Genomic DNA, 164,159 nt, shown 5'->3' on the forward strand with positions numbered 1-164,159 from the left:
CCTGCGACGGCACGACCCGGTTTGGGACGTGCGGTCAAAACGGTGAAGCCTCGGGGCTTGCCCCCGAGGTACTTCACAGGTAAACGAAGGGTTTCGACGTGAATATGGTCGGGACTACATCGGTTCGCGAGATATTGACCTTGGATTTCACGTAGACCCGTCTTGGAGCGATGCAGAGCTAAGGGACATGCCCGTGGGAGGTTCGATAGAAAGAATTGGCGAGTTGGGGTACAGCAGAAGTAGGTTCGGCTTTGTCAAGAACTTCCATCGAGAAACCGGAGAAAGACTATCGGAAGATGAAGCAAACGAACTTCCGCTCCACGATACTTTTGAGGTATTCATCGATATAATTCCGGATACGTCTGAACTCGATTCATTCGAGGATGCTTTCGGTTTCCGACCGCCGTCCGAGCCATTGCTGAAGAAAGCTTTCGACGGCAACTGTGAGCCGCTGTCTGGATACGTTGACTGGCGCGTATCTGACTCGGTAAAGATTGCTGAGCCATCTCTCTTAGCTGCTATGAAGATTCGATCCGCTCCCGATAGAGACAAGAACCACAAACGCGTGAAAGATTTAGCTGACCTACATGCCCTTCTCTGGTACGTGAAGGACGTCTCCGAGATTCAGAAGGAAGTAACCACTTACGTAACGGGGCGAACTCTTGATAGATTGGAAAGGTGTACAGGTTCGAAACTTTTCGAGAATGCAGCCAACCTGTTACAGATTGACCCTGAACTTGTTAGGGAATCAATATTGAGACTCAAGACGTAGTTGTAACTGAGATTAGAGTGGGTTGACTAACCCATCTTGTTGAGTGCTTTTTGTCGCTCTTCTATCGGCGCGTGGTCGTACTTCACCGTAGTAGTCGCGGACTTGCGACGAGCTTGAACGGAGTATAGAGATCTCCGAGGAGAACCGTGAGCGTCTCAGCGAACGCGGAACCGTGGACATGACCTACGACGACGTACTTACCGAAGTTCTAGACGAGCTAGAAGACCTGAAAGACGAGTGATTCCTGGCTAGGTTCTATTATCACGTCAGTCGTGCGTATCTCTCGACAGAGGGCAGTAACCGAGGCAAGATCTGTGAAGTATCGACAGTGGTGTGTGTCCGAGTACCTGCTTAAAATATATAGGCATCTGGCGAGTATTGGAGAATATGAGGGTAAGAGAATCTATCTTGATGCCTCGAGGCATGCATCTGTTTCTGATATTAACTGGAGCTATGTTCGGTGTATTGATAGGCTTCAAAAATTCCGGAACTGTCGGCACTTTGGCATGGGTAATCCTAGGAGTGGTTTTTATGTACGTGAGTATGATAGCTGGAGCAGTAGTGCAAAATGTAGGAGGGTTCGTTCAACGACAAGTCGAAGAGAGATATAGTGAATGAGATTGAGGCAGTAAGCGAGCCGTATTCCGTTCACGCTCTGTCTTCCTCGGAGCGTCAGATGTGTTCAGCGGTGTGTTTCGTCCGTAGCAACCCTGAGAGATAGTAGCGTATGTAGCGAACCCTTATTTGCGTTCCTTCGCCCACTCAAGTAACGGCGTCAGTCTCTCTTCCAGTTCCCTACCCTCCTCTGTCAGTTCATACTCCACGCGGGGCGGTATTTCGTCGAACTGGTTGCGGTCCACGAGACCTCAGTCGACGAGTTCCCCCAGTCGGTTGGAGAGTGTCAAGGTACTTTCTGAGGTGCTTGGTGAGACATGCTGACCATATTGAAGCCCGGAAGCTCTGTAGCTACGGTAGTTTTATATCTGTCTACAATGTACTACAACGTATACATGACTTCGATAAGCGCGCGAATCCCAGACGAAGACGAAGAGGAACTACGGAAAGTCGCGGAACTCCTCGACGAGGACAGGAGTTCAACGATCAGGAAAGCACTACGTGAGGGTCTTGAGGAGCTACGTGTCCGTCTCGCGATAGAACAGTACCAGTCAGGAAATGTCTCCGTGAACGAAGCCGCGCGCATCGCCGGGGTCAGCATAGCCGAGTGGCTGGAGATAGCGCGCGAGCGTAATCTAACCACGCAGCTCCAGCCGGAGGACATCGAGAGTGACGCTGACTCCGCCCTCGAGATATGAGGGTGTACGTCGACGCGACGACTATCATCGCCCTCGGTAGCGTAGGCGAACTACAGCTCCTACGGAACTTCGACGGCGAAGTAACCGTTCCGCCAGCGGTTCGCGACGAGGTGACGACGGAGCCGGCGCGTACGAACCTCGTGAACTTCGTTGATTCGGACGAGGTACGAACGGAACTCACCACGTCCAACGGCAGTCTCAGAGAGGCACGCGAGGTGCTGAACGAGGATGAGGAGAACGGCGACGTACAGATAGTCGCCTGCGTTCTGGAGCAGGAGGACGTGGCTGTACTGTCCGACGACAGACGCGTCAGGACAGTATCAGAAGGCTTCGGCGCGACGGTAACCGGAACCGTTGGCGTGGTTGTGAGAGCCGTCAGAGAAGGTATGTCGTCCGAGGAAGCGAAGGACGTAGTTCGGAGAGTCGACCAACATGGTCTTCACATGACAGCTGAACTACGAGAGAAGGCTTACGAACTGGTTGAGCGAGAGGACACCAACTGATTTAGCTCTGCGATTGTAGAGCCAAGTATGGGTGCTTCCGACTGGGCAGGAAGGATGTGTATAGAGCTTGAGGAGGAGTTCGGAATCTGCAACGAAAGGGCGCTGCGGGTCACCACGCTCGTGAGGATGATGGTCGGCGAAGACGGATACGAAGAGGTGTTTGGGGAACATGGCAGCGAACAGTACCAAACACATCAAGAACTGCTGATCGAAGATCTCGATATATCCTTGAAACGTCAGGAAGGAGATAGCATCGAAGAAAGATGGAACAGCCTGATGGATAGCCTTGGATGTCAGAGCCGAGCAGAGAAAGGGGTGTATCTGATTCCGTGGGAGGAATACGATGCTGACGACTGGCAGAATCCCGGTGTCTCACGAACGCGACCGGAATAGGCTAAATTCGATTGGCCTATCTTATATCCGGTCCGCAACAGATTTTTCGAGTCCTGTTTTACTCAGCTTAGTCACATCCTCGTTTTCTATTGAATCTCTTACATAGCCATTATCGAATTCCTCATCTTCCTTGTATATACGACAGGGATCTCCCTGTAGATCCAGAATACGCAGAGGGTACTTCGTAAGGGTACTTGAGAGGGGGTACTGATCAGGGGCACTTGATCAGGGCAAACGGAAAAAACTGGTTCTCCAGTTTCCCTTTCTCGTTTCCCAGTACAGTATTGGGATGGGGAGATAAAAATAAAATACGTTCTATCCGATACACTCGGTGAAACAAAAATACCGGATACGAGGCAGAGAACTATTGAACGGCTCGAAGTATGGATATGACGGGGCGTATTTCAAGGTACCCAACTACTCTACCTACGTCTTTTCGCCACTCCGTCTGCGTGCCCTGCCGCTGGCGGAGACAAGTTAGCGTTGATGTAACCTACTGAACGTCGTTGGCAGGAACCGGTACGAACCCTTTTGGAAATCAGGTACCAATCCCGTTCAACATGAGCGAAAGCACCGACACAGACGAACTCGGTCGTCGTCTGCTCCAGAAGTCACGTACAGAACCGTTGAGGTCGAAGATGGAGGGCTTCGCCGAAAGACACGGAAAGACCGACCGAGACCTCAAAGACCTGCGAAGGAACGGTGGAAAAGACCTATCCGAGATAGCTGACGAAGGACGCCAAGAACGGATTTAGATTGAGTATCTGTTCTTATATACCTCCGCACTCGTCAAGAGATACTACCCCCGAACGTCCGCCACACGGTCAATCATCTCCCACTCGAACTCGGCAAGCTTCTCCGCCGCGTCGTCCTCCGTATCGATGACGTACATCTTGCTTCCGGCTACCTCGCGCGGCTGTTCGACGAGACCGAGGTCCACAAACCGGTCAAGGTGTTCGTAGACGGTCTTCCTCGATACTCCAGCAAGGTCCGAGATCTGCGTCACGTTCAGGTCCTGATCCGGTTCGCTCAACAGCGCGGCGAGTATCTTCGGCTCCGCGTGGTTCCCGAATACCGCCGTTAGTACGCTGTCCTCGGCGTAAGGTTCCGCGTCTTCTTTGGTTTCTACTTCTGACATAGTTATTAGATTAATAGGTTGTTAGATACATAAGACTTGTCGTTGTAGTAACACATTGTTACCTGTACTACACAATATTTAATATACGTTCGCCTCAACAAAACACTAAGATTGATATCGAGGACGAGGATGACCGCGAACTCGCTCTCAAAATCGTCAACAAGATGCTACGGAAGACGGTCCTCGGATCCCACAAGAAACAGGTCGATACGGTCAAAGGATGGGTGGCGACCCACAACGAGAAACGCGCCGAAAAGCTGATACGAGAGCTAATCAAGGATCCAGACGTTCCCCTCGAAGCCTACGGCGGTTCGCGCGACAACGTACGTCTCACGGGTATCGAGGACGGTAAGGGGTTCGTGGAGGAGCTTGGTGGTAGCCCTCCGTTCGGTGTATAGTTCGCGGGGAAATTTCCGTGTTTACCCCATCTTCGAACCGCCCAACCGCGCCACTAGCTGTCCCTCCGCGTAAACCCCGCGCACTGCGCTGGCGGAGACGGAGACGTGATAACCTTTTACCGTTGTGTCACGTTGTTAAGGGTAGCATTGAGCACCGAAGAACGCAAGATCACACTAACGCAGGAAGGCGGTCTATGGAAAGCGGTGGACGAACAGACGGGCGTAGAGGTTCGTATGGAAGACCGTCAGGAAGCCCTGAAGAAGCTTGACCGGCTTGTGGAAGCCGACGACCCGTCCGACGACGCCTTCTTCACCGCACCGACGTTTACGACGGGTGACGGCGACGCCTCGGAGAACGTAGACGAATACCTGAACGAAGCAGGATGAACCGTCCGCGTCCGGTTTTCGTAGACACGGGTGCTCTGTACGCGCGTTTCGTCTCCGACGAAGTCAACTACCGGTACGCGTGAGTCTGCGGATAGTTGCACATGCAACTACTTCGTGAATAATACTTAGTCCGTCCGAAGATATGCCTCCATCTCCTGACGCACGGTATCGACCGTCCCGTCGGTCGCCTTTGCGGGTTGCTTTGTTATCATCCGGTCTTTGAGTGTGAGAACTGACCACGGAGAGACGTAGGACGTTCGAGGGAGCCGTCCCTTTTCGAATCTGTTGGTGGTGAGTTCAATAGCCTCAGTTCGAGCCGTCGTCGTGATCGCGACCGCGATGTACTCCTGACCGTAGAAGGGAACATTACTGTTCGAGAGGATTAGATACGGGCGTTTCGGACTGTTGCCCAACGGATCCTCGGCGATAACGATAGCGCCCTGCGGGTACGCCATCCGCTACTCCTCGTCGCTCAGGTCAGGTAGCTCGTCAGCCCACCCATCGTTCTGTGCGTACCAGTCATCACTGTACGTGTCGGCTACCGTCTCGACCCCGAGGAACGCAGCCGTTGCTGCTGCGAGCCGGTCGTCCTCCGCGGCTCCCCAGTACGGTTCCTTGTGACGAACAATGCCCGCTGTTTCGAGTCGTTGCAGTGTCGGTCCGATGCTCCCACGTGGAACCCCGGTTTCTTCTGCCAGCTCTGCCGGTGTGTATCCGACGGTTGGATGCTCCAGTAGGAACTCCAGCAACTGCCTCGCGTTGGTTCCTTCTGACAGGTCAACCCGTTGGCTTCCCGGTTCATATGTTTCGAAATCGACGGGCATGTACGACTATTGTATTCGAACCGTATTAGGCGTTTGGACTGACATCCTTCCCGCCGTCCCCGCGCCCTGCCGACGGCGGAGACCAGCGGTGGGTCGGTAAACGCTTAAACCTAAGCAGGGCTAAGATACGGACATGAGCATCGTAAAGACGGAGGACACGCTCGGCGGGGAGCCGCGTCTCAAAGACAGGCGCGTCTCCGTAATGCAGATAGCCGAGATGTACATCGATGGCGGTATGTCACCTGAGAACGTAGCCGACCAGCTCGGCGTAGGGCTGGACGAGGTACACGAGGCTCTCGCGTACTACTACAGACACCCCGACGAGATGGACGAGGTACGCGCGAGGCACCGTGAACTGGAGGAAGAACTGAAGGAAGACCCCGAAATACCCGAACGTGCAGAGAGATAGATGGGGTTCGTAGCCGACGAACACGTACCGAGTGCGGTTATCAACGCGCTCCGTTCCAAAGGCTACAACGTTCTACACGCACCGGAGGTGTACGCTCAGGGGGACGACGATCCCGAACTTCTCCAAAACTGCGCCAAAGACGGGCGCGTCCTACTAACAAACGACAGGGACTTCGTCCGACTCGCCGACGAGAAGGAACACTCCGGCGTCATAATCTACACCGACCAGAAACGACCGCCGCGTGAGGTGCTGAGGGCTGTCATACGGATAGACGATGCATACTCGGGTAACCTCAAAAACAGAACCGTCTGGCTCGGAGGTTGGGTATGACCGAACACCTCGACCACGAACCTGAACGGAACGGTATACTCGACTTCTTCGAAGCGCCGAACCGCGCTACGTACGTCGTCCCTCCGCGTAAGCTACGCGCTCTGCCGCCGGCGGAGTCTTGACCAACACGGTAGACGGGCATGTCCTGAACATGAGTGGGAGATCCTGACGACGGCGACGACCGCCGCCAGTCTTATACAGTCGTATAGCTTAGGTATAGACATGAGTACCGACAGCGAACGTAAACCCGTTCCCGTCTCGCTCCCGTCCGAACTTGTCGAGGAACTCGATACGCTCGTGGAGGAAGGTGTCTTCTCTTCGCGCTCCGACGCGATACGGTACGGCGCGCGCCTCGTCATACGCGAGGAGAAACAGCACCAACGTCTGCACGAGCGCGCCGACGACCGCGCCGAGGACGACATACGCGAACGGATGGAGCGCAAGAGGGAGTCCTGACAGGATGTACCTCGACACCGACGCCGTGCTCGCGCGCCTCAAGGTTGAGGACTGGCTACGGTCGTTCGTCTCGCCCGACGTTCTCGAATCTCCGGTTACCTCGACCGCGACGGCTATCGAGGTTCAGTACGTTATGGGGGACGAATGGGAACTCGACAGGCTCACCGAGGTGTCGGAACGGATCGCGGACGAGGGTATCGAACTCTCGCCGCTGACACGCGAGAACGTCGAGGCGTCGGAGGAGCTACGCGGGAGGTACGACGCGCTCGGTGTCTTCGACTCTATACATCTCGGTGTGGCGTGGACGAACGACGAGCCGACACTCTCGACCGACACGCTCTACCCCGACATAGACGAGGTCGAACATATCGACCCACGTGATTTAGGATAAAGAATGAGCGACAGCTTCGAGGGTTTCGACGAATCCGGCGTGAAAGGTAGGATGGTAGAATGGCTGAAAAAGATGGTTCGCCGACGTCACCGGGGATAACCGAGAGGGGCGAATACTCAGTTTCAGCGTACGTTCGCGCTGGGTCGTGGAACGACGCCGTCCGCGAGGCGGATTAAGAGCCACATGCCGAACCCGGGACCGGTTCTTGCGGGCAAGAGGCGGGAGGTGATGAGTACAAGAGGTATAGCGAGAACCGGAGAGATATGGTACGTCGTCCCTCCGCGTCGTCTACGCGCTCTACCACCAACGGATCCGTGACAGTCCCGGAAAGCCGTCCACCTTTCGACCCGGTGCCGACCCAACCAAAGAGGTATACCTAAACACCACCTTCTATTGTACAGGGACAGTATGAGTCAGAGCATCAGACGCGAGGATACCGCCGAAGGCGTCACGGTAATCGACGAAAGAACCGGCGAGAAGGTCACCGCCGAGACGTACGTCGAGGCTCTTGAGGAACTCGCACAGCATCTAAGCAACCTCGCTACGCTCAATAGGCTCTTCGACGACGTACAGAAAAGGTTTGACGAGACAGGTACCACCGAGGACGACGTCGAGGAGGCTATAGAGTGGGCGAGAGATCGGTAGTCTACGACACGAACACCGTCGTATCGGCTCTGGAGTTCGGAGGAACCCCACAGACAGCCCTTCTTACAGGATTCACGCGGGTATGGGACATGTACTTCTCAAAGGAGATACTGTCCGAAATCGAGCGTGTCATGCGGTACGACAAGATACCGGTTAGGGAAGATGAGTCGGAACTGTTTCTCACGGTTATGCGGGATGAAGGGGTACCCGTTGAACCTAAGGTTTCGGTAGATGAGTCCGATGACCCGGATGACAACAAGTTCTTGGAGTGTGCCTTTGAAGCCAACGCACAGTACCTCGTTTCCGGCGACAGCGACCTACTCGAACTCGGGAAGTTCCGAGGTACTGAAGTAGTCACCCCGGACGGGTTTCTCGGACAGCAGGACGAGGGTTCACGGCTAACAAACTCGTAGGGTGTGACGTTATCAGACCATTTAGAAACCGTCTTCTTCTAATACAGCTCGAACACCTCGACGCCGAACCCGACGACGACGCACGGCTTTTCCGGCGCGCCGAACCGCGCAACCTTCGTCGTCCCTCCGCGTAAACCCCGCGCACTGCGCCGACGGAGCCGTGAACCCGAGAAGCCCTCGTTACCCTTATTTGCCTGTAAACGAGACATATACATGTGACCACCAAGACCGTGCGCCTTGATGAGGACGTCTACGAGATGCTCGCGGAGCGCAAACGCGACGACGAGACCTTTTCGGAAGCCGTCGAAAGGCTCGTCGGCGGCAGACCACTAGTCGAACTCGACGGGGTGTATACCGAGGACGAGGTACGCGAGATAGAGCAAGCGTTGGATGACAAATACGAACGCGAAAGAAAAGAGCGTATCTCGGAGACACAGCGACGGTGATACTCGACACGACGTTTCTCCATGACCTCATGTACGGCGAGGATAACGCTGTCGAGAAGGCACGCGAACTCGACGAAAGCGGAAACGTTTCTCTTTCCTCCATGACGGTCTATGAACTCTACTACGGCGTTGGCTACACTGACAAAGGAAGTGGCGAAAAAGAAAAGATAGACTCGGTGATAGGCTCCAAACAGGTTCTGCCCGCAGATGCACCTGTAATGAGGAAGGCGGGGAGGATAGACGGAAAACTCTCAAGAGATGGCGAAAAGGTCGGACAGGCTGATACCGTAATCGGTGCGACGGGTGTACTGCACGACAGACCGGTTCTAACGCGGAACGTCGCCGAGTTCGAACGTATTCCGGAACTGGAAGTCGAAACGTACTAACCGAACGATGTGCCGTTTCGCCGCGTAAGCTACGAGCACTGCCGCCGGCGGAGGGGGGCTAACGGAGTATATAGCCGCCAGCTATGATGGGTGTCTTTGACAGAACCCGGTACGAACCCTTTTACTACTCAAGCACCAATTTCATTCAAGATGAGCGAAAGCACCGACACAGCTGAACTTGGTCGTCGTCTACTTCAGAGGTCACGTACAGAACCGTTAAGGTCGAAGATGGAGGGCTTCGCCAAAAGACACGGAAAGACCGACCAAGACCTGAAAGACCTGCGAAGGAACGGTGGAAAAGACCTGTCCGAGATTGTCGACGAAGGACGCCAAGAAAGGGTTTAGATGAACCACCTGTTCTTCGATACCTCCGCGCTTGTCAAGAGGTACTACGAGGAAGACGGTACGGAAGCCGTGGACGCTCTCGTCGAAGAAGAACAGAATCAGGTGATTATCAGCTCACTTTCCGTCATAGAGTCTGCGTCGGCGTTCCGTAGAAAACATAACCGCGGAGAGCTATCCCAAGACCGCGTGAATCTACTACTCTCCGAGTTCTTCGAGGAGGCGTTAGACGGGTTCGCTATCGTTCCTTTGGAAGAGCCTATTACGGAGTACTCATTTGACCTGATACTCGAAGAGGATCTACGAACCCTCGATAGTCTACAGCTGTCAACAGCTCTCTCGGTAGACAGTGGAGGTATGGTCTTTGTCTCAGCGGACAGGAAGCTCAACAAGGTGGCGAACAGGTGTGGACTCGAAACGCGGAATCCTACAGACTGATACTCTCTGCGAAACCGCAACCGCGCCACTACGCCGTCCCTCCGCGTAAGCTACGCGCTCTACCTCCGGTGGAGACCAGCGGTGAAAAGAGTCGGTAAACGCTTAAACCTGAGCGGGGCTAAGATACGGACATGACCATCGTAAAGACAGAGGACACGCTCGGCGGAAAGCCGAGACTCGAAGGCAGACGCATATCTGTTCTCCAGATAGCCGAGATGGTGATAGACGCCGGAAGGTCGCCGGAGCGCGTCACCGACGAACTCGAAATAGGACTCGACGAGGTACACGAGGCTCTCGCGTACTACTACAGGAACATCGACGAGATGAACGAGCTACGTGAGAGGAAACGAGAGTTACGCGAGCGAATAAAGGAGAACTCTAACGCACCGGAGAAGGCGGACCGATAGCGGTGTTCGAACTCGTCGCCGACGAGAACGTTCCGACGCCGGTCGTCGAAGCCCTACGGTCGAACGGCTACGAGGTACACCGCGCACAGGAGGAGTACGGACAGGGGACCGCCGACGGCGAGATACTCGAAGCCTGTGCCGACGAAGGACGCGTGATACTCACGAACGACAACGACTTCGCTCTGCTCGTTGAGGATGCCGAACACGCCGGAGTCGTGGTCTACAACGACCAAAACCTCCGCACCCGCGAGATTCTGAGGGGCGTGGTGAGTATAGACAACGCCTACGACAGCCCCGAAAACCAGCTTGAATGGCTTGAAGGATGGATATGATCAGGCATCTTACTTCTCTCGAACCGCCCAACCGCGCGGCGTACGTCGTCCCTTGACCACCGCGGGAACCGTTCCCCCTCAGTCAAAAGGGATTGTGGGACTAGATACGCGTAGCCCGTGAACAGCGGAAGGATAGAAAGAACTCGTTTCTACAGCAGAAAAGATATATACCACAACCACCTACTACCGCGTATGCTGACGCTCGGAGAAGAAGATGAATTAGTTGAGGATATAAAAGAGGGGATTCAGATAGCGATGGATAGAACGGGATTTGAAGGGGAGATAGATCGAATTAAGCTCAATAAGCTAGTATATCTAGCGATCCGAGATAACAGTGTCCCGATAACTTATGGGTGGTATAAATATGGACCCTCACCTGTGAATGCCAATCAGTCTTGGAATGGGGGGATTCAGCCTAAGGCTATGCAAGATATTTATACTCCTGACGAGGCTAGAATGCCAGGGAAAAAGAGGAATGCACCTAACCCTCGCGAATATTCTTACTACTTTGAGGACTTAGATAGCTTCCAGAACATTCTACAAGAGGAAACTAAGGAATATCTGATAGACTTCTATTTTGAAAACGCTCCGGAGGGGTACTGTGATCTATATATAGCCTGTGCGGAGTTCCAGCAGGAAATAGACGAGATACACGGTTCAAGAGACTGGCATTCTGATTCTGAGAGATACATTAGAAGTATCTCTGAGAAATATCCACGAGTCATGTATGAAGTTCGTACAAACCCAGTTCTTGATGAGTCAGTAGATAACATGCAGCAATACGGTGAGGTATTGGAGACGGTGATTAAATCTGCCTCAGATGAATCTGAAATATCACATCAACAACAGCGATATATAGATACGCTAATCGGTAAGTTCTACGGAGAAGCATGGAGGCACGTAGCACTACTAATCTCTCGAGAGACTGTTCACCTATCTCCTGGAGAAAACAAGAGTAAATTGAAAAACAGTATAGAGAACGATCTGCAGACTCTCAGAACAAGTTATCAAGACGAGTTAGATAGTCTGCGTGAGAGAGCACACGAATACAATTTAGATAACCTCTCCCCGACTAATTGGACAACCGAAAATGCGAACCAACATCCGGTTGATGAACGACTTGACGAGATAGAGAATGATAAAACAGCAAGTCTAATTGAATGACCACTCGACATTCCCTTTCTGATGATTCTGAAAGTGCGTTAATTATTGAAAAGTCGGCGAAGGATAATTTAGAGGGTGAATTAAAAAAGAAGACTAACGAAAAGAGAAATTTCTTCAAGAGACTGAGGAGCGAATTTCTTGACGGAGATGTCCCGGAGAATTGCGTGGAAAAAATCTATAAAGGCGTGGACAGTCTCGTGCAATTCCGTGCAGGAAATGAGATGCGCGGATACTGCGTGTATACGGATAGTGTTCCTTCTTACAATATACTCTATATATTCGAAATCACGGATCACAAATACAGTAAATATGAATTAAGTAAGTATGATGCTCGAGCAGGTAAAACTCTTGAGGAATTAGATAACCTCTCAAATACGGAAGAGGTTGAACAGTATCTTGCGAATAACAATGCCCACTATTCCGAAGATATTAAAGAATATATACAGAGTATTTGACCTGAACTAATGAACCGTGCTACAGAACCGGATTCCTAGGGGGTGTGAGTTTCTTTTCTAGCTCCTCTGAAGCCTTTACCATTTTCTCAAACAACCCTACATATCGATCAAACTCAGGAGTGGGATCATCTACATCTAGAAGAGAGGTCTCGTTTAGGCTCATGTGAAACATATCTAGCTATCTCTTCTAAATAGCACCCGTTTACAAGATACTGAAGAGGATCCGGACCCTCTTCCGTACCGTACCCGGCATCGGCGCGTGGCACACTAAGACTGACCAGCGCACTCGTATCCGCTACCACGGAGCCTAACCGGGGACGGCTACTCATCTTCCATCAGCCGTGGTACCCTCGCCCTCGTAGATATCAACGTCCTCAGGAGGGGAAACATCGAGGGCTTCGTCCTGCAGATCCGACTTGAGGAGACGGTGAGCATCCTCGGCACCGACCAGCTGTTTGACCGTCTCGAAACCGATCCTGTCGTCGTAGTACCTGTCTGCGACGAGTTCCTGAAAGCTCTCGCTCTCGGCGGTCTCTTCAAGGTACTCACGGATGGCTTCGACGAGGAGATCCGTGCGGTCTTTGTCGAAGATATCGGCTACCGAGTCCAACCGCTCAACGAGATACTCCGGAGACTGAAACTGAACCCGTTAGGGATCCTCACCGATACTCATCTTATATGAGAGTTTTGCGCACAGGCTTATTATATTAACGGGAGTTTGCCTCCGCTGTTCACTTGCCCTGAAGCCGAGGACGTTGAACGTGATCGATCTGTCCAACGTCCACTCCGGTCTGGAGCTTGAACAGGAGTCCACCGACGAGCCCCGCCGCAAACGGCGGAGAAGATGACATAGCCGCCAGCTATGGTGGGTGTCTTTGACAGAACCCGTACGAACCCTTTTACGACTCAAGCACCAATCTCATCCAACATAAGCGAAACCACCGACACAGCTGAACTTGGTCGTCGTCCCCTTCGGAGGTCACGTACAGAACCGTTGAGGTCAGATGGAGGGCTTCGCCGAAAGACACGGAACTACTCCCGAAGTTCCGCCACGCGGTCGATCATCCCCCACTCGAAATCAGCGAGCTTCTCGGCGGCGTCGTCCTCGGTGTCGATGACGTACATCTTGCTTCCGGCTACCTCGCGCGGCTGTTCGACGAGACCGAGTTCCACGAACCGGTCGAGGTGTTCGTAGACGGTCTTCCTCGACACGCCCGCGAGTTCCGCGATCCGGGTCACGTTCATATCCTGATCCGGCTCGCTCAACAGCGCGGCGAGTATCTTCGGCTCCGCGTGGTTCCCGAATACCGCCGTGAGTACGCTGTCCTCGGCGTAGGGTTCCGTATCGCCCTTGGTTTCTGCTTCTGACATGGCTACTCAGTTACTCCTAAGGTAATGAAGTACATAATACTTGTTGTTGAAACAAGAGTTTGTTACTTGAATTACACAAGTTTTAATGTAGGCTCCGTACGAGCAGATGCTGAGATGGATATCGAGGACGAGGATGACCGCGAACTCGCTCTCAAAATCGTCAACAAGATGCTACGGAAGACGGTCCTCGGATCCCACAAGAAACAGGTCGATACGGTCAAAGGATGGGTGGCGACCCACAACGAGAAACGCGCCGAAAAGCTGATACGAGAGCTAATCAAGGATCCAGACGTTCCTCTCGAAGCCTATGGCGGTTCGCGCGACAACGTCCGTCTCACGGGTATCGAGGACGGTAAGGGATTCGTGGAGGAGCTTGGTGGTAGCCCTCCGTTCGGTGTATAGTTCGCGGGGAAATTTCCGTGTTTACCCCATCTTCGAACCGCCCAACCGCGCCACTAGCCGTCCCCCCATGCTACTCGCGCCTAACTACCTCCGAACCTGTGGATATCCCCTACCGACGGAACTCAGAACCAAGAAACGCCGGGAATCTGCGTATACTCCCTTACGCCCAGTCATGGTCATCGAGACCTTCATACTGCTTAAGACGGCTTTCTATCTCCCAGGCTTCCCAGCCGCAGTCGTGGTACAGAACCTCGGCGAGTTCGTCGAAGTTGCTCTTGTCGAGTTCTATACCACGGTTCCCGCGGTAGGTTACGTAAGCCCCCGTTCGGAGATCGTCGTAGACCTCACGCGCGGTCGGGTAGTCGCCGTCAATGGCTGAGAGAATGAGCAGGGCTTCCTCCGTTATCGGCGTCCCCCACCGGTGCTTCGCTATCATCGTCGCCAAGAGCGCGCAGATTACCGACGGCTTCTCCATGGTGCCGATGAGAAGCCGCTCCCGCATAAGTGTTAATAACCGTTTACAGTAGTGGAAACGCTTATACACACAGGGTACCCTTCTACTGTATGAGCGGTACTGAGCACGCGGAAACCGACAACGAGCGAAAGAAGGAACTCCGTATGGAGAACCCCAGCGGATGGCTCTACCTCACCCAACACGACGCGGTTCCCGTACTCGTTGATGCGCTACTCGATCTGCCGCCGAACCGTGAGTTCAACAAAACCGAACTCGCCGAGCATGCAGGCGTTACGCGTCAGACGGTCGGGAACTACACCGACCTCCTGATCGAGACCCGGCTCATCGAGGAGGTACCGAAAACGTCGCCCCGCAGGTACCGCGTCGCGGACAGCGACGTTATACGACAGCTCTTCGAGTTCAACAGCGCGCTCAACAACGCCGGTGAGTAAGCTCGTATCCCGACGGTGCCGTACACGCGCCAAGGAACCGGCTACCCGGCTGACCGAACCGTGTCTCGAATAAAGATACACATCTGAACGTCTCACGGAGTCCGTCGGCGTCATGGGGACGCGTCATGAACTTACCGAGGCGCAGGGGACGATCCGCGGCTTCTTCGAACCGCCCAACCGCGAGTACTACTTCAATCCATGCCACCCGCGTCTCAACGTGCCGCTGACGCCGTTCCCGCCACCGTCTCGTCACCCGCGGTCTTCCAAACACACAGTATAGCCACCGTCATCTATATGAGTATGAAAAATATATGTATAGATATGTCGGAGCACAGACGAAAGGTTGGTGACAGGGGACAGGTCACCATCCCCAAGGAACTACGTGACAGCCGTGGTATCAAAGGCGGCGACGAGGTTAAGTTCGTCGAGGTCAACGACGAGATTCTCATCAAACCGCCGACCGACGACGAGCGTCTGGCTGAGGGCTACCGGAAACGCGCCGAGCGATCCCGACGGATTGCCGAGGAGATGGACGAGGCATCGTCGGAAGCAACCGACCGACTCGGAGAGGCACCCGACCGGGACGACTGAGGTGGAACATGTGAAGATACGCCGTGGTGATATCGTCACGGTCGAACTGAACCCCACGAAGGGAAGCGAACAAGAAGGGGAAACCAGACCCTGTGTCGTCATCCAGAACGATGTCGGGAACCGGTTCTCACCTACCACGGTCGTCGCGCCTTTCACCAAGAGGTACGACCCCGACGATGTGTACCCGTTTGAGGTAGAGGTGCTGTCTTCGGAAACGGCTCTCGATCACGACTCCGTCGCCGACCTGAGTCAGATACGGGTTGTCGATACCGAAGCGCGTGTGAAGGAAAAGATAGGCTCGGTTCCGTCGGCGCGGATGACAAGGATCGATACGGCGATCAAGGACAGTCTCGGTCTATAGGTGAACACAGGGTAACAGACCGTCCGGGTACCGGGAAGGACGGTAGCCCGACAATGAACCCGAACGACGACGCACGGCTTCTCCGCTACACCCAACCGCGCGGCTTCGCGTCCCTCCGCGGGTACGCGTCGACCAACCCCACCATCAGGGTTAAGTAATCTTGTATACGACGTATACACATGGGAACGAAGACCGTCCGTCTCGACGAGGACGTGTACGAACGCGTCCGCTCGCGGAAACGCGACGACGAGACGTTCTCGGAGGCTATCGACCGTCTCACGGGCGGTTCGTCGTTGCTCGACCTCGAAGGAACCCTTAGCGACGAGGAAGCCGACGAGGTACGCGAGGCTATCGAAGAGAGCCGCGAAGCCGACGTGGAGGAGTCGAAGGAGATAGGCGAAGGTTGATTCTCGATACATCTTTTCTTATCGACGTACAGAACGGCGTGGATGCGGCAACCGAGAAGGCGCGTGAGATAGAGTCAAGCGGTCGCCCTCGGCGCGTACCGCACGTCGTCCTGTACGAACTGTACATCGGAGTCGGTAAGGGCGTGCAGACGGACGAAAACAGGGAGCGTATAGAGAGCGTCGTCCCCTCGTTACCTCTCGAACCCACGACGCCGTCGATAGCGCGTCGCGCAGGAAAGATAGAGGGCGAGCTACAGAGGGAGGACGGGGCGATCGGTACCGTCGACGCTCTCGTCGCCGCAACCACGTTGGAGTACGATGAACCGCTTGTCACCGCCGACACCGACGACTTCGGGACTGTTCCCGGTCTCGAAGTCGAGACGTACTAAGAATCAAGTACCAGTCCCATCCAAGATGAGCGAAACCACCGACACATCCGAACTCGGTCGTCGTCCCCTTCGGAGGTCACGTACAGAACCGTTGAGGTCAGATGGAGGGCTTCGCCGAAAGACACGGAAGGTACGACAGTCCACATTCCACCCAAACCGTTATCTGTCATAAACATGTAACTGTACATAAACATGTCAAGTTCGGAGAAGGTGGTTCAGACCGAGCTTCCGGAAGAAGAGTACGAGAGGCTGGCACGGATAGCTGAGAAGGAAGACAAGTCCTTGAAACAGTTGCTAAGGGAGGCGGCTAACGAGTACACCAGCCGACACGAGGAGATAGACCTCAACGACCCGTTCTTTCAAGTAGACGTTGGTGAATCCGGTGCGGACGAGAAGACCGCCAAAAAGACTGACGAATACATCTACGGAGAGTAGATGATAGAGAGATTTGAGCCGAAGGTCGAAGTTCCTACGGGACTGTTCCTCGACACGAGCGCTCTCTTCCCCTACTTCGATCCCGACACGGAGGAACACGACGAGGTGAAGACTTTCTTCAAGCAACTGCTATCCGAACTCCAATACCGACCCCTATACACAAATCAGTACGTGGTGGATGAGCTTGTTACGCTTCTTCTGTACAAGGCAGACAGGGGGAAAGCCACCGAGGCGTATGAAGCTATTACTGAGTCCGAGGTCATACAGCTCCTTTCTGTCGACGACGCCGTCTTCAAGAAAGCAGGTGAGGAGTTCCTCGAAGGAAACGAAGCCGTATCCTTCACCGACTACACGGTAGGTGTCCAGGCACGAGAGAAAACCGTCGAGTACGTCTTAGCATACGACGGCGACTTCGAAAGCCTCGGTCTGAACAGAATCCCCTACCCGGAATAGTATTGCGGTTACCGTTCATCTATAGTCAAAAGACCGGACAGCTTTGTAAAGTGTGAGTAACAAGAGAGAAACCTCGTTGAAGAACCGTGCTCGTTCACGCCGAGTACGGGTTAGCGTCGGACTTAATCCGTTTCAGGTCGTCGACGGAGTCAAAGCCGGTGTCGAACGAGTAGATGTAGTCGACATCCTCCACGCCCGCGTAGGCGACGAGAGCAGAGTCCACGAAAGAGAGATGTGGGTTACCGCGGTACACGTCGTGTGCGTTCGTCCAAACCTCACGGTTCGTGCGCTCCATCCTGAAACCGCCGCTTCTTTCGAGTATATCAGCCGCCTCCGTGCAGTCGTCGTGGCTCAACGAACCCGTCATGGCGTTGAACGTCTCGGCGTAGACGAAGTCCAGGACGATACCGACGGGTAGGTCGCCGTTGTCCATCCGTCTGAAGATAGGTAACGCGTCGTCATGGTAAGGGTCCTGTCTGTTCAGCGCGCCGTACAGGACGACGGTATCGACAAGGGCTTCCTGCATCCATCAGTCACCCGTGTCGATCCTGCCCGCCGGTTCCAAGCCCACCTCGTCGTGGTCGACCGACCCCCCTTCAGATTCGAAGCCGTCGAATCCGTCAGGAAGGACGTTCTTCCTCTGACGTATTACCTCGACGCGTAGCTCGCCATCCTCCCAGTACCACCGAATCCTGTCGCCGTCCTCTATATGCGCGGCTTCGCGTATCTCCGCTGGTATGGAAGCCTGGTTACCCGAAACCGCCCCCGACCCCACCTTCTTGTCTGTGTTTCCCGTGCTCACACCCTGTATAACTACCTCTCGGACTTAAACTAACCGGTGCACTAAGACCCGCACCGGGTTTGACGTATCCAGCCGAACGGCGTTCGTCTCTTCACCGCGTCGCCCCTGCGCTCTACCGCCCGCGGAGCCGGGTTAACGACGTACCGGTTACGTAGCCCACCGTTTATCTGTGATTGAAACGCCGGACGGTCGATATACTGTGAAAAAACGGGTACAGGTAGCAACGGTTAATCACGCACAACCCGTAACCCCGACGTTGTAGACGACGAGATCAAGCTCCGCGTCGGCGCGGAGAAGCACGAGGGCTAGTGTCGGGTGTTCGCCCCGTAACGAAGGACTTCGCCCGACCCCAGCCTCGGATCCGTGAGGGTACGGCGTGTATCGGTGCTTCGGAATAACCAGTCTGATTATCCTGCAGAACGAAGTACAACCGATGAACCTGCTTTCCAAATCCCCCGTCCCTGACCACGCTGTTGGTGTGAAGGAGGAGGCAAAGGAGTTCGCACAGGAGCATATAGAACCCAACGCCGCGGAGTACCACGAGACCGCGGAGTACCCATGGGATGTGCTTGAAGCCGGTATGGACGCGGGTCTCGTGTCACAGGGCGTCGACGAGGAGTACGGCGGTCGTGGCTTCGACATACACGAGATACTCGCTATCACGGAGGAGTTCCACAGGGCTGACTCGGGTATAGGGCTCACGCTCCAGCTCGCGAGTTTCGGTGCCAAGATAATAGAAAAACACGGAACCGAGGAACAGAAGCAAAGGTTCCTCCGTCCCCTCGCCGCGAACGAACAGATCACGGGACTCGCCGTCTCCGAACCCGAGACGGGATCGAACCTAGCCGGCATGGAGACGACCGCGGAGAAGGACGGCGACGGATGGGTTCTAAACGGGGAGAAGTACTGGGTCGGAAACGGTGTCGAAGCCGACTGGGTGACGGTCTATGCGAAGACGGGTGACGACCCCGACAACAGGTACGGTAACTTCTCGCTCTTCGCCGTCCCGACCGACACCGACGGATACGACGCCGAACATATACCGGAGAAGATAGGCTTCCGTGCCTCGAAGCAAGCCCGCATCGAGTTTGACGGTGTACGTGTTCCTGAGGAGAACATAATCGGAAACGAGGGCAACGGCTTCTACATGCTCGCCGAGTTCTTCAACTCCGGAAGGGTGATGGTAGGAGGACATGGAATAGGTCTGGCGGCGGCGGCGATAGAGGAGGCGAGCGACTTCGTACACGACAGGAACGCCTTCGACCGTGGCGTGAACGAGTTCCAGGCTGTCCAGCACACGCTCGCCGACATGATAACCGAGTTCAACGCCGCACGCACACTGAACTGGGAAGCCGCGGATCATGTCAAACAGAACGACAACGCGGGCTTCTGGGCTTCGATGACGAAGGTAAAGTCGACCGAGACGGCAGACATGTGTGCCGAACGCGGTATGCAGTTACACGGAGGACGGTCGGTACTTACCGAAAACAGGATCTCACGCGTCTACCGCGACGTGAGGATACCCGTTATATACGAGGGTGCGAACGAGGTTCAGCGCAACCTGATCTACAGTCAGAACCGGTGGTAGAGATCAAACCACATGACACGAACAGGCTTTCGGTAGCCCTCACGTCGGTTCGGGAAGGTATACCGGTACCCTAAAATGAATCTAAAAAGCATACTCGTAATACTAGCGATAGTCGGCTTCGGTATCGTAGCTTGGGAACTCCTCTGCTTCAACCTCGGAAACCCACCGAACCTGTGCTGATCTATACCTGATCCGCACCTATCAGTGTGGTCACACAGACTGCCGAGAAGGGTTAACAACAGCCGTCGGTCGACGGGAACGGATCCGTGAGACAGGGAGCCATCGATCCACCGACAGCCGTTCGGCGCGTACGATCCGGAATCTACCCTACTCAGTCGAACCTTTTGCCGGCGCGTAAAGAACCGTCATTACGAGTTCGTCCTCGAAGCCGTGGAACCGATGGTCGGTTCCGGGTTCGAGATGGATTACGTCCCCCTCCGAAACCTCTGTGCTTTCCCCCTCTACGTTGATCTTCGCGGTTCCGGTGTCGATATGGTAGACCTCGTCCTCTGCGTGTGCGTGCATCTGATCCTCATCGCCTTCCTCAAACCTCATTACCTCAAGACTAACAGCTTCGCCACGGACGGTTTCGGCTGATTCTTTTCCCTCTCCGATTTCGTCTACTACGTCGCTTACGTTGAATAGCTCCACGTCTATATTAACAGGTCAGCATACTTATGAGTACTGGCTGACATCGGGGCTGTATCGTACGCTCTATACATGAAGGTACGAAACGGGGGTTTGGAGCTTCCTGTGCCTACAGCTTCGCGTAGGATCGTGGATGCCTACTTCATCCTACCACCTCGACAGCCTCGCGTGTACGCCACGACCGACACGGTCACCGCTCACGTAACGCGCTCAATACGGTCGGTCGGGTCGAGTTCCTCCGCAACCCCCGGTGTGAAGCCGGCGATACTGTCGAGGAGGTTCACACTGTAGCTTGCCGGTCCGTTGTACTCTAGGTCGGTCGCATGTTCGCCCGCGAGTCCGTAGGCGAGAGTTCCGTGCAGGGCGGCGGAAAGACCGTCCTCAAGACCGCCGGAAAACGCCGCGAGGGTTGCCCCGAGCATACATCCCGTTCCAACGACCTTCGAGAGCATCTCGTCACCCGCACGTACGCGGTAGACCCGGTCGGATCCGGCGACAACATCCTCGACACCTGAGGCGACGACCACAGCGCCGGTCGTCTCCGCGAGCGCCCGCGCTGACCCCGTCACCTCCTCGTACTCACCGACGGACTCAACACCTTTCACATCCGCCTCCTCTCCCGCCAGATGCGTTATCTCGCCGTAGTTACCGTTGATAACGTCGAACTCAACCTCTTCGAGTAAGCTCGTGTGAACTTCTTTCCGGGTTGGCGTTGTCCCCGCACCGACGGGGTCGAGGACAACAGGGACGTCTAACCCGTTAGCCGCCTTACCCGCGGCGTGTAACGCATCGACGTTCGACTCTGTCATCCGACCGGTGTTGAGGAGTATCGCGCCCGCGAGTTCCGCCATTTCGGGTGCCTCTCCGGGCGCGTCCGCCATCACCGGTAAAGCGCCCCAGCTGAGTGTGACGTTCGCCAGATCGTTCTTCGTCACCTCGTTCGTCAGCTGCTGTACCAGAGGCTCGGCTTCACGAACCTCGGCTAGCGACCTCGCGAGCGCCTCGCCGGTGGCTTCTATCTCGTCAGTCATCGCTTCCCTCCCTCGGAGACGGCGGCTTCTAACCCCCGCGCCGCGGTTTCCGGGTTCTCTGCCCCGGTTATCTCACTAACCACGGCGACGCCTGTTGCACCCGCCTCAACAACCGACGGCGCGTTCGAGGCTGTGACGCCCCCGATTCCGAAGACGGGAATCGAAACAGACGCGGTGATTTCGGAGACTAGCCCGAGTCCGGTTCCGTTCTTCTCCTCGGGAACGTTCTTCTTCGAGTCAGTACCGTAGATAGCACCGACGCCGAGATAGTCCGCTCCATTCGCTTCGGCTTCGGTAGCCTCCTCAACCGTCGATGTCGAACAGCCGATGACCGCCTCGGTTCCGAGCAGGTCGCGTGCGACCCCGACGGGAAGGTCAGACTGCCCGAGGTGGACGCCGTCGGCGTCGATCGCCTGTGCGATATCGATCCTGTCGTTGACGAGGAGTGCGACGCCCGCTTCGGCGGTGAGTTCGCGCAGTTCGAGACCGAGTTCGTAGCGCCATCCGGCGTCGGTATCTTTCTCACGGAGCTGAACGACGTCTACGCCGCCGTCGATCGCGGCGGAAGCGACCTCGACGGTAGTTTTCTTGCTGGAGAGAGACTCCTGTGTCACGAGGTACGTTCGCCAGCTTTTCGCGTTCATAGGTACAGTACCCGACGGTACGACTAAGACGCTTTGACTCGAAGATTTGGGGAACAGGTCGATCGCTCCGGATTAGGTGGTGACCGTGGTTTCCCAACCGGATCCCCGTCCCTACCCCTGCTGTTCCGCCCTCGCCGTCGATAAGCTGACCGGGATGGTCGTAGCTGAACATAGATACCGGACAGAAACGTAAGGTAAAATATAGCAGAGATGGACGGCTCTTCTATGGCGACTAAGTCAACACGGGGTGGTATAGAATGAGCAGGCTTACGAACGATGTCGCGGTCGTCACAGGTGCGGGTTCGGGTATCGGGCGCGCATCGGCGGAACGTCTGGCAAACGAAGGCGCGTCGGTCGTCGTTGCGGATATCGACGTAGAAGGCGGTGCGGAGACGGTCGAAGCCATCGAGTCCGAGGGCGGAACAGCCACATTCGTCGAGGTTGATGTTACGGACGAGGACGACGTCCGGAAGATGGTCGACGCCGCCGTCGAAACATACGGAGGGCTGGACATCGCTCACAACAACGCCGGGATTGAAGGAGACGGTGCACCGCTCGTCGAACAGTCGGCTGAGGGCTGGGAGGAGGTTCTCGGTATAAACCTGACCGGTGTCTTTCTCGGCATGAAGTACGAGATCCCGGCGATGGTAGAGGGCGACGGCGGGGCTATCGTCAACACGTCGTCCATCGCGGGGCTGTCGGGCGACGGTCCGGCACCGTACGTCGCCAGCAAGCACGGTGTGGTCGGGTTAACACGACAGGCGGCTGTCGAGTACGGTGACGAAGGGGTTCGGGTCAACGCGGTCTGTCCCGGTGTCGTTAGAACACCTATGGTCGAACGTTCGCTTGAGGAGCACCCCGAAGCCGTCGACCAGATTACGGAGGAGCAGCCGCTCGGAAGGATGGCTCAGCCCGAAGAGATCGCGGACGCCGTCGTCTGGCTGGCTTCCTCCGAGGCGTCGTTCGTCAACGGTCACCCGCTTCCGGTCGAGGGTGGACTACTCGCGCGCTGACACGGGGGCGTTCGGGACGGTATTTTTGGAGTACCTCCGTACCACGGCACTCCCGCCTAAGCCGGCGCTCTATACGAAGCTATCAGCCTCTATCCGTAGTAAACCGCCCGCCGTACGGTAAACTCACTCCCACTCGTCGGTGTTGAGGTACCCGCGTCTGTACCAAACGAGGGCTATCCCGGAGAACGCAACCAGCATAACACCGATGGCGGCGTAGGCGCTGTCTGCGTACAGGAAGCCTACGTTCGAAGCTACCAGCGCAGGCACGCTGAAGATAAGAGCGGTCTGTACCATTCCACGGTACACCTCACCCGGTAGCTCGTACTCGGACATCAGTTGATATACGACCTGAGACAACTAAACTCTACCCATATACCTTGGATGCGCGGGCGATCCGTACACGGCTCAGACCCACCTGTCGGTGTGGGAAGAGGTGACATGGACAGGACTAACCGGGCGCGTACTTTAGTATACACGATGACGGAAGCCCGTCGTTCGCCCGGATCAGGAGCTCGTCTTCCCGGATCCCTACCCGCTCCGGGGTCGATGTCGGACTCGTTTCAGGTGTACGAGGTCGAGGAGACACAGGAAGGTGCGGTCTACTACGGGGAGCCGTTACAGGACAGGGAGGAGGTACTCCGGTCGGTAGCGCCGGCGTTCAGGAGGAACGGTTACAGGATCGATATCAGGTACTCGAAGGGCGAGTACGCCCTGATAGCCAAGGAACGCCAGACGTCGGTCGACGGGGTGCCGTGGAAGAACGTCGCCTTGCTTCTCGCCACCGTGGGTACCACTCTCTTCGCGGGAGCAGGATGGTACGGCGTAGACCTGTCCAAGGGTCTCCCTTCGTTACTGTCGGCTTGGCCCTTTGCTGTCTCCGTCCTGGGCGTACTGGCGGTACACGAACTCGGACATTACGTTCTGACACGGTACCACGACGTCGAGGCTTCTCTACCCTACTTCATACCCGTTCCGAACGCGATAGGCACCTTCGGCGCGGTCATAAGCATGAGGGACAACATACCGAGACGTCGCGCGCTCTTCGACATAGGTGTGGCGGGACCCCTGTTCGGACTCACAGCCACCGTCGTCGTTACCGCCGTCGGTGTCACCCTACCGCCTGTCGAGGTCGCGGGTTCCACGGTAGCCCGGAGTATAGAGCTGGGGTACCCGCTTCTGATACGTGGTATAGCCGCCGTTATGGGACAGACGCTGGAGTACGGGGGTAACACGACGGTGAACCCCGTCGTTGTAGGCGGGTGGGTTGGCGCTTTCATAACCTTCCTCAACCTCATACCCGTCGGTCAGCTCGACGGCGCACACGTCGCACGTGCCCTCCTCGGCGACAGGATAGGAATGGTCGAGAAGGCGGTGCCTGTCGCACTCTTCGGACTCGCGGGGTACCTCGTCGTCTTTGAGGGCGGTCGGTCGGCATTCCTGTGGGCGTTCTGGGGGGTACTCGCACTGGTCTTCTCCAAGGCAGGTACGGTGACGCCTATAGACGAGTCCTCCGTGGGTAAGAGACGCCGGGCGGTCGCTGTCCTGACGCTGGTTCTCGGTGTTCTGTGTTTCACACCCGTACCTATCTCGATCTCGGTGTAGATGCGTTCAGCTCCGGTGGTGTGGACAGAGTCCCCTGTCGTATCAGGCTCCGCACTCCGTCGGTATCGTCCGCGATCCGAACCGGGAACGACGACGGCGAAAGGGTTATTTAGCCACACGACTTACGTTTGGTATGTGCTATCACGGCACAGAGGGGTGGGAGGAAGTGAGACGGATGATGCTTGAGGAAGAGCCGGAGGAGGAGTTCAAGGAAGACAGAAAAGAGCGGATAGACGAGGAGGAAGAAAGTCAAAAAGCCGTACCCGCCGACGACTAACCGGTTTCGTCGTAAGGATCCGGCTAGACCGCACGCATAGCAAGACCGTACGTGTCACCTAACCGACGGTGACACGGCGATAAGCTACGCGTGGGGGACACAGCCGGGTTCGATCCGTGTACGTCCGGATATACAGCCCGACGGGGCATCCTCCTATCGGGTCAACACCGACTGTGAACCAAGCCGGGAGAGGTTGAATCAAATATTGGGAGCGGTTAAGTGGTCTCGACGGGTACAACCGTACGATGGAACGTACAAACCCGGAGGACATGTACGAACCGGTGGACTCCGCGTACAGTCAGGTAGTCTCTACACGCCGTGAGAAGACCGTCTTCGTTGCAGGAACCGTCCCGAAGGACTTGGAAGGCAGAATCGTAGGTGCGGGCGACATCGGGACACAGATACGTCAGGTGATGGAAAACGTCCGCCGGTCGCTCTCGTCCGAAGGGGCCTCTCTGTCCGACGTCGCACGGATACGGACGTTTACGACGGATATGGAGAGGTATCTGTCCGCCGACGGTATACTGCTCGACAGCTTCGGGGACGGTGATAAACCCGTCTCGACTCTCGTTTCGGTTGGGAGACTTGCCGACACCTTCGAAGGCGTCGACGGTGAAACCGACGCGACCGACGACAACGAAGAGCCGCGTTACCTCGTCGAGGTGGATGCGACGGCGGTTCTGGGGTAGTCGGTGACGATGATACGGAGGGCAAGGACGTATCTTGAGATAGCAAGGGCTGAGTTCCTCGTATTCAGCCTCGTGGTTGCGTCGGTTCCCGTGTCGCTCTCGTTGGCTACCGGCGGATTCGACCTTACTAACACGGCTCTTGCCTCCCTTCTCCTCGTATCCGCCCACGTCGCTGTCAACAGCATAAACGTAGCCAGCGACTACCGTAGGGGTATAGACGAGGACACGGAGGCGACGCGTTTCAGCGGGGGTGTCGACACCCTGACAAGCGGTAGGGCGGAGTACACGACGGCGAGGAAGATGGGTTTTGTATTCAGCGTCGTCTCCGTCGGTATAATGATCTGGTTCGTGCGTCTGTACGGCTTCTTCCCCATAGGAACCGTGTTCGTCGCCGGTCTGGCTCTCGTCGTCGGGTACACGGACGTTTTCTCGCGTATAGGACTCGGCGAGACGAGCTGTGGTCTCGGTCTCGGAGCCTTACCGACGGTAGGTGTCTTCTACGTACAGTCGGGTGATGTAACGCCGAAAGCCATGTTGGTCTCCGTCCCTATGTTTCTGGTCTGTTTCAACCTCCTTCTGTTGAACGAGTTTCCCGATGTAGAGGCTGACGCCGCGAACGGACGCGTGAACATACCTATAGCCTTCGGCACCGGGGTCGCCGGTTACGTATACCTTGCCGTCGCGGTCGCAACGGTGGCTTCGGTCGTCGGTCTTTACGCTCTGGGCTTCTCCCCGACCGTCCTACTCGCGGTGCTACCTTCGATCCTCCTCTACCGCCCGCTAAGCGAACTCACGGATCCGGAAGCGGATATAACAGAACGTTCCTTGCTCTACCATACCCTCTGGACGGTGTCCACACCCGCGTCCGTCTCCCTCGGTGTCTTGCTGGGTATCTTCGTACAGTAGCCTCCGCGAGCCTATAGGTCACGCGCGAGCTTGCTGAGTCCGACCGCGGCGGCGGCGATCCCGAGACCTAAGAAGACACCGACCACGAGTAACGTGGATACGACGCTCGCGGTGGGGTCGAGACGGTTCCTCAGTGCCATCCACGTCAGGACGGGAACCGTGCGCGTCGTGAAGTCGGTGAGGAAAAGCGAGATGAGAAACTCATGCATCGAAAGAACCGCGGCGACGAACGCCGACGCCACGACGGCGCTTCTCATCTGTGGAAACGTAGCCTCCCTGAACGCCCGCACGGGCTTCGCACCGAGGTCAAGCGCCGAGTCACGCACCGACCAGTCGACCCGCGACAGAGCGCCGTAGGTTATCAGAAGCGCGAGCGGTGCCGTGATAACGGTATGTCCGACAACCACCGCGGCGTACGAACCGACCGCCCGTGCGCGACCCATCACGACGAGCAAGGAGACGGCGATGATCACCAGCGGGGTTGCTAAAGGAAAGACAGCGAGGGCGAGTACCAGCTTTCTCTTTCCCTCATCGACCGACCTCAGACCGTACGCGGCGGAAGCACCTAGGGCGACGGCGAGTACCGACGTTGTCGCCGCCACGAGTAGGCTGTTACCCACCGCAGAGATCCAGCCTCCGTCCCCGAGGAAGCCGACGTACCATCTCAGGGACACCGACTCCGGTGGGAAAGAAGCGGGTGACGAGGACGAAAGCGACGTAGCCGCTATCACGACGACGGGCGTGAGGAAGAAGAGAAAGACGACGGTGTAGACGAGCCTGTAACAGAAGCCTGCGGCTCTGTCGAATAGCCTCACATGTACCTCCTCCACGCTGTGTAGGTTAAAGTACCAGCGCCTGCCGTAGAAAGTATGGCGACCATCGAGATGACGCCTAAGGCGGCGGCGTGCGACCAGTCGAAGCTCTGCGTAAACAGACGACCGACCTCCACGGCGACGGTTCTCTCCGACGGAGATCCGAGGAAGACGGGGGCGGCGTACGCGACCGAACTCCATGAGAAACAGACAACCGAAGCCGCTATTACACCCGGTGCCGCACCCGGTAGGACAACCTCATAGACAGACCGTAGCCTGCCCGCGCCAAGGTCACGCGCCGCCTCTATCGACCTCTCGTCGAGGGTAGCCAGGACGCTGTAGACGGTCAGAACGACGTACGGGAGCATTGAGTAGACGAGACCTACGACGACACCGAAGCTGTTCCCCAGCAAGGATACGGGCGAGTCGGTGACCGTCCCGACAAGGAGACGGTTGATAACGCCCTCCGGGGAGAGGAGTATGACCCACGCGTAGACCTTTATTACTATCGAGATCAGGAGGGCGACCAGAACACCGGAGAGTAGTGTTATCTTCCGTCTTCCCTCCGCCCTCCACGCGGCGTAGGCGTAGACGAAGCCAAGAGGTACGGTAACCGCAGTGACCACCGCGCCGAGACGTATGCTGTACGAGAGCCTCCCCATGAGGTACTCGTCGGTCATCACGTCGAGATAGTTCGATACCGTCCAGGTACCCTCCTCAAACGCAGAGAGCGCCGTGGGTTCGGCGAGGCTTACACGGAGGAGGTAGACCCCTGCGCCCAAAAACAGCACCGTCTCGAACACCACGAAAGGAACGACGAGCGCACCCGCGGAGACCCCAGACAGCTTGTCGTAGAGTAAGTCTAACGACGACCGGAACGAGCCTCTCACGTTACCCGCCTTCCGGATTCGTCGAAAACCCGTGGGTCGTCGACGACCGACACCGAGACCGTCTGCCCCTCGGAGAAGCCGGGATCCTCGCGGGCGCTGTACTCCGACAGTAGCCTGTCTTCAAGGCTGTCGGCGTGGACATGGTACCTAACAATCGAACCTTGGTCTATCCTTTTTACTACCTCTCCTGTACCCGAGACCGACCCACCGCCGTCGGGCGACGGTTCCGGAGCCGAGAGGAAGACCTCCTCAGGGCGTAACGATACCTCTACGTCACCGTCCTCTGCGTCGGCGGCGAAGGTTGCCACGGGCGTTTCGATACAGCCGTCCGAGACGGTTCCTTCGACGAAGGTCGTCTCACCGAGGAAGTCATCGACGAACCGATTCTTGGGTTCGGAGTACACCTCCGATGGCTCACCTACCTGTATCAGACAGCCGTCCCTCATGATACCGACGCGGTCCGCGAGCGTGAAAGCCTCCTGCTGGTCGTGTGTGACGTGTACGGTTGTCTTTCCGAACTCCTCGTGTATCCTCAGTATCTCCAGACGCATTTCGCGCCGCAGACCCTCGTCGAGGTTCGAGAGGGGTTCGTCGAGCAGAAGAACCGAAGGATCCGCGGCGAGCGACCTCGCAAAAGCAACCCTCTGTTTCTGACCGCCCGAAAGCTCCTCAGGGTATGCGTCCTCCTTTCCAGAAAGACCGACGGTTTCTATCACCGACCGTGCTTCCTCCGCGCGTCTTTCGCGCGACTCCCCGTCCATCCTCGGTGCGAACTCGACGTTCTCTAAGACAGTCTTGTGTGGAAAAAGCGCCCACTCCTGAAACACCACGGAGGTATCGCGCGAGTAAGCCGGTTCGTCCGTAACCCGGCTCCCCCGTACGTATACATCGCCCTCGTCAGGACTTTCCAAACCCGCCACCGTCTTGAGTGTCGTCGTCTTCCCACACCCGCTCGGTCCGAGGAGGCAGAATATCTCGCCTCTGTGTACCTCGAATGATACGTCGTCTATAGCCCTCTCATCGCCGTAGGCGACCGACAGACCCTCCAGAGAGACGGTGGCTTCGTGGTTTCCGGTCATAGCCTCAGGCGATTCTTTCGTTGAACCCGTTGGACAGTTCGTCTACGCTACCCTCTATACCCTCCCAGTCCGGTACCGTCAGGAAACCACGCATACCTTCTTCATCGATGGGGTAAACGCCGGCGACCGAGTCGGGATAGTCCCCGGCTACGGTCGAGTTCGCGGGGACGTAGTAACCCTCGCTCACCCATTCGCGCTGTACTTCCTCACGGAGCATGTAGTTGAGGAACCTTTCGGCATCCTCGCGGTTGGGGCTTCCTTTTGTGACACAGAAGTTTGTGTAGTATGCGGGGGCGGTATCGGGTATCGCCATGCCGTAGTCCAAGCCACGGCTCTCTATCCCCGCTCGTCCGCTTGCGTAATAAAACACCGCCTGATCCACCTGTCCTCGCTCCATTATCTCCCAGACCTCCGCACCCCCTTGGTACCAAACATCGACCCTCTCGCTTACCTCCTCAAACTCGCTCAGGAGGGTTTCGTGCGCCTCAGGCTGATTGAACTCCTCCGCACCCGGAAGCTCTTCCGACATGAGCGCGGTGACGAGCAAGGAGACGTCCCAGTATCCGGTGTCCATGCCCACGGGTGCATCCGATGACAGGAGTCCGTCCCAGCCTTCGGCGTACGGTCCTCCTTCATCGTACATTATCCCTGAGACACCCGCCTCTCCCGGTACACCGTACTCGTCCGTCCTGTATCCCCTCATGAAGTCCCAGACGTCGTCGGCGTTCGGGACGTTTTGGTACCTGACGGGTTCGAAAAGACCTTCGTTTATACCTATCAGGTAGTTCTGACCCGCGACGCCGACGATATCGTAGGGCACCGAACCACCTGATCCAACGGTGCTACGTAGCTCCGTTACACGTTCGTCCCAGCCGGGTGCCACCTCCACCTCTATACCGTACTCGTCCCTGAAACCCTCTACGACCACCTCCTCGAACACCTCCCCGTAGGCTCCGCTGTACGGCGAGACACGCAGAGGTCTGTCCTCGCCACCGTCACCGAGACACCCCGTTGTCAAGCCCGTGCCGGCTACGAGACCGCCGGCGGTTTTTATGAGATCCCTTCTGCTGTACGTCTCGGAAGAGCCGGTCATGTCTACGCTTCTTGTTGTTCTCCCGGATATAACAACCTGTTCAAAAAGCCTCGGTAGGTAGCCTCCTGCGCCAGCTGAGACACGGCTACACCGGTCGGATGTATCAACGACCTTGCATAGAGAACAGATCCTACTACCTTCCAATTTAACAGCCCCCGGTTCGTAGGCTGAACCGAAGCTCAGACATGTCAGACGAATCCCGACGGTACGACCTCGTTGTCTGGGGCGCTACCGGCTTTGCCGGGCGTCTTGTAGCCAAGTACCTGACCGAGAGGTACGCACCCGATGACGTTTCGGTAGCTATTGGAGGAAGGGATAGGGACAGGCTCGAAGAGTTCGGCGACGAACTAACCGACAGAGGAGACGGATGGGACGCGATCCCCGTGGTGGTCGGTGATGCAACCGAACCCGACACCCTCCGGGGGATAGCCAAGGAGACGGACGTCGTCTGTACGACCGTAGGACCGTACACGAGGTACGGTACACCGATGGTGGATGCGTGTGTGGAGGTAGGCACCGACTACTGCGACTTGACCGGGGAGGTAAACTGGATACGTGAGATGGTTGACCTGTACCACGACGATGCCGTGGACTCCGGCGCGCGTATCGTACATAGCTGTGGCTTCGACTCTGTCCCTGCGGATCTCGGGACTCTGATGGTACAGTCGTTTGCGACCGAGGAGTACGCGACAGCGTGTGACTCGGTGCGCGTGTATCTTGAGGAAAGTAGCGGCGGCGCTAGCGGCGGGACGCTCGCGAGTGCGGCGGAGCTTTTCAAAGCCGCTTCCGAGGATCCGACAGCCCGACGGACGGTTCGGAACCCTTACTCGCTGGCTCCCCCCGGCGAGAGGGACGGACCGGATCCGGGTGAGCAGACCGGAGCTAAGAAGGACACTATACGTTCCGTATGGACGGCACCGTCGCCTATGGCGGTGGTAAACGAGCGCGTAATAAGACGCACCAACGCATTGCTGGAGTATCCGTGGGGGCGCGAGTTCCGGTGTACGGAGGTGGTTCCGACGGGAACCGGGGTCAGGGGGGCTGTGACGGCGACGGCGATCGCCGGTGGTCTTGGAGCCGGTAAGTTCGCCATGTCACTCGACCCGATCCGTTCGGGTCTCCAGCGTTTCGTCTTCCCTGATCCCGGAGAGGGACCGACGAGGGACGAGATAGAGAACGGGTACTTTACGGTACGTGTCCTCGGACGCGGCAGGACGGACGGAGGTAAGTTCACCGTTGAGGCTGTTATCGGCGGCGATCTGGATCCGGGCTACGGTTCGACCGCCCGTATGTTAGGGGAAGCGGCGATGTCTCTGGTCAAGGGCGACGTGGAGTCACCCCTTTCGGGCGGCGTACTCACACCTGCCTCAGGGATAGGTCAGCCCCTTGGTGACAGGATAAGTGACGCGGGTATGACAGTAGAGGTACGTGGGAGGGGGGAACCGGTTTAGTCAAAAACGAGGCTTCTGATCGCACCCACGTACAGCGCAGGAGACGTCCTCCGTGAGGCACGAACCGCACGTCTCAGCCTCTCCGTCGCGTCCTCCGAAACCCCCTCACCGTGTCCAACAGCGATACGTTCCGGTTCGAAACGACCGAGCGCCCTCGGCGGCTTGAGCCTGAGGACGGGATGTACCCCTATCTCTTCCCCGGAGGTGAGGAAGTACTCGGAAGAGCCTACGGCTTCGGGTACGTACAGGGCACCTGTCTCTTTGCTGTAAAGCGCCGCCTCCTGCCAGAAACGGTTGTCTATCAGCTTATGTATACCGTACCGTGTGTCCCTAAGCCGTCCCTCGAACCTCTCCGTGGGTGCGTCGAGTTCTGAGGCTACACCGTCCATGAACGACGGAACGTACACGGGAACCCCGTACCGGTTCGCGACCGCGGAAGCATCTCGTCTGTGTCTGTCGAGTAGGGTCACTATCCCCGCGACCTCATCGAACCCTCGTATGAGTTCGTCTATCCCTTCCGTGTCCACCGGATCTACAACCCATGATCCGTCGTCCGTCTCTATGACGTGACCGGCTCTCTGCATAGCCTCTTCGGGGTACGGTATCCATCCGGTTCCGTTCTCCCATCGGTCTATCTCACGGTAGCCTCGATCCTCGGTCATGGTATAGGTAACCGACAGGAACAAGTAAGCGTTTGCGGATACGCGCACGGTCGTATGGAAGAGAACTTGCCCGTCCGTACCCTATGTAGACCGATGGCAGAAGGCAGACTCGGTATCGACGTAGACGGGGTACTCGCCAACACGGTTCCGTCGGTCTTGGAGAGGTTAGAGGATGAGTACGGACACCACGGTGACACGAAGGAGGACGTGACAGAATGGGGGCATACCGTGGAGGTGGACGGTAAGAGTATACCCCTTGGCTCCGAGATAGTCGAGGGTCATATGGTAGAGGAGCATCTCAGATCCATAAATCCCAAACAGGGTGCAAAGGAATCTGTTGAGACGCTCCGTGGCGAAGGGTACGAGGTGGTCATCGTCACCAACAGACCCTCCGACAGGGACACTGTGAGGTGGACGAAAAGCTGGCTTGAGGAGAACGGCTTAGGGTACGATAGGTTCCACTCCACGGCGGAAACGACCAAGACGGCTGTAGATGTCGACGTTCTGATAGACGACCACGACAGAAACGTCGTCGAGTTTCTTGAGGACGGAAGACCTGCGGTTCTCTTCGACCAACCGTGGAACACCGTTCCCGATGTGGACGGAGCCGGCGACCGTATGGAGGTTGTCACCGGCTGGGAGGAAGCGGTCGAGACGGTTCAAAGGCTGGTCTGAAGCCAAATACACACGGCTCTATCTGGGTGTTTAAATCAGGCTCTCAAACTCGTCGAGGTACCCGTCGTACGTAGAGATCGCGTCCTTGACCGCCCCGCGGTCGGTCATCTCAACACCCGCGTCCCGAAGCAGTTCGAGAGGGTACTTGCTCGAACCTTTCTTGAGGAAGTTAATGTACCTCTCAGCCGCGGGTTCGCCCTCGGTTAGGATCCCGTCAACGAGAGAGACGGCGGCGGAGATACCCGTCGCGTACTGGTAGACGTAGAACGCACTGTAGAAATGCGGTATACGCATCCACTCACCCCCTATCCGGTCGTCGAGAACGGCGGGCTCGTAGTACTCACCCTTGAGTTCGCGGTAGAGATCATCGAGCGTGTCAGGGGTCAACGGTTCGCCCGCCTCCGACATCGCGTGTGTCGTGTGCTCGAACTCCGCGAACATCGTCTGTCGGAAAAGCGTCGACCGGAAACGTTCGAGGTACTCGTTGAGGATGTGTCGACGTAGGCGTTCGTCGTCGGAGGTTTCGAGGAGGTGGTGCGTCAACAACGTCTCGTTGACGGTTGAGGCTACCTCCGCGACGAATATCTCGTAGCCAGAGTACACGTACGGCTGTTCTTCGCTCGCGTACTCCGAATGCATCGAGTGTCCGAGTTCGTGGGCGAGCGTGTACATCGAACTCACGTCGTCCTGATAGTTCATGAGTATAAGCGGCTGGGAGTCGTACGTGCCGCCCGAATAAGCGCCCGACTGCTTGTTCTCCGTCTCGTAGACGTCTACCCACCGTGAGTCGAGTCCTTCGGCGAGCCGCGAACGGTAGTCGTCGCCTAACGGTTCGACGGCGTCGATGACGTGTTCACACGCCTCCTCGTACCCGATCTCGGGCGACTCCTCTTGGACGACAGGGACGTAGAGATCCCACATACGGAGTTCGTTCGCGTCGATGGATTCGCGTTTGAGCTCCGCGTGCCTGTGTAGGCTGTCGAGGCTATCGCGCACGGTGTCGACGAGCGTGTCGTAGACCTCGACGGGGATGTTCGGTTCGTCAAGAGCCGCCTCCCGCGCCGTTCCGTAGCCACGCGTCTCGGCGAGCTTCACGTCCGCCTTCACGGAGTTCTTGTACGCGGTTCCGACGGAGTTACGTACCTTCTCCCATTCGTCGTAGAACGCTTCGTATACGCGTCGGCGGAACCCGCGGTTCGGGTGTTTCTGAAGCTTCGTAAAGCTGTTGAGCGTTATCCTCCTCTCATCATCCTCGGGATCCTGTACCGCGGGGAACTCCATGTCGGCGTTCGCAAGCATGTTGTAGACCTCGCCGGGCGCGCCCATGACCTCGCCTAGCCGGGCGAGAACCTCCTCAACTTCGGAAGATCGTGTATGTTCCTTCTTTCGGAGAACGTCGTCGAAGTACTGTTCGTACACACCGAGATCCGGCTCCTCCTCTATCATCGCGTCTATCTCATCACGGCTCAGACCCTGTATCTCAGGCTCGATGAAGGAAGATGCGGAACCCGCCTCCGACGACAGCGATCTCGCCCGCGCCGCCATGGCTTGATAGCCGTCGTCCGTCGTATCCTCGTCCTTCTTCATCCGTGCGTACGAGGCTACGTCCGAGACGGTTCGCATCAGGTTCTCGTACACCTCCATCGTCTCCAGAACCGTCGCCGCGTCCTCCGTGGAGCGCCCTTCGTAACCCGAGATATCCTCTATCAGGCGTTCCGCAGTCTCGTACCCCTCCTCCCAGTTTTCGTCATCGTCGTAGAGCGAACTTAGATCCCATCTGTACCGCTCCTCTATCTCATCGCGCTTAGGAACCGAAGCCATACGTGAACATCGCACCCGACGGACGTAAACCTTCTTTACGCGACCACGGATGCGCCGAGTCCCCCGTCGGTGTAGCTTGTCCTACCGCCACCGTTGATACCAACCGGGGTGTAGAACGGAACCGGTGAGCCGAGGAAACACGGATAGGGACGCGCTCGGACGGGTTCTGTCCGTGTTGTCCCGCTTAACCGTCCCAACCGACGCTCACGTGCATGCTCACGAAAACCCACCCGTCGCGGTTTTCTAAGCTTCCGCTCCACCGCGAGTCGAAGTCGTACCCCTTCTCTTTCTCGTTGTCCGTCCAAGCCATACGGACGGAGTCGGTAAACCACGCGTACCCGCCGTCCCTTTCTGTCACGCGGAGGTCTTCGCTCTCGACCGTCCAGCCCTCGGTACTCCGTGTCTGGCTCCGCAGTCCCTCGGAGACCTCCTCGTAACCGTCGAGTCTCTCGGAGATACCGTACTTCACCAGGTCGGCGTCGTCAGCGAAGTAGGGTGGCAGAGTCTCTCCGTTCCTGAGAGACTCGTAGTAGCTTTCGATTCTCTGTTCTGCGTCCATGATTCAAAGACACCGTCGACGGATAAGATACTGTCGACCGCTTCCGACATCGGGGGTGCTTTGTCCGTAGGCGACGTAGCCGGTGTATGCACGTCGGTGTAGACGGGGCGGGCGGCGACTGGCTCGCCGGTGTCCACGAAGCGGGGGAGTACTCTTACAGCCTGTTCGGCTCCTTCGGTGAGCTTTGGGAGGAGCTACGCACCGCGGAAGTGATCTTGGTTGATATACCTATAGGGCTACGTAACGACGGCGAACCGCGTGCGTGCGATACGGAGGCGCGTAGACACGTACGCCGGGGTGTCGTCTTCCCGACGCCGTCACGACCCGCGGCTTACGAGGACGACTACGGGTCGGCGAAGGCGATCAACGAACGCACCACCGGAGGTAAGAGCCTACCGAGACAGACGTGGAACATCTGCCCTCTGATACGTGAGGTGGATGAGTTCCTCGCGAACACGGCAGAGGCACGTGGTACGGTGCGTGAGTCACATCCTGAGCTTTGCCTCCGGTATCTCAACAACGGCGAGACGGTAACGACGAGGAAGACGACCGACGAGGGCTACACGAACCGCGTCGGCGTCCTTACAGAACATGAACCTCGTGCCGGCGAACTACTCTCCGAGGCTTCCGACGCGTTCCGCGACGAACCGGCTGTTGGGCGCGACGATCTCGTCGATGCCCTCGCGCTCGCCCTCACTGCGCGCTACCCGACCGAGACGGTGCCTGACGACCCACCGAAGGACGAACGCGGTCTTCGTATGGAGATGGTCTACCCTCGTATCTGAATCGACCTCGGTACCGAAGCCGATACGCGCTCACCGCCGCGTACGTACACTCAGACGCGCCCGCCGAGTACGCCGGCGTCGCGTGCGGTTTTCCCATCGCCGCCCATCTCCGCGAAACCCATGTCCTCGAAGTAGTCGGGCGGTTCGTTCTCCGTCGCGTAGATGTACAGCGCCGTCTTTGCCACGCCCGTCAACGTCTTACCGACGAGTACGCCGAAGACGACGGCGGAGCCGCCTATGAGGACGGTGAGAACGAGACGCGCACCGCCTGCTGTGGGGATGAGGAAGAAGACACCGCCCGCGACGGCGACGCCCGCGAGCGCGAGTACGAACGTTACGATGTTTATCGCCCCCATCGCGCCTACCGACTCGCCCCATGTGTTCTTGAACGTCCGCGCGCTCTCCTCGAACATGCCGCGTACCGAGGGGTCACGGAAGACGATGACGGGGACGACGAAGTAGGTCATGACGCCCCACGCGACGGCGAAGACGGAGGCGAGGAGACGCGCCACGGTGTTGTCCTGCGACTCGATCAGCTGTATAACGACGCCGATGACAGCGGCGATCACAGACCACGCGAGGAGAGGTAGCTTGTGGCTCCAAGCCGTACGCGCGCCTCTGCGTACCGACGGTTCGCCTCCGTTCAGAACCTCGCGCGTTTCGGAGACGAGAGCCGCAGAGAAGAAAGACGCGACGAACGTCTCGACGAGGTACGCCGTAAAGAGAGCGCCGTAGAGAGCCGCGCCACCCTCCTCGAAGATGGAGCCTGCGACGAAAAGACCGCCGAACAGTGTTGCTAAGAAGGCTATGCCCGACACGCCGCCTATTACAGGGAAGACGAGAAGCTTCGGATAGTCGCGTAAGACACGTCCGCTCCTCCGCGCCATACCGAAGCCCGTCCTGATACGTCCGAACACCATTACGGTGTTTCTGCGTCGGTGTCACGGTTAAACCGTTCGCCTCGGCGTGCCGGTCGAAAAAGCCCAAACGCCCGACGGCGGAGGCACGGCATGGGATAGCCAAAACACATCTTTTGGCTTACCAAAGCTATTTTTTAACACGGCTTCTTTAGATAACCAATGAGTATACTCGAACGCAAGGAGAAGCTGAAACGGAAGGCGAAAGGGAAGACTGAGGAGGACGACGAACTCGACGGGAACGAGGGCGAAGACGGGCACGACGGGAACGAAGTCGAAGACGAACACGACGAGCGCCAAGAAGAACCCGACGTGCTCACGATCGACGACGAGAGAACCGACGAGATTCTGAGTTCGGTATCCTCCGAGACGGCGCGCGAGATACTCGTCTCGGTTCACGGTTCTCCCAAGATACCCACCGACCTCGCCGACGAACTCGGTACGACGACGCAGAACGTCCGTTACCATCTCGACAACCTCGAAGAAGCGGGACTCGTCGAGGTCTGCGACATCTGTTACTCCGAGAAGGGTCGTGAGATGTCGGTCTACCAGCCCTCGGACGCGCCGTCGATGCTCGTCTTCGGCAGTGAGACGGACGGTCCCCGTATGCGTAAGGTTCTGACCAAGGTCTCGTCGTCGGTCGGTCCCGCCGCGATAGTCGTGGTCGTAGCGGCGAAGGCTAAGTTCGTCTTCGAATGGCTCTCGGACGTATGAGAAGGATCACGTTCGTTCTCGTGCTTCTGGTCGGCTTAGCCGGTGTCACAGGATGCCTCGGCGGCGAGGTCGATACTATCGACGCCGACATATCGCCCGACGCCGAACCCGCGGAGACGAACGAGACGGGCGACGAGATACTCGCCTCCGGGCTCAGTTCGACCGAGGACGTTGACTCGTACACCGTCGAGAGCAGGAATGGCTTCGCGTTCGGCGCTTCGCAGTTCTTCAACGCGAACGTCTCTATGGAATCGAACAGCCGTTTCAGTACGGCGGAACAGGAGTCCATCATCGATACGGAGGGTGTCACCGACTTCTCGTTCCTCGGTCTTCTCGACAACACCACTGAGTTCGAGACCACGGTCTACTCGGAGGGGAACACGACGCGCAGACGGACTGTCGAGAACGGGAACGCGACCGGATGGTCGGAAGCCGACGCCAACTACAGCCTGACGGAGACGGTGTTCGGCACGGACGCGCTGTCGTGGATGAGGAACGGAACCGAAGCCGAACTCCTCGGTGAGGAGCGCGTCAACGGCGTCGACACGTACGCACTGCGTATCAACGTCACACGAGAGACCTACCGGAACATATTCATGCACTCGACCGCCGCTGTTGGTCTCTCCGCGGGTGGTGTGGAGGACTCCCAGGAGTCCGAACAGCCCGAAGAGCCTGAGGACGGCGAGTTCAACATCACCGACGAAACAGCACCCGAGGTCTACCTATGGGTGGACAAGGAGACGCGGCGTCCCGCACGTTTCGCCTACCTGTTTACGGCGGACAGTAGCAACGGATCCGCGGAGGGTGACGGAGGAGGGCTGAATGCCGCCTTCAGCATGCTGTACGAAGCCGACTACAGCTACGAGGAGGTCGAGGTTGAACCGCCGGAGGGACTGTGAACCCCCTCACCGCGCTCGAACCGTCTTCCCACGTATATATGCGTAAACAGAACCCCGTAGAAAGCCGTCGTAGCTGACGACGACGCGACACGTAGGAGGCTCTCGTTCTCGCCGCCTCCGTTCCCGACGCCGAGTATACCCGAAAGGAGGAAGCCAGCGACCACTGAGAACGTGCCCGCGAGGAGGACGACCTTTACCCGTCTCATCCTTACGGAACGCCAGCTTTCCCTGAGTGAGCCGACGACGCCCGCGCCTGAGACGAAACACGCCTCGGAGACCAGAACCATCTTGACGTAGACGACGAAGGCGCTCGCCAAGCTAACCAAGAGGCTAACGACGACCGCCACAGCCGCGATCGCCAAGGTCAGTATCGGTGTCTTGGACAGACCGATCGGATCCGGAGCCAAGACGGTTCCTACAGCCAACGGGATCATGGGAATACCGAACGCGGCTACTATAGCGACTATAGAGAGGGCGCGTGCCATGAGCGCCGAGGGTAGGCGGCGGAGCACCTTCCAGAAACGTCCGACAGCGCCCCGGTCGGCGTTGACGAGGTCGTCGACCGCGCATAGATCGACGTAGCCCCGCGCGGAGACGAGTAGGAGGAACAGGAAGGCGTCGGAGCCTATGAACGTGTACCATCGAAAGAAGGCTTCGAGTAGAATGAGTGCGACGAAAGGCGCGACCGCTGTCGGGTAACGCCGGAACAGACCCCCGCTCCAAAGCATACTGTCGACGGTCGTACGGCGCTCCGTCTCGTACCTCGCGTTCGTGCAACGCGGACAGTCGCAGTCTGACATCCGTTTCTACCGGGATGGCGAACGCGTCGCAAAAAGGGGCTACGGTATCGGCGTCGTCCCCGCATGGGTACCGGCGTGGTTCGTCCTATCCCGACTCACCCAACATCATATCACGTCTGTACCTCCTGTACGCCCATCCGACCACGAGCGTCACGACGAGTATCATGGCGAGAATAACGCCGACAGCGCCTATGAGGTTGACCGCGACACCCATCGAGTCTATCATACCGAGCGCGAGGAGGAGGAACGACGCGACGACGAAGTAGACGGAGATGAACAGACCGCCGTGTAGGTCGACGAGCCTGTTGTACGCGTCCGACAGGTCGACGTTTTCGGGTCGGAACTTGAGCCTGTAGGTCGTCTTCCCGGCTACCATGTAGATCCACGAGACGGAGAGAAGCGAACCAGCCCAGACGAGGACGCCGAAGGTCGAGAAGGGGCTTATCTCCGAGAAACCCAACGAGTCCGTCCCGGACGGGTTGAGTATCAGCGCCGTGGCGGACACCAGAACGCCCGCGACGAAGAAGCCGAGTCCGATGACACGGAGCGAGTCCGCGGACAGCGTCTCGAACGAGTCCGACATCTCCTTTTCGGTACGGTCTTTGCCTGTCATTTAGACTTGGTTAGACGGATACGGTCAAAACAGTTCCGCCTCACGGAGACGGTATCCCAAAAGATCTTTTTAGCTTACGTCAGCTATATTACCCGAACGCACCAACGGAAGTACAATGAACGGTAGAACATGGAACCCCGGAGACGAAGACGGTACCGACGAACCGAACGTCGGGGATGAGAACAAGGACAGGGACGGTGACAGGGGTGAGGGAAGCGACGATGGCAGGGATGATGAGGTCAAAGACGGAGGCGAAAAGACGGGCGCAGACACCGGAACCGTCGTCCGCCGACGGGGTAAGACGCGTATCGAGGCTACACGGTCACAGGAACGTTCGCGGGGTTCGGGTCACAGATTCGTCGTCCGTAGAGGGAAGTTCGAGACGGAAACCGTGGACGAAGAAGGCTGACCCCACCGAACCCGTCCCGGCGCCCAGGTCAGGGGAGTAAAGTATACGCGGAGTCACGTCGGTCTATGCTCAAGTTCGAGCTTTACAACGACAAGGCGGACGAATGGCGGTGGCGTCTCAGGCACAGAAACGGCAACATAATGGCGGACAGCGGAGAGGGGTACGTCAGGAAGACGGACGCCAGAAACGCGATCGAGACGGTGCGTGACCACGCGGGCGACGCCGATGTGGAGGAGATCTGATCTCACACCGATGTTTGTGTAAACCATACAAAGTATTATACGCGCCGGCACCGTACTATACGTATGCCCGAATCGATGACCGAGTATCTCAGACAGGACATGGAGTGCGAGGGGCTTCTCGAATGCGTACACGGACTCAAGAAGCTCGACCGCGACTGCTACCGGGTTCTCGTCGATGCACAGGACGCGCTGACCGTCGACGATGTTTCGGAGCACGTCGACCGCGAACGTTCCACGACCTACCGCTCCGTACAGCGTCTCATGCAGGCGGGTCTGGTACAGAAGGAGCAGGTGAACTACGACGACGGCGGCTACTGCCACGTATACCGTCCCGTCGCTGTCGACGAGGTAGCCGACGAGATGCGCCGGACGCTGAACGACTGGTACGCGAAGATGGGTCAGCTTATACAGGAGTTCGAGGAGAAGTACGATGAGGAGACCGTGGCGGTCGCGGACGGTTAGGTGGTCGGACGGTCGAATAGATGGACTGTTAGGTGATCGAACTGTTAGACAGCCGGGCGGTCAGGTGTCTCCGAAGGTATATTGTGCCGTACACCCAAAACTATTAATTCCCGTGGCGCGTACGTTACGTCGATGTCACAGAAAGCAGAGAAACCGGAGCATGCGGACACCCCACGTGAGTTCAAAGACGCCGTAGACGACGGACGCGTACTCGTCGACTTCTACGCCGACTGGTGCGCGCCGTGTAGGACGATGGAACCCGCTGTCGAGGAGGTGGCTGACGAAGGCGTGCGCGTCGTCAAGGTGGATATAGACGAGAACCAGAAGACAGCGTCGGCGTACGGCGTCCGTAGTGTTCCGACGCTGATCGTCTTCGAGGACGGCGAGCCTGTCACGCGCGCGGTTGGCGCGAAGTCGGCGGACGAACTCCGCGAACTCGTCGGACGTTGACGCGCGCGATGTAGATACTGTCGGTGTACGGTTTACGGAACAGATAGGCTGTGTAGAGCTACCGTACCCAAGGGTTACCCTTATGACCGAGGAGCGTGACCCTGATGTAGATGGACGACGATAAGAGTAGGCGCGCGTTTATTGCAGGCGCGGCGTCGGCGGGAGCCGTTTCCGCAACCGGATGTCTCCAACGTCTTCCTTTCGTAGGAGGCTCTTCGGACGACGGCGGAGAAGGGAACGAAACCGACGACGACACGGCTTCCGGCACGGGGGATACGAACTGGCGTAGCTTCCAGTACGACGACTCCAACACGGGTTACAGCGCGGATGCGACAGTTCCGGTCAGAAGCTTCGAGGTTGACTGGGCGTTTGAGACGGCTCGTTCCGTCCAGTCGTCGCCCGCTGTCGTAGACGGAACAGTCTACGTCGGCTCCTACGACAAGAGCCTCTATGCCGTAAACGCCTCGGACGGATCCGAGAACTGGAGCTTCGAAACCGGGTATATCATCGGTCTATCCTCACCCGCTGTTGTCGACGGAACAGTCTACGTCGGCTCCTTCGACAGCAACGTCTACGCCCTCGACGCGTCGGACGGCGACGAGGTATGGAGCTTCGAGACGGGGGGGTACGTCCTGTCGTCGCCCGTGGTGGTAGACGGAACCGTCTACGTCGGCTCCTTCGACGGCAACGTCTACGCACTCGACGCGTCGAACGGCGACGAACTATGGAGGTTTAGAACCGGCGACTCCGTAGGCTCCTCGCCCGCTGTTGTCGACGGAACAGTCTACGTCGGCTCCTTCGACAGCAACGTCTACGCACTCGACGCGTCGAACGGCGACGAGGTATGGAGCTTCGAAACCGACGGTGAGGTGCTCTCGTCACCCACCGTCGTCGACGGAACGGTCTACGTCGGTTCGCGCGACGGACGTATGTACGTCCTCGACGGTGAGACGGGGACGGAGGAATGGAGCTACGGTACCGACGGCGGTATACTCGGTTCGCCGGCGTACGCAGAAGGCAACCTCTTCTTCGGTAGCCAAGACGGAAGTGTCTACGGTCTGAGGGATTCGGGCGAGGAGAGATGGACGTACGAAACCGACGGCGAGGTTCAGTCGTCCCCGACGGTCGGGATGGGCGTGGTCTACGTCGGTTCGCGCGACGGATACCTGTATGCGCTCAGAGGGGACAACGGCGAAGAACTCTGGAGCCTCGAAACCGGTGAAGGGGTAGAGTCGTCGTCGGGTGTTGACTCATCACCCGCGCTCGCCGGCGGTGCGGTCTTATTTGGTGCGAACGACGGTAACGTCTACCGTCTCAGCTAAAGCCGTCGACCACGGTACGTACATCATCGACCAGTTCGGCGGGGTTGGGTGGCGTCCCCGTGTAGGCGCGTTCCACGTAGCCGTCCCTGTTTGCGAGCAGTATCATCGACGTATGCGTAAACTCCATCGCGGCGTCGGGCGGGTTGCGTTCGTAACCGACGCCGAAGGTGTCCTCAACGACCTCGCGGGCGCGTTTCTCTCCGTCGGGGCGTAGGAAGTACCAGTTCTCGGCGTCGAGATCAGCCCCGCGCTCTTCGCCGTACCTCCGCAGAACGTCTGCGGTGTCGTGCGCCGGATCGAACGTTGTCGGTAGGAAGACGATCTCGTCGGAGTACCCTTCTTCGGTGGCGTCGACCTGCGCCTGAACGAGGTTGGAGGTGAGCGACAGGCAGACCTCTGTACACCGTGTGTAGATAAACGTCATCAGGACGTGTCTTTCGCCGACAAAGCCGCGCGTCGAGGGATCGGTACCGCGTAGGGGAGCTTCGACGGTGGCTTCGGGTATGCGTTCGCCGTATAACGGACGCGGTAGGTCAGCCTCCGAGAGCATCTCGTAGTTTTCGGGCGGTGAAAGAGCCGTGTTTCCGTTATCCCCGATGCACCCCGTCGCTGTGACGGATGCGGAAGCCGCGACCGCCGAAAGGAAGTTTCTTCTGTCCATCGTCGCGGATACGCGGTCGTGTATCAAAAGGGCTGTCTTCGGCGACGGCTGATGACGCCCGACTGATCTACGAGTGGCGGCGTACCGTCGTTCATTTCGTTGACAAAACCGGTTCGTTAGATACGAGTACCCCGTCGTTCTACGAAGGTACGATGCAGAAGCCCGACAACACGTACGTCGAACCGCCCGTCGATACAGGCTTCGACGAACCGGGGGCGCTGTCGTCCGACGAAGCCCGCGAACAGGTGGCGTCCCTGCGCGAGGCTATACGGTACCACGACCACCGTTACTACGTCGAAAACGACCCGGTTATCTCCGACAAGACGTACGACGCACTGTACGCGAGGCTCGAAGCTCTCGAAGACGGGTTCGGGTTCGAAGACGAGAACTCACCGACACAGCGCGTCGGCGGTGAGCCGCTCGACGAACTCGAAACACGCGAACACGTCGTTGAGATGCTCAGCCTCGACTCGTCGGAGGACGAGGGTGAGGTACGGTCATTCGGCGCGAACGTACGCGACGTCTGCGGTGACGTGGGGTACCACGTCGAACCCAAGTTCGACGGTCTTTCGGTCGAACTCGTCTACGAAGACGGCGAACTCGAAGCCGCGGTTACGCGAGGCGACGGTGTCGTGGGCGAGGACGTGACAGCGAACCTACGGACGGTGGGTTCCGTCCCCCTGAGACTGCGCGACGCGCCCGACGAAGTCGTCGTACGTGGTGAGATACTGATGCCCAAGGAAGGCTTCCAGGATCTGAACCGTCGGCGCGTCGAACGCGGTGACGAACCGTTCGCAAACCCGCGTAACGCCGCCGCAGGTACGGTGCGCCTCCTCGATCCGTCCGTGGTCGCCGACCGCCCCCTCGAAGTCTACGTCTACGACGTTCTACGTACGTCGGCGGACGTAGCTTCACAGACCGAGGCGGTCGAACTCGTCGAGTCTCTCGGCTTCCTCGTCGACGACGACAGCGCGCTCGTGGACGACGTAGACGGCTTCGTGGGGTACCGTGACGAGATGCTCGACAGACGCGACGAACTCGGCTACGAGATAGACGGCGTCGTGGCGAAGGTCGATAGCTTCGACGCACGCGACCGTCTCGGCGAAACCTCGGCGCACCCGCGGTGGGCGTTTGCGTACAAGTTCCCCGCCAAGACCGACGTGACACGCGTGACTGATATCGCCGTACAGGTCGGACGGACGGGGAAGCTAACCCCCGTCGCCCTTCTCGAACCCGTCGACGTAGACGGTGTTACCATAAGCCGTGCTTCGTTACACAACCAGAAACAGGTGCGCGAACTCGGCGTGTCGGAGGGCGCACGCGTCGAGGTCGAACGTGCGGGCGACGTCATACCGCAGGTGAAGGAGGTCACCGACGACGCCGACGACGGCTTTTCGATGCCCGAATCCTGCCCCGTCTGTGGCTCGGATACGATCCGCGAGGACGAGCACCACTACTGCACCGGCGGCGTCGCGTGCCCTGCACAGCTACGGTCACGTCTCGAACATTTCGGCTCGCGCGACGGTATGGATATAGAGGGTATAGGCGAGGAGGTAGCCGCGTCGCTCGTCGACGAAGGTCTCGTCTCCGACCTGCCCGACCTGTACGAACTCACCGTCGATGAAGTCGCGGCGCTCGAAGGCTTCGGCGAACGGTCGGCGCGTAAGCTCATCGATGAGATAGAGGCGGGCAAGGATACCGACCTCGTCTCGTTCGTGACCGCCCTCGGCGTCCGACACGTAGGCAGGGAGAGGGCGCGTAAGCTCGCCGACGCCTTCAGGCTCGATCAGCTCCGTGAAGCCACCGTCGGCGAAGTAAGACGCGTCGAGGACGTGGGCGACGAGGTCGCCGAGAGCGTCGTAGGCTTCTTCGGGGGAAGAGGCGGCGAAACAGTCGACAGCCTGCTCGCCCACGGCGTCGAGCCTCAACGCGAAGAGACGGGCGACGCGCTCGAAGGAACCAAGGTCGTCTTCACGGGATCCGTGGAGGGCTACACACGGCGCGAACTCACCGATCTCCTCGAAAAGAACGGCGCGGACGTTACGTCGTCGGTAAGCGGTGAGACGGACTACCTCGTCGCGGGCGAGAATCCGGGCGAGAACAAGATTGAAGACGCGCGCGAGCATGGCGTTGAAACGCTTGACGAGGAAGGCTTCCAAGAGCGTGTCCTCAGCCGGGTCGACTGACCACAGACTCTTTATCCCCTCCGAAGTTACGTGAACCGATGAACCTCGACAGTCTGCGCGACCATGTCTCGGAGAACCGCCGCGGTATGGTCGTCGATCTCGTCTTCGCCGTCGTCTGGGTGACTCTGGCTACAGTCATAGCTAATGCGCTCAGTGCGCCCGACTACGCGCGTTACATACTGATGCTCGCAGGAATACCCGCGTACTACGCCTTCTTCATAAGCCTCGACGTGATCGACGAAGACGACTAAGCTACTCCTCGACGTCGACCACGAAGACCGGAAGATGCGTGGTGCGGAGTACGCGTTCGGCGACGCTACCGAGGAGCGCGCGTTTCACGCCGCCGCGACCGTGCGAACCCATCACAATAACGTCGATACCGTTGTTCTCGGCGTACTTTACGATGGTGTCGTGCGGGGTTCCGGCGCGTACCTCCTCCACTACATCGACGCCCTCCTCGCTGGCGCGGTCGGCGACACGACCCGTCGCTTCCTCGGCACCCTCCTTCACGTCGTCCATCTCGTCCAGACCGCCCGACTTGAGACGGTCGAGCTGTTCTGTGCCGAGCGAGAAGTTTACTGCGTCTATATCGACGACGTACAGCGTATGTAACGTCGCTTCGTACCGTTTCGCCATCTCTACGGCGTGCTCTACCGCTACCTCCGCCGTCTCGCTTCCGTCTGTTGGAACCAGTATGTTGTCGTACATGTTTTAGTCGTCCGCGGGGTCTTCGCCCCCGTCGGTCACTATGTCTTCCGCCGTCTGTTGTCTCTTCATCCTCTTGGGACTGTGGCACTGACGTACGATACGTTTGGTCTCCTTCGGCGGTTCGGGTGTCGCGTACGAAACGGCGATTGTGACGATGAAGACCACGGGCGTCACGATGAGCGCCGAGCCTATCGCAGGCATCCATGTTGCGAGCGCGGGCGAGAGCGTCTCACCTCCGAGGAGTCCGTACGTCGGAACGACTTCGTTTATAATCGGTACCGACCAGAGTACGAGACCAGACACCATGCCTGCTATCGCACCCTGTCTGTTGGCGTTCTCCCACCAGAGACCGAGGAAGAACATCGGGAACAGGACGCTTCCCGCGAGCGAGAAGGCGTACGAGACGAGCGCCGCTATAGGTGCCGCGGGATCGAGCGCCGCAAGCGTCGTCAGCGCACCGAGTGCGACGACGCTGAGACGTCCCACGATTATCTGTTCGCGCTGTGTCGCGTCGGGGTTGACTATGTTGGTGTAGATATCGTGCGAGATAGCCGACGAACCCGCGATGAACAGACCTGCTGTGGTGGCTATCGCCGCCGCGATACCGCCCGCCGCGACGAGTCCGACGAACCACGTGGGTAGGTTCGATAGCTGTGCCGCGAGAACGACGATAACGTCGGCGGCTTCAGTAGCCATACCGCCTTCTCCGTAGACGGGTCCGATGTTCTCGGCGTACAGATCGGTGCCGAAAGCCGCGAACGCGGGTGCGCTCCAGTAGAGGAGGCAGATGAAGAACAGCCCCCAGACCGTAGACCACCGTGCCGTTCGCTCGTTCTCAACGGTGTAGAAACGGACGAGTACGTGCGGTAGACCCGCCGTACCGACGATGAGTGAGAACGCCGTGGCTATCCAGATGTAGAAGCCGTCGAAGTTACGGAACGGCTCCGCGAACTCGGCGCTGAGGTCGTTGATCAGAGCGCCGTACTGTATCTGTGGAAGGAGGGTCGAGTAGCCGTTGACCCAGCCGACGACGAAGACACCCGCGAGGAAGGCGACGATCAGTATGGTGAACTGTACCGCCATGTTCTTCGTTGCACCGAGCATCCCTGAGAGAGCGAGATACGCGACGGTTATAGTCATCATCAGGACGACCATCGACTGGTAGCCGGTCAGACCCGGTATACCGATGTCGCCGAAGATGTACAGACCGACGAGACCCATACCGCGCGCCTGACCGATCGAGTAGACGAATCCGATTAGGAACGTGGTTATAGCGGCGAGCGCACGCGCCGTGTCGGAGTTGAAACGGTCGCCGACGAAGTCGGGTGCGGTGTACTTCCCGAAACGGCGTAACTGCGCCGCGAGGAAGATCAGTATGAGGAAGAAGTTGGCTGTCCAGCCGACGACGAAGGCGAGACCGTAGATGCCCGATGTTGCGATCAGCGCCGCCATGCCGAGGTACGACGCCGCCGACATCCAGTTCGCGCCTATCGCCATACCGTTCTCTATGTTACCGATCGAACGTCCGGCTACCCACATCCCCTCTGTGTCGGATATCTTGAAGACGTATCCTATGACGAGGAAAAGCAGGAGCATCGCCGCGACGAGGACGCCGGGTACCGGCTTGAACGAGACGTTCAGCCCTTCGGGTAGGAGACCCGACTGTAGGACGTACGCAAGGCTCATGCCTCACCACCCCCGTCAGCCGCGGCTTCTCCGGCACCATCAGGCGTCCCGCCTGTCTCCGTGGAACCCTCACCTATACCGTACTTATCGTCAAGCGCGTCGCGTCTCCGCGTGTACCAGAGCGACAGGAGGAGCGTACCCGTCGGTCCTCCGACAGCCATCAGGAAGTAATGCAACGGGAAGCCTATCACGGGCATCGTCGTCGACATCGCGTCGGGTGCGACGAACGTCAGCACCGGCGGCGCGAAGACGATGACCGCCCAGACGGCGAAGCCCTTCCATATCATACGCAGATGGTCACGCATGAACGGCGTCGAAGGGCTGAACAGGCTCACCTCCGATTCGAGGTAGTCTACGTTTCCTCCGTCGGTTCTCGCCTCCCCCTTCGCTCCGTCTTCCTCGGTAGACGTTCTACCGTCCCCGTGTCTATCTTGTGTCATGTTTTGTGAGTTCTGTGAAACGGTTTTTCTTAGTCTACCTTGCTCTGTATGTCGTTCACAACGTCGGGATTGCGCAACGTACTCGTGTCCCCAAGGCTCTCCTCGTTCGATATGTCTTCGAGGAGGCGGCGCATGATCTTACCCGAACGCGTCTTGGGGAGTTCGTCGGTGAAGATAACCTCCTCAGGACGCGCGATAGGTCCGATAGCCTCCTCGACGCCCTCGATCGCGCGTTCGCGGAGTTCGTCGTCCGCGACGTATCCGTCCTCGATGATCGCGTAGGCGTACACCGCCTCGCCCTTGAGTTCGTGTTCCGCACCGACGACGGCGGCTTCCGCGATACCTTCGACGCCGACGATGGCGCTTTCGACCTCCATGGTTCCGAGACGGTGACCTGAGACGTTTATTACGTCGTCGACACGTCCGAGTACGGTTATGTAGCCGTCGTCGTCTATCTTCGCACCGTCTTCGGGGAAGTAGACCCATTCGTCGGCGTCGGGGTTCGAGTACTCGTCCCAGTACTCGTTTATGAAACGTTCGTCGTTTCTGTAGAGCGTACGTAACATCCCGGGCCAGGGCTTGTCGACGGCGAGGTAGCCCGCGTCGCCCGCTTCTACCTCGTCGCCTTCCTCATCGACGACGTTCGCGCTTACACCGGGTAGGGGCGGACCTGCGCTACCCGGCTTCATATCACCGACACCGGGGAGCGTGGTAACCATCATACCGCCGGTCTCCGTCTGCCACCACGTGTCGACAACAGGGCAGTTCTCGTTACCGATGTTCTTGTAGTACCATTTCCATGCGCGCGGATTGATAGGCTCGCCGACGGTTCCAAGGAGGCGCAGGCTCGAAAGATCGTGCGCCTCAGGGTACTCGCTTCCCCATTTCATGAACGCCCTTATTGCCGTGGGTGCTGTATAAAGCTGGTCGACACCGTACTCCTCAACTATCTCCCATAGACGATCCTTGTCGGGGTAGTCGGGGGTGCCTTCGTACATCACTGTCGTCGTTCCGAGTGCGAGAGGACCGTAGACGATGTACGAATGCCCCGTAATCCAGCCTATATCCGCCGAGCACCAGTACGTATCGTCGGGCTTGATGTCGAGTACGGCGTGCGATGTCCACGCGGCGTACGACAGGTAGCCCCCGGTCGTGTGCTTGACACCTTTGGGCGTCCCCGTCGTACCGCTCGTGTACATCAGGAACAGCATGTCCTCGGCGTCGCGCTCGACGGGTTCGACCGTCTCGCCCTCGTGTTCGTCGACGAGTTCGGAGTATCCGTACTGGGTGCTACTGATGTCGCCGTCCGCGCCGAGCCTGTCGACGAAGACGGATGTAACGTCGTGGTCAACGTCGTCGACGCCCTCGCTCGCCTTGCTCGCGTGGTCGAGAGGGTCGCCTCTGCGGTAGTAGCCGTCGCAGGTTACGAGGAACTCAGAGTCGGCGCTTTCCATACGTGTTGCGAGGGCGTCGGCGGAGAAGCCTGCGAAGACGACGCTATGCGGCGCACCGATACGAGCGCATGCCAACATCGCTATAGGTAGCTCGGGTATCATCGGCATGTACATCGTCACCACGTCGTCCTCCTCCACGCCGATGTCGCGGAGCGCCGCCGCGAACTCGTTTACCTCCTCGTGTAGCTCCTCGTAAGTGTACGTACGTTTCTCATCGACGGGTTCGCCGACCCATTCGATGGCAACCTCGTCGGCACGCTCATCGAGATGTCTGTCGACGCAGTTGTACGAGGCGTTTAGCCTGCCGTCGACGAACCATTCGTAGAACGGTGCGTCTTCGTCGTTCAGTACCTCGTCGTACCCTTCGTACCAGTCGAGTAGCTCCGCGGCTCTCTCCCAACATCCGGGCCAGTTCTCCTCGAACTCGTCGTAGATCCCGGCGTCCGACACGTTCGCCTGCTCAACAAACTCCTCTGAGGGTTCGAACGTGTCTTGCTCTTCGAGACGGGCTTCTAACTGTACATCCTTTTCTGACATAGTACATCTTCAATAAGGAACGTTCGTAGTAAACCTACGACCTAAATGAGCAAACCCACCCTCTAAACTCTTAGAAACTTTCTATGAGTTGGCAACATTATTCGTCGAAAAGCGCGCTCAGTATCTCGCGCTGACCTTTCCGAAGGTGGTTGTGAAGAGTAGGCGAGGAGATATCCATCGAGTCGGCTATCTCCTCCGCGGTACTCCCTCTGGGCCAGTCAAAGTACCCCCCGAAGTAGGCGGCTCTGAGAGCATCCTCCTGTCTGTCGGTCAGCCTCGCTGTCACGTCCTCAACGAAGCCCTGTGTCGGCTGTGGCTCCCTGTCGACCTCGTGCTTGCCTGCGAGATAGGTCTGGGGAAACGTCTCCTTGATACCGTCAACGACCGTCTGTAGGTCGAGACCGTGGGCGGAGTCGGCGACCACCATACCTGAACCTTCGTCGAAGACAGCCTTCGATATACGGGTTCCGTAGCCGTGGAGGAGACGGACGACCGAACCCCCGGAGACGGAGAACTCTATGAGGGCTTCGGAGCCTTCCTGTTCGACGAGACGGAAGTCGTCGACACCTTCAAAATCACCGACGGCTTCGAGTACGTTGGTGCTGTCGGTTCCCCTGAGGGTGACGTGGAGTATATCCACCGACTCGGACGACGAGACGACGGAACGGAGATCGAACTCACAGCCGAACCTGTCGGAGAGCGAGACGAGAAAGTCACCGTCGTCGGTGGTACGTAGCTCTATCTCGACGACCGTGTCCGCCGAGAGAGCCTTCCTACGCCGTTCGGCTGTGAGCGCGTGACCCAGATGTCTTCCGACGACACCGAGGCTGTCGTACGCGTCACCGCCGAAGCCGTCTTTGCTTCCGACACCGACCGTGCCGAACCTCCTGCCCCCGTGCTCGACGGGGACGGCGAGAACCTCTCCCGCGTCCCCTACGTCGTCGGCGACGGAGACACCGTCGACCTTGTCCGGGAGTTCGGCGCGCGCGCCGTCGACGGTATCCTCCGACGCGCCGAAGACGGCTTCGATAGACGGCGTGCCGTCGACGCCTAACCGTTCCATCCATGCGAATCCGTACGCGGAGGCGAGCGCCTCGCAGACAGCTTCGATCTTCTCGTCCCTGTCGTCGGCTTCGACCGCGGCTTCGACGACAGCTACGAGGGACGTGTCGGACGCGCGCCTCGTTCGCTCTCTCTCGAAGGCTGTAAAGACCTCGTCGATACACGGCTCCTCGACGTGTCTTTCGAGGCTTCCGAGGCTCGACCATCCGCCCGCTGTCTTCACGGCGTTGGGGTCGAGACCTTCCTCGACGAGCGCGTGGCGCGCGAAACGGTCACGGAGGTCTCCGGGGCTTACGTCTCGTAGATCTTCGATGCCCGTCTCGTCCGCGGCGGCTTCACCCGCTTCCGAGACCACCATCTGTATACGTCTCTCGGACACGTCTATCAGCCTTTCGTCGTCGGATACGCGACTGCTGTTTACGTAACGGACGAACTCGGCGTCGAGACCCGGCGGGATGTAGGCTGTACGTTCACCGTCGGTCTCACGTACACGCAACGCCGACCCGTGGAAGTCGTCGAGTTCACGACGATCCGATGGACGTAGACGCCCGATCTCGGACGCGCGGAGACCCGCCTCCCCTGCAAGACGCACGACGAGACGTTGACGGTACGTCCGTGAGGCGTCGACCAGCCCCTCGTACCCCGGCGTCGAAAGACGGTGTTCCATCTGTCTTCGTAATATGACGCACAGGAGAAATTAAATCTACCGGCGCGAGGAACCTCTCGGCGCAAAAGCCAAGACACAGACGTTTCGTATCCTGTATCAAAGACGAAACTACTCTTCTTCTCCGTCTATCGCCTCTATCTCCCCCACGACCTCGGGGTTTCTGAGCGCCGACGTATCCCCAAGAGGCTCGTGGTTTGCGATATCTTCGAGAAGACGACGCATGATCTTACCCGAACGCGTCTTGGGTAGCTGGGTCGTAAAGACGACCTCCTCCGGCTGTGCGAAGCCTCCGATACCGTTCTCAACTGCGGTCGCAACCTCGTCGCGGAGGCTCGCGTCGGCGTCGTACCCGTCCTCGGTGATGGCGTAGGCGTAGATACTCGTCTCAGTACCGTCGGAGCCTACGACGGCGGCTTCCGCGATACCTTCGACGCCGACGATGGCGCTTTCGACCTCCATGGTTCCGAGACGGTGACCTGAGACGTTTATTACGTCGTCGACACGTCCGAGTACGGTTATGTAGCCGTCGTCATCGATACGTGCCTCATCGCCCGAAAAGTAGACCCATTTGTCGTCGTCGGGACGTGAGAATCCGCGCCAGTACTCGTCGACGTACCTTCCGTCGCCGTCGTGTAGTGTACGTAACATCCCGGGCCAGGGCTTGTCGACGGTGAGGTAGCCCGCCTCTCCGCTCTCGACGGCTTCGCCGGCGTCGTCGACTACCTCGACGGAGACGCCCGGCACCGCGGGTCCTGCGTTTCCGGGCTTCATATCACCGACACCGGGGAGCGTGGTAACCATCATACCGCCGGTCTCCGTCTGCCACCACGTGTCGACAACAGGGCAGTTCTCGTTACCGATGTTCTTGTAGTACCATTTCCATGCGCGCGGATTGATCGGCTCGCCGACGGTTCCGAGGAGGCGCAGGCTCGACAGATCGTGCGCCTCCGGGTACTCGCTACCCCATTTCATGAACGCCCTTATCGCCGTGGGAGCGGTGTAGAAGATATCGACCGAGTTTCTCTCGATAATCTCCCAGACACGCGACCTGTCAGGGTAGTCGGGCGTGCCCTCGTACATGACCGTCGTTGCGCCGAGAGCGAGAGGTCCGTAGACGATGTACGAGTGTCCCGTAATCCAGCCTATATCCGCCGAGCACCAGTACGTATCGTCGGGCTTGATGTCGAGTACAGCCTTCGAGGTCCAAGCCGTATGTGAAAGATACCCGCCGGTTCCGTGTACGACGCCCTTGGGCTCTCCAGTCGTACCGCTCGTGTACATCAGGAACAACGCCTCGCCCGCTTCGCGTTCGACGGGTTCGACCGTTGCGCCAGCGTTCGCACGTATCAGGTCGTCGTAGCCGTACTGTCCCTCTCCGAGAACGTGATCGAGTTCGTCACCGAGCCTGTCGACGACTACGGTCGTGATCTCGTTGTCCAGACGGAGGACTGCGTTGTCGGCTTGGCTCTTCTGGTTGAACGCGTTTCCGCGTCTGTAGTAGCCATCACATGTTATGAGGAACCCGGAGTCGGCGCTTTCCATACGTGTTGCGAGGGCGTCGGCGGAGAAGCCGGCGAAGACGACGCTATGCGGCGCACCGATACGTGCACACGCTAACATCGCTATAGGTAGCTCGGGTATCATCGGCATGTACATCGTCACCACGTCGTCCTCCTCCACGCCGATGTCGCGGAGCGCCGCCGCGAACTCGTTTACCTCGCGGTGGAGATCCTGGTAGGTGTACGTCCGTGTCTCCTTGAGCTTACCCACCCATTTCAGGGCGGCGTGGTTCTTACGCCCGGATTCGAGATGTCTGTCGACGCAGTTGTACGAGGCGTTTAGCCTGCCGTCGACGAACCATTCGTAGAACGGTGCGTCTTCGTCGTTCAGTACCTCGTCGTACCCTTCGTACCAGTCGAGTAGCTCCGCGGCTCTCTCCCAACATCCGGGCCAGTTCTCCTCGAACTCGTCGTAGATCCCGGCGTCCGACACGTTCGCCTGCTCAACGAAACCGGGAGGTGGCGGAACACTGCCGTTCTCTTTGCCTTCGGATCGCTCCGTCATTACCCCCGGTACAACGTCCGTCTTATAGTGTCTGTCGGCTTCTCCGTAGGAGGAACAGACAACTGTTTAACCCTCCGGTGACAAGCTTACATCGATGGTTGATATCGATCGGCGCAAGACGGCGCTCGCCGTGATCGGCGTACTCACGCTCGTGGCGCTACCCTCGTTCCTCCGGCACGCCGTCTGGCTCTCGTTCGGACAGGCTAACCGGATGGTGATACAGGGGCGTTGGGATATCGTCGCCCTCAACGTAGGTGTCTTCCTCGCCGTCCTCCTACCCCTCGTCTTCGGTATGCGGTGGAAGGTCGACTGGGGTTCGCGTTCGAAGTCGCTCGGCGTCTACGGCGCTTTCATAGTCTCCATGTTCGTCGAGATGTACGGCGTACCCCTCTCGTTCTACCTGACTTCGGCGGCTCTTTCCGAACCCGCGACCGTGGGGTACCAGCCGGAGTTCGTCGTCTCCTTCACCGTCTTCGGACAGGGGTTCGCTATGACGCCGTGGAAGCTGATCGGCGCGGCGATAACCGCCGTCGGTATCGGTCTCGTCGCCGTCGGATGGGCGGTTCTGTACCGAACCGACGAGGAGCTAAAGACGGACGGTCTGTACGCCTACTCGCGCCATCCGCAGTACGTGGGTATCATACTCGTCGTCTTCGGCTGGTTCGTTCACTGGCCCACGCTTCTCACGATGGCTCTTCTTCCCGTCCTCGTCTACTTCTACTACAAGCTCGCCCTCAGGGAGGAGGAGGAGGTGCGTGAGGTCATATCCGACGGTTCGAAGTACGACGAGTACGCCGAGACGACGCCGCGTTTCGTCTGAGCCACGGGAAACAGTCTTATGAGCCTCCGGACGAAGTTAACGACATGACAGACATGACAGACACGACCGTCGCCGTTATAGGCGGCGGCGTCGGCGGTATGACGACGGCGCACGAACTCGCCGAACGTGGCTTCGACGTCTCGGTGTACGAGAAAAACGACGCCCTCGGCGGTAAGTCGAGGAGCATAGAGACGGAGGACGGCTATCCGGGCGAACACGGCTTCCGTTTCCTTCCGGGTTTCTACAAGCATCTGCGGGGTACGATGTCGCGTATACCCGATGGTGAAGGAACGGTACGCGACAACCTCGTGGAGACGACAGAGATGCTACGGTGTTTCGGAGACGGCGAAAAGGTCAGGTCGCCTGAGAAGACGCCGCGCACACCGGGCGAACTGATCGACGCTCTACGTAACATGCTATGGCGCGACGCCGTTCCGTCGCGCGAACACGACTACTTCCTAAACCGTTTCCTGACACTCGCCACGTCGTGCGACGCGAGATGGCGTAACGAGTACGAGAACACCTCGTGGTGGGAGTTCACAGACGCCGACGAGATGTCGCCCGAGTACAGGAAGTACCTCGTCCGCGGCGCTACGAAGGTTCTCGTCGCCATGGATCCGGAGGAGAGTAGCGCGCGTACGATAGGCAGGATGACCGTCCAGACGGTCGCCGACATACTCGACCCGCGGAGGGATGTCGAGATACTGAACGCGCCGACGACAGAGGCGTGGATAGCTCCGTGGCGCGACCTTCTCGAAGGTATGGGCGTGGATATACACGTCGACTCAACCGCCGAGTCGGTCGGCTTCGACGGCGAACGCGTAACGGGCATCGTCGTCGACGGTGAGCGCGTAGAGGCGGATTACTACGTCCTCGCAACCCCCGTCGAGGTCACGCGCCGTCTCGTGACCGACCGTATGCGCGAAGCCGACGCGTCGCTCGCCTCCCTCGACCGTCTCAAGACCGACTGGATGAGCGGCGTCCAGTTCTACCTTGAGGACGACGTACCCCTCGTCCGCGGGCACGGTATCTACTTCGACTCGCCGTGGGCGCTTACGAGCATCTCACAGCGCCAGTTCTGGGACGTCGGCTTCGACAGGTACGACGGTATCGAAGGCATACTGTCGGTATGTATCTCCGACTGGGACTCCGAGGGCGTCGTCTACGGTAAGACGGCGAAGGACTGTACGCGCGACGAGGTCGCACGCGAGGTCTGGACACAGCTGAAACACCATCTGAACGACGAGGATACGGTTCTGGACGACGGTATGCTCGTGGGCTGGTACCTCGACGAGGCGATACAGCACGACGACGAGAAAGGGAGGAACGAGAACGAGGAGCCGCTTCTGGTCAACACCGTGGGTTCACTGCGTCACCGTCCCGACGCTTCGACGGCGATACCCAACCTGACGCTCGCCGCCGACTACGTACGTACCAACACAGACCTTGCGACGATGGAGGGCGCGAACGAGGCGGGACGGCGCGCGACTAACGCGATACTCGAACGCGAAGGCTCGTCGGCGCGCCGGTGTGAGGTCTACGAACTCGAAGATCCGCGTATCTTCGAGCCTTTCAAGAGAATGGACGCCGTCCGACACCGTCTCGGTCTGCCCCACGTCGGCGAGACGACCAAGGGCGTCTGGAAACGCGTCCTCGTAGGATAGCTACAGTTCGATCGACTTTTCGAGACCGAAGTAGGTGACGAACCTCAGGTCGTCGGCGTCGATGTAGACACGTCCGAGGTACAGTCCGTTACGTATCTTACGAACCTCGTCGCGCACGCGGCGTACCGGCGCTGTGTTCTCAGGGATGTCGTAGTCGAAGACGTAGCAGTCGCCCTCGTCGAACGTCGCGGGTACGACCTTTCCTTCGAACGGATATGCGTCGAACTCCGTCAGACCGAGGTCGAACCAGTTCGTCCCCTCTGCGAGATCGTCGGAGACGACATCGAGCTTCTTGCCGCCCCATCTCAGCCAGAACGTGTTTGCGAGGGCGACCGAAGCAGGGTTGTCGAGAAGCGGTATGTCGCCCGCGAGAACCGTACCGTCGTACTTGCCTTCGAGTTCGCCGACCGACGGCGCGGTCGCTTCACCGTATATGCCGTCGAGTTCTTCGCGCGACTTCTTTCTCAGGTCTTCCATGTCGAGGTACTGGGGGTCGTTAGCGCTCTTGACTTCGACTCGTGACATATTACCTTCTCGCAGTTCGGTCATAATAAGCCTGCCGGACGCCGCGCCCTCCGTTTCGAGACGCCGGAGGGGCAACTTGAGACGGCGCGCCGACGACGGAAGTCATTAGTTTAATTATCTATAAGCAACAACGCCGGGTAAATGTCCGGAAAGCGCGCTCTTGTGACAGGGGCATGTGGCTTCATAGGGAGTATGGTCTGCGAAAGACTTCTCGATAAGGGTTACGAGGTTCGTGGGACAGACCTCGAAACCGCCGACAGGTCGGGCATAGAGGAACTCGATATCGAGTTCGTCGCCGCCGACCTGACCGAGAAGGATGAGATACGTGAGGCTGTTCGCGATGTTGACGTTATCTTCCACACGGCGGCGCTGTTCAGCTACTCGTCGCTCATCGACTGGGAGGTATTCGAGGCTGTCAACGTCAACGGAACCGAGAACCTCTGCGAAGCCGCGGTCGAGGAAGGCGTCGGCTCCTTGGTACACTGGAGCACCTGCGGCGTCTACGGACCCCCCAAGGACGACCTCGTTCCCGTGAAGGAAGACCACCCTAAGAACCCTGAGTCGAAGTACGACCTGTCGAAATGGCTACAGGAGAAGAAGGCTATGGAGTACCACGGCGAGAACGGGTTTCAGGTCAAGGCGATACGTCCCGCTTCCGTCTACGGTCCCGGAAACACGTACGGCGCGGCGCAGGTCTTCCTCGCTATCGGAAACGGTCTTCTACGTATCTACCCGCTTCACTGCGACTACCACTTCTCCATCGCGCACGTCGAGGACGTCGTCCGCGCCGCCGTACATCTCGACGAGAACGGCGAGGGCGGCGAGGCTTACAACGTCGTCGACAACGCAGACTACACCGCGGCGCGTCTCATAAAGGAGACGGCGGCGATGATGGGCAAACGCGTCTACGGTCTACCCATCGACTGCAAGATGTACGAGCGCCTCGCCAACCTACGTTACTTCGTCCCGCCCATGGAGATGGCTTACGACGCACTTGACCGTGAACCGCCTTTCGAGGCGGACGCACTCCACTACCTCAAGGGCAACTACTGGATGGACAACACGAAGCTTCTCGAAACCGGGTTCGAGCTAAGCTACCCGTCGTTCCGTGACGGTATGCCCGAGACGGTCGAGTGGTACGAGGAACAGGGCATGATGTGAACGGCGGGACGGGCGACGTTTGGATGCCACAGTATGTAGTGCCTATACGGTAACGTCCGAGATATGGGCATAGGTTTTTGTTCTGTGAGCCTCTACGCCGCACAGAGGGTGGAAGCCCGCCTCACGGCGGAACGAGACCGGAGGTTGACGAGGTTAGCCCTTCCACGTACCACCGAGGGCGTTATCCGCGCCCTTTTTACTCGATAAGCGAACGTGACGAGTTGAGCGTAACGAGAAGGCTACTCGTCGCCATCGCCACGGCGGCAAAGAGCGGGTTTATTGCACCGATAACGGCGAGAGGTACAGCGACCGAGTTGTACAGAAACGCCCAGCCGATGTTCTGACGCGTTCTGCGCCGCGCCGCGTTGGATATATCGACGACAGTTTCGAGCTTAGAAAGGTCGTCGTCGAGCACGGTGACATCGGCGGCGTCGGATGCGAGCGCCGTCCCTCCCCCCATGGCGACGCCGAGATCGGCTTCGGCAAGCGCGGGCGCGTCGTTGGTGCCGTCGCCGACCATCGCTATAACGCCTTCGTCACGGAGGCGTCGTACGGTCTCCGCCTTCGCCTCAGGAGGTACGCCGTCGAAGACCTTGTCGACTGCGTCGTTCCGGTCGTACCGACGTGTTGTCTCGCCCTCGTCGCCGGTTAGGACGACGACGCGTCTGCCTTGCTCCGCGACCGCCTCAACGACACCCCGCCAGCCCTCGCGTTCGCGTTCAGCCACGGTTACGACGCCGCGCGCCCTTCCTGACCAGCCCACGACGACGGGTCGTCCGTCCGAATCCTCGATCTCACCCCGCACGCCGTCGGTCTCCCAGCCCTCGTGTTCGAAAAGCTCAGGCGAGCCTACGAGAACCCTGTCGCCTTCCACGACGCCCTCGACTCCGTTCGTATGCTCAACGAACCCCGTGGCGTCCGCTGAGACACCGCCGTCGGCTACTGCGTCGGGTACGTCACCCTCGTAAGCCCGCACGACAGCCTCGGCGACGGGGTGTGACGACAGACGTTCGACACCGACGGCGCGTCTCAAAACATCCTCTCGTCGGGTGGTGCCCACGGCCTCCAGACGTCCCGTCGTGAGCGTCCCCGTCTTGTCGAAGACGAACGTGTCCACGTCGCGTATACGTTCGAAGACGGTGTCGTCCGAAACCACGATACGGCGCTCGACAGCCTCACGGACGCCCGAAGCGACTGCGAGAGGTGTTGCGAGACCGAGGGCGCACGGGCACGAGACGATCAGGACTGTCAGTGCGGTGAGAACCGACGCCTCGACGCCCGCGCCGACACCGATGCGGTAGACGAAGACGGCGACCGCGACGGTGATAACCAGAGGCACGAAGACGGTTGCGAGCCTGTCGGCGAGACGTTGGACGCCGCTCTCGGCGCTCTGCAGGTTCCAGAGAACGTTAGTGAGACGGTCGAGCGCCCCCTCGTCGCCAACGGCTTCGACGATCAGGGCGTCGTCTGTAACGACCGAACCGCCTACGACGTAGTCGCCCTCACCGACGTTCGTAGGCTCCGCCTCGCCCGTTACGACGGAGTCATCGACCGCGGCGGCTCCTTCGACCACGGTACCGTCGACGGGGACGCGTTCGCCCGAACGTACCAGAAGACGGTCGCCCTCGTCGATCTCCTCGATACCCACAGTCGTGCCGTCCTCGCGCCGCGCCTCGTCGACACGTACCTCGGTCATCTCCGAAAGCGTGCCGAGCGCGCGTCTCTTCATACGTCTCTCGTAGTAGCCGCCGACGGAGACGACGAGAACCACGGCGACGGAGACATCGTAGTAGAGATCGGTTCTGCCGAAGCCCAACGCCACGGTGCTGTAGACGTACGCGGAGACTGCGGCGAGTGCGACGAGGAGATCCATGTTGGGCTGTCGCGCGCGGAGGCTTACGTACGCGCCGCGGAGTATAGGCGCTCCGGTGTAGAAAAGAACGACAGACGACATAACGAAGATGTAGCCGAAGAGGAAGTAGCCCGCCGACGAACCGATCTCGAACAGGGGTTCGTAGCCGAAGTAGGTCGGATAGAGGAAGAAGACGTACCAGACCATGACCATCATACCGAAGAAGCCACCGACGATCAGGCGTCCGATGCTCTCGTTCTTCTTCTCGCGTTTCGCCTCGTCGTCGTACCTATGGCTCGCGTCGTACCCCGCTCCCGTAACCACACCGGGGAGTTCGTCCTCGCCGACCGCGCCGTCGTCGTAGTCGAGGCGTACGGTCTCCGTCGCGTAGCTCGCCGTCGCACCCTCTACACCCTCGTGGTCGGTCGCCGTCTTCTCGACGAAGACCTCGCACGCCGTGCAGTGCATACCGTCGACATGCAGGAAAGCTGTCTCGCATCCCTCAGGAGGTTCGTCGTCGGTGTCGTCGTGCGCCTCGTCGATATCGACGTCCCCAAGCGTGGTGTAGACCTCCTTACAGCCCTGACAACAGAACGTATCGCCGTCGTCCTCGACGCGTGTCTCACGCACCGGGAGGTCGCATAGCTTACACGTCTCCGTCATGGCTGTTCGGTCACCCCTCGCGGTCGGACGCCGTACAGCGCACCTCTGGATGTCAAGCCGGTGAGACGGACTCCTGAGACGGCGACATCATCAGGTACAGAGCCACGGTTATCAGAACCACGTTGACGACCGCGACGTACGGGAAGACCTCGGGACTCCAGACGGCGTAGCCCGTCGTCGGAACCAGCCCGAGCGCCGTCGCGAAGATAGCCTGTCTTGGTGTCACCATACGCGGAGGTACGTGTCTAACCCGTATGTAGCTTAGGATTCTCCCGTCTCGTCGCGTCAGAGGTACAGCCCGAACATTTTAGGGAACAGAGGTATACGTCTTGTCTCGCACGCAGTAGTACGGAGAGGCGTTTCGCAAGAACGATATGGAACGAGGCGGTACTACAAACGTAGAAACAAAAACAATGGCAACAGAAGACACCAAACGGGAGATAGGACACGATGAGTTCGACCCGGTAGGCACGCTTGTGTTGATAGCCGTCTACTTCGTGATACTTGTCGTCATGTGGATAGTCATGTGGCGTATAGAGTTCATAGGAAACGGACCGACGGTGATAGGATAATGGATATCCATAGGTTCGAGAAAGGCTGGCTCGTTGCCTCTCTCGTCCTCATAGTCTTCTTCATAGCGACGGTGGCGTACGTCAGCGCCGTGACGGGTATCGACATGGTCGACGACTCGGGCGGCGACATAGACGTAGACAACGTAAACCAGCACGACAACTTCTCGGATCCCGGTGTCGAACACGTCGGTGAGAACGAGTACGACGCCTACGTGATCGCACAGCAGTTCATATTCCGTCCGGGTTCCGAACCGTTCGGGGCTATACGCATACCCGCGAACTCGACGGTCAACTTCCACGTCACGAGTCAGGATGTCGTACACGGCTTTCAGATAGTCGGTACCAACGTCAACACGATGGTCGTACCCGGACAGATATCAGAGATAACAGTCGAGTTCAACGAGGCTGACGAGTACGGTATACTCTGCAACGAGTACTGTGGAAGCGGACACGCTGACATGGGCGGAAGTATAGAGGTCGTGCCGCGTAACGAATGGAACGGAACCGACGGGGGTGACGCCTGATGGCGTACGTCGACAGACGTCCGCTTGAGGCACGCGTGGTACGTGTAGCCTTCGGTGCGGCTTTTCTTTTCCTCGGACTCGGAGGACTCGGCGGTCTGATACAGTCGCTACACCGCACCGGTTACTTTCAGTTCATCGGCGAGATTACGGACGGGAACTACTACACAGTCCTCACGTCACACGGCGTCTTTATGGTACTTTTCTTCACCATCTTCTTCCTCATGGGCGCGTTCACGTGGGCACTGACGAGGAGTCTCGACCGCGACCTCAACAACCCGCGTATGACGAAGTACTGGATTACGTCGATGTGCGTGGGTGCGTTCCTGACAAGCCTCGCCATCATAGGTGGATTCACCAATGCGATCCCGATTGAGGCGAACGTACTTTACACGATGTACGCGCCGCTTCAGGCACATCCCCTCTACTACATCGGTCTAACCCTGTTCGTGACGGGAACGTGGGTTGCGGGATACGACTGGATATCGACTTACTGGGGCTGGCGCTCCGACAACCCCGACGAACGTATACCTCTGATGGCGTTCATGGTACTCACGACGATGTTGATGTGGTACATACTCACGGTCGGGATAGCGATCGAGGTTCTGTTCTTCCTCATACCTTGGTCGCTCGGTCTCGTAAACGAGATCAACCCGACGTTGACACGGACGCTGTTCTGGTACTTCGGACACGCTGTTGTCTACTTCTGGCTCCTCCCGGCGTACCTCCTCTGGTACGCAGTCTTACCGAAGCTTTCGGGCGGACGCCTGTTCAGCGATCCTCTCGCACGCGTCGTCTTCATACTGTTCCTGATACTCGGAACCCCCGTCGGTATACACCACCAGTACCTCGATCCGGGTATACCTGAGGGCTTCAAGTTCGTGGCGATGACCAACACGATGTTCCTACTCCTGCCTTCGCTACTGACGGCGTTCACCGTCGTGGCGAGCATTGAACACGGCGGTCGCCAGCGCGGAGGGAAGGGATACCTCGGATGGCTACGTACACTACCGTGGAAGAACCCCGCTTTCTCCGGTATGGCGCTTGCGGGTATCATGTTTGCCGCGGGCGGCTTCTCCGGCATGATAAACGCGGGTATGAACATCAACTACCTCGTCCACAACACGATCTGGGTTCCGGGACATTTCCACCTGACCGTCGGCACTGCGTCGGCGCTGACGTTCATGGCTGGGGCTTACTGGCTCGTCCCACAGATAACGGGTAAGAATCTGGCGGCGAAGAAGCTCGCCGCCGTACAGCCGTTCCTCTGGTTCGTAGGTATGACGTTCATGTCGAACGCGATGCACCGCGCGGGTCTGTTCGGAATGCCGCGCCGTACCTCCGAACCTATGTACGACGCATTCAGCTACGACCCGGCTATCGGTACTGTCGGCGAGGTGAACAGCCAGATAGCCCTTGGCGGCGTCATACTAACCGTCTCGCTCGGCATCTTCCTGTACGTCATCGTACGTACGTGGTTCGGTGGTGAAAAGGTCGAAAGCCCTGTTGACGCGGAGCTACCACCAGCTATGTCGGGACCCGAGCATTCGCCGCGCGTCCTCGACAACCTGAAACTCTGGGTCGGTGTCGCGGTGCTTCTCGTGATTCTGGCGTACACGGTTCCCATAGCCTACATCGCCACCGACGGTCTGTGGTCGGGAAGCGAGACGTACCCGGTCGTCGTCGACGCCTTGGATACCCTGGAGGTACTCCTCTGATGGAGAAACACCTCAAGTTTCTTATAGCCGCCGCCGTCTCTATACCAGTCTTCGTAGAGCTACGTACGTTCGGCGGTATGCTGTTGGGCTATGAGGTTTCGTTACCCGTCTCCGTCGTCGTCGGTATCGTAGTTGCGGCGCTCGTCGTCCTCGTCGACGAAAACGTCTCTTTCGATAGGTCGATGAGCCTGTAGTCAGGCGTCGCTGAACGTCTCGGTTCTTCTCGTTATCTCCGTATCCCGGAGCGATTCGGGCGGCGAGACACCGAAGTCGTCGGCTACCTCGTCGATACATCCGCGGTCAGGTATGAGGAAGGAGAAATGGTCGGGGACGTACCCAACACGTCTGTCGTGGTAGTTCGACGGCGTCTTCCCCTTTGCGCCCGCGCCGCCGACGGAGTCGGTACGTTCGAGCGTCCTGTAGTAGAGTCCGAGCGTCCTGTCGCTCGGCGTCCGGTAGTTGTAGAGGTCGCCCACGACGTTTCGGATCGCTTCGTAGTACTCACCCCCTTCCGTAACGGATTCGCCCGTTACCGTACCGCCAAGAACCGTCGCTGACTCAACGGCGTCCTCGAAGCCTGAGTCGTCGAGGCTCTTGAGCGCCGAGAACAACGGATGTGCGCCGAGCGAGTTGGAGATATAACGTACGTCTGTTTCGGGATTTTCGCGTAGATAGTCGGCGGTGAACTGAGCTAACTTTGGACCGTTCCATTTAGCAACGATCTTCCCCGACTCCCATTCGAACGCAGGCTGGTCGGTGTCCCACGTGAACCCGACCACGGGATGCGTGTAGCCGTTTAGCTCAAGCGCGTAACGCAGGAGCGACATCCTGCCCAGAGCGGCTTCCTCGTTTGCGAGCCATCCGTGTACGAAGACGGCTATCTCTTCGGGCGAACCGTCGTTACCGAGTCCGGGTATGTCGCCCTCCGTCCCGTAGTCCGTCGCATCGTGTCCGTCGTTGATGAACAGCCTACGAGGAACGCCGAGAGCACCGCCTATACGTCCTTCGGGTGTGAGCGGCGTGGCACGTATACGGCATCTGTTGAAATGCCCACGCGTCCGTACGCGGGGGAAGTCCTCGGGTCTGTGCTCGTGGAAGTACTTCTCGACGCCCGCTGAGAAGATGAGGAGGGCGACGGGATCCTTGAGGGGACCCAGACGGTTCGCGTGTTCGAGTATATCGATACCGCCTTCCTTTACCATGGCTGTGGTTGAAGACGCAGGCTTATGAAGCTTTGTTGCCGGAGCGTCCGTGTAACGTCCTAAACGCTATACAGAGGCTGTCCGAAACCTCCTACACGCCCTGACCCCGAAAGAAGGATACGCGGCGAGCCTTTCGTCGTGGTATGAGGGAGATAGACAACCTACGTAGCCTCGTCGGTCTACTTAGCGACGATGGGTTTGTTACGGCTCTGACGAACGCCGAGGAGGTTGTGAATGATGCCGAGGAGACGCTCGAACGCGTCGAACGTATCGAGGGCGAAGCCAACGAAGCCCTGCGCGAGGCGAACGTCGCGCTCGAACAGGTCGACCACCGTCTGCGCAGGTTCGACGAGACGGTTTCGTTGCCCGAAGCCAAGATAGAGGCGGGTTTCAGCATCGGTTTCTTCTTCTTCGCGCTGAACTCGTACCTCGCGGGAGACCTTCTTTTCGCGGTCGGTCTGGGCTTCATGGGTCTACTCGGCGCTTCGTCGCTCGTCGTGACGGTCGTAACGTTACCGCAGGTACGCCGTCTCCTAAACATCGGTGACTACGCCTCGGAGCAGATCGAGGAGACGGTTAGGCGCGGAAGGAAACGTTAGCCTCCGCAAGCCCGCCGTCAGCGGTTAGGCTCTAACAACGTCGACGGCGCGCGGTCCGTCGTCGCCCTCCTCCGTCCCAAACTCGACCTCGTCGTCCTCTTCGGGCGTGAAGCCCGTTACCTCCGTTATATGGAAGAAGACGTCCTCGTCTTCGGCTTCTGTCTCTATGAACCCGTAGCCCTTCTCGTCGTGGTAGAACTTGACTGTACCGGACGGCATCTCCGTAACAGAGAACCGTACTCAATAAAAGAATTTTGATATGAGGTACCGTTCGGGATCTACGGGTACCGAAGCTTCTGTACTGACTCCGTTGGCTGAACTTCGGGGGCGGGGTCGATACCCTGCGCTACGTCTTTACAGTCTTTTCCTCTCATCCCGGCGGACTCAGAGATACCCGTGCTGTTGAAAAGCCGGCGGTCGCCGTCGACCGCCACTGAGACATCGATGTCCGGTGGCGATATGCTCTCGAAGGCCACGTTGTGTGCGACAGTCGCCCCGGTGTCTATCGCCATTGTTCCTCCCTCAGGGATGTTTATACCGAACTCAGTTACGCCTTCCAGGTCTTCGTTTTCATCTATCCTACGGTTCATATCCTTAGCGTAGCTACCTTCGGCTCTGTCAGTTCCGGCGGCATACATTTCTAAGATATCGACCTTTGTATCGCTGTTGCCAGAAAGGTATAAACTGTCCGCGCGTATCGAGCTAAACACTATGCTAACGTTTTCGGCTGCGAACTCCTCCGTTTCATCAATATCAGCCGCAACTATGTCTACACGAATGTTGTCCACCTCTCCGGGAACCGGTATTGTCTTGAAGAAACCGAAGTTCCCTTTGATACTAACGTTGCCGTGGAGGTTTGCGGCGATCTGTGGAGCTTTCTGGCATTCAGAAACGGTGCCGAGTAGCGGATATATAGAACCACCGTCCTCGGTTTTGAGAGTACCAAAGTCGCTACTGAACTGTCCTATACCGGCACCGAGGGAGGCACCGACTAAACCGAATGTTAGTCCAACAATCAGAGTTAGAGTCACCGCTGTCAGGCTTATACCCAGCATTCCTGAGACTCTCCGATAATCTAACTTCCCACTCTCCCGGTATGTGAGCTGGACAGGTTCCGGGTCATCATCGGTCAATGTAAGAATCATTCCGGACTGTGGGTTAAAGAGTACACTTCTGTTTTTATCAAATCTGATAGAGCCGCCGCACTTACTATATGGAGGGGGTAAAAACTTGGTAGCAGATGAAGCCCATCCTAATCATGGTGGCGCTGGTATTCGTTACACTGTTCACCGGATGCATCGGAGACGCCGGCGAGGTCGTCGCAGACTCGGTCGAAGAGTCTGTGTCTGAGAACGTTCAACAGCAAGCGGAAGAAAAGATAGAGAAAAAGGTCGAACAGAAGGTGGAGGAGAACCTCAATGAGGTGGAGGACTGTATTGAGGAAGGGGGTACACAAGGAGCTATAGAGAACTGTACCAAAGAAGGGGTTGACGAGAAGGAGATACAGAACCTCATCGAAAATGAGTCGGTTTAATTCTGCCTTTTTACATAAAGCCGTGCCGCCGCCGAAGCGCCGACAGCCGCTATCCCCGCGAGGACGACGAACATCACCGTCGTCGTCGAGTAGGTGAGTATAGCGCCCGCGACGGTCGCACCGAGAGCGCCGACACCGAAGACGCCGAGGTAGGTGTAGCCGTACGAGACACCGCGCGCCTTCTCCGGCGTACTCCGGGCTATCGTGTTCTGGTACAACGGCTGTACGGTGAACAGGAAGAAGCCGAGCACGAGCGAGACGGCGACAAGGGCGGTGGAGGACGGAAGAGCAGGTACGAATGCGAGCGCGATAACCGCGAGCGTACCGTATCCCACAGCCATCCACCGTTCGGTCTCGCCGTCGGCAAGGCGTCCACCGACGTACTGTCCCGCGACGCCGACCGCGAGAAGCGCGGAGTAGACGTAACGCGAAGCCTCGAACTCCAGTCCGAGACCGGGGTTGAACTCAACGGTATCCCCGAGTATGTCGGGTAGGAAGGTGAGTATCCCGCGGTAGTAGAGACCCGACGCCATGACGACGACGAAGACGAGCGCGAACGTCGAGGCAAAAAGGGCGCGCGACTCTGCGACGAAGCCGGCGTCCGTATCGCCTGTCTCCTCACCCCCTCCGTCCGTGGCGACGGGTTCGTCTATGTCGAGACGGAGAGCGAAGACGGCGGCGGCGATCGCGGGGACGGCGAGAACGACGGCGACCGCCTGCCAGTCGAAGAAGACGAGAAGAACCGCGGTCACGAACGGTCCCGCGCCTATGCCTATGTTACCCGCGATACCGTGGTAGCCGAGCGCGCGCCCGCGGCGGTCTACGCCCTTGGAGATGAGCGTAAGACCCGCGGGGTGGTAGACGCTCGCCGACGCACCCCAGACGCAGAGTCCGACGGCGACCCCGGCGAGTCCGGGAACGACGCTCATGGTGAGAAATCCGGTTGCCATACCGACTAGACACGTGATTATGAGAGGGCGCGAGCCTATACGGTCGGAGAGAACACCGCCGGGTAGAGCGCCGAGACCGAACAGCGCGTAGCCGACGCCTACGACGATTCCGAGTATGAAACGCGAGACACCGAACTCGTTTAGCCACGGTACCATCAGTATAGGTATAGAAAGCTCGTACGTATGAACCGCGGCGTGTGAGACAGACGTGATACCGATTATCGACCTGTCTTCAGACACGTACGGTACTCGTCTACGCCGACCTATATCGGCGTCGGTTCCGAACGAGAGCGACCTGACGTAGGTTAGGAGTGCGAGAGTACTACGAACGCCCAAGTATAGTTAACATTCATCCAGTAAAGTCGCCCATTTGCGTGAATAATCCAACATGTAAAATGATGAGAAAAGCTTATAACGAGGTAGCACTTGAGACATAGTAGAGCGAGAGATGACAGACGAAGACGCACCTATCGTCCCCGACGTTCGTGGCAGAAACAGACGTAGAGAGAACGTCGAGGAGGCACACGTAGACGGGGAAGGTATACGCGAGGAGATGGAGGCACTCCGCGACGAAGCGCCCTTCGTGCCCACCGTAGCCAAACGCCGAGAGGAACGTATCAGGGACGCCGTAGGCGCGGACGACTAAGTCGTCGCGTACGGTTCGTCAGACCAGAACTCGGAGCCTTTCTTGAGCTTTTCGACCCACGTGTCGTCGTCGCGCGCGAGTAGGGTGACGAGCGAACGCGGAACCTCCTTACGCGTCGCGTAGCCGTCGAGTTCCTCCTGCACCGTATCCGTAAACTCCTGCACGTCCTCGTGTTCGGGCATCGCATCGCGGTCGAGGCGCGCGCGCGAATGTCCGACATGCATGTACGCCTTCGTCTCTATGAAGTCGGGCGAGGCGCGTTCGTACAGACGCGCGAACCCCTCAGGGTCGTCGTCGTTCCATCCGTCGATGAGCGTCGTACGTACGACGGTGCGCCCGTCCTTGTCGGCGAGTACGTCGAGGGTGTCCATGAGCGAGTCCCACGCGTCGCCGTCGACCGCACGCACCACCTCGTCGAAGGTTTGGCGATCCGCCGCGTCGACGCTGATGTACGTCTGCGTGGGTTCACAGTCGGCGATAACGTCGGGGTTCGTCCCGTTAGAGACGAGGAACGTCGTGATCCCACGGTCGTGGAACTCGTCGATGAGTTCGGGGAGGTACGGGTAGAGCGTAGGCTCTCCGTCGAGCGAGATGGCTACGTGCCGCGGCTTCATTGCGTCCTCGAAACGTTCCTCCGGCACGTCGTCGTTGCCCTTGTACCCGCCGAGAAGCTTACGCTGTAGCTCTATGCTCGCGTCGGCGACCGCCGAGGGGTCGTCCCATTCGGCGTCAACCTCCCATGCGTGTCCCTCATGGTCGCGCCAGCAGAAGACGCATCTTTCGTTACACGTCACGACGGGCGTCATCTGGACGCAACGGTGTGACTCTATGCCGTAGAAGACGTACTTATAACACTTGCCATCTCCTACAAGAGCATTTTTCGTCCATCCGCACGTCTGGCATGCGGTGTGGTTCTCCATATGGTAGTCGGGCTTCGAGATCTGCGTCGTCTCTCCGTCCTCCACAGCGGCATCTTTCTCCTTGTCTCTCATCGTGACGGTGTTGTCGCCCCGAACTGTTATGGCTTGCCCTGTGGATCCGTGTTAGGATCCGGATCTTGTGGCATAAGTTCAGCTCTCCGTTGGACAGCTTCCGGAGGTTGATCTCTCTGACACTTCTACCGTGCGCGAGCGTTCTATCCGACATCACGGCTTGGAGGATAAGATGTTGGGTTGAGTTTACGACGAAAGAAGACGGGGAGGATGTATAGATGAGTACCGTGATGACGGTAGAAAGGCTCATATCCTTGGAGAAGGTTAAATAAAATCCGGAAGCTGAGCTATACAGACACGAGATCGTCATCGGGGAACGTACAGTAACTACAAGATCATGGACGAATGGTCGACGGACATAACGGTCGGTGGCTTCGGAAACCCGGCTGAGATGAGATGGATGACCGTCCGGTCGTGGGACTCCTTCACCAGCCTCTTTGAGAACGCGGTACATCTCGACGCTGTCACGTACTGTGAATCGCCTGACCTCTTACTTGACCTGTTTGAGAAGGATGGGTTCAGTCTCGAATCGCTTGATATCGTCGTCGGCAACCGTGAGGAGTACCAGTCCGCTGTGAACGAGGTCGACGTGGCGCGTAGACTCTCCGAATACTACGCTCAGAATAAGCTGACAGTCCGTCTTAAGAATAGGAAGGTTATCCATGCCAAGCTATACCGCGCTGTCAACCCCGGCGACAAGGTTACGCTCATCGCCGGAAGCCCAAACCTGTCGTACAACAGCTGGAGGAACCAGACGAATCAGGTAACCGTCTTCGAGACGGATCAGGGATCCAAGTTTGACACGCGTTTCGTAGAATGGATAGAGGACTTCCGAGGGTACACCGACGATATTTTTCTGGAGGATCTGGCTGACCGTCTGGAGGAGGCTGACGACGAGGAGGAACGCGAACGTAAGATAGAGCTATGGGTCGACAACCGTGACACCTCACTGACCGAACGCGGCGAACTACATACGAAGGCGGCGGAGGAGCTTGAGAAGGTAGGTGCTGATATAACACGCACGGTCGTAGAGTCAGACGATCCCGAAGAGGGGGACGAAACCGTGTACGTGGAACAGGGCGAGGACGGTGAGATACTGCCGGAGAATGAAGACGGTGAAGGGGATGTTACCTCGGTCAAGACGCCGGGGTACAGTATCACACTTTCTACGCAGAGCCTCGACGGCGGATACGTGAAAGACGTTGAGAACGAACTGAAACGTAGGGGTGCGGACGTTGGACCCAACACGATGACGGTACCTGTCGGTGAGTACACCGGCTATCTCAAGAGACAGTACAGCGTGCCGAAGCTCTGGATAGATCACGAACGCGTACATCTACAGGACGGCGAGCATCACCGTGTACTTACCGCTAACTCGGCTCCGGATTCCGAAACGGTCGACGAAGATCTGGAGAACATCGAGAGGTATGTCGAAACAGTCGACAGGTGGGGGGAGACCAACAACACGAATGCCGTGATGGCGCATATGTACGAGGGTATTATCTACTTCCTCTGGTCGCCGTTCGTGAACCTGTACGCGGAGTCTTTCTACGGTAGCGTCACACTCGACAACGTACTCCAGTACCTGTATATACACGGGGAGTCCGACGCAGGTAAGGACAAGTTCGTCGAGTTCTGTCTCCGTCTCATCTCAGACGACCTCGTCCGCAGTGGTGCGGACGGGGACAGTATAGGAAAGACACGTATACGTGCTCTACGCGGGATCGATACGGTGTTCCCGTTCGCTGTCTCGGATATCTCGAAAAGTACGATAGAGCAGATAGACACGTTGAGAAACTACTGGGAGGAGTCGTGGTCGCCCGGAAACGACGTGTCGTATCCGACGGTAATCTTCACGAGCAACGACTCACGCCCCAAGGACTGGTTCCGGAACCGGACGAAGATGCTATATTTCGACGTTACGTTCCCTTCCGAACCCGAGGATGAGAACTTCATCGAGGCACAGCGCGACCTGAACGGGATACTCAACGAAAAGAACCATATCTTCGCGTACGTCTCGCGGCGCGTTCTCAGGGACAGACCGTACGAGAACGCCACGGCTACGATCGACGACGTGCGTGAGGTACTCGTCGACCTGTACGGTGAAGCCGACAGACGGATCCCTGAGTACTTCCCCGAGAAGCCCGCTAACAGGGAGTACGATATAGGCAAACGCAAATGGAAAAGCGCCAGGGATCGCGGTGATGTAACTTTCGAACGGAACGGTGATCATCTCATCGCCGAGTTCGATCTTGAGCAACACGAGGTATGGAGCTACAGGAAGATACTACCTACGAAGGCACGTCCTGATAAACAGGGTCGGAAGATCGTCATAAGGAACCCTGACCACTTCTGGAAATGGATCGATCAAGAAACCGGTGGGGAGGACGAAGGCTTCCTTTCGAGGTTCTTCTAAACACCCCTACTTCCCCACCTCCACACGGATCAGCTCCGAGCGGTTTAGTACCCCTCTACATCCACACCGATCCTCTCAAAGTCGGAGACGTTCCGTGTAACAACCGGAGCACCGATACCGCGCGCGACCCCGGCGATGAGAATGTCCGCCGAAAGATTAGGTTCGTAGTCGCCGGAGCCGCGTAGCTTGGCTTCGATACGCGCGGCTTCAAGCGCCTGAGTCCCGTCGAACGGTTCGACGGTGAGCCAGCCGAAGTCGGCGAGAACGTCGTCGAAGCTCGGTATCGGATCCTCAACCATCATCTTCCCTACGGCTATCTCCTTCAGGTTGATACTCGACGTGACGAGCTTCTCGTTGCTGTCTTGTCTCTCTAAGAACTCCGCTACGTCCTCGTCTCCGCGCTGGTGATCCACGAGGAAGGTCGTGTCAAGAAGTTTCATTCGAGTGCTTCCCGCTGTCTCTCCGCCGAGGATTCCGACAGATCCCTTCTCTGCTCTTTGACGACTTCTTTGAGTTCCTCTCCTTCCTCTTCGAGCTTTCCGAAGGACTTCCTCCAGTCCGACTGTGCGTCCTCCACGAGGCGATCTATCGTATCGCTGAAGCTCTCGTCCTCGCGCTTCTCCGCCGAGAGGCGTTCGTACACCTCCTCCCTGACCCCTATCGTCTTGGTCGTCATCGGTTTGTGTTTGTGTGCGTAAGCACAAAATACTTTTGTCGCCTGGATGTTTTGCTCGTCAGGATTACCGTAGACAAGGCACGCGGAACACTTCTCGGCTTGGCGTGCGGCGACGCCCTCGTACACCCGTTCTGATACCACCCAAACTGTTATTCTCATAGACATGTAACTAATGATATACATGTCAAGTCCGGAGAAGTTCGTTCAGACCGAACTCCCCAAAAGGAGTACGAAAGGCTGGCTCGGATAGCAGAGAAGGAACGATAAATAAAAGCGAGGTTCAAGCCAAAGACCGAACGACCTACGGCGCTTTTCCTCGATACCAGCGCACTCTTCGCTTACTTCGACCTCGACACACGGGAACACGACGAGGTGAAGACGTTCTTCAGCGAACTGCTACCCGAGTTACCGTACCGCCCTCCTTATACAGATCAGTACGTCGTCGACGAACTCGTCACGCCCCTTCTCTACAAGGCGGACAGGGCGAAAGCCACCAAGGCGTACGGATCCATCACCGAATCCGAAGCCATACAGCTACTCTCGGTCGGCGACTCTGTCTTCGTTAAGACGTGAGAAGAGTTCGTTGAAGAAAACGAATCCGTACCGTTTACCGACCACACCGTAGGAGTCCAAGCGCGAGAGAAGGGCATCGGGTACGTTTTGACGTGCGACGGCGACTTCAAGAGCCTCGGTCTGAACAGGATACCTCGGTGACCCGTCATCAGATCTTTGGTCTCAGGGGTTACCTGTTTCCGACGTTCGGACAGCCTGTTTACGCCGCACCTCCCGTACCGCAAGAGAGTTCGGAGGTTGGATAAAACCTATGACAGAACATCCGACGGTTATGGCTTGCCCGTCTCTTCATACCGCCGAACTCATCCGTTCCGCGTCCTTACCCCGTCTATGCTGTCCGAAACCAGAGAGAACGTACAGAGCATGAGGAAGCTTATCAACGACCTACAGGAGATAGAGGAGGTCGTCGACAGCGCGCCCGGTATCGTGCAGGACGCCGAACAGCTGGTGGGACGGGTGGAGAGCCTCGAAGGGGAGATAAGGAACCTGACCGACGAGGTACAGCAGACGACCGAGGAGATACAGCTCAGGGTCGAGATGCGTGTCGAGGTCGCGGGCACGATAGCGTTCGCAACCCTCGCCGCCGAACGTTACGTGTCTGGGAACGGTATCGGAACCGTCGGCTTCTCTCTGCTTGCAGGTCTCTTCTTCCTCGCGTTTGTCGAGACGCTCGTCAAGAAGAAGAGGGATCTCGGTCATTTCCTCTGACTACCGCGAACGCAACGCGGCTTCGTCGCCCCCTGTCGCGTCACCGTGCTCCGTCCTTATCAGAAGCGCGACCGCCCCGCCCGCGGCGGCGATAAGGGCGAGAACGCCGTACATCGAAGAGACACCGACGGAGTCAACGAGAGCGCCCGCGACCAGCTGTCCCGCGCCCGCTCCCGCGCCGAACGTGGCGCTCCAGACGAGCGTCTGCGCCGTTGATGACAACGAGTCGGGGGCGAGTGAGTCGGCGAGTGAGACGGCGGCGAGGTAGAAAGCCGCGAACGAGACACCCGTGACGAGGTGTGAGACAACCACGACGCCGGGCGACGATACGAGGTAGTAGACGGCGTACTTGACCGCGTACGCGAAGCCACCGAGTGCGAGCAGGTATCTGTAACGCGAAGTGAGACGGAACAGGTAGACGAAGCCTATCGCCTCCACGACTGTGAGAACGAACCATGCGACTCCCGTCGTCGTGTCTGAGCCTCCTATCTCGCGTACGTAGACGGAGAAGAAGTCGTTCCCCGATAACAGCGTGAAGCCGACGAGGGAGGCGGACGCGAGCAGTAGTAGGAACTCCCTGTCGGTAACGAGACGTACGGCGTCGCGTCCTACGACACCGACTGTGTTCGCGTCGCGCGACGGAACGCCCCACGCCGCGACGACGAGCGCCGCCATGCCGAGAGAGTAGACGTAGAAGATAACGCCGCTACCGAGTTCGGCGATGAGAAAGCCGTACCCGAGGCTACCGAGACCGAAGGCGATGCTACCGAACGCACGTACGCGCCCGTACTCGACGCCTGTCGAAAGGACGAGCGAGTCGGTGATAGGCGATATAGGAGCGTAGAATACGGCGTAAACGACCGTCCCGGCGAAGAGCACCGCGAACGTCGCCTCGAAACGCGGTGCGAGAGGATACGCGAGGACGGCGACTGCCGTAACCGCCGCCGCGACCACGAGAACCTCGCGCTGTGCGCCTTTCCAGTCCGTAACTAAGCCCCAGACGGGCTGTGCCGCAGTCGCCGCGACGGTGATCGTCGCGCCTATGATGCCCATCTGAACCCCCGTCATGCCTATATCTTCGAGGAAGATGTTGCGGAAGGTTCCAAAGCCGCTCAGTGCGGCGAAGTACGCGAGGTAGATCAGACGGTACCGCGTGGCTTCGTTCACGGTTCGAACTGTGACGGAACCGTCTTTGTGGTTGTGGTACGGAAAGAGAAGACGGATTCGTGGTAGTGTGAGCAGGTGTCGGAACCGTCTTTGCCGTACGGAAGCACCGGTGGGCTTATGCGTCGCGGTTCGCACGTCTCTCACATGCCTTACAGACAGTTCGAGGGCGGACGCGAGTACCTCCTGCGTCTCGAAAACGGACGTGACTGGCGCGGACAGATAGAGGAGTTCGCCGACGAGGAAGGTATAGACGCCGCGTGGTTCAACGGTATGGGTGCGGCGACCGACGCCACCATCTGGTTCTACGATCAGGATACGAAGGAGTACCTGCCCAAGGAGTTTGACGAACCGTTCGAGGTTGCGGCGGCTGTCGGTAACGTATCCTTCCTCGACGGCGAGAGGTTCGCGCACACACACGTCCTTCTGACGCGTGAGGATGGGAGCACCGTCGGGGGACATCTCGACTCCGCGACGGCGTTCGCGGGTGAGGTTTACGTCCGTGAGTTCGACGGACGTGTAGAGCGTGAACACGACGAAACGACCGACCTCGACCTGTGGTCGGACGACAGCCTCGACGGTTCCTAACCCGTCTCCGAACCCGATACGGCTTCCGACGCCTCGGCGAGAGCCTCTGCGTCGGTGCGTGCCCTTTCGCGTAGGTCGTATACACCGTGGTAGTCGTCGGGTTCGCGTTCCCTGCGCGATGCGACTCCGACGACCTTCGATATGCCGCCGTACTCCGAAACCACGAGGTCGCTCGCGAGCGACGGCATACCTGCGCGTTCTGCGAGTTCGCCCGCCGCCGTCCGTCCGGCGTAGACGTTTCCCTCGTCGAGATCGACGAGGAACATAGCAAAAGGCTCCTCACCGAACTGTGACCGGAGGAAACGTTGCGCCGTCTCGTCTTCCCACGGTAAACCGTCGACGTCGCCGAGACGGTGTAGCGCCTTCGCCGCGGCGGAGCAGTAGACGCAGTCGCCGTCGTAGATAAGAACCGAGGGCATACGCAGTATAGCCGGCGCGCGGTTAAACAACCACCGGTCGCCACCGTTAATACCGAACCGCACGTCATGATCCGTATGGGAACAAAGCTCAACGAGATCCACGGACTGCTCGAAGAACTCGAATATCCGGTCACCGGCGAGGAGGCTATAGAGAGCATCGGCGAAACGACGCTCCTGCTCGCCGACGGTGAAGAGAGTCTCGGACGTGTGATATCCGAGATCAACGACGAAAGCTTCGGTAGCGCGACGGAGCTGGAGGAGGAGATATACGCGAACCTGCCGACAGAAGCCGTCGGAGAACCCGGACAGTCGGAGGGTGACGCCTGAATGCGCGTCCTCCGTTTCGACTCAGTCTCGCGCGAAGAGCGTGCTTCCATCATCGACCGTACTCCGTCGGCGGACGTGGAGGAGGACGTACGCCCTATAGTGGAGAAGGTTCGTGAGAAGGGCGACGAAGCTCTGCGCGGGTACACGCGCGAGTTCGACGGCGTGGAGGTTGAGGAGATACGGGTTTCGGATGACCGTATTGAGGATGCGCGCGACGCGTGCGACGACGGCGTTCTACGCGCCGTAGACGACGCGGCGGAAAGGATACGCGGCTTCCATGAGAAACAGGTACGAGACGACCGGAGTGCGTCCGAAAACGGTATCGAGGTCGGCAGGCGTTTCGTACCCCTCGGCTCGGCGGGGGCTTACGTACCCGGCGGCGGCGCGGCGTATCCCTCAACGGCTCTTATGACGGTGATACCGGCGCGCGTCGCAGGCGTCGAACGCGTCGTTGCGTGTACGCCGCCGCCGGTTCCGGACGCAACGCTCGCCGCCCTTGACGTTGCGGGCGCTGACGACGTCTACCGCGTCGGCGGGGCGCAGGCTATCACGGCGATGGGGTACGGAACCGAGACGGTCGCGTCTTGCGACGCCGTCGTAGGTCCCGGAAACGTCTACGTCACGGAGGCGAAGAGACAGGTACGTGACGACGACGGGGCGCGTATCGAGTTCCCCGCGGGACCGAGCGAGGTGGTCGTTATCGCCGACAGCACGGGCGACGCCGGAAACATAGCCGCCGACATGGTTGCACAGACGGAGCACGACGCCGACGCGAGCGCCGTACTCGCAACGACCGACGGTGAACTCGCGCGTGATGTCGCCGATGAGGTCGAGAGACGTGTCGAAGACGCGGAACGCTCCGAGACGATGAGTGCGGCGACGTGTGAGATACTCGTCGGCGACCTCGACGCGTGCATAGGCTTTGCAAACGAGTACGCACCCGAACATCTCTCGGTCGTAACGCGTGATGACGACGCCGTTCTCAGACGTATACGTAACGCCGGTTCCGTCTTCCTCGGAACGAACACTCCCGTTGCGGCGGGCGACTACGCGACAGGTACCAACCACGTCCTACCGACGGGAGGCGGTGCGCGTCTTCACGGAGGGCTTAACGTCGACGACTTCGTACGCGCTACGACGTACCAACGTCTCGACGAGGAAGGTGTCGAGCGCCTCGCGGAGACGGTCACGACGCTCGCACGCGCCGAGGGTCTTGAGGCGCACGCACGGTCGGTTGAGGAACGTCTACGTAGACAGGAACCGGAAGATATGAAACGTGAGAGCGACCCTTAGACGTATGGAAAGAAGCTACGCCGCCGAACTTACACCGGGTGAGGATGTCGTCGTCAAGGGCTGGGTACACGAGGTACGTGACCTCGGAGGTATAGCGTTCGTCATACTCCGCGACACGTCGGGGAAGGTGCAGATAAAGTTGGACGACTCGGTCGACGAAGAACTCGTCGAACGCGGTACGTCGCTCTCGCGCGAGAGTGTGGTCGCTGTCGAAGGAACCGTCGAGGAGGAGGAGCGCGCGCCGACGGGTATCGAGATACTACCGACGGGGTTAGACGTTCTGAACGAGGCGGAACCCGAACTACCCCTCGACCCGTCGGGGAAGGTAGACGCGGAGCTACCGACGCGTCTCGACAACAGGACGCTCGACCTGCGTAAGGACGAGGTGAAGGCTATCTTCGAGATACGCGGTGAGGTACAGGACGCTCTGAGGAAGAAGTTCCGTGAACTCAACGCGACGGAGATAAACACTCCCAAGATCGTCGCAACCGCAACCGAAGGCGGAACCGACCTCTTCCCCATCTCGTACTTCGAGCGCGAGGCGTTCATGAACCAGTCGCCACAGCTGTTCAAGCAGATGATGGTCGGTAGCGGTCTCGAACGCGTCTTTGAGATAGGACCTATCTTCCGCGCCGAGGAGCACAACACGCCGCGCCATCTCAACGAGGCTACGAGCATCGACTTCGAGAGCGCGTTTGTCGACGACGACGAGGCGATGGAGTTCTGTCAGGACGTAACGGTCTCGGCGTACGAACGCGTCTACGAGGACTGTCAGGAACAGCTTGACGCTATCGGTGTCGACCTTGAGGTGCCTGAAACGCCTTTCGAGTACCTGACCTACGATGAGGCTATAGAGCTCGCCAACTCCGAGGGGATCGAGCACCAGCTCGAATGGGGCGACGACCTGACGACCAAGGCGGAGACGGCGCTCGGCGACGCGATCGGCGAGCACTACTTCGTTACGGACTGGCCCGCGGACGCGAAGCCTTTCTACGTAATGAAGGACGACGAGACGGCGCGCGCGTACGACATGATGCATCCGCGTATGGAGCTTATGAGCGGGGGTCAGCGCGAGCACCGTGTTGACCGTCTACGTAAGGAGATAGAGGCGCAGGGTCTCGAACCCGAGGAGTTCGAGTACTACCTACGCGGTTTCCGTTACGGTATGCCGCCTCATGCAGGATGGGGTCTGGGTCTCGAACGCCTCCTCGCCACGATGCTCGACATAGAAAACGTCCGCGAGGTCGTCCTGTTCCCGCGCGACCGACAGCGCCTCGCGCCCTGAGGTGACAGATTGACACGAGCATTCGCACCCGGACATATCACGGCTTTCTTCGCCGCGGTTAGACGCGACGATCCCCTCGACACGGGTTCGCGCGGCGCAGGTATCGTCGTCGACGACGGCGTGACGGTCGATGTACACGACGCCGAGGAGACGACGGTGACGCTCGACGGCGAGGGGGTTGACTTCGAACCCGTCGAACGCGTCTTGGAGATGCTGGAGGTGACCGCAGGCGTTGATATTGAGACGGACGTCCCTGTCGGGTCCGGCTTCGGTGTCAGCGGAGCCGCGGCGCTTGCGACCTCCATAGCCGCCAACGAGGAGTTCTCCTTAGGACACGATGACGAACAGACGATAGCCGCGGCGCACGTCGCCGACGTTCTCGCGGGAACGGGTCTCGGCGACGTCGTACCTCAGTCGATAGGCGGTATCGTAACCCGCGTCGAACCCGGCGCGCCAGAGATAGGTCTGTTCGGGAGCGTCGAACACGACGACCCGCGTATCGGATACACGGTCTTCGGTAGCCTCGAAACAGCCGATGTACTCGAAGACGACGAGGCGATGGAACGCGTCGACAAGGCTGGCGAGTCGGCGCTCGACGGTCTTCTCAAGGATCCCAGCATACAGGAGCTTGTCGACCTTTCGTGGGAGTTCGCTCTCGAAGCGGGTCTTACGACGGAACGCGTCGAGGATGGGGTCGGCGATATCCGTTCCTCAGGAGGTAAGGCAGGTATGGCTATGTTGGGAGAGACGGTGTACGGTACGGGAGACGACGGCGTTATCAGCGGTTTCGAGGACGTGACACGCGTCTGCGACGACGGCGCTAAGCTTCTGTAGCCGACTCGTCGAACATGTCCTCGCGCGCCCGCTCTTCCTTCTCCTCCTGCTCCTTCTTCTCCTTGATCTTCTTCAGCCTGAATATCTCCTCGCGCTCCATCTCTTCGAGACGTAGCTCTATGAACTCCTGAGCGTCCTTGAGTTCGGGTATGAGCTTGAACTCCAGAGCGTTCACGCGACGTTTCGTCTTCTCTATCTCCTCAAGCATCTTCTTCATCGCCGTCTCTATCTCCGCGGCGAGTATGATCGTATCGAGAAGCTCCTCGTACGCCTCCGCCGCCTCGTCGATACGCGCGCTGGTTTCGAGGAGGCTGTATCCGCGTTCGCCAACGTCCTTCTGAACCTTGGAGCCTTCTATCTGAGGGACGACCACGCCCATTATGTTCTTGGATTCGAGCGTGATACGCGGCGTTTCGGCACGCGCCGACGCCGCACCGCGTACGGCAACGTCGCCGTCGAGCGCGCGTGCCTTGTCTATCCTCTTTTGTGCGCGCTCGTAGTCGTCGCTAAGGTTCTCGCGCACGTCCTGCGACTCCTCAAGTATCTCCATGAACTCCATGATGAGACCGTCGCGTTTCTTCTCCAGCGTCTCGTGACCCTGCTCAGACAGCTCTATACGCTCCTTTATCTCCATCAGATCCTTACGCGTCGGCTTTACCTCGTCCTCTATAGCCATTGTTAAGCTGTCGCCTCGGCTTCCTTCTCTTCCTCGTCCTCTCCTCTGTAGTACTCCTCCACAAAGTCGTCGTCGATACGTTTGAGTTCGCTCTTGGGGAGCGTCGACAGGAGTTCCCATGAGATACCGAGCGTCTCTTCGAGCGACCGGTTTGTTGTCCAGCCCTGATCGACGAGTTCGTCCTCAAACGCATCGGCGAAGTCAAGGAAGAGGTTGTCGCGGTCGCTCAGAGCCTCGCGTCCGACGATGTTGACGAGGTCACGGAGGTCGTTACCCTCGGCGTACGCGGCGTAAAGCTGGTTCGCAACGTCACCGTGATCCTCGCGCGTGTAGCCCTCTCCGATACCGTCGTCCATGAGGCGGGAGAGCGACGGCAGTACGTCGACCGGTGGTTCACGTCCCTCGGATTCGAGGCGGCGGTCGATGTATATCTGACCCTCGGTAATGTAGCCCGTCAGATCGGGTATGGGATGAGTGTCGTCGTCGCCCGGCATCGTCAGAATCGGAATCTGTGTCACGGAGCCTTCGAGACCCTTTATGCGCCCGGCGCGCTCGTACAGTTCTGCGAGGTCGGTGTACATGTAGCCCGGATAGCCGCGGCGTCCGGGTACCTCCTCGCGCGCCGCGCCTATCTCACGGAGCGCCTCGCAGTAATTGGTCATGTCTGTCAGGATGACGAGGACGTGATAGCCCTTGTCAAAGGCGAGGTACTCCGCCGTCGTGAGCGCCATACGCGGTGTGACGATACGTTCGACGGCGGGGTCGTCGGCGAGGTTCTGGAAGACGACCGAGCGTTCGAGAGCACCGGTGCGTTCGAACTCCTCAAGGAACTCGTTCGCCTCCTCCTGCGTGATACCCATCGCTCCGAAGATGACGGCGAACTCCTCGTCCTCGCCCTCTTCGTCGCCCTCTCCGATGTCGTCGCGTACGTCCGCCTGCCGCGCGATCTGGAGCGCGAGTTCGTTGTGCGGAAGTCCCGAACCGCTGAATATGGGTAGCTTCTGACCGCGGACGAGCGTGTTCATGCCGTCTATAGCGCTCACACCCGTCTGTATGAACTCGTCGGGGTACTCGCGCGCGTGCGGGTTTATCGCCGAACCGATGATGTCGCGGCGATCCTCCGGCACGATCTCGGCTCCGCCGTCGATAGGTTCGCCGCGTCCCGAAAGAACGCGTCCGAGAAGATCCTCGGTGACGGGCATCTTCATCGTCTCGCCGAGGAAACGGACGCTTGAGTTACGGTCGAGTTCGTCGGTTCCTTCGAAGACCTGAAGACTGACGATCTCCTCTCCGGATTCGAGGACCTGTCCGCGTTTGGTGGAGCCGTCGGGTAGCTTTATCTCGACGATCTCGTCGTATCCGACGGGTTCGTCTACCTCTACGAAGACGAGCGGTCCGCTTATCTCTGTTATAGTTTTGTATTCCTTCATCGTTCACCTCACGCTAACTCGTTGAAGTCGTCGTCGAGTCCTTCGTCGATCTCCTCTACGAGCGGCTCCCAGTTCTCCTCCGTCGGTATGTCGAACAGACGTTCCGCGGAGTCGACGTCCTGTATCTCCTCGACAGGCACACCGGCGTCGAGAGCGTCGAAGGCGAGGTCGTTGAACTTACGTATGAGACGGAGCATCTCGAACTGCTTGTTGAGGTCGCAGTACGTGTCGATGTCGTGGAAAGCGTCTTGCTGGAGGAAGACCTCGCGTATGTAACGCGCGACCTCAAGCGTAAGCTGTTGATCCTCAGGGAGTGCGTCCTTACCGACCAACTGGACGACCTCCTGTAGCTCGTCCTCCTCGTCGAGTACGCCGACAGCCCACTGGCGTGTCTCCGCCCAGTCGTCGTCGACCTCGTCGGCGAAGAAGTCGTCAAGCTGGGACTTGTAGAGCGAGTACGAGTCGTTCCAGTTTATGGCGGGGAAATGTCGGCGTTCGGCGAGGTCGGCGTCGAGCGCCCAGAACGTCTTGACGATACGGAGCGTGTTCTGCGTAACAGGCTCGGAGAAGTCACCACCGGGCGGAGAGACGGCACCGATGACGCTTATGGAGCCGTCGCGTCCGCCGAGCGTCTCGACACGTCCGCCGCGTTCGTAGAACTCGGCGAGCGCCGCGGCGAGGTAAGCCGGATATCCTTCTTCGCCCGGCATCTCCTCAAGACGTGACGATATCTCGCGCATCGCCTCCGCCCACCGGGACGTCGAGTCCGCCATCAGGGCGACGTCGTAGCCCATGTCACGGTAGTACTCGGCGAGCGTGATTCCTGTGTAGATACACGACTCACGCGCCGCGACGGGCATGTTCGAAGTGTTGGCGATGAGCGATGTACGTGACATCAGGGGCTTGCCCGTCTTGGGGTCTTCGAGTTCGGGGAAGTCGTCTATGACCTCGGTCATCTCGTTTCCGCGTTCGCCGCATCCGACGTAGACGACGATGTCGGCGTCCGACCATTTCGCTAACTGGTGCTGTGTGACCGTCTTACCGCTACCGAACGGCCCCGGAATCGCCGCCGTACCGCCCTTCGCTATGGGGAACAGCGTGTCGAGTATACGTTGACCGGTCACGAGCGGCGTACGCGGCGTCTGCTTGCGCTCGACGGGGCGCGCCTTGCGCACGGGCCACTCCTGAAGCATCGTGATCTCGCCCCCGTCTTCGAGAACAACGACAGGATCCTCGACGGTGTACTCGCCCTCGTTGACATCGGCGACTGTACCGCCTTCGTCGGGCGGAACCATCACCTTGTGGTCGATACTCTCCGTCTCAGGAACGGTACCGACTATGTCGCCTTCCTCTATCTCGTCGCCCTCCTCGACCTCAGGCGTGAACTCCCACACCTTTTCGAGGTCGATACCGGGGGCGTCGACACCGCGGTCAAGGAAGTCGCCCATCTCCTCTTCGAGTATGTCGAGCGGACGCTGAACGCCGTCGTATATGGAGTCGAGTACGCCCGGACCGAGTTCGACGCTCAGGGGCGAACCTGTGGTAACGACGGGTTCGCCCGGCGCTATACCGCTCGTCTCCTCGTAGACCTGTACGGTCGTAACCTCTCCTTCGATCTCGATAACCTCACCCATCAGACCTTCTTCGCCCACACGTACCACGTCGTTCATCCGCGCGTCGAGACCCTTCGCCTCGACGACGGGACCGCTCACGTTCGTGATACGTCCTTCGTCTTCCGTTTCGGCTGTTTCTGCCTTGCTCATGTTCTATTGCTCCATAAGGTCGATTCCTATAGCGCGTTTTATCTTTTCGCGTAACGCACCCTCGCCCTCGCCGCCGAGCGTGACGACGACGGGTTCTACGCTCGTCTCGGCGTTCTCACGTACCTCGTGCGAAAGATGGTCGAGGTCGTCCTGATGCATTACGACGATACCTATGTCGTCAAGCGAAAGAACGTCCTCAACCGCACCGTCGAGTTCGTCGTCCTTGTTCTCGTCACGTATCTCGCGGAACTCGTCGACGCCCGCGAGCCTGAACCCCGTCGTGAAGCTCGGCGCTCCGACGACGGCTATACGTCGGCTCATATGACTATCTCCTCCTCTATCTCCTCGACGGTCAGACCTGCCTCCTTACCACGTGCTATACCGCGTATGTTCTGTACCTCGCGCTCCTTCGACAGTATGTACGAGATGACGGGCGCGACCGAGTTGGGGTAACGGTTGGTCATGCTACCCGCAAACTCCATCAGTAGCTTGTCGAGCGCGGTGTCGAACTCGACGAGACTCCCCGTCTCTTCGAGTTCGTCTATCGCCTCCTCAAGCTCGTTTCCGTACTCCGAACCTCGGAGTGCCTCGACGAGTTCCTCGCGGTTTTCGACGAGACGTTCGAGTTCGGAGCGCGAGAAAAGGTCGCCTCCTTCGATGAAGTACTCGCCGACGTCGACCTTTTCGCTACCCGCGGCGCGTAACGCGTTACGGACGTTGAGAACGTCGATCTCGGAACGCAGGAAGTCGCGGTAGACGCCGCGCGGCGATTCGGGCGCGACGCGGGCACCCTGAATAAGACCTTCGTAGAACGTCCTGTCGACGGCGTTTTCGAGGGGTAGAAGAACGTCGTCGTCCTCGTATTCGCGTAACGCCTCTTCGAGCGCGTCGCCGAAGACCGTCCCTTCGAGTTCCTCGACGACCTCCTCGACGGAGCCGAGTTCGGCAAGTGATTCGAGGAAACCCTCGTCGATCTCGCCCGCAGGTATGAGATCGACACGTATCTCGTCGGGCTTAGCGTCGGTAAAGACGCCTCGGAGGACTGTCTTAACGTTCAACGCGTCGTAGCTACGGAGGTAGTCGACGACCGTCTCGCGTAACGTCCCCTCCGACCAACGGACGATGTCGGAGAAATGACGCGCCATGTTGTCGTACAGGGCGTACTCGATGAGGTCGACTCCCTCGTGACGCGCGCCGAGCCTGTTTATCTCCTCCGAGTACTCCGACTCCTCCATGAACCGCGCTATCTCGTTGGGCGACATACGGACGAGCTTCCTGTAGTCGTCGTCGCCGAACAGCTTCGCCTTACGCGCCCTGACGCGCGCCGCGACGTACTCGTAGTTCGACGATCCGCCTGATTCGGCTCCCGTCCTCATTACTCGTCCCCCAACAGGCGCGCCGAGACCTCGCGCAGACTTTCGTTCCAGACCTGTTCGAGCACCGAGTCGAAGCTGTTGTCGACACGTACCTTACCGTCGGCGGACTCGACGACCACACCGCCGATGATATCCGTCGACCCGGCGTGCTCGAAGCCGTCGAACCCACCGAGGAGATCCTGAACCATCTCCTCGTCGCCCTCGGCTGTGTAGACAGCGCCTTCGTCGTCGCCGAGTTCTTCGATACCCGATTCTAGGAGCGTACGTGTCATATCCTCACGCCCCTCGTCAAGCTCGGCGAGTTCGTCACGTACGTCGGCGCGTAGCTCGGCGAGCTGGTCACGTTCCTCGCGCGAGACCATCTTGCGCGCTTCGAGCTTGGCGCTCGAAACCTCCTGCTCGCGCAGGTTCTCGGCTTCCTTCTCGGCGTCCTGACGTGCCTGTTCCACTATCTCCTCAGCCTCCTCACGCGCGTCGCTCAGAGTCTCCTCCTTCTCTTCCTCAGCCTCCGCGACTATCTCGTCTGCACGCGCGCGCGCTTCCTGTTTTATATCATCTACTACCGTTTCGAGTCCCATGATGAGAATCTGGTGTTCTTGGGTGTCTTACGGCACCAGGAAGATCACGACTATTGCGAAGATGACGAGCGTCTCGGGTAGCACCGTCATCAGAAGACCACGACCGAACATACCGGGGTCTTCAGCCATCGCTCCGACAGCCGCGGATCCGATTCCGCGCTCGGCGTAGCCTGCGGCGAGAGCCGCGAGACCGACACCGATCGCCGCCGCCGCCTTCGCCATACCGTTGGCGTTTATCTCCGCAACCTCCGGACTCATCTGTGATGCCTGTTCTGCCGTCTGCTGTGCTACCACGGGATCTATTAGCTCAATTACCATGTTTTATCTACCTTCTTCTGTATGTCTTCTCTCTGTTCCGAACGGTTCGAACTTGTCGCCACCGCCTTGATAAAACTTCCCAAAGAATTCCACGTACTCAAGGCGAACCATCTGAATTCCTGCGGCGGTTATACCGAGGAGTAGGACGACGACATGCCCTATGATGAAGACGACCACGGCGGCGATCAGGGCGATAATACCCGTAGCCGCGGAGCCTTCGATACCTATCCATGTGAGACCGGGGAAGATGACGCCCTCGCCGCCGAGATGCGTCGCGTACTCCGTACCGGGGAGCATGAAATGCGTCTCCCCACCGCTCTCGTACGCGCCGAAGACGAGCAGGTTGACGACGAACGCCATGCCCGCCTTTGCGAGTAGGACAGCCATTATACGCAGGTAAGAAAGCGCGTGTCCGAATGCGTTCGTAGGCGTCTCGACCGCACCGACGACCCCCTCGCCGATAGAGACCATAACGAAGCCGAGGACGGCGAGTCCCGCACCTGCGATCCCGACGGTCACGGGGAAGCCCGCGAAGCCGAGATCGAACATCGGGTTCTGGTACAGGACGGAGGTTTCGCCCACGAGGAACGAAGGCTTGACGCCCGCGCTGTGTGCGCTGAATATCCATATGAAGAATCCGTTGAGGGTGAGTATCCACGACGCGTCTTCGAGAACCGCCTCCTTGATACCGTGGCTAAGGTCGTTGACGAAGCCGAAGACGTACCCGATGTTGAGATGGAGTAGACCGAAGCCGATGCTCACGACTATCCATGTCAGAGCCGTCTGTGTGCTGTGTATACCCTTGTCGAAGACACCCATGACGGGCGGTACGGGCAAGCCGAACTGAGCCATCGTCGAACCGACGTGCAGACCCGCGAACTCGCCGTACAGGTAGCCGAAGAGGATCGTGAAGCCGCCCGCCCAGACGCCGATAGCGCCGAGGGCGCGTATGCCGTCGGAGTCGACGCCCCTGTATATCGCGCCCCCCATGACGGCGTACAGTATACCGTAAGCCATGTCGCCTATCATGAAGCCGTACGCGAGAGGGAACGTCATTAGGACGATAAGCGTCGGATCGAGTTCGCCGTACTTGGGATGGTTGACCGTGTTTACGAGGAACTCGAACGGCTCCGCCGCCGCGGAGTTGTCCTGCACGACGGGCGGTTCCTCGTCGTCCGCCTCGCTCTCCTCCTCGGGATGTCCTTCGTCGTACTCGACGGTTTCGAGCTTCTGTACGTCGACCCTTTCACCGACGGCGTCGGCGAGCGCCGACTCCATCTCCCCGTAGCTCTCGTCGGGTATCCAGCCCTCGGCGTAGAACGAGTTCGCCGTCGTTGCGAACATAAGAGGTGCTTCGGTCTTCTCCGCCTCTATCGAAAGCTCCTCCTCGGCTTTGACGAGGAAGCCACCGTGTTCACCGGCGAGTTCGTCGAGGCGTGCGTCGAGTTCTTCGAGTTCGTCCTCAAGAGCCTCGACACGGTCGTCGACCTCGGCGAGAGCCTCGTCGGGGTCGCCCGTTGCGTCGGGTAGTTCGAGAGCCGAGAAGTCGACGCCAACGAGCGCGTCGTCAACGTCGACACCGCGCGCCGCGACCGCGACGACGCCGTCGCCTCCGAAGACCTCGTACTCGTTTCCTTCGGCGTCTTCGAGCGCTGTACGGACCGCGTCGGCGTCGCCCTGTCCGACGTGTACGTCTATCTCGTCGTAGCCACCGAGGAGTTCGAGGTCGATACCGAGGTCGGCGAACGGTTCGAGTGTTCTACGCTCCTCGCGCGCCTCACGTAGCTCCTCGCGTACCTCGTCGCGTTCGTCCTCGACCTCGTTGACGGTTGCGCGCACGTCTTCGAGCCTTCCGTATAGCTCGTCGCGCGTCTCCCAGCCCGAAGCCTCGGAGCCGTCATAGTCGCCGTCTTCGATGTCGAGCGTGTTTATTACGGCGCGAACCTGTACGAGCTTTCCGCTGACCTCCTCGCCGCCTTCGAGAGGGCTACCGTTTTCGAACCCCTCCCAGCTACCGTCGTAGTCGTTGACGTGTACGAGTTCGAGGTCGTGGAGCTCCTCGACCGCGTCCTCCAAGACAGCCTTGGAGCCTGCGACCGAGATCCTGCTCATAAGCTTAGGTCTGAGCATCTACCTCCTCCCTGAAACGTTCGACGACGTGTTCGAGGGCGTCGTCGTGGTTCTCCTCCGCGCGCTCACGTAGAGCCTCGACCTCCTCCTCGCCGTCGGCTATTATCTCGTCCGTCTTCTCCTCGACCTGTTCGCGTGCCTCCTCGACTATCTCCTCGCGCACCTCGTTCGCCTCTTCCTCCGCCTCCGAGAGTATCTCATCGGCTTCCCGGCGGGCTTCTGCGCGTATCTCGTCAGCCTCCTCCTCGGCATCGGAGATTATCTCGTCAGCCTCTTCTTCGGCTTCTTTGATGTTCCTCAGCACTCTATCGCGTTGAGCCGACATAGTTACTGTCCGAAACTGGTCGAACGCGGTATATGGAAGTTTCCATTTGAACCACAAACCCCAAACGGTTCGGTACCGAAGCCGACCGTAATGAACGGAGGCGCAGACGCGGATCGGAAGCTTCCCGAAGGTTTCGAGAGACGTTTCTGGAAGCTCGTGCTACTCCTCAACATCGGACCCATCGGGATCGCGGTCGCTTTCTACCTCGCCGTCTTCCGCGGAACCTCCGACCTGTTCTGGGCTTCGCTCGCCGGCGGTGCGGTCGCGCTCGGCTTTGCGGCACGCGAGTACACCGTCGCACGGTCGACGCTCGTGGAGGAGGACGAGGGATAGACTCACGGTCGTGCGCGCGCCGCGCCAAGCTTTATTACGGACGCGTCCGCGTATGGTAACCGAGCCATGAGTGAGGACAATCTCGACAGCCTGACGGACAAGATAGGAGGGGGAGACGAAGGCGGTATGGAAGACCGTCTCGAAGACACAGAGGTCGGGGATATAGGCGAGGAGGACACCGACGAACTCATCGAGCAACTCAGGGACGACGATCCCGAGACGGGCGCGGAAGCCGCCGACGAGCTCGAAAGGATCGCCGACGAGGAGCCTGAGAGACTCGAAGGACATGAGGACGGACTCGTCGACGCTCTCGAGGTAGACGACAACTGGGCGAAACGGGCGGCGTCCTCTGCGCTCGCCGAGGTGGGTTCGGAGGACGCCCTCGGTGAACTCGAAGACGTGGACATGCCGGAAGCAGAGGAGGCGGCGGAACGTATACGCGAGAGAGGGTCTACCGAAGAGGAAGCCGATGGCGACGGTGAGGAGGAAGCCGTCGCGTCTAAGGCGGACGGCGGCATGGGTTCGTCGGGTGACGAGGGCGCGGATCGCGCACTCGACGCCGCAAAGAACGGCGACGCCGACCTCGACTTCTCCGAGATAGTCCTGTTACAGATGCTCGAAAGCGACAAGGAGGATCCGAGCAAGTACGCCGAGCAGTCACTACGTCACGCGGTGCGTGAGTATCCCGAGACTGCGCTCGAACTCACCGACAGGTTCGCCGAAAGCCTCGTCGATGACCCCGACGACCTGCGGAGGTACTCGTCGCTCGTCATGCATGAGGTTTCGGAGGAGTACGTCGACGAGGCGCGCGAACACGTATCCGAACTCGTCGAGTCGCTCGGTGACGAAGACGAAGGCGTCAGCGGTCGCGGTGAGGAGGCGGTCACGAACGTCGCCGAGGAGTACCCCGACGAGGTCGTCGGAACCGTCGCTCAGAAGTCGCAGGACGAGTAAGCAATCCGTCGCGTGCCGATCAGTGCTGGTGCTCGTACAGTTTCTCGGCGGACTCGTCGAACATCTCGTGTTCGCGCTCCGAGAGATCCCACTCGACTACCTCCGCACCGTCGCGCCCTATCTTTGCGGGGACGCCGACGGAGACGTCGTCGTGTCCGTACTCGCCGTCGAGGACGATGCTCGACGGTATGACCTCGCCCGTGTCGCGCGCTACCGCCTCTACGACGTGCGCCACACCGCGTCCGGGTCCGAACTCGGTCGCACCCTTCTTCTCTATGACGTTCATCGCGCTCTGCGTCAGCGCCTCCGTGATCTCGTCGCGTTCGTCGGCGTCGAACTCAGGTTCACGTCCGTCGACACGAACCTTGGAGAAGACGGGTACCTGCGAGTCGCCGTGTTCGCCTATGATCGAGGCGTCGACGCTCGTCGTCGGTACGTCGAACTCCTCAGAGAGGACGTAACGGAAACGCGCCGAGTCGAGGCGTCCCGCGAAGCCGATCACCTTCTCGCGCGGTCTGTCGCTGACCGAGTAGAGATGGTGGTTGAGAACGTCCATCGGGTTGGTCGTGAGCACCGAGATGGCTTCGGGCGCGTACTCCTCGAAGCTCTCGGTGATACCCGCGATTATCTCGCGGTTTGCGTCGGCGAGGTCAAGACGCGACATACCGGGTTCGCGTGGCTTACCCGCCGTGATCACGACGACATCGCTGTCCTCGGTGTCCTCGTACTCGCCGTAATGGACATCGGTCGGCGAGTCGTACGCGATACCGTGCATCGTGTCGTGCGCCTGTCCGACCGCGGGGTCTTCGGCGATGTCGACGTAGACGACCTCGTCCGCAACTCCGCTCAGGGCTACGTTGTAGCCCGCCATCGCTCCTACGGTGCCGCCCGCACCGACTATGGATACTTTGAATCCCATGGTTAACCCTGCGGAGATATACAGCATAAACTTGATGAAATACGTTCGCGTGCGTGAAGCGCAAGCTTATTTTTCGCCCGAACCGTACGTATACCGATGGGAGTTCTCGAAGACAAGTCGCGCGCACGTACGTTCTACCGTTTCCTGTCGAAGGTGTACGACCGCGTAAACCCCGTCTTCTGGAACGAGGAGATGCGCGACGAGGCGCTCGGTATCTTCGGGGTGTCGGAGGGCGACCACGTCCTCGATGTCGGTTGCGGCACGGGGTTCGCAACCGCGGGTCTCGTCGAGCGCGGGGCTGATGTGGACGGACTCGATCAGAGCGTTCACCAGCTTGCGAAGGCGCGCGAGAAGGACGAACTCGACGGCGTGCGTTTCGTACGCGGCGACGCCGAGAACCTGCCGTACGCCGACGAGACGTTCGACGCCGTCTGGTCGTCGGGGTCGATCGAGTACTGGCCCTCACCCGTCGACGCGCTCGCGGAGGCGAAACGCGTAACGAAGCCGGGTGGTCGGGCGCTCGTCGTCGGACCCCGCCGCCCAAGCGGACGCGTCCTCGGCGCTCTCGCGGACGCCGTCATGCTGTTCTACGACGAGGAAGAGGCGACGCGTATGTTCCACGACGCTGGATGGGAGGAAGTCGAGCACAGACTCATGGGTTCGGAGTACGTCGACGACGACGCCATCGTGACCGTCGCGCGTAAGAGTCAATAGGCGGTGTTCTTTACCGCAGGTATGGACGAGGTAGAAGACGTAGTTCATCAAGGAACGCAAGACACCGACGAAGGCTTCGACCTGACGCTCGGTAACGTGTACGTCGTCGAAGAAGCAGGACGCGTCGACTTCGGAGGCGGTGAGCTTGAGGAACCGGAGCTAACCCGCGTCGGGACGGAGAAACGCAACGGGGAAGACGACTACGGCTGGTGGAACCTCGACGCCGGGACGTACGTCGTCGAGCACAACGAGACTCTCAACACCGATGAAGACGTGACCGTCAGGACACGTACAGAGCTTCTGAACCGTGGCGCGTACCATCCGACGGTGCGCGTAGCCGAACTGCCGCTTCTGCCGCTCACCGTCGGCGGCGACGGTCTGCGCCTCAAGGAGAACGCGCGCGTCTCGACGGTCGTGTAACAGCGTGGAAAGAGATAAACGGGCGTAGCATGTACCCGTAGTATGGCGATAACCAAAGACACCGACATACTTGGAGGCGAACCTCATATAGAGGGTAGACGTGTTGGTGTTCGACATGTCGTCGAGATGGTAATCGAAAACGGTCGAACCCCTGCCTACGTCTCGGATCAACTCGGTCTTTCGATGTCGGAGGTGTACGGGGCGCTTTCCTACTACTACGACAACATCGAGGAGATACGCGCGGCGCGGTGCGAGAACGAGAAGGCATTCGACAGGCTGAGCGACGGTTCTCTGAAGCCAAAAAAGAAAGCCTGACCCCATAGACGGACCTCAATTCTTGCTCGACGAACACGTGAGCCGTGTCTTTGAAACGGTACTTTCTCAGCACGGGTACGAAGTATGTCAGGCAAAAGACCGTTTCGGTGAGGAGACGGTGGACGAAGAACTGTTGAACTGGTGCCACGAGAATAGTTTTTTTCTGATAACGAACAACGCCGCAGACTTCGAGGAGTTACACGAAGAGTTGAGCCACGAAGGCGTCTTCCTGTACAGAGACCAAGACTTGATCGACAGAGATCCGGAGGGAACCGCGCGTGCCGTGGAGCAAGCTGTTGAACAGTACGGGGTCGACGGTCTTGAGAACGAGGTCGTCACGCTCGACGACTGGTACGACTGGCTACACGGGTAGCTATCCCTGTGATCCCTGCTGGCGCTCGTACTGGAAGAGGTAGTTCTGTACCACACAATACAGGAAAGTTATGTAATTATACACAAGAGAGAAACTGCCTGAGTTCAGTCAGCTCTCCACCAACCCCAATACATAACTTCTTACAAGTAAGATATATCTTACATGTCCGAGGTTGAGATGGTGACGGTCAGTTCGCGCGGACAGATATCCATCCCCGCAGACCTGCGTAGAGAGATGGAGATAGACGAAGGAACGAAACTCTTGGTGGTTTCAGAAGGAGATAACATACTCCTTCGGAAGGTGGACGAGTCTACTGTCAAAGACTCGTTCGAGGACATCCTGAAGCCGATGTGGGGGAAGGCGGAAGAGGAAGGTCTGGATGAAGAGGACGCAGAGAGTCTCGTACACGAGAGTAGGGGAGTCGAGGGGTGAAGATAGTCCTTGATACAAACGTCTACGTCTCAGCCACGCTCTCAAAGGGGAATCCATACCACGTACTCAAATCCGCCGAGAAAGGGGAGACAGACCTGTACATATCTCCGTTCATACTCCACGAGATAGAGGACGTTCTCGGCAGGGACAAGATACCGTTCGAGGAAAAGGACACGGAGAGGTTCGTAGATAAGATTCTCACTACCGCCACCGTGGTCACACCTGATGATAAACCGGATGTTATAGAGGACGATCCAAGCGACAACAGGATACTCGCCTGTGGGTTAGAGGCAGGCGCTGAGTACGTTGTGTCGGGTGACAGGCACCTGCTTGAACTGGAAGAGCACGATGGAGTTGGGATAATGGAGCCTGCCGGGTTCATTGAGGAGGTTTAGGGGCATTACCGGATCGGTTCCGATACGGGTTTTCCGACGGAGATATCTAACTCTGTCAGGGATCCACTGTTGCTTGATAATTTCCTATACAGATGATAGCATAATAGACTGAGTTCTACACCGGTGATCTATCCGTATATATCATCCATACTGAACGGATGGCTCCCGGTTACATGAACTCTGTCTGTCGTGCGTAATGAAAAAGGTAGTTCTGCGCGTACCCCGCGTACCCGCCGAAACGTTCGCGGAAGCCGTCGGCGGTTTGTGTGTAGCCGTCGCCTTCGATCTCAGGGTAGTGTTCCTCGACAACCTGTAACATCCACGTGTCGAGAGGTACCGCCTCGCCGAAACCGAGCGAGAACAGGAGTATGCAGTCACCGACCTTGTCGCCGACGCCGACGAGTTCCTGTACGGCGTCGTGTGCCTCGTCGTACGGTAGGGAGCGTATCTCGTCCGCGTCCACCGCTCCGTCGGCGATTAGACGCGCCGACTCGGCGACGTACGGCGCGCGGTATCCGAGTCCGAGTTCGCGTAACGGTTCCTCGCCGACCTCCGCGAGCGTTTGGGCGTCGGGAAATCCGTCTCCGTAGCCGTCGACGGTCTCGCCCCAGTCGTGCGCCATCGCGTTAACGAGGCTACGTATACGCGGTATACGGTTCTGCGCGCTCACGATAAACGAGACCGTGCACGGAAAGAACGGGTCGGAGACGACGCGCATACCGCCGTACTCGTCGACGGCGCGCGCGACGTGTTCGTCGTCGGTGATAGAGTCGTGTATCTCACCGAGGTCGTCGTCCAGTCCGAGGAGTTCGCGGATACGCGACTCGTCTAAACCCGTCGTCTCGTACTCGATGCCTCGTCCGTCGGGCGGATCGCGTACGCGTACACCATCACCGTCTACGACCGCGGTGTACCACGGCTTTTCATCGCCGCACTCGTCGTTCTCGCGCGTCCAGAGGAACGACTGCCCGCTTTCGAGCGTGTTCGTCACGTCGATGCGTTCGTCTACGCGCGGCATCGGGCGAAGTCGCGTACCTCGTGCAGGCTCTCTATGTTCATATCGGCGTCGACACTGTAACCGACGCGGTTGACGTGCGCCGCGGCGAGTCCCGCGTTCCACGCGCCGCGTACGTCGGTCACGGAGTCGCCTATCATAACGGCGTCGTCGGACGCGTCCATACGTTCTATGCACGCGCGTATAGGTGCGGGTTCGGGCTTGTAGCCGAGGTCGTACGAACAGCAGACGACGGCGTCGAAACTACCTGCGAGACCCGTCTTTTCGAGCGCACGGTCTGCGAGCGCGGGCGGCGAATGGGTTACGACGCCCTTGGGTCCTTCTATATCGTCGAGTACGTCGATATCATCATAAGCGTACGTGTGCTCGACGCGGCGCTCCGGCGTGTCGATACCGTCGAAAACGTCCCAGAACTCGCGCGGGTCGAAGCCCCAGTCAGCGAGTATATCCGCGCGGTCGTCGCCGAATCCGTACCAGAGACGGTCTACCTCGTCGTCGGTGAACCCACGTCCGAGTTCGTCGCCGACCTCCTCGAAGACCTCGCGTCTGTACGAGTCACGTACGTCGACGAGGACGCCGTCGAGGTCGAAGACGTAGGAGTCGAACATTCCTTACTGTCGGTATGCGACGGAGCGTATAATGCTTTGCGTGTCTGTACAGTGGGCGTCCGCGCCGACACCAAAAGCCTGAATACCGGTTCTCGGATAGGACATCCATGCCAAAGGTACTCGTTAGCGATCCAATCGACGACGAGGGTCTCGAAAGGCTTCGGGACGCGGGTTACGTCGTCGAGGTAAAGACCGAACTCTCGGAGGACGAACTCGTCGAGGTTATCGGCGGATATGAGGCTATCGTCGTCCGTAGCGGTACTGAGATGAACGACCGCGTCATCGACGCCGCGGAAGACCTCGAAATCATAGGACGCGCGGGCGTGGGCGTCGACAACATCGACATAGAGGCGGCGACGCGTAAAGGTATCATCGTCGCAAACGCGCCTCAGGGGAACACCGTCGCGGCGGCGGAGCACGCTATCGCTCTCCTTCTCTCCATGTCGCGTAACATACCGCAGGCGAACGCGTCGCTCAAACGCGGAGAGTGGCGGAAGAGCGACTTCGTGGGAGTCGAGGCGAAGGGTAAGACGCTCGGCGTCTTCGGCTTAGGACGTATAGGCGGCGAGGTCGCTAAACGCGCCGACGCACTCGGTATGGACGTTGTCGCGTACGACCCGTTCGTTAGCCAGAACCGTGCGGACGAACTGGGTGCAGAGCTAGCCGAGTTCGACGACGTTGTGGAGCGTGCCGAGTTCGTGAGCGTCCACACACCCCTCACGGACGACACCGAGCATATGATCTCCGACGACGAGTTCGCCGCGATGGACGACGATGTGCGCCTCGTACACGCCTCGCGCGGCGGTGTTGTCGATGAGTCGGCGACGGCGCGCGCCGTACGCGAGGACGAGATCGCGGGCGCGGCTTTCGACGTCTTCGGTCAGGAACCCCCCGCCGAGGACAACCCTCTGCTTCACGAGGACGACGTTATCGTCACGCCCCATCTCGGCGCTTCGACCGAGTCGGCACAGCTGAACGTCGCCGAGACGATCGCCGAGCAGGTTATTGCGGTACTCGAAGGCGGTGTGGCGGAGACGGCGTTGAACGCACCGAACGTCGCCGACGAGGAGCTACAGCCCTACCTCGAACTCGCGGAGACGCTCGGTAGACTCGTCGTACAGATAGGCGAGTCGAACGTCAACGAGATAGAGGTCGAGTACGCGGGTGAGATAGCAGACAAAGGCGTCGAACCTCTCACGGTCGCCGTACAGAAAGGCTTCCTCGAACCTATACTCGACGACCCCGTCAACTACGTAAACGCGCCTACGATGACCGAGGATCGCGGCGTACGTGTAACGGAGAGCAAGACGGGGCATACGGAGGACTTCGTGTCGCTCATCACTGTACGTACCCAGGATGGAGAGGAGCACGAGGTTGCGGGTACGCTGTTCGGACGCACCGACCCCACCATCGTCCTCGTCGACGGTTACCGCGTCGACGCACCGCCGTACGGACACGCGCTCATCGTACACAACGAGGACAAGCCCGGTATGATAGGACGCGTGGGTTCTCTCCTCGGAGACCACGGTATCAATATCGCGGGGATGCACAACGGACGCGAGAAGATAGGCGGCGAGGCTATAATGGTACTCAACGTCGACGACGAGGTTCCGCGCGACGTACGTAACGAACTGACCGACGTGGAAGGCATCGTCTCGGCGAAGTACGTTTCGCTCTGAGAAGCCTCTTTACATCTATCCCGTAGAATCCGTTGTAGGTACGTTCTCCGCTTTCTACTCAACCGTCGTCTATACCGAAGAGGTCTGAACGTCTAAGTAAGAATGGGGTCGGAGGGATTTGAACCCCCGATCGACTGGTCTCCCCGGTAACGCCTCAGCGCTCCAGAGGGTCGTCAACGTCCGCGTTGATCAGACACGGACTCGGTAGACCAGTCTGGAGTTTCATCAACGACGCGGAGACAGGCTCCGTCCGCCGAGACGGTGTTCCTCTGGAGCCAGTCGCCTTCCCGGGCTAGGCCACGACCCCTCGGTTCGTATACGGGGAAGGCGTCTAAAGTAATTTCGGTTCCTGCTCCTGCGCTCATCCTTTCTTGAAGCCGATGAGTGCGCCCGCGGTGAAGCCTCCGCCGACGGGGAGGACGCTCAGAAGGCTCTCAAACAGACCGCCGCCCGCTCCCGCCGTCTCCGCCGTCGCGTTGCCCGTCGCGTTCGTCCCATTTCCGCTTGCGTTTCCGCCACCCATCGTCGCGTTCGCCGCGGCGCGTGTCGTGTTCGCCGCTCCCGTGTACAGCGCGTCCCAGTTAACTTCGAGGACGCCGCGGGTTTCGAGGAACTTGAACAGCGCCAACTGAGCACCGATGAGTATAGCGACTATCTTGACAACCTTCTTTGCGGCGTACCCGGTCAGGAAGCCGAGTATACCGCCGCCCCCGACCTCCAGACCGAGACTGAGCGGATCTAACTCTACCATGCCCGTCGTACTACCGGACGGTGTATATTACTTTTCCCTAAAGCCTATCAACCCGTCCGCCGTACGTCCGACGCGCGCCGTAATCCCTCCGTTGAGGGAGCGCGAGCGTACGATGAGACGGGGAGAACCCCGGCGCGGTGTACCTCCGGACAGGGTCAGCCCTCCGACCGCGCACCAGCAAGGGATGACGAAGGGGGTTAGTCCGGAGGGTTAGACTATTTCGTATATGAAAGTGGTATGCGTTACATAAGAACGAACCGAGCAATCAAAAGCCTATACCTCTGCCGAGGATAATTCAGCTTATATTACCGGATCCGTTCGTGGCTACGGCGGATCCCTTAGTATGGGTAGCTCCTTGTTCCGTCTCGAACCTCTGTAACTCCTCGGTTAGCTGATCCGCCTTCCGTTTCAGCTCGTCGGCACTTGAGGCAACCTCGGAGATGGAAGTGGTCTGTTCTTCCATGGAGTCAGAAACCGAACGGGAAGCGTCGGCGGTCGCTTCGCTTATATCCGTCACCTCCTCCACCATAGAGACGACCTCCTCGGAGCTAGCCGCCTGCTCCGACATCGCCTGTGATATCTCCTGTACACCGCTGTCGGTGTCCTCTACGCTCTCTACGACCCGACCGAACGCCCTTTTCGCCTCCCGTACAGAGTCAGCCGTGTTCCGCATCTCATCCTCCGCCTCCTTTATTTCTTCCACCGTCGTTCCTGTCTGCTGTTGGACATCCGCCACGAGCTCAGCGACCTCATCGGCGGAGTCACGCGTTTCCTCCGCTAGATCCTTTACCTCCTCCGCGACGACGGCGAATCCATCCCCTGCGCCTTCGCCGCTATCTGCACGAGCCGCCTCTATGTTCGCGTTCAAAGCGAGCACGTTCGTCTGTTCAGCTATCTCTGCTATCAGCTCAACCACCTCGTCTATCTCACCGACGAGCCTTTCCAAGTCATCCACCTTCTCGACGGTTGAGGACATGGTCTCACCGATCGACTCTATCCTCTCTACGGTGTCTTCCGCCTTCTGCTCGCCTTCTCTGGCAACCTCCGAGGTCTCGTTCGATCTCTTTGCCACGTCCTCCGCGGTCGCCGCCGCCTCCTCTATTGTGGCAGAGAGGTCACCCATCTCGTCCGAGACTACACCGAGCTTCTCCTTCTGTTCTGCCGAACCCTCCTGTATCTCCTTCGTCGACGCGAGGGTCTCCTGTGTGGAACGGCTGACCGACCCTGACTTCTCTTTCACCTCCTGTATGGCACCGGCTACCTCCTTGGAAAACCCCTGTATCCTACGTACGGTCGAGGAGACCTCCTCTACCATCTTGTTGAAGCTCTCGGCTACCGTCCTCATCCCGTCGCTCTCCGTGTCCGGATCCATACGGACTGTGAAGTCGCCCTCCGCCGCACTCTCTATTACCGAACCGAACTCGTCCGCCTTCTCCTCCACCCTCCGCTTCACCTTTTCCGCCTCCTCTCGTCTTTCTTCTGCCTGCTCGCGAGCCTTTTCAGCTTCTTTTTTCGCCGCCTCAGCCTCCTGTATGGACGTACCTAGTGACTCTGCTGTGTCCTCAAGTGCGGAGTACGTCTCGCCTATCTCGTCCACCCTGTCGGACTCGAACGATATACTGAACTCACCGTCCTGTACAGAGGTCACACGGTCGTTTATGCTCCGTAGAGCACGGTACATTTCACAGTATCCGAGGAATCCTGTCAGACCGACCACGGATGCGATGAAAACAGCCGCCACAACTATGTCATTGAACAGGATCACAGCAACCACCGGTCCTGCCACCATACCAACGAAGGCGAGCAGGAATATCCTCGCGGCGAAGTTCTTCCTTATTACATCCGGAAGGTATCTCTCGATACTCATAGGGATCACACCGACGGCTAACAGAAACCTCTCAAATATACCTCTGTTTTTGTTCCTCATATATTTTGATACACCTGTTGTAATATACACCTTCTGCCGATATTATCAGATCTGAATCCATAGCAGTCAAACCGTAGACGGATACGGCGCAGTAACGCCGAGTAACATCTCGTGTTATACCATAGCTGGTGGGGTAGTAAGCCGGTCGGATAGGTACAACTGGACTCGGGTTAGCCGAGTATCCCTGTACACTGCACCCTGTCCTATCATATCTGAAAATGGCGAGACAGGGGTTAAGTCGTTCCGCTGACAACAAATTAACGATGATGGATAGGATGTTGTACCGGGTGCGACGCGCATGGGATATAGATGACAAAGATAGCCGGCGTGGGGTCAACGCTGTTGTGTTTTCATTCTCCGTTACCGTACTACTCAGAGGTTTCGATGCGGATCCCACGTTCGCCGCCGTGATGGCAGTAGCCATTGGCTTGTACGCACGTTTCATCTTAGGGGTACTGTTCGAAGAGTACGCGGAGGGCGGTAACACGTTGGATTCGCTCTATTCAGGGGTTCTCCACGAGTAAAACGACTGAGAAGCCTTCGGTCGCGCCTACCACAACAGACGGTACGGTAAGATGCGATGGTGTTATCTGAACTGATACATATAGATACAGTCCGATACTGATAACTATGCGAACCATGGTACATGGAGTAATATAAGAAGAAGGTATGGTGTAAGGATAGCTGTCGGTTACGCGGTGACCGACGTGAAGATCCTTACCCGCTGATGTAGGTCGTCGGAACTCCCGGCTTGTGTCTCAACGGCTGGTCTCAGACTGAATAGCGTACGACATCAAAACCCGGTGCGCCTGAGACCTGTCGAACCGGGGTAAGAGATACGAAACGGAACTAGCCGACACCTGAGGAGCTGTAGTCATCCCGAACCGACAAACCCCTTGAGGCTGTACTCTCCAACCCTCTGTACACTCATCCACAGGAGACCGATGAACATGACAAGAACAGTGCCTTTTTGAGCCACCGACGCTACCCCGGAGACGGACGCTGTCAGGTTGTATGCCATATGAACAGATACTGCGACCGAAATCCCCTTTACGGCGTCAATGGCTCTTAGGCGGCGTTTAGCCATACCGATGTGGTACCCTGCGACCGTAGAAAGAAGCACATGGAAAGAAGCCACCACGGATCTTTCCAGTACCGTCTGGACTAAACCTCCACCAAGGATTCCGTCCGACAGTATGTACATGGCGTTTTCGCCAAAGGAGAAACCAAGCCCTACAAAGGCACCTGCGACGGCATACCCTATCGGTGACAGACGGTAACCGGAGCCTATGAAGTAAGCCACGGAGGATTTTACAATCTCCTCCACCGGAACCGCAAGGATGTGTATGTACACAGCGGAGGTGAGTGTCATGCCCGCCAAACCGGCTCCTCCTATATCTGATGTTAAATAAAAGGTCGGCACTACCGCACCAAACCCGGCTATGCTGGCGAGTACAACAGCACCACCGGGTAGGTTCTTTCCTGTCTCCCTTTTGGCTGTCGTTCGTAGGTACTCTATCGTGAACACCGCAGGCGATACAGAGACCATTGAGAGAACACTAACGATACCTACGGCTAAGGCACCCACGGTAACTATGCTCATTTACCCCACCCCATCGTAGCTCGAATCGCCTTAATATCATATTTGACTGCTGAGTATGTGGCGAAAGAGTGCCACAGTATAGGGTGTATAACCGACTTCATTACCAATTCTTTCTACGTAGCTAGAACACATTAGTCCAGCCCCGTAGTTATCATAGATGATACTACTATCATACGATCTCTTGTCTTCTCGACCATATCTACGCCCAACTGTCACTAGCCCCATTCCGGAGAAGGTCTGTAGCTCGGAAGAAAGACCACTCCATCTTAGACGTATAGGCGTAGGTGGAAAAGGATAGGAACAAGACGGTGTAAGGAAGATTCTCTAATTCCCGTGACTTCGTAAAAACCAAGCGCTTGTACGGGTGATCCTTCGGCGGGCTATCGGTTCGCACTCTTCAACTGCCCATCGCAGACCCACCTCCTCTTCTGTTTGAACCCCCCTCAAAGATGTCCACCGTCCGGTACTGAACGACGTCTGGCTTGGTTACGGGTTCGTAATTATCTGCCTTTTTGATGGATCTAATATATATCCTATTCGACAACCGCGAAACCGAACGGGTAGACGACGCGGCGTAAACGCCCTCATCTTTACTCTCGCGGTAACCGTCTTGCTCCGTGGATTTGAGGCGAACCCCGTCTTTGCGGTCATCATGGCGGTTGCGCTCGGTCTGTAGGCAGGTCTGGTGCTGGGACTCGTAGCCGGTGAGTACACCGACGACCGTGGTACAGCCACAGGTTCCCGTTCGACACCGTAGGCGGGAGCGCAGGCTACGGCATAAGAAGAGTACGGCTCAGTGAAATATTCACTGAGCGCGTGTAGTCTGCCCGATCGGGGTACGCTGTTATATCCCCCGGTGTCCGGTTCGGGTTCCGTTCCACAGAGGTGACCGCTTAGATTAACTGAACGGCTTTCCCTTTCTCCCCCGGTGTAAATCTAACCCAAAGAGATTTAAACAAAATTCGTTGTTTTCGGTAAGCTCGGTGAAACGCCGAGGTATGATACGGAGATCTCAGTCTCTCATCCTTTCCAACTGCTCGTCGGTGACACGTCGACCGCTCCGTTTGAACCCCTCGAAGACCTCCTCCGCCCATTCCTGTACGGCGTCCGACTCGGATATGAGTTCGTACTCGTGCGCGCCCTTGTCGGGTTCGAAGTAGCCCCAAGCGACGCCGTGTTCGACCACGGTGAAGCCGAACGGGTAGACGTCGCACTCGAAGACCTCCATGCTGTCCGTTTCGAGTATCTCCCTCCAGCCCTCGGTGTGGTTCTCGACGAGGCTGTCCAGAACATCTTCGGTGAGGACAAGCTCCGAATCCTTGTCCTGCTCAACGACGTACCTGTGGTACTGGTCGACGAAGAGTTCGCTCGATACCCAGGAGACGCCGCGTACGAAGTCGCCCTCGCCAACGAAGCTATCGAACTCGGAGAAAACGCCGTACAGGTTGGTGGGTGTAGCGCCGTAGACCTCGGCGTCGGTGAGTCCGCGCAGAACCTCCCTGCTCATCTCGACATCGGACTTGGTTACGACCTCCAAGAACGGGTCGATCTCCGACGACACGCCGTCGACGAGCGCGAAGGTGCCGAACAGCGACGAAACCTCGTCGTAGACGAGTCTGCCTTTGGGCGTTAACGCGTACCTCGACTCCGCGGCTTCGGTTTCGGAGATATCGCTTACCCAGCCTCTTCCCACGACCGTTTCTTCGGCTCCTCCGCTCTCGTCGAACTGACGGTAGAGCGTCGGCTTCGAAACCTCCAAGTCCCATTCGCCGTTGCCGTCCACGAAGATATCGCGTAGCTCCCTCTTGCTCAACGAGCCGTTGGCTTGAAGCTCCGCGAGAACCGCGAGACGTATCGGTGTCTGTGGGCCACCGAGATGTGAGAGGGCGTCGTACCCCTCCTCTAAGACCTCGTGTACACCGAGGTGGGGCGCGGACTCCTCGGACATTCTTTACTCTTCACCCCCCTCCCTCAGGAAGTCGCACCGTGCGACCGCGGCTTCCGGTGCGTCGTACGTGGTGTAGATGGTCGTTGTCGCTGTGTTGTTCGTCACCGTTTCATCATTCCTACGTGTCACATAACCGGCGGAGCCGGCTATATAACCACCGACATGCTCTTGATCGGAGGATTCGGAAAGGTGACGGTGAAGTCGGTCGGCGATATTCCCTAACCTTATTACTGCGACGGCGTAAGCTTGAGTCACGGAATGGGTCTCGAAGACGAGATACGGGAGATAGAGGAGGAGATAGCCGAGACTCCGTACAACAAGGCGACGGAGGAGCATATCGGACGCCTCAAGGCTAAGCTCTCGAAGATGAAGGACGAACTCGCCGAGAAGGAGTCGGGGGGCGGCGGGGGCGGCGGGTACGACGTGCCCAAACACGGCGACGCGACGGTGGCGCTCGTCGGCTTTCCGAGCGTCGGCAAGTCGACGCTGTTAAACGCGCTCACCAACGCCGAAAGCGAGGTAGCGTCGTACGAGTTCACCACGCTTGAGGTCGTCCCCGGCATGCTGAAGCACCGGAAGGTCGACATACAGCTTCTCGACGTTCCGGGTCTTATCGAGGGTGCGAGCGGCGGACGCGGACGCGGTCGGGAGGTGATGAGCGTCCTACGTTCCGCCGACCTTCTTCTTTTCCTCGTCGATGTCTTCGAGCCCGAAGGATACGCGAAGCTACGGGGTGAACTCCACAGCAACGGTATACGTATGGACAGTTCACCGCCCGACGTGCGTATACGGAAACGCGACCGCGGCGGCATCGACGTACGTACCACCGACGATGTCTCGCTTAGCGACGGTATGGTGGAGAACACGTTACGCGAACACGGTATCGTAAACGCCGTCGCCGTCGTGCGCGAGGACGTGACGGTCGAACAGCTCAGCGACGCGATACTCGACAACCGTGTCTACATCGACTCCATGGTGGCGGTTAACAAGGTCGACCTCGCCGACGGGTCGGTACTCGAAAGAACGCGCGAGACGCTCGCCGAGGAAGGTGTCGACTCCGCCGTCGGCGTGAGCGCAGAGGAGGAACTCGGTCTTTCGACGCTAAAGAACCGTATCTTCGACGAACTCGACCTCGTACGCGTCTACCTGCGTCCACAGGGCGGCGAACCCGACTACGAGGAGCCGGTTGTCCTACGTGAGGGGGCTACGGTCGGCGACGTGACGGAGAAGATACACCGCGATATCGGGGGTAGCTTCCGTTACGCAAAGCTCTGGGGCGACAGCGCCAAGCACGACGGACAGCAGGTTGGCGAGGATCACGAGTTCGCCGACGAGGATGTCGTGACCGTCCTAACGACCTAGACGAGGAGAAGGAAGTAGTTGAAAGTCAGGTACGCGACGGCGACCATTATGAACGCGTGTTTGGCACCCGTCGAGACGCGTCCGCTCGTCATCTTCCCTGCGATCAGACCGCCGAGAACCGCCTGAACAACGGTGGCGTGGTAGAACAGCGTCCGGTAAGCCTCAGGGTCGAAACCTCCCTGTAGCTGTGGTATGCCTGATGCTTCCTCGCCCGTCGGCACGGCGGGTATGAAGACGGTGCTCAGGACGGCGATTATGACGATGAAGACGAAGAAAGAGATGTAGATAACGACGGTGTACAGCGACATCTGTTCGCGTCTGTGCCTCGTGAGACGGTCACGTAGCTTGGCATCGCGTTCCGCTATACGGAGAACCTTACCGAGGCGTCCGCTCGCCTCCGACGTGTTGTCGAGTAGAACCGTCGTACGTGTAACCGCGGGCGAACCCGCGCGTCTCTCGAAACGTCTGAGCGCCTCCGATGCGGTCGAGTTCAGCTTTATGTCGCGCGCCATCCTGTCGACGTGTTGGTTGAGAACCCCGACATCGACCTCGCGCAGTGAGACGAGCGACTGCAGAAACGGAACCCCGGCTTGGTTTATGCTCGAAAGACGACCGAGGAGTTCGGGGAGACGTGCCTCGACGTTACGCAGGTACTCGGCTCGCGTCTGGTACAGGACGGCGTAGACGAACAGCGACACCATAGACGCCTCCACCAACGTGTCGTCGACCGCCGTCAGGACGGCTTCCGTCGTCTCCGTGAAGGCGAAGCCGAACGCCGGCTCCTGTTCGAAAGCCGGAACCGTTCCTCCGAGGTAGAAGAAGACTGCTACCTTGGCGACGAGGTAGGTGATACCAAGACCGACGGCGAGACGGAGCGAGACAGCCGGGTTCTTTCTAAGCGTCCTCATCGGGCGCGACAGGTACTCGACGAGCCTTTCGCGTCTCTCATACCTGTCGAGAGCCTTGTTTCCTTCTTCCGCCCCTTCTACGGGGACGTCGGTTCCGGGAACGTCGACTATAGACGGAGCCTCCTCTTCCTTCTCGCTCTCGTCGGGCTTCGAAGGTGGTTCGAAAAGAACGTCGAGGAGTATGACGAACCCGAAGCCTGACACCGGCATAACGACGTATATGAAGACACGGAGGGTTACGAGCGTCGCCGCGCCTACGAAGCCGACGACGACGAGTATGGTGATAACGAAGAGGGGGGCGGCGACGAAGACGACGACGTAGAACTCGGCGAGAACCTCAAGACGTTCGAGGACGTTCTCCTGTCTATCCTCGGCGTCGTCGTGGAAATCCTGCGCCTTCTCGCCCAGAAAGCCGCTAACGTCCTCCTTACGTATAACGACGCTGACGAAGCTTTTGAGGAACTCCGACATGTCTTCGCTCGGCGTCTCCTCGGCGAGTCGACGTAACGCAGTTACGACATCGCCGCCGAAACGATCCACGTCGCGTGCCGCGACACCGAACTCCTCCGCCGCCTCACCGAAGACATCGGGATGTGACGAAACCGTGTCGAGCACCTCGTCGAGTGGGACGCCGCCACGGACGAGAGCGAAGCTGAAGCTCGTAACGCCCGGAAGCGTTGCGTCGATACGTTCGGCGCGTACGTCGGCGACGTAACGCGGGTAGTAGACACGGACAGCGTGTACGGTGTAGCCGAAGCCGAGGCTTGCGACCGGGGGCGCTACCCAAGCCTCGCGCACCAGACGGTCGGAGAAGACGGCGACGAAAGCCGTCGATACGGCGAGAACGGTGAGAGCGACGATGAGGGAGTACAGGTAGGTATGTGCCATGTAACCCCGATAAGTGACACCTATACGTGCGCTTCTGAGGTAGCCGTCGAGCCTGTCGTAGTAACGCGGTTCGAGACGGTCGGCGACGTCGCCCAAGAAGACGTACAGCGAACCGCGTACGGACACTTAGCCTTCCTCCGGTTCGTCGAGAAGCTCTTCGACCTTCTCACCGCCGACTTCCTCTATCTCGTCGTGGGGGTTTGCGTAGTAGTCACGGATACGGCGCGTGAACTCCCTGTAGTCGTCGACCTCGTCGTCCACCATCCTACGCAGAAACTTACGCCGGTTGTCGAGTTCGACGAGTATCTGGTTCCGTGACACGCCCATCGTGTCGCTTATCTCGTCGACCACGACGCTGTCGCCTCTTCTCCGTGCCTCGTCGGTCGCGGCGTCCCAGTCGAAAAGACGGTTTGAGTTTATATCGCCCGTCCGTGAGTCTATACCCGCGATCTCGGTGAGTTCGCGCGTCCGACGTATACGTTCGTCGCCGCCCTCCTTACGTGTCAGAAGCTGGACGGAGACGATGTCGAGCGCCTTCATCATCGACCGCGGCACGTTTATCGGCGGGTTTTCGAGCCTGTTTATGACCGTCTGGACGGAGTCGGCGTGCATCGTCGAGTACGTCGTGTGACCAGTGTTCATCGCCTGAAACAGGGTCATTGCCTCCTCGCCACGCACCTCGCCCACTATTATGTACTCCGGACGGTGGCGGAGCGCCGAACGCAGAAGCGTGTACATCCCTATACGCGACCCCTCGTCTATCCCTTCGCGCGTCACCGTCCCGACCCAGTTCTCGTGGCTAAGCTGTATCTCGGGCGTGTCCTCTATGGAGACGACCTTCGAACGCGGGGGTATGAACATGGAGACGGCGTTCATGCTCGTCGTCTTTCCCGACGCAGTACCGCCTGCAAAGATGAGCGACTTACCTTGCTGTATTGCGAACCAGAGGTACGCCATCTCCTCGACGCTGAAGGTTCCGTTACGGATCAGATCGACAGGCGTGAACGGATCCTCGGAGAACTTACGTACCGTGAACGTCGAGCCTCCGCGTGTCACCTCGCGTCCCAAAGTGAGTTCGGCGCGCGAACCACCCGACAGCGTCGTGGAGACGATAGGGCTTTCGACGCTGATATGCTGACCCGAATGCTGTGCGAGACGTGTGACGAACGAGTCGAGTTCCTCCTCCTGAAACGAGATATTCGTCCGTATATCCTGATAACTCTGGTGGTAGAGGTAGACGGGAACGTCGTAGCCGTCGCACGATATGTCCTCTATACGTTCGTCGTTCATCAGCGGGTCAATCTTTCCGAAGCCCGTGTACGACCGGCGGAGGTAGTAGAGTATACGGTAGAAGGACGCGGGCGTTAGGGCGACGCCGTACTCGCGGATTAGACGCAGTGCCCCCTGCTCTACGGCGTCGTCCGTGTCGCCCTCTCCGAGTTCGCGCTCGACGAGTACGTTACGTAGGTCGCCGAAGAGACGTTCCAAAAGACGTTTCTCGAAGCTACCGAGGCGGGGTTCGTGGACGTGGTAGACGTGCTCCATCTTCTCGTCGTCGTACAGAACCGAGACGGTGGCGTACGGCTCGTTTACGCCGTAGCTCTCGACGAGCTCGTAGCCGTCGGGTATCTGTACATCGAGTATCTCCTCGGTTCGGGGTTCGTAGCCTTCGACATCGACGCCGCCTTCCTCGAAAGCCGACAGAAACAGGCTCTTAGCCGAAGACAGGGCGCGCATTCTTGTCTTTACGTCTGCGTCCCACCCACTTATCTTTTTTGCGCCGTCTACGCCCACCTCAGAAGCTCGAAAGCGTACTCTGTGACTCGTCGTCGTCCTCCTCTTCGACCTCCTCGGGTTCGTCGTCACCGACGACATCCTCTGCGCGTGACTCGTCCCATCCGGTTAGGTAGGCGAGTTCGTCGGCTGAGAGGCCGAGTGACGCCGCTATGCGCGCCGCTGTTTCCTCGTCCTCGAAAAGGACACGTACGTAGGGGAAGATGTCGTCGCGCGCCGACGCCATGCTCGCGCCGCTCGCCTCGCCTATCTTACGCGCTGTCGAGTCGCGTGTGTCGCGCTCGCCGCGTGTACGTCCGAGACGCCGGAAGGTAGACGGCGGCGAGTAACGCGTCCATCCCCCGCCACCGCCCCGGCGCGCCGTCTGTACGCCTACCATGTTGTCGTTGGCGTAACGCCAAAGCGAGTAGTTCTGTGTGGCGCGCGTCCTACCGAGGAAGACGTCGGCGCGCGACAGGCGTCGGTACGCCTCGGCGAGTTCGTCGCCCGTGTACACCTTAGGGACGTTCTCGTCTAGCCAGTGTACCATGTCGTCGGGCGACTCGTCGACATCGCGCGCATCGCGGAGCGCCGTTCCGAAGTCGTCGCCCTTAAGAACGGTGTCGAGGAACTCAAAGATGTCCTCAGTCGTATCGCGTCCGCCCGTCGCCGAGACGTCGTCGACGGTGACCGCGTCGCGCCCCTCCGCGACAGCCTGTAGGTCGTGTATAGCGCCGCGCAGGTCGCCTGAGTTTGCGTCGGCGATACTCTTGAGCGCCTCCTTTTCGTACTCGACCCCCTCCTCGTTACAGATATCGCGCAGAACGGGGAGTATCGAACGTGCGGTCACGTTACCGAACTCGATCTCGCGGCACGCGTTCCTGAGCGAACGGCTCATCTCGTACGGGTCGTTGGCTATGAGAACCACGGGCTGGCTCGCTGTCTTGAGCATCTCCGTGACGGCGCGCGAACCGCCCCTGTCGGCGTTACCGTGCAGGTTGTCCGCCTCGTCCATGACGACGAGCGTACGTCCGCCCGTCAGTCCCGCCGAACGCGTCGCCTCACCCGCGACCTCCTCGACTGCGTCGGCGGTACGTGCGTCGGAGGCGTTCATCTCTACTACCGTCCATCCCATGTCGTTGGCGAGCGCATGGACGGCGCTCGTCTTACCCACACCCGGCGCACCGTGGACGAGCGCGGGTTCACGGTCGCCTTCCTCCCAGTCCTCCGCCCATCCGCGTAACTGCTTTACGGACTTGTTGTTTCCGCGTACGTCGGCGAGCGTATCCGGGCGGTACCTCTCTGTCCAGTCTGCCATCGGCGTTCCTACGCACCGAACCGTCTTGAATCACGGTGTCGTGCGGTCGTCAGTCGAAGTGGCGTCCGACGACCCACGCGACGCAGAGGTAAGCCGGGAGGCAGAGGGCGACCACAAAGCCGAGAAGGGTGAGGTCGGCGACGCCGAGAGGCACGGTTCCGAAGTAACGCCGAAGAGGCGTGTACAGTACCGACGCCTGTAGAACGATCGAAGCGCCGACGGCGGTGGCGAGCCACGGGTTTGACACCGTCGGCGTCTCGCGTAGCCAACGGATGACGTACAGCTTGGCGAACTCAAGGACGACGAACCCCGTGAAGACCATCGTCATCGCATACGGCGTCACGGCGTCAGCGCCGTCGAGTATCACGAAGGCGAGACCGAGTGTGACGACGGAGGTGACGGCACCCGTACCCCCGATGAGTTCGAGCATCGGACGCCCTACTATACCGCGGTCGGGTTCACGCGGTGGGCGTTCCATTACGTCGCCGCTTTTTGGATCAGCACCGAGGGCGAGCGCCGGCAGACCGTCGGTCAGAAGGTTTATCCAGAGCAACTGGACGGCGGGGAGTAGAAGGTAGCCGTAAAGGGACGCGACAAAGACGACGGCGACCTCGGCGACGTTTGCGCTCAGGAGGTAGGCGACGAACTTCCATACGTTGTCGAAGATGGCACGTCCGCGTTCGACGGCGCTCTCTATGGTCGCATAGTTGTCGTCAAGGAGTACCATGTCGGAAGCCTGGCGTGCGACATCCGTACCGCGTACGCCCATGGCGACGCCGACATCCGCGTTCTTTAGCGCCGGAGCGTCGTTGACGCCGTCGCCCGTCATAGCGACGTAGTGGCCGCGATCCTGCAAGGCTCTGAGTATACGTACCTTGTGCTCCGGCGAGGCGCGCGCGAAGACGTTGACGGAGTCGACGCGTTCGCGTAACTCCGTATCGTCCATCCCCTCTACATCGGAGCCTTCGAGAACCTCTGCGTCGAAGCCGAGTTCGTCGGCTATCGCCCCAGCCGTCCGGACGTTGTCGCCCGTCACCATCTTTACGTCTATACCAGCCTTCCTCGTCGCTTCTATGGCTTCGGCAACCTCGTCGCGCGGCGGGTCTATCATACCCGTGAGACCGACGAAGACGAGAGCGTCGCCGAGAGCTTCGGCGTCGTCGGGTTCGTCGACGTACGCCACACCGAGTACGCGGAGAGCGTCGTCGCCAAACGCCTTCACCTTCTCCTCCACCTTCCGGCGCATCCCGTCGTTGAGTTCAACGACGCCGTCCGCCGTGAGAATCCGGTCGGAGTTCGAGAGAACCGTACCCGGAGCGCCTTTGACGTAGCCAACACGTCCGCCTTTCTCACCGTCCTCGTGTACCGTCCCCATCCACTTGCGCTCCGACGAGAACGGAACCTCTTCTACACGCGGCTTCTCGCTACGGAGGGCCTCCACATCGATACCCCGTTTCTCCGCGGCGCGTACGAGCGCCTGTTCGGTCGGATCCCCGTCGTCCGGCGTCGCATCGTTGCAGAAAACGCCCGCGCGGAGTAGGAGGCTGTCCTTATCCCCCTCTTTGTCCATCCCAACCACCTCGTCGTGTACCCACAGCCTGCTTACGGTCATCTCTCCCTCCGTCAGCGTCCCCGTCTTGTCGGTACAGATCACGTCGACGGAGCCGAGCGACTCGACAGCGGGTAGACTCCGGACGAGGGCGTTCTCGTTCGACATCCTGCGAACGCCGAGTGCGAGCGTCAGTGTAACGACGGCACGAAGTCCTTCGGGAACGGCGGCGACGGCGAGCGATACGGCGGTCAGCACCGCCTGTACGGTTCCGGTTCCACGGAGAAGCAGTATGGGCGCGACGACCGCCGAGAGTGCGACGACGCCGACACCGAGGCTCTTCCCGAGCCTGTTGAGTTCGTTCTGCAAAGGCGTCCGTGTCTTCTCGGTCGAGGCGAGTTCCTCGGCTATTCCGCCGACCTCGGTTTCCATACCTGTCGATGTAACGACAACGACGGCTTTTCCGCGCGTCACGCTCGTGCCCTTGTAGACCATCGACACGCGCTCCGCGACCGGCGTGCCGGCTTCGACCGGCTCGGAAGACTTGGAGACGGGCATGCTTTCGCCCGTTAGGGTCGCCTCGTCAACCTCAAAATCCGTCGTCTCCAAGACGCGTCCGTCGGCGGGTACGACATCACCGCCCGTCAGAACGACGATGTCACCCGGCACGACGTTCGTTGCGTCTATCCCCGTTTCGACACCGTCGCGTCTCACAGTCGCCGTAGGAGCCGCTATACCGCGTAGCTCTTCGAGGCTACGTTCGGCACGGTAGTCCTGAACGAAGCCGAAGACGCCGTTCGCCACCACGATTACGGCTATCAGAACGGCGTCGACCGTATGACCCGCCCAGACAGAGAGCAAGGCGGCTACGACGAGAACTCGGATCAGGACGCTGTCGAACTGAGCCGTGAAGATGCCGAAAGCCGACCGCCCGCCGCCGCTTACGATGTCGTTCTCGCCCACGTCGGCGAGCCTGCGCTCCGCCTCTTCGCTCGACAGACCAACACGTTCCGTGTCGAGGTCATCTACGGCTTCCTCGGCTGTCTTGGTGTGGGCGGACGAGGTTGACGACACGGTTTCGGTTCAGACGACTACAGCCTAAATCCTTTGGTGAAGCCGTTACGAAGTTCGTAACTCTTCTCCGAGACTGTGACCGACACGGTCTAACTATGGAGTATATACTTCTTATCCGAGCCTCGGAGGGCGGCTTAACGCGTCTGTTAGTACGGGTTCCCGCCGCGTACCGCGTTCCGATATTCGAAGCGTTCGCCGTAGGTTCGCAACCTTCATTAACCGCGGCGTGCCACCAACGTACAGGAGAAGCCGGATGGACGAGACCGACTCACGTATACTCGAAGTCCTCAAACGTGACGCGCGGAAGCCGTACACAGAGGTCGCCGAGGAGGTCGGTACCTCCGAAGGAACCGTACGTAACCGCGTCGAAAGCATGGTCGACGACGGTGTTATACGTCGTTTTACGGTCTCGACGAGCGTCGGCAACGTCCGCGCCATGATAGAGGTTGAGGTCGATGTGGATGTGGAGACCTCGGATGTCTCCGACCGCGTCGTCGACTGGGACGGCGTTGACTTCGTCTGGGAGGTCAGCGGCGACGAGGACATGATAGTCGTCGTCGACGTTGCGGATACGTCGGAGGTCAACGACCTGATTACGCGTATGCGTCAGCAAGAAGAGACGGTCTCGACACGTACCCGGCTAATACTCGACGAGAGGATATAACAATGACATCAGCAGAATGCCCCGTGTGTGAAGCGGAAGTGGAGCCGGAATGGGAGGTAGAGCGCGGAGAGATCATAGACTGCGGAGACTGCGGCGCAGAGCTTGAGGTCGCCGACACGGAGCCGCTTGAGTACATAGAGGCTCCCGAACTCGAAGAGGACTGGGGAGAGTGACGTGACGAGGGTCGGCTTTCTGTGCTCGCGCGTCCGTAAGGACGAGAAGCTCCTCCTTGAAGAGCTACGCGACCGTGCGGATGTCGAACGTATCGACCCGCGTGAGGTATCGCTGGCTCTCGACTCCCCGGAAGGCGCGGAGGTCTCCCCCGAAGAACTCGACGTCGTCGTCGACCGTGCGATGAGCTACTCGCGCGGTCTTTACACGGCGCGTTTCTTCGGTTCGTACGGCGTTCCGGTCGTCAATACGTCGGATGTCGCACGCGTCTGTGGCGACAAGGTCGAGACATCGCTCGCTCTGCGCGAGGCGGATGTACGGACGCCGGATACGCGTGTCGCGTTTACGCCCGAATCCGCTCTCGAAACCGTCGAGGCGGTCGGCTACCCCGTCGTCGTCAAGCCCATCGTTGGTTCATGGGCGCGTCTCCTCGCCAAGGTCAACGACCGCGACTCGGCGGAGGCTGTCTTCGAGCACAAGAAGGTTCTCGGAAGCTACGAGCACTCTGTCTTCTACGTACAGGACTTCGTCGACAAGCCCGGACGCGACATACGCGTCGCTGTCGTCGGTGGCGAAGCCGTTGCGGCTATGTACCGCGAGAGCGACGACTGGATTACGAACGCCTCTGTGGGCGCGGAGACGACGGCGTGCGAAACCGACGGCCGTCTTGGATCCGTCGCCGTCGATGCGGCGCGTGCGGTCGGTGCGGAGGACGGCGTCGTCGGCGTCGATATAATGGAGGACGGCGACGAACTCTCCGTCCACGAGGTCAACCATTCGCTTGAGTTCAAGGCGTTGACGGAGGCGAGCGGTGTAAACGTCGCAGGTCGGTACGCCGACCGTGTTATGGAGGTGGCGGAGTGACCGAAGCTACGGTTATAGGCGGAAGCGGCTACACGGGGGGCGAGCTACTCCGTCTCATCGTCGGACATCCACAGCTCGAACTCGGACAGGTGACGTCGCGGTCTAAGGAGCGGCGTACGGTGACGAGCGTACATCCCAACCTGCGCGGCGCTACGGACGCGCGTTTCGTCCATCCCGACGACCTCGAAGATACCGACCTTCTGTTCACGGCGACGCCCCACGGCTACACGATGGAGGAGATGCCGCGCCTCCGCGACCACGCCGATACGGTCGTAGACCTGAGCGGTGACTTCCGTCTCGACGACCCGGCGGGGTACGACGAATGGTACGACGAGCACCCGAACCCGGGTATGCTCGACGAGGCGGTCTACGGGGTACCCGAACTCTACCGTGACGAGATCCGGGACGCGTCGCTCATCGCCGCCGCGGGCTGTAACGCCACGGCGTCGATACTCGCACTCCATCCGCTCGTCGAGAGCGGTATCGTCGACGACGAAGACGACGTCGTTCTGGACGTTAAGGCGAGTTCGAGCGCGGGGGGAGCGTCGGCGAACACGGCGTCGCACCACGCCGAACGGTCGCGCGTCGTACGTCCGTACGCACCGACGAGCCACCGACATCAGGCGGAGATAGAACAGGAGACGGGTCTCGACGTTAACATGACCGTCCACGCTATCGAGATGGTGCGCGGTATCGCGGCGACGGCGCACGCCCTCGTAGAAGGCGTCGAAGAGAAGGAGCTATGGAAGGCTTACCGTGGCGCGTACGGTGACGAGCCGTTCGTCCGTGTCGCCAAGTCGCGCCGCGGCGTCTACCGGTACCCCGAACCCAAGGTCGTCGAAGGTACGAACTACTGCGACGTAGGCTTTGAGGTGAGCGACGACCGTGTCGTGGCGTTCAGCGCCGTCGACAACATGATGAAAGGAAGCGCAGGCATGGCGGTACAGTCAGCGAACATAGCGCTCGGATACGATGAGGGCGCGGGACTCGGTTTCAACGGGATGCATCCTGTATGATCGACCAGAACGGAACGACCGTCGTCAAGATAGGAGGAACCGAAGGCGTCGAAAGGGGTTCCGTACTCAACGGTATCGCGGCGCGTGTGGAGAACGGCGAACCTCTCGTCGTCGTACACGGCGGAAGCGGCGCTGTCGACGAGCTTCACGACCGCCTCGGCGTCGAACCGACGTACGTCGAAAGCCCGTCGGGCATGAAGGGACGTTTTACCGACGACGAGACGATGGAGATATTCAAGATGGCGATGGCGGGTAAGGTAAACACCGACATCGTCGAGGAACTTCAGACGCGCGGTGTCGACGCCGTCGGTCTCACGGGCGTCGACGGACGCCTCCTCGAAGGCGAACACAAGGACAAGGTGATCGCCGTCGAGGACGGACGTAAGAAGGTGAAACGCGGCGACCGTTCGGGGAAGATAGAGGAGGTCAACGACGAACTCCTCGAACTTCTTATAGGTGCGGGGTACGTCCCCGTCGTCGGCGTCCCGATGGTTTCGTACGACGGCACAGCGGTCAACACCGACGCCGACCGTTCCGCCGCGGAGGTCGCAGGCGCTCTGGGTGCACGTCTCGTCATCCTTAGCGACGTCCCCGGTCTCCTACGCGATCCTGACGACACCGACAGCCTCGTAGAGAAGGTCGGGTACGACGGTATAGACGACGTTATCGACGAGTACGCAGAGGGGAAGATGAAGAAGAAGGTCTACGCCGCGCGCGAGGCTCTCGACGCGGGTGCGCGCAGTGTCGTCTTAGCCTCCGCGAACGTCGACGAAGCCGTAGCCCGCGCCCTCAACGGCGAAGGCACCGTCTTCGGATCGGAGGGTGAGGAATGACAGAGGACGACCTGATCGGACGTGAGAAACGTTACGAGGCGGTCTTTTCGAAGAAGCCGATGCCTATCGTCGACGGTGACGGCGTCTACGTCTACGACGACGATGGGAACGAATATATCGACATGGGCGCGTCTTACGGCGTCATGGGCGTCGGACACTCGAACCCGCGTGTGGTCGAAGCGATCGAGGAGCAGGCGCGGTCTTTCACGTACGCGCAGGCTTCGTACGCTACACCCGAGCGCGGCGCACTCATGGAGGCGTTGATGGACGCCACGCCCGACGCGCTCGACCGTATCTTCCTCGCCAACGCAGGGACGGAGGCGAACGAGGCGGCTATGAAGTTCGCGCGCGGTTCGACCGATGGATCGGGTATCGTCTCTGCGAAACGCGGCTTCCACGGACGTACGTACGGCTCCATATCCGCGACGTGGAAGTCGAAGTACCGCGAGCCTTTCGCTCCGACGGTGCCGGGCTTCGACTTCGCCTCGTACAACGACGTCGGGTCGTTGAAGGAGACTGTTGACGATGAGACGGCGCTCGTACTGCTCGAACCTATACAGGGCGAGGGCGGTATCTACCCCGCCGAAGCCGACTATCTTGAAGCGGCGCGCGACCTGTGTGACGACCACGACGCCTACCTCGTCTTCGACGAGATACAGGCGGGGATGGGGCGTACAGGGAAGATGTGGGCGCACGAGGGCTACGATGTAACACCCGACGCCCTAACGACCGCCAAGTCGCTCGGCGGGGGTCTGCCTATCAGCGCCATCGTCTGCCGTGAGGGGATGACAGAGATACCGAAGGGAAGCCATGGAGGGACGTACTGCGGCAACCCCGTAGCCGTCGCGGCGGCGCGTGCCGCTGTCGAGTACACCGTCGAGGAGAACCTGCCCGCGAACGCCGAACGTATGGGCGAACGTCTTGTCGAAGGCGTCGAGGCGCTCGACACCGACCGTATCGTCGACGTACGTGGCGAAGGTCTGATGGTGGGTATACAGGTTCGTGGACGCGCGGGACGTTACCTCTCAGGTCTCGCCGGCGAAGGCGTACTCGGTCTGACCGCAGGACGGAACGTTATACGTTTCCTGCCTCCGTTGACGCTTGAAGAAGAGCACATCGATGCCGTTGTCGATGCGCTCGGAGAGGTGATCGGGTGAGCGCAACACCCGCGGTCGACCGCGACGAGGAGTTCGCCTTCTTCCGTGGTCTCGTCGAACGTTACAGCCCTTCGGGGAACGAGTCGCCTGCGCGTGACTATCTCCTCGAACATCTACCCGACATGGGTCTCGATGTATCGACCGACGAGGTCGGTAACGTCATCGCACGTACCGAGGGCGACGGCAAGGAGGTGATGCTGACGAGTCATATGGATACGGTTCCGGGTGAGATACCCGTACGTGTCGAGGACGGCGACCTGTACGGACGTGGCTCCGTCGACGCTAAGGGTCCTCTTGGTTCGATGTTCGCCGCGGCGTCACGTCTCGCCGATACGGACGCTGATGTCACCGTCGTCGCCGTTGTTGAGGAGGAGAAGAGCGGTATGGGGGCGCGTCACCTCACCGACCGCCGCGAAGCCCCCGCGTACCTGATCAACGGCGAACCGTCAGGATGGGATACGGTCACGCTCGGATACCGCGGTATACTCCGTTTCCGTTACCGCGTAACCGGCGAGGTAATACATACGGCTCATCCGGGTGTAAATGCGATAGACGACGTGATCTCGTTCTGGGAAGCCGTCCGTGGTCTGCAGGATCTCGACGAGGGCTTCGACGCGCTCACCGCCACACCGACGGAGATAGACTCCGAATCAGACGGCTTCGAACTCCGTTCCGAACTCCGTGGGAACATGCGTATACCCACGAGCAACTCCGTCGCAGAGATACGTGACATGGTTAAGAAGGTCGAGACCGAACACAAGGGCGACGTATACTGGGGCGAGTCGACCGAACCCGTCTTGGTTGAACGTTCCAACCCCGTCGTCCGCGCTTTCCTGCGCTCCGTCCGTGACGAGGACGGCGAGCCGGGTCTTTCCGCCAAGACGGGAACGAGCGACATGAACGTCTTCGCCGAACGTTGGGACTGTCCGATGGCGACGTACGGGCCCGGCGACTCCAACCTCGATCACACGCCCAACGAGCATATAGGGATAGACGGTTTTCACAGCGCCGTCGACGTTCTCGAGGGCGTCGCGGAGGATCTTTCTACGGCTTGAAGTCGAGCAGAGCGGATCGCACTATATCGTCCTCCTCACGACGGAAGACGGTGTCGTCGTCGGCGGAACCGACGATCGCCTCGACACCGTAGAAGGCGACCGCCGGGGTTCCACCGCCTCCCTCGCCCATGGCGGCGTTTGCGAAGCCGGCTATCTCGTCGACGACCGCCTCCTCGGTGGCTTTGAGTTCGTGTCCGTGAAGATCCTCTTCTCCGCGCCAGTCACGTACCGCGTCGATACACGCCCATCCCACGGCGACGCCTGTCTGTCCGCGTCTGAAGGCTCGTCCACAGGTGTCCGTCACGACGACAGGCGTACCGATGGTGTCGGCGATACGTCCCGCGCTTTCGCCGGGGTCTTCGGGAAGCAGTACGACGTTTCCGTCTCCTTCGACGTTCGACCTGTCGATACCCGCGTTGGGTGCGACGTGCCCGAAACGCGTGACGGCGAGAAAAAAAGGCTCCTCTATGAGTAGTTCGGTCGACTCGTTGAGGACGGCTTCTGTAAAACGCGGATCCGCGTCGTTCCGTTCGGCAAGGGATTCCGCGCGTTCCGACGGTTCGAAGCCGTCGAGGGGACGGACGCGTCCCTCGACCTTCGATACGGCGGTGCTGGCGACGGCTACAACGTCGGCGTCGTGAGGCAGGTACGAACCGAGTTCATCGCCCTCGGAAAGACGCGGGACGCCGTCGACAGCACGAACCTCTGCGCGCATGCCGCAACCTGTCGCCGTTCAGGGATAAGCTTTTGTTTCACCGGTCACGTACCACCGTTACCCCATGTCACAGCCAGACGACGGGGACGGGAAAGACGAGGTTGAGGAGGAGCCGTTCGGTTACTCTGTCGAGGGTAGCTGGGAGGATATAGTCGGTTTCGGGGAGGAGATAGTCTCCACGTTCGAGGAGCACGATGTCGAACAGGATACCGTCTCGGAGTGGGACGCGTGGAGACCCCGGAGCGGCGAACAAGAGGACGAGATGCGTGAGAAGACGGTAGAAAAGGCGAAGGTCGAGGAAGGCGACGAAACGTCCGAAACCGCCGCGGAGACAGCCGAAAAGCTGTCCGAGACGCGTGAGAAGACAGCCGAGGGCGATATAACCGAGGCGGCGGAGAAGGCTTCGGAGGCTTCCAAGTCGGCGGGTAAGACGGTCGGCGACGCTTCGCGCGATGTCGTCCGCGCCGTCGAGGATCGCGTGTACCGCCGTATCACGAGGACGAATCCTCTCTACTTCGACTCAGAGAACTTCAACGCCTCACTCAAAGTCGTCGAGTCGATAGGTGAGAAGATGGGAAAGATGAAGGAGAAGATAGTCAACGGCGAGGCTGACGACGAAGGCGATACGACGTACAGGATGAGTATAAACGCCGAGTCGCAGGAGGTCGAGGAAGCCCTGAACGACGAGTTTGAGGACACCGACGACGGTTAGCGGTATCCGTTCAACGTTTTCCGTAACGACCTCGCCGACTCACGTGCGGCTTCTTCGAAACCGTCGCCGTCGCCGGCGTATATTATCGAACGCGTCGAGTTGACGACACCGACGCCGCGCGGGTCGGTTCCGTACTCGACCGCCGCCTCGGCGTCACCTCCCTGAGCGCCGATACCGGGTACGAGGAAAGGCAGGTCGCCGGCGTGTTCGCGGACGTTCTCCATCTCCTCGGGATCCGTAGCGCCGACCACCAGGCCGACGTTTCCGTTTACGGCGTTCCAGTCGACAGCGCGTTCGGCGACGTGCGCGTAGACGGGCTTCCCACCCGCGTCGAGTTCTTGGAACTCTGAGCTACCTTGGTTGGTCGTCTTGCACAGAACGAAGACGCCCGCGTCGCCGTCTTCGATGAAAGGACGTACGGAGTCCGTCCCCATGTACGGGCTGACTGTGATCGCGTCGGCGACGTCGAGCAGTTCGGCGTACCTCCGTGACGAATGCCCTATATCGCCGCGTTTTGCGTCGAGTATAACGGGAGCGGCGGCGCTCGCCTCTTCGACGGTTTCGAGAAGCGCCCCCCATCCGTCGGTGCCGAGCGCCTCGTAGAACGCCGTGTTGGGCTTGTACGCGACAGCGACATCGCTCGTTGCGTCGATTATACGCCGGTTGAACTCGGCTACACCGACGCCGTCGGGTATACGCGACGGAACGGGGTCGAGACCGACACAGACGAGGGAGTCCTTCTTCTCTATCCCGTCACCGAGACGGTCGAAGAAGCTCAGACCAACCCCTCCACGGGTCGCTGTTCCTGCTCGCCCGTCCGCATGTCCTTGACCGTCACCTCTCCGTCCGCGAGGTCACGTTCGCCGACGATGACCGTCTTTGTCGCACCGACGGCGTCGGCGTGCTCCAACTGGCTTCCGAAGCTTCTGCCGTCGCGTACGTTGACACGTACCTCCTCCCCGTCGTCACGTAACGACCGCGCGACACGTGTCGCCGTCTCGCGTACGTCGCCTATTACAGCGACGTAGTAGTCGACCGACGTTTCTTCCGCAGGCCAGATGTCCGCGCTTCGCATCAGAAGTTCGAGCGTCGCGTCACCTATACCGAATCCGACCGCAGGCGTCGATGGACCGCCAAACTCCTCAACGAGTGTGTCGTACCTTCCGCCGCCGAATACGGCACGGAGGTCGCCGTCGGTGTCGAAGCATTCGAAGACAACACCCGTGTAGTAGTCCATTCCACGTACCACAGAGGGGTCGAAGACGGTGTCGACGCCGTATCCTTCGAGCGCCTCGTCGAGGGCGCGGAGACGTTCGACAGCCTCGCGCTGTTCGTCGCCGTCGATCACACCAAGCAGTTCGTCGGTGGCACCCCATCCGTCGAGGCTTGTGAGGCTCAGAACCGTCTCCACACCGTCGTCGTCAAGTCCGGCATCGACGAGCCTTTCGCGTACCTCGTCGTCGTTGAGACGGTCGGACTTGTCGATCGTCCTGTGTACCGCCGTCGCTGTCTCCCCGTCGACACCGAGCGACGAGACGACGGCGCGCACGACACCCCGGTGACTGACACGTAGCTCGTACTCGTCGGTAAGACCGAGGTTCGAAAGAACCGCGTCCGCAGTGGCGATAGCCTCGGCGTCCGCCTCAACACCCGGCGCTCCGAAGATATCGAAGTTGGGCTGGTAGAACTCACGTAGCCTGCCCGACTGGGGCTGTTCGTACCGCCATAGCTTGGGCGACGCGAACCAACGGACGGGCTTCGACATCTCCTGCTCGCGCGCGGCGTACATACGGACGAGAGACGGCGTGAGTTCGGGCGTCATCGTAACGTCCCTACCGCCCTTGTCCTCGAACGAGTACGTCTCGTTGACTATCTCCTCGCCGCTCTTTACCTCGTAGAGACCGAGCGGTTCGAGCGACGGCGCAGATACCTCATCGAAGCCGTGGGAGCGCGCCGTTTCGCGGATCGTGTCGAAGACCTCACGCCGCGCCGACTCCTCGTCGGCGTAGAAGTCACGGAAACCTTTGAGACTCTCGAACTCCATGCCGGAGAATGCGCCCGCCTGCGTTTAAACAGTCCGGATTCAGAGACCGCTGTGTTTTATATCGTAGTCGTCGTCATCCGGCTGTAGCTTCTTGAGCAACTGCTTCATCTGTTCCTCGTCTATCTTTCCCTGAAGCCTTCCGCTCTGCGCGAGCGCCACGACCTGCTTCTCAACCTGATCGGCAAAGTCAGGCTTCGCCATGCTCAACGCGTTGAGACGTTCGCGCGCCTCAGGTTCGAGCGACTGACGCAGAACAGCCTTCTTCTGCGCCTCCGCGCGCTGTTGTGCCTCTTCCTGTGCACCGCCACCCTGATCCCTCTCCTGAAGCTCCTGCATCTTCTCCTCACGTAGCTTTTCGAGGTCGTCGTCGGACATCTTGGTGTACCTAAGTTCTCGAAGCTTAAGGGTCTAACCCAGTTATTCTGCGAGCAGTTCGTCGGCGATATCGGAGGCGACACCGTCGAGGAAACGCTGCCCCTCCGCTGTCACCACACGTCCTTCACCGCCTTTCTGTTCTACGAGACCTTCGTCCTCAAGCTGTTGTAACGCCGTACGTATGACGTTGCCGCTACCGTTCTCGTGGTGCGAGGGCGCAACGCCCTTGCTGTCACGTCCGCCGTACTCCTTCCTGAGACGTGCGACGCCGATAGGTCCTTTGATGTAGACCTTACGTAGGAGCGAGGCGGTTCGTGTGTACCACCAGCCGTCCTCCTCAGGCGGGAGTTCGCGGTTGCGTCCCGTCCTTCCGAACTCCGCCCATTCGGGAGGTTCGACACCGTCGAGTTCCTCGACCTCCTCCTTCGTCTCCTCAACGAGCCGGTCGCCCGGCACCTCGTGTGCTGTCGTCATTCTTGTCGTATCTGGGTACGTCGGACGTTTAAGCTAACCGGTTCCCGTCGCGCGTCGCCCGCGTCGGTGGATACAATACCGACGGTCGCCAACCTTAGGCATGCACGAGTTCGACGCCCTCGCACGCCTCACCGACGAACTCGGCGTGAGCGACGACTGCGCCGCTGTCGGTACCCCCGACGAGGCGAACCTTCTGCTCACAACCGACATGCTCCACGAGACCACGGACTTCCCCGACGGCGTGACACCGTACACCGTCGGCTGGCGCTCCGCGGCTATCTCACTCAGCGACGTGGCGGGAAGCGGAGGACGCGCCGTTGCTGTCGTGGCGGCGTACGGAGCGCCTGAGTTCGACGACGGACTCAACGGCTTCGTGCGCGGAGCATCGGAGGTGTGCGAATCCGTCGGTGCGGAGTACGTCGGCGGCGACTTAGACGCACACGACGAGCGCACCGTCGTATCGTCGGCGCTGGGTGCGACGAACGGCGTCGTGAACCGTTCGGGTGCGCGTGTAGGCGACGCCGTCGCCGTAACGGGCGCTCTCGGACGGACAGCGGTCGCCCTGCGTGCGTTCGAGAACGGGGACGCCGAACGCGGCAACGGGCTTTTCGCCTTCCCTCCGCGTGTACCTGAGGGCGTCGCCCTCTCACCGTATGCGACGGCGATGACCGACATAAGCGACGGTGTCGCCGTCGGCGCTCACAACATCGCCGATGCGTCGGGCGTCGGTATTGCGCTCGACGGCGCGTTACCGCTCGTCGACGGCGCACGTGAAGACGATGTATACGTGGGCGAGGACTACGAACTCCTCTTCACCCTGCCGCGCGAAGCGGTTGACGAGGCGCGCGAAGCTGTCGGTGAAACGGGCATAACCGTCGTGGGCGAGGTGGTCGAAGACGGCGTGCGCCTCGACGGCGAACCGCTACGGAGACGGGGATATGAGCACTGATCGGCGCGAACCGAGGTAGCCGCCGACGGCACCGAAGATGACGGGGTAGACGACCGCAAAAAGGACGTCGAGGAGGCTGACGAACGGGAGCACGGGAACGGCTAAGAGGGCTGTGGGAGCCGAGTAGCCGACCGCGACCGACGCCCCTTCGATGACCTTGTCTTCGCCTTCGACGGTTTGGCGTGCCAGAAATCCTATGACGAGCGGCGGTGTCACGAGAGGCACGTAGAAGAAGGCGCTCGTAACGGGGAGAAAGCTGTACAGATTGGAGCCGACAACACCGAAGAATGCGAGCGGGTTGTGGAGGTCGTAGAAGAGTGCGTGGCTCACGAACAACGGGTTAGTGCCCTGAGCCGCGACCTGACCTAGGGGCGCGAAAACCGAGTAGACGAACGACGTAGCCTCGACGCTCAGGAAACCGAGAAACCCGGCTACGAAAGACGGTTTCAGCCTGTCCGAATCCATACCGAAACGTGTCCGACCCTGCACTAATCAGTTCCCATGAGGTCACGAACCTCGGTGTACCACATGTCGTGTTCGTCGACATCTCCCGTCGCGTCGGCGATGAGTACAGCGATTACATGCCAGCACAGTTCTCCCTCGTCGAGGTTGTACTCGTAGTCCTCGCACGTACACGAACGTCCTTCGACTATGTACTCGTCGCCCTTGCCGACGACGACAACGAAGTCCCTGTACTCCTTGACACGTCCCTCGGAGACGGCGTCGATCGCGCGTCTGCCCCGCGCACCGTGTTCCTTGAGAATCTCGTCGGCGATAGCGCCTGTAATCCTACCCCTCTCCTCAAGCTCGTCGAGCCAGTCCATCGACGGCTATACGTGTCGACTCCGTATAACGGTTCCGTCAGGTCAGTACGTCGGTTTCGACGGCTCCGGTGTACGAGATAAGAGGTACGCGGAAACGTCTTCCGAGAACGCCGACAGCACCGTAGACATCCGCGACTACCTCGGTCTCCTCGCCGTTCTCGACGTGTGTTCTCCACCAGTCGGGGAGTGCGTCGTCCTCGATGTTTACGGTCATCTCAACCGTCTCTGTCTCACCCGCTCCGAGCGCGAAGCCGTCGTGGGTTTCGCCGCCGCCAACGTCCACGCCGTTCATACGTACGTCGCAGACGAGGTCGGAGAACGAAACGGGTACGCGTGTCGGGTTCTCGACGCGTGCTTCGACGTGTACGGGCGTGGTACCGCCGTCGGGTTCGCCCCATTCTGCATCGATACCGTCGACAGCGAGAAACGTACGTCCCATCACCGACCTCTCCCGTCTACCCGCGTCGTTAAGGAATCCGAGGGCGTCTGTCTCGACGGTCGTCTCGCGGCTTGGGACACGTACACCGAGGTCGCTGAGGGGTAGATCGACACGCAGACGCGGCTTGACGCGCATACTGCTTTCCTCGCCGTTCTCGACATGCGTCCCCCACCACCCTCGGATCGCGTCGTGTTCCATCTCTGCATCGAGGCTAACCGAGGTCGTACGCGGATCGAAACGGAAGCCGCTCTTCTCCGCCTCGACGACACGGACGCCGTTTATCTCCGCGACGTACTCGACACCGAACGTGTCGGTATCCCTGTTGACGACGTTCGCCGACGGTACGGAGACCTCCGTCCGTATCTCGGAAGCCTCGTCGCTCACGTCGCCCCATCTGCTCGTTACGACGCCGCGTTCGATCCCGTCTCCGGACGGAAGCCTCATTCTCTATCCTCCTTGTGTTGTTTATCGGGCGACAGAATTAATGGCTTTTGGTTTGCGTAACTCGTTTAATCCGTGAGGTTCTAAACCGGCGTATGCCCCAAGACGTCCGCCGTCGTATAATGGGTAAGTTCGACGGTTCGCCGGGACAGCGCGCCGTCGTCGAACTTCTCCTCGAACGCGGCTTCTCGGTCAACGACGAAGGTCGCGTCGTTTCGGGCGGTATCGAGATCCCTTATACACAGGTCGCCGACGAGGCGGGCGTCGACAGACGTGTGGTCGACTCAACCACGGATGCGATCCTCGCCGACGACGAACTGGGGGACATCTTCCGTAATATCTCCTCGATACCCTCGTTCCGCGACGTTGCGCCCGTCCTCGGTCTGTCGGTTCTCACCATACGTGTCGACGACGCGGCGTCGACAGGTGTCGTCGCCGAGATTGCGCGTGTAATCGCCGAAGAGGAAGTCTCCATACGTCAGGCGGTGACAGACGACCCCTACTTCACCGACGAACCGCGTTTCACGGTTATTACCAACGGCGAGGTGTCGGGCGTTCTGGTCAAACGTATATCCCAACTCGGCTTCGTCGAGAAGGTCGATCTCCTCTCTCCGTAGACGCATCTTCGGTTCCTGAACCGTATATGCACGGTCAAAGACTCATACGCTTCGGTCGTATAGGCATGGTATGTCAAAACCTACCGTACTTGTCCATGGCTTTCTCGACACGGGGTACACGCCGTGGTGGAGCCTTCTGAGGAGAAACCTGCGGCGCGAAGGCTACGACGAGGATGATATCTACACAGTAAACGCCGAACGCGTACCGGGTCTTACGGTGGGTTCTCCGCGCGACTACGCCGAGAAGGTCGGTGCTGTGGTTGAGAGAGCGTACGACGACGGCGGCGAGGTCGACGTGATCGCACACTCGATGGGCGGTCTCAAGACACGGTGGTACGCCGAGGAGATGGGCGGCGCGGGGTATATCGACTCCTTGGTCACGCTCAGCACACCGCATCAGGGGACGGAGACGACGCGTCTCGCCCTCTTCACGAAGGGTGCGCGCGACATGCTACCGTCAAGTAAGTTCCTCAAACAGCTAAACGTCGACGGTCTTGCGGAAGGCGTCGACTACACCGCCGTATGGAGCCGTAACGACTACGCCGTACGTCCGAACGGACGCGGCTCTTTCCCTGACGAATGGACGGAGAGGTACGACGCGCGCAACCTCCGCGCAGGACCTTACGGACATCTCGAAATGGTGGCACGCCGGTCTGTCTTCGACACGTACAGCGGCTTTCTGGGAGCCTAACCCAAATCCTTACTTTTCCTCGACGACACGGTTAGTCATGTCAGAAACAGAGGAAGACACCGAAAGGGGAGACGGAGGAGATACGCGCGAAGCCGAAACGGTTGTCTCGGTCAACCCTGCGACGGGCGACGTGAACGAGGAGGTGGTGGCGACGACGCCCGAAGAGGTCGACGAGGCGGTGGAGGCGGCACGCGAGGCACAGCGTTCGTGGGAGGCACGGTCGGTAAATGATCGTCTACGTGTTCTCGACGTCTTCCAGAACCATCTCATACGCCGACGTGACGAGGTTGCGCGCACGATCGCCGCCGAGACGGGAAAGCCCGTCGGGGAGGGTCTCGTAACCGATCTGATACCCGTCATCGACGCCGTCCGTTTCCTCAAGAAACGCGGTCCTGAGGTCATGGAGACGGGTCTCGATCTCGACAACATCATGGTGATGGATCGGAAGAGCAAGATAGTACGTGAACCTCTTGGTGTCCTCGGTATGGTAACGCCGTGGAACTACCCGTTCGGCATACCGGGTTCGCAGGTTGTCTACGCCCTTTTCGCCGGAAACGCCGTCGTTCTCAAGCCCGCGCGCGAGACGACGCTGACGGGACTGAAGATAGAGGAGATACTGAACGACGCGGGTCTTCCCGACGATCTTCTCCACGTCGTACCCGGCGGTGGAAGCACCGTCGGACAGGCTATCGTTGAGAGCGACATAGACCAGATGACGTTTACAGGGAGCAACGCCGTCGGAGAGATGATACAGGAACGGTGTCAGGAGCGCGGCGTGCCTACGACGATGGAACTCGGCGGAAGCGACCCGGCGGTCGTCCTCGAAGACGCCAACATCGACAAGGCGACGAGCGGTATCGTCTGGTCGCGTTTCATGAACTGCGGTCAGACCTGCGCCGCGGTCAAACGCGCCTACGCGCACGACTCCGTCTTCGACGAGTTCCGCGACGAGATCGTACGTAAGGTCGACAAGCTTCGTGTAGGAAACGGCGCGGAGGAGAACGTCGACGTAGGACCCCTGATCGACGAGGGTGCCGTCGACGAACTGGCTCAACAGGTCGACGACTCCGTCGAGATGGGCGCTGAGGTTCTCACGGGCGGCGAACGTCTCGACCGCGAAGGAAGCTTCTACGCCCCCACCGTCCTCGGTAACGTGACACACGAGATGCCCGTTGTGCGTGAGGAGACGTTCGGTCCAGTCATCCCCGTGATGGGGTTTGAGGACATAAGCGAAGGTATAGAGAAGGCGAACGACACGCGGTTCGGTCTCACGGCGAGCGTCTGGACACGTGACACCGACCGTGGCGAACGCGTAGCGCGGGAGATAGACGCGGGTACTGTCGTCGTCAACGACCACGGCTACACTTACGGTATCAACGAAACGCCGTGGGGCGGATACAAGGACAGCGGACACGGTAGGACGCACGGTGTCTGGGGTATAGAGGAGGTGACACGTATGAAGCATATCAACAAGGGAAGCGCCGACACCGTACCGCGTTCACTCCGTCCCGAAACGACGTGGTGGTTCCCTTACTCCGACGACTACCTCGAAACCATGGGCGACGGTATAGAGTTCCTGTACGGTAACAGCGTCGTCAGACGCGCGAGAAAAGCCCCCAAGATGCTCAAGGAGCTAATCGGAAAGAAGGGACTGTAAGATGGACGCGCGCGACGTTCTGGATGCTCTCGCAGACGGGGACGTGGTTTCGGGCGAGGCGCTCGCCGACGAGTTCGGCGTATCGCGTAACGCAGTCTGGAAACACGTCGAAACACTCCGTGACGAGGGCTTCGGCGTGGAGAGCACGCCCGATGGGTACAGGCTCGACGAGGTTCCCGAGTACGGCGGACTCGCCGTCTCGTACCGCCTCGGAGGACGGACGAGGTACGTCGGTCACGGGATAGAGTACCACGATACGGTCGAGTCGACGAACTCGGTCGCTGTCGAAAGGGCGCGCGAAGATGTCAACGAGGGCTACGTCGTACTCGCTAATGAGCAGACAGGCGGACGCGGTAGACGCCGACGCGACTGGTCGAGTCCTTCGGGCGGTATATGGACGAGCGTCGTCCTACGTCCCGAACTTGCGCCGCGCGACGCGTCGCTCGTCACTCTCGCCGCCTCCGTCGCCGTTGCGCGCGCCGTTGAGAAGACGGGCGTCGATGCGACGATAAAGTGGCCCAACGATATACTCGTCGACGAACGGAAGCTATGCGGAATACTCGTTGAGATGGAGGCGGACGCCGAACGCGTGGCGCACGCCGTCGTAGGTATCGGTCTGAACGCCAACTCCGTCCCGGACGTTCCTGACGCCTCACCTACCTCGCTCGCCGAACACGTCGGCGAGGTCGACCGCGCCTCCGTAACCGCCGACGTACTCGCCGAACTCGAAAAGGCGTACGAGACGGGCGCGGATATCGTCGACGACTGGCGCGAACGTACATCGACGCTCGGAAGACGTGTACGTGTCGAGACACCGAACGAGACGGTCGAAGGTACCGCAGAAGGCGTAGACGGGACGGGCGCTTTACGTATCTCGACCGACGGAGGCGAACGTGTCGTCACCGCGGGTGACTGCGTGCATCTGAGGTAACGGAAAGCTGATTAGGTCAGCGGGCGTCGGTTCGGTATGACCGACGCAGGAACCCGGCTACGTGAGAACGTCGACTCCGACGATATCACAGTCCTACCGGGCGCTTTCGACGCACTCTCCGCACGTCTCGCCTCCGAACGTTTCGACGCCGTCTTTACGTCGGGCTTCGGTCTGTCGGCGTCGACCCTCGGTCTGCCCGACCTCGGCTTCCTCGACCGTACGGCGAACGTCGACCGTGTGGACGACATCGTAAAGGCGTGCGACGCGCCCGTGGTCGCCGACGCCGACACGGGGTACGGTAGCGCGCTGAACGTCCGCCGTACAGTCGGCGACATGATAGATGCGGGCGCAGGCGGCGTCATAATCGAGGATCAGGTCGCACCCAAACGTTGCGGACATATGGACGAGAAACGCGTCGTCGGCGACGATGAGGCGCGGACGCGTATACGTGCCGCCGTCGACGCGCGCGACGAAGCCGACTCCGATCTCGTTATCGTAGGACGTACCGATGCGCGCGAACCGCAGGGTATGGGGTCCGCGGTCGAACGCGGACGTGCTCTCGAAGAAGCGGGCGCTGACGTTATCTTCGTCGAAGCGCCTGAGTCGCGCGAGGAACTCGAACGCACGGCGACGGCTTTCGAAGCGCCGACGTTCGCAAACATGATAGAGGGCGGAAAGACGCCGTACATGTCCTACGACGAGGTGGAGGCGCTTGGATTCGACGTTGTCGTCTATCCGCTTTCGTCGCTTCTCGCGTATACACGCGCCGTCCGAGACACGTACGACGCGCTCGCCGACGAGGGCGAGACCTCGTCGGTCGGTAAGCTATCTTTCAACGAGTACGACGACCTCATAGGTGCCGATGAGTACCGTGAAACGGCGAAGGAGTACGCAGAAACCAATAAGTAGTTCCGGCGGTTACGGTCAGAGAGAGGATGAGACAAAGAGTCCTCGAAGACACGACAAGGATCCTTAGAGAAGGGGGCTTCGCGGTCAGCGAAAAGTGCAACATACGCCCCAAGAGCTTCGACGTTGTCGCGCGACGCGGCGAACTCGTCCTTCTTCTCAAGGTTCTGGTCAATATCGATGGACTCGACACCGAAACGGCGGCTGAGATGAAGGCTCTCGCCGCCCATCTCGGCGCGGAGTCGGTCGTCGTCGGTACCAAGACACGCGACCACGAACTCGAAGACGGCGTTCTGTACCTCCGGCGCGGCGTCCCCTCTATGAGCCGTGGAACCGCACACGACTACTTCGTCGAGGGCGTACCGCCTCTCGTCTACATGGGAAGCGGCGGTCTGTACGTAAACATCGACGGCGACCTACTCGAAGACGCACGCGACGAGGAGGACATAAGTCTCGGTAAGGTCGCCGACGAACTCGGCGTCTCGCGGCGCGCCGTCTCCAAGTACGAGGACGGAATGGACGCGACACTCGATGTGGCGGTACGTCTTGAGGAGATCTTCGGCGAACGTCTGATATCGCCCGTCGAGGTGTTCGGCGACGAAACGGCAGACGAGGACGAGGAGAGAAAGACGGACGACAGCCCGGGGAGCGAGACGGAGCGCCGTGTCTTCGCAATCCTACGTAACGCCGGCTTCGATGTCGTGCCCACGGCGCGTGCGCCTTTCCGCGCCCTGTCGCGCGAGGACGGTGAGACGGTTCTCACGGGAACCGGTGAGGGGGGTTCGGGTATCGTGAAACGCGCACGTCTCATGAGCAGTATCTCAGACGTTGCACGGACGGAGAGCGTCTACGTCGTCGACGACAAGCCTGCACGCGACTCCGTCGAGGAGACGGCTATACTCGACGTTGAGGATCTCGAAGACGTCGACGGCACCGACGACCTACTGAGCAGGATAGAGGTTTAGTCTTCCGCGGGGTTCCCACCGCCCGCTACACGTCCTTCCGCCGTATCGACATCCATCTTGTGGAACGAAAGCTCCGTCTCCGCCATAGAACCTCCCCACGGGTTCGCAGGCGATGGCTGGCGCGCCTCGAAGACGGCGTCACGTACGTCCTCCGACGGGTTTTCGACCTCTTCGATCTTTCCCGTTACCACAATGCTTGCCCACGCGAACCCCGTCGGAAGCAGGTTCGCCGTCGAGTCGCCCCATCTACTCCTGTCGAGTGCGTAGACGGTGAGCGCCGCGACGGGGTTTGTTTCGAGAACCCCGAACTTGCGCCCGCCCTCGACGGTTCCGAACTCGAAGTATACGTCGCCGTCGTGGTATCCGAAAGACATCGGTATACCGTACGGAACGCCGTCATCGCACATGCTCAGAACGCCGTACGGTTCGGATTCGAGAAGCTCGCGTACACCTTCGTCGGAGAGTTCACGCATCGACAGTTCTTCGGTCTGTATCTCGTCTTCGGTCATACGTCCCCTTGGTCTTCTTACGACAAATCCCTTCCGCTCAGACGTGCCACAGGGAGAGCGCCGCGGCGAGAGAGACGAGTATAACCGTGTTGAGACGTACCGATGCCGAGTGGTACCTTTCGAAGGCGTCCACGTCGGAGTCCTCACGCGACCTATCGTTTCCTCTTATACGCGGCACCAGATAGACGCGCGAGAAGACCGCGACAGCCACGGCGACGAGAAGCGCGGCGACGTAGCCGGCGACAGCTGTCGAAGCTCCGTCGACGTATACACGGACACCTCCCGCGGCGGCACCGACGACGCCGAGCGTTGCACCCAGGACGTAGTAGGTCGGGAATATACGGTTGACTACATCGCCCGCACGGTCGCGTTCGAGTACATCGAAGACACGGGGCGCTACCACGAACGAGAAGAAGACGACGGTACCGAGCCAGACGCCGACCGCGCCGGTTGCGACGGTATCGACGACGCGTAACATACCGGGGTTTGAACCACGGTACGGAAACACCTGTCGGTCGTGTATGGCGGAAAACGACGGCTTGAACCCGTCGCCCTGCCAGCCTGAAACATGGAGACACGGGAAGCCATATGCACACGCCGCTCCGTCCACGACTACACCGACGAGGAAGTCACACGCGACGAGATACGGCGTATAATCGACGACGTACGGTGGTCGCCTTCGAGCTACAACCTCCAGCCGTGGGAGTTCGTCGTGGTCGATGACCAAGAGGGACAGGAGGAGCTACGTGAAGCGGCGTACGGACAGGAACACGTCACCGACGCCTCCGCGGTTGTTCTCGTCTTCGGAAACCTTGACCGTGGCGCGTACGCCGAGCGCGTCTTCCGCGACCAAGCTCGGAAAGGCTACTCGTCGGACGAACGCGCCGAAGAACTCATCGAACGTATGGAGGACGAACAGCCCGAAGGAAACGAGGAGTGGGCGGTTGGGTCGTCGACCATAGCCGCGACGACGTTCATGTACGCCGCATGGGATCGCGGTATAGCGACCTGCCCTATGGGAGGCTGGGAAGCCGACGCCGTCTGTGAGACTGTCGGCGCTCCGGAGACATGGTACCCCGTCCTCATGATGACCGTGGGATACCCCGACACCGACGGTACCGAATGGGAACGCGAACGCAAGATTCGCCGGTCTACGGACGGTATACTTAGTTTCGGAGAGGTTGGCGGAGGAGAGTAAGCCCCCTTCTGTTTCGGCGGCATTTAGCTGGGTTCGCGTACGGACGTTTGTCGCGTACGGATGTTTGCGTTCATACACGAACCTCGCGCCGCTCGCACGGACGCGAAGCACCGACGCCGTTGCGGGACTACCGTCGCGTCGGCTTGCACCGGTGAGGTTTCGCCGTTCCACCGTTCCCTTCCCGTCTATCCTCTGCGGGTTAGCTTCCTCGCCTCACGGCTCGGTTCGCCTGCTTCATCGGTCGAGGGAGGACGTGTCGTGTCTGTTCGAGAGCCGTCCCTTTCGGAACCTTCGCTTGCGCGAAGTCACCTGCCCCGCGGTGGGGGGACTTTCCTCGTTACGTAGGCACGGGTGCCGTTCTTCCTCCGCATTTAGGTATACGTCCCTGCGCCGTATACCGTTTGCGGAGCGCGCCGTGAACAAAACTTGGCTTTCGGTTAAGAGAGTTTACGCGTACGCGAACAGAACTTGGTGTATTATGCACGTAGGAGGCGAATTAATTGCAGAAAGAATATATTTGTAGAACTCTAATGAACTATAGGATGGTTTCAAGGAGGGTACCAAGATGGGGACTGTACTGAGCGGTAAGAAGGGAGAAAAGGCGGTAGAACTCGCACGTGACTCGATGGAGTCGTACGTCGCAGACGGAAAACGCGAACGTCCGGGCTGTATGGAGGACGTTTTTTACGAACGCGTCGGAGCCGCGGTTCGTCTCGACTCAACACGGGGACGGAGGCGCGTACGCGGGAGCGGTGTGGCGTATAGACGCGACAAGCATCTTTCGGAGTCCATCGTTGACGCCGTAATCGACGCGTCGTCGGAGTGCGAAGGTACGTCGGAGGTAAGCCGTTGCGAACTCGGTTCGGTCGCCGTCACGTTGTGCATACTTTCATCAGTCGAGGAGGTCGGTGAAGACGCCGTAGACAGGTTGGAGGTGGGTAACCACGGTGCAATAGTCGAGAGCGGACGCGACACAGGGTGGATGCTACCCACCGTACCCGTCGAACGCGGATGGAGCGCCTCCGAGTTCCTCGACAGGACGTGTTCAAAGGCGGGTATAGAGGAGGGTTGCTGGCGAGACAGTACACCCAACTCGTCGGTCTACCTGTTCGAGGGTCAGCTTTTCCGCGAGCAGAAGCCGGGTGGCGTGGTCAAGGAACTCGAACTCGTCGCGGGCGTCTGAGAGAGCTTAGGCGTCGGCGACGTGCCCTTCTATCAGGTCGAGGCTGGATAAGACGCGTCCGCGTGCGTCCTCCATACCGAAGCCGTGTACGGACTCCCCGTCTTCGAGTACACGGACGTAGTCGGTCTCGTCGGTTTCGTCGGCGGGTACGACATGCTCGCCCTCTTCGTCGCGGTAGACCTCCTTCCTACCGCTCCTTTCGCCGCGTTTCCCCGCGGGTTCGCCGTCGACCTCAACTATGTCGAGCGAGAAGTCCACGGGGGGTACGGAGGCTATGGAGCCGCCTACGCCGAAGCCGTCGACCACGTCACGGAGTTCGGCGACCTCTTCGAGACCCATACCGCCGCTCACGAAGATACCAACGTCGTCGTATCCGCGCAGGTCGAGTTCCCACCGCACCTCCTCTACGATCTCGCGCATGTCGCCGCGTCTGCTCCCTGTCGTGTCGAGACGTACGGAGTCGAGCGCGTCGCCGAGCAGTTCCGCCGCCTCTACCGCCTCCTTCTTCTCGTCCTCGTACGTGTCGCAGAGCATGATACGCGGGACTTCGTCGTCGATATGTTCGTCGTACGCCTTCCATGCGCTCTCCTGATCGCGCATAGAGATGACGAGCGCGTGGGGCATCGTACCCGCCGCTTCGAGACCGACCGCCTCCGCGCCCGCGATGTGCGACACGCCGTCTGCACCGCCTATATGCGCCGAACGTTCTATCATCGCGGCGGTCGCCGGATGTTCGCGTCGCGTCCCGAACGAGACGATCGGAACGTCGCCTGCGACGGCTTTGATACGCGCGGTGGCGGTAGCGACGGCGCTCGCCCTACAGATGAAGCCGAGTATCGCTGTCTCGTACCTGCCGAAGCCGGCGTAGCTTCCCTCTATACGCATAACAGGTGCGCGTTCGAAGACGGAGCCCTCAGGGAGCGCGTACAGGTCTACGTCGGTGCCTTCGAGTAGATGTGCAACGTCCTTCAGACCCGCGAAGACGTGGGGCGTCTCAACCTCTTCGCCAACGTCTGCGACGACCTCCGGATCTATACCCTCGGCTTCGAGTATCGTCTCCGTGCGCCCGAAGTAGGCGTCGGTCGCACGTCCTTCGTCTATCTCTTCGGGGGTTACGATGTCGTACCTGCGTTCCATGTTCCGAACCTCGACACCGTCGTGAATATACCTTGTGGGACTCCGGAAGGGATTAGAACCGCCGTTCCGTTTCTCGCCTATGCTAACCTTCGTTGGTCTCGGTCTGTACGACGAGCGCGACGTGACGCTAAAGGGACGCGACGAGATCGCCGACGCAGATACGGCTTACGCCGAGTTCTACACGAGCGTACTACCCGCCGCGCCCGTCGAGGATCTTGAGGAGTTTCACGCGATGCGCATAGAGGTACTCGACCGTGACGAGGTAGAAAGCGGGACGCGTGTCGTCGACGACGCCGAGGAGAACGATGTCGTATTCCTCGTCGGCGGCGATCCGATGGTGAGCACGACGCACGCCGAACTCCGTCTACGTGCGCTCGAACGCGGGATCGAGACACGCGTCGTCCACGCGCCGAGCGCCGCGACCGCTGTCTGTGGTGCGACGGGTCTACAGAACTACCGTTTCGGCGCTTCGACGACACTTCCGTTCGACGACCACGACGGATGGGAACCTGAGTCGCCGTTCGACCGCGTCGCCGACAACCTCGAACGTGACCTACATACGCTCGTCTACCTCGATATCTCCGACGACGGGCGGTACATGCGCGCGAGCGATGCCGCCGAACGTATAGAGGCGTCGGAACTCGACGTTCCCACGGTCGTAGGCGTCGCGCGTCTCGGAAGCGACTCCGTACATACATTTGCGGGCGCGCCCGAAGAGGTCGCCGACCACGACTTCGGTTCGCCCCTGCATCTTCTCGTCGTTCCCGCTTCGCTCCATCCCGTCGAGGAGGAGTCCCTGAGCGCACTCGCGGGGATGTAGTTACATCACTCCCGAAGTACGGAGGATCAGGAAAAGAACAACGAGCAGTAGAACGACGCCTGAGAGCCTTCGGAGCGTTTCGGTGCCGATAACGTCGAGAGCCGCGCCGAGCGCGGAGACAGGCGGACGGCTTCCTTCGTCATCCGGGTTAGCGACGATCTTTTCGTCCGCCGTACCCGTGTTACCCCCTCGACCGTTGCCCCCCGCGCCCGTCAGGTTACGGCTCGCGGTACCTCTGTCGGCGGCGTCTTCGATATAGCCTTCGTACGCAGTTTCGGCTTCGGATCTGCTACCGAACCAGAAGGCTTCGTGTTGCTGTCTCCCGTCGGCGTTGAGGTAGTAGGGGCTACCCGGAAACTCGGCGACGACCGCCCACGCGTCCTCGTCCGACGTGGTGTAGAGCGACCAGAGTGAGTCGAAGCCGCCCGCCTTCTTTCCCATACCGCCGTCGACGTCGAAGCTCTCGGTGGTTTCCGCGCCCGTCGACGCGTTCGGATTTCTCGTACCCGTCCTTTCTGTACCCGTCCTTCGCCCGCCCCCTCTACGCCGACCGTCGGTCGTCGATCGCCCCGTCTCGTTCCTGTCTCTCTTCTTCTCGACGTAGGATTCGTAACAGGTCTCAGCCTGCTTCCGCGTTCCGAAGTACAGTTCGTCGTGGGAGGTTCCGCCGTTGTCGTTGAGGTAGACGACGTCACCTGTTGTGTCCGCGGATTCGGTGTAGACGACCCATTCGCCCGTGTGTCGACCGTCTCTGCAGACGGCGAGTCTCCATCCGTCGCCGTACCTCTCCACCGTCTTGAACCTGTCCGGTGTTCCTCGACTCCCGTCGTCGCGTTTGCGTTTCCGTCGGTTACGTCCGCCCTCGTCCTTGCTCCGTTCCTTCGACCGCCCTCGTGAACCGCCGGAGGATGTCGACGCACCGCCCCCGGAGAGAAGGCTGTCGTACGCCTCACGCACGCGTCTGAACAGCCTTTCTGCGTCGTCGGCGTCGGAGATATCGGGGTGGTACTGCTTGACCTTCTCCCTGTATGCTCTCTTTATCTCCTCCTCGGAGGCGTCCTCGTCGACACCGAGTACCTCGTGCGGTTCGGTGGCGTCCATCGCTCGTATACAGTTACGGTTGGTCGGATAAAAACGGTTCGGCGGAGGTCAAGAACGTGGATGAAGCAAAGATACTATTACCTTCTTCTCATACGGTACGGTATGAGGTACTACACCGACCGTAAAGACATAGAGGAGACGAACCGCAGACGGAGGGAAGACGGATGAGGTTCGTGGTTGCTGTCGACGGCTCCGACGAGAGCAACGACGCCGTGCGCCATGCGGCGTCGCTCGCCGAACCCCTCGGTGCTGACATCGAACTGGTACACGCCATAACGCCGGAGATATACACCGACGAGGGTCAGGTACTCATCGAGGATATGTCCGACGCAGAGGCGCGTGCCGAGACAGTCCTCGGCGACTCGGTCGATGTAGCCGAGGAGACGGGTCTGGAAGCCGAGACGGAGTCGCTGTACGGCGACGCCGCCGAGGAGGTCGTGGGGTACGCCGAGGAGGTCGAGGCGGACGGTATCTTCGTCGGTCACCGCGGCGTATCGACTGAGTACGAGGACGTTGTGGGGAGCGTGGCGCAGGAACTCGTCAGGAAGGCGACGGTGCCCGTGACGGTGGTAAGGTGACTGTCGAACTCCCGTACTCGCCCGTCGACAGCCTGATACGCAAGTCAGCGCCCGACATGCGCGTATCGTCCGAGGCGGCGGAGGAGCTTGCGGGTCGTATACAGGAAAGGGGCGCGGAGGTCGCCGTCGATGCCGCCGAGAACGCGCGGAACGACGGCAGGAAGACCGTACGTGCCGAGGACTTTGGGTTTGAGACACGCGTCACGCGTAAGGAGGATCTCGTTCTGCCCGTCGCACCCGTCGACCGTATAGCCCGCCTCCGTCTCGACGGCTACCGCGTTAGCAAGGACGCCCGCCTCGCACTCGCGGCGCATCTCGAAGACTGGGCGACAGAGGTAGCCAAGGCTTCGGCTACGCTCGCGGAGCACGCCGGACGGCGCACCGTGCAGCGCGAGGATCTGGAGACGTACTTCGAGATAGCCGACACGGATCGGTGACATCAACAGCGGTTTAAGCCCGGAAGGTTTAGCCGTAGACGAATGTCGAAATATAAGCTCGCCGTCTTAGGTATAGTCCTACTCGTGGCTCTAACCGGCTGTCTCGGCGGTTCGGGTAACGGTGACGCCGGAGGGAACGCCAACGTCGACGCGGGTAACAGTACGACGGTCGCCGTCGCCGTGGGTCTCGACGCAGAGGCACAGAGGGAGATAACCGGCTCGCTGAACCAGAGCGAACAGCTTCTACTCCAGCGCGCCCAGTTCTCGCCCGGCAACCTGACAGAGGACGAGACACAGAGGGCGCAGGAGCTACAGCAGGAGCTACAGCAGGCTCAGCAGGAAGCGGTGAACGAGGCGAACTCAGGGTTCGAGTCGGCTGTGAACGCGACGGAGACGCTCACGGTCGATGACAGTATACAGCAGGGCGGCACGTCGCTGTACCTCGTCTCAGGAAGCCCGTCGGAGGTCGTGGCTCTTCTCAACCGGAGCGGTGTGCAAGCGATAACGAGCCGCGAACAGTTCGACGCGCTTTCACAGCAACAACAGCAGGCTCCTGTACCCGGACCGGGCGGGGGAGGAGCGCCCGGCGGAGCGCCGACGCCTTAGTCAGCCCCGTCTCTCTTCGAGTTCTTCGACGACCTCTTCGAGCTCTATGTCCCTCGCCGTGAGAACTACGTACAGGTGGTAGATGAGGTCGGCACTTTCGTGTACGAGTTCGTCGGTGTCGTCGTTCTTCGCCGCGAGGGTGACCTCTGTCGCTTCCTCGCCAAGCTTTTCAAGCGGAGCGTCGACCCCCTCCTCCAGAAGGCTCGACGTATAGCTGTCCTCGCGTGGCGCGTCGCGTCTGTCCTCGATCACCTCGTACAGTTCCTCGAATATATCCGTGTCAGTCATCGTACCCCCTCAGAACGAGTTCGTGTATCCTGTGGTCGTCCGTAAGTTCGGGATGGAAAGCAGTACCAACGACGTTGCCTTGTTTCACAGCGACGGTGTCACCGCGGAGTTCGGCGAGTACGTCGGTGTCGTCCCCGACATCCGAGACGACGGGCGCACGTATGAAGACGGCGTGAAAAGGCTTGTCGAGTCCGTTCAGATCGATATCAGCCTCGAACGATTCGCGTTGCCCGCCGAACGCGTTGCGCTCCACGTCGGCGTCTATGACGCCGAGCGATTCTACACGGTCGTCGTCCGTGTTTCCGAGGACGATAAGACCCGCGCAGGTTGCGAGAGTACCGCCTCCGTTCTCGACGTGTTGGCGTACCTCCTCGTCTATACCTTCGGTACGGAGAAGACGCGATATGGTGGTGCTTTCGCCGCCCGGAACACCGATAACGTCGCAGTCGGGTACGACCCCGGAGCCGCGGATCCCGACCGTCTCCACGTCGATTCCGAGCGCCTCGCCCGCACGCCGGAACGCCTCACGGTGCTCCGAAACGTCACCCTGTACACCGACGACGCCTACAAGAACCGACATCCGTATCAGTTACCGCGGTACTGCATCTGCTCTTCCTCCGACAGACTATCCTTGCTCCTGCCCTTCATGCCGCCGCCCACGTTGCGCGAGATCTCCGTGAGAGCCTCCGGATCGTCGTATCTGTTGACCGCCTCTACTATAGCACGACCCATGTTTTGGGGGTCTTCAGCGCCGAAGACACCGCTTCCCACGAATATACCGTCGCATCCGAGACGCATCATGAGAGCGGCGTCGGCGGGCGTGGCGATACCGCCCGCGGCGAAGTTGACGACGGGCAGACGCCCGAGTTCGGCGGTTTCCTCGACGAGCGGTAGGGGGGCTTCTATCTCACGCGCGTAGTTCCTGCGCTGTTCGGCGTTCATACCTTCGAGTTCACGTATACCGTCCTTTATCGCCTTCTGGTGTCGCACCGCCTCCGCAACGTCTCCCGTACCCGCCTCGCCCTTCGTACGTATCATCGCCGCGCCCTCGTCGATACGCCGTAGAGCCTCACCGAGGTTGCGCGCGCCGCAGACGAAAGGCGTCTCAAAGCCGCGTTTGTCGATATGGTTGTACTCGTCGGCGGGCGTCAGTACCTCGCTCTCGTCTATCATGTCCATACCCACGGATTCGAGTACACGCGCCTCCGCCTCGTGTCCTATACGAACCTTTCCCATCGCGGGTACCGAAACCTCGTCGAGTATCTCCTCGTTGGTCTCGACAGGAGCCATACGTGCGACGCCGCCCCTCTTCCGTATGTCCGCCGGAACGGATTCGAGCGCCATGACGGCGACGGCACCCGCGTCCTCTGCGATACGTGCCTGTTGGGCGTCGACAACGTCCATTATGACGCCCCCCTTCTGCATGCTCGCAAAGCCGCGTTTAACAAGTTCGGTTCCGCGTTTCAGGTTCTCTAACTCGGTGCCTTCTGTCTCATCCATCGTATTTTATGTAGGTGCGAGAACCGTTTAACAATTACGACTGCGCCCCATATCTCAGTCCTCTGCGGGCGTTCCGACGCGTCTGTGACATCCGACCGTCTCCTCGTTCTCCAACGCCGCCTCGACGATGAGAAGACCGACGAGGACGGCGTTACGTAGCGCGTAAAGTTCGGGGTCGAGCCTTCCACGCGCGTACGACTTGACCTCGCCTCTCAGACGCTGAAGCTCGGCGCGTGCCTCCCTCAGACCGTCCTCCGTCCGTACCGGACCCGCATTCTCCCACATAACGTTCTGGAGCCTGTCGAACTTGGCGTCGACGAAGCCGTCGGGCATCTCGCCGTTGAACGCGTCGGATTCGCGGTCGACTGCCGGCGGTTCGTGCGCGTTCTCAGCGGCGTGTTCGCCCGCGCGGAGACCCCATGTCAGACCTTCGAGGAGCGAGGTCGAGGCGAGACGGTTCGCTCCGTGGACGCCCGTGCACGCCGTCTCGCCTACGGCGTACAGACGTTCGACCGACGCGCGTCCGTTTTCGTCGACGACCACACCGCCGCAGAGGAAATGCTCCGACGGTGCGACAGGTACGCGCCCCGATTCGAGTTCCTCATCGGTCAGGTTGTCGTACGCCGTCGGGAACTCCTCGGCGAATTCGGTGCTGTCGAAGACGGGCGACAGGTCAAGGTACGCCTGTCCGTCGCGGTTCGTCTCGTGTACGGCGGTCGCGACGACGTCACGCGGTGCGAGTTCGGCGTCCTCATGCCGATCGGGCATGAAACGTTTACCGTCTTCGTTGACGAGGAGCGCGCCCTCGCCCCTGAGAGCCTCCGAGAGGAGGAAGCCGCGTTCCGCATGTGCGGTCGGATGGAACTGGACATACTCCGTGTCGGAGACCTCCGCGCCCGCCAGCGCCGCCAATGCGACACCGTCACCTGTCGCGCCTTCGGGGTTCGTGGTTCTTCCGTAGACGTCTCCGACGCCTCCGGTGGCGAGAACCGTTGCGCCCGCCTCGACGACGAAAGCCTCGCCGTCGGTATCGGCGACGAGCGCGCCGTCCACGCCCCTGTCACCGACGAGTTCGACCGCCGTGTGTCCTTCGAGAACGCGCGCGTCGGACTCTCCGAGACGGCGCAGGAGCGCGCGCTGTACGGCACGTCCGGTCGCGTCGCCGTCGTGGAGTATACGGTCGGTCGAATGTCCGCCTTCGCGCACGAGGTCGAAGCCGTCGCCGTTCGTGTCGAATCCGACGCCGACCTCCTCGACCAGAAACTCGTCGACGGCGCGCGAGCCTTCACGTACGAGCCTCTCTACGGCGTCCTCGTCACCGACGCCACCGCCCGCTTCGAGTACGTCGTCAATAAAGACCTCGGCGTCCTCGTCGGGGGCACGGCGCGCCACGCCGCCCTGCGCCCATCCCGTGTTGGTATCGTCGGGTGACGTAGCCTCGGTGACGACGGTTACGTCAGCGCCACGGTTCGCCGCACGTATCGCAGTGCTACATCCCGCGATACCCGAACCGACGACGAGTACCTCAGTCCTCATACCGAAAGCATCGTGTCGAGCGCCTTCTCGGCGAGACGTTTCTCGTCCTCGTCGACCTGTATACGGTTCACGATGTTTCCGTCACGCATCTCTTCGAGGACGTAGACGAGGAAGTCGGGATCTATCTGACGCATAGCGTTACAGTCGGAGCACTCCTCGCCGCAGAGACCGAATACGTCCTTGTCCGGGTTTTGACGCGCCAGACGTTTGGTTAGATGTATCTCGGTTCCTATCGCCCACTTGCTCCCCTCAGGCGCGTTCTCAACCTTCTCGATGATGGTCGACGTACTCCCAGTGTAGTCCGCCGTCTCAACGACTTCGCGTCTGCATTCGGGGTGGACGATGACGTTTACGTCGGGGTGCGCGTCGCGTACGTCGGCGACGTCGCTCGCCCCGAAACGTTCGTGAACCTGACAGAAACCCTCCCAGAGTATGAACGTCGCGTCACGTACCTCGTCGGGCGTGTTCCCGCCGAGTTCGTCTTCCCACGGATCCCAGATCACGAAGTCGTCGTCGCCGTATCCGAGTTCGTGGAGCGTGTTGTGACCGAGGTACTTGTCGGGCGTAAAGAAGACCTTCTCACCCTGATCGAGCGCCCAGTCGAAGGCGTCGGAGGCGTTAGACGACGTGCAACACGTACCCCCGTGTTCGGCGGTGAACGCCTTTAGTGAGGCGTACGAGTTGACGTACGTAACGGGCGTGACATCCTCGCCCGGTACGACCTCCGTGAGTTCGTTCCACGCGCCGTCGACCTGTATGTTCTCCGCCATACCCGCCATGGGGCACGACGCCTCCATGCTCGGCATCACGACGCGCTGGTCGTCGTCCGTGACGATGTCCGCCGTCTCAGCCATGAACGTCACGCCGCAGAAGACGACGTTCCGTGCGTCCGCCTCCCCCGCGAGACGCGATAGCTGTAACGAGTCGCCGAGATGGTCAGCGTGGCGTGTCACCGAATGACGCTGGTAGTTGTGACCGAGGATCACGACGTCGTCAAGTTCGTCGAGCGCCGCCTCGGTGCGTTTGAGGCGTTCTTCGTCGGACATACCGTCGTACTCGTCGGGAAGCGCCCCGAGTGAGTCGCTGTACTTCCAGAGCGATAGTTCTGCGTCGTCGGTTACTGACATCTTTGAATAATTTTTTTCTTCAGTACGCGTTTTCTCTCGCGTTTTTTCTTCGGCTTACCACAAACAGTTGGTTAAGCCGAATAAGGCTTGCGTTTCAGTCTACGCGCATCGACAGGTCGAGCCAGTCGGACGAATGGACGAGACCGCCCACGGAGACGACATCGACGCCCGTCCGTGCGTACTCCGCAACGTTGCCGCTCCCGATCCCTCCCGACGCCTCTACGGTGACGCCGTAACCGTCGAGAACGTCGACGGCGACGTTCACCTCATCAGTCTCCATGTTGTCGAGCAGGACGATGTCGGCTCCGAGACCGGCGGCGCGTTCTGCTGTCGAAAGCGACTCCGCCTCGACCTCTATCTTAGACGTAAAGCTCGCCTTCTCATGCGCCCTACGGACGGCGTCTTCGAGACCCGCGATAGCGATATGGTTCTCCTTTATCATGACGGCGTCGGTCAGGTCGTGGCGGTGCGGGTCGCCGCCTCCGAGACGGATCGCGCGTTTCTCGAACCTCCTGTATCCGGGTGTCGTCTTGCGCGTCGCTGCGACAACCGTCTCCGCGCCCGTCTCCTCGATCCGGTCGACGCAGTCGCGTGTCGCCGTCGCCACGCCGCTCATGCTACCGAGAAGGTTGAGCGCGAGACGTTCGCCGCGGAGTAGCGCGGTCGCGTCGCCCGACGGTTCGAGTAAAACGTCACCCTCGGCGATACGTTCGCCGTCGTCGACGCACGGCTTCGGCTCCGCACCGAGGTGTTCGAACACGCCACAGGCTTCCTCGACACCCGCGGCGACGCCGTCGTCACGTGTGAAGACGGTTGCTTCGCGGTCGCCTTCGACGACGGCGCTACTCACGTCGCGCCTGTCGGCAGGAACGTCCTCCCTGAGGAAGTCGACTATACGTTCGTCCGTCACGGCAGTTCTGTCTCCGTCACGATGTTGATGTCGAGAGGCTTCTTTACCACGGTTCCAAGCTCCGACCCCACGACAGTCTCGACATTCCCTTGGCTCGCGGCGTCGAGTACGCGTTGGTCTATCTCGTTTCCGACGACGATGCTGTCGACCTCACCGTCGCCGTTACGTAGAGCCTCCGCGAAGTCGTCGCACTCGACGCGTCCGACCTCGTGCCTCTCGCCGTCGAGAAGGACGGCTTCGCCGTTGTCGGCGTCGCGGAGCTTTTCGACGAAAGGTAGCTCTTCCTGTTCGCCCTCCGTCTCGTCGGCATTCTTCGGTTCTCCTGCTTCTCCTGTACCCTCCGTCTCCACGGCTTCCGTTCTCTTTCTCTCCCCCGCTTCTGTGCTTTCCGTTCCGTCTGTCTTCCGCGCACCTGCCGGTTCCTTTCCGCTCTCAGCCCCGTCCGACGCTTCCGATCCTCCAAAGATACGTTTGTCGCGTAGCGCCTCGTTTATCTCCTCGCCGGAGAGGTCTTCCACACACCGTCCGTCGGGCGGATGTGCGACGTAGTCGATATCCGCGACCTGTCCGAGTTCCTTGAGTATGAGGTCGCCGCCGCGGTCGGAGTCGAGGAACGCCGTCACCGTACGGTCTTGTGTGAGTTCGGCGACCGTATCAGGAACGTCGGTGCCTTCGACACCCACGGCGTTCTTGACGCCGTACTTGAGAAGGTTGAGAACGTCGGCGCGTCCCTCAACGACAAGGACGGCGTCGGAGTCCTTGACGTTCGGACCCGCGGGCAGACCCGCGTACTCCGTGATGTCGCCCTTACGGACGCCTTTACGGACCTCGTCGAGCATCTCACCCGTACCCATCGCCGCGCCGTCGAACATCTCGCGGTGGATGTACTTGGCGCGTTCGACGATCTCCTTACGTTTCGTCGTACGTACGTCCTCGACAAGCTCTACCTCCACGGTCGCCTCGCACGGACCGATACGTTCGATGGTTTCGAGCGACGCGGCGAGTACGGACGTTTCGACACGGTCGAGGCTACTACCGATGGTGACCGTACCGCGCGAACTCCCGTTGCTACTACCCACGTCGACCTCCATACGGCTGATCTTGTCGGAGTCCTGAAGGTCACGTAGGTCGAGGTCTTCGCCTAACAGACCCTCTGTCTGACCGTATATAGCACCGACGACGTCCGAACGTTCGACGACGCCGTCCGCCCTGAGATTTGCGTGTATGAAGTACTTTGTCGTTTCTGAAGCTTGCAATCTTGAACCTCCTGTGAATTCTGACGCCGGAGATGCGGACGGCGCGCAGTTAAGCCTTGTCAGAACGGTTTTAGCGCGTCGGGCACAGTTCTGTACATGGAGAAGACCGCCGAGGTACTTACGCGTCTCAAAGACGAATACCCCGAAGCCGATACGACTCTCGACTATGAGATTCCGTACCAACTCCTCGTGGCGACGGTGCTTTCTGCGCAGTGCACCGACGAACGCGTCAACTCGGTCACGCCCGCTCTTTTCGACGCCTACCCGACGCCTGAGGCGATGGCTGAGGCGGAACAGGAGGATGTCGAAGAGATGGTACGTCCGACGGGGTTCTACAGACGCAAGGCGCGCCATCTGCGCGAAGGAGCGCGTACTATCGTCGATAAGTTCGACGGCGAGGTTCCGAAAAACGTCGATGACCTGACCGATGTAGAGGGCGTGGGGCGCAAGACGGCGAACGTCGTCGTATCGAACGCCTTTGGGACGCACGAGGGTATCGCCGTCGATACGCACGTACAGCGTCTCGCCCAACGTCTCGGTATCGTCGAGACGGAGAACCGCGACGATATAGAGAAGGCTCTGCGCGAGAAGATTCCGCAGGACGACTGGGGGCTGGTCTCGCATCTTCTCATCTTCCACGGGCGCGCCGTCTGTTCCGCACGGTCACCCGACTGTGAGGCGTGCGTCCTTGAAGACCTATGTCCGTCGTCGCGCGTGTAGACGCAACCGAAAGTATCATACGCGCAGACGGGATAAGTCCGGTACCATGAAGATGCCGAGGCGTTTCAACACGCACTGCCCGCACTGCAACGCCCACCACGAGCACGAGGTAGAGCGCGTACAGCGTGGGCGCGAGACGGGTATGAAATGGATAGACCGCCAGCGAGACCGCAACTCCGGTATCGGTAACGACGGCAAGTTCTCCAAGGTGCCGGGAGGAAACAAGCCCACCAAGAAGACCAACCTCATCTACCGTTGCACCGACTGCGGTAAAGCGCACGGACGCGAGGGATGGCGTGCCGGAAAGCTCGAACTGGAGGAGTAAGATGACGAGCAGAATCCTACGCGTCGAGTGCGAAGACTGCGGGAACGAACAGGTCGTCTTCGAGCGCGCCGCGACAGAGATAGCGTGCGCCGTCTGTGGCTCCACGCTCGTGACGCCGACGGGCGGCAAGGGCGACGTACACGGTGAGAACGTCGAGGTAGTTGAGGCGCGGTAGAGATGAAGTACTCGGGCTGGCCCGAACCCGGCGAACTCGTCGTCTCCGAGGTCACCGAGGTTGAGGACTTCGGTGCGTTCGTCGACCTCGTCGAGTACGAGGACAAGGAGGGTCTCATCCACGTCTCGGAGGTCGCAAGCGGCTGGGTCAAGTACATACGCGACCACGTACGCGAGGGTCAGACGGTTGTGTGCAAGGTGCTGGAGGTCGACGAGGACAGCCAGCAGATCGACCTCTCGGCGAAGGACGTTAACGACCACCAGAGACAGGAGAAGATACAGGAGTGGAAGAACGAGACAAAGGCGGACAACTGGCTCTCGCGCGAGCTTGAGGACGACGAGGTCTACCGCGAGGTGGCGGAGGCTCTCATCGCACGTTACGGAACCATGTACGAGGCTCTCGAAGAGGGTGCCGTACGTGGCGAGGAGGTCTTCAAGGACGCCGGGATCGAGGGCGAACTCACCGAAACGCTGGCGGAGGTGGCACGTGAAAACATAAACGTCCCGTACGTCGAGATCACGGGGTACGTCGATATAGAGACGACCGCGGCGGACGGCGTCGACGATGTCATAGAGGCGCTAAACGGCGTCGAGGTACCCGAGTACGAGGAGGCGGACGGCGATGTTGAGGTCGAGATCGAGTACGTCAGCGCGCCCGAGTACCGCATTACGGCGAAGGCGCACGACTACAAGACAGCACAGCGCGCGGTTGAGGACTGTGCCGAGATGGCGCGCGAACGCGTCGAATCGCTCGGCGGGCGCGGCGAGTACCACGAGGAGCCGCATACCTCCGAAGCCTGAGATGAAGGCGCTGATACGCGTCTGTGAGGACGACCACCAAGCCGTCTATACCCTCGGCGACACCTGTCCCGAATGCGGGGGGTCGACACGTAACACCGCACCGCCAAGGTTTTCACCCGACGACGCATACGCCGAACACAGGAGGCGTACTAAATGGACGAAATAGACGTGGTCGATGTAGCCGAGATAGATACTGAGTCACCGGTTCTGGTAGAGGGTCTACCGGGTGTCGGACACGTGGGGAAGCTCGTCGCCGAGCATCTCGTCGACGAGTTCGACTCACGTTTGGTGCGTAGGATACATAGCCAGCACTTCCCGCCCCAGTGTACCGTCGGTGAGGACGGCACGACAGAACTCACCTCCGCGGAGATCTACGAACTCGAAGCCGACGGTGTGGAGACGCTCGTCCTGACGGGCGACCACCAGTCGCAGACGATAGACGGACATTACAAGATAGCCGACCGCGTACTCGGTATCGCCGACGAGGCGGATGTCGGACGTATCTACGCCCTCGGTGGCGTCGCAACCGGCGAACTCGTCGAGGAGTATGGCGTCGTAGGCGCGGCGAACTCCGAAACGCTCGTCGACGAGATGTCGGAGCACGGTGTCGGGTTCGACGAAGGCGAGCCGGAAGGCGGCATCGTCGGTGTCTCGGGCTTGCTCCTCGGCTTGGGTGAGCGCCGCGGCTTCGAAGCCGCCTGCCTCATGGGCGAGACCAGCGGCTACCTTGTCGACCCCAAGAGCGCACAGGCTGTCCTCGACGTGCTCTGCGACGCCCTCGACTTCGAGGTCGACACCGAACAGCTTGAGGACAGAGCCGAGGAAATGGAGGAGGTCGTAAAACGTCTGGAGGAGATGAATCAGGAACCGGGTGGTATGGGTAGCTTCCCTGCGGACGACGACCTGCGGTATATCGGGTAGACGGCTCGCTCGTATCTACTTTCACACACAGATTTATCTGTGGCGACGGTCAGTTTTACCGCATGGCAGACGCCTCTTCGCTCTTAGAGTCTATCGAGGGGATCTCCTCGCGTATCTCGGAAGACATGAGCGAGCAGGACGTGGAGAACGCGTTTCTGGACGAAGACTTCTTTCAGACGCTCGGCTACGAAGGCGCGGGCGTCGATTTACGGAGCGAGTTTACTCTGCCCGACGACCGACGTCCCGACTACGTGACTTTGGACGACAACGAGTCCGTTACTGTCATCCACTCGTTTTTCTGTCCCTGATCTACCAAGCATCATCGAACTCGACTCCAAGACCGCATTTTTCCGCCAAATTATTCAACCTCTCGTACTTGACTTTGCTGTTGTCGTGCGTCTCGACATAATACCCGCCCGTCAGTTCGCGGGGAGATCGCATTTCCTTGTCTTCATCCGGGTACGTGGTCTGGTCGTGGATGGTAATTCTGTCTCTTCCGGGTCTGTACGGGAGAGGCTCAACCTCGGAAATCAAACCGCGGTTTTTGACGAGATAGTCCACCGCCTTACCCATCAAGTTCCCCTGCAAATCGTCGCTGAAAGTAGCCACGACCTCGTTGTTGCTCTTTATTCTTATTATGTACTCGCTAGACTTGGTGTCGGCGGGAGGAGAGTCAGGTGGCTCTACTTCTTCGGGTTGTGAGTCTCCATCAGTATCTATCTCCGTTTCGATGTCCTCCACGAGTCTGTCGATCATCTCCTTGGCTTGCGACTCCGCCTGCGAGGAGATAACGTCTGAAACAGATTCCGTTAGCGTATTTTTGATTTCATCTGCCAAGCCCTCCTTCTCATTTTCGAGGATGATCCGAGCCTCCTGCAGTTTGTTGATCCGTGTCGCTATTTTTTCGGAATCCCCCGTCTGTATCGATCCTTTGGTGAAGGCTCTCAGCACTGTCACTCTGTTTGATAGGTCTTGGAGATGTAGGTTCGCAAGATTATCTATCTCTATTTTGGAGTCGACGACTCGGCGACGATAGAATTCATATCTTTTTCCGTTTGTCAGAATGCCCCAGTTTACATCCTCGTTCTTCAGGTATGCGGAGAGCTGATCCCTGTGTGTTTCGTTTAGAGGAGTGTCTACCCCCTTAGCCTCGATGAACGCGACGGGTGCCCCCTCCAAAATCAGCGCGTAATCTACCTTGTACGTCTTTCCGAACGCTTTCACCGAATACTCAAGCTGTGTATTATCGGGAATCTCCCAATCAAGAATTTCGAGAAAATCCCGCAGCACGGCAGCCTTTGTTGTGGCTTCCCCCATCTGTGGCGAGTCGTCGATGGTAGATTGAGCATCTTCAATATATTTCTCTACTTCATTTCCATCCATAACTGCGTGGTTGTTATCAGAATGTATTCATTCTTAGTGTTTCCGGTGCGGATTATTTTGAGATTCCGCCTGAACAGCGAGCGACGGAGGAGCGAGCGGGTAGTTTTTGATCCAGCTTTTTGCGAGGAGTGGTGAGTGTTAGCGAACCCGACGAAGTAAAAAGCTGGAGTGGCAGACACGCCGCTACCCCGTGAACGCCGACTACGGATACGACGAAGAGGACGAAGTCTGGGAGGTCACCGCCGGGCGCTCCGACCGCATCACAGACCCACGCATCGATACCGAAGACCGCGCGTGGTACGTCTACGAAGCCGTGAACGGACGTAACGTCAAAAGCGGCGAAGCGACGAGTATACCGGTTCCGCGCTCGGACGATGGGGTGGAAGAACTCCTCGGCGCGCTCGACGAAGACTGCCGAGAGGTGGAGAGCACGGACATAGAAGCTCTTGAGGCGGAGATAGACGAAGCCGTCTACGACCTGTTCGACCTGACCGACGAAGAGCGCGAAGTAATCGAGGAGTATCTGGAGGTCTTCTGAGCGTTACCGCGAGCGACGTAAGGAGCGAGCGGGTAGTTTTTGATCCAGGTTTTTGCAAGTCGGGTGAGAGTCAGCGAACCCGACGAAGTAAAAAGCTGGATTAGATATCCCTGAACTCTATCTCATCCTCGGTTCTACCCGCCTCCTCCATGACGTTTTCGGCTACCTCGATAGGACACTCCGTACGTGTTGCGAGAGCCGCGGCGTCGCTGGGACGCGCGTCTATGGTAAACTCCTCGCGCTCGCCGCCGTCGTACCTCTCGACGTGTACCTTTGCGTAGAAGGTTCCGTTCATCAGGTCGTCGATCACGATACGGTCGACAGCGCCCCCCATCTCGTTGACAGTGTTGAGAAGGAGGTCGTGTGTCAGAGGGCGTTCGAAGGTCTCGTCCGATACGCCGACCTGTATCGAACGCGCTTGGTCGCCCGTTATCATAATAGGGAGGTAACGGTCGCCCGCCTCGACGACGACTGCATGGGCGTCGTCGCCCGCGGCTCCGACACCCTTGATACGCGCGTTTAGCATGAACCACCTTGGTTCTCTTACTACTTTATCCCAACGGTGGCTCAGCTCTTCTTGGAGACACCGTTCTCGAAAAGACTGCTGTTCGGCACGACGTGCTCGCGGTCGCCGTCGTCGATACGTGTCGTGAGCAGGTCGACCTCCTGAACGACGCCCTCAACCTCCCCGATACGTACCCTGTCCCCGACGCCGTACTGGTGTGTCGAGATGACGTACAGACCGCTAACGGCGCTCGGAAGGACGAGACGGAGTGCGACGAGCGTCACCGCGACGGCTCCGAAGAGGTAGGCTGTGAGAAGGACATAAAGCGCCAAGGTCGAGACGCCTAACTGGCTTAGAGCCATGAGGACGGCGACGAAGACGACGGAGTAACGGACGATAGACGGCAGAACCCCGATCTCGGTGACGTTGACGCCTTCGAGACGTTCGGATACGACGACAGCCGCCTTGTCGCCGAGTATCGCACCGAAGACGAGTACGAAGAAAGCCGCGACGACGTTGGGTACGTACCCCGTTACGCGGAGTACGATAGCCTGATCGAACGGGTCGAAACGCAGAAGATCGGCTGATACGAAGATAGCGGCGGCGTAGACGAACCACTCGGCTGTCGTGGCTACGATACCCACGGTGCTCGTACCGAACGAGTCGGCGACGCGTTCGAAGGTTGTTCCTTCCACGAAGTCGTCGACACCCGTCGATCTGCTGACACGGACGAGAACGCGGCGTACGGTGTACCCGACGACGAGACCGACGAGAAGGACGACGCCTGAGAGCGCGAGCACCGCGGGGTCGATCCCCATGATACCGTCCGCCGTCGCACGTGTGACCGTTACGGGCATTCAGTACTCCTCCGGATCGAGTTCGAGTATGAGTTCGCCGCTCCTGAAGACACGTACCATCCTGTCGCTCTCGCTAAGGACGACCGAGACGGCGTTGGTGTCGCGCGTAACCGAAGCCGCCGCCATATGTCGCGTGCCGAGACCGCGTGGGATGTCGATACCTTCGCCGTCGGCTTCGAGGTATCTGTACGCCGAGACTATCTTTCCGCTGTCGCTTATAACGAAAGCCCCATCGAGACGCGAGAACTCCTTGAGCATGACGTTTACGATAGGGTCGCCGACGTGGACGTGCGACTTCTCGAACGGGTTGTACGAGAGTTCGCGCGACTTTTCCATGACGTTGCCCGCGTCGCCGACCACGAACAGCGCCCCGATCGGCTTGCCTTTCTGCCCTTTCTTCCCAAGCTCTATGGAAAGCTCCACGACGTCACGTATCACGGACGGCTCCGCCTTCGATTCGGTGAAAAGGCTGTAAAGACCCGAACGCACCGACTCGGTGACCTTGAAACGCGAGAACGTATCCGGCTCAGAACCGAACACGCCGTCGACGCAGACGATCTCGTCGCCCTCCTCGACCAGCCCGTTTTCGAGCGCCCCCTCGACGCCGTAACGGACGCGATCCTCGAACCTGTCGAAGTCGAGAGGAAGCGAGACATCGCCGTCCTCGGACGAGACCACGACCGTCTCAACCTCGTCGAACCCCGCAGGCAGGTTTGTTTCGGACGCAAAGACGAGAAGCTTGTCCGCGTCCGCGACTATCTCGGCGACGCCTTCTTCGAGGGTCATTCGTTTCAGTATAGAAGGTACGTAGTAAAGAACTTTGGCAGACGCCCGTCAGACGGACGGTGGAATTGGAAACCGATACGGACAGTCATCCCACGTCCACCGTTCTGACCACCGTTCTTTCGCCCTTGTACTCGGCGTAGAAGACGAAGGTCTCCTCGTCGCCGGGGCAGAATGAGTAGTCGTTTCCTCCGGCTATATCGACGTCTGTTCCTCCTACACAGACGATCTCGTTCATGAGCCTCTTCGTTTCGCCGACGCTCTGTCTGTCGACGTTAGACCAGACGAGGTGGTCGCGTCCGCCCTCCGCGGCTACGTATATCCTGTCGGCTCTGGTATAGTCGACGAGTGTTACGTCGAGAGCTATCTCCTCCGGAAAGGAGCACTCGCTACTGCTACCTATATCGACCGCTTTTTTCGACGGTTATACCCACCACCGGGGGCGAACCGGATCTGTTCTGTTCCAGGTAGTCGAGGGCTACGGCACCCACGAAACCGACGAGAAGGACGGCTAAGGCTATCAGAAGCACCGTACCGACGGTGGTCGAGAGTCCGCCATCGCCGCGCGCCGACCCGCGTCTCATTAAGCGAGATTTAGCGCGTAACTACATTAGCGCTGTGGCGCGTCTTCCGAAGATTGAACAAGTTTATGTCACGAAGGCGTCCAAGGAAGGATAAGATGGCAGTAGAGCAGAAACAGGTACGTGACCTGCAGGAAGGCAACTACGTTATGATAGACGAAGAGCCGTGTACCATAGTTGGATACTCGACATCGAAGCCCGGTAAGCACGGGAGCGCAAAGGCGCGTGTCGAGGGCAGGGGTGTCTTCGACGACCAGCGACGGTCGTTCTCGTTACCCGTCGACGCCGACGTTCAGGTTCCTATCATAGAGCGGAAGCAGGGTCAGGTCGTTTCGCGCACGAGCGACGACATCGTACAGGTGATGGATCTCGATACGTACGAGACGGTCGACATGAAGATGCCGGGCGACATGGCTGTCGAGGAGGATGAGACTATAACCTTCCTCGAAGGTATGGGTCAGCGCCGCGTCGTTGAGGAGTAGGTCGTCTATGCGTTTCGCGGGTGCGGACGACGGATACGACGAAGCCGACTACGTCGTTGCGGGCTATCCGCTCGACGCCACGGCTTCGTTCCGTAAGGGTACACGGTTCGCACCGTCACGCGTCCGTGAGGCTTCGCGTTCGCTTGAGACGTACGTCAGGGAAGCCGACCGCGACGTACGCAATATACCTTTCTACGACTACGGCGACATCGACGCATGGAACGACGCACGTGAGACGGTCGAGTTCGGTCAGGGCGTCGTCGCCGAACTGTCCGACGACGCGAAGACACCTATCATCGTCGGTGGCGAGCATACGGTCTCCGTCGCGGGGTTTCGCGGCACCGACGCCTCGTCTGTCGTCATCTTCGACGCGCATCTCGATCTGAAGGAAGAGTTCGAGGGTTCGGCGTACAGCCACGCATGCGTCGCCCGGCGTGCCGTCGAGGATGGACGTGACGTCTATATCGTCGGTGCGCGCGAGGCTTCGCGTGACGAATGGGGGTACGCCGAAGAGAGCCGGAACGTCCATCTCCGTAGCTTCGACCGTCTCATGCCCGCGGAGTTCGACGCGCCGTACGTCTCCGTGGATCTCGACGTTCTGGATCCCGGATACGCGCCCGGTGTCGGAACACCGGTTCCACGCGGCGTCTCCACCGACGTTCTCTTCGATGCCGTCCGTTCGCTTGCTCCGCGCGCCGTCGGCTTCGATACCGTGGAGGCTTGCCCCGCGTACGGTGCGGGTGAGGCGGAGTTCGTCACGGCTTCGCTCGTACGTGACTTCGTAGCCTTCGCCTCCGACGGAGATTAGGTAAAGAGTTATACACCTCCCTTCTGTAGGAAGCCCCGATGACGTACAGACGTAGACAGCTTCTCAGGATAGCCGCGACGGCGGGCGGGGGAGCCGCCGTCACGGGCTGTCTCGGTGGCGACGGTAACGGTGACAACACGACGGATACGGACGTAGACGACGACGGAGGCGGTGGGAACGAAACCCAAGACGGCGGCGAAGAGCAACCGACCGAACTCGACCACGAGCCTTGGGCGACGTACGGCGGCGACTCGGCGAACACGGGTTACGCGCCCGATGCGTCCGCGCCCGCGGGCGAACTGTCGTGGGAGTACGGAACCGACGGTCCCTTCTACGCGTCGCCCGTCGTCGTCGACAGTACCGTATACGTACCGAGCTTCGACCAGCGTCTACACGCCGTCGACGCCGTCTCAGGTGAGGCGGACTGGACGTTCAAAGGCTCCGGAAACCCGCGCGCCACGCCTGCGGTCACCGACGAGCATATCTACTTCGGCACCGACGACAACATACTGTACTCCGTGACGCCTGAGGGCGAACAGGACTGGCGTTACGAAGGCGACGGTCCCGTGCGCGCGTCGCCCAAGACGGTCGAGGTCGGCGGTGACACGCTCGTCCTCGTCGGTGAGGGACGTTTCGGTAGCGGCGCTGTCGGAGCAAGACGCGTTATACAGGCGGTCACGTCCAACGGCGAACTCGAATGGTCTTTCGAAGCCGGCGACTTCACGGAGCAAGCCCCCGCCGTCGCCGGAGGAAACACCTACGTCGTCAGGCAGGACGGTATACTCTACTCCATCGACGCCTCAAACGGCGAACAGAACTGGTTCCACGAGGCGAGCGGCAACATATACTCGTCGCCCGCCGTCCGCGACGGCTCCGTCATCTACGGCGACGACGATGGCAACGTCCGCGCCGTCCGCGCCGACGAGGACCGTGTCAGGTGGAGCTACGAGGCGGACGACGGCGTTGAATCATCCCCCTCGGCGTCGAACGACGCCGTCTACTTCGGCGACAACAGCGGTACGTTCCACGCCGTCTCTCTCGAAGGCGAAGAACTCTGGACGTACGACGCGGGCGACGCCGTCCGTTCGAAGCCCACGGTGGGCGACGGCTTCGTAGCCTTCGGTAGCAACGACGGTACCGTGTACGTACTCGACACCGAAGCCGACGGCGAGGAGATATGGACGTACGAGACGGGTCTCGACGTCAGAACCTCGCCCGCTATCATCGACGGACGCCTGTTCGTCTCGTCGTTTGACAACAGCCTGTACGCCTTCGAATAGCAACGTTTTACCGGCATCAGTTTCAACTCTGCGACATGCCCATAAAGCCCGCGTACATCAAGAAGATAGGACGCGAACTCCTCGAAAAATACCCCGACGTATTCACCGACGACTACAAGTCGAACAAGAACGCCGTCACCGAACTTACCAACGTCGAGTCGAAGACCGTACGTAACCGTATCGCAGGCTACGTCACGAGACATTCGGACGGTCTGGAGGAGACAGCGCCCGCGACCGCCTAATCCCCTCTTCCCTTGTCACGTGACTTCTTCGCCTTCTTCTTAGCACGCTCGCGTTTCTTCTTCTTACGTTTCTGAGCCTCCTTGTACGCCTTGATGCTCTCCTTGGCAACGTCGGGCGTCATACCTCCGTGCTCGGTCTCACGGAGACGTATCTTGGTCAGCACGGGCGTGTTGATGAAGTCGCCCGCAAGTATCGCCTGCCCCGTCGTCAGACCGGGTAGGTCGCGTAGGAGATCCTCGCCTGCCGCCTCGACGGAGCGCGCTATCGTCTCCTGGTCGACCCCGTTACGTACCTTCATTATTATCGACGAGTTGCACTGCGAAAGAACGTCCTCGTCTAGCCTCGACGGACGCTGTGAGATAACACAGAGACCGACACCGAACTTACGTCCCTCGCGGGCTATCTCCTGCAGGAGGTCACGTGTCTTTAGCTCGCGGTCGATAGGCGCGAAGTTGTGCGCCTCCTCTATGAAGATGGTCACCGGAACGTCGATATGGCGCTCGCGCGCCTTCGCGTCGAAGCCGCCGCGTCCGCGCTGTACGCGCACCGCCTCCTTACGCGACTCCATTATCTGCTTCGTAAAGTACCACAGGATGAGGTTTCTTTCGAGTTCCTCCGCTCCCGTCGGGAACTCTATGATGTTGCACTTGCCGGGTTCGCATAGCTCCTGTACGCTCGTCTCCGTTTCGGGGTCGAGGCTCACGAAGTCTTCGAGGAGACCCAGACGCCACGCGAGGTTGTCGTCGACACGGTTGCCTTCGCTCAGACGGTCGATTATATCCGCCACCGAGTAGTCGCGCCTCACGTTGTCCTGATACTCGGCGGAAACGCTCGACGAGCTCGCCGTCGTGTCGTCGATGTCGAGGTCGTCGAGAACCTCGCGGAGACGTTCGCGCTGGACGTTTGTGGCGTCCTCGGCGAAGGCGACCTGAAAGTCGTCGAGGTCGAGGTTGGAGATCTTGATACGCGGCTCCTCTATGAGATTGAACCTGTCGCCGTACTCGTCGTCCTCGGCGAGCGTGAAGTACTCACCGTGTATATCGAAGACGACCGACGTGCCGCGGTTTCCGGGCTTGACGGTCTCTTCGAGAAGGACACCGACCGTGTACGACTTACCTGCGCCCGTCGAAGCCAGAACGCTGAGGTGCTTCGTCGCCACCTCGTCCATGTCGACGAAGACCTTTACATCGGCGTCCTCGCGGTTGAGGACGTGACCCATATGCAGGACGCCCTGTCTCTCCGAGGGCGTCAGTATCTCGGCGAGTAGCTCGTCGTGTGCGTAGTAGACCTCCTGACCGATATGTGGCGAGCTACGTAGGTTACGGAATCCGCCCATATCCTCGTCGTAGACACCCAGTACCTTCGCAGTCACGCGGTAGCCGCGGTTCGTCGTTAATGTCTCCATACCGTCGGCGTCGACGTGCGGCTCAAGCGTCTGGGGAACGTCGCTCTCGTCCGCCACGATACGGTCGCGCTCCTGTATACGGCAGAGTATCTTTGTGTCGTCGCGGTCGTCGGGTTCGTAGTAGACGAACTCACCGACCTTCAGCTTCTCTATCTCGGTCGTCACGAAGTCGAACGACTCCTCGGTGCGTCCGGGTCCGAGCGCCCAGCCTGTCAGGTCTTTCATCATATATCACGTGGGATAGACGGTATTACGGCGTCAGTAGCATAAATCCTCGGTCGGACTGTGCGAACGTCGGTGTATCGACAAGAACTAACACGTTCGGGCGCGTACGAGGACGTATGCTGGGGAGCCTCGAAGCGAAGGTTCTGGGAGTGCTTGAGGAGTACGACGAGGCGAGCGTCCGCGATATCGTCGACGCCCTCAACGACGACGACGAGGACTTCGCGTACACCACCGTCGGGACTATACTCGACAGGCTCCACGACAAAGGTCTCGTCGAACGTAGGGAGGAGCCGTACAAGGGCGGGACGCGGTACGTCTACGAGTACGTCGATATACGTGACGAGTATATAGACGAAGTTCTCCGTGATGTCGTCTCGCTCTTTGGCGACGATGGGCTGGAAGAACTCAAGGAGAAGGTTGAGGAAGCCGAAGACGGAACCCAAGACGCGGGGGGCTGATGGAACGTATACTGCTGTACGGATCGGTTGCGGGCTTCGGCTGGCTTACGCTCCTCACGCTCTACTACGCTGTTCTACGCAAACGTCGCGCCGTCTTCTCTATGGTAGCGTCGTTCGGCGTCGCCGCCGTCGTGACCGTCTGGACAGCCGCCGTCTTTCTTGGCGTAGCGGGCGTCTCGCACGCCGTCTACGGATTCCCCGAAGCCTCTTTCCGTACCGTCGCGGCTGTCGTCGTCGCCGCATACGCCGTCTCCGTCGCCGAACTCACAGCTCTGTTCGTCATCAATCAGTGGACGGTTCGACGCCTCGTCCGACGGTACCGAAGCCTCGCCGACGGAAGCCTCACCGCCCATCTTCAGAACCGTGTCGACATCGGTTCCCTTGCAGACGAGTTTGACATCGGTGAGATAGAGGTTCTCGTCGTCGAGGACGCGGAGGCTAACGCACATTCGATGGCGCTCGCGCGTCCGAGCCTTCTCTCGCCTAAGCTGGGTAAGGAGGTTCTGGTTATCAAACGTCCGCTCGTAGATGTTCTCGACGACGACGAACTCGAAGCGGTTCTGGCGCACGAGTTTGCGCATATCGAGGAACTCGACGCGCGTTTCCGCCCCTACTTCGAGGTTCTGGCTCTCGTCTACTTCTTCGACCCCGTGGTGCAGGTCACGCGCCGGTTCATGCGCCGTCTTCAGGAGTACGGTGCCGACGACCGCGCGGTTGAGGTGACAGGGAACCCGAAGGCGCTCGGACGTGCGCTCGTCAAGGTTGCGGAGTACGAGGCGGACGGTGGGAGACGTTTCGAGATCAAGGAGCGTGCCCAGAGGCTCGCACAGCATCCGACGGATGGACAAACGACTTACAGAAGGAGGGTATAACGGCTGTATGTCGTACGAGTCTACCGAACGCCGCGCTTGGGCTGTCTCCCTCGTCGTCTCCGCCGTCGCGCTCGGACTTATCGGTGCCTCCTCACGCGGCGGTATAGACGCTGTTCCGCGTCTACCCTCCGAGGTTATCGCCGTCATACCTCACGTCAACGCCGTCCTCGTCGCAACGTCTTTCTTTACCCTACTCGCCGGCTACAGAGCCGTCCGGAACGGAAACACAACGCGGCACGCACGTCTCATGGCGACGACGGCGGTGCTTTTCTTTGTTTTCCTCACCCTGTACCTCGTCCGTCTCTCGAACGCAGGTCTGACGCCGTTCCCCGGATCCGACGCCGTATACACGTACGTCTATCTGCCGTTCCTCGGCGTACATATGGTTCTCGCGGCGGTCTGTATCCCTCTCGTCCTTTACTCCGTCTCCGTAGCCGTCACGGTTCCGACCGATGACATACGTGAGACGGCACATCCGCGTGTCGGACGCGTCGCGGTTCCGCTGTGGGCGGTGTCGTTCGCCTTCGGCTTCGTCGTCTATCTGATGCTCCACCACCTGTTCTGATGACGTCGAGACGTAAACCCCGGTGCGAGAAGTAAAAACTCGGTGCGAGATGTGCGGTGTGAGACGCGAAGCTTTTTTTCGTGCGACGCAAAGATTTACCATGGATATCGACCCGTGGGGTTCGGACTCGGTCGAGGACTACTCACGTCTTTTCGACGAGTTCGGTATAGACGAGTTCGACGAGTCGGACGTTCCCGAACCGCTCGACCTGATGCGTCGCGGTATTATCTTCGGCGAGCGCGACTACGACCTCGTCGAGGAAGCGATACGTAACGGCGAGGAGTTCGCGGCTCTGTCGGGCTTCATGCCGTCGGGGAGCCTACATCTCGGACATCTGATGGTTCTACGTGAACTCGTCTGGCACCAGCAGAGGGGCGCGGACACCTACTTCGTAATCGCCGACCTCGAAGCTCATTCGGCGCGCGGTATGTCGTGGGAAGAGTGCGAGCGTTACGCGCGCGAGTACGTCCTTTCGCTCCTTGCGCTCGGATTCGACCCCGAGGAGGGCGAGGTTTACAGACAGAGCGAGAACCGCGAGCTTCAGGACTTGGCGTTCGAACTCGGCGAGGAGACCAACTTCAACGAACTGAACGCAATCTACGGCTTCGACGGCGAAACCAACATGGGGCATATGCAGAGTACGTTGACGCAGGCGGCGGACATACTGTACCCCCAGCTTGACGAACCCAAGCCGACCGTCATACCTGTGGGCGCGGATCAGGATCCCCATCTACGTCTCACGCGTGGTCTTGCGCGCCGTACACGTATCTTCGGCGTCACGGAGGCGTACGCGAGCTTCGAGATAGAGGACGAGCATAAGGAGGCGGTCAGGCAGGCAGTCGAAGGACTCGAAGATGTAACAGCCGCGGAACTCGCGGAAGAAGTGGACGACACGCAACTCGCCGAACGTCTGCGGGCGGGTGGCGACGAAGGGCTGAAACACCGGACGCGTGTCCTTTCACGTGACGCACCGCAGGAGGCTTTCGACGCATTAGCCGACGAACTCGAAGACACCGGACGCGTTGAGAGGTTCGACGAACATCTCGACGTCTACGACGCCGACCGTGAGGATGTCGAACGCCTCGTCCGTGAGGTAGAGGTCGAACACGGCGGCTACGGCTTCTATCCGCCTTCGTCGATCTACCACAGGTTCATGACGGGTCTGACGGGAGGTAAGATGTCTTCGAGCGTCCCCAAGAGCCATATCGCCGTCACCGACGACCTCGACGACGCGCGTGAAAAGGTGATGAGCGCCAAGACGGGGGGGCGTGAGACGGCGGAGGAACAGCGCGAGAAGGGCGGAAGACCCGACGAATGCCCCGTCTACGAACTGTACGCGTACGCCGACGACTCCGTCTGCGACGACGAACACGCCGAACGCGTCTACGAGGAGTGCGCGGGTGGCGAACGTCTCTGCGGCGGCTGTAAGAGCGAGGCTGGGGATCTGACAGCCGAGTATCTTGAGGAGCATCAGGAGGCGCGCGAGGAGGCGCGTGAGACGCTCAAGGGTTCCGACATCGAAATCTGACTACGTCCCTCGCTTGTTCCCGTAGATATGTATCTGAAGACGTGGCGAGTAACGGAAGCCACGTTCCTTACACAGTTCGGCGAGCCATTCGCCGCGTTGGCGTAGCGTGTCACGGTCAACGCCTTCGGGCATCAGAAGCACATGGTTGCGGTCGTATGTTGAGAGCGACGCGAGTATATCCTCTATCTCGTCTATGTCTTCTCGGTCGGCGACGACGAACTTTAGCTGGTAGTCGTGCGAACTGATATACGACTCGATCACGTCGAAGTCGATCCGTTCCTCCTCGTGTATCTCGCGCCATCCGTCCGCTTCTTCGTCGGGCGTTGAGTTGGAGAGCTTGGGCGACATGGAGACGAGTTCGGCGTCAACGTCGCGGTAGACCGTCGCGTTCGTCTCCACGGTAACATCGCCGTCGAGCGACGCGCAAAGCTCGTCTATATCCGGCTGTAACAACGGCTCGCCGCCCGTTACGACGTAGTGGTTCGCGCCGTAGCCGTCGGCGCGCTCCACCACCTCCTCGACGGTCTCCGTCTCTCCCTCCGGATCCCATGACGTGTACGCTGAGTCGCACCACGAGCAACGCAGGTTACAGCCGCTCGTGCGCACGAAGACGGACGGTACGCCCGCGAGACGTCCCTCGCCCTGTACGGTGTAGAACACCTCGCTAACGTACAGGGTCGTTCACCCCCGCTTCGTCGAAACCGCGTGCGCGTTCCTCGCACGATGCGCAGACGCCACAAGGCTCGTCGCCGTTCTGGTAACACGACCACGTATGCTCGAAAGGCACGCCGAGTTCGTCGCCGCGGTCGACGACCTCGCTCTTCTCCATGTCCACGACAGGGCGGCGTACCTCAAACTCGACGCGGTCGGTTCCGAGCGAAAGCGCATCCTCCATAGCTTCGGCGTACACGTCTCTGCAGTCGGCGTACCCGTCGCGGTCGTCGGCGTTGGGACCGTACCAGAGCTTCGTCGCGCGGCGTTTCTCGGCGACCCCCGACGCGACGGCAATAAGGACTGTGTTGCGCATAGGGACGTACGATGTAGCGACGCCCTCCTCGTCGTAATGCGTCGACAGGTCTGTACCGTCGGTGAGCCCCTCACCGAACGCTGAGAACGCGTCAGACAGGTCGATCTCCACGTACTCCGCACCGTAATGCGAAGCAAGCGCAGTCGCGCAGTCGCGCTCCCTCTCGCTCGTGTGCTGTCCGTAACGTGCGTGAACGGCGACGGGCACCTCGTCGTCATCACGAACCCCCTCGGCGAACGTAACGGCGCTGTCGACGCCACCGGAGACGAGGACGACGCTGTCAGCCATCGTCCTCCTCAACGCGCCCGTGTCTCCTGTCGATCTCGTCCATCCGGTCGAGCATCTTACGTAGTGCGCTTCGTACGGCGTCCGAGGTCGATACGAACTTACCGTCGTCACCGACGTGTTCCTGTACGTCGTCGAGTAGCTCCTGTGGTACGTCGGCGCTCACCTTAGGCATGGTATTCGTATGGTATTAGTATGGTATTAAGGTTGCGACAGGCGGGGACGGATCACCGACGGTCTGACGGCGTGTACGAGGGAGCATCTCTCGCGTCGTCGAGAACCGGGAACCTTACGCGTCAGTATCTGAGCCGTCCGGTTACGACCGCGACCGAACGGCTAAGAGATCGTCGGCGTCCGTGTCGGGGAGTATACCGGCTTCCCTCGCACGCGTGAACAGCGTCTCGACCGCGCGCACCCCTTCGTCGCCCATGTCGACAGTGTACCCGTTGACGTACAGGTCGATATGTCGACGTAGAACGTCGTCGTCGATCTCGTCCGCGTGCTCGCGGACGTAGCCGCGTAGGTCGTCATCGTCGGGAAGTCCCTTATCCCCGCGTCTGTCCCGTGCGTACCCGACGCTCGCGCTCAACGCCTCCTCGATCCGTCCAGGGTCTTCAACGTCACGCCGGACGGCGATACAGCCGAGGGGTACGGGCGCGCCCGTCTCTTTCTCCCACCACTCGCCGAGGTCGAGTACCTGCGTCAAGCCGTGGTCTTGGTAGGTGAAACGCCCTTCGTGTATAACGAGACCCGCGTCGTACCCACCGTCGGCGACCGCGGGCATTATCTCGTCGAAGATACGTTCGTCCGCGGCTTCGAAGGATCGTGAGTGTAGCTGTAAAAGAAGATGCGCCGTTGTGAGTTCTCCGGGAATGACGACGTCCGTGTCGTCTGACGCGAGTTCGGCAGGCTCTATCCCTTCGCGCGCCACGACGATAGGACCGACGCCGCGCCCGAGAGCGCCTCCTGAACGTAGCAAGGCGTAGTCGTCGAGCAGGCGTCCGAGAGCGCCGAAGGAGAGCTTGGTTACCTCGTAACGTCCTTCGAAAGCACGCCGGTTCAACGTCTCTACGTCGTGATGCTCCACCTCGAACGGTTCGCCTACCTTACCCTCCTTAGCGGCGTAGAAGGCGAAGGTATCGTTCGGACACGGCGAGTAGCCGAACCTCATACGTATACCTCCGTGAGCGCACCGTGTAACGCTTCCGCACCCGTCTCGAAGTCGAAACCACGGCTCTCGCCCGCGTGGTTCGAGACGCCTACGACAGCGGACGCCGGGACACCGAACAGACGCGCGACCTGAGCGACCGCGGCGGTCTCCATCGTTTCGACGACAGCGTCCGTACGTTCAGCGATCTCACGCGCCGACTCGTCGGTGGCAGATACGGTAGCGACGGTCGCAACACCACCCTCCTCGCCTTCGACTTCGAGGGGTCCGAGGGGGTAGGAGTTGTAGTAGCCTTCTGTGGTCTCGAAGCCGAGGTGTTGGGTACCCCCGAAGCCCTCAGGCGTCACCACGCCGAGATCCCCGTGTACGGCGTGTGTACCGACGACGACATCACCTACTTCGAGCGCCGAACCCGGAAGAGCGCCCGCTACTCCGCACGAGACGACGCGGGATACGTCGTAACGTTCGAGGGCAAGCGCGACGCACGCCGCCGTGTTGGTACGTCCGACACCCGTTACGAGGGTTCGTGGTTCCCCTCCGAAGACAGGACGACCGAGTACCTCGTCGACCTTGTCGCGCCCCTCGGTGAAGTCGGCGACCTCGTCGCGCGTCGCCGTGACGATGAGTTCCATGTCGCATATACGACCCGTGTCGGTGTAACTCTGTCCCTCCTGCAGGGATCTCCAAAACGTTTTACCCCTAACCGACACAGACGAAACAATGACAGTCGGTGAAGACGCCGACCCTCCTACAGATGGCGACGGCTACACGTACGAGAAGGCAGACTGGTACCAAGCCGAGACGGGGTATGACGATGGGGTCATAGGCGAAGACACCGTTCCGGAACTCGTCGACAGACGCGCCGAAGGGCACGACGGCGTCGCTCAGATGTACAAAGGAGGCGTATACAACCGAACGCTCACACCGGGGGTAATCGACGAAGCACCGGAGGGCGAGTTTGCGTCGGTGACGTACGGGGATTTCCGACGAATCTACCGGAGGCTTG

General features: G+C 59.5%; 209 protein-coding genes, 1 tRNA gene, 1 other RNA gene and 2 pseudogenes. 115 read left to right on the top strand and 98 right to left on the bottom strand.

Annotated elements, in window-relative coordinates:
* Positions 1 to 193: 193 nt before the first annotated feature.
* Positions 194 to 772: a hypothetical protein gene (locus EGH25_RS06765; RefSeq protein WP_266086988.1), complete on the top strand. Its 579-nt coding sequence runs from the start codon at positions 194 to 196 to the stop codon at positions 770 to 772.
* 740 nt (positions 773 to 1,512) lie between these two features.
* Here EGH25_RS06765 and EGH25_RS06770 read toward each other — a convergent pair.
* Complete coding sequence (locus tag EGH25_RS06770) at positions 1,513 to 1,632, bottom strand: winged helix-turn-helix transcriptional regulator (RefSeq protein ID WP_266086990.1); 120 nt, start codon at positions 1,630 to 1,632, stop codon at positions 1,513 to 1,515.
* 150 nt (positions 1,633 to 1,782) lie between these two features.
* Between EGH25_RS06770 and EGH25_RS06775 the strand changes: the two genes are divergently transcribed.
* From EGH25_RS06775 to EGH25_RS06790, 4 genes are all read left to right on the top strand, one after another.
* On the top strand, positions 1,783 to 2,085 hold the full coding sequence (locus EGH25_RS06775) for a UPF0175 family protein (protein ID WP_266087366.1): 303 nt from the start codon (positions 1,783 to 1,785) through the stop codon (positions 2,083 to 2,085).
* Positions 2,082 to 2,588 carry a PIN domain-containing protein gene (locus EGH25_RS06780; RefSeq protein ID WP_266086992.1) on the top strand — a complete coding sequence of 169 codons (507 nt, stop codon included), beginning with the start codon at positions 2,082 to 2,084 and terminating at the stop codon, positions 2,586 to 2,588. Before EGH25_RS06775 ends, EGH25_RS06780 begins: the two co-directional genes overlap by 4 nt.
* Positions 2,589 to 2,615: 27 nt before the next feature.
* Positions 2,616 to 2,981 carry a hypothetical protein gene (locus EGH25_RS06785; protein WP_266086994.1) on the top strand — a complete coding sequence of 122 codons (366 nt, stop codon included), beginning with the start codon at positions 2,616 to 2,618 and terminating at the stop codon, positions 2,979 to 2,981.
* Between the two features lie 560 nt (positions 2,982 to 3,541).
* Positions 3,542 to 3,736 carry a hypothetical protein gene (locus tag EGH25_RS06790; RefSeq protein WP_266086996.1) on the top strand — a complete coding sequence of 65 codons (195 nt, stop codon included), beginning with the start codon at positions 3,542 to 3,544 and terminating at the stop codon, positions 3,734 to 3,736.
* Between the two features lie 44 nt (positions 3,737 to 3,780).
* Here EGH25_RS06790 and EGH25_RS06795 read toward each other — a convergent pair whose 3' ends face one another.
* Positions 3,781 to 4,119: a winged helix-turn-helix domain-containing protein gene (locus EGH25_RS06795; protein ID WP_266086998.1), complete on the bottom strand. Its 339-nt coding sequence runs from the start codon at positions 4,117 to 4,119 to the stop codon at positions 3,781 to 3,783.
* A 164-nt stretch (positions 4,120 to 4,283) separates the two neighbouring features.
* Here EGH25_RS06795 and EGH25_RS06800 point away from each other — a divergent pair, with 164 nt between their 5' ends.
* Positions 4,284 to 4,517, top strand: a complete 234-nt coding sequence (locus EGH25_RS06800) for a hypothetical protein (protein ID WP_266087000.1) — start codon at positions 4,284 to 4,286, stop codon at positions 4,515 to 4,517.
* A gap of 147 nt (positions 4,518 to 4,664) precedes the next feature.
* On the top strand, positions 4,665 to 4,904 hold the full coding sequence (locus EGH25_RS06805; RefSeq protein ID WP_266087002.1) for a DUF3237 domain-containing protein: 240 nt from the start codon (positions 4,665 to 4,667) through the stop codon (positions 4,902 to 4,904).
* 125 nt (positions 4,905 to 5,029) lie between these two features.
* On the opposite strand, the gene EGH25_RS06810 is transcribed toward EGH25_RS06805, so the two are convergent.
* Both EGH25_RS06810 and EGH25_RS06815 read right to left on the bottom strand, forming a co-directional pair.
* The gene (locus tag EGH25_RS06810; protein ID WP_266087004.1) at positions 5,030 to 5,359 is read right to left on the bottom strand and encodes a hypothetical protein; all 330 of its coding nucleotides are present in this window, start codon (positions 5,357 to 5,359) and stop codon (positions 5,030 to 5,032) included.
* 3 nt (positions 5,360 to 5,362) lie between these two features.
* Positions 5,363 to 5,728, bottom strand: a complete 366-nt coding sequence (locus EGH25_RS06815; RefSeq protein ID WP_266087006.1) for a winged helix-turn-helix domain-containing protein — start codon at positions 5,726 to 5,728, stop codon at positions 5,363 to 5,365.
* A 133-nt stretch (positions 5,729 to 5,861) separates the two neighbouring features.
* On the opposite strand from EGH25_RS06815, the gene EGH25_RS06820 reads away from it, so the two are divergent.
* From EGH25_RS06820 to EGH25_RS06850, 7 genes are all read left to right on the top strand, one after another.
* On the top strand, positions 5,862 to 6,137 hold the full coding sequence (locus tag EGH25_RS06820; protein ID WP_266087008.1) for a DUF433 domain-containing protein: 276 nt from the start codon (positions 5,862 to 5,864) through the stop codon (positions 6,135 to 6,137).
* A complete protein-coding gene (locus tag EGH25_RS06825) occupies positions 6,138 to 6,467 on the top strand; it encodes a DUF5615 family PIN-like protein (RefSeq protein WP_266087010.1) in 330 nt (109 codons plus the stop codon).
* Positions 6,464 to 6,589, top strand: a complete 126-nt coding sequence (locus EGH25_RS06830; protein ID WP_266087012.1) for a hypothetical protein — start codon at positions 6,464 to 6,466, stop codon at positions 6,587 to 6,589. The genes EGH25_RS06825 and EGH25_RS06830 overlap by 4 nt, the downstream gene beginning before the upstream one ends.
* Positions 6,590 to 6,689: 100 nt before the next feature.
* A complete protein-coding gene (locus tag EGH25_RS06835; RefSeq protein WP_266087014.1) occupies positions 6,690 to 6,923 on the top strand; it encodes a ribbon-helix-helix domain-containing protein in 234 nt (77 codons plus the stop codon).
* A gap of 4 nt (positions 6,924 to 6,927) precedes the next feature.
* Positions 6,928 to 7,314 carry a PIN domain-containing protein gene (locus tag EGH25_RS06840; protein WP_266087016.1) on the top strand — a complete coding sequence of 129 codons (387 nt, stop codon included), beginning with the start codon at positions 6,928 to 6,930 and terminating at the stop codon, positions 7,312 to 7,314.
* A gap of 408 nt (positions 7,315 to 7,722) precedes the next feature.
* A complete protein-coding gene (locus EGH25_RS06845) occupies positions 7,723 to 7,959 on the top strand; it encodes a hypothetical protein (protein WP_266087018.1) in 237 nt (78 codons plus the stop codon).
* Positions 7,941 to 8,372 (top strand): putative toxin-antitoxin system toxin component, PIN family, encoded by a 432-nt coding sequence (locus tag EGH25_RS06850; protein ID WP_266087020.1) that lies wholly within the window; start codon positions 7,941 to 7,943, stop codon positions 8,370 to 8,372. Before EGH25_RS06845 ends, EGH25_RS06850 begins: the two co-directional genes overlap by 19 nt.
* Positions 8,373 to 8,410: 38 nt before the next feature.
* On the opposite strand, the gene EGH25_RS06855 is transcribed toward EGH25_RS06850, so the two are convergent.
* Entirely contained in the window at positions 8,411 to 8,581 is a 171-nt protein-coding gene (locus EGH25_RS06855) for a hypothetical protein (protein WP_266087022.1), read from the bottom strand.
* A gap of 6 nt (positions 8,582 to 8,587) precedes the next feature.
* Between EGH25_RS06855 and EGH25_RS06860 the strand changes: the two genes are divergently transcribed.
* From EGH25_RS06860 to EGH25_RS06895, 8 genes are all read left to right on the top strand, one after another.
* Positions 8,588 to 8,818 carry an antitoxin VapB family protein gene (locus tag EGH25_RS06860; protein ID WP_266087024.1) on the top strand — a complete coding sequence of 77 codons (231 nt, stop codon included), beginning with the start codon at positions 8,588 to 8,590 and terminating at the stop codon, positions 8,816 to 8,818.
* Positions 8,815 to 9,204: a type II toxin-antitoxin system VapC family toxin gene (locus tag EGH25_RS06865; RefSeq protein ID WP_266087025.1), complete on the top strand. Its 390-nt coding sequence runs from the start codon at positions 8,815 to 8,817 to the stop codon at positions 9,202 to 9,204. The genes EGH25_RS06860 and EGH25_RS06865 overlap by 4 nt, the downstream gene beginning before the upstream one ends.
* A 150-nt stretch (positions 9,205 to 9,354) precedes the next feature.
* Complete coding sequence (locus EGH25_RS06870) at positions 9,355 to 9,549, top strand: hypothetical protein (protein WP_266087027.1); 195 nt, start codon at positions 9,355 to 9,357, stop codon at positions 9,547 to 9,549.
* Positions 9,550 to 9,984, top strand: a complete 435-nt coding sequence (locus EGH25_RS06875) for a type II toxin-antitoxin system VapC family toxin (RefSeq protein ID WP_266087029.1) — start codon at positions 9,550 to 9,552, stop codon at positions 9,982 to 9,984.
* A gap of 131 nt (positions 9,985 to 10,115) precedes the next feature.
* Positions 10,116 to 10,391 carry a DUF433 domain-containing protein gene (locus tag EGH25_RS06880; protein WP_266087031.1) on the top strand — a complete coding sequence of 92 codons (276 nt, stop codon included), beginning with the start codon at positions 10,116 to 10,118 and terminating at the stop codon, positions 10,389 to 10,391.
* A 2-nt stretch (positions 10,392 to 10,393) separates the two neighbouring features.
* Positions 10,394 to 10,723, top strand: coding sequence for a DUF5615 family PIN-like protein (locus EGH25_RS06885; protein WP_266087033.1), 330 nt, complete (start codon positions 10,394 to 10,396; stop codon positions 10,721 to 10,723).
* A gap of 192 nt (positions 10,724 to 10,915) precedes the next feature.
* Positions 10,916 to 11,887 carry a DUF8098 family protein gene (locus EGH25_RS06890; protein ID WP_266087035.1) on the top strand — a complete coding sequence of 324 codons (972 nt, stop codon included), beginning with the start codon at positions 10,916 to 10,918 and terminating at the stop codon, positions 11,885 to 11,887.
* A complete protein-coding gene (locus tag EGH25_RS06895; RefSeq protein ID WP_266087037.1) occupies positions 11,884 to 12,342 on the top strand; it encodes a hypothetical protein in 459 nt (152 codons plus the stop codon). Before EGH25_RS06890 ends, EGH25_RS06895 begins: the two co-directional genes overlap by 4 nt.
* 19 nt (positions 12,343 to 12,361) lie before the next feature.
* On the opposite strand, the gene EGH25_RS06900 is transcribed toward EGH25_RS06895, so the two are convergent.
* From EGH25_RS06900 to EGH25_RS06910, 3 genes and pseudogenes are all read right to left on the bottom strand, one after another.
* Positions 12,362 to 12,505 (bottom strand): hypothetical protein, encoded by a 144-nt coding sequence (locus EGH25_RS06900; RefSeq protein WP_266087039.1) that lies wholly within the window; start codon positions 12,503 to 12,505, stop codon positions 12,362 to 12,364.
* Between the two features lie 162 nt (positions 12,506 to 12,667).
* Positions 12,668 to 13,015 (bottom strand): annotated as a pseudogene (locus tag EGH25_RS06905) (hypothetical protein).
* Between the two features lie 359 nt (positions 13,016 to 13,374).
* Positions 13,375 to 13,713 (bottom strand): winged helix-turn-helix domain-containing protein, encoded by a 339-nt coding sequence (locus EGH25_RS06910; protein ID WP_266087043.1) that lies wholly within the window; start codon positions 13,711 to 13,713, stop codon positions 13,375 to 13,377.
* 114 nt (positions 13,714 to 13,827) lie between these two features.
* Here EGH25_RS06910 and EGH25_RS06915 point away from each other — a divergent pair, with 114 nt between their 5' ends.
* A complete protein-coding gene (locus EGH25_RS06915; protein ID WP_266087045.1) occupies positions 13,828 to 14,115 on the top strand; it encodes a hypothetical protein in 288 nt (95 codons plus the stop codon).
* Positions 14,116 to 14,275: 160 nt separating this feature from the next.
* Here EGH25_RS06915 and EGH25_RS06920 read toward each other — a convergent pair whose 3' ends face one another.
* The gene (locus EGH25_RS06920) at positions 14,276 to 14,590 is read right to left on the bottom strand and encodes a hypothetical protein (RefSeq protein ID WP_266087047.1); all 315 of its coding nucleotides are present in this window, start codon (positions 14,588 to 14,590) and stop codon (positions 14,276 to 14,278) included.
* Between the two features lie 89 nt (positions 14,591 to 14,679).
* On the opposite strand from EGH25_RS06920, the gene EGH25_RS06925 reads away from it, so the two are divergent.
* The 8 genes from EGH25_RS06925 (at position 14,680) to EGH25_RS06960 (ending at position 17,657) form a co-directional block, all read left to right on the top strand.
* Positions 14,680 to 15,021 (top strand): helix-turn-helix domain-containing protein, encoded by a 342-nt coding sequence (locus tag EGH25_RS06925; RefSeq protein ID WP_266087049.1) that lies wholly within the window; start codon positions 14,680 to 14,682, stop codon positions 15,019 to 15,021.
* A 112-nt stretch (positions 15,022 to 15,133) separates the two neighbouring features.
* Positions 15,134 to 15,301: a hypothetical protein gene (locus tag EGH25_RS06930; protein WP_266087051.1), complete on the top strand. Its 168-nt coding sequence runs from the start codon at positions 15,134 to 15,136 to the stop codon at positions 15,299 to 15,301.
* A gap of 41 nt (positions 15,302 to 15,342) precedes the next feature.
* Entirely contained in the window at positions 15,343 to 15,612 is a 270-nt protein-coding gene (locus EGH25_RS06935) for an AbrB/MazE/SpoVT family DNA-binding domain-containing protein (protein ID WP_266087053.1), read from the top strand.
* Positions 15,613 to 15,622: 10 nt separating this feature from the next.
* A complete protein-coding gene (locus tag EGH25_RS06940) occupies positions 15,623 to 15,973 on the top strand; it encodes a type II toxin-antitoxin system PemK/MazF family toxin (RefSeq protein ID WP_266087055.1) in 351 nt (116 codons plus the stop codon).
* Positions 15,974 to 16,152: 179 nt separating this feature from the next.
* Positions 16,153 to 16,380 (top strand): antitoxin VapB family protein, encoded by a 228-nt coding sequence (locus EGH25_RS06945; RefSeq protein WP_266087057.1) that lies wholly within the window; start codon positions 16,153 to 16,155, stop codon positions 16,378 to 16,380.
* Positions 16,377 to 16,769: a PIN domain-containing protein gene (locus tag EGH25_RS06950; protein ID WP_266087058.1), complete on the top strand. Its 393-nt coding sequence runs from the start codon at positions 16,377 to 16,379 to the stop codon at positions 16,767 to 16,769. Before EGH25_RS06945 ends, EGH25_RS06950 begins: the two co-directional genes overlap by 4 nt.
* Positions 16,770 to 16,961: 192 nt before the next feature.
* Positions 16,962 to 17,204, top strand: a complete 243-nt coding sequence (locus tag EGH25_RS06955; RefSeq protein WP_266087060.1) for a ribbon-helix-helix protein, CopG family — start codon at positions 16,962 to 16,964, stop codon at positions 17,202 to 17,204.
* Entirely contained in the window at positions 17,205 to 17,657 is a 453-nt protein-coding gene (locus EGH25_RS06960) for a type II toxin-antitoxin system VapC family toxin (RefSeq protein ID WP_266087062.1), read from the top strand.
* A gap of 94 nt (positions 17,658 to 17,751) precedes the next feature.
* On the opposite strand, the gene EGH25_RS06965 is transcribed toward EGH25_RS06960, so the two are convergent.
* Both EGH25_RS06965 and EGH25_RS06970 read right to left on the bottom strand, forming a co-directional pair.
* Positions 17,752 to 18,183 carry a type II toxin-antitoxin system VapC family toxin gene (locus EGH25_RS06965; protein ID WP_266087063.1) on the bottom strand — a complete coding sequence of 144 codons (432 nt, stop codon included), beginning with the start codon at positions 18,181 to 18,183 and terminating at the stop codon, positions 17,752 to 17,754.
* Positions 18,184 to 18,186: 3 nt separating this feature from the next.
* A complete protein-coding gene (locus EGH25_RS06970) occupies positions 18,187 to 18,459 on the bottom strand; it encodes an AbrB/MazE/SpoVT family DNA-binding domain-containing protein (RefSeq protein WP_266087065.1) in 273 nt (90 codons plus the stop codon).
* 433 nt (positions 18,460 to 18,892) lie between these two features.
* Between EGH25_RS06970 and EGH25_RS06975 the strand changes: the two genes are divergently transcribed.
* Entirely contained in the window at positions 18,893 to 20,047 is a 1,155-nt protein-coding gene (locus EGH25_RS06975) for an acyl-CoA dehydrogenase family protein (protein WP_266087067.1), read from the top strand.
* 327 nt (positions 20,048 to 20,374) lie between these two features.
* On the opposite strand, the gene EGH25_RS06980 is transcribed toward EGH25_RS06975, so the two are convergent.
* The 3 genes from EGH25_RS06980 to thiE form a co-directional block, all read right to left on the bottom strand.
* Positions 20,375 to 20,698 carry a cupin domain-containing protein gene (locus EGH25_RS06980; protein ID WP_266087069.1) on the bottom strand — a complete coding sequence of 108 codons (324 nt, stop codon included), beginning with the start codon at positions 20,696 to 20,698 and terminating at the stop codon, positions 20,375 to 20,377.
* 194 nt (positions 20,699 to 20,892) lie between these two features.
* The gene (thiM, locus tag EGH25_RS06985) at positions 20,893 to 21,726 is read right to left on the bottom strand and encodes a hydroxyethylthiazole kinase (protein ID WP_266087071.1); all 834 of its coding nucleotides are present in this window, start codon (positions 21,724 to 21,726) and stop codon (positions 20,893 to 20,895) included.
* The gene (thiE, locus tag EGH25_RS06990) at positions 21,723 to 22,370 is read right to left on the bottom strand and encodes a thiamine phosphate synthase (RefSeq protein ID WP_266087073.1); all 648 of its coding nucleotides are present in this window, start codon (positions 22,368 to 22,370) and stop codon (positions 21,723 to 21,725) included. The genes thiM and thiE overlap by 4 nt, the downstream gene beginning before the upstream one ends.
* 257 nt (positions 22,371 to 22,627) lie before the next feature.
* On the opposite strand from thiE, the gene EGH25_RS06995 reads away from it, so the two are divergent.
* Positions 22,628 to 23,383 carry an SDR family NAD(P)-dependent oxidoreductase gene (locus tag EGH25_RS06995; protein ID WP_266087075.1) on the top strand — a complete coding sequence of 252 codons (756 nt, stop codon included), beginning with the start codon at positions 22,628 to 22,630 and terminating at the stop codon, positions 23,381 to 23,383.
* A 123-nt stretch (positions 23,384 to 23,506) separates the two neighbouring features.
* Here the strand turns inward: EGH25_RS06995 and EGH25_RS07000 are convergent, their stop codons facing one another.
* Entirely contained in the window at positions 23,507 to 23,716 is a 210-nt protein-coding gene (locus EGH25_RS07000; RefSeq protein WP_266087077.1) for a hypothetical protein, read from the bottom strand.
* A 144-nt stretch (positions 23,717 to 23,860) separates the two neighbouring features.
* Here EGH25_RS07000 and EGH25_RS07005 point away from each other — a divergent pair, with 144 nt between their 5' ends.
* The 4 genes from EGH25_RS07005 to EGH25_RS07020 all read left to right on the top strand — a co-directional run bounded on the left by EGH25_RS07005 (position 23,861) and on the right by EGH25_RS07020 (position 26,857).
* On the top strand, positions 23,861 to 24,985 hold the full coding sequence (locus EGH25_RS07005) for a site-2 protease family protein (RefSeq protein ID WP_266087079.1): 1,125 nt from the start codon (positions 23,861 to 23,863) through the stop codon (positions 24,983 to 24,985).
* Between the two features lie 133 nt (positions 24,986 to 25,118).
* Positions 25,119 to 25,262 (top strand): hypothetical protein, encoded by a 144-nt coding sequence (locus EGH25_RS07010; RefSeq protein ID WP_266087081.1) that lies wholly within the window; start codon positions 25,119 to 25,121, stop codon positions 25,260 to 25,262.
* 245 nt (positions 25,263 to 25,507) lie between these two features.
* Complete coding sequence (locus EGH25_RS07015; RefSeq protein ID WP_266087083.1) at positions 25,508 to 25,951, top strand: RidA family protein; 444 nt, start codon at positions 25,508 to 25,510, stop codon at positions 25,949 to 25,951.
* A 9-nt stretch (positions 25,952 to 25,960) separates the two neighbouring features.
* Positions 25,961 to 26,857, top strand: a complete 897-nt coding sequence (locus EGH25_RS07020) for a prenyltransferase (RefSeq protein ID WP_266087085.1) — start codon at positions 25,961 to 25,963, stop codon at positions 26,855 to 26,857.
* An 11-nt stretch (positions 26,858 to 26,868) separates the two neighbouring features.
* Here the strand turns inward: EGH25_RS07020 and EGH25_RS07025 are convergent, their stop codons facing one another.
* From EGH25_RS07025 to EGH25_RS07040, 4 genes are read right to left on the bottom strand one after another with little or no spacing between them, the layout of a single operon-like run.
* Complete coding sequence (locus EGH25_RS07025) at positions 26,869 to 27,672, bottom strand: ABC transporter permease (RefSeq protein WP_266087087.1); 804 nt, start codon at positions 27,670 to 27,672, stop codon at positions 26,869 to 26,871.
* A complete protein-coding gene (locus tag EGH25_RS07030) occupies positions 27,669 to 28,559 on the bottom strand; it encodes an ABC transporter permease (RefSeq protein ID WP_266087089.1) in 891 nt (296 codons plus the stop codon). The genes EGH25_RS07025 and EGH25_RS07030 overlap by 4 nt, the downstream gene beginning before the upstream one ends.
* On the bottom strand, positions 28,556 to 29,638 hold the full coding sequence (locus EGH25_RS07035) for an ABC transporter ATP-binding protein (RefSeq protein WP_266087091.1): 1,083 nt from the start codon (positions 29,636 to 29,638) through the stop codon (positions 28,556 to 28,558). Before EGH25_RS07035 ends, EGH25_RS07030 begins: the two co-directional genes overlap by 4 nt.
* A 4-nt stretch (positions 29,639 to 29,642) precedes the next feature.
* Complete coding sequence (locus EGH25_RS07040) at positions 29,643 to 30,731, bottom strand: ABC transporter substrate-binding protein (protein WP_266087093.1); 1,089 nt, start codon at positions 30,729 to 30,731, stop codon at positions 29,643 to 29,645.
* A gap of 185 nt (positions 30,732 to 30,916) precedes the next feature.
* On the opposite strand from EGH25_RS07040, the gene EGH25_RS07045 reads away from it, so the two are divergent.
* Positions 30,917 to 32,182: a saccharopine dehydrogenase family protein gene (locus EGH25_RS07045; RefSeq protein WP_266087096.1), complete on the top strand. Its 1,266-nt coding sequence runs from the start codon at positions 30,917 to 30,919 to the stop codon at positions 32,180 to 32,182.
* On the opposite strand, the gene EGH25_RS07050 is transcribed toward EGH25_RS07045, so the two are convergent.
* Entirely contained in the window at positions 32,179 to 32,844 is a 666-nt protein-coding gene (locus EGH25_RS07050) for a hypothetical protein (RefSeq protein WP_266087098.1), read from the bottom strand. The genes EGH25_RS07045 and EGH25_RS07050 overlap by 4 nt on opposite strands.
* 93 nt (positions 32,845 to 32,937) lie before the next feature.
* Here EGH25_RS07050 and EGH25_RS07055 point away from each other — a divergent pair, with 93 nt between their 5' ends.
* Complete coding sequence (locus EGH25_RS07055) at positions 32,938 to 33,519, top strand: 5' nucleotidase, NT5C type (protein ID WP_266087100.1); 582 nt, start codon at positions 32,938 to 32,940, stop codon at positions 33,517 to 33,519.
* Between the two features lie 30 nt (positions 33,520 to 33,549).
* Here EGH25_RS07055 and pepF read toward each other — a convergent pair whose 3' ends face one another.
* Both pepF and EGH25_RS07065 read right to left on the bottom strand, forming a co-directional pair.
* A complete protein-coding gene (gene pepF, locus EGH25_RS07060) occupies positions 33,550 to 35,340 on the bottom strand; it encodes an oligoendopeptidase F (protein ID WP_266087102.1) in 1,791 nt (596 codons plus the stop codon).
* A gap of 184 nt (positions 35,341 to 35,524) precedes the next feature.
* Complete coding sequence (locus EGH25_RS07065) at positions 35,525 to 35,899, bottom strand: nuclear transport factor 2 family protein (protein WP_266087104.1); 375 nt, start codon at positions 35,897 to 35,899, stop codon at positions 35,525 to 35,527.
* A gap of 86 nt (positions 35,900 to 35,985) precedes the next feature.
* On the opposite strand from EGH25_RS07065, the gene EGH25_RS07070 reads away from it, so the two are divergent.
* Positions 35,986 to 36,684 (top strand): DUF429 domain-containing protein, encoded by a 699-nt coding sequence (locus EGH25_RS07070; protein ID WP_266087105.1) that lies wholly within the window; start codon positions 35,986 to 35,988, stop codon positions 36,682 to 36,684.
* 50 nt (positions 36,685 to 36,734) lie between these two features.
* On the opposite strand, the gene EGH25_RS07075 is transcribed toward EGH25_RS07070, so the two are convergent.
* A complete protein-coding gene (locus EGH25_RS07075) occupies positions 36,735 to 37,604 on the bottom strand; it encodes a DUF6159 family protein (protein ID WP_266087106.1) in 870 nt (289 codons plus the stop codon).
* 159 nt (positions 37,605 to 37,763) lie between these two features.
* Here EGH25_RS07075 and EGH25_RS07080 point away from each other — a divergent pair, with 159 nt between their 5' ends.
* Positions 37,764 to 38,315, top strand: coding sequence for an ArsR/SmtB family transcription factor (locus EGH25_RS07080; protein ID WP_266087108.1), 552 nt, complete (start codon positions 37,764 to 37,766; stop codon positions 38,313 to 38,315).
* Entirely contained in the window at positions 38,312 to 39,214 is a 903-nt protein-coding gene (locus EGH25_RS07085) for a hypothetical protein (protein WP_266087110.1), read from the top strand. Before EGH25_RS07080 ends, EGH25_RS07085 begins: the two co-directional genes overlap by 4 nt.
* Here the strand turns inward: EGH25_RS07085 and EGH25_RS07090 are convergent.
* Together EGH25_RS07090 and EGH25_RS07095 are read right to left on the bottom strand one after the other, a co-directional pair.
* On the bottom strand, positions 39,175 to 40,014 hold the full coding sequence (locus tag EGH25_RS07090) for a hypothetical protein (RefSeq protein ID WP_266087112.1): 840 nt from the start codon (positions 40,012 to 40,014) through the stop codon (positions 39,175 to 39,177). The genes EGH25_RS07085 and EGH25_RS07090 overlap by 40 nt on opposite strands.
* An 85-nt stretch (positions 40,015 to 40,099) precedes the next feature.
* Entirely contained in the window at positions 40,100 to 40,627 is a 528-nt protein-coding gene (locus EGH25_RS07095; RefSeq protein WP_266087114.1) for a hypothetical protein, read from the bottom strand.
* A 115-nt stretch (positions 40,628 to 40,742) separates the two neighbouring features.
* Between EGH25_RS07095 and EGH25_RS07100 the strand changes: the two genes are divergently transcribed.
* The 5 genes from EGH25_RS07100 (at position 40,743) to EGH25_RS07120 (ending at position 43,512) form a co-directional block, all read left to right on the top strand.
* On the top strand, positions 40,743 to 41,036 hold the full coding sequence (locus tag EGH25_RS07100; protein WP_266087115.1) for a hypothetical protein: 294 nt from the start codon (positions 40,743 to 40,745) through the stop codon (positions 41,034 to 41,036).
* 65 nt (positions 41,037 to 41,101) lie between these two features.
* Positions 41,102 to 41,278: an HVO_2922 family protein gene (locus tag EGH25_RS07105; protein ID WP_276591938.1), complete on the top strand. Its 177-nt coding sequence runs from the start codon at positions 41,102 to 41,104 to the stop codon at positions 41,276 to 41,278.
* A gap of 63 nt (positions 41,279 to 41,341) precedes the next feature.
* Entirely contained in the window at positions 41,342 to 41,740 is a 399-nt protein-coding gene (locus tag EGH25_RS07110; protein ID WP_266087117.1) for a helix-turn-helix domain-containing protein, read from the top strand.
* Positions 41,741 to 41,872: 132 nt separating this feature from the next.
* A complete protein-coding gene (trxA, locus tag EGH25_RS07115) occupies positions 41,873 to 42,190 on the top strand; it encodes a thioredoxin (RefSeq protein WP_266087119.1) in 318 nt (105 codons plus the stop codon).
* A gap of 110 nt (positions 42,191 to 42,300) precedes the next feature.
* Positions 42,301 to 43,512: a beta-alanine-activating enzyme beta-propeller domain-containing protein gene (locus tag EGH25_RS07120; RefSeq protein WP_266087121.1), complete on the top strand. Its 1,212-nt coding sequence runs from the start codon at positions 42,301 to 42,303 to the stop codon at positions 43,510 to 43,512.
* Here EGH25_RS07120 and EGH25_RS07125 read toward each other — a convergent pair.
* Entirely contained in the window at positions 43,505 to 44,173 is a 669-nt protein-coding gene (locus tag EGH25_RS07125) for an SCO family protein (protein ID WP_266087123.1), read from the bottom strand. The two genes, EGH25_RS07120 and EGH25_RS07125, sit on opposite strands and share 8 nt — an antisense overlap.
* A 152-nt stretch (positions 44,174 to 44,325) precedes the next feature.
* On the opposite strand from EGH25_RS07125, the gene ligA reads away from it, so the two are divergent.
* Both ligA and EGH25_RS07135 read left to right on the top strand, forming a co-directional pair.
* Positions 44,326 to 46,359 carry an NAD-dependent DNA ligase LigA gene (ligA, locus tag EGH25_RS07130; protein ID WP_266087125.1) on the top strand — a complete coding sequence of 678 codons (2,034 nt, stop codon included), beginning with the start codon at positions 44,326 to 44,328 and terminating at the stop codon, positions 46,357 to 46,359.
* Between the two features lie 38 nt (positions 46,360 to 46,397).
* Positions 46,398 to 46,610, top strand: coding sequence for a DUF8119 family protein (locus EGH25_RS07135; protein WP_266087126.1), 213 nt, complete (start codon positions 46,398 to 46,400; stop codon positions 46,608 to 46,610).
* Between the two features lies 1 nt (position 46,611).
* Here EGH25_RS07135 and EGH25_RS07140 read toward each other — a convergent pair whose 3' ends face one another.
* The 6 genes from EGH25_RS07140 to acs (EGH25_RS07165) form a co-directional block, all read right to left on the bottom strand.
* Positions 46,612 to 47,067, bottom strand: coding sequence for a universal stress protein (locus EGH25_RS07140; protein ID WP_266087128.1), 456 nt, complete (start codon positions 47,065 to 47,067; stop codon positions 46,612 to 46,614).
* Positions 47,068 to 47,070: 3 nt separating this feature from the next.
* Positions 47,071 to 48,753 carry a sodium:solute symporter family transporter gene (locus tag EGH25_RS07145; RefSeq protein ID WP_266087130.1) on the bottom strand — a complete coding sequence of 561 codons (1,683 nt, stop codon included), beginning with the start codon at positions 48,751 to 48,753 and terminating at the stop codon, positions 47,071 to 47,073.
* On the bottom strand, positions 48,750 to 49,193 hold the full coding sequence (locus EGH25_RS07150) for a DUF4212 domain-containing protein (RefSeq protein ID WP_266087132.1): 444 nt from the start codon (positions 49,191 to 49,193) through the stop codon (positions 48,750 to 48,752). The genes EGH25_RS07145 and EGH25_RS07150 overlap by 4 nt, the downstream gene beginning before the upstream one ends.
* Before the next feature lie 29 nt (positions 49,194 to 49,222).
* Positions 49,223 to 51,184: an acetate--CoA ligase gene (acs, locus tag EGH25_RS07155; protein WP_266087134.1), complete on the bottom strand. Its 1,962-nt coding sequence runs from the start codon at positions 51,182 to 51,184 to the stop codon at positions 49,223 to 49,225.
* 97 nt (positions 51,185 to 51,281) lie between these two features.
* Positions 51,282 to 52,913 carry a bacterio-opsin activator domain-containing protein gene (locus tag EGH25_RS07160; protein ID WP_266087136.1) on the bottom strand — a complete coding sequence of 544 codons (1,632 nt, stop codon included), beginning with the start codon at positions 52,911 to 52,913 and terminating at the stop codon, positions 51,282 to 51,284.
* A gap of 108 nt (positions 52,914 to 53,021) precedes the next feature.
* Positions 53,022 to 54,977: an acetate--CoA ligase gene (gene acs / locus EGH25_RS07165; protein WP_266087138.1), complete on the bottom strand. Its 1,956-nt coding sequence runs from the start codon at positions 54,975 to 54,977 to the stop codon at positions 53,022 to 53,024.
* Positions 54,978 to 55,071: 94 nt separating this feature from the next.
* On the opposite strand from acs (EGH25_RS07165), the gene EGH25_RS07170 reads away from it, so the two are divergent.
* Together EGH25_RS07170 and EGH25_RS07175 are read left to right on the top strand one after the other, a co-directional pair.
* Positions 55,072 to 55,797 carry a methyltransferase family protein gene (locus EGH25_RS07170; protein ID WP_266087140.1) on the top strand — a complete coding sequence of 242 codons (726 nt, stop codon included), beginning with the start codon at positions 55,072 to 55,074 and terminating at the stop codon, positions 55,795 to 55,797.
* A gap of 44 nt (positions 55,798 to 55,841) precedes the next feature.
* Positions 55,842 to 57,461, top strand: a complete 1,620-nt coding sequence (locus EGH25_RS07175; RefSeq protein WP_266087142.1) for a hydroxysqualene dehydroxylase — start codon at positions 55,842 to 55,844, stop codon at positions 57,459 to 57,461.
* Here the strand turns inward: EGH25_RS07175 and EGH25_RS07180 are convergent, their stop codons facing one another.
* Positions 57,462 to 57,986 carry a hypothetical protein gene (locus EGH25_RS07180; RefSeq protein ID WP_266087144.1) on the bottom strand — a complete coding sequence of 175 codons (525 nt, stop codon included), beginning with the start codon at positions 57,984 to 57,986 and terminating at the stop codon, positions 57,462 to 57,464. It abuts the gene before it with no gap.
* Positions 57,987 to 58,127: 141 nt separating this feature from the next.
* Between EGH25_RS07180 and EGH25_RS07185 the strand changes: the two genes are divergently transcribed.
* Complete coding sequence (locus EGH25_RS07185) at positions 58,128 to 59,147, top strand: NAD-dependent epimerase/dehydratase family protein (protein ID WP_266087146.1); 1,020 nt, start codon at positions 58,128 to 58,130, stop codon at positions 59,145 to 59,147.
* A gap of 196 nt (positions 59,148 to 59,343) precedes the next feature.
* Here the strand turns inward: EGH25_RS07185 and EGH25_RS07190 are convergent, their stop codons facing one another.
* Together EGH25_RS07190 and EGH25_RS07195 are read right to left on the bottom strand one after the other, a co-directional pair.
* Complete coding sequence (locus EGH25_RS07190; RefSeq protein ID WP_266087148.1) at positions 59,344 to 61,662, bottom strand: heavy metal translocating P-type ATPase; 2,319 nt, start codon at positions 61,660 to 61,662, stop codon at positions 59,344 to 59,346.
* A gap of 52 nt (positions 61,663 to 61,714) precedes the next feature.
* On the bottom strand, positions 61,715 to 61,891 hold the full coding sequence (locus EGH25_RS07195; protein ID WP_266087149.1) for a DUF8131 family protein: 177 nt from the start codon (positions 61,889 to 61,891) through the stop codon (positions 61,715 to 61,717).
* 184 nt (positions 61,892 to 62,075) lie between these two features.
* Between EGH25_RS07195 and EGH25_RS07200 the strand changes: the two genes are divergently transcribed.
* From EGH25_RS07200 to EGH25_RS07215, 4 genes are read left to right on the top strand one after another with little or no spacing between them, the layout of a single operon-like run.
* Positions 62,076 to 62,234: a cytochrome oxidase gene (locus EGH25_RS07200; RefSeq protein ID WP_266087151.1), complete on the top strand. Its 159-nt coding sequence runs from the start codon at positions 62,076 to 62,078 to the stop codon at positions 62,232 to 62,234.
* A complete protein-coding gene (locus EGH25_RS07205; protein WP_266087153.1) occupies positions 62,234 to 62,758 on the top strand; it encodes a cytochrome c oxidase subunit II in 525 nt (174 codons plus the stop codon). Before EGH25_RS07200 ends, EGH25_RS07205 begins: the two co-directional genes overlap by 1 nt.
* The gene (locus EGH25_RS07210; protein WP_266087155.1) at positions 62,758 to 64,473 is read left to right on the top strand and encodes a b(o/a)3-type cytochrome-c oxidase subunit 1; all 1,716 of its coding nucleotides are present in this window, start codon (positions 62,758 to 62,760) and stop codon (positions 64,471 to 64,473) included. The genes EGH25_RS07205 and EGH25_RS07210 overlap by 1 nt, the downstream gene beginning before the upstream one ends.
* Entirely contained in the window at positions 64,473 to 64,667 is a 195-nt protein-coding gene (locus EGH25_RS07215; protein ID WP_266087157.1) for a hypothetical protein, read from the top strand. The genes EGH25_RS07210 and EGH25_RS07215 overlap by 1 nt, the downstream gene beginning before the upstream one ends.
* Here the strand turns inward: EGH25_RS07215 and EGH25_RS07220 are convergent, their stop codons facing one another.
* Positions 64,668 to 65,675 (bottom strand): alpha/beta hydrolase, encoded by a 1,008-nt coding sequence (locus EGH25_RS07220; RefSeq protein ID WP_266087159.1) that lies wholly within the window; start codon positions 65,673 to 65,675, stop codon positions 64,668 to 64,670.
* A gap of 143 nt (positions 65,676 to 65,818) precedes the next feature.
* Between EGH25_RS07220 and EGH25_RS07225 the strand changes: the two genes are divergently transcribed.
* On the top strand, positions 65,819 to 66,274 hold the full coding sequence (locus EGH25_RS07225) for a hypothetical protein (protein WP_266087161.1): 456 nt from the start codon (positions 65,819 to 65,821) through the stop codon (positions 66,272 to 66,274).
* A 24-nt stretch (positions 66,275 to 66,298) separates the two neighbouring features.
* On the opposite strand, the gene EGH25_RS07230 is transcribed toward EGH25_RS07225, so the two are convergent.
* Together EGH25_RS07230 and EGH25_RS07235 are read right to left on the bottom strand one after the other, a co-directional pair.
* A complete protein-coding gene (locus tag EGH25_RS07230; protein WP_266087163.1) occupies positions 66,299 to 66,493 on the bottom strand; it encodes a cold-shock protein in 195 nt (64 codons plus the stop codon).
* A gap of 59 nt (positions 66,494 to 66,552) precedes the next feature.
* Positions 66,553 to 67,407, bottom strand: a complete 855-nt coding sequence (locus EGH25_RS07235; RefSeq protein ID WP_266087165.1) for a hypothetical protein — start codon at positions 67,405 to 67,407, stop codon at positions 66,553 to 66,555.
* A 107-nt stretch (positions 67,408 to 67,514) separates the two neighbouring features.
* On the opposite strand from EGH25_RS07235, the gene EGH25_RS07240 reads away from it, so the two are divergent.
* The gene (locus tag EGH25_RS07240; protein ID WP_266087167.1) at positions 67,515 to 67,808 is read left to right on the top strand and encodes a hypothetical protein; all 294 of its coding nucleotides are present in this window, start codon (positions 67,515 to 67,517) and stop codon (positions 67,806 to 67,808) included.
* On the opposite strand, the gene EGH25_RS07245 is transcribed toward EGH25_RS07240, so the two are convergent.
* Complete coding sequence (locus tag EGH25_RS07245; protein ID WP_266087169.1) at positions 67,805 to 68,998, bottom strand: MFS transporter; 1,194 nt, start codon at positions 68,996 to 68,998, stop codon at positions 67,805 to 67,807. The two genes, EGH25_RS07240 and EGH25_RS07245, sit on opposite strands and share 4 nt — an antisense overlap.
* A 208-nt stretch (positions 68,999 to 69,206) precedes the next feature.
* Here EGH25_RS07245 and EGH25_RS07250 point away from each other — a divergent pair, with 208 nt between their 5' ends.
* On the top strand, positions 69,207 to 69,404 hold the full coding sequence (locus tag EGH25_RS07250; RefSeq protein ID WP_266087171.1) for a hypothetical protein: 198 nt from the start codon (positions 69,207 to 69,209) through the stop codon (positions 69,402 to 69,404).
* On the opposite strand, the gene twy1 is transcribed toward EGH25_RS07250, so the two are convergent.
* Positions 69,401 to 70,396, bottom strand: coding sequence for a 4-demethylwyosine synthase TYW1 (twy1, locus tag EGH25_RS07255; protein WP_266087173.1), 996 nt, complete (start codon positions 70,394 to 70,396; stop codon positions 69,401 to 69,403). The genes EGH25_RS07250 and twy1 overlap by 4 nt on opposite strands.
* Positions 70,397 to 70,733: 337 nt before the next feature.
* On the opposite strand from twy1, the gene EGH25_RS07260 reads away from it, so the two are divergent.
* Complete coding sequence (locus EGH25_RS07260; protein ID WP_266087175.1) at positions 70,734 to 72,812, top strand: phospholipase D family protein; 2,079 nt, start codon at positions 70,734 to 70,736, stop codon at positions 72,810 to 72,812.
* Between the two features lie 44 nt (positions 72,813 to 72,856).
* Here the strand turns inward: EGH25_RS07260 and EGH25_RS07265 are convergent, their stop codons facing one another.
* Together EGH25_RS07265 and EGH25_RS07270 are read right to left on the bottom strand one after the other, a co-directional pair.
* A complete protein-coding gene (locus tag EGH25_RS07265; protein ID WP_266087177.1) occupies positions 72,857 to 73,252 on the bottom strand; it encodes a PIN domain-containing protein in 396 nt (131 codons plus the stop codon).
* Positions 73,249 to 73,488 carry an antitoxin VapB family protein gene (locus tag EGH25_RS07270; RefSeq protein ID WP_266087180.1) on the bottom strand — a complete coding sequence of 80 codons (240 nt, stop codon included), beginning with the start codon at positions 73,486 to 73,488 and terminating at the stop codon, positions 73,249 to 73,251. Before EGH25_RS07270 ends, EGH25_RS07265 begins: the two co-directional genes overlap by 4 nt.
* Before the next feature lie 372 nt (positions 73,489 to 73,860).
* Between EGH25_RS07270 and EGH25_RS07275 the strand changes: the two genes are divergently transcribed.
* Both EGH25_RS07275 and EGH25_RS07280 read left to right on the top strand, forming a co-directional pair.
* Complete coding sequence (locus EGH25_RS07275; RefSeq protein WP_266087182.1) at positions 73,861 to 74,061, top strand: hypothetical protein; 201 nt, start codon at positions 73,861 to 73,863, stop codon at positions 74,059 to 74,061.
* 330 nt (positions 74,062 to 74,391) lie between these two features.
* Positions 74,392 to 74,769 carry a hypothetical protein gene (locus tag EGH25_RS07280; protein WP_266087184.1) on the top strand — a complete coding sequence of 126 codons (378 nt, stop codon included), beginning with the start codon at positions 74,392 to 74,394 and terminating at the stop codon, positions 74,767 to 74,769.
* Here the strand turns inward: EGH25_RS07280 and EGH25_RS07285 are convergent, their stop codons facing one another.
* A complete protein-coding gene (locus EGH25_RS07285) occupies positions 74,770 to 75,936 on the bottom strand; it encodes an MFS transporter (protein ID WP_266087186.1) in 1,167 nt (388 codons plus the stop codon).
* Positions 75,937 to 76,080: 144 nt separating this feature from the next.
* On the opposite strand from EGH25_RS07285, the gene EGH25_RS07290 reads away from it, so the two are divergent.
* Positions 76,081 to 76,521, top strand: a complete 441-nt coding sequence (locus EGH25_RS07290) for a PPC domain-containing DNA-binding protein (RefSeq protein WP_266087188.1) — start codon at positions 76,081 to 76,083, stop codon at positions 76,519 to 76,521.
* Here EGH25_RS07290 and EGH25_RS07295 read toward each other — a convergent pair.
* Positions 76,518 to 76,940 (bottom strand): thiol-disulfide oxidoreductase DCC family protein, encoded by a 423-nt coding sequence (locus EGH25_RS07295; protein ID WP_266087190.1) that lies wholly within the window; start codon positions 76,938 to 76,940, stop codon positions 76,518 to 76,520. The genes EGH25_RS07290 and EGH25_RS07295 overlap by 4 nt on opposite strands.
* A 75-nt stretch (positions 76,941 to 77,015) precedes the next feature.
* On the opposite strand from EGH25_RS07295, the gene EGH25_RS07300 reads away from it, so the two are divergent.
* The 4 genes from EGH25_RS07300 to EGH25_RS07315 are packed head-to-tail and all read left to right on the top strand — an operon-like array spanning position 77,016 to position 80,679.
* Positions 77,016 to 77,267 carry a DUF5789 family protein gene (locus EGH25_RS07300; RefSeq protein WP_266087192.1) on the top strand — a complete coding sequence of 84 codons (252 nt, stop codon included), beginning with the start codon at positions 77,016 to 77,018 and terminating at the stop codon, positions 77,265 to 77,267.
* The gene (gene hisD, locus EGH25_RS07305; protein ID WP_266087194.1) at positions 77,268 to 78,560 is read left to right on the top strand and encodes a histidinol dehydrogenase; all 1,293 of its coding nucleotides are present in this window, start codon (positions 77,268 to 77,270) and stop codon (positions 78,558 to 78,560) included. It abuts the gene before it with no gap.
* A gap of 4 nt (positions 78,561 to 78,564) precedes the next feature.
* A complete protein-coding gene (gene aspS / locus EGH25_RS07310; protein ID WP_266087196.1) occupies positions 78,565 to 79,845 on the top strand; it encodes an aspartate--tRNA(Asn) ligase in 1,281 nt (426 codons plus the stop codon).
* A gap of 9 nt (positions 79,846 to 79,854) precedes the next feature.
* Positions 79,855 to 80,679 carry a pantoate kinase gene (locus tag EGH25_RS07315; protein WP_266087198.1) on the top strand — a complete coding sequence of 275 codons (825 nt, stop codon included), beginning with the start codon at positions 79,855 to 79,857 and terminating at the stop codon, positions 80,677 to 80,679.
* Here EGH25_RS07315 and EGH25_RS07320 read toward each other — a convergent pair.
* From EGH25_RS07320 to ahaH, 9 genes are all read right to left on the bottom strand, one after another.
* Complete coding sequence (locus tag EGH25_RS07320) at positions 80,666 to 81,349, bottom strand: V-type ATP synthase subunit D (protein WP_266087368.1); 684 nt, start codon at positions 81,347 to 81,349, stop codon at positions 80,666 to 80,668. The two genes, EGH25_RS07315 and EGH25_RS07320, sit on opposite strands and share 14 nt — an antisense overlap.
* A gap of 8 nt (positions 81,350 to 81,357) precedes the next feature.
* Entirely contained in the window at positions 81,358 to 82,785 is a 1,428-nt protein-coding gene (locus EGH25_RS07325) for a V-type ATP synthase subunit B (RefSeq protein ID WP_266087200.1), read from the bottom strand.
* 8 nt (positions 82,786 to 82,793) lie between these two features.
* Positions 82,794 to 84,548 (bottom strand): ATP synthase subunit A, encoded by a 1,755-nt coding sequence (locus EGH25_RS07330; RefSeq protein WP_266087202.1) that lies wholly within the window; start codon positions 84,546 to 84,548, stop codon positions 82,794 to 82,796.
* A gap of 3 nt (positions 84,549 to 84,551) precedes the next feature.
* Positions 84,552 to 84,869: a V-type ATP synthase subunit F gene (locus tag EGH25_RS07335; protein WP_266087204.1), complete on the bottom strand. Its 318-nt coding sequence runs from the start codon at positions 84,867 to 84,869 to the stop codon at positions 84,552 to 84,554.
* On the bottom strand, positions 84,866 to 85,924 hold the full coding sequence (ahaC, locus tag EGH25_RS07340; protein ID WP_266087206.1) for an ATP synthase A1 subunit C: 1,059 nt from the start codon (positions 85,922 to 85,924) through the stop codon (positions 84,866 to 84,868). Before ahaC ends, EGH25_RS07335 begins: the two co-directional genes overlap by 4 nt.
* The gene (locus EGH25_RS07345; RefSeq protein ID WP_266087208.1) at positions 85,924 to 86,502 is read right to left on the bottom strand and encodes a V-type ATP synthase subunit E; all 579 of its coding nucleotides are present in this window, start codon (positions 86,500 to 86,502) and stop codon (positions 85,924 to 85,926) included. The genes ahaC and EGH25_RS07345 overlap by 1 nt, the downstream gene beginning before the upstream one ends.
* Positions 86,503 to 86,529: 27 nt before the next feature.
* Entirely contained in the window at positions 86,530 to 86,760 is a 231-nt protein-coding gene (locus tag EGH25_RS07350; RefSeq protein WP_266087369.1) for a F0F1 ATP synthase subunit C, read from the bottom strand.
* Positions 86,761 to 86,823: 63 nt separating this feature from the next.
* On the bottom strand, positions 86,824 to 88,950 hold the full coding sequence (locus EGH25_RS07355; RefSeq protein WP_266087210.1) for a V-type ATP synthase subunit I: 2,127 nt from the start codon (positions 88,948 to 88,950) through the stop codon (positions 86,824 to 86,826).
* Positions 88,937 to 89,275: an ATP synthase archaeal subunit H gene (ahaH, locus tag EGH25_RS07360; protein ID WP_266087212.1), complete on the bottom strand. Its 339-nt coding sequence runs from the start codon at positions 89,273 to 89,275 to the stop codon at positions 88,937 to 88,939. Before ahaH ends, EGH25_RS07355 begins: the two co-directional genes overlap by 14 nt.
* 90 nt (positions 89,276 to 89,365) lie before the next feature.
* Here ahaH and EGH25_RS07365 point away from each other — a divergent pair, with 90 nt between their 5' ends.
* Positions 89,366 to 89,608, top strand: coding sequence for a DUF7322 domain-containing protein (locus EGH25_RS07365; RefSeq protein ID WP_266087214.1), 243 nt, complete (start codon positions 89,366 to 89,368; stop codon positions 89,606 to 89,608).
* 66 nt (positions 89,609 to 89,674) lie between these two features.
* Entirely contained in the window at positions 89,675 to 90,562 is an 888-nt protein-coding gene (locus EGH25_RS07370) for a HEAT repeat domain-containing protein (RefSeq protein ID WP_266087216.1), read from the top strand.
* 19 nt (positions 90,563 to 90,581) lie between these two features.
* Here the strand turns inward: EGH25_RS07370 and EGH25_RS07375 are convergent, their stop codons facing one another.
* Positions 90,582 to 91,481, bottom strand: coding sequence for a malate dehydrogenase (locus tag EGH25_RS07375; RefSeq protein ID WP_266087218.1), 900 nt, complete (start codon positions 91,479 to 91,481; stop codon positions 90,582 to 90,584).
* 96 nt (positions 91,482 to 91,577) lie between these two features.
* Between EGH25_RS07375 and EGH25_RS07380 the strand changes: the two genes are divergently transcribed.
* The 6 genes from EGH25_RS07380 to EGH25_RS07405 all read left to right on the top strand — a co-directional run bounded on the left by EGH25_RS07380 (position 91,578) and on the right by EGH25_RS07405 (position 94,130).
* Positions 91,578 to 92,195, top strand: a complete 618-nt coding sequence (locus EGH25_RS07380; RefSeq protein WP_266087220.1) for a methyltransferase domain-containing protein — start codon at positions 91,578 to 91,580, stop codon at positions 92,193 to 92,195.
* Positions 92,196 to 92,216: 21 nt separating this feature from the next.
* Positions 92,217 to 92,615, top strand: coding sequence for a dCTP deaminase/dUTPase family protein (locus EGH25_RS07385; RefSeq protein ID WP_266087222.1), 399 nt, complete (start codon positions 92,217 to 92,219; stop codon positions 92,613 to 92,615).
* 42 nt (positions 92,616 to 92,657) lie between these two features.
* Complete coding sequence (locus EGH25_RS07390) at positions 92,658 to 92,930, top strand: DUF433 domain-containing protein (RefSeq protein WP_266087223.1); 273 nt, start codon at positions 92,658 to 92,660, stop codon at positions 92,928 to 92,930.
* Between the two features lie 22 nt (positions 92,931 to 92,952).
* Positions 92,953 to 93,303 carry a DUF5615 family PIN-like protein gene (locus EGH25_RS07395; RefSeq protein WP_266087225.1) on the top strand — a complete coding sequence of 117 codons (351 nt, stop codon included), beginning with the start codon at positions 92,953 to 92,955 and terminating at the stop codon, positions 93,301 to 93,303.
* Between the two features lie 162 nt (positions 93,304 to 93,465).
* Positions 93,466 to 93,735 (top strand): AbrB/MazE/SpoVT family DNA-binding domain-containing protein, encoded by a 270-nt coding sequence (locus EGH25_RS07400; protein ID WP_266087227.1) that lies wholly within the window; start codon positions 93,466 to 93,468, stop codon positions 93,733 to 93,735.
* On the top strand, positions 93,732 to 94,130 hold the full coding sequence (locus tag EGH25_RS07405) for a putative toxin-antitoxin system toxin component, PIN family (RefSeq protein ID WP_266087229.1): 399 nt from the start codon (positions 93,732 to 93,734) through the stop codon (positions 94,128 to 94,130). Before EGH25_RS07400 ends, EGH25_RS07405 begins: the two co-directional genes overlap by 4 nt.
* A 169-nt stretch (positions 94,131 to 94,299) precedes the next feature.
* On the opposite strand, the gene EGH25_RS07410 is transcribed toward EGH25_RS07405, so the two are convergent.
* Both EGH25_RS07410 and EGH25_RS07415 read right to left on the bottom strand, forming a co-directional pair.
* On the bottom strand, positions 94,300 to 95,148 hold the full coding sequence (locus tag EGH25_RS07410) for a DNA-3-methyladenine glycosylase family protein (RefSeq protein WP_266087231.1): 849 nt from the start codon (positions 95,146 to 95,148) through the stop codon (positions 94,300 to 94,302).
* Positions 95,136 to 95,753, bottom strand: a complete 618-nt coding sequence (locus EGH25_RS07415) for an HAD family hydrolase (protein ID WP_266087233.1) — start codon at positions 95,751 to 95,753, stop codon at positions 95,136 to 95,138. The genes EGH25_RS07410 and EGH25_RS07415 overlap by 13 nt, the downstream gene beginning before the upstream one ends.
* Before the next feature lie 107 nt (positions 95,754 to 95,860).
* On the opposite strand from EGH25_RS07415, the gene serA reads away from it, so the two are divergent.
* Positions 95,861 to 97,432: a phosphoglycerate dehydrogenase gene (gene serA / locus EGH25_RS07420; RefSeq protein WP_266087235.1), complete on the top strand. Its 1,572-nt coding sequence runs from the start codon at positions 95,861 to 95,863 to the stop codon at positions 97,430 to 97,432.
* A gap of 103 nt (positions 97,433 to 97,535) precedes the next feature.
* Here serA and EGH25_RS07425 read toward each other — a convergent pair.
* From EGH25_RS07425 to EGH25_RS07450, 6 genes are all read right to left on the bottom strand, one after another.
* A tRNA-Trp gene (locus EGH25_RS07425) sits at positions 97,536 to 97,739 on the bottom strand.
* Positions 97,740 to 97,793: 54 nt separating this feature from the next.
* Positions 97,794 to 98,183, bottom strand: coding sequence for an FUN14 domain-containing protein (locus EGH25_RS07430; protein WP_266087237.1), 390 nt, complete (start codon positions 98,181 to 98,183; stop codon positions 97,794 to 97,796).
* A 295-nt stretch (positions 98,184 to 98,478) separates the two neighbouring features.
* Positions 98,479 to 100,110, bottom strand: coding sequence for a methyl-accepting chemotaxis protein (locus tag EGH25_RS07435; RefSeq protein WP_266087238.1), 1,632 nt, complete (start codon positions 100,108 to 100,110; stop codon positions 98,479 to 98,481).
* 874 nt (positions 100,111 to 100,984) lie between these two features.
* A complete protein-coding gene (locus EGH25_RS07440; RefSeq protein ID WP_266087240.1) occupies positions 100,985 to 101,713 on the bottom strand; it encodes a PrsW family glutamic-type intramembrane protease in 729 nt (242 codons plus the stop codon).
* A gap of 1,012 nt (positions 101,714 to 102,725) precedes the next feature.
* The gene (locus tag EGH25_RS07445) at positions 102,726 to 103,661 is read right to left on the bottom strand and encodes a helix-turn-helix transcriptional regulator (protein ID WP_266087242.1); all 936 of its coding nucleotides are present in this window, start codon (positions 103,659 to 103,661) and stop codon (positions 102,726 to 102,728) included.
* 3 nt (positions 103,662 to 103,664) lie between these two features.
* Entirely contained in the window at positions 103,665 to 103,790 is a 126-nt protein-coding gene (locus EGH25_RS07450; protein ID WP_266087244.1) for a hypothetical protein, read from the bottom strand.
* Between the two features lie 129 nt (positions 103,791 to 103,919).
* On the opposite strand from EGH25_RS07450, the gene EGH25_RS07455 reads away from it, so the two are divergent.
* Positions 103,920 to 105,023, top strand: a complete 1,104-nt coding sequence (locus EGH25_RS07455) for an OBG GTPase family GTP-binding protein (protein ID WP_266087246.1) — start codon at positions 103,920 to 103,922, stop codon at positions 105,021 to 105,023.
* Here EGH25_RS07455 and EGH25_RS07460 read toward each other — a convergent pair.
* Genes EGH25_RS07460 through EGH25_RS07475 form a run of 4 tightly spaced genes read right to left on the bottom strand, consistent with a single transcriptional unit; the run spans position 105,020 to position 112,533 of the window.
* Complete coding sequence (locus tag EGH25_RS07460; protein ID WP_266087249.1) at positions 105,020 to 106,945, bottom strand: type II secretion system F family protein; 1,926 nt, start codon at positions 106,943 to 106,945, stop codon at positions 105,020 to 105,022. The genes EGH25_RS07455 and EGH25_RS07460 overlap by 4 nt on opposite strands.
* Positions 106,946 to 108,556: a type II/IV secretion system ATPase subunit gene (locus EGH25_RS07465; RefSeq protein WP_266087251.1), complete on the bottom strand. Its 1,611-nt coding sequence runs from the start codon at positions 108,554 to 108,556 to the stop codon at positions 106,946 to 106,948.
* Positions 108,557 to 108,614: 58 nt separating this feature from the next.
* Positions 108,615 to 109,910, bottom strand: coding sequence for a replication factor C large subunit (locus tag EGH25_RS07470; RefSeq protein WP_266087253.1), 1,296 nt, complete (start codon positions 109,908 to 109,910; stop codon positions 108,615 to 108,617).
* Positions 109,911 to 109,959: 49 nt separating this feature from the next.
* The gene (locus tag EGH25_RS07475; protein ID WP_266087254.1) at positions 109,960 to 112,533 is read right to left on the bottom strand and encodes a cation-translocating P-type ATPase; all 2,574 of its coding nucleotides are present in this window, start codon (positions 112,531 to 112,533) and stop codon (positions 109,960 to 109,962) included.
* A 253-nt stretch (positions 112,534 to 112,786) separates the two neighbouring features.
* On the opposite strand from EGH25_RS07475, the gene EGH25_RS07480 reads away from it, so the two are divergent.
* Genes EGH25_RS07480 through EGH25_RS07510 form a run of 7 tightly spaced genes read left to right on the top strand, consistent with a single transcriptional unit; the run spans position 112,787 to position 118,293 of the window.
* Complete coding sequence (locus EGH25_RS07480; RefSeq protein WP_266087255.1) at positions 112,787 to 113,197, top strand: Lrp/AsnC family transcriptional regulator; 411 nt, start codon at positions 112,787 to 112,789, stop codon at positions 113,195 to 113,197.
* A gap of 2 nt (positions 113,198 to 113,199) precedes the next feature.
* The gene (locus EGH25_RS07485) at positions 113,200 to 113,370 is read left to right on the top strand and encodes a lysine biosynthesis protein LysW (RefSeq protein ID WP_266087256.1); all 171 of its coding nucleotides are present in this window, start codon (positions 113,200 to 113,202) and stop codon (positions 113,368 to 113,370) included.
* Position 113,371: 1 nt separating this feature from the next.
* Positions 113,372 to 114,232 (top strand): lysine biosynthesis protein LysX, encoded by an 861-nt coding sequence (gene lysX, locus EGH25_RS07490; protein ID WP_266087258.1) that lies wholly within the window; start codon positions 113,372 to 113,374, stop codon positions 114,230 to 114,232.
* Positions 114,229 to 115,248: an N-acetyl-gamma-glutamyl-phosphate reductase gene (gene argC / locus EGH25_RS07495; protein ID WP_266087260.1), complete on the top strand. Its 1,020-nt coding sequence runs from the start codon at positions 114,229 to 114,231 to the stop codon at positions 115,246 to 115,248. Before lysX ends, argC begins: the two co-directional genes overlap by 4 nt.
* Entirely contained in the window at positions 115,245 to 116,081 is an 837-nt protein-coding gene (locus EGH25_RS07500) for an acetylglutamate/acetylaminoadipate kinase (RefSeq protein WP_266087262.1), read from the top strand. Before argC ends, EGH25_RS07500 begins: the two co-directional genes overlap by 4 nt.
* Positions 116,078 to 117,238, top strand: coding sequence for an aspartate aminotransferase family protein (locus tag EGH25_RS07505; protein WP_266087264.1), 1,161 nt, complete (start codon positions 116,078 to 116,080; stop codon positions 117,236 to 117,238). The genes EGH25_RS07500 and EGH25_RS07505 overlap by 4 nt, the downstream gene beginning before the upstream one ends.
* Positions 117,235 to 118,293 carry a [LysW]-lysine hydrolase gene (locus tag EGH25_RS07510; protein ID WP_266087266.1) on the top strand — a complete coding sequence of 353 codons (1,059 nt, stop codon included), beginning with the start codon at positions 117,235 to 117,237 and terminating at the stop codon, positions 118,291 to 118,293. Before EGH25_RS07505 ends, EGH25_RS07510 begins: the two co-directional genes overlap by 4 nt.
* Here EGH25_RS07510 and cofE read toward each other — a convergent pair.
* Positions 118,283 to 119,008: a coenzyme F420-0:L-glutamate ligase gene (gene cofE / locus EGH25_RS07515; protein ID WP_266087268.1), complete on the bottom strand. Its 726-nt coding sequence runs from the start codon at positions 119,006 to 119,008 to the stop codon at positions 118,283 to 118,285. The genes EGH25_RS07510 and cofE overlap by 11 nt on opposite strands.
* 64 nt (positions 119,009 to 119,072) lie before the next feature.
* Between cofE and EGH25_RS07520 the strand changes: the two genes are divergently transcribed.
* Positions 119,073 to 119,720, top strand: a complete 648-nt coding sequence (locus EGH25_RS07520; protein ID WP_266087269.1) for a DUF5828 family protein — start codon at positions 119,073 to 119,075, stop codon at positions 119,718 to 119,720.
* Here the strand turns inward: EGH25_RS07520 and pyrF are convergent.
* The 4 genes from pyrF to EGH25_RS07540 are packed head-to-tail and all read right to left on the bottom strand — an operon-like array spanning position 119,717 to position 122,613.
* A complete protein-coding gene (gene pyrF, locus EGH25_RS07525; RefSeq protein WP_266087371.1) occupies positions 119,717 to 120,499 on the bottom strand; it encodes an orotidine-5'-phosphate decarboxylase in 783 nt (260 codons plus the stop codon). The genes EGH25_RS07520 and pyrF overlap by 4 nt on opposite strands.
* Complete coding sequence (gene hisS, locus EGH25_RS07530) at positions 120,496 to 121,764, bottom strand: histidine--tRNA ligase (protein WP_266087270.1); 1,269 nt, start codon at positions 121,762 to 121,764, stop codon at positions 120,496 to 120,498. The genes pyrF and hisS overlap by 4 nt, the downstream gene beginning before the upstream one ends.
* Before the next feature lie 39 nt (positions 121,765 to 121,803).
* Positions 121,804 to 122,139: a DNA-binding protein gene (locus EGH25_RS07535; protein ID WP_266087271.1), complete on the bottom strand. Its 336-nt coding sequence runs from the start codon at positions 122,137 to 122,139 to the stop codon at positions 121,804 to 121,806.
* Positions 122,140 to 122,181: 42 nt separating this feature from the next.
* Complete coding sequence (locus EGH25_RS07540) at positions 122,182 to 122,613, bottom strand: 30S ribosomal protein S19e (protein WP_266087272.1); 432 nt, start codon at positions 122,611 to 122,613, stop codon at positions 122,182 to 122,184.
* Positions 122,614 to 122,713: 100 nt separating this feature from the next.
* Here EGH25_RS07540 and thiL point away from each other — a divergent pair, with 100 nt between their 5' ends.
* Positions 122,714 to 123,562 (top strand): thiamine-phosphate kinase, encoded by an 849-nt coding sequence (thiL, locus tag EGH25_RS07545; RefSeq protein WP_266087273.1) that lies wholly within the window; start codon positions 122,714 to 122,716, stop codon positions 123,560 to 123,562.
* Here the strand turns inward: thiL and EGH25_RS07550 are convergent.
* Genes EGH25_RS07550 through EGH25_RS07560 form a run of 3 tightly spaced genes read right to left on the bottom strand, consistent with a single transcriptional unit; the run spans position 123,536 to position 125,269 of the window.
* Positions 123,536 to 124,027, bottom strand: a complete 492-nt coding sequence (locus tag EGH25_RS07550; RefSeq protein WP_266087274.1) for a hypothetical protein — start codon at positions 124,025 to 124,027, stop codon at positions 123,536 to 123,538. The genes thiL and EGH25_RS07550 overlap by 27 nt on opposite strands.
* Positions 124,028 to 124,050: 23 nt before the next feature.
* Complete coding sequence (locus tag EGH25_RS07555) at positions 124,051 to 124,386, bottom strand: SWIM zinc finger family protein (protein ID WP_266087275.1); 336 nt, start codon at positions 124,384 to 124,386, stop codon at positions 124,051 to 124,053.
* Positions 124,387 to 124,423: 37 nt separating this feature from the next.
* Positions 124,424 to 125,269, bottom strand: coding sequence for an LEA/WHy family protein (locus EGH25_RS07560; RefSeq protein WP_266087276.1), 846 nt, complete (start codon positions 125,267 to 125,269; stop codon positions 124,424 to 124,426).
* Between the two features lie 92 nt (positions 125,270 to 125,361).
* On the opposite strand from EGH25_RS07560, the gene EGH25_RS07565 reads away from it, so the two are divergent.
* From EGH25_RS07565 to EGH25_RS07590, 6 genes are all read left to right on the top strand, one after another.
* The gene (locus tag EGH25_RS07565) at positions 125,362 to 125,883 is read left to right on the top strand and encodes a TrpY family transcription regulator (protein ID WP_266087277.1); all 522 of its coding nucleotides are present in this window, start codon (positions 125,362 to 125,364) and stop codon (positions 125,881 to 125,883) included.
* Between the two features lie 70 nt (positions 125,884 to 125,953).
* Positions 125,954 to 126,574 (top strand): esterase/lipase family protein, encoded by a 621-nt coding sequence (locus tag EGH25_RS07570; protein ID WP_266087278.1) that lies wholly within the window; start codon positions 125,954 to 125,956, stop codon positions 126,572 to 126,574.
* Positions 126,575 to 126,611: 37 nt separating this feature from the next.
* Positions 126,612 to 128,231 (top strand): aldehyde dehydrogenase family protein, encoded by a 1,620-nt coding sequence (locus tag EGH25_RS07575; protein ID WP_266087279.1) that lies wholly within the window; start codon positions 126,612 to 126,614, stop codon positions 128,229 to 128,231.
* Position 128,232: 1 nt separating this feature from the next.
* The gene (locus EGH25_RS07580) at positions 128,233 to 129,162 is read left to right on the top strand and encodes a biotin--[acetyl-CoA-carboxylase] ligase (protein ID WP_266087280.1); all 930 of its coding nucleotides are present in this window, start codon (positions 128,233 to 128,235) and stop codon (positions 129,160 to 129,162) included.
* Positions 129,163 to 129,198: 36 nt separating this feature from the next.
* Complete coding sequence (locus tag EGH25_RS07585; protein ID WP_266087281.1) at positions 129,199 to 130,071, top strand: isocitrate lyase/PEP mutase family protein; 873 nt, start codon at positions 129,199 to 129,201, stop codon at positions 130,069 to 130,071.
* A gap of 26 nt (positions 130,072 to 130,097) precedes the next feature.
* On the top strand, positions 130,098 to 131,033 hold the full coding sequence (locus EGH25_RS07590; protein ID WP_266087282.1) for a transcriptional regulator: 936 nt from the start codon (positions 130,098 to 130,100) through the stop codon (positions 131,031 to 131,033).
* Here the strand turns inward: EGH25_RS07590 and EGH25_RS07595 are convergent.
* Together EGH25_RS07595 and EGH25_RS07600 are read right to left on the bottom strand one after the other, a co-directional pair.
* Positions 131,030 to 131,542 (bottom strand): pyridoxamine 5'-phosphate oxidase family protein, encoded by a 513-nt coding sequence (locus tag EGH25_RS07595; RefSeq protein WP_266087283.1) that lies wholly within the window; start codon positions 131,540 to 131,542, stop codon positions 131,030 to 131,032. The genes EGH25_RS07590 and EGH25_RS07595 overlap by 4 nt on opposite strands.
* A gap of 37 nt (positions 131,543 to 131,579) precedes the next feature.
* Positions 131,580 to 132,020 (bottom strand): DUF4149 domain-containing protein, encoded by a 441-nt coding sequence (locus tag EGH25_RS07600; RefSeq protein ID WP_266087284.1) that lies wholly within the window; start codon positions 132,018 to 132,020, stop codon positions 131,580 to 131,582.
* Positions 132,021 to 132,110: 90 nt separating this feature from the next.
* Between EGH25_RS07600 and EGH25_RS07605 the strand changes: the two genes are divergently transcribed.
* Positions 132,111 to 132,740: a nitroreductase family protein gene (locus tag EGH25_RS07605; protein ID WP_266087285.1), complete on the top strand. Its 630-nt coding sequence runs from the start codon at positions 132,111 to 132,113 to the stop codon at positions 132,738 to 132,740.
* Here EGH25_RS07605 and rnpB read toward each other — a convergent pair.
* Positions 132,727 to 133,109: RNase P RNA component (gene rnpB / locus EGH25_RS07610), an RNA gene on the bottom strand. The two genes, EGH25_RS07605 and rnpB, sit on opposite strands and share 14 nt — an antisense overlap.
* Positions 133,110 to 133,305: 196 nt before the next feature.
* Between rnpB and EGH25_RS07615 the strand changes: the two genes are divergently transcribed.
* Complete coding sequence (locus tag EGH25_RS07615) at positions 133,306 to 133,923, top strand: TIGR00296 family protein (RefSeq protein WP_266087286.1); 618 nt, start codon at positions 133,306 to 133,308, stop codon at positions 133,921 to 133,923.
* A gap of 6 nt (positions 133,924 to 133,929) precedes the next feature.
* Here EGH25_RS07615 and EGH25_RS07620 read toward each other — a convergent pair whose 3' ends face one another.
* Positions 133,930 to 135,060: a nicotinate phosphoribosyltransferase gene (locus EGH25_RS07620; RefSeq protein WP_266087287.1), complete on the bottom strand. Its 1,131-nt coding sequence runs from the start codon at positions 135,058 to 135,060 to the stop codon at positions 133,930 to 133,932.
* Between the two features lie 79 nt (positions 135,061 to 135,139).
* Between EGH25_RS07620 and dph5 the strand changes: the two genes are divergently transcribed.
* Positions 135,140 to 135,880 (top strand): diphthine synthase, encoded by a 741-nt coding sequence (dph5, locus tag EGH25_RS07625; RefSeq protein WP_266087288.1) that lies wholly within the window; start codon positions 135,140 to 135,142, stop codon positions 135,878 to 135,880.
* On the opposite strand, the gene EGH25_RS07630 is transcribed toward dph5, so the two are convergent.
* A complete protein-coding gene (locus EGH25_RS07630) occupies positions 135,881 to 136,981 on the bottom strand; it encodes a J domain-containing protein (RefSeq protein ID WP_266087289.1) in 1,101 nt (366 codons plus the stop codon). It abuts the gene before it with no gap.
* A gap of 164 nt (positions 136,982 to 137,145) precedes the next feature.
* Here EGH25_RS07630 and EGH25_RS07635 point away from each other — a divergent pair, with 164 nt between their 5' ends.
* From EGH25_RS07635 to EGH25_RS07645, 3 genes are read left to right on the top strand one after another with little or no spacing between them, the layout of a single operon-like run.
* Positions 137,146 to 137,559: a universal stress protein gene (locus EGH25_RS07635; protein WP_266087290.1), complete on the top strand. Its 414-nt coding sequence runs from the start codon at positions 137,146 to 137,148 to the stop codon at positions 137,557 to 137,559.
* On the top strand, positions 137,556 to 137,996 hold the full coding sequence (locus EGH25_RS07640; protein WP_266087292.1) for a histone family protein: 441 nt from the start codon (positions 137,556 to 137,558) through the stop codon (positions 137,994 to 137,996). The genes EGH25_RS07635 and EGH25_RS07640 overlap by 4 nt, the downstream gene beginning before the upstream one ends.
* A 42-nt stretch (positions 137,997 to 138,038) precedes the next feature.
* Positions 138,039 to 138,602, top strand: a complete 564-nt coding sequence (locus EGH25_RS07645; RefSeq protein WP_266087294.1) for a hypothetical protein — start codon at positions 138,039 to 138,041, stop codon at positions 138,600 to 138,602.
* Here EGH25_RS07645 and hisE read toward each other — a convergent pair whose 3' ends face one another.
* The 7 genes from hisE to dnaG all read right to left on the bottom strand — a co-directional run bounded on the left by hisE (position 138,603) and on the right by dnaG (position 145,219).
* Positions 138,603 to 138,890, bottom strand: coding sequence for a phosphoribosyl-ATP diphosphatase (gene hisE / locus EGH25_RS07650; RefSeq protein WP_266087296.1), 288 nt, complete (start codon positions 138,888 to 138,890; stop codon positions 138,603 to 138,605).
* Positions 138,883 to 139,470, bottom strand: a complete 588-nt coding sequence (pdxT, locus tag EGH25_RS07655) for a pyridoxal 5'-phosphate synthase glutaminase subunit PdxT (RefSeq protein ID WP_266087299.1) — start codon at positions 139,468 to 139,470, stop codon at positions 138,883 to 138,885. Before pdxT ends, hisE begins: the two co-directional genes overlap by 8 nt.
* Before the next feature lie 5 nt (positions 139,471 to 139,475).
* Positions 139,476 to 140,390 carry a pyridoxal 5'-phosphate synthase lyase subunit PdxS gene (gene pdxS / locus EGH25_RS07660; protein WP_266087301.1) on the bottom strand — a complete coding sequence of 305 codons (915 nt, stop codon included), beginning with the start codon at positions 140,388 to 140,390 and terminating at the stop codon, positions 139,476 to 139,478.
* Positions 140,391 to 140,444: 54 nt separating this feature from the next.
* Positions 140,445 to 141,926 carry an L-aspartate oxidase gene (locus EGH25_RS07665; protein ID WP_266087303.1) on the bottom strand — a complete coding sequence of 494 codons (1,482 nt, stop codon included), beginning with the start codon at positions 141,924 to 141,926 and terminating at the stop codon, positions 140,445 to 140,447.
* A complete protein-coding gene (gene nadA / locus EGH25_RS07670; protein ID WP_266087305.1) occupies positions 141,923 to 143,053 on the bottom strand; it encodes a quinolinate synthase NadA in 1,131 nt (376 codons plus the stop codon). The genes EGH25_RS07665 and nadA overlap by 4 nt, the downstream gene beginning before the upstream one ends.
* Before the next feature lie 94 nt (positions 143,054 to 143,147).
* Complete coding sequence (gene nadC / locus EGH25_RS07675; RefSeq protein ID WP_266087307.1) at positions 143,148 to 143,963, bottom strand: carboxylating nicotinate-nucleotide diphosphorylase; 816 nt, start codon at positions 143,961 to 143,963, stop codon at positions 143,148 to 143,150.
* A complete protein-coding gene (gene dnaG, locus EGH25_RS07680) occupies positions 143,960 to 145,219 on the bottom strand; it encodes a DNA primase DnaG (RefSeq protein ID WP_266087309.1) in 1,260 nt (419 codons plus the stop codon). Before dnaG ends, nadC begins: the two co-directional genes overlap by 4 nt.
* Before the next feature lie 96 nt (positions 145,220 to 145,315).
* Between dnaG and nth the strand changes: the two genes are divergently transcribed.
* The 7 genes from nth to EGH25_RS07715 all read left to right on the top strand — a co-directional run bounded on the left by nth (position 145,316) and on the right by EGH25_RS07715 (position 148,468).
* The gene (gene nth, locus EGH25_RS07685; RefSeq protein ID WP_266087311.1) at positions 145,316 to 145,939 is read left to right on the top strand and encodes an endonuclease III; all 624 of its coding nucleotides are present in this window, start codon (positions 145,316 to 145,318) and stop codon (positions 145,937 to 145,939) included.
* A 46-nt stretch (positions 145,940 to 145,985) separates the two neighbouring features.
* Entirely contained in the window at positions 145,986 to 146,264 is a 279-nt protein-coding gene (locus EGH25_RS07690; RefSeq protein ID WP_266087313.1) for a 50S ribosomal protein L44e, read from the top strand.
* Between the two features lies 1 nt (position 146,265).
* On the top strand, positions 146,266 to 146,439 hold the full coding sequence (locus tag EGH25_RS07695) for a 30S ribosomal protein S27e (protein WP_266087315.1): 174 nt from the start codon (positions 146,266 to 146,268) through the stop codon (positions 146,437 to 146,439).
* A 2-nt stretch (positions 146,440 to 146,441) separates the two neighbouring features.
* On the top strand, positions 146,442 to 147,239 hold the full coding sequence (locus EGH25_RS07700; RefSeq protein WP_266087317.1) for a translation initiation factor IF-2 subunit alpha: 798 nt from the start codon (positions 146,442 to 146,444) through the stop codon (positions 147,237 to 147,239).
* Position 147,240: 1 nt separating this feature from the next.
* A complete protein-coding gene (locus tag EGH25_RS07705; protein WP_266087319.1) occupies positions 147,241 to 147,405 on the top strand; it encodes an RNA-protein complex protein Nop10 in 165 nt (54 codons plus the stop codon).
* A complete protein-coding gene (locus EGH25_RS07710; RefSeq protein WP_266087321.1) occupies positions 147,393 to 148,160 on the top strand; it encodes a proteasome assembly chaperone family protein in 768 nt (255 codons plus the stop codon). Before EGH25_RS07705 ends, EGH25_RS07710 begins: the two co-directional genes overlap by 13 nt.
* A 62-nt stretch (positions 148,161 to 148,222) precedes the next feature.
* A complete protein-coding gene (locus tag EGH25_RS07715; RefSeq protein ID WP_266087323.1) occupies positions 148,223 to 148,468 on the top strand; it encodes a hypothetical protein in 246 nt (81 codons plus the stop codon).
* A 1-nt stretch (position 148,469) separates the two neighbouring features.
* Here the strand turns inward: EGH25_RS07715 and EGH25_RS07720 are convergent, their stop codons facing one another.
* Positions 148,470 to 149,477, bottom strand: a complete 1,008-nt coding sequence (locus EGH25_RS07720; RefSeq protein WP_266087325.1) for a type I restriction enzyme HsdR N-terminal domain-containing protein — start codon at positions 149,475 to 149,477, stop codon at positions 148,470 to 148,472.
* A 256-nt stretch (positions 149,478 to 149,733) separates the two neighbouring features.
* On the opposite strand from EGH25_RS07720, the gene EGH25_RS07725 reads away from it, so the two are divergent.
* Positions 149,734 to 150,081, top strand: a complete 348-nt coding sequence (locus EGH25_RS07725; protein ID WP_266087327.1) for a hypothetical protein — start codon at positions 149,734 to 149,736, stop codon at positions 150,079 to 150,081.
* Between the two features lie 100 nt (positions 150,082 to 150,181).
* Here the strand turns inward: EGH25_RS07725 and EGH25_RS07730 are convergent, their stop codons facing one another.
* From EGH25_RS07730 to EGH25_RS07750, 5 genes are all read right to left on the bottom strand, one after another.
* The gene (locus EGH25_RS07730) at positions 150,182 to 150,607 is read right to left on the bottom strand and encodes a bifunctional nuclease family protein (RefSeq protein ID WP_266087328.1); all 426 of its coding nucleotides are present in this window, start codon (positions 150,605 to 150,607) and stop codon (positions 150,182 to 150,184) included.
* A gap of 41 nt (positions 150,608 to 150,648) precedes the next feature.
* The gene (locus EGH25_RS07735; RefSeq protein ID WP_266087330.1) at positions 150,649 to 151,443 is read right to left on the bottom strand and encodes a mechanosensitive ion channel family protein; all 795 of its coding nucleotides are present in this window, start codon (positions 151,441 to 151,443) and stop codon (positions 150,649 to 150,651) included.
* Entirely contained in the window at positions 151,444 to 152,229 is a 786-nt protein-coding gene (locus EGH25_RS07740) for a diadenylate cyclase domain-containing protein (protein WP_266087332.1), read from the bottom strand.
* 85 nt (positions 152,230 to 152,314) lie between these two features.
* Positions 152,315 to 152,464: a hypothetical protein gene (locus tag EGH25_RS07745; RefSeq protein WP_266087334.1), complete on the bottom strand. Its 150-nt coding sequence runs from the start codon at positions 152,462 to 152,464 to the stop codon at positions 152,315 to 152,317.
* Positions 152,465 to 152,621: 157 nt separating this feature from the next.
* The gene (locus EGH25_RS07750; protein WP_266087336.1) at positions 152,622 to 152,810 is read right to left on the bottom strand and encodes a type IV pilin; all 189 of its coding nucleotides are present in this window, start codon (positions 152,808 to 152,810) and stop codon (positions 152,622 to 152,624) included.
* Between the two features lie 95 nt (positions 152,811 to 152,905).
* Here EGH25_RS07750 and EGH25_RS07755 point away from each other — a divergent pair, with 95 nt between their 5' ends.
* Genes EGH25_RS07755 through EGH25_RS07770 form a run of 4 tightly spaced genes read left to right on the top strand, consistent with a single transcriptional unit; the run spans position 152,906 to position 155,619 of the window.
* A complete protein-coding gene (locus EGH25_RS07755) occupies positions 152,906 to 153,289 on the top strand; it encodes a translation initiation factor IF-5A (RefSeq protein WP_266087338.1) in 384 nt (127 codons plus the stop codon).
* A 7-nt stretch (positions 153,290 to 153,296) separates the two neighbouring features.
* Positions 153,297 to 154,097 carry an agmatinase gene (gene speB / locus EGH25_RS07760; RefSeq protein WP_266087340.1) on the top strand — a complete coding sequence of 267 codons (801 nt, stop codon included), beginning with the start codon at positions 153,297 to 153,299 and terminating at the stop codon, positions 154,095 to 154,097.
* A 38-nt stretch (positions 154,098 to 154,135) separates the two neighbouring features.
* The gene (locus tag EGH25_RS07765; protein ID WP_266087342.1) at positions 154,136 to 155,377 is read left to right on the top strand and encodes an outer membrane protein assembly factor BamB family protein; all 1,242 of its coding nucleotides are present in this window, start codon (positions 154,136 to 154,138) and stop codon (positions 155,375 to 155,377) included.
* Positions 155,378 to 155,412: 35 nt separating this feature from the next.
* On the top strand, positions 155,413 to 155,619 hold the full coding sequence (locus tag EGH25_RS07770; RefSeq protein WP_266087346.1) for a 30S ribosomal protein S17e: 207 nt from the start codon (positions 155,413 to 155,415) through the stop codon (positions 155,617 to 155,619).
* On the opposite strand, the gene EGH25_RS07775 is transcribed toward EGH25_RS07770, so the two are convergent.
* Positions 155,616 to 157,250: an ATP-binding protein gene (locus tag EGH25_RS07775; protein ID WP_266087348.1), complete on the bottom strand. Its 1,635-nt coding sequence runs from the start codon at positions 157,248 to 157,250 to the stop codon at positions 155,616 to 155,618. The two genes, EGH25_RS07770 and EGH25_RS07775, sit on opposite strands and share 4 nt — an antisense overlap.
* Positions 157,251 to 157,366: 116 nt before the next feature.
* On the opposite strand from EGH25_RS07775, the gene EGH25_RS07780 reads away from it, so the two are divergent.
* From EGH25_RS07780 to EGH25_RS07795, 4 genes are all read left to right on the top strand, one after another.
* Positions 157,367 to 157,708 (top strand): BlaI/MecI/CopY family transcriptional regulator, encoded by a 342-nt coding sequence (locus EGH25_RS07780; RefSeq protein WP_266087350.1) that lies wholly within the window; start codon positions 157,367 to 157,369, stop codon positions 157,706 to 157,708.
* Positions 157,708 to 158,580, top strand: a complete 873-nt coding sequence (locus EGH25_RS07785) for a M48 family metalloprotease (RefSeq protein ID WP_266087352.1) — start codon at positions 157,708 to 157,710, stop codon at positions 158,578 to 158,580. Before EGH25_RS07780 ends, EGH25_RS07785 begins: the two co-directional genes overlap by 1 nt.
* Before the next feature lie 7 nt (positions 158,581 to 158,587).
* The gene (locus tag EGH25_RS07790) at positions 158,588 to 159,145 is read left to right on the top strand and encodes a DUF420 domain-containing protein (RefSeq protein WP_266087354.1); all 558 of its coding nucleotides are present in this window, start codon (positions 158,588 to 158,590) and stop codon (positions 159,143 to 159,145) included.
* Positions 159,146 to 159,245: 100 nt separating this feature from the next.
* Positions 159,246 to 160,673 (top strand): tryptophan--tRNA ligase, encoded by a 1,428-nt coding sequence (locus EGH25_RS07795; protein ID WP_266087356.1) that lies wholly within the window; start codon positions 159,246 to 159,248, stop codon positions 160,671 to 160,673.
* On the opposite strand, the gene EGH25_RS07800 is transcribed toward EGH25_RS07795, so the two are convergent.
* The 5 genes from EGH25_RS07800 to mqnB all read right to left on the bottom strand — a co-directional run bounded on the left by EGH25_RS07800 (position 160,674) and on the right by mqnB (position 163,785).
* Complete coding sequence (locus EGH25_RS07800; protein ID WP_266087358.1) at positions 160,674 to 161,333, bottom strand: 7-carboxy-7-deazaguanine synthase QueE; 660 nt, start codon at positions 161,331 to 161,333, stop codon at positions 160,674 to 160,676. It abuts the gene before it with no gap.
* Positions 161,334 to 161,337: 4 nt separating this feature from the next.
* On the bottom strand, positions 161,338 to 161,988 hold the full coding sequence (locus EGH25_RS07805; protein ID WP_266087360.1) for a 7-cyano-7-deazaguanine synthase: 651 nt from the start codon (positions 161,986 to 161,988) through the stop codon (positions 161,338 to 161,340).
* Positions 161,981 to 162,160: a ribbon-helix-helix domain-containing protein gene (locus EGH25_RS07810; RefSeq protein WP_266087362.1), complete on the bottom strand. Its 180-nt coding sequence runs from the start codon at positions 162,158 to 162,160 to the stop codon at positions 161,981 to 161,983. Before EGH25_RS07810 ends, EGH25_RS07805 begins: the two co-directional genes overlap by 8 nt.
* A 141-nt stretch (positions 162,161 to 162,301) precedes the next feature.
* On the bottom strand, positions 162,302 to 163,156 hold the full coding sequence (locus tag EGH25_RS07815) for a menaquinone biosynthesis family protein (RefSeq protein WP_266087363.1): 855 nt from the start codon (positions 163,154 to 163,156) through the stop codon (positions 162,302 to 162,304).
* Positions 163,153 to 163,785 carry a futalosine hydrolase gene (mqnB, locus tag EGH25_RS07820; protein ID WP_266087364.1) on the bottom strand — a complete coding sequence of 211 codons (633 nt, stop codon included), beginning with the start codon at positions 163,783 to 163,785 and terminating at the stop codon, positions 163,153 to 163,155. Before mqnB ends, EGH25_RS07815 begins: the two co-directional genes overlap by 4 nt.
* An 88-nt stretch (positions 163,786 to 163,873) precedes the next feature.
* Here mqnB and EGH25_RS07825 point away from each other — a divergent pair.
* Positions 163,874 to 164,159 (top strand): annotated as a pseudogene (locus EGH25_RS07825) (hypothetical protein); the annotation flags it as partial.

The sequence above is a fragment of the Halorutilus salinus genome (assembly GCF_026242195.1).
GTDB classification, from domain to species: domain Archaea; phylum Halobacteriota; class Halobacteria; order Halobacteriales; family Halorutilaceae; genus Halorutilus; species Halorutilus salinus.

What these genes read in the sequence shown, in the direction of transcription:
- EGH25_RS07585 (WP_266087281.1), top strand. Translation starts at nt 129,199, where the DNA reads ATGACCGACGCAGGAACCCGGCTACGTGAGAACGTCGACTCCGACGAT.
- acs (WP_266087134.1), bottom strand. Translation starts at nt 51,184, where the DNA reads ATGTCAGAAAAGGATGTACAGTTAGAAGCCCGTCTCGAAGAGCAAGAC.
- EGH25_RS06910 (WP_266087043.1), bottom strand. Translation starts at nt 13,713, where the DNA reads ATGTCAGAAGCAGAAACCAAGGGCGATACGGAACCCTACGCCGAGGAC.
- EGH25_RS07075 (WP_266087106.1), bottom strand. Translation starts at nt 37,604, where the DNA reads ATGGTGTTCGGACGTATCAGGACGGGCTTCGGTATGGCGCGGAGGAGC.
- EGH25_RS06960 (WP_266087062.1), top strand. Translation starts at nt 17,205, where the DNA reads ATGATAGAGAGATTTGAGCCGAAGGTCGAAGTTCCTACGGGACTGTTC.
- EGH25_RS07260 (WP_266087175.1), top strand. Translation starts at nt 70,734, where the DNA reads ATGGACGAATGGTCGACGGACATAACGGTCGGTGGCTTCGGAAACCCG.
- EGH25_RS07810 (WP_266087362.1), bottom strand. Translation starts at nt 162,160, where the DNA reads ATGCCTAAGGTGAGCGCCGACGTACCACAGGAGCTACTCGACGACGTA.
- EGH25_RS07555 (WP_266087275.1), bottom strand. Translation starts at nt 124,386, where the DNA reads ATGGACTGGCTCGACGAGCTTGAGGAGAGGGGTAGGATTACAGGCGCT.
- EGH25_RS06870 (WP_266087027.1), top strand. Translation starts at nt 9,355, where the DNA reads ATGAGCGAAAGCACCGACACAGCTGAACTTGGTCGTCGTCTACTTCAG.
- EGH25_RS07300 (WP_266087192.1), top strand. Translation starts at nt 77,016, where the DNA reads ATGGGAACAAAGCTCAACGAGATCCACGGACTGCTCGAAGAACTCGAA.
- EGH25_RS07240 (WP_266087167.1), top strand. Translation starts at nt 67,515, where the DNA reads ATGAAGCCCATCCTAATCATGGTGGCGCTGGTATTCGTTACACTGTTC.
- EGH25_RS06800 (WP_266087000.1), top strand. Translation starts at nt 4,284, where the DNA reads ATGCTACGGAAGACGGTCCTCGGATCCCACAAGAAACAGGTCGATACG.
- EGH25_RS06775 (WP_266087366.1), top strand. Translation starts at nt 1,783, where the DNA reads ATGACTTCGATAAGCGCGCGAATCCCAGACGAAGACGAAGAGGAACTA.
- EGH25_RS07050 (WP_266087098.1), bottom strand. Translation starts at nt 32,844, where the DNA reads ATGACCGAGGATCGAGGCTACCGTGAGATAGACCGATGGGAGAACGGA.
- EGH25_RS06855 (WP_266087022.1), bottom strand. Translation starts at nt 8,581, where the DNA reads ATGTCTCGTTTACAGGCAAATAAGGGTAACGAGGGCTTCTCGGGTTCA.
- EGH25_RS07740 (WP_266087332.1), bottom strand. Translation starts at nt 152,229, where the DNA reads ATGACCCTCGAAGAAGGCGTCGCCGAGATAGTCGCGGACGCGGACAAG.
- EGH25_RS07160 (WP_266087136.1), bottom strand. Translation starts at nt 52,913, where the DNA reads ATGGAACACCGTCTTTCGACGCCGGGGTACGAGGGGCTGGTCGACGCC.
- ligA (WP_266087125.1), top strand. Translation starts at nt 44,326, where the DNA reads ATGCAGAAGCCCGACAACACGTACGTCGAACCGCCCGTCGATACAGGC.
- EGH25_RS07010 (WP_266087081.1), top strand. Translation starts at nt 25,119, where the DNA reads ATGTGCTATCACGGCACAGAGGGGTGGGAGGAAGTGAGACGGATGATG.
- EGH25_RS07500 (WP_266087262.1), top strand. Translation starts at nt 115,245, where the DNA reads ATGATCGACCAGAACGGAACGACCGTCGTCAAGATAGGAGGAACCGAA.
- EGH25_RS07755 (WP_266087338.1), top strand. Translation starts at nt 152,906, where the DNA reads ATGGCAGTAGAGCAGAAACAGGTACGTGACCTGCAGGAAGGCAACTAC.
- EGH25_RS07350 (WP_266087369.1), bottom strand. Translation starts at nt 86,760, where the DNA reads ATGAGTCCGGAGGTTGCGGAGATAAACGCCAACGGTATGGCGAAGGCG.
- EGH25_RS07385 (WP_266087222.1), top strand. Translation starts at nt 92,217, where the DNA reads ATGGACGAGGTAGAAGACGTAGTTCATCAAGGAACGCAAGACACCGAC.
- EGH25_RS07750 (WP_266087336.1), bottom strand. Translation starts at nt 152,810, where the DNA reads ATGAGACGCGGGTCGGCGCGCGGCGATGGCGGACTCTCGACCACCGTC.
- EGH25_RS06880 (WP_266087031.1), top strand. Translation starts at nt 10,116, where the DNA reads ATGACCATCGTAAAGACAGAGGACACGCTCGGCGGAAAGCCGAGACTC.
- EGH25_RS07380 (WP_266087220.1), top strand. Translation starts at nt 91,578, where the DNA reads ATGGGAGTTCTCGAAGACAAGTCGCGCGCACGTACGTTCTACCGTTTC.
- EGH25_RS07630 (WP_266087289.1), bottom strand. Translation starts at nt 136,981, where the DNA reads ATGGACGCCACCGAACCGCACGAGGTACTCGGTGTCGACGAGGACGCC.
- ahaH (WP_266087212.1), bottom strand. Translation starts at nt 89,275, where the DNA reads ATGTCGGCTCAACGCGATAGAGTGCTGAGGAACATCAAAGAAGCCGAA.
- EGH25_RS06925 (WP_266087049.1), top strand. Translation starts at nt 14,680, where the DNA reads ATGAGCGGTACTGAGCACGCGGAAACCGACAACGAGCGAAAGAAGGAA.
- EGH25_RS07230 (WP_266087163.1), bottom strand. Translation starts at nt 66,493, where the DNA reads ATGCCGTCCGGTACAGTCAAGTTCTACCACGACGAGAAGGGCTACGGG.
- EGH25_RS07095 (WP_266087114.1), bottom strand. Translation starts at nt 40,627, where the DNA reads ATGACAGGCAAAGACCGTACCGAAAAGGAGATGTCGGACTCGTTCGAG.
- EGH25_RS07045 (WP_266087096.1), top strand. Translation starts at nt 30,917, where the DNA reads ATGTCAGACGAATCCCGACGGTACGACCTCGTTGTCTGGGGCGCTACC.
- hisD (WP_266087194.1), top strand. Translation starts at nt 77,268, where the DNA reads ATGCGCGTCCTCCGTTTCGACTCAGTCTCGCGCGAAGAGCGTGCTTCC.
- EGH25_RS06920 (WP_266087047.1), bottom strand. Translation starts at nt 14,590, where the DNA reads ATGGAGAAGCCGTCGGTAATCTGCGCGCTCTTGGCGACGATGATAGCG.
- EGH25_RS07020 (WP_266087085.1), top strand. Translation starts at nt 25,961, where the DNA reads ATGATACGGAGGGCAAGGACGTATCTTGAGATAGCAAGGGCTGAGTTC.
- EGH25_RS07370 (WP_266087216.1), top strand. Translation starts at nt 89,675, where the DNA reads ATGAGTGAGGACAATCTCGACAGCCTGACGGACAAGATAGGAGGGGGA.
- EGH25_RS06915 (WP_266087045.1), top strand. Translation starts at nt 13,828, where the DNA reads ATGGATATCGAGGACGAGGATGACCGCGAACTCGCTCTCAAAATCGTC.
- EGH25_RS07805 (WP_266087360.1), bottom strand. Translation starts at nt 161,988, where the DNA reads ATGGCTGACAGCGTCGTCCTCGTCTCCGGTGGCGTCGACAGCGCCGTT.
- EGH25_RS07290 (WP_266087188.1), top strand. Translation starts at nt 76,081, where the DNA reads ATGCCTTACAGACAGTTCGAGGGCGGACGCGAGTACCTCCTGCGTCTC.
- EGH25_RS06975 (WP_266087067.1), top strand. Translation starts at nt 18,893, where the DNA reads ATGAACCTGCTTTCCAAATCCCCCGTCCCTGACCACGCTGTTGGTGTG.
- EGH25_RS07225 (WP_266087161.1), top strand. Translation starts at nt 65,819, where the DNA reads ATGAGGGAGATAGACAACCTACGTAGCCTCGTCGGTCTACTTAGCGAC.
- EGH25_RS07280 (WP_266087184.1), top strand. Translation starts at nt 74,392, where the DNA reads ATGCTGTCCGAAACCAGAGAGAACGTACAGAGCATGAGGAAGCTTATC.
- EGH25_RS07065 (WP_266087104.1), bottom strand. Translation starts at nt 35,899, where the DNA reads ATGGACGCAGAACAGAGAATCGAAAGCTACTACGAGTCTCTCAGGAAC.
- EGH25_RS07195 (WP_266087149.1), bottom strand. Translation starts at nt 61,891, where the DNA reads ATGGTGACACCAAGACAGGCTATCTTCGCGACGGCGCTCGGGCTGGTT.
- EGH25_RS07465 (WP_266087251.1), bottom strand. Translation starts at nt 108,556, where the DNA reads ATGCGCGCCCTGTCTTCGGCTAAGAGCCTGTTTCTGTCGGCTTTCGAG.
- EGH25_RS07120 (WP_266087121.1), top strand. Translation starts at nt 42,301, where the DNA reads ATGGACGACGATAAGAGTAGGCGCGCGTTTATTGCAGGCGCGGCGTCG.
- EGH25_RS07005 (WP_266087079.1), top strand. Translation starts at nt 23,861, where the DNA reads ATGACGGAAGCCCGTCGTTCGCCCGGATCAGGAGCTCGTCTTCCCGGA.
- EGH25_RS07710 (WP_266087321.1), top strand. Translation starts at nt 147,393, where the DNA reads ATGGACGAAATAGACGTGGTCGATGTAGCCGAGATAGATACTGAGTCA.
- EGH25_RS06955 (WP_266087060.1), top strand. Translation starts at nt 16,962, where the DNA reads ATGTCAAGTTCGGAGAAGGTGGTTCAGACCGAGCTTCCGGAAGAAGAG.
- EGH25_RS07785 (WP_266087352.1), top strand. Translation starts at nt 157,708, where the DNA reads ATGGAACGTATACTGCTGTACGGATCGGTTGCGGGCTTCGGCTGGCTT.
- EGH25_RS07215 (WP_266087157.1), top strand. Translation starts at nt 64,473, where the DNA reads ATGGAGAAACACCTCAAGTTTCTTATAGCCGCCGCCGTCTCTATACCA.
- twy1 (WP_266087173.1), bottom strand. Translation starts at nt 70,396, where the DNA reads ATGAGAGACAAGGAGAAAGATGCCGCTGTGGAGGACGGAGAGACGACG.
- EGH25_RS07415 (WP_266087233.1), bottom strand. Translation starts at nt 95,753, where the DNA reads ATGTTCGACTCCTACGTCTTCGACCTCGACGGCGTCCTCGTCGACGTA.
- EGH25_RS07470 (WP_266087253.1), bottom strand. Translation starts at nt 109,910, where the DNA reads ATGGCAGACTGGACAGAGAGGTACCGCCCGGATACGCTCGCCGACGTA.
- EGH25_RS06810 (WP_266087004.1), bottom strand. Translation starts at nt 5,359, where the DNA reads ATGGCGTACCCGCAGGGCGCTATCGTTATCGCCGAGGATCCGTTGGGC.
- EGH25_RS07705 (WP_266087319.1), top strand. Translation starts at nt 147,241, where the DNA reads ATGAAGGCGCTGATACGCGTCTGTGAGGACGACCACCAAGCCGTCTAT.
- EGH25_RS07615 (WP_266087286.1), top strand. Translation starts at nt 133,306, where the DNA reads ATGGGGACTGTACTGAGCGGTAAGAAGGGAGAAAAGGCGGTAGAACTC.
- EGH25_RS06890 (WP_266087035.1), top strand. Translation starts at nt 10,916, where the DNA reads ATGCTGACGCTCGGAGAAGAAGATGAATTAGTTGAGGATATAAAAGAG.
- pdxS (WP_266087301.1), bottom strand. Translation starts at nt 140,390, where the DNA reads ATGGATGAGACAGAAGGCACCGAGTTAGAGAACCTGAAACGCGGAACC.
- pdxT (WP_266087299.1), bottom strand. Translation starts at nt 139,470, where the DNA reads ATGTCGGTTCTTGTAGGCGTCGTCGGTGTACAGGGTGACGTTTCGGAG.
- EGH25_RS07140 (WP_266087128.1), bottom strand. Translation starts at nt 47,067, where the DNA reads ATGTACGACAACATACTGGTTCCAACAGACGGAAGCGAGACGGCGGAG.
- EGH25_RS06835 (WP_266087014.1), top strand. Translation starts at nt 6,690, where the DNA reads ATGAGTACCGACAGCGAACGTAAACCCGTTCCCGTCTCGCTCCCGTCC.
- thiL (WP_266087273.1), top strand. Translation starts at nt 122,714, where the DNA reads ATGCACGAGTTCGACGCCCTCGCACGCCTCACCGACGAACTCGGCGTG.
- ahaC (WP_266087206.1), bottom strand. Translation starts at nt 85,924, where the DNA reads ATGAGGACGGGAGCCGAATCAGGCGGATCGTCGAACTACGAGTACGTC.
- EGH25_RS07390 (WP_266087223.1), top strand. Translation starts at nt 92,658, where the DNA reads ATGGCGATAACCAAAGACACCGACATACTTGGAGGCGAACCTCATATA.
- EGH25_RS07105 (WP_276591938.1), top strand. Translation starts at nt 41,102, where the DNA reads ATGCTCAAGTTCGAGCTTTACAACGACAAGGCGGACGAATGGCGGTGG.
- acs (WP_266087138.1), bottom strand. Translation starts at nt 54,977, where the DNA reads ATGACGGAGCGATCCGAAGGCAAAGAGAACGGCAGTGTTCCGCCACCT.
- EGH25_RS07015 (WP_266087083.1), top strand. Translation starts at nt 25,508, where the DNA reads ATGGAACGTACAAACCCGGAGGACATGTACGAACCGGTGGACTCCGCG.
- EGH25_RS07430 (WP_266087237.1), bottom strand. Translation starts at nt 98,183, where the DNA reads ATGGTAGAGTTAGATCCGCTCAGTCTCGGTCTGGAGGTCGGGGGCGGC.
- EGH25_RS07040 (WP_266087093.1), bottom strand. Translation starts at nt 30,731, where the DNA reads ATGACCGGCTCTTCCGAGACGTACAGCAGAAGGGATCTCATAAAAACC.
- EGH25_RS06795 (WP_266086998.1), bottom strand. Translation starts at nt 4,119, where the DNA reads ATGTCAGAAGTAGAAACCAAAGAAGACGCGGAACCTTACGCCGAGGAC.
- EGH25_RS07410 (WP_266087231.1), bottom strand. Translation starts at nt 95,148, where the DNA reads ATGCCGCGCGTAGACGAACGCATCGACGTGACGAACACGCTCGAAAGC.
- EGH25_RS07730 (WP_266087328.1), bottom strand. Translation starts at nt 150,607, where the DNA reads ATGCTAAACGCGCGTATCAAGGGTGTCGGAGCCGCGGGCGACGACGCC.
- EGH25_RS07100 (WP_266087115.1), top strand. Translation starts at nt 40,743, where the DNA reads ATGAACGGTAGAACATGGAACCCCGGAGACGAAGACGGTACCGACGAA.
- EGH25_RS07770 (WP_266087346.1), top strand. Translation starts at nt 155,413, where the DNA reads ATGCCCATAAAGCCCGCGTACATCAAGAAGATAGGACGCGAACTCCTC.
- EGH25_RS06895 (WP_266087037.1), top strand. Translation starts at nt 11,884, where the DNA reads ATGACCACTCGACATTCCCTTTCTGATGATTCTGAAAGTGCGTTAATT.
- EGH25_RS07270 (WP_266087180.1), bottom strand. Translation starts at nt 73,488, where the DNA reads ATGACGACCAAGACGATAGGGGTCAGGGAGGAGGTGTACGAACGCCTC.
- EGH25_RS07745 (WP_266087334.1), bottom strand. Translation starts at nt 152,464, where the DNA reads ATGAACGAGATCGTCTGTGTAGGAGGAACAGACGTCGATATAGCCGGA.
- EGH25_RS07480 (WP_266087255.1), top strand. Translation starts at nt 112,787, where the DNA reads ATGGACGAGACCGACTCACGTATACTCGAAGTCCTCAAACGTGACGCG.
- EGH25_RS07620 (WP_266087287.1), bottom strand. Translation starts at nt 135,060, where the DNA reads ATGGAACGCAGGTACGACATCGTAACCCCCGAAGAGATAGACGAAGGA.
- dph5 (WP_266087288.1), top strand. Translation starts at nt 135,140, where the DNA reads ATGCTAACCTTCGTTGGTCTCGGTCTGTACGACGAGCGCGACGTGACG.
- EGH25_RS07780 (WP_266087350.1), top strand. Translation starts at nt 157,367, where the DNA reads ATGCTGGGGAGCCTCGAAGCGAAGGTTCTGGGAGTGCTTGAGGAGTAC.
- EGH25_RS07445 (WP_266087242.1), bottom strand. Translation starts at nt 103,661, where the DNA reads ATGTCCGAGGAGTCCGCGCCCCACCTCGGTGTACACGAGGTCTTAGAG.
- EGH25_RS07180 (WP_266087144.1), bottom strand. Translation starts at nt 57,986, where the DNA reads ATGTCACGAGTCGAAGTCAAGAGCGCTAACGACCCCCAGTACCTCGAC.
- EGH25_RS07335 (WP_266087204.1), bottom strand. Translation starts at nt 84,869, where the DNA reads ATGAGCCGACGTATAGCCGTCGTCGGAGCGCCGAGCTTCACGACGGGG.
- EGH25_RS07535 (WP_266087271.1), bottom strand. Translation starts at nt 122,139, where the DNA reads ATGTCCGACGACGACCTCGAAAAGCTACGTGAGGAGAAGATGCAGGAG.
- thiE (WP_266087073.1), bottom strand. Translation starts at nt 22,370, where the DNA reads ATGAACGCGAAAAGCTGGCGAACGTACCTCGTGACACAGGAGTCTCTC.
- EGH25_RS07635 (WP_266087290.1), top strand. Translation starts at nt 137,146, where the DNA reads ATGAGGTTCGTGGTTGCTGTCGACGGCTCCGACGAGAGCAACGACGCC.
- EGH25_RS07720 (WP_266087325.1), bottom strand. Translation starts at nt 149,477, where the DNA reads ATGGGGGAAGCCACAACAAAGGCTGCCGTGCTGCGGGATTTTCTCGAA.
- EGH25_RS07330 (WP_266087202.1), bottom strand. Translation starts at nt 84,548, where the DNA reads ATGAGCAAGGCAGAAACAGCCGAAACGGAAGACGAAGGACGTATCACG.
- EGH25_RS06820 (WP_266087008.1), top strand. Translation starts at nt 5,862, where the DNA reads ATGAGCATCGTAAAGACGGAGGACACGCTCGGCGGGGAGCCGCGTCTC.
- EGH25_RS07355 (WP_266087210.1), bottom strand. Translation starts at nt 88,950, where the DNA reads ATGCTCAGACCTAAGCTTATGAGCAGGATCTCGGTCGCAGGCTCCAAG.
- EGH25_RS06840 (WP_266087016.1), top strand. Translation starts at nt 6,928, where the DNA reads ATGTACCTCGACACCGACGCCGTGCTCGCGCGCCTCAAGGTTGAGGAC.
- EGH25_RS07540 (WP_266087272.1), bottom strand. Translation starts at nt 122,613, where the DNA reads ATGACGACAGCACACGAGGTGCCGGGCGACCGGCTCGTTGAGGAGACG.
- EGH25_RS07210 (WP_266087155.1), top strand. Translation starts at nt 62,758, where the DNA reads ATGGCGTACGTCGACAGACGTCCGCTTGAGGCACGCGTGGTACGTGTA.
- EGH25_RS07560 (WP_266087276.1), bottom strand. Translation starts at nt 125,269, where the DNA reads ATGAGGCTTCCGTCCGGAGACGGGATCGAACGCGGCGTCGTAACGAGC.
- EGH25_RS07775 (WP_266087348.1), bottom strand. Translation starts at nt 157,250, where the DNA reads ATGAAAGACCTGACAGGCTGGGCGCTCGGACCCGGACGCACCGAGGAG.
- nth (WP_266087311.1), top strand. Translation starts at nt 145,316, where the DNA reads ATGGAGAAGACCGCCGAGGTACTTACGCGTCTCAAAGACGAATACCCC.
- EGH25_RS07070 (WP_266087105.1), top strand. Translation starts at nt 35,986, where the DNA reads ATGCACGTCGGTGTAGACGGGGCGGGCGGCGACTGGCTCGCCGGTGTC.
- EGH25_RS07790 (WP_266087354.1), top strand. Translation starts at nt 158,588, where the DNA reads ATGTCGTACGAGTCTACCGAACGCCGCGCTTGGGCTGTCTCCCTCGTC.
- EGH25_RS07295 (WP_266087190.1), bottom strand. Translation starts at nt 76,940, where the DNA reads ATGCCCTCGGTTCTTATCTACGACGGCGACTGCGTCTACTGCTCCGCC.
- hisS (WP_266087270.1), bottom strand. Translation starts at nt 121,764, where the DNA reads ATGGAGTTCGAGAGTCTCAAAGGTTTCCGTGACTTCTACGCCGACGAG.
- EGH25_RS07665 (WP_266087303.1), bottom strand. Translation starts at nt 141,926, where the DNA reads ATGAGGACTGAGGTACTCGTCGTCGGTTCGGGTATCGCGGGATGTAGC.
- EGH25_RS06790 (WP_266086996.1), top strand. Translation starts at nt 3,542, where the DNA reads ATGAGCGAAAGCACCGACACAGACGAACTCGGTCGTCGTCTGCTCCAG.
- EGH25_RS06995 (WP_266087075.1), top strand. Translation starts at nt 22,628, where the DNA reads ATGAGCAGGCTTACGAACGATGTCGCGGTCGTCACAGGTGCGGGTTCG.
- EGH25_RS07055 (WP_266087100.1), top strand. Translation starts at nt 32,938, where the DNA reads ATGGCAGAAGGCAGACTCGGTATCGACGTAGACGGGGTACTCGCCAAC.
- EGH25_RS07550 (WP_266087274.1), bottom strand. Translation starts at nt 124,027, where the DNA reads ATGGATTCGGACAGGCTGAAACCGTCTTTCGTAGCCGGGTTTCTCGGT.
- EGH25_RS07565 (WP_266087277.1), top strand. Translation starts at nt 125,362, where the DNA reads ATGCCCCAAGACGTCCGCCGTCGTATAATGGGTAAGTTCGACGGTTCG.
- EGH25_RS07135 (WP_266087126.1), top strand. Translation starts at nt 46,398, where the DNA reads ATGAACCTCGACAGTCTGCGCGACCATGTCTCGGAGAACCGCCGCGGT.
- EGH25_RS06830 (WP_266087012.1), top strand. Translation starts at nt 6,464, where the DNA reads ATGACCGAACACCTCGACCACGAACCTGAACGGAACGGTATACTCGAC.
- EGH25_RS07815 (WP_266087363.1), bottom strand. Translation starts at nt 163,156, where the DNA reads ATGAGGTTCGGCTACTCGCCGTGTCCGAACGATACCTTCGCCTTCTAC.
- EGH25_RS06945 (WP_266087057.1), top strand. Translation starts at nt 16,153, where the DNA reads ATGGGAACGAAGACCGTCCGTCTCGACGAGGACGTGTACGAACGCGTC.
- EGH25_RS07250 (WP_266087171.1), top strand. Translation starts at nt 69,207, where the DNA reads ATGACAGACGAAGACGCACCTATCGTCCCCGACGTTCGTGGCAGAAAC.
- EGH25_RS07440 (WP_266087240.1), bottom strand. Translation starts at nt 101,713, where the DNA reads ATGAGCATAGTTACCGTGGGTGCCTTAGCCGTAGGTATCGTTAGTGTT.
- EGH25_RS07325 (WP_266087200.1), bottom strand. Translation starts at nt 82,785, where the DNA reads ATGAAGGAATACAAAACTATAACAGAGATAAGCGGACCGCTCGTCTTC.
- EGH25_RS07265 (WP_266087177.1), bottom strand. Translation starts at nt 73,252, where the DNA reads ATGAAACTTCTTGACACGACCTTCCTCGTGGATCACCAGCGCGGAGAC.
- thiM (WP_266087071.1), bottom strand. Translation starts at nt 21,726, where the DNA reads ATGACTGACGAGATAGAAGCCACCGGCGAGGCGCTCGCGAGGTCGCTA.
- EGH25_RS07590 (WP_266087282.1), top strand. Translation starts at nt 130,098, where the DNA reads ATGAGACAAAGAGTCCTCGAAGACACGACAAGGATCCTTAGAGAAGGG.
- EGH25_RS07575 (WP_266087279.1), top strand. Translation starts at nt 126,612, where the DNA reads ATGTCAGAAACAGAGGAAGACACCGAAAGGGGAGACGGAGGAGATACG.
- EGH25_RS07175 (WP_266087142.1), top strand. Translation starts at nt 55,842, where the DNA reads ATGACAGACATGACAGACACGACCGTCGCCGTTATAGGCGGCGGCGTC.
- EGH25_RS06935 (WP_266087053.1), top strand. Translation starts at nt 15,343, where the DNA reads ATGTCGGAGCACAGACGAAAGGTTGGTGACAGGGGACAGGTCACCATC.
- EGH25_RS07715 (WP_266087323.1), top strand. Translation starts at nt 148,223, where the DNA reads ATGGCAGACGCCTCTTCGCTCTTAGAGTCTATCGAGGGGATCTCCTCG.
- speB (WP_266087340.1), top strand. Translation starts at nt 153,297, where the DNA reads ATGCGTTTCGCGGGTGCGGACGACGGATACGACGAAGCCGACTACGTC.
- aspS (WP_266087196.1), top strand. Translation starts at nt 78,565, where the DNA reads ATGGAAAGAAGCTACGCCGCCGAACTTACACCGGGTGAGGATGTCGTC.
- pepF (WP_266087102.1), bottom strand. Translation starts at nt 35,340, where the DNA reads ATGGCTTCGGTTCCTAAGCGCGATGAGATAGAGGAGCGGTACAGATGG.
- EGH25_RS07345 (WP_266087208.1), bottom strand. Translation starts at nt 86,502, where the DNA reads ATGGGACTCGAAACGGTAGTAGATGATATAAAACAGGAAGCGCGCGCG.
- EGH25_RS07570 (WP_266087278.1), top strand. Translation starts at nt 125,954, where the DNA reads ATGTCAAAACCTACCGTACTTGTCCATGGCTTTCTCGACACGGGGTAC.
- EGH25_RS06780 (WP_266086992.1), top strand. Translation starts at nt 2,082, where the DNA reads ATGAGGGTGTACGTCGACGCGACGACTATCATCGCCCTCGGTAGCGTA.
- EGH25_RS07220 (WP_266087159.1), bottom strand. Translation starts at nt 65,675, where the DNA reads ATGGTAAAGGAAGGCGGTATCGATATACTCGAACACGCGAACCGTCTG.
- EGH25_RS07000 (WP_266087077.1), bottom strand. Translation starts at nt 23,716, where the DNA reads ATGTCCGAGTACGAGCTACCGGGTGAGGTGTACCGTGGAATGGTACAG.
- EGH25_RS06825 (WP_266087010.1), top strand. Translation starts at nt 6,138, where the DNA reads ATGGGGTTCGTAGCCGACGAACACGTACCGAGTGCGGTTATCAACGCG.
- EGH25_RS07400 (WP_266087227.1), top strand. Translation starts at nt 93,466, where the DNA reads ATGTCCGAGGTTGAGATGGTGACGGTCAGTTCGCGCGGACAGATATCC.
- EGH25_RS06845 (WP_266087018.1), top strand. Translation starts at nt 7,723, where the DNA reads ATGAGTCAGAGCATCAGACGCGAGGATACCGCCGAAGGCGTCACGGTA.
- EGH25_RS07505 (WP_266087264.1), top strand. Translation starts at nt 116,078, where the DNA reads ATGACAGAGGACGACCTGATCGGACGTGAGAAACGTTACGAGGCGGTC.
- EGH25_RS07690 (WP_266087313.1), top strand. Translation starts at nt 145,986, where the DNA reads ATGAAGATGCCGAGGCGTTTCAACACGCACTGCCCGCACTGCAACGCC.
- EGH25_RS07595 (WP_266087283.1), bottom strand. Translation starts at nt 131,542, where the DNA reads ATGACCGAAGACGAGATACAGACCGAAGAACTGTCGATGCGTGAACTC.
- EGH25_RS06900 (WP_266087039.1), bottom strand. Translation starts at nt 12,505, where the DNA reads ATGAGCCTAAACGAGACCTCTCTTCTAGATGTAGATGATCCCACTCCT.
- EGH25_RS07365 (WP_266087214.1), top strand. Translation starts at nt 89,366, where the DNA reads ATGAACGGAGGCGCAGACGCGGATCGGAAGCTTCCCGAAGGTTTCGAG.
- EGH25_RS07185 (WP_266087146.1), top strand. Translation starts at nt 58,128, where the DNA reads ATGTCCGGAAAGCGCGCTCTTGTGACAGGGGCATGTGGCTTCATAGGG.
- EGH25_RS07435 (WP_266087238.1), bottom strand. Translation starts at nt 100,110, where the DNA reads ATGAGGAACAAAAACAGAGGTATATTTGAGAGGTTTCTGTTAGCCGTC.
- EGH25_RS07200 (WP_266087151.1), top strand. Translation starts at nt 62,076, where the DNA reads ATGGCAACAGAAGACACCAAACGGGAGATAGGACACGATGAGTTCGAC.
- EGH25_RS06875 (WP_266087029.1), top strand. Translation starts at nt 9,550, where the DNA reads ATGAACCACCTGTTCTTCGATACCTCCGCGCTTGTCAAGAGGTACTAC.
- EGH25_RS07765 (WP_266087342.1), top strand. Translation starts at nt 154,136, where the DNA reads ATGACGTACAGACGTAGACAGCTTCTCAGGATAGCCGCGACGGCGGGC.
- EGH25_RS07205 (WP_266087153.1), top strand. Translation starts at nt 62,234, where the DNA reads ATGGATATCCATAGGTTCGAGAAAGGCTGGCTCGTTGCCTCTCTCGTC.
- hisE (WP_266087296.1), bottom strand. Translation starts at nt 138,890, where the DNA reads ATGACTGACACGGATATATTCGAGGAACTGTACGAGGTGATCGAGGAC.
- EGH25_RS07580 (WP_266087280.1), top strand. Translation starts at nt 128,233, where the DNA reads ATGGACGCGCGCGACGTTCTGGATGCTCTCGCAGACGGGGACGTGGTT.
- EGH25_RS07150 (WP_266087132.1), bottom strand. Translation starts at nt 49,193, where the DNA reads ATGACACAAGATAGACACGGGGACGGTAGAACGTCTACCGAGGAAGAC.
- EGH25_RS07600 (WP_266087284.1), bottom strand. Translation starts at nt 132,020, where the DNA reads ATGTTACGCGTCGTCGATACCGTCGCAACCGGCGCGGTCGGCGTCTGG.
- EGH25_RS07170 (WP_266087140.1), top strand. Translation starts at nt 55,072, where the DNA reads ATGGTTGATATCGATCGGCGCAAGACGGCGCTCGCCGTGATCGGCGTA.
- EGH25_RS07520 (WP_266087269.1), top strand. Translation starts at nt 119,073, where the DNA reads ATGTCACAGCCAGACGACGGGGACGGGAAAGACGAGGTTGAGGAGGAG.
- EGH25_RS07035 (WP_266087091.1), bottom strand. Translation starts at nt 29,638, where the DNA reads ATGACCGGAAACCACGAAGCCACCGTCTCTCTGGAGGGTCTGTCGGTC.
- nadA (WP_266087305.1), bottom strand. Translation starts at nt 143,053, where the DNA reads ATGTCAGTAACCGACGACGCAGAACTATCGCTCTGGAAGTACAGCGAC.
- EGH25_RS06785 (WP_266086994.1), top strand. Translation starts at nt 2,616, where the DNA reads ATGGGTGCTTCCGACTGGGCAGGAAGGATGTGTATAGAGCTTGAGGAG.
- EGH25_RS07190 (WP_266087148.1), bottom strand. Translation starts at nt 61,662, where the DNA reads ATGACGGAGACGTGTAAGCTATGCGACCTCCCGGTGCGTGAGACACGC.
- serA (WP_266087235.1), top strand. Translation starts at nt 95,861, where the DNA reads ATGCCAAAGGTACTCGTTAGCGATCCAATCGACGACGAGGGTCTCGAA.
- EGH25_RS07455 (WP_266087246.1), top strand. Translation starts at nt 103,920, where the DNA reads ATGGGTCTCGAAGACGAGATACGGGAGATAGAGGAGGAGATAGCCGAG.
- EGH25_RS07485 (WP_266087256.1), top strand. Translation starts at nt 113,200, where the DNA reads ATGACATCAGCAGAATGCCCCGTGTGTGAAGCGGAAGTGGAGCCGGAA.
- EGH25_RS06815 (WP_266087006.1), bottom strand. Translation starts at nt 5,728, where the DNA reads ATGCCCGTCGATTTCGAAACATATGAACCGGGAAGCCAACGGGTTGAC.
- EGH25_RS07080 (WP_266087108.1), top strand. Translation starts at nt 37,764, where the DNA reads ATGAGTATACTCGAACGCAAGGAGAAGCTGAAACGGAAGGCGAAAGGG.
- EGH25_RS07125 (WP_266087123.1), bottom strand. Translation starts at nt 44,173, where the DNA reads ATGGACAGAAGAAACTTCCTTTCGGCGGTCGCGGCTTCCGCATCCGTC.
- EGH25_RS07085 (WP_266087110.1), top strand. Translation starts at nt 38,312, where the DNA reads ATGAGAAGGATCACGTTCGTTCTCGTGCTTCTGGTCGGCTTAGCCGGT.
- trxA (WP_266087119.1), top strand. Translation starts at nt 41,873, where the DNA reads ATGTCACAGAAAGCAGAGAAACCGGAGCATGCGGACACCCCACGTGAG.
- EGH25_RS07375 (WP_266087218.1), bottom strand. Translation starts at nt 91,481, where the DNA reads ATGGGATTCAAAGTATCCATAGTCGGTGCGGGCGGCACCGTAGGAGCG.
- EGH25_RS07145 (WP_266087130.1), bottom strand. Translation starts at nt 48,753, where the DNA reads ATGAGCCTTGCGTACGTCCTACAGTCGGGTCTCCTACCCGAAGGGCTG.
- EGH25_RS07110 (WP_266087117.1), top strand. Translation starts at nt 41,342, where the DNA reads ATGCCCGAATCGATGACCGAGTATCTCAGACAGGACATGGAGTGCGAG.
- EGH25_RS07605 (WP_266087285.1), top strand. Translation starts at nt 132,111, where the DNA reads ATGGAGACACGGGAAGCCATATGCACACGCCGCTCCGTCCACGACTAC.
- EGH25_RS07090 (WP_266087112.1), bottom strand. Translation starts at nt 40,014, where the DNA reads ATGTCAGACTGCGACTGTCCGCGTTGCACGAACGCGAGGTACGAGACG.
- EGH25_RS07735 (WP_266087330.1), bottom strand. Translation starts at nt 151,443, where the DNA reads ATGCCCGTAACGGTCACACGTGCGACGGCGGACGGTATCATGGGGATC.
- EGH25_RS07795 (WP_266087356.1), top strand. Translation starts at nt 159,246, where the DNA reads ATGGATATCGACCCGTGGGGTTCGGACTCGGTCGAGGACTACTCACGT.
- EGH25_RS07700 (WP_266087317.1), top strand. Translation starts at nt 146,442, where the DNA reads ATGAAGTACTCGGGCTGGCCCGAACCCGGCGAACTCGTCGTCTCCGAG.
- EGH25_RS07695 (WP_266087315.1), top strand. Translation starts at nt 146,266, where the DNA reads ATGACGAGCAGAATCCTACGCGTCGAGTGCGAAGACTGCGGGAACGAA.
- cofE (WP_266087268.1), bottom strand. Translation starts at nt 119,008, where the DNA reads ATGCGCGCAGAGGTTCGTGCTGTCGACGGCGTCCCGCGTCTTTCCGAG.
- mqnB (WP_266087364.1), bottom strand. Translation starts at nt 163,785, where the DNA reads ATGGAACTCATCGTCACGGCGACGCGCGACGAGGTCGCCGACTTCACC.
- EGH25_RS06965 (WP_266087063.1), bottom strand. Translation starts at nt 18,183, where the DNA reads ATGCAGGAAGCCCTTGTCGATACCGTCGTCCTGTACGGCGCGCTGAAC.
- EGH25_RS06930 (WP_266087051.1), top strand. Translation starts at nt 15,134, where the DNA reads ATGGGGACGCGTCATGAACTTACCGAGGCGCAGGGGACGATCCGCGGC.
- EGH25_RS07645 (WP_266087294.1), top strand. Translation starts at nt 138,039, where the DNA reads ATGTCGAAATATAAGCTCGCCGTCTTAGGTATAGTCCTACTCGTGGCT.